General features: G+C 70.3%; 212 protein-coding genes, 1 tRNA gene, 2 pseudogenes and 2 riboswitches (2 of these 217 cut by a window edge). Of the genes and pseudogenes, 61 read left to right on the plus strand and 154 right to left on the minus strand.

The window, feature by feature from the left end:
* From ABT254_RS01055 to ABT254_RS01095, 9 genes are all read left to right on the plus strand, one after another.
* A protein-coding gene (locus ABT254_RS01055) for a 2-oxo-4-hydroxy-4-carboxy-5-ureidoimidazoline decarboxylase (RefSeq protein ID WP_351462340.1) crosses the window boundary here: on the plus strand, positions 1 to 140 show its 3' end. It extends 376 nt beyond the left edge of the window; only the last 140 of its 516 coding nucleotides appear in the window; its start codon lies beyond the left edge, outside the window; its stop codon occupies positions 138 to 140.
* 261 nt (positions 141 to 401) lie between these two features.
* Positions 402 to 782, plus strand: coding sequence for a succinate dehydrogenase, cytochrome b556 subunit (gene sdhC, locus ABT254_RS01060; protein ID WP_351462341.1), 381 nt, complete (start codon positions 402 to 404; stop codon positions 780 to 782).
* Positions 783 to 787: 5 nt separating this feature from the next.
* Positions 788 to 1,270: a succinate dehydrogenase hydrophobic membrane anchor subunit gene (locus ABT254_RS01065; protein WP_351462342.1), complete on the plus strand. Its 483-nt coding sequence runs from the start codon at positions 788 to 790 to the stop codon at positions 1,268 to 1,270.
* 22 nt (positions 1,271 to 1,292) lie between these two features.
* A complete protein-coding gene (sdhA, locus tag ABT254_RS01070) occupies positions 1,293 to 3,047 on the plus strand; it encodes a succinate dehydrogenase flavoprotein subunit (protein WP_351462343.1) in 1,755 nt (584 codons plus the stop codon).
* A complete protein-coding gene (locus tag ABT254_RS01075; protein WP_351462344.1) occupies positions 3,047 to 3,808 on the plus strand; it encodes a succinate dehydrogenase iron-sulfur subunit in 762 nt (253 codons plus the stop codon). Before sdhA ends, ABT254_RS01075 begins: the two co-directional genes overlap by 1 nt.
* A gap of 189 nt (positions 3,809 to 3,997) precedes the next feature.
* On the plus strand, positions 3,998 to 4,408 hold the full coding sequence (locus ABT254_RS01080; protein WP_351462345.1) for a VOC family protein: 411 nt from the start codon (positions 3,998 to 4,000) through the stop codon (positions 4,406 to 4,408).
* A 114-nt stretch (positions 4,409 to 4,522) separates the two neighbouring features.
* Positions 4,523 to 4,918 carry a hypothetical protein gene (locus ABT254_RS01085; protein WP_351462346.1) on the plus strand — a complete coding sequence of 132 codons (396 nt, stop codon included), beginning with the start codon at positions 4,523 to 4,525 and terminating at the stop codon, positions 4,916 to 4,918.
* Positions 4,915 to 5,400, plus strand: a complete 486-nt coding sequence (locus tag ABT254_RS01090) for a thiol-disulfide oxidoreductase DCC family protein (protein WP_351462347.1) — start codon at positions 4,915 to 4,917, stop codon at positions 5,398 to 5,400. The genes ABT254_RS01085 and ABT254_RS01090 overlap by 4 nt, the downstream gene beginning before the upstream one ends.
* Before the next feature lie 11 nt (positions 5,401 to 5,411).
* Positions 5,412 to 6,146 carry a TetR/AcrR family transcriptional regulator gene (locus ABT254_RS01095; RefSeq protein ID WP_351462348.1) on the plus strand — a complete coding sequence of 245 codons (735 nt, stop codon included), beginning with the start codon at positions 5,412 to 5,414 and terminating at the stop codon, positions 6,144 to 6,146.
* A gap of 14 nt (positions 6,147 to 6,160) precedes the next feature.
* Here ABT254_RS01095 and ABT254_RS01100 read toward each other — a convergent pair whose 3' ends face one another.
* Positions 6,161 to 8,563 (minus strand): MMPL family transporter, encoded by a 2,403-nt coding sequence (locus ABT254_RS01100; RefSeq protein ID WP_351462836.1) that lies wholly within the window; start codon positions 8,561 to 8,563, stop codon positions 6,161 to 6,163.
* Positions 8,564 to 8,728: 165 nt separating this feature from the next.
* Between ABT254_RS01100 and ABT254_RS01105 the strand changes: the two genes are divergently transcribed.
* Both ABT254_RS01105 and ABT254_RS01110 read left to right on the plus strand, forming a co-directional pair.
* Positions 8,729 to 9,418, plus strand: a complete 690-nt coding sequence (locus ABT254_RS01105) for a response regulator transcription factor (RefSeq protein WP_351462349.1) — start codon at positions 8,729 to 8,731, stop codon at positions 9,416 to 9,418.
* Positions 9,415 to 10,863, plus strand: coding sequence for a sensor histidine kinase (locus ABT254_RS01110; RefSeq protein WP_351462350.1), 1,449 nt, complete (start codon positions 9,415 to 9,417; stop codon positions 10,861 to 10,863). Before ABT254_RS01105 ends, ABT254_RS01110 begins: the two co-directional genes overlap by 4 nt.
* Before the next feature lie 14 nt (positions 10,864 to 10,877).
* Here the strand turns inward: ABT254_RS01110 and ABT254_RS01115 are convergent, their stop codons facing one another.
* The 4 genes from ABT254_RS01115 to ABT254_RS01130 all read right to left on the minus strand — a co-directional run bounded on the left by ABT254_RS01115 (position 10,878) and on the right by ABT254_RS01130 (position 14,673).
* A complete protein-coding gene (locus tag ABT254_RS01115; RefSeq protein WP_351462351.1) occupies positions 10,878 to 11,279 on the minus strand; it encodes an ATP-binding protein in 402 nt (133 codons plus the stop codon).
* Between the two features lie 95 nt (positions 11,280 to 11,374).
* The gene (locus ABT254_RS01120; protein ID WP_351462352.1) at positions 11,375 to 12,931 is read right to left on the minus strand and encodes an ABC transporter substrate-binding protein; all 1,557 of its coding nucleotides are present in this window, start codon (positions 12,929 to 12,931) and stop codon (positions 11,375 to 11,377) included.
* A 211-nt stretch (positions 12,932 to 13,142) separates the two neighbouring features.
* Complete coding sequence (locus ABT254_RS01125) at positions 13,143 to 14,381, minus strand: metallophosphoesterase (protein WP_351462353.1); 1,239 nt, start codon at positions 14,379 to 14,381, stop codon at positions 13,143 to 13,145.
* Between the two features lie 52 nt (positions 14,382 to 14,433).
* Positions 14,434 to 14,673 carry an SCO4848 family membrane protein gene (locus ABT254_RS01130; protein ID WP_099930902.1) on the minus strand — a complete coding sequence of 80 codons (240 nt, stop codon included), beginning with the start codon at positions 14,671 to 14,673 and terminating at the stop codon, positions 14,434 to 14,436.
* 91 nt (positions 14,674 to 14,764) lie between these two features.
* Between ABT254_RS01130 and ABT254_RS01135 the strand changes: the two genes are divergently transcribed.
* Complete coding sequence (locus ABT254_RS01135; protein ID WP_351462354.1) at positions 14,765 to 16,045, plus strand: D-alanyl-D-alanine carboxypeptidase family protein; 1,281 nt, start codon at positions 14,765 to 14,767, stop codon at positions 16,043 to 16,045.
* On the opposite strand, the gene ABT254_RS01140 is transcribed toward ABT254_RS01135, so the two are convergent.
* Complete coding sequence (locus tag ABT254_RS01140) at positions 15,990 to 16,982, minus strand: YihY/virulence factor BrkB family protein (RefSeq protein ID WP_351462838.1); 993 nt, start codon at positions 16,980 to 16,982, stop codon at positions 15,990 to 15,992. The two genes, ABT254_RS01135 and ABT254_RS01140, sit on opposite strands and share 56 nt — an antisense overlap.
* A 197-nt stretch (positions 16,983 to 17,179) precedes the next feature.
* On the opposite strand from ABT254_RS01140, the gene dprE1 reads away from it, so the two are divergent.
* Entirely contained in the window at positions 17,180 to 18,502 is a 1,323-nt protein-coding gene (dprE1, locus tag ABT254_RS01145) for an FAD-binding oxidoreductase (RefSeq protein WP_351462355.1), read from the plus strand.
* 94 nt (positions 18,503 to 18,596) lie between these two features.
* Positions 18,597 to 19,367 (plus strand): decaprenylphospho-beta-D-erythro-pentofuranosid-2-ulose 2-reductase, encoded by a 771-nt coding sequence (gene dprE2 / locus ABT254_RS01150; RefSeq protein WP_351462356.1) that lies wholly within the window; start codon positions 18,597 to 18,599, stop codon positions 19,365 to 19,367.
* A 3-nt stretch (positions 19,368 to 19,370) separates the two neighbouring features.
* Here the strand turns inward: dprE2 and ABT254_RS01155 are convergent, their stop codons facing one another.
* Together ABT254_RS01155 and trpS are read right to left on the minus strand one after the other, a co-directional pair.
* Positions 19,371 to 19,949 (minus strand): 2'-5' RNA ligase family protein, encoded by a 579-nt coding sequence (locus ABT254_RS01155; protein WP_351462357.1) that lies wholly within the window; start codon positions 19,947 to 19,949, stop codon positions 19,371 to 19,373.
* A 138-nt stretch (positions 19,950 to 20,087) separates the two neighbouring features.
* The gene (gene trpS, locus ABT254_RS01160; RefSeq protein WP_351462358.1) at positions 20,088 to 21,101 is read right to left on the minus strand and encodes a tryptophan--tRNA ligase; all 1,014 of its coding nucleotides are present in this window, start codon (positions 21,099 to 21,101) and stop codon (positions 20,088 to 20,090) included.
* Between the two features lie 169 nt (positions 21,102 to 21,270).
* Here trpS and ABT254_RS01165 point away from each other — a divergent pair, with 169 nt between their 5' ends.
* Positions 21,271 to 21,927: a hypothetical protein gene (locus tag ABT254_RS01165; protein WP_351462359.1), complete on the plus strand. Its 657-nt coding sequence runs from the start codon at positions 21,271 to 21,273 to the stop codon at positions 21,925 to 21,927.
* Positions 21,928 to 21,948: 21 nt separating this feature from the next.
* Here ABT254_RS01165 and ABT254_RS01170 read toward each other — a convergent pair whose 3' ends face one another.
* Positions 21,949 to 23,400: a glycine hydroxymethyltransferase gene (locus tag ABT254_RS01170; RefSeq protein WP_351462360.1), complete on the minus strand. Its 1,452-nt coding sequence runs from the start codon at positions 23,398 to 23,400 to the stop codon at positions 21,949 to 21,951.
* Between the two features lie 43 nt (positions 23,401 to 23,443).
* Positions 23,444 to 23,531, minus strand: a riboswitch (ZMP/ZTP riboswitch).
* Positions 23,532 to 23,634: 103 nt separating this feature from the next.
* Here ABT254_RS01170 and rocD point away from each other — a divergent pair.
* The 3 genes from rocD to ABT254_RS01185 all read left to right on the plus strand — a co-directional run bounded on the left by rocD (position 23,635) and on the right by ABT254_RS01185 (position 27,126).
* Positions 23,635 to 24,840 carry an ornithine--oxo-acid transaminase gene (gene rocD / locus ABT254_RS01175; protein WP_351462361.1) on the plus strand — a complete coding sequence of 402 codons (1,206 nt, stop codon included), beginning with the start codon at positions 23,635 to 23,637 and terminating at the stop codon, positions 24,838 to 24,840.
* Positions 24,841 to 25,109: 269 nt separating this feature from the next.
* Positions 25,110 to 26,060: an AraC family transcriptional regulator gene (locus ABT254_RS01180; RefSeq protein ID WP_351462362.1), complete on the plus strand. Its 951-nt coding sequence runs from the start codon at positions 25,110 to 25,112 to the stop codon at positions 26,058 to 26,060.
* A gap of 223 nt (positions 26,061 to 26,283) precedes the next feature.
* On the plus strand, positions 26,284 to 27,126 hold the full coding sequence (locus tag ABT254_RS01185) for a DMT family protein (protein WP_351462840.1): 843 nt from the start codon (positions 26,284 to 26,286) through the stop codon (positions 27,124 to 27,126).
* Positions 27,127 to 27,299: 173 nt separating this feature from the next.
* On the opposite strand, the gene pdxR is transcribed toward ABT254_RS01185, so the two are convergent.
* Positions 27,300 to 28,700, minus strand: coding sequence for a MocR-like pyridoxine biosynthesis transcription factor PdxR (gene pdxR / locus ABT254_RS01190; protein ID WP_351462363.1), 1,401 nt, complete (start codon positions 28,698 to 28,700; stop codon positions 27,300 to 27,302).
* A gap of 47 nt (positions 28,701 to 28,747) precedes the next feature.
* On the opposite strand from pdxR, the gene ABT254_RS01195 reads away from it, so the two are divergent.
* A complete protein-coding gene (locus ABT254_RS01195) occupies positions 28,748 to 29,245 on the plus strand; it encodes a carboxymuconolactone decarboxylase family protein (protein ID WP_351462364.1) in 498 nt (165 codons plus the stop codon).
* Positions 29,242 to 29,970 carry an isocitrate lyase/PEP mutase family protein gene (locus ABT254_RS01200; protein ID WP_351462365.1) on the plus strand — a complete coding sequence of 243 codons (729 nt, stop codon included), beginning with the start codon at positions 29,242 to 29,244 and terminating at the stop codon, positions 29,968 to 29,970. The genes ABT254_RS01195 and ABT254_RS01200 overlap by 4 nt, the downstream gene beginning before the upstream one ends.
* On the opposite strand, the gene ABT254_RS01205 is transcribed toward ABT254_RS01200, so the two are convergent.
* The 8 genes from ABT254_RS01205 to ABT254_RS01240 all read right to left on the minus strand — a co-directional run bounded on the left by ABT254_RS01205 (position 29,971) and on the right by ABT254_RS01240 (position 40,611).
* Positions 29,971 to 30,942, minus strand: coding sequence for an ABC transporter substrate-binding protein (locus tag ABT254_RS01205; protein ID WP_351462366.1), 972 nt, complete (start codon positions 30,940 to 30,942; stop codon positions 29,971 to 29,973).
* A 1-nt stretch (position 30,943) separates the two neighbouring features.
* Positions 30,944 to 32,887, minus strand: a complete 1,944-nt coding sequence (locus ABT254_RS01210) for an ABC transporter permease (RefSeq protein ID WP_351462367.1) — start codon at positions 32,885 to 32,887, stop codon at positions 30,944 to 30,946.
* Positions 32,887 to 34,026 (minus strand): quaternary amine ABC transporter ATP-binding protein, encoded by a 1,140-nt coding sequence (locus tag ABT254_RS01215; protein ID WP_351462368.1) that lies wholly within the window; start codon positions 34,024 to 34,026, stop codon positions 32,887 to 32,889. The genes ABT254_RS01210 and ABT254_RS01215 overlap by 1 nt, the downstream gene beginning before the upstream one ends.
* Positions 34,026 to 35,555 carry a GMC family oxidoreductase gene (locus ABT254_RS01220; protein ID WP_351462369.1) on the minus strand — a complete coding sequence of 510 codons (1,530 nt, stop codon included), beginning with the start codon at positions 35,553 to 35,555 and terminating at the stop codon, positions 34,026 to 34,028. The genes ABT254_RS01215 and ABT254_RS01220 overlap by 1 nt, the downstream gene beginning before the upstream one ends.
* A 127-nt stretch (positions 35,556 to 35,682) precedes the next feature.
* A complete protein-coding gene (locus ABT254_RS01225) occupies positions 35,683 to 37,212 on the minus strand; it encodes an aldehyde dehydrogenase family protein (RefSeq protein ID WP_351462370.1) in 1,530 nt (509 codons plus the stop codon).
* 181 nt (positions 37,213 to 37,393) lie between these two features.
* Positions 37,394 to 38,455 (minus strand): serine/threonine kinase C-terminal domain-containing protein, encoded by a 1,062-nt coding sequence (locus ABT254_RS01230; protein ID WP_351462371.1) that lies wholly within the window; start codon positions 38,453 to 38,455, stop codon positions 37,394 to 37,396.
* 10 nt (positions 38,456 to 38,465) lie between these two features.
* Positions 38,466 to 38,831 carry a hypothetical protein gene (locus ABT254_RS01235; protein WP_351462372.1) on the minus strand — a complete coding sequence of 122 codons (366 nt, stop codon included), beginning with the start codon at positions 38,829 to 38,831 and terminating at the stop codon, positions 38,466 to 38,468.
* A complete protein-coding gene (locus ABT254_RS01240; protein WP_351462373.1) occupies positions 38,821 to 40,611 on the minus strand; it encodes an AbeC-like domain-containing protein in 1,791 nt (596 codons plus the stop codon). The genes ABT254_RS01235 and ABT254_RS01240 overlap by 11 nt, the downstream gene beginning before the upstream one ends.
* A gap of 157 nt (positions 40,612 to 40,768) precedes the next feature.
* On the opposite strand from ABT254_RS01240, the gene ABT254_RS01245 reads away from it, so the two are divergent.
* Positions 40,769 to 41,689 carry a GNAT family N-acetyltransferase gene (locus tag ABT254_RS01245; RefSeq protein ID WP_351462374.1) on the plus strand — a complete coding sequence of 307 codons (921 nt, stop codon included), beginning with the start codon at positions 40,769 to 40,771 and terminating at the stop codon, positions 41,687 to 41,689.
* Here ABT254_RS01245 and ABT254_RS01250 read toward each other — a convergent pair.
* The 7 genes and pseudogenes from ABT254_RS01250 to ABT254_RS01285 form a co-directional block, all read right to left on the minus strand.
* Positions 41,690 to 41,803, minus strand: a pseudogene (locus ABT254_RS01250) (LysR family transcriptional regulator); the annotation flags it as partial.
* A gap of 201 nt (positions 41,804 to 42,004) precedes the next feature.
* Positions 42,005 to 42,907 (minus strand): serine/threonine kinase C-terminal domain-containing protein, encoded by a 903-nt coding sequence (locus ABT254_RS01260; RefSeq protein ID WP_351462375.1) that lies wholly within the window; start codon positions 42,905 to 42,907, stop codon positions 42,005 to 42,007.
* Between the two features lie 131 nt (positions 42,908 to 43,038).
* A complete protein-coding gene (locus ABT254_RS01265) occupies positions 43,039 to 44,028 on the minus strand; it encodes a malate dehydrogenase (RefSeq protein ID WP_351462376.1) in 990 nt (329 codons plus the stop codon).
* Positions 44,029 to 44,367: 339 nt separating this feature from the next.
* Entirely contained in the window at positions 44,368 to 45,600 is a 1,233-nt protein-coding gene (locus ABT254_RS01270) for a helix-turn-helix domain-containing protein (protein ID WP_351462377.1), read from the minus strand.
* A gap of 347 nt (positions 45,601 to 45,947) precedes the next feature.
* Positions 45,948 to 46,430, minus strand: coding sequence for a helix-turn-helix domain-containing protein (locus ABT254_RS01275; RefSeq protein ID WP_351462378.1), 483 nt, complete (start codon positions 46,428 to 46,430; stop codon positions 45,948 to 45,950).
* A gap of 167 nt (positions 46,431 to 46,597) precedes the next feature.
* On the minus strand, positions 46,598 to 47,119 hold the full coding sequence (locus ABT254_RS01280) for a DUF3017 domain-containing protein (protein WP_450749652.1): 522 nt from the start codon (positions 47,117 to 47,119) through the stop codon (positions 46,598 to 46,600).
* The gene (locus ABT254_RS01285) at positions 47,109 to 47,963 is read right to left on the minus strand and encodes a bifunctional methylenetetrahydrofolate dehydrogenase/methenyltetrahydrofolate cyclohydrolase (RefSeq protein WP_351462379.1); all 855 of its coding nucleotides are present in this window, start codon (positions 47,961 to 47,963) and stop codon (positions 47,109 to 47,111) included. Before ABT254_RS01285 ends, ABT254_RS01280 begins: the two co-directional genes overlap by 11 nt.
* A gap of 245 nt (positions 47,964 to 48,208) precedes the next feature.
* Between ABT254_RS01285 and ABT254_RS01290 the strand changes: the two genes are divergently transcribed.
* The 6 genes from ABT254_RS01290 (at position 48,209) to ABT254_RS01315 (ending at position 54,288) form a co-directional block, all read left to right on the plus strand.
* The gene (locus tag ABT254_RS01290) at positions 48,209 to 48,820 is read left to right on the plus strand and encodes an RDD family protein (protein ID WP_351462380.1); all 612 of its coding nucleotides are present in this window, start codon (positions 48,209 to 48,211) and stop codon (positions 48,818 to 48,820) included.
* A 37-nt stretch (positions 48,821 to 48,857) separates the two neighbouring features.
* Positions 48,858 to 49,388 carry a hypothetical protein gene (locus ABT254_RS01295; protein ID WP_351462381.1) on the plus strand — a complete coding sequence of 177 codons (531 nt, stop codon included), beginning with the start codon at positions 48,858 to 48,860 and terminating at the stop codon, positions 49,386 to 49,388.
* Between the two features lie 131 nt (positions 49,389 to 49,519).
* Positions 49,520 to 50,266 (plus strand): FHA domain-containing protein, encoded by a 747-nt coding sequence (locus ABT254_RS01300; protein WP_351462382.1) that lies wholly within the window; start codon positions 49,520 to 49,522, stop codon positions 50,264 to 50,266.
* Positions 50,263 to 51,840 carry a protein kinase domain-containing protein gene (locus ABT254_RS01305; RefSeq protein ID WP_351462383.1) on the plus strand — a complete coding sequence of 526 codons (1,578 nt, stop codon included), beginning with the start codon at positions 50,263 to 50,265 and terminating at the stop codon, positions 51,838 to 51,840. Before ABT254_RS01300 ends, ABT254_RS01305 begins: the two co-directional genes overlap by 4 nt.
* A gap of 107 nt (positions 51,841 to 51,947) precedes the next feature.
* A complete protein-coding gene (locus ABT254_RS01310) occupies positions 51,948 to 52,448 on the plus strand; it encodes a hypothetical protein (protein ID WP_351462384.1) in 501 nt (166 codons plus the stop codon).
* A gap of 184 nt (positions 52,449 to 52,632) precedes the next feature.
* Positions 52,633 to 54,288 (plus strand): protein kinase domain-containing protein, encoded by a 1,656-nt coding sequence (locus ABT254_RS01315; RefSeq protein ID WP_351462385.1) that lies wholly within the window; start codon positions 52,633 to 52,635, stop codon positions 54,286 to 54,288.
* Between the two features lie 20 nt (positions 54,289 to 54,308).
* Here ABT254_RS01315 and ABT254_RS01320 read toward each other — a convergent pair whose 3' ends face one another.
* The 4 genes from ABT254_RS01320 to purN all read right to left on the minus strand — a co-directional run bounded on the left by ABT254_RS01320 (position 54,309) and on the right by purN (position 57,988).
* The gene (locus ABT254_RS01320) at positions 54,309 to 55,034 is read right to left on the minus strand and encodes a glycoside hydrolase family 16 protein (protein WP_351462386.1); all 726 of its coding nucleotides are present in this window, start codon (positions 55,032 to 55,034) and stop codon (positions 54,309 to 54,311) included.
* Between the two features lie 159 nt (positions 55,035 to 55,193).
* The gene (locus tag ABT254_RS01325) at positions 55,194 to 55,697 is read right to left on the minus strand and encodes a hypothetical protein (RefSeq protein ID WP_351462387.1); all 504 of its coding nucleotides are present in this window, start codon (positions 55,695 to 55,697) and stop codon (positions 55,194 to 55,196) included.
* 99 nt (positions 55,698 to 55,796) lie between these two features.
* Positions 55,797 to 57,362: a bifunctional phosphoribosylaminoimidazolecarboxamide formyltransferase/IMP cyclohydrolase gene (purH, locus tag ABT254_RS01330; protein ID WP_351462388.1), complete on the minus strand. Its 1,566-nt coding sequence runs from the start codon at positions 57,360 to 57,362 to the stop codon at positions 55,797 to 55,799.
* Entirely contained in the window at positions 57,359 to 57,988 is a 630-nt protein-coding gene (purN, locus tag ABT254_RS01335; protein ID WP_099930863.1) for a phosphoribosylglycinamide formyltransferase, read from the minus strand. Before purN ends, purH begins: the two co-directional genes overlap by 4 nt.
* Before the next feature lie 306 nt (positions 57,989 to 58,294).
* Between purN and ABT254_RS01340 the strand changes: the two genes are divergently transcribed.
* Positions 58,295 to 59,059 (plus strand): hypothetical protein, encoded by a 765-nt coding sequence (locus ABT254_RS01340; protein ID WP_351462389.1) that lies wholly within the window; start codon positions 58,295 to 58,297, stop codon positions 59,057 to 59,059.
* 22 nt (positions 59,060 to 59,081) lie between these two features.
* On the opposite strand, the gene ABT254_RS01345 is transcribed toward ABT254_RS01340, so the two are convergent.
* Positions 59,082 to 60,872: a cell division protein PerM gene (locus ABT254_RS01345; protein ID WP_351462390.1), complete on the minus strand. Its 1,791-nt coding sequence runs from the start codon at positions 60,870 to 60,872 to the stop codon at positions 59,082 to 59,084.
* A 96-nt stretch (positions 60,873 to 60,968) separates the two neighbouring features.
* Here ABT254_RS01345 and ABT254_RS01350 point away from each other — a divergent pair, with 96 nt between their 5' ends.
* The gene (locus ABT254_RS01350; protein WP_351462391.1) at positions 60,969 to 61,799 is read left to right on the plus strand and encodes an RNA polymerase sigma factor; all 831 of its coding nucleotides are present in this window, start codon (positions 60,969 to 60,971) and stop codon (positions 61,797 to 61,799) included.
* A gap of 151 nt (positions 61,800 to 61,950) precedes the next feature.
* Here ABT254_RS01350 and sucD read toward each other — a convergent pair whose 3' ends face one another.
* The 9 genes from sucD to ABT254_RS01395 form a co-directional block, all read right to left on the minus strand.
* A complete protein-coding gene (gene sucD, locus ABT254_RS01355) occupies positions 61,951 to 62,835 on the minus strand; it encodes a succinate--CoA ligase subunit alpha (RefSeq protein WP_232647486.1) in 885 nt (294 codons plus the stop codon).
* A 20-nt stretch (positions 62,836 to 62,855) separates the two neighbouring features.
* A complete protein-coding gene (sucC, locus tag ABT254_RS01360) occupies positions 62,856 to 64,034 on the minus strand; it encodes an ADP-forming succinate--CoA ligase subunit beta (RefSeq protein ID WP_351462392.1) in 1,179 nt (392 codons plus the stop codon).
* A 456-nt stretch (positions 64,035 to 64,490) separates the two neighbouring features.
* Positions 64,491 to 66,548 carry a hypothetical protein gene (locus tag ABT254_RS01365; RefSeq protein ID WP_351462393.1) on the minus strand — a complete coding sequence of 686 codons (2,058 nt, stop codon included), beginning with the start codon at positions 66,546 to 66,548 and terminating at the stop codon, positions 64,491 to 64,493.
* Positions 66,549 to 66,791: 243 nt separating this feature from the next.
* Positions 66,792 to 67,871: a hypothetical protein gene (locus ABT254_RS01370; RefSeq protein ID WP_351462394.1), complete on the minus strand. Its 1,080-nt coding sequence runs from the start codon at positions 67,869 to 67,871 to the stop codon at positions 66,792 to 66,794.
* 290 nt (positions 67,872 to 68,161) lie between these two features.
* The gene (locus ABT254_RS01375; RefSeq protein WP_351462395.1) at positions 68,162 to 69,337 is read right to left on the minus strand and encodes a VWA domain-containing protein; all 1,176 of its coding nucleotides are present in this window, start codon (positions 69,335 to 69,337) and stop codon (positions 68,162 to 68,164) included.
* On the minus strand, positions 69,334 to 69,510 hold the full coding sequence (locus ABT254_RS01380) for a hypothetical protein (RefSeq protein WP_351462396.1): 177 nt from the start codon (positions 69,508 to 69,510) through the stop codon (positions 69,334 to 69,336). The genes ABT254_RS01375 and ABT254_RS01380 overlap by 4 nt, the downstream gene beginning before the upstream one ends.
* Positions 69,507 to 72,386 carry a DUF5682 family protein gene (locus tag ABT254_RS01385; protein WP_351462397.1) on the minus strand — a complete coding sequence of 960 codons (2,880 nt, stop codon included), beginning with the start codon at positions 72,384 to 72,386 and terminating at the stop codon, positions 69,507 to 69,509. Before ABT254_RS01385 ends, ABT254_RS01380 begins: the two co-directional genes overlap by 4 nt.
* Positions 72,387 to 72,408: 22 nt before the next feature.
* Complete coding sequence (locus tag ABT254_RS01390; protein WP_351462398.1) at positions 72,409 to 72,588, minus strand: hypothetical protein; 180 nt, start codon at positions 72,586 to 72,588, stop codon at positions 72,409 to 72,411.
* Positions 72,585 to 73,724 (minus strand): ATP-binding protein, encoded by a 1,140-nt coding sequence (locus tag ABT254_RS01395; RefSeq protein ID WP_351462399.1) that lies wholly within the window; start codon positions 73,722 to 73,724, stop codon positions 72,585 to 72,587. Before ABT254_RS01395 ends, ABT254_RS01390 begins: the two co-directional genes overlap by 4 nt.
* Before the next feature lie 145 nt (positions 73,725 to 73,869).
* On the opposite strand from ABT254_RS01395, the gene ABT254_RS01400 reads away from it, so the two are divergent.
* Complete coding sequence (locus tag ABT254_RS01400) at positions 73,870 to 75,225, plus strand: SWIM zinc finger family protein (RefSeq protein ID WP_351462400.1); 1,356 nt, start codon at positions 73,870 to 73,872, stop codon at positions 75,223 to 75,225.
* A gap of 64 nt (positions 75,226 to 75,289) precedes the next feature.
* Positions 75,290 to 76,912 carry a DUF5691 domain-containing protein gene (locus ABT254_RS01405; RefSeq protein ID WP_351462401.1) on the plus strand — a complete coding sequence of 541 codons (1,623 nt, stop codon included), beginning with the start codon at positions 75,290 to 75,292 and terminating at the stop codon, positions 76,910 to 76,912.
* A 202-nt stretch (positions 76,913 to 77,114) separates the two neighbouring features.
* Here ABT254_RS01405 and icmB read toward each other — a convergent pair whose 3' ends face one another.
* On the minus strand, positions 77,115 to 77,531 hold the full coding sequence (gene icmB, locus ABT254_RS01410; RefSeq protein WP_351462844.1) for a coenzyme B12-dependent isobutyryl CoA mutase small subunit: 417 nt from the start codon (positions 77,529 to 77,531) through the stop codon (positions 77,115 to 77,117).
* 349 nt (positions 77,532 to 77,880) lie between these two features.
* Here icmB and ABT254_RS01415 point away from each other — a divergent pair, with 349 nt between their 5' ends.
* On the plus strand, positions 77,881 to 78,747 hold the full coding sequence (locus tag ABT254_RS01415) for a lipase family alpha/beta hydrolase (RefSeq protein WP_351462402.1): 867 nt from the start codon (positions 77,881 to 77,883) through the stop codon (positions 78,745 to 78,747).
* 295 nt (positions 78,748 to 79,042) lie between these two features.
* Positions 79,043 to 80,503 carry a M23 family metallopeptidase gene (locus ABT254_RS01420; protein WP_351462403.1) on the plus strand — a complete coding sequence of 487 codons (1,461 nt, stop codon included), beginning with the start codon at positions 79,043 to 79,045 and terminating at the stop codon, positions 80,501 to 80,503.
* A gap of 31 nt (positions 80,504 to 80,534) precedes the next feature.
* On the opposite strand, the gene pcrA is transcribed toward ABT254_RS01420, so the two are convergent.
* Positions 80,535 to 83,021 carry a DNA helicase PcrA gene (gene pcrA / locus ABT254_RS01425; RefSeq protein WP_351462404.1) on the minus strand — a complete coding sequence of 829 codons (2,487 nt, stop codon included), beginning with the start codon at positions 83,019 to 83,021 and terminating at the stop codon, positions 80,535 to 80,537.
* 402 nt (positions 83,022 to 83,423) lie between these two features.
* Positions 83,424 to 83,575, plus strand: a riboswitch (cyclic di-AMP (ydaO/yuaA leader).
* Between the two features lie 8 nt (positions 83,576 to 83,583).
* On the opposite strand from pcrA, the gene ABT254_RS01430 reads away from it, so the two are divergent.
* A complete protein-coding gene (locus ABT254_RS01430; RefSeq protein ID WP_351462405.1) occupies positions 83,584 to 84,738 on the plus strand; it encodes a C40 family peptidase in 1,155 nt (384 codons plus the stop codon).
* 99 nt (positions 84,739 to 84,837) lie between these two features.
* On the plus strand, positions 84,838 to 85,833 hold the full coding sequence (locus ABT254_RS01435) for a tellurite resistance/C4-dicarboxylate transporter family protein (RefSeq protein WP_351462406.1): 996 nt from the start codon (positions 84,838 to 84,840) through the stop codon (positions 85,831 to 85,833).
* On the opposite strand, the gene ABT254_RS01440 is transcribed toward ABT254_RS01435, so the two are convergent.
* Positions 85,811 to 86,164, minus strand: a complete 354-nt coding sequence (locus tag ABT254_RS01440) for a hypothetical protein (RefSeq protein ID WP_351462407.1) — start codon at positions 86,162 to 86,164, stop codon at positions 85,811 to 85,813. The genes ABT254_RS01435 and ABT254_RS01440 overlap by 23 nt on opposite strands.
* A 413-nt stretch (positions 86,165 to 86,577) precedes the next feature.
* Between ABT254_RS01440 and ABT254_RS01445 the strand changes: the two genes are divergently transcribed.
* Complete coding sequence (locus ABT254_RS01445; protein WP_351462408.1) at positions 86,578 to 87,639, plus strand: C40 family peptidase; 1,062 nt, start codon at positions 86,578 to 86,580, stop codon at positions 87,637 to 87,639.
* 17 nt (positions 87,640 to 87,656) lie between these two features.
* On the opposite strand, the gene ABT254_RS01450 is transcribed toward ABT254_RS01445, so the two are convergent.
* Positions 87,657 to 88,382 carry a LuxR C-terminal-related transcriptional regulator gene (locus ABT254_RS01450; protein WP_351462409.1) on the minus strand — a complete coding sequence of 242 codons (726 nt, stop codon included), beginning with the start codon at positions 88,380 to 88,382 and terminating at the stop codon, positions 87,657 to 87,659.
* Complete coding sequence (locus ABT254_RS01455) at positions 88,382 to 89,671, minus strand: ATP-binding protein (RefSeq protein WP_351462410.1); 1,290 nt, start codon at positions 89,669 to 89,671, stop codon at positions 88,382 to 88,384. The genes ABT254_RS01450 and ABT254_RS01455 overlap by 1 nt, the downstream gene beginning before the upstream one ends.
* Before the next feature lie 179 nt (positions 89,672 to 89,850).
* Between ABT254_RS01455 and ABT254_RS01460 the strand changes: the two genes are divergently transcribed.
* Both ABT254_RS01460 and ABT254_RS01465 read left to right on the plus strand, forming a co-directional pair.
* Positions 89,851 to 91,386: a PspC domain-containing protein gene (locus ABT254_RS01460; RefSeq protein WP_351462411.1), complete on the plus strand. Its 1,536-nt coding sequence runs from the start codon at positions 89,851 to 89,853 to the stop codon at positions 91,384 to 91,386.
* Positions 91,373 to 91,621, plus strand: coding sequence for a hypothetical protein (locus ABT254_RS01465; protein ID WP_351462412.1), 249 nt, complete (start codon positions 91,373 to 91,375; stop codon positions 91,619 to 91,621). Before ABT254_RS01460 ends, ABT254_RS01465 begins: the two co-directional genes overlap by 14 nt.
* Positions 91,622 to 91,714: 93 nt before the next feature.
* Here ABT254_RS01465 and ABT254_RS01470 read toward each other — a convergent pair whose 3' ends face one another.
* Positions 91,715 to 92,245, minus strand: coding sequence for a DoxX family protein (locus ABT254_RS01470; protein ID WP_351462413.1), 531 nt, complete (start codon positions 92,243 to 92,245; stop codon positions 91,715 to 91,717).
* A 164-nt stretch (positions 92,246 to 92,409) separates the two neighbouring features.
* Positions 92,410 to 93,699, minus strand: coding sequence for a hypothetical protein (locus ABT254_RS01475; RefSeq protein WP_351462414.1), 1,290 nt, complete (start codon positions 93,697 to 93,699; stop codon positions 92,410 to 92,412).
* A gap of 183 nt (positions 93,700 to 93,882) precedes the next feature.
* Between ABT254_RS01475 and ABT254_RS01480 the strand changes: the two genes are divergently transcribed.
* Entirely contained in the window at positions 93,883 to 94,767 is an 885-nt protein-coding gene (locus tag ABT254_RS01480; RefSeq protein WP_351462415.1) for a DUF4429 domain-containing protein, read from the plus strand.
* On the opposite strand, the gene ABT254_RS01485 is transcribed toward ABT254_RS01480, so the two are convergent.
* Positions 94,764 to 95,573, minus strand: coding sequence for a class II aldolase/adducin family protein (locus tag ABT254_RS01485; RefSeq protein WP_351462416.1), 810 nt, complete (start codon positions 95,571 to 95,573; stop codon positions 94,764 to 94,766). The genes ABT254_RS01480 and ABT254_RS01485 overlap by 4 nt on opposite strands.
* A gap of 175 nt (positions 95,574 to 95,748) precedes the next feature.
* Here ABT254_RS01485 and ABT254_RS01490 point away from each other — a divergent pair, with 175 nt between their 5' ends.
* Positions 95,749 to 96,222: a pyridoxamine 5'-phosphate oxidase family protein gene (locus ABT254_RS01490; protein WP_351462417.1), complete on the plus strand. Its 474-nt coding sequence runs from the start codon at positions 95,749 to 95,751 to the stop codon at positions 96,220 to 96,222.
* Between the two features lie 18 nt (positions 96,223 to 96,240).
* On the opposite strand, the gene guaA is transcribed toward ABT254_RS01490, so the two are convergent.
* The gene (guaA, locus tag ABT254_RS01495; protein WP_351462418.1) at positions 96,241 to 97,818 is read right to left on the minus strand and encodes a glutamine-hydrolyzing GMP synthase; all 1,578 of its coding nucleotides are present in this window, start codon (positions 97,816 to 97,818) and stop codon (positions 96,241 to 96,243) included.
* Positions 97,819 to 98,135: 317 nt separating this feature from the next.
* Here guaA and ABT254_RS01500 point away from each other — a divergent pair, with 317 nt between their 5' ends.
* Complete coding sequence (locus ABT254_RS01500; protein ID WP_351462419.1) at positions 98,136 to 98,438, plus strand: chorismate mutase; 303 nt, start codon at positions 98,136 to 98,138, stop codon at positions 98,436 to 98,438.
* Between the two features lie 586 nt (positions 98,439 to 99,024).
* Here the strand turns inward: ABT254_RS01500 and ABT254_RS01505 are convergent.
* The gene (locus ABT254_RS01505; RefSeq protein WP_351462420.1) at positions 99,025 to 100,158 is read right to left on the minus strand and encodes a hypothetical protein; all 1,134 of its coding nucleotides are present in this window, start codon (positions 100,156 to 100,158) and stop codon (positions 99,025 to 99,027) included.
* Between the two features lie 303 nt (positions 100,159 to 100,461).
* Here ABT254_RS01505 and ABT254_RS01510 point away from each other — a divergent pair, with 303 nt between their 5' ends.
* Positions 100,462 to 101,484 (plus strand): LPXTG cell wall anchor domain-containing protein, encoded by a 1,023-nt coding sequence (locus ABT254_RS01510; protein WP_351462421.1) that lies wholly within the window; start codon positions 100,462 to 100,464, stop codon positions 101,482 to 101,484.
* A gap of 90 nt (positions 101,485 to 101,574) precedes the next feature.
* On the opposite strand, the gene ABT254_RS01515 is transcribed toward ABT254_RS01510, so the two are convergent.
* From ABT254_RS01515 to ABT254_RS01530, 4 genes are all read right to left on the minus strand, one after another.
* Positions 101,575 to 103,356, minus strand: a complete 1,782-nt coding sequence (locus ABT254_RS01515) for a GMC family oxidoreductase N-terminal domain-containing protein (RefSeq protein ID WP_351462422.1) — start codon at positions 103,354 to 103,356, stop codon at positions 101,575 to 101,577.
* Positions 103,357 to 103,384: 28 nt separating this feature from the next.
* Complete coding sequence (locus ABT254_RS01520) at positions 103,385 to 104,998, minus strand: succinic semialdehyde dehydrogenase (protein WP_351462423.1); 1,614 nt, start codon at positions 104,996 to 104,998, stop codon at positions 103,385 to 103,387.
* Between the two features lie 136 nt (positions 104,999 to 105,134).
* The gene (locus ABT254_RS01525; protein WP_351462424.1) at positions 105,135 to 106,850 is read right to left on the minus strand and encodes a protein kinase domain-containing protein; all 1,716 of its coding nucleotides are present in this window, start codon (positions 106,848 to 106,850) and stop codon (positions 105,135 to 105,137) included.
* 48 nt (positions 106,851 to 106,898) lie between these two features.
* Complete coding sequence (locus tag ABT254_RS01530; protein WP_351462425.1) at positions 106,899 to 107,810, minus strand: MBL fold metallo-hydrolase; 912 nt, start codon at positions 107,808 to 107,810, stop codon at positions 106,899 to 106,901.
* A 72-nt stretch (positions 107,811 to 107,882) separates the two neighbouring features.
* Here ABT254_RS01530 and ABT254_RS01535 point away from each other — a divergent pair, with 72 nt between their 5' ends.
* Positions 107,883 to 108,785 (plus strand): AraC family transcriptional regulator, encoded by a 903-nt coding sequence (locus ABT254_RS01535; RefSeq protein ID WP_351462426.1) that lies wholly within the window; start codon positions 107,883 to 107,885, stop codon positions 108,783 to 108,785.
* Positions 108,786 to 108,792: 7 nt separating this feature from the next.
* On the opposite strand, the gene ABT254_RS01540 is transcribed toward ABT254_RS01535, so the two are convergent.
* The 5 genes from ABT254_RS01540 to ABT254_RS01560 form a co-directional block, all read right to left on the minus strand.
* Positions 108,793 to 110,361, minus strand: a complete 1,569-nt coding sequence (locus ABT254_RS01540; protein WP_351462427.1) for a serine/threonine-protein kinase — start codon at positions 110,359 to 110,361, stop codon at positions 108,793 to 108,795.
* A 98-nt stretch (positions 110,362 to 110,459) separates the two neighbouring features.
* Positions 110,460 to 112,073, minus strand: a complete 1,614-nt coding sequence (locus tag ABT254_RS01545; RefSeq protein ID WP_351462428.1) for a serine/threonine-protein kinase — start codon at positions 112,071 to 112,073, stop codon at positions 110,460 to 110,462.
* 73 nt (positions 112,074 to 112,146) lie between these two features.
* Positions 112,147 to 113,829 (minus strand): serine/threonine-protein kinase, encoded by a 1,683-nt coding sequence (locus ABT254_RS01550; RefSeq protein WP_351462429.1) that lies wholly within the window; start codon positions 113,827 to 113,829, stop codon positions 112,147 to 112,149.
* A 160-nt stretch (positions 113,830 to 113,989) separates the two neighbouring features.
* Complete coding sequence (locus ABT254_RS01555; protein WP_351462430.1) at positions 113,990 to 116,707, minus strand: serine/threonine kinase C-terminal domain-containing protein; 2,718 nt, start codon at positions 116,705 to 116,707, stop codon at positions 113,990 to 113,992.
* A gap of 163 nt (positions 116,708 to 116,870) precedes the next feature.
* Positions 116,871 to 119,126 carry a serine/threonine-protein kinase gene (locus tag ABT254_RS01560; RefSeq protein WP_351462846.1) on the minus strand — a complete coding sequence of 752 codons (2,256 nt, stop codon included), beginning with the start codon at positions 119,124 to 119,126 and terminating at the stop codon, positions 116,871 to 116,873.
* Between the two features lie 172 nt (positions 119,127 to 119,298).
* On the opposite strand from ABT254_RS01560, the gene ABT254_RS01565 reads away from it, so the two are divergent.
* A complete protein-coding gene (locus ABT254_RS01565) occupies positions 119,299 to 120,342 on the plus strand; it encodes a serine hydrolase domain-containing protein (protein WP_351462431.1) in 1,044 nt (347 codons plus the stop codon).
* Positions 120,343 to 120,436: 94 nt separating this feature from the next.
* On the opposite strand, the gene ABT254_RS01570 is transcribed toward ABT254_RS01565, so the two are convergent.
* Entirely contained in the window at positions 120,437 to 122,143 is a 1,707-nt protein-coding gene (locus tag ABT254_RS01570) for a glycerol-3-phosphate dehydrogenase/oxidase (protein ID WP_351462432.1), read from the minus strand.
* Between the two features lie 271 nt (positions 122,144 to 122,414).
* On the opposite strand from ABT254_RS01570, the gene ABT254_RS01575 reads away from it, so the two are divergent.
* A complete protein-coding gene (locus ABT254_RS01575; RefSeq protein ID WP_351462433.1) occupies positions 122,415 to 123,620 on the plus strand; it encodes a nucleotide sugar dehydrogenase in 1,206 nt (401 codons plus the stop codon).
* Positions 123,621 to 123,745: 125 nt separating this feature from the next.
* A complete protein-coding gene (locus ABT254_RS01580) occupies positions 123,746 to 124,285 on the plus strand; it encodes a hypothetical protein (RefSeq protein ID WP_351462434.1) in 540 nt (179 codons plus the stop codon).
* A 690-nt stretch (positions 124,286 to 124,975) separates the two neighbouring features.
* On the opposite strand, the gene ABT254_RS01585 is transcribed toward ABT254_RS01580, so the two are convergent.
* The 4 genes from ABT254_RS01585 to ABT254_RS01600 all read right to left on the minus strand — a co-directional run bounded on the left by ABT254_RS01585 (position 124,976) and on the right by ABT254_RS01600 (position 129,521).
* Positions 124,976 to 126,100, minus strand: coding sequence for a GuaB3 family IMP dehydrogenase-related protein (locus ABT254_RS01585; protein ID WP_351462435.1), 1,125 nt, complete (start codon positions 126,098 to 126,100; stop codon positions 124,976 to 124,978).
* Positions 126,101 to 126,218: 118 nt separating this feature from the next.
* Complete coding sequence (gene guaB, locus ABT254_RS01590; RefSeq protein ID WP_351462436.1) at positions 126,219 to 127,721, minus strand: IMP dehydrogenase; 1,503 nt, start codon at positions 127,719 to 127,721, stop codon at positions 126,219 to 126,221.
* 154 nt (positions 127,722 to 127,875) lie between these two features.
* Positions 127,876 to 128,463 carry a sigma-70 family RNA polymerase sigma factor gene (locus ABT254_RS01595; protein WP_030930346.1) on the minus strand — a complete coding sequence of 196 codons (588 nt, stop codon included), beginning with the start codon at positions 128,461 to 128,463 and terminating at the stop codon, positions 127,876 to 127,878.
* Between the two features lie 446 nt (positions 128,464 to 128,909).
* A complete protein-coding gene (locus ABT254_RS01600) occupies positions 128,910 to 129,521 on the minus strand; it encodes a response regulator transcription factor (protein WP_003948568.1) in 612 nt (203 codons plus the stop codon).
* 381 nt (positions 129,522 to 129,902) lie between these two features.
* On the opposite strand from ABT254_RS01600, the gene ABT254_RS01605 reads away from it, so the two are divergent.
* Positions 129,903 to 130,229 (plus strand): WhiB family transcriptional regulator, encoded by a 327-nt coding sequence (locus ABT254_RS01605; RefSeq protein WP_351462437.1) that lies wholly within the window; start codon positions 129,903 to 129,905, stop codon positions 130,227 to 130,229.
* Positions 130,230 to 130,291: 62 nt separating this feature from the next.
* On the opposite strand, the gene ABT254_RS01610 is transcribed toward ABT254_RS01605, so the two are convergent.
* Positions 130,292 to 131,197 carry a LysR family transcriptional regulator gene (locus tag ABT254_RS01610; RefSeq protein ID WP_351462438.1) on the minus strand — a complete coding sequence of 302 codons (906 nt, stop codon included), beginning with the start codon at positions 131,195 to 131,197 and terminating at the stop codon, positions 130,292 to 130,294.
* Between the two features lie 80 nt (positions 131,198 to 131,277).
* Between ABT254_RS01610 and ABT254_RS01615 the strand changes: the two genes are divergently transcribed.
* The 3 genes from ABT254_RS01615 (at position 131,278) to ABT254_RS01625 (ending at position 133,608) form a co-directional block, all read left to right on the plus strand.
* Complete coding sequence (locus ABT254_RS01615; RefSeq protein ID WP_351462439.1) at positions 131,278 to 131,946, plus strand: MOSC domain-containing protein; 669 nt, start codon at positions 131,278 to 131,280, stop codon at positions 131,944 to 131,946.
* A 96-nt stretch (positions 131,947 to 132,042) separates the two neighbouring features.
* Positions 132,043 to 132,816 carry an SDR family NAD(P)-dependent oxidoreductase gene (locus ABT254_RS01620; RefSeq protein WP_351462440.1) on the plus strand — a complete coding sequence of 258 codons (774 nt, stop codon included), beginning with the start codon at positions 132,043 to 132,045 and terminating at the stop codon, positions 132,814 to 132,816.
* 84 nt (positions 132,817 to 132,900) lie between these two features.
* On the plus strand, positions 132,901 to 133,608 hold the full coding sequence (locus tag ABT254_RS01625; RefSeq protein WP_351462441.1) for an ester cyclase: 708 nt from the start codon (positions 132,901 to 132,903) through the stop codon (positions 133,606 to 133,608).
* Between the two features lie 63 nt (positions 133,609 to 133,671).
* Here the strand turns inward: ABT254_RS01625 and groL are convergent, their stop codons facing one another.
* The 3 genes from groL to ABT254_RS01640 form a co-directional block, all read right to left on the minus strand.
* On the minus strand, positions 133,672 to 135,297 hold the full coding sequence (gene groL, locus ABT254_RS01630; protein WP_351462442.1) for a chaperonin GroEL: 1,626 nt from the start codon (positions 135,295 to 135,297) through the stop codon (positions 133,672 to 133,674).
* Between the two features lie 116 nt (positions 135,298 to 135,413).
* Entirely contained in the window at positions 135,414 to 135,722 is a 309-nt protein-coding gene (gene groES, locus ABT254_RS01635; protein ID WP_055493212.1) for a co-chaperone GroES, read from the minus strand.
* Between the two features lie 336 nt (positions 135,723 to 136,058).
* Positions 136,059 to 136,991: a polysaccharide deacetylase family protein gene (locus tag ABT254_RS01640; RefSeq protein WP_351462443.1), complete on the minus strand. Its 933-nt coding sequence runs from the start codon at positions 136,989 to 136,991 to the stop codon at positions 136,059 to 136,061.
* A gap of 89 nt (positions 136,992 to 137,080) precedes the next feature.
* Between ABT254_RS01640 and ABT254_RS01645 the strand changes: the two genes are divergently transcribed.
* A complete protein-coding gene (locus ABT254_RS01645; RefSeq protein WP_351462444.1) occupies positions 137,081 to 138,241 on the plus strand; it encodes a THUMP-like domain-containing protein in 1,161 nt (386 codons plus the stop codon).
* Here the strand turns inward: ABT254_RS01645 and ABT254_RS01650 are convergent, their stop codons facing one another.
* From ABT254_RS01650 to ABT254_RS01675, 6 genes are all read right to left on the minus strand, one after another.
* Positions 138,242 to 139,519, minus strand: coding sequence for an RNA polymerase sigma factor (locus ABT254_RS01650; protein WP_351462445.1), 1,278 nt, complete (start codon positions 139,517 to 139,519; stop codon positions 138,242 to 138,244). It lies immediately after the preceding gene.
* Positions 139,520 to 139,563: 44 nt separating this feature from the next.
* Positions 139,564 to 139,920 carry a YciI family protein gene (locus ABT254_RS01655; protein WP_351462446.1) on the minus strand — a complete coding sequence of 119 codons (357 nt, stop codon included), beginning with the start codon at positions 139,918 to 139,920 and terminating at the stop codon, positions 139,564 to 139,566.
* 134 nt (positions 139,921 to 140,054) lie between these two features.
* Positions 140,055 to 141,449: an FG-GAP-like repeat-containing protein gene (locus ABT254_RS01660; RefSeq protein ID WP_351462447.1), complete on the minus strand. Its 1,395-nt coding sequence runs from the start codon at positions 141,447 to 141,449 to the stop codon at positions 140,055 to 140,057.
* Positions 141,450 to 141,532: 83 nt separating this feature from the next.
* The gene (locus ABT254_RS01665) at positions 141,533 to 142,519 is read right to left on the minus strand and encodes an LCP family protein (RefSeq protein ID WP_351462848.1); all 987 of its coding nucleotides are present in this window, start codon (positions 142,517 to 142,519) and stop codon (positions 141,533 to 141,535) included.
* A gap of 131 nt (positions 142,520 to 142,650) precedes the next feature.
* Positions 142,651 to 144,000: an endo-1,4-beta-xylanase gene (locus tag ABT254_RS01670; RefSeq protein ID WP_351462448.1), complete on the minus strand. Its 1,350-nt coding sequence runs from the start codon at positions 143,998 to 144,000 to the stop codon at positions 142,651 to 142,653.
* 111 nt (positions 144,001 to 144,111) lie between these two features.
* Positions 144,112 to 145,170 carry a LacI family DNA-binding transcriptional regulator gene (locus ABT254_RS01675; RefSeq protein WP_351462449.1) on the minus strand — a complete coding sequence of 353 codons (1,059 nt, stop codon included), beginning with the start codon at positions 145,168 to 145,170 and terminating at the stop codon, positions 144,112 to 144,114.
* A gap of 152 nt (positions 145,171 to 145,322) precedes the next feature.
* Here ABT254_RS01675 and ABT254_RS01680 point away from each other — a divergent pair, with 152 nt between their 5' ends.
* Entirely contained in the window at positions 145,323 to 147,623 is a 2,301-nt protein-coding gene (locus tag ABT254_RS01680) for a beta-xylosidase/alpha-l-arabinosidase (RefSeq protein WP_351462450.1), read from the plus strand.
* A gap of 40 nt (positions 147,624 to 147,663) precedes the next feature.
* Positions 147,664 to 148,371, plus strand: a complete 708-nt coding sequence (locus tag ABT254_RS01685) for a DUF4253 domain-containing protein (RefSeq protein ID WP_351462451.1) — start codon at positions 147,664 to 147,666, stop codon at positions 148,369 to 148,371.
* Between the two features lie 275 nt (positions 148,372 to 148,646).
* Here ABT254_RS01685 and ABT254_RS01690 read toward each other — a convergent pair whose 3' ends face one another.
* From ABT254_RS01690 to tsaB, 7 genes are all read right to left on the minus strand, one after another.
* Positions 148,647 to 149,171: a hypothetical protein gene (locus tag ABT254_RS01690; RefSeq protein ID WP_351462452.1), complete on the minus strand. Its 525-nt coding sequence runs from the start codon at positions 149,169 to 149,171 to the stop codon at positions 148,647 to 148,649.
* A gap of 16 nt (positions 149,172 to 149,187) precedes the next feature.
* A complete protein-coding gene (locus tag ABT254_RS01695) occupies positions 149,188 to 149,472 on the minus strand; it encodes a hypothetical protein (RefSeq protein ID WP_351462453.1) in 285 nt (94 codons plus the stop codon).
* Positions 149,473 to 149,513: 41 nt separating this feature from the next.
* Positions 149,514 to 150,272 (minus strand): hypothetical protein, encoded by a 759-nt coding sequence (locus ABT254_RS01700; RefSeq protein ID WP_351462454.1) that lies wholly within the window; start codon positions 150,270 to 150,272, stop codon positions 149,514 to 149,516.
* Positions 150,273 to 150,493: 221 nt separating this feature from the next.
* Positions 150,494 to 150,751, minus strand: a complete 258-nt coding sequence (locus tag ABT254_RS01705) for a hypothetical protein (RefSeq protein WP_351462455.1) — start codon at positions 150,749 to 150,751, stop codon at positions 150,494 to 150,496.
* A complete protein-coding gene (tsaD, locus tag ABT254_RS01710; RefSeq protein WP_351462456.1) occupies positions 150,748 to 151,833 on the minus strand; it encodes a tRNA (adenosine(37)-N6)-threonylcarbamoyltransferase complex transferase subunit TsaD in 1,086 nt (361 codons plus the stop codon). Before tsaD ends, ABT254_RS01705 begins: the two co-directional genes overlap by 4 nt.
* The gene (gene rimI, locus ABT254_RS01715) at positions 151,826 to 152,359 is read right to left on the minus strand and encodes a ribosomal protein S18-alanine N-acetyltransferase (protein WP_351462457.1); all 534 of its coding nucleotides are present in this window, start codon (positions 152,357 to 152,359) and stop codon (positions 151,826 to 151,828) included. The genes tsaD and rimI overlap by 8 nt, the downstream gene beginning before the upstream one ends.
* Entirely contained in the window at positions 152,356 to 153,012 is a 657-nt protein-coding gene (gene tsaB, locus ABT254_RS01720) for a tRNA (adenosine(37)-N6)-threonylcarbamoyltransferase complex dimerization subunit type 1 TsaB (protein ID WP_351462458.1), read from the minus strand. The genes rimI and tsaB overlap by 4 nt, the downstream gene beginning before the upstream one ends.
* A 271-nt stretch (positions 153,013 to 153,283) precedes the next feature.
* Between tsaB and ABT254_RS01725 the strand changes: the two genes are divergently transcribed.
* Positions 153,284 to 153,838: a hypothetical protein gene (locus tag ABT254_RS01725; RefSeq protein WP_351462459.1), complete on the plus strand. Its 555-nt coding sequence runs from the start codon at positions 153,284 to 153,286 to the stop codon at positions 153,836 to 153,838.
* Positions 153,839 to 153,847: 9 nt separating this feature from the next.
* Here ABT254_RS01725 and ABT254_RS01730 read toward each other — a convergent pair whose 3' ends face one another.
* From ABT254_RS01730 to ABT254_RS01750, 5 genes are all read right to left on the minus strand, one after another.
* The gene (locus tag ABT254_RS01730; RefSeq protein ID WP_266959048.1) at positions 153,848 to 154,021 is read right to left on the minus strand and encodes a hypothetical protein; all 174 of its coding nucleotides are present in this window, start codon (positions 154,019 to 154,021) and stop codon (positions 153,848 to 153,850) included.
* Positions 154,022 to 154,171: 150 nt separating this feature from the next.
* Entirely contained in the window at positions 154,172 to 154,750 is a 579-nt protein-coding gene (tsaE, locus tag ABT254_RS01735) for a tRNA (adenosine(37)-N6)-threonylcarbamoyltransferase complex ATPase subunit type 1 TsaE (RefSeq protein WP_351462460.1), read from the minus strand.
* Complete coding sequence (locus ABT254_RS01740; RefSeq protein WP_351462461.1) at positions 154,716 to 155,957, minus strand: alpha/beta fold hydrolase; 1,242 nt, start codon at positions 155,955 to 155,957, stop codon at positions 154,716 to 154,718. Before ABT254_RS01740 ends, tsaE begins: the two co-directional genes overlap by 35 nt.
* 173 nt (positions 155,958 to 156,130) lie before the next feature.
* Positions 156,131 to 157,300: an alanine racemase gene (alr, locus tag ABT254_RS01745; RefSeq protein WP_351462462.1), complete on the minus strand. Its 1,170-nt coding sequence runs from the start codon at positions 157,298 to 157,300 to the stop codon at positions 156,131 to 156,133.
* A gap of 62 nt (positions 157,301 to 157,362) precedes the next feature.
* Entirely contained in the window at positions 157,363 to 158,166 is an 804-nt protein-coding gene (locus ABT254_RS01750; RefSeq protein ID WP_351462463.1) for a L,D-transpeptidase family protein, read from the minus strand.
* 128 nt (positions 158,167 to 158,294) lie between these two features.
* Between ABT254_RS01750 and ABT254_RS01755 the strand changes: the two genes are divergently transcribed.
* Entirely contained in the window at positions 158,295 to 158,672 is a 378-nt protein-coding gene (locus tag ABT254_RS01755; RefSeq protein ID WP_351462464.1) for a VOC family protein, read from the plus strand.
* A gap of 44 nt (positions 158,673 to 158,716) precedes the next feature.
* On the opposite strand, the gene ABT254_RS01760 is transcribed toward ABT254_RS01755, so the two are convergent.
* The 3 genes from ABT254_RS01760 to glmS are packed head-to-tail and all read right to left on the minus strand — an operon-like array spanning position 158,717 to position 162,484.
* The gene (locus tag ABT254_RS01760) at positions 158,717 to 160,189 is read right to left on the minus strand and encodes an NAD(P)H-hydrate dehydratase (protein ID WP_351462465.1); all 1,473 of its coding nucleotides are present in this window, start codon (positions 160,187 to 160,189) and stop codon (positions 158,717 to 158,719) included.
* A 16-nt stretch (positions 160,190 to 160,205) separates the two neighbouring features.
* Positions 160,206 to 160,577 (minus strand): holo-ACP synthase, encoded by a 372-nt coding sequence (locus ABT254_RS01765; protein WP_351462466.1) that lies wholly within the window; start codon positions 160,575 to 160,577, stop codon positions 160,206 to 160,208.
* A gap of 59 nt (positions 160,578 to 160,636) precedes the next feature.
* Positions 160,637 to 162,484, minus strand: a complete 1,848-nt coding sequence (gene glmS, locus ABT254_RS01770; protein ID WP_351462467.1) for a glutamine--fructose-6-phosphate transaminase (isomerizing) — start codon at positions 162,482 to 162,484, stop codon at positions 160,637 to 160,639.
* 264 nt (positions 162,485 to 162,748) lie between these two features.
* On the opposite strand from glmS, the gene coaA reads away from it, so the two are divergent.
* On the plus strand, positions 162,749 to 163,717 hold the full coding sequence (gene coaA / locus ABT254_RS01775) for a type I pantothenate kinase (protein WP_450749786.1): 969 nt from the start codon (positions 162,749 to 162,751) through the stop codon (positions 163,715 to 163,717).
* Between the two features lie 21 nt (positions 163,718 to 163,738).
* Entirely contained in the window at positions 163,739 to 164,686 is a 948-nt protein-coding gene (locus ABT254_RS01780) for a DUF389 domain-containing protein (RefSeq protein ID WP_351462469.1), read from the plus strand.
* Here the strand turns inward: ABT254_RS01780 and ABT254_RS01785 are convergent.
* The 4 genes from ABT254_RS01785 to rplM all read right to left on the minus strand — a co-directional run bounded on the left by ABT254_RS01785 (position 164,683) and on the right by rplM (position 167,864).
* A complete protein-coding gene (locus ABT254_RS01785) occupies positions 164,683 to 165,216 on the minus strand; it encodes a hypothetical protein (RefSeq protein ID WP_351462470.1) in 534 nt (177 codons plus the stop codon). The two genes, ABT254_RS01780 and ABT254_RS01785, sit on opposite strands and share 4 nt — an antisense overlap.
* Before the next feature lie 116 nt (positions 165,217 to 165,332).
* Entirely contained in the window at positions 165,333 to 166,691 is a 1,359-nt protein-coding gene (gene glmM / locus ABT254_RS01790; RefSeq protein WP_351462471.1) for a phosphoglucosamine mutase, read from the minus strand.
* Between the two features lie 165 nt (positions 166,692 to 166,856).
* On the minus strand, positions 166,857 to 167,378 hold the full coding sequence (rpsI, locus tag ABT254_RS01795) for a 30S ribosomal protein S9 (protein ID WP_115906438.1): 522 nt from the start codon (positions 167,376 to 167,378) through the stop codon (positions 166,857 to 166,859).
* Positions 167,379 to 167,420: 42 nt separating this feature from the next.
* Positions 167,421 to 167,864 (minus strand): 50S ribosomal protein L13, encoded by a 444-nt coding sequence (gene rplM / locus ABT254_RS01800; RefSeq protein WP_053846770.1) that lies wholly within the window; start codon positions 167,862 to 167,864, stop codon positions 167,421 to 167,423.
* 339 nt (positions 167,865 to 168,203) lie between these two features.
* On the opposite strand from rplM, the gene ABT254_RS01805 reads away from it, so the two are divergent.
* Positions 168,204 to 169,106, plus strand: coding sequence for a hypothetical protein (locus tag ABT254_RS01805; RefSeq protein WP_351462472.1), 903 nt, complete (start codon positions 168,204 to 168,206; stop codon positions 169,104 to 169,106).
* On the opposite strand, the gene truA is transcribed toward ABT254_RS01805, so the two are convergent.
* The 54 genes and pseudogenes from truA to ABT254_RS02070 all read right to left on the minus strand — a co-directional run bounded on the left by truA (position 169,107) and on the right by ABT254_RS02070 (position 216,321).
* Entirely contained in the window at positions 169,107 to 169,961 is an 855-nt protein-coding gene (gene truA, locus ABT254_RS01810) for a tRNA pseudouridine(38-40) synthase TruA (protein WP_351462473.1), read from the minus strand.
* A 69-nt stretch (positions 169,962 to 170,030) separates the two neighbouring features.
* Complete coding sequence (gene rplQ / locus ABT254_RS01815; protein WP_351462474.1) at positions 170,031 to 170,540, minus strand: 50S ribosomal protein L17; 510 nt, start codon at positions 170,538 to 170,540, stop codon at positions 170,031 to 170,033.
* A gap of 96 nt (positions 170,541 to 170,636) precedes the next feature.
* On the minus strand, positions 170,637 to 171,659 hold the full coding sequence (locus ABT254_RS01820; protein ID WP_003966937.1) for a DNA-directed RNA polymerase subunit alpha: 1,023 nt from the start codon (positions 171,657 to 171,659) through the stop codon (positions 170,637 to 170,639).
* A gap of 119 nt (positions 171,660 to 171,778) precedes the next feature.
* Entirely contained in the window at positions 171,779 to 172,183 is a 405-nt protein-coding gene (rpsK, locus tag ABT254_RS01825) for a 30S ribosomal protein S11 (RefSeq protein ID WP_003956432.1), read from the minus strand.
* Between the two features lie 70 nt (positions 172,184 to 172,253).
* Positions 172,254 to 172,634: a 30S ribosomal protein S13 gene (gene rpsM, locus ABT254_RS01830; RefSeq protein WP_020135802.1), complete on the minus strand. Its 381-nt coding sequence runs from the start codon at positions 172,632 to 172,634 to the stop codon at positions 172,254 to 172,256.
* Positions 172,635 to 172,829: 195 nt separating this feature from the next.
* Positions 172,830 to 172,943: a 50S ribosomal protein L36 gene (gene rpmJ, locus ABT254_RS01835; RefSeq protein WP_003998809.1), complete on the minus strand. Its 114-nt coding sequence runs from the start codon at positions 172,941 to 172,943 to the stop codon at positions 172,830 to 172,832.
* Positions 172,944 to 173,002: 59 nt separating this feature from the next.
* The gene (infA, locus tag ABT254_RS01840; protein ID WP_003948620.1) at positions 173,003 to 173,224 is read right to left on the minus strand and encodes a translation initiation factor IF-1; all 222 of its coding nucleotides are present in this window, start codon (positions 173,222 to 173,224) and stop codon (positions 173,003 to 173,005) included.
* Between the two features lie 162 nt (positions 173,225 to 173,386).
* Positions 173,387 to 174,223 carry a type I methionyl aminopeptidase gene (gene map, locus ABT254_RS01845; protein ID WP_351462475.1) on the minus strand — a complete coding sequence of 279 codons (837 nt, stop codon included), beginning with the start codon at positions 174,221 to 174,223 and terminating at the stop codon, positions 173,387 to 173,389.
* Positions 174,224 to 174,368: 145 nt separating this feature from the next.
* Positions 174,369 to 174,617 (minus strand): hypothetical protein, encoded by a 249-nt coding sequence (locus ABT254_RS01850; RefSeq protein WP_351462476.1) that lies wholly within the window; start codon positions 174,615 to 174,617, stop codon positions 174,369 to 174,371.
* Between the two features lie 391 nt (positions 174,618 to 175,008).
* Positions 175,009 to 176,217 carry a WD40 repeat domain-containing protein gene (locus ABT254_RS01855; protein WP_351462477.1) on the minus strand — a complete coding sequence of 403 codons (1,209 nt, stop codon included), beginning with the start codon at positions 176,215 to 176,217 and terminating at the stop codon, positions 175,009 to 175,011.
* Positions 176,218 to 176,476: 259 nt separating this feature from the next.
* Positions 176,477 to 176,720 (minus strand): annotated as a pseudogene (locus ABT254_RS46475) (IS701 family transposase); the annotation flags it as partial.
* 78 nt (positions 176,721 to 176,798) lie between these two features.
* Entirely contained in the window at positions 176,799 to 176,960 is a 162-nt protein-coding gene (locus tag ABT254_RS01860; protein WP_351462478.1) for a hypothetical protein, read from the minus strand.
* Between the two features lie 105 nt (positions 176,961 to 177,065).
* Complete coding sequence (locus ABT254_RS01865) at positions 177,066 to 177,722, minus strand: adenylate kinase (protein WP_351462479.1); 657 nt, start codon at positions 177,720 to 177,722, stop codon at positions 177,066 to 177,068.
* Complete coding sequence (secY, locus tag ABT254_RS01870; RefSeq protein ID WP_351462480.1) at positions 177,722 to 179,035, minus strand: preprotein translocase subunit SecY; 1,314 nt, start codon at positions 179,033 to 179,035, stop codon at positions 177,722 to 177,724. The genes ABT254_RS01865 and secY overlap by 1 nt, the downstream gene beginning before the upstream one ends.
* 187 nt (positions 179,036 to 179,222) lie before the next feature.
* Positions 179,223 to 179,678, minus strand: a complete 456-nt coding sequence (rplO, locus tag ABT254_RS01875) for a 50S ribosomal protein L15 (RefSeq protein WP_003974249.1) — start codon at positions 179,676 to 179,678, stop codon at positions 179,223 to 179,225.
* 2 nt (positions 179,679 to 179,680) lie between these two features.
* Positions 179,681 to 179,863 (minus strand): 50S ribosomal protein L30, encoded by a 183-nt coding sequence (gene rpmD, locus ABT254_RS01880; protein WP_003974250.1) that lies wholly within the window; start codon positions 179,861 to 179,863, stop codon positions 179,681 to 179,683.
* 2 nt (positions 179,864 to 179,865) lie between these two features.
* Positions 179,866 to 180,471, minus strand: a complete 606-nt coding sequence (gene rpsE / locus ABT254_RS01885) for a 30S ribosomal protein S5 (protein ID WP_009190144.1) — start codon at positions 180,469 to 180,471, stop codon at positions 179,866 to 179,868.
* 36 nt (positions 180,472 to 180,507) lie between these two features.
* Positions 180,508 to 180,891, minus strand: coding sequence for a 50S ribosomal protein L18 (gene rplR / locus ABT254_RS01890; RefSeq protein WP_007494754.1), 384 nt, complete (start codon positions 180,889 to 180,891; stop codon positions 180,508 to 180,510).
* Positions 180,892 to 180,894: 3 nt separating this feature from the next.
* The gene (gene rplF / locus ABT254_RS01895; RefSeq protein WP_351462481.1) at positions 180,895 to 181,434 is read right to left on the minus strand and encodes a 50S ribosomal protein L6; all 540 of its coding nucleotides are present in this window, start codon (positions 181,432 to 181,434) and stop codon (positions 180,895 to 180,897) included.
* A 25-nt stretch (positions 181,435 to 181,459) separates the two neighbouring features.
* Entirely contained in the window at positions 181,460 to 181,858 is a 399-nt protein-coding gene (rpsH, locus tag ABT254_RS01900; RefSeq protein WP_030930492.1) for a 30S ribosomal protein S8, read from the minus strand.
* 212 nt (positions 181,859 to 182,070) lie between these two features.
* Positions 182,071 to 182,256 carry a type Z 30S ribosomal protein S14 gene (locus ABT254_RS01905; protein ID WP_003948630.1) on the minus strand — a complete coding sequence of 62 codons (186 nt, stop codon included), beginning with the start codon at positions 182,254 to 182,256 and terminating at the stop codon, positions 182,071 to 182,073.
* A gap of 5 nt (positions 182,257 to 182,261) precedes the next feature.
* Positions 182,262 to 182,819, minus strand: a complete 558-nt coding sequence (gene rplE, locus ABT254_RS01910; protein ID WP_007494758.1) for a 50S ribosomal protein L5 — start codon at positions 182,817 to 182,819, stop codon at positions 182,262 to 182,264.
* Positions 182,819 to 183,142 (minus strand): 50S ribosomal protein L24, encoded by a 324-nt coding sequence (gene rplX / locus ABT254_RS01915; RefSeq protein WP_031477830.1) that lies wholly within the window; start codon positions 183,140 to 183,142, stop codon positions 182,819 to 182,821. The genes rplE and rplX overlap by 1 nt, the downstream gene beginning before the upstream one ends.
* A gap of 2 nt (positions 183,143 to 183,144) precedes the next feature.
* Positions 183,145 to 183,513, minus strand: coding sequence for a 50S ribosomal protein L14 (gene rplN / locus ABT254_RS01920; RefSeq protein ID WP_003998823.1), 369 nt, complete (start codon positions 183,511 to 183,513; stop codon positions 183,145 to 183,147).
* A 268-nt stretch (positions 183,514 to 183,781) separates the two neighbouring features.
* Positions 183,782 to 184,072: a 30S ribosomal protein S17 gene (rpsQ, locus tag ABT254_RS01925; protein ID WP_099930779.1), complete on the minus strand. Its 291-nt coding sequence runs from the start codon at positions 184,070 to 184,072 to the stop codon at positions 183,782 to 183,784.
* A complete protein-coding gene (gene rpmC, locus ABT254_RS01930) occupies positions 184,072 to 184,296 on the minus strand; it encodes a 50S ribosomal protein L29 (RefSeq protein ID WP_030930505.1) in 225 nt (74 codons plus the stop codon). Before rpmC ends, rpsQ begins: the two co-directional genes overlap by 1 nt.
* Positions 184,296 to 184,715, minus strand: a complete 420-nt coding sequence (gene rplP, locus ABT254_RS01935) for a 50S ribosomal protein L16 (protein ID WP_009327094.1) — start codon at positions 184,713 to 184,715, stop codon at positions 184,296 to 184,298. Before rplP ends, rpmC begins: the two co-directional genes overlap by 1 nt.
* Before the next feature lie 5 nt (positions 184,716 to 184,720).
* The gene (gene rpsC, locus ABT254_RS01940) at positions 184,721 to 185,542 is read right to left on the minus strand and encodes a 30S ribosomal protein S3 (protein ID WP_014674374.1); all 822 of its coding nucleotides are present in this window, start codon (positions 185,540 to 185,542) and stop codon (positions 184,721 to 184,723) included.
* Entirely contained in the window at positions 185,542 to 185,889 is a 348-nt protein-coding gene (gene rplV, locus ABT254_RS01945; RefSeq protein ID WP_003974262.1) for a 50S ribosomal protein L22, read from the minus strand. The genes rpsC and rplV overlap by 1 nt, the downstream gene beginning before the upstream one ends.
* Before the next feature lie 43 nt (positions 185,890 to 185,932).
* Positions 185,933 to 186,214 carry a 30S ribosomal protein S19 gene (rpsS, locus tag ABT254_RS01950; RefSeq protein ID WP_351462482.1) on the minus strand — a complete coding sequence of 94 codons (282 nt, stop codon included), beginning with the start codon at positions 186,212 to 186,214 and terminating at the stop codon, positions 185,933 to 185,935.
* A 12-nt stretch (positions 186,215 to 186,226) separates the two neighbouring features.
* On the minus strand, positions 186,227 to 187,063 hold the full coding sequence (rplB, locus tag ABT254_RS01955) for a 50S ribosomal protein L2 (RefSeq protein ID WP_351462483.1): 837 nt from the start codon (positions 187,061 to 187,063) through the stop codon (positions 186,227 to 186,229).
* 38 nt (positions 187,064 to 187,101) lie between these two features.
* Positions 187,102 to 187,521 carry a 50S ribosomal protein L23 gene (gene rplW / locus ABT254_RS01960; RefSeq protein ID WP_099930777.1) on the minus strand — a complete coding sequence of 140 codons (420 nt, stop codon included), beginning with the start codon at positions 187,519 to 187,521 and terminating at the stop codon, positions 187,102 to 187,104.
* A complete protein-coding gene (gene rplD, locus ABT254_RS01965) occupies positions 187,521 to 188,177 on the minus strand; it encodes a 50S ribosomal protein L4 (protein ID WP_266958977.1) in 657 nt (218 codons plus the stop codon). The genes rplW and rplD overlap by 1 nt, the downstream gene beginning before the upstream one ends.
* Positions 188,178 to 188,185: 8 nt before the next feature.
* On the minus strand, positions 188,186 to 188,830 hold the full coding sequence (gene rplC, locus ABT254_RS01970) for a 50S ribosomal protein L3 (protein WP_189933353.1): 645 nt from the start codon (positions 188,828 to 188,830) through the stop codon (positions 188,186 to 188,188).
* Positions 188,831 to 188,847: 17 nt separating this feature from the next.
* The gene (rpsJ, locus tag ABT254_RS01975) at positions 188,848 to 189,156 is read right to left on the minus strand and encodes a 30S ribosomal protein S10 (protein WP_003948644.1); all 309 of its coding nucleotides are present in this window, start codon (positions 189,154 to 189,156) and stop codon (positions 188,848 to 188,850) included.
* Between the two features lie 508 nt (positions 189,157 to 189,664).
* Positions 189,665 to 194,143: a hypothetical protein gene (locus tag ABT254_RS01980; RefSeq protein WP_351462484.1), complete on the minus strand. Its 4,479-nt coding sequence runs from the start codon at positions 194,141 to 194,143 to the stop codon at positions 189,665 to 189,667.
* A 127-nt stretch (positions 194,144 to 194,270) separates the two neighbouring features.
* The gene (locus ABT254_RS01985) at positions 194,271 to 194,744 is read right to left on the minus strand and encodes a hypothetical protein (protein ID WP_351462485.1); all 474 of its coding nucleotides are present in this window, start codon (positions 194,742 to 194,744) and stop codon (positions 194,271 to 194,273) included.
* Positions 194,745 to 195,188: 444 nt separating this feature from the next.
* Positions 195,189 to 196,331, minus strand: coding sequence for an acyltransferase family protein (locus tag ABT254_RS01990; RefSeq protein ID WP_351462486.1), 1,143 nt, complete (start codon positions 196,329 to 196,331; stop codon positions 195,189 to 195,191).
* Between the two features lie 266 nt (positions 196,332 to 196,597).
* Positions 196,598 to 197,791: an elongation factor Tu gene (gene tuf, locus ABT254_RS01995; RefSeq protein ID WP_351462487.1), complete on the minus strand. Its 1,194-nt coding sequence runs from the start codon at positions 197,789 to 197,791 to the stop codon at positions 196,598 to 196,600.
* Positions 197,792 to 197,963: 172 nt separating this feature from the next.
* Positions 197,964 to 200,090 carry an elongation factor G gene (fusA, locus tag ABT254_RS02000; RefSeq protein WP_351462488.1) on the minus strand — a complete coding sequence of 709 codons (2,127 nt, stop codon included), beginning with the start codon at positions 200,088 to 200,090 and terminating at the stop codon, positions 197,964 to 197,966.
* 39 nt (positions 200,091 to 200,129) lie between these two features.
* Positions 200,130 to 200,600, minus strand: coding sequence for a 30S ribosomal protein S7 (gene rpsG / locus ABT254_RS02005; RefSeq protein WP_003998848.1), 471 nt, complete (start codon positions 200,598 to 200,600; stop codon positions 200,130 to 200,132).
* A gap of 2 nt (positions 200,601 to 200,602) precedes the next feature.
* Positions 200,603 to 200,974 (minus strand): 30S ribosomal protein S12, encoded by a 372-nt coding sequence (gene rpsL, locus ABT254_RS02010; protein ID WP_003948652.1) that lies wholly within the window; start codon positions 200,972 to 200,974, stop codon positions 200,603 to 200,605.
* Between the two features lie 341 nt (positions 200,975 to 201,315).
* Positions 201,316 to 201,777 (minus strand): DUF1707 and DUF4190 domain-containing protein, encoded by a 462-nt coding sequence (locus ABT254_RS02015; RefSeq protein WP_351462850.1) that lies wholly within the window; start codon positions 201,775 to 201,777, stop codon positions 201,316 to 201,318.
* A gap of 344 nt (positions 201,778 to 202,121) precedes the next feature.
* Positions 202,122 to 206,021, minus strand: coding sequence for a DNA-directed RNA polymerase subunit beta' (locus ABT254_RS02020; RefSeq protein ID WP_351462489.1), 3,900 nt, complete (start codon positions 206,019 to 206,021; stop codon positions 202,122 to 202,124).
* A 99-nt stretch (positions 206,022 to 206,120) separates the two neighbouring features.
* A complete protein-coding gene (gene rpoB / locus ABT254_RS02025; protein WP_351462490.1) occupies positions 206,121 to 209,606 on the minus strand; it encodes a DNA-directed RNA polymerase subunit beta in 3,486 nt (1,161 codons plus the stop codon).
* Between the two features lie 559 nt (positions 209,607 to 210,165).
* Positions 210,166 to 210,555 carry a 50S ribosomal protein L7/L12 gene (rplL, locus tag ABT254_RS02030; protein WP_344404711.1) on the minus strand — a complete coding sequence of 130 codons (390 nt, stop codon included), beginning with the start codon at positions 210,553 to 210,555 and terminating at the stop codon, positions 210,166 to 210,168.
* 122 nt (positions 210,556 to 210,677) lie between these two features.
* Positions 210,678 to 211,208 carry a 50S ribosomal protein L10 gene (rplJ, locus tag ABT254_RS02035; protein ID WP_115906462.1) on the minus strand — a complete coding sequence of 177 codons (531 nt, stop codon included), beginning with the start codon at positions 211,206 to 211,208 and terminating at the stop codon, positions 210,678 to 210,680.
* 277 nt (positions 211,209 to 211,485) lie between these two features.
* Positions 211,486 to 212,352, minus strand: a complete 867-nt coding sequence (locus ABT254_RS02040) for an SCO4651 family lipoprotein (RefSeq protein ID WP_351462491.1) — start codon at positions 212,350 to 212,352, stop codon at positions 211,486 to 211,488.
* 110 nt (positions 212,353 to 212,462) lie between these two features.
* On the minus strand, positions 212,463 to 213,395 hold the full coding sequence (locus ABT254_RS02045; protein WP_351462492.1) for an SCO4651 family lipoprotein: 933 nt from the start codon (positions 213,393 to 213,395) through the stop codon (positions 212,463 to 212,465).
* A gap of 141 nt (positions 213,396 to 213,536) precedes the next feature.
* A complete protein-coding gene (rplA, locus tag ABT254_RS02050; protein ID WP_351462493.1) occupies positions 213,537 to 214,262 on the minus strand; it encodes a 50S ribosomal protein L1 in 726 nt (241 codons plus the stop codon).
* Between the two features lie 83 nt (positions 214,263 to 214,345).
* Positions 214,346 to 214,780 carry a 50S ribosomal protein L11 gene (gene rplK, locus ABT254_RS02055; protein WP_003998857.1) on the minus strand — a complete coding sequence of 145 codons (435 nt, stop codon included), beginning with the start codon at positions 214,778 to 214,780 and terminating at the stop codon, positions 214,346 to 214,348.
* Between the two features lie 167 nt (positions 214,781 to 214,947).
* Positions 214,948 to 215,772 (minus strand): transcription termination/antitermination protein NusG, encoded by an 825-nt coding sequence (gene nusG / locus ABT254_RS02060; protein ID WP_351462494.1) that lies wholly within the window; start codon positions 215,770 to 215,772, stop codon positions 214,948 to 214,950.
* Between the two features lie 80 nt (positions 215,773 to 215,852).
* Positions 215,853 to 216,140: a preprotein translocase subunit SecE gene (gene secE, locus ABT254_RS02065; RefSeq protein WP_351462495.1), complete on the minus strand. Its 288-nt coding sequence runs from the start codon at positions 216,138 to 216,140 to the stop codon at positions 215,853 to 215,855.
* A 108-nt stretch (positions 216,141 to 216,248) separates the two neighbouring features.
* Positions 216,249 to 216,321, minus strand: a tRNA-Trp gene (locus ABT254_RS02070).
* A 283-nt stretch (positions 216,322 to 216,604) separates the two neighbouring features.
* Between ABT254_RS02070 and ABT254_RS02075 the strand changes: the two genes are divergently transcribed.
* Both ABT254_RS02075 and ABT254_RS02080 read left to right on the plus strand, forming a co-directional pair.
* Complete coding sequence (locus ABT254_RS02075) at positions 216,605 to 217,831, plus strand: pyridoxal phosphate-dependent aminotransferase (RefSeq protein ID WP_351462496.1); 1,227 nt, start codon at positions 216,605 to 216,607, stop codon at positions 217,829 to 217,831.
* A gap of 123 nt (positions 217,832 to 217,954) precedes the next feature.
* A complete protein-coding gene (locus ABT254_RS02080; RefSeq protein WP_351462497.1) occupies positions 217,955 to 218,995 on the plus strand; it encodes an adenosine deaminase in 1,041 nt (346 codons plus the stop codon).
* Here ABT254_RS02080 and ABT254_RS02085 read toward each other — a convergent pair.
* Both ABT254_RS02085 and ABT254_RS02090 read right to left on the minus strand, forming a co-directional pair.
* Positions 218,940 to 219,647: a hypothetical protein gene (locus tag ABT254_RS02085; protein WP_351462852.1), complete on the minus strand. Its 708-nt coding sequence runs from the start codon at positions 219,645 to 219,647 to the stop codon at positions 218,940 to 218,942. The two genes, ABT254_RS02080 and ABT254_RS02085, sit on opposite strands and share 56 nt — an antisense overlap.
* A 54-nt stretch (positions 219,648 to 219,701) precedes the next feature.
* On the minus strand, positions 219,702 to 220,313 hold the full coding sequence (locus ABT254_RS02090; protein WP_351462498.1) for a TetR/AcrR family transcriptional regulator: 612 nt from the start codon (positions 220,311 to 220,313) through the stop codon (positions 219,702 to 219,704).
* A gap of 102 nt (positions 220,314 to 220,415) precedes the next feature.
* On the opposite strand from ABT254_RS02090, the gene ABT254_RS02095 reads away from it, so the two are divergent.
* The gene (locus ABT254_RS02095; RefSeq protein WP_351462499.1) at positions 220,416 to 221,048 is read left to right on the plus strand and encodes an NAD(P)-dependent oxidoreductase; all 633 of its coding nucleotides are present in this window, start codon (positions 220,416 to 220,418) and stop codon (positions 221,046 to 221,048) included.
* A 45-nt stretch (positions 221,049 to 221,093) separates the two neighbouring features.
* On the opposite strand, the gene ABT254_RS02100 is transcribed toward ABT254_RS02095, so the two are convergent.
* The 6 genes from ABT254_RS02100 to rpmG form a co-directional block, all read right to left on the minus strand.
* Positions 221,094 to 222,194, minus strand: a complete 1,101-nt coding sequence (locus tag ABT254_RS02100; protein ID WP_351462854.1) for a UDP-N-acetylmuramate dehydrogenase — start codon at positions 222,192 to 222,194, stop codon at positions 221,094 to 221,096.
* A gap of 663 nt (positions 222,195 to 222,857) precedes the next feature.
* Positions 222,858 to 224,300 carry a DHA2 family efflux MFS transporter permease subunit gene (locus ABT254_RS02105; RefSeq protein WP_351462501.1) on the minus strand — a complete coding sequence of 481 codons (1,443 nt, stop codon included), beginning with the start codon at positions 224,298 to 224,300 and terminating at the stop codon, positions 222,858 to 222,860.
* 114 nt (positions 224,301 to 224,414) lie between these two features.
* Positions 224,415 to 224,984, minus strand: coding sequence for a TetR/AcrR family transcriptional regulator (locus tag ABT254_RS02110; RefSeq protein WP_351462503.1), 570 nt, complete (start codon positions 224,982 to 224,984; stop codon positions 224,415 to 224,417).
* Positions 224,985 to 225,135: 151 nt separating this feature from the next.
* Complete coding sequence (locus ABT254_RS02115) at positions 225,136 to 225,564, minus strand: MaoC family dehydratase (protein ID WP_351462856.1); 429 nt, start codon at positions 225,562 to 225,564, stop codon at positions 225,136 to 225,138.
* Positions 225,565 to 225,572: 8 nt separating this feature from the next.
* Positions 225,573 to 226,025, minus strand: coding sequence for an FAS1-like dehydratase domain-containing protein (locus ABT254_RS02120; protein WP_344403656.1), 453 nt, complete (start codon positions 226,023 to 226,025; stop codon positions 225,573 to 225,575).
* A 227-nt stretch (positions 226,026 to 226,252) separates the two neighbouring features.
* Positions 226,253 to 226,415, minus strand: partial view of a 50S ribosomal protein L33 gene (gene rpmG, locus ABT254_RS02125; protein ID WP_003948671.1) — the 3' portion only. The gene runs 2 nt beyond the window's last position; 163 of the gene's 165 nt are visible here — the last part of the coding sequence; the start codon is cut by the window's right edge — 1 of its three bases falls inside, at position 226,415; the stop codon is at positions 226,253 to 226,255.

Below are 226,415 nucleotides of genomic sequence, written 5' to 3' on the forward strand. Positions count from 1 at the left end.
AGGCCCTGGATCGCGCTTTGGCAGGCATCAGGTCACGCTTGACGAACGACCCGGAGGAGGAACGCGTGGTTGCGGCAGACGAGCTCCGGCGCCTGGCCAGGGAACGCTTGGTGCAGCTCCTCAGGGGCGCGAGACCGTGACGATGTGCGGCTCCCGCCGCATGGGGGCGGTCAGCCGCCACGAACCCGCACCCGCACCCGGCAAATAAACCAGGACACCCCGCCCCAGAAGCCGCAATCGCTAACCCATACGCGTGCCACATTGATCACACCGGTAGGCCCCCTGTAAGCGTCAAGCCGGCGGCTGGCTACGATGCTGGGGGCCGGTGGACCGTACCCGGCCGGGCCCGACCGACAGGCAAAGCCGGCGCGGCCCCAATCCCCGCTCCCGGAGGGACTTCCGTGCCGGCTGGAACGCTGTACCGCGGCCGGGAAGGAATGTGGTCCTGGGTGGCTCACCGAGTCACCGGCGTCCTCATCTTCTTCTTCCTGTTCGTTCACGTGCTGGACACCGCTCTCGTCCGTGTCTCACCCGAGGACTACGACAAGGTCGTAGCCACGTACAAGACCCCGCTCGTCGCGTGCCTGGAGTACGGCCTCGTCGCCGCCATCCTCTTCCACGCGCTGAACGGCCTGCGCGTCATCGCCGTCGACTTCTGGTCGAAGGGCCCGCGCTACCAGAAGCAGATGCTCTGGTCCGTCGTAGGCCTGTGGGTCGTGCTGATGCTCGGGGCGATCTACCCCGTCCTCGGGCACGCCGCTCGTGAACTGTTCGGGAGCTGACACCGATGGCCACCACTGAAACCACCGCGTCCGGGATCGGCCCCGTCGAGGGCGGCTCGCTCTACAACGTGGACAACCCGGCGCCCCTCATCGAGGCCCCGCGCAAGCGCACCAAGAAGACCCCGAAGTCGACCCGGGGCAACTTCGAGATGGCCGCCTGGCTCTTCATGCGCCTGTCCGGCATCGTGCTGGTCGTCCTGGTCCTCGGCCACCTGCTGATCCAGCTCGTGCTGGACGGCGGCGTGTCGAAGATCGGCTTCGCCTTCGTGGCGGGCCGCTGGGCGAGCCCGTTCTGGCAGGTCTGGGACCTGCTGATGCTGTGGCTCGCGATGCTGCACGGCGCCAACGGCCTGCGCACGATCATCAACGACTACGCGGAGCGCGCGAACACCCGGCTGTGGCTCAAGGGCCTGCTCTACACCGCCACGGTGTTCACCATCCTGCTGGGCACGCTGGTGATCTTCACCTTCGACCCGAACATCCGCTAGGCACGGGGCTGAGGCAACCACCATGAAGATCCACAAGTACGACACCGTCATCGTCGGCGCCGGTGGCGCGGGCATGCGCGCGGCCATCGAGTCCACGAAGCGCAGCCGCACCGCCGTGCTGACCAAGCTCTACCCCACCCGCTCCCACACGGGCGCCGCGCAGGGCGGCATGGCCGCCGCGCTGGCCAACGTGGAGGAGGACAACTGGGAGTGGCACACCTTCGACACGGTCAAGGGCGGTGACTACCTGGTCGACCAGGACGCCGCCGAGATCCTGGCGAAGGAGGCCATCGACTCGGTCCTCGACCTGGAGAAGATGGGCCTGCCGTTCAACCGCACCCCGAACGGCACGATCGACCAGCGCCGCTTCGGCGGTCACAGCCGCAACCACGGCGAGGCCCCGGTCCGCCGGTCCTGCTACGCGGCCGACCGCACCGGCCACATGATCCTCCAGACGCTGTACCAGAACTGCGTGAAGGAGGGCGTGGAGTTCTTCAACGAGTTCTACGTCCTCGACCAGCTGATCACCGAGGTCGACGGCGTCAAGAAGTCGGCCGGTGTCGTCGCGTACGAGCTGGCGACCGGCGAGATCCACGTCTTCCAGGCGAAGGCCGTGATCTACGCGTCCGGCGGCTGCGGCAAGTTCTTCAAGGTGACGTCGAACGCGCACACGCTGACCGGTGACGGCCAGGCTGCGGTCTACCGCCGGGGTCTGCCGCTGGAGGACATGGAGTTCTTCCAGTTCCACCCGACCGGCATCTGGCGCATGGGCATCCTGCTGACGGAGGGCGCCCGAGGTGAGGGCGGCATCCTGCGCAACAAGGACGGCGAGCGCTTCATGGAGAAGTACGCGCCGGTCATGAAGGACCTCGCCTCGCGTGACGTCGTCTCCCGCTCCATCTACACGGAGATCCGCGAGGGCCGCGGCTGCGGTCCCGAGGGCGACCACGTGTACCTGGACCTGACGCACCTCCCGCCGGAGCAGCTGGACGCCAAGCTGCCCGACATCACGGAGTTCGCACGCACCTACCTCGGTATCGAGCCGTACACGGACCCGATCCCGATCCAGCCCACCGCGCACTACGCGATGGGCGGCATCCCGACGAACGTCGAGGGTGAGGTCCTCAGCGACAACACGACGGTCGTCCCGGGCCTGTACGCGGCCGGCGAGGTCGCCTGCGTGTCGGTGCACGGCGCCAACCGCCTCGGCACCAACTCGCTGCTCGACATCAACGTGTTCGGCCGCCGGGCCGGCATCGCGGCGGCGGAGTACAGCCAGAAGGCGGACTTCGTCGAGCTCCCGGAGAACCCGGCGGAGCTGGTCGTCTCGCAGATCGAGCGGCTGCGTACGTCCACCGGCACCGAGCGTGTGTCCGTCCTGCGCCGTGAGCTGCAGGAGACCATGGACGCGAACGTCATGGTGTTCCGCACCGAGCAGACGATCAAGACCGCGGTCGAGAAGATCGCCGAGCTGCGCGAGCGCTACAAGAACGTCGCGATCCAGGACAAGGGCAAGCGGTTCAACACCGACCTGCTCGAGGCCGTCGAGCTGGGCAACCTGCTCGACCTGGCCGAGGTCATGGCGGTGTCGGCGCTGGCCCGCAAGGAGTCCCGCGGCGGTCACTACCGCGAGGACTACCCGAACCGCGACGACGTCAACTTCATGCGCCACACCATGGCGTACCGCGAGGTGGGCGACGACGGCACCGAGTCCATCCGTCTCGACTACAAGCCGGTCGTCCAGACCCGCTACCAGCCGATGGAGCGTAAGTACTGATGGCAACCCCCGTTCTGGACAAGGTGGAGGCGGAGTCCGCCGCGTCCCCCTACATCACCGTCACCTTCCGCGTCCGCCGGTTCAACCCGGAGGTCTCGGCCGAGGCGACCTGGGAAGACTTCCAGCTGGAGATCGACCCCAAGGAGCGCGTCCTCGACGGCCTCCACAAGATCAAGTGGGACGTCGACGGCACGCTGACCTTCCGCCGCTCCTGCGCCCACGGCATCTGCGGCTCGGACGCGATGAGGATCAACGGCAAGAACCGTCTTGCCTGCAAGACCCTCATCAAGGACATCAACCCCGAGAAGCCGATCACGGTCGAGCCCATCAAGGGCCTGACGGTCCTGAAGGACCTCGTGGTCGACATGGAGCCGTTCTTCCAGGCGTACCGGGACGTCATGCCCTTCCTCATCACGAAGGACACGAACGAGCCCACGCGTGAGCGTCTCCAGACCGCCGAGGACCGCGAGCGCTTCGACGACACCACGAAGTGCATCCTGTGCGCCGCGTGCACCTCGTCCTGCCCGGTCTTCTGGAACGACGGCCAGTACTTCGGTCCGGCCGCCATCGTCAACGCGCACCGTTTCATCTTCGACTCGCGCGACGAGGCCGGCGAGCAGCGCCTGGAGATCCTCAACGACCGTGACGGCGTGTGGCGCTGCCGTACGACCTTCAACTGCACGGACGCCTGCCCGCGCGGTATCGAGGTCACGAAGGCGATCCAGGAAGTGAAGCGGGCACTGATCACGCGCCGCTTCTGACCTCCTTCCACAGGTCTGTCGTACGTCTTCCGTACGCCGCTGAGGGCCCCGCTCCCGGAATCCGTTCCGGGGGCGGGGCCCTTGCTCGTGGGGCCGTGCGCGTGCCCGGGGACGGCGGCGCTCGCCCCAATGAGTGACCCCGCACGGCCGGTCCCCGCGGGTGCGCCGCACCGCTCCTATTCTGACGGTATGTCAGATGACCAGTCGTACGAACTGCTCGGATTCGACAACGTGCTGCTGCCCGTCGGCGACCTCGCCGTGGCGGTCGACTTCTACCGGCGCGCCGGGTTCACGGTGGGCTTCCGGTTCGACGAGGCCGGCATCGCCCTGCTGAAGGTCGGGGTCGAGACACCGGGGATCCTGCTGCGCCAGGAGGAGGAACTGGGGCACCGGTCGCCGCCGTGGCCCTCGCCCCGCGTGTGGATCGAGGTGGCCGACGCCCGGAAGGCGGCCGATGTCCTCGCCGCCGCGGGCATCCCGCTCCTCGACGACCCCTTCTCCGTCGCCACCGGCTGGACCGCGGAGATCGCCGACCCGTGGGGGAACGTCATCGGGTTCACCGACTACAGCAAGCGCCCGGAGCTCGGCCGCCGCCCCTGAGGCCCGCCCGCGATCCCGCGTCCTCCAGATGCCGCTTCCGGCTTGAACGTGTTCAAAAACAGGTCTACAGTCATCCCTGTCAGCGTTTTGAACGCGTTCAAGAAGGGTGGGGGCATGGACCGCACGGTCATCGCCTACGTCATCTACCTGCTGGTCAGCATCGCGCTGACCATCTGGGTGGCCCGCACGCTCAGCCGCAACGGGCGGATCTTCCTCGCCGACGTGCTGAGGGGCAACGAGAAGCTCGCCGAGGCCGTCAACCACCTCCTGGTGGTCGGCTTCTACCTCGTCAACCTCGGCTTCGTCGCGCTGTATCTGAGCGGCGACGAGACCATCGAGGACACCCGGGGGATCTTCGAGGCCCTGTCGACCAAGCTGGGCGTGGTGCTGCTGGTGCTCGGTGTGATGCACCTGGGCAATGTGTACGTCCTCAACAAGATCCGGCGGCGCGGGATGCTGGAGCGGGAGCAGGTGCCGCCGGTCGCGCCGCAGGACTGGGTCGGGGCGTGAGCGACGTGAGCGCCACGAAGGCGGACCGGGTCCCGGTCCGCCGGCTCACCGTCCTGTACGACGCCGAGTGCGCGCTCTGCGCCTTCCTGCGCGACTGGCTCGTACGGCAGCCGCAGCTCGTGCCTCTGGAGCTGCTGCCCGCGGCCTCGGAAGCGGCCCGGCGGCGCTTCCCGGGCCTCGACCACGGCGCCACCCTCGACGAGATCACCGTCATCGGCGACGCCGGTCAGGTCTACCGGTCCGCCGCCGCCTGGATCGTCACCCTGTGGGCGCTGCGCGAGCACCGGCCGCTCGCCCACCGGCTCAGCACCCCGTCGGGAGCGAGGCTCGCCCGGGGCGCGGTCCTCACGGCCGCGAAGTGGCGGGGCTCGATGTGGGGCGGACGGGGGTACCGCCGGGCCGACGGGTGGGAATACCACCCGAGCCAGGGCTGGACGTACAGCGCACCGGGCTGCGACGGCGGCTCCTGTGTCACCCCGTAGGCTCTGTTTCCGTGCCTGCGAAGAACGACGGCCCCGACGAGGGCGGCAACCCCAGCAAGTCCGAGCAGACCCGCGCGCTGATCCTGGAGACCGCCATGCGGCTGTTCCAGGAGCGCGGCTACGAGAAGACGACGATGCGGGCCATCGCCCAGGAGGCCGGGGTCTCCGTCGGCAACGCGTATTACTACTTCGCCGGCAAGGAGCATCTGATCCAGGGCTTCTACGACCGGCTCGCCGCCGAGCACCGGGTGGCGATCCGGGAGGTCCTGGACCGGGAGACCGATCTGGAGGCGCGGCTCGCGGGCGTCCTGAAGGTGTGGCTGGACATCGCCACGCCGTACCACGAGTTCGCGGTGCAGTTCTTCAAGAACGCCGCCGACCCGGACAGCCCGCTCAGCCCGTTCTCCGAGGAGTCGGAGCACGCGCGCGTGGAGGCCATTTCGGTCCACCGGGAGGTGCTGGCGGGCGCGACGAAGACCAAGGTCCCGGAGGAACTGAAGGACGTCCTGCCCGAGCTGATGTGGCTCTCCCAGATGGGTCTCGTCCTGTACTGGATCTTCGACAGGACCGAGGGGCGGGAGCGCAGCTACCGGCTGGCCGAGCGGGGCGCGCGGCTGACCGCCCGCGGGGTGTCGCTGGCCCGGTTCCGGGTGCTGCGGCCGCTGGTGCGGGAGGTGCACGAGCTGTTCACGGACTTCCTGCCGGGGATGACGAAGGTGCTGCCGACCCCCGGCAAGTCGTCCTGAGGCGCGGGACGCGGTCAGTTCACCGCGTCCACCTCCCCCTCCGCCAGCTCCACGTCGTACACCAGCGGCCCGTCCGTCACCTCGACCTGTGCCGCCCGTGAGCCGTAGGACGTCGCGCTCGTCGCCAGCAGATACGTCCCCGGTGCGGGCACCGACACGATGTACGAGCCGTCCGCCAGTGACGTCACCCGGTCCAGTCGGCGTCCGCCCTGCGACAGCAGCGTCACCGAGGCGCCGTCCACCGGTTCGCCGTCGGCGGTGCGGATGAAGCCGTGGACCACGGAGGCGGGGCCTTCCCCGGGCTCGGGCTCGGCCTCCTCCCCCGGCTCCACCGCCAGGTGCGGAAGCCGCTTCTCCAGCCAGGCCGGCAGCCACCAGTTGGCGTCGCCCAGCAGATGCATCGCGGCCGGCACCAGTGCCGTGCGCAGGACGAACGCGTCGAGGGCGACCGCGGCGGCCAGGCCGACGCCCGCCATCGCCGCTCCCGAGTCGCCGCTCAGGACGAAGGCCAGGAACACGCAGACCATGATCAGGGCCGCGGAGTTGATGACCCGGCTGGTCTCCGCCAGACCGACCCTGACCGCGCGGGCGTTGTCGCGCGTGTGCACCCACTCCTCGTGCATCCGGCTCACCAGGAAGACCTGGTAGTCCATCGAGAGACCGAAGAGCAGGGACAGCATGATGACGGGCAGGAAGGCGTTGATCGGGCCCTCCTTGCCGAGGCCCAGCAGGTCGAGGCCCCAGCCCCACTGGAAGACCGCGACGAGGACGCCGAAGGAGGCGGCCGCGGCGATCAGGTTCATCAGGGCGGCCGTCAGCGGCACCACCAGGGAGCGGAAGGCGATCAGCAGGAGCAGGAAGCCGAGGCCGATGATCGTCGCGATGAACAGCGGCAGCCGGTCGCCGGTGACGGACGCGAAGTCCTTGGACACCGCGGTCACACCACCGACGTGGGCGTTCGCCCCGGCCTTCGGGATCACCTCGTCCCGCAGGGTGTCGATCAGGTGATCCGTCTCCTTGGACTGCGGTGACGTCTTCGGTACGACCTGGATGACCGTCACGCCCTGCGCGGGTGGCAGGGCGGCCACGCGGGCCACTCCTGGGGTGCTTTCGAGGCCCTTGACCAGGGTGGCGGTGTCGCCGCTCTCGCTGACCACCTGGAGCGGCCCGTTGAAGCCGGGGCCGAAGCCCTCGGCCAGCAGGTCGTACGCCTTCCTGGTCGTCGTCTTCGCGTCGTCGTTGCCCTGGTCGGTGGCGCCGAGACGGAGTGACAGGACGGGGATGGCGAGGACCGCCATGACGACCAGTGCGAGCGCGGCGATCCTGCGGGGCCGCTTCTCGACGTTGGTCGACCAGCGGGCCGCGAGGCCGCTCGCCCGCTCCGGCTCGGGACCCTCGGCGGCCAGCTTGCGGCGCTGGCGGCGGCTGAGCACCCGCGGGCCCAGGAAGCCGAGCAGGGCCGGGAGCAGGGTGGTGGCGGCCATGACGCTGAGCACGACCGTCAGGGACGTGCCGATGACCACGCCGTCCAGGAAGCGCAGTCGTGTCACGAGCATGCCGGCGAGCGCGATGCAGACCGTGCCGCCCGCGAACAGCACCGCCCGGCCCGAGGTGTTGAGGGCGGTGACCGCCGACTCCTCGGGGTCCAGGCCGCGCAGGATGCCGCGCCGGTGCCGGGTCACGATGAACAGCGCGTAGTCGATGCCGACCCCGAGGCCTATCAGGGAGGCGAGCAGCGGGGCGATGTCGGGGATGTCGGTGGTGTGGCTGAGCAGCTGGGTGGAGAACAGGCCCATGCCGACGCCGAAGACCGCGATGGCGATCGGCAGCATCATCGCGAAGAACGAGCCGAAGGCCAGGAACAGCACGACGGCCGCGGCGACGATGCCGACCATCTCCGACAGGCCCTGCGGCGGCTCCTGGACGCGCTGGATGGCCTGGCCGCCCAACTCGACGTGCAGGCCGCTCTTCCGGGCGTCCTGCGCGGTGTCCATGACGTTCTGAACGAGGTCCTTGGGCACCTCGTTCGCGCGCTTGGCGAAGGTCAGCTGGGCGTACGCGATCCTGCCGTCGCCGCTGATCTGCGCGGCGCCCTGCTTGCCGGCGTACGGGCTGGTGACCGCGCCGACGCCCGGCATCTTCGCGATCCTGTCGAGGGCGGGGGCGATCCGGGAGCGGACCGCCTGGTCCCGCACCGAGCCCCGGTCGACCTTCCACACCACCGTGTCGGTGTCGCCCGAGGTGTTCGGGAAGGCCTTCTCCATCAGGTCGTACGCGCTCTTGGAGTCCGTGTCCGGGAGGGAGAAGACGTTCGCGTAGTTCGTGCCCGCCGCCGAGGCCGAGAAGCCCAGGCCCAGCAACGCCCCCACCCACAGCAACAGGACCACCAGCCGGTGCCGATAGCACCACCGTGCCAATGCCGCCACGATCAACGCTCCTCTACGGTCGTCGGTTGGTCCCCCAGGTCCTGCGCAACAGGATTGGCGGCGCCGCGCGCGCGTGGACACGAGATGGCCCGACTCTCAAGGAACTCCAAAGAGGGATCCGGCCCCGCTGTCAGTGGCCCGCCCGATACTGGGGTCATGACGACGGCTCCAGGCACCGTGCTGGTGGTGGAGGACGAGCCGAGCATCGCGGACGTCCTCGCCATCGCCCTGCGCTACCACCGGTTCGAGGTGATGATCGCGGGCACCGTCCGCGAGGCCCTCGCGCTCGCCGAGCGCACCCGGCCCGACGCGGCACTGCTCGACGTCATGCTCCCGGACGGGGACGGCCGGGCGCTCGGGCGCGAACTGCGCGCCAGGCGGCCCGACCTGGCGCTGGTCTTCCTCACCGCGCGGGACTCGCCCGCCGAGATCGTCGGCGCCCTCGGCTTCGGCGACGACTACATCACCAAGCCGTTCAACATCGACGAGGTCGTCGCCCGCATCACCGCGGTGCTGCGCCGCACCCGCACGGCCGACGTCCTGCCGCAGCGGCCCCCGCTGCGCTACGGCGACCTGGAGCTGGACGAGACGACGTACAGCGTCCACCGCGCGGGCCGCTCCGTCGAGCTCACCCCCACCGAGTACGCCCTGCTGCGCTTCCTGGTGCGCAACGGCGGCCGGATCGTGCCCAAGGAGCAACTCCTGCGCCATGTCTGGCAGTACGAGCACACACCGCCCGAGTCGACCGTCGTGGAGACCTACATCAGCTATCTGCGCCGCAAACTGGACGCGCTCGGCCCTCCGGTTATCACCACGCGGCGCGGTGTGGGATACGGGCTGGCATGAGGATCCGCTGGCCGCACTGCGAGCGCGGCATCCACTCGCTGCGCGCCAAGCTGACGCTGGCGAACGTCGCGCTGCTGGCCCTCGGCATCGTCGCGGCGACCGCGGTCAGCCTGATGGGTATGCGGTACTACCTGCTGAACCAGGTCGACGCCGAACTGAACAAGACCCGGCAGTCACTGGGCGGTTCGCTCACGATGGACCAGATCGACGCGCTGGGCGCGCTGGCGATCGTCCGCGACCGGTTCATGCCGCAGCACGACGAACAGGCCCGGCCGGACTCGATCCTCACCGCCGTGGACGCGCACGGGACGCCGGTCTCCCTGGCCCGTTTCGCGCCGACGGACACCCAGCGCGCCCTCGCGCGTGCGGTGGACGATCCCCGTGCCCTCGCCACGGCCGCCGACCCGCGCGACATCAGGGTGCACGGCGCCCGCTACCGCGCCACCGCGACCCGCCTCGCCGACGGCACGTACATCCTGTTCGCCACCTCCACCGACGCCCTCCACCACGGCATGCTCAAGGCCCTCAAGCTGGACCTCGCCATCGGCTCGCTGCTGCTGGCGCTGCTGGCCTGTCTCACGATGATGAGCGTCAGCCGCCGGATGCGGCCGCTGGAGGACATGGTGGAGACGTCGACGGCGATAGCCGAGGGCGACCTGACCCGGCGCGTGCCCTCCAGCCACCATCCGACGCAGGAGGTCGAACAGCTGCGGCTCGCCCTCAACTCCATGCTGCACCAGGTGGAGTCGGCGTACCGCACGCGCGAGGACAGCGCGGCCCAGCTGCGCCGCTTCGTCGCCGACGCCTCGCACGAGCTGCGTACGCCGCTGTCCGCGATACGCGGCTATCTCCAGCTGTACGACAAGGGCATGCTCAGCGACCCGGACGAGCGCAAGCGGGCCTGGGAGCGGGTGCTGGCGGAGACTGACCGCATGGGGCGGCTCGTCGACGAACTGCTCACCCTGGCCCGCCTCGACCAGCAGCCCGAGCTGCGCTTCAGGAACGTCGACGTGAGCCGTCTGGTGCGGGACGCGGCCGAGGACCTGCGGGTGCAGCAGCCGGAGCGGCCGATCAAGGTCGCGGCCGACGGCGCCGTACTGGTGCACGCCGACGAGTCGGGGCTGAGACAGGTGCTGGGCAACCTGGTGGGCAACGTACGCACGCACACGCCCGCGGACGTGGCGGTGCGGCTGGGTGTGGAGCGGGAGGACGGGGTGGTGCGGCTGTGTGTCGCGGACGAGGGTCCGGGGCTGTGCGCACAGGACGCGGCGCGGGTCTTCGACCGCTTCTTCCGGGCCGGCGGCGGCGCGGGCAGCGGGCTGGGCCTGGCGATCGTGCAGGGGGTGGTGGAGGCTCACGGCGGTGAGGTGGCGGTGGAGACGGCGCCGGGCGAGGGCCTGGCCGTGACGGTCACACTGCCGTCCCGGACGGCCGTACGGCCATGACTACCGGGCGCTGCTCAGGGGTTGACCGCGACGAGCGCCCACACGGTCTTGCCGTGCTGCCCTCTGCTCCACACGCCCCAGGCCGCCGCGACGGTCTCCACCAGACGCAGGCCCCGGCCGCTCTCCTCCCACTCGCCGACCAGCCGTAATCGGGGCTCCAGCCGGCCCTCGTCCGAGACCTCTATGAGACAGGAGCCGTCGGCGAGCGCGGTCACCGCCACCTCGAACTCCCGCTCGAGGAGCGGTCCGTGGCGTACGACGTTGGTCGCCAGCTCGGACACCAGCAGCACCGCGTCCGCCAGTGCCGCATCGTCCGGCGCGTGCCCCCAGTCGGCCAGATGGTCCCGTACCCGGCGCCGGGCCAGACCGACGGATGCCGGATGCCGGGGCAGCCGGAAGGAGTTGCGTCTCAACACGTTTGCCCCTCACCGCGCGCACACCTCCGCCACATGGTCCCGCGTCAGGTGAGCGTCCGACGTCACCGGGGCGAATGTCAACGCCGCGAGAAGCGTCAGATCCAGCCCAGGCTCCACAGCCGGAACACACCGGTGCCGTCGTCGAGATACTGGCTGCCGCCGACGTCCTCGGTGCTGAGGACGTACTCCTTGCCCTGCCACAGCGGGATGACCGGCACGTCGTGGGCGACGTCCTGCTGCAGCGTGACGAAGTCGGAGGCGGCGTCGCCGCGGTCGGCGTACCGCTGGCTGGCCTGGATCAGCTGGTCGACGGCCCTGTTGCTGTAGCCGGTGTTCATGGTGCCCTTGGTGCCGACGAGGGGGGCGCCGAAGGTGTCCGGGTCCGGGTAGTCGGCCACCCAGCCGACGGCGTACGCGTCCAGCTTGCCGGTGGCCCAGCGCTTCTGGAAGTCGGACCACTCGTAGCCCTTCAGGGTCACCTTGAACAGGCCGCTCGACTCCAGTTGCTTCTTGATGGTCTCGGCCTCCTGCTCGGCGGCGCCGCGGCCCTTGCCATAGCCGTAGGTGAAGCGGACCGGCGTCGTCACGCCGGCCTGGGTGAGCAGGGCCTTCGCCTTCTTGGCGTCCTGCTTCGGGTAGGCGTCGAAGAACGAGGTGGTGTGGCCGGTGATGCCCGTCGGGATCAGCGAGTACAGCGGGTCGACGGTCCCCTCGTACACCGTGGCGGCCAGCTCCTCGCGGTCGATCAGGTACGCCATGGCCTGCCGCACCCTGGAGTCGTGCAGGGGCGCGTTGGCGCGGGTGTTGAGGTAGAGGTTGCGGGTCTCGGCGCTGTCGGACTCGGACAGACGCTGGTTCGGGTCGCTCGCCGAGAGCCCGGACAGGACCTTGGGCGGCAGCTGGCGGGTGGCGACGTCGACCTTCTTCGCCTTCCAGGCCTTGTCGAGTGCGTCCGAGTCGGCGTAGTAGAGCAGGTCGACGGGCCGGCCCGTCTTCTGGACGGCGCCCTCGTAGTGCGTGTTCGGGGTGAGGGCCGCCTTCTTTCCCTTGGTGTACGCCGTCAGCTCGTACGGTCCGGTGCCGTCGGCGCCGGGGTCGGTGCGCAGGTGGTTCTTCGGGTACGCGTGGCTGTCGACGATCGAGCCCGCCCCGGTGGCCACCTTGAACGGGAAGGTGGCGTCGGGCGAGGACAGATGGAAGGTGACCGTCAGGCCGCTCGCGTCGACCGAGCGGAGCGTGCTCAGCAGCGAGGACGGACCGACGTCGGACTTGATCGCCTTGACCCGGTCGAAGGAGTACTTGACGTCCTCGGCGGTCATCGTGCGGCCGCTGGGGAAGGCGAGTCCCGTGCGCAAGGTGCAGCGGTAGGTGGTCAGTTGACTGCCCACGAAGTCGCAGCTGCGGGCCGCGTCGGGCACCGGTGAGGCGCCGCCCGGCTCGAAGGTCAGCAGTGACTGGAAAACGTTGCTGAACAAGGCCCAGGAACCCGCATCGTAGGCGCCGGCCGGATCGAGCGAGGTGACCTCGTCCGTCGTGCCGACCTCGATGGTCCTGTCGGTGTTCTCCTGTGACGGCAGCAGCTGCCAGCCGCCGACCCCCACGCCCGCCAGTACCAGCAGTGTCGCGAGAATCCGCATGCGAACCGAGCGCATCGGTTGCCCTTCCCGGGCCGACGGCCCACCCCACATGCCACTCCCCTAGTGGCGCGGCTCACCTAATCACAGGTTTTTCACCTGGGGGAAGAGGATTCTGTCGAGTTGAGAAAGACGTTACCGCAAGGGGTTTCCGCCAGATTTCACAGGGCTTCCACAGGGTTACCGGCATCTGGTTTCGGCCAGCGGTTTCCACCGGGCGCGCGCCGGTTCAGGCCTGCGTCGAGGCCAGTTCGATCACGGTGATGTCCGAGGGCGCGCCCACGCGCGTGGGCGGCCCCCAGGCGCCGGCGCCCCGGCTGACGTAGAGCTGTGTGTCGCCGTAGCGCTCCAGGCCCGCGACGGTCGGGTTCGCGGCGGCCGCGATGAAGTTGCCGGGCCAGAGCTGGCCGCCGTGGGTGTGGCCGGAGAGCTGGAGGTCGACGCCGTGCCTGACGGCGTCGTGGATCTGGACCGGCTGGTGGGCGAGGAGCACGCACGCGCGTGCCGTGTCACGGTCGCCGAGCGCCTTGGCGAAGTCGGGGCCCTGGCCCTCGCTCTCGCCCGCGAGGTCGTTGACGCCGGCGAGGTCGAACCAGGGCAGCTCGGTGCGGGCGTTCTCCAGCGGGTGCAGCCCGAGCCGCCGTACCTCCTCCACCCACTGCGCGGCGCCGGAGAAGTACTCGTGGTTGCCGGTGACGAAGTAGGAAGGTGCCTTCAGCTGCGACAGCGGTGCCGCCGCCGGGCCGAGGTTCTTCACGCTGCCGTCCACCAGGTCGCCGACGACCGCGACGATGTCCGGCTGGGTGGCGTTGATCGTGTCGACGACCTTCTGCGCGAAGCCGCGGCCGAGGATCGGGCCCAGGTGGATGTCGCTGACCACGGCGATGCGGTAACCGTGCGCCGCGCGCGGGAGTTTGGCCAGCGGCACGGTGACACGCTTCACACGGGGGCCGCGCAGGACGCCGTAAGTGCCGTAGCCGACCGTTCCCACGGCGGCGGCGGCCGCGGCTCCTGCGACCACCCGGGAGACGAAGAGGCGGCGCGACGGATCCGGCAGCGGTGCGGGCTCGGGCCCGGCCTCCGGTGCCTTCGGGGGCAGCGATCCCGCCGGTACCGGCTGCGCCTGCGGCAGGGCGGCCGTGGCCGCCCGACGCTCCGACAGGCGGCGCAGCAGGGGCCGTACGACCTCACCCGCCACCACGCCCAGCAGCAGATAGATCGACAGCGCGAGCCACAGGAAGCCCGGCCAGGCCAGGACCTGCTGGAGCCAGAAGGGCGCGCCGGCGCGCTCGCCGACGACGGCTCCGACCGCCAGCAACCAGCCGGCCGCGATTCCGGCCGCACCCGCGCGGCGCGCGAGGCCCGGGCCCCGGGTCGTGTCACGGAACAGACGGCGCCACAGGTACCAGTTGCCGGCGACGAGGACGCCGAGCGCGAGGAGCGCGATCACCCCGAAGACGACGACCATCGTGCCGCGACCCCCGTTGCCGGTTCTGCCGTTTGCCTGTGTTTGCCCGCTCTTATGAGGTCTGGCGCAAAGCGCGCAGTCCGCGCAACCCGATGACCCCGATGACCGTCCCCAATACGAAGGAGACGACGGCGAGCGTCAGATGCACCCAGAAGTACGCCGTCGGGTGACCGTCGTCGAACGCGAGCCCGCTGCCGTCCTTGATGAGATTTTTAACGAAAGTGACCCAGATGACCCAGGACCACACCCCGAAGGCGAGCAGGAACCAGGAGACCGGGCGGCTGAGCTTCATGCGTTCAGTATCGCCGCCGCCTCTTTCGTTCCGTGTCCGGGGTGGGGTGGGAGGCGGGACTTCACGGCCCGTGGCATGTACTTTCTCGTCCGTGTCCGCTCCCAAGAAGACCCTCAGGCGATCCCTGCTGGTCACCTCCGCCGTCCTGTCCTCGATCGCGCTGAGCGCGCCCGTCACCTTCGCGGCCCCGAAACCCTCGCCGAGTCCGACAGCCACTCCCCCGGCGGACATGTCGTCCGTGGGCGGCGCCCGTCTCGGGCAGCCGGGCACACAGGTCGATCTGGGCAGCGGCGCGCCCGTGCTCCCCAAGGACATCACCGCGCGCTCCTGGATCGTCGCCGACGCCGAGTCCGGCGAGGTGCTCGCCGCGCACAACGCGCACTGGCGGCTGCCCCCGGCGAGCACGATGAAGATGCTGTTCGCGGACACGGTGCTGCCGAAGTTCCCGAAGACCCAGGAGCACGAGGTGGCGCCCTCCGACCTGGCCGGCATGGGCGCCGGTTCCAGCATGGTCGGGATAAAGGAGGGCGAGACGTACACCGTGCGCGACCTGTGGCTCGGCGTCTTCCTGCGCTCGGGCAACGACGCGGTGCACGTCCTGTCGGCGATGAACGGCGGGGTCGAGACCACCGTCAACGAGATGAACGAGCACGCCGAGGAACTCCAGGCCCTCGACACAAACGTGGTCACGCCCGACGGGTACGACGCCCCGGGGCAGGTCTCGTCCGCGTACGACCTGACGCTGTTCGCCCGCTCCGGGCTGCAGAAGAAGGACTTCCGCGAGTACTGCTCGACGGTGCGCGCCAGCTTCCCCGGCGACACGAAGGAGAAGAAGGGCAAGTCGGTCCGCGAGTCCTTCGAGATCCAGAACACCAACCGGCTGCTGACCGGCGACTTGGACGTCTCCGTCTACCAGGGCATCGCGGGCGTCAAGAACGGCAACACGACGAACGCGGGCGCGACCTTCACCGGTGTCGCCGAGCGGAACGGCAGGGTGCTCCTCGTCACCGCGATGAACCCGGAGAAGAGGGAGCACAACGAGGTCTACAAGGAGACCGCCAAGCTCTTCGACTGGGGTTTCCAGGCGGCGGGGAAGGTGCGGCCCGTGGGTGAGCTGGTGGCGCCGAGGAGCGCCGTGCAGTCGGGCGGGCAGTCCGGTGGGAACGCCTCTGCGGGTCAGGCGGGCGGTGCCGCCGGCAAGGCGTCCGGTTCGCCGGTGGCCAGCGCCTCGGCCGCGGGCCGCTCCGGCGGCATGGGGGTGGCCTTCGCCATAAGCGGTGGGGTGCTGGTGCTGCTCGCGGCGGCCGCGTTCCTGGTCAACCGCCGCTGGCCGCTGCCCGATCTGGTACGTCGCCGGTCGTCCCGATCGTGAGGTCCGCCCCGGCGTCCTGGTCGTCCTGCTCCTGCTGCTCCTCCTGCCCGTGCTGCTCGTCCTGCCCGTCCGCCTGAGCCTGCTCGTGCTGCTCGCTCGGCGTCGCCGTCCACGCGGCGCAGAACAGGACCAGCTTCGCCGTGAAGTTGATCCACAGCAGCAGGGCCACGGGCACGCCGAACGCGCCGTACATGCTCTTCGCGGCCACGCCCTGCATATAGCCGCTCAGCAGCGTCTTCAGCAGTTCGAAGCCGACCGCGCCGGTCAGCGCCGAGACGATCAGGCGGCGGCGCGGCGGTTCGACGCCGGGCAGCAGCGTGAGGACGTACAGGAGCAGCAGGAAGTCGGCGAACACGGCCACGGCGAACGCGGCGATGTGGAGCAGGACCCCGCCCCAGCCGCCGTTGTCGATGCCGAGCTGCCTGGTGATCCAGCCGACCATCGCGGAGGCTACGGCGGAGGCGGCGATCGTGACGAGGACGGCGCCGCCGAGACCGACGAGGATGCCCAGGTCCTTGGCCTTGCGCAGGAAGGGGTTCTCCTCCTCCTCGGGCAGCTCCCACACCGCGCGCAGGCACTCGCGCATCGAACCGGCCCAGCCGATGCCGGTGAAGATCAGGACGGCGCCCGCGATGAGGCCGATGGTGCCGGCGTTCTCGACCAGGTTCTGGATGTCGAGCTGGTCGGAGATGCCGGGCACCTGCTCGGCGAGCTTGTTCTGCAGGTCGCTCTGCTGTTTCGTGCTGAGCGTGGCCGCGGCGATCGCGGCGGCCACGGTGAGCAGCGGGAACAGCGCGACAAAGCTGGTGAAGGTCATCGCGGCGGCCAGCCGGGTCCACTTCACCCTGTCCAGACGTTCGAACGACCGCCAGGCATGCGTGAGCATGAGGCGCGCCAGCAGCGGCCCGACGACGGGGAGCTTCTTCAGCCAGTCCATGATCAGACTCTCCCCCACGTGTGGAAGACCAATGTGCGAGTACCCCGAAAACCCGGCACAGTGCCGTCCCGGGGTCGGCGCGAGCACTCCGGGGCGCCTCATTTCCCTATTGAGCGATACCCATTAATCACCCATTTCGGGTAGAAGCCTCATGTTTCAATGCTGACCGTTCCTATGCGGGCTATACGGTCACCGATATGTCTGCCGACACCGCTCCGGTCACCCTCACCGGCTGGGGCCGCACCGCTCCCACCGCGGCCCGACTGATCCGCCCACGGACGTACGAGGAGGCGGTGGCCGCCGTCCGGGGCTGCGGGGTCCGCGGAAGCATCCCCAGGGGCCTCGGGCGGGCGTACGGCGACGCGGCGCAGAACGCCGGCGGCGTGGTGCTCGACATGACGGGTCTGGACCGCATCCACGCGATCGACGCCGTCGGCGGCACCGTGCTGTGCGACGCGGGTGTCTCCCTGCACCGGCTGATCGAGGTGCTGCTGCCACTTGGCTGGTTCGTGCCGGTGCTGCCCGGCACGCGCCATGTGACGGTCGGCGGCGCGATCGGCGCGGACGTCCACGGCAGGAACCACCACGTCTCCGGCTCCTTCTCCCGGCACGTCCTGTCGCTGGAACTCCTCACCGCCGACGGCGGGATCCGCACCGTCGGCCGCGGCACACCCCTGTTCGACGCCACCACCGGCGGCATGGGCCTGACCGGTGTGATCCTCACCGCCACCCTCCGGCTTCTGCCGGTCGAGACCTCCCTGATGGCGGTGGACACGGAGCGCGCCGCGGACCTCGACGACCTGCTGGCGCGCCTGACGGCCACCGACCACCGCCATCGCTACTCGGTCGCACGGATCGACCTGGCGGCCCCAGGCGCGGCGACCGGACGCGCGGTCCTCACCCGAGCCGACCACGCCCCGCTCGACGCGCTGCCCGCACGCGCGCGTGGAGCGCCACTGGCGTTCGGCACCCCGCGGTTCCCGCCGGCCCCCGCCATGGGCCTCTACAACGAACTCCGGTACCGGACGGCGCCACGCGCGCGTACCCGCCGGCTGCAGCGGATCTCCGCCTTCTTCCACCCCCTGGACGGCGTGCCGCACTGGAACCGCGTCTACGGCCGTGGCGGCCTCGTGCGGTACCAGTTCGCCGTCGGGCACGGCCAGGAGGACGCCCTGCGCCGGATCGTGCGGCGCATCGCCGAGCAGCGCCGGCCGTTCTTCCCGGCCGTACTCAAGCGCCTCGGGGAGGCCGCCCCGGGGTGGCTCTCGTTCCCCGTGCCCGGCTGGACGCTCGCCGTGGGCCTCCCCGCGGGCCTGCCCCGGCTCGGCGCCTTCCTCGACGAACTCGACGAGGAGGTCGCCACGGCCGGCGGCCGCGTCCACCTCGCCAAGGACTCCCGGCTGCGCCCCGAACTCCTCTCCGCGATGTACCCACGCCTCGACGACCTCCGTGCCCTGCGCGCGGAACTCGACCCACGCGGCGTGTTCACGTCCGACCTCTCCCGCCGCCTGGCCCTGTGACGATGCGCCGCATCGGCCGGGGCCCCGGGGCCGCCCCCGGGAGATGCAGCACGTCCGATCCATTCCGCCGTCTCGCCCTCTAGGAGCTGCTGTCGTGAAGGACGCCTTCGGCCTCCCCCAGTCCCTGCTCGTCCTCGGTGGTACGTCCGAGATCGCGCTCGCCACGGCCCGCCGTCTCATCGCGCGCCGCACCCGCACGGTGTGGCTCGCGGGACGCCCCTCGCCCGCCCTGGAGCGGGCCGCGGAGCAACTGCGCGGACACGGTGCCGATGTGCACACCGTCGCCTTCGACGCGCTCGACCCCGAGTCCCACGAGACCGCCCTCGGCAAGGTCTTCGCGGAGAGCGACGTCGACATGGTGCTGCTCGCCTTCGGGATCCTCGGCGACCAGGCGCGCGACGAGCGCGAACCCGCCTGGGCGGTGCGCGTCGCACAGACCAACTACACGGGCGCGGTGTCGGCGGCCCTGGTCAGCGCACGCGCGCTGCAGACGCAGGGCCACGGCTCCCTGGTGGTGCTCTCCTCGGTGGCCGGCGAGCGGGCCCGCCGCAGCGACTTCATCTACGGCTCCAGCAAGGCCGGCCTGGACGTCTTCACTCAGGGCCTGGGCGACGCGCTGTACGGCACGGGCGTCCACGTGATGGTCGTACGCCCCGGGTTCGTACGGACGAAGAAGACCGCCGGCCTCGATCAGACACCACTGGCCGAGACACCGCTCGCGACGACCCCGGAGGCGGTCGCGACGGCCGTCGAACTGGGGCTGCGGCGGCGCTCGGAGACGGTGTGGGTGCCCGGCACGCTGCGGGTGGTGATGTCGGCGCTGCGGCACGTGCCGCGCGGGCTGTTCCGCCGGCTGCCCCTGTAGCGGTTAACGGGTCGGCAGCGAGCCGCGCTCCACGTGCCCGGCCTGCGGCGGCACCACCAGGCCGCCGAAGGCGTACTCCCGCAGCTTGCGCCAGACACCGTCCGCGCCCTGCTCGTACAGGGCGAACCCGGTGCACGGCCAGTCGGCCTCGAAGTCGGCGAGCTCCTCGAAGGCGCGGTCCATCGCCTCGTCGTCGATGCCGTGCGCCACCGTGACATGCGGGTGGTACGGGAACTGCAGTTCGCGCGGAACGGGACCGGAGGGGTCGCGGAGCTGCTTCTGCAGCTGGGTGCAGGCCTCGGCGCCCTCGGCGATCCGCACGTAGACGACGGGTGACAGGGGCCGGAAGGTGCCGGTGCCGGACAGCCGCATCGGGAACGGCCGGCCGCTCGCGGCGACCTCCGCCAGGTGCGCCTCGACGGCGGGCAGATCGCTGCCGTCGACCTCGGTCGGCGGCAGCAGGGTGACATGCGTGGGGATGCCGTGAGCAGCGGCGTCGCCGAAGCCCGCGCGCAGCTGTTGGAGCAGGCTGCCGTAAGGCTCCGGGACCGCGATCGACACGCCGATCGTTACGGTCCCCACGTCGTCTCCTGTCGTCGTGACGGATTTGTTCTCAGCCGTCGGCTATCGACTGTACGGCCACGGCTGGGTCGCGGGCAGGCGCGACCGTAGTGATGTGCAGCGCTCTGCCCAGTGGTACGTCTGTGCGGCGGCGCGCGGTCAGTGCTTGGCGGGCAGGAAGCCCACCTTTTCGTACGCCTGGGAGAGGGTCTCCGCGGCGACCGCACGGGCCTTCTCGGCGCCCTTGGCCAGGATCGAGTCCAGCGTCTCCGAGTCGTCCAGGTACTGCTGGGTGCGCTCCCGGAAGGGCGTCACGAACTCGACCATGACCTCGGCGAGGTCCGTCTTGAGCGCGCCGTACATCTTGCCCTCGTACTCCCGCTCCAGCTCGGCGATCGACTTGCCGGTGAGGGTGGAGTAGATGGTGAGCAGGTTGCTGACGCCGGGCTTGTTCTCGGCGTCGTAGCGGATGACGGTGTCCGTGTCGGTGACGGCGCTCTTGACCTTCTTGGCGGTGGCCTTGGGGTCGTCGAGGAGGTTGATGAGGCCCTTCGGCGTGGACGCCGACTTGCTCATCTTGATCGACGGGTCCTGCAGGTCGTAGATCTTCGCCGTCTCCTTGAGGATGTACGGCTTCGGGATGGTGAAGGTCTCGCCGAAGCGGCCGTTGAAGCGCGTGGCGAGGTCGCGGGTGAGCTCGACGTGCTGGCGCTGGTCCTCGCCGACCGGGACCTCGTTGGCCTGGTAGAGCAGGATGTCGGCGACCTGAAGGATCGGGTACGTGAACAGGCCCACGGAGGCGCGGTCGGCGCCCTGCCTGGCGGACTTGTCCTTGAACTGGGTCATGCGGGAGGCCTCGCCGAAGCCGGTCAGGCAGTTCATGACCCAGGCCAGCTGGGCGTGCTCGGGGACATGGCTCTGGACGAAGAGCGTGCAGCGCTCGGGGTCGAGTCCGGCGGCGAGCAGCTGGGCGGCGGCGAGCCGGGTGTTGGCGCGCAGCTCGGCCGGGTCCTGCGGAACCGTGATCGCGTGCAGGTCGACGACCATGTAGAACGCGTCGTGGGACTCCTGCAGGGCCACCCACTGGCGGACGGCGCCGAGGTAGTTGCCGAGGTGGAACGAGCCTGCGGTGGGCTGGATTCCAGAAAGCACACGGGGACGATCAGAGGCCATGTTCACCATTCTCTCAGGTCTGTCGAGCCGATCCGGAACTGGTCGGAAACAGGTGGGATCCGATCTGTGCCCGGAGGTGTAACAAGGGGGCGGGTGGATCGGCTGCCGGGGGGGTCGGATGCGTGGACGTGGAGCGGGCCGGAGGAACGGGTGCCACCGGGGACGGGCCGTGCTGAGGCTCGCACTGCTCGTGCCGGTGTCGACCGCACTGGCACTGTGCGGGGCAGCGGCAGCAGGGACGGAGCGGGCACGGGACGTCCCCGACGTGGCGGTGATCGTCACGGGCGACACGGGCCGTACGACGGCGTATCGCTACGGAGAGCCCTCCTTCGCCCGCCTCTGGCAGCTGCTGGATCCGACGTACGACGGGTCGGAGCAGGTGCCGGAGCGGTGGTTCGAGGGGCGTCATCCGCCGATACGCATCACCGTGACCTGGGGGCTGACCGGCGTCGGGGGCTGGCCGCAGACGAACCGGTCGCCTGGAGGTGACGTGGCCATCGAGCGGCAGGACCAGCTGTTCGTGGCAGAGGACGGCACGCCCTGGGTGCGGTCCGATCCCGCGCCGGAGGTGGACGACGACAACATACGTTGGCACAGGGCGCCACGGGGGCTCTTCGAGCGGATGGACCGGGCCGGGCAGCTCGGCGGGGCCGGGGCCGAGGGGGCGGCCGGGGGGCTGGAGGAGCGTCTGCGGTGGGTGGTGCCGGGGATCGCGGGCGGCCTCGCGGCCGGGATAGGGGGCACGCTGCTGATGCGCCGCGCGGCGGCCCGGCGAGGTGCCGGACCGCCGCGGGAGGAGCCACGACAGGAGCTCATCGATCTCTGAGGACCGCGAGCCGGGGCTTCGTCAGCCCAGGTCGATCTCCGGGTACAGCGGGAAGCCGGCCACGAGGTCGGTGGCCCGGCGCGAGATCTCGTCCGCGATCTTCGGGTCGAGGACGTGCTGCGCCTTGGACGGGGCGCCCGACTTGGTGGTGCCCGGCTCGGCGGTCGTGAGGACGCGGTCGATGAGGCCCGCGACCTCGTCCATCTCGGCGGTGCCCAGGCCACGCGTGGTCAGGGCGGGGGTGCCGATGCGGATGCCGGAGGTGTACCAGGCGCCGTTGGGGTCGGCGGGGATGGCGTTGCGGTTGGTGACGATGCCCGAGTCGAGCAGGGCCGCCTCGGCCTGACGGCCGGTGAGGCCGTAGGAGGTGGCCACGTCGATGAGGTTGAGGTGGTTGTCGGTGCCGCCGGTGACGAGGGTGGCCCCGCGGCGCATCAGGCCCTCCGCCAGTGCGCGGGAGTTGTCGACGATGCGCTGGGCGTAGTCCTGGAAGGAGGGCTGACGCGCCTCGGCGAAGGCGACGGCCTTGGCGGCCATGACGTGCGGGAGCGGGCCGCCGAGGACCATCGGGCAGCCGCGGTCGACCTGGTCCTTGAGGGAGTCGTCGCACAGGACCATGCCGCCGCGCGGGCCGCGCAGCGACTTGTGGGTGGTGGTCGTGACGATCTGGGCGTGCGGAACCGGGTCGAAGTCACCGGTCAGCACCTTGCCCGCGACCAGACCGGCGAAGTGCGCCATGTCCACCATCAGGGTCGCGCCGACCTCGTCGGCGATCTCCCGCATGATGCGGAAGTTCACCAGCCGCGGGTAGGCGGAGTAGCCGGCGACGATGATCAGCGGCTTGAACTCGCGGGCGGACGCGCGCAGGGCCTCGTAGTCGATGAGGCCGGTCGCCGGGTCGGTGCCGTAGGAGCGCTGGTCGAACATCTTGCCGGAGATGTTCGGGCGGAAGCCGTGGGTGAGGTGGCCGCCGGCGTCCAGGGACATGCCGAGCATGCGCTGGTTGCCGAAGGCCTGGCGCAGTTCGGCCCAGTCGGCCTCGGTGAGGTCGTTGACCTGGCGGGCGCCGGTCTTCTCCAGGAAGGGAGCCTCGACGCGGTCGGCGAGGACGGACCAGAAGGCGACGAGGTTGGCGTCGATGCCGGAGTGCGGCTGGACGTAGGCGTGGCGGGCGCCGAAGAGCTCCTTGGCGTGTTCGGCGGCGAGGGACTCCACAGTGTCGACGTTGCGGCAGCCGGCGTAGAAGCGGCGGCCGATGGTGCCCTCGGCGTACTTGTCGCTGAACCAGTTGCCCATCGCGAGGAGGGTGGCCGGGGAGGCGTAGTTCTCGGAGGCGATCAGCTTGAGCATCTCGCGCTGGTCGGCGACCTCCTGCCCGATGGCGTCCGCGACGCGCGGCTCGACCGCGCGGATCACGTCGAGGGCGGCGCGGAAGGCGGTGGACTCGGTGGAGAGGGGCTGCTGCTCTGACATGTCGTCGGCCTCCGGATGGCGTGGCTTGAAGCGTTCACGGTTCACGGCTGGCCCAGGCGCACGGCACTCGCTCACGCAGGCCGCTCCCCGATGGTCGGTCCCATCCCAGCGCGCCAGTCACGGCCCGCAGGTCAGCCTACCGGGCGCGCCGGAACGCGGAGGTCCCGCGTCCACCATGCGGGCGAGGATAAGAAGGGGGCACCCGCACAGCATCTGGCACCTTCGGGAGATTCCGTGACCGCTACGGAGACACTCATCGCCGCCGCCGAGGCGCACAGCGCGCACAACTACCACCCGCTGCCCGTGGTCGTCGCCTCCGCGGACGGGGCGTGGATGACGGATGTGGAGGGGCGGCGGTATCTGGATCTGCTGGCCGGTTACTCGGCGCTCAACTTCGGGCATCGCAACCGGCGGCTGGTGGAGGCGGCGAAGGCGCAGCTGGAGAGGGTGACGCTGACGTCGAGGGCGTTTCATCACGACCGGTTCGCGGCGTTCTGCTCCGAGCTCGCCGAGCTGTGCGGGATGGAGCTGGTCCTTCCGATGAACACCGGCGCGGAAGCGGTCGAGACGGCGGTGAAGACGGCCCGGAAGTGGGGCTACCGGGTCAAGGGCGTGCCCGCGGAGATGGCGAAGATCGTGGTCGCGGGCAACAACTTCCACGGCCGTACGACCACCCTCGTCAGTTTCTCCACCGACCCGGAGGCGCGGGCGGACTTCGGTCCGTACACGCCGGGCTTCGAGATCGTGCCGTACGGGGACCTGACGGCGATGCGGTCGGCGGTCACGGAGAACACGGTGGCCGTGCTGCTGGAGCCGATCCAGGGCGAGGCGGGGGTGCTGGTGCCGCCGGCCGGTTATCTGCCCGCGGTGCGGGAGCTGACACGCGAACGGAACGTGCTGTTCGTGGCGGACGAGATCCAGTCGGGTCTTGGCCGGACCGGAAAGACCTTCGCGTGCGAGCACGAGGGCGTGGTGCCCGATGTGTATGTGCTCGGCAAGGCGCTGGGAGGCGGCATCGTGCCGGTGTCGGCGGTGGTGTCGTCGGCCGATGTGCTCGGAGTGTTCCGGCCCGGTGAGCACGGTTCGACGTTCGGCGGGAATCCGCTGGCGTGTGCGGTGGCGCTGGAGGTGATCGCGATGCTGCGGACGGGCGAGTTCCAGGCGCGGTCCGCGGAGCTGGGCAGTCATCTGCACCGGGAACTCGGGGCGTTGGCCGGCACGGGGCGGGTGAAGGCGGTGCGCGGGCGGGGGCTGTGGGCGGGCGTCGACATCGCGCCGCTCTACGGCACGGGCAGGGAGGTGTCCGAGAAGCTGATGGAGCGGGGGGTGCTGGTGAAGGACACGCACGGGCCGACGGTGCGGATCGCCCCGCCGTTGGTGATCGGGAAGGAAGATCTGGACTGGGGGCTCGCGCAGTTGCGGGCGGTGCTCGGGATCTGAGCCGCGCGGCGGGGCGCCGGCGCGCTGCCGTGCGCCATCGGCTTCGGCTTTGGCTTCGACTTCGACTTCTCTTCGACTTCGGGTACGGCTTCCGGGACCTTCGGCCCTCGACGCCGAGCCGCGAAAGCCGCGAAACTCGGGCGGTACGGGCGTACAGGACACGCTGCGAGAGGTCCGTCATGGGCGGAAACGGGTCGGGGGCCGTGCCGGCGGGTGCGGGGCGGGGGCTCCTGTTTCGGGGGCGTGATGTCGAGGAGTTGCACGCGCTGGTGAGCGAGCGGTTCGCGCCGCACCGGCTGACGGTGCTGGACGAACATCCGGTCGACGGGCGGTTCCGGTGCGTGCACGAAGGGGCCGTGGCGCTGTACGAGTTGGGGTACGGCGCGGAGGTCGATGTCACGCCGGGCGAGTTGCCGGAGTTCTACAACATCCATGTGCCGCTTGCCGGGGACGGCGTCGTCACCGCGGACGGGGTAGCCCTGGCGTCCGTACTCAGCATCGTCAATCCGGGGCAGCGGCTGTCGATGCGGTGGAGCGGGGAGACGCTGAACCGGGTGCTGATCCTGCCCCGGCAGACCGTCGACCGGGCGCTCGCCGTGCGCCTGGGTGAACTGCCCTCCGCTCCCCTGCACTTCGCGCCGGTGCTGGATTCGCGGGCAGGGGCGGTTGGGGCGTGGTTGCGGGTGGTGCGGGCGTTCGCCGAGTTCGCCGACTCGGAGCTGGCGGCGCGATCGCCGCTGGCGGTGGGGCACTTCGAGCAGTTGCTGGTCGACGGTCTGCTGGACGCGCAGCCGCACAGGCTCAGCGACGCGGTGGCGGGGCGCGGACCGGCGGTGCTGCCCCATGCGGTGCGACGGGCCGCGGAGTTCTGCGCCGAGCACGCCCACGAGCCCATCTCCGTGGCCGACATGGCGGTGGCGGCGCGGGTGAGTCTGCGGAGCCTGCGGGAGGGGTTCCGGGCCCATCTGGCCACGACTCCACTGGCGTATCTGCGGCGCGTACGGCTGGATCTGGCCCGGCGCGATCTGCTCGCGATCGCCGACGGGCAGGCGCTGGGGACGGTCACCGAGGTGGCGTTGCGCTGGGGGTTCGCGCATCTGGGGCGGTTCACCGGGCACTACCGGCAGACCTACGGGGAGACGCCTTCACAGACGTTGCGTGGGACCCGGACTGTCGGCGAGTCCGGCGCTATCCACAAAGCGGTGGGGTTTCCGCCGTAACCGGATAGCCCGTCGGGGGGCCTCGGGGCGATGGTGGAGACCTGCCGCCCGGGTCGTGGACGGTGGTTCGGGGGAGCCGAGCCGGGCGGCAGCACGGGCAGGGACAACGGCCCTCGCACATGCACCTTGCGCGGGTGTGCAAAGCCAGAGGTCGGTGAGAGCGGACGCCGGGGCATCGCCGCTTCCTGTGCGTCTCCCCTACAGTCACTTTGTGATCTTTGGGATGGTGTGCGCGCTGGGCGCGGCGGTCTGCTTCGGTACCGCGACGGTTTTGCAGGCGGTTGCCGCGCGGTCGGCCTCCACGGGTGGGGGCGGGGAGGCGGCGCTGCTGCTGCGGGCCTTGCGGCAGTGGCGGTATCTGGCCGGGCTGGCGCTGGACGGGCTGGGCTTCCTGTTCCAGATCGTCGCCCTGCGGTCGATTCCGATCTACGCGGTCGCCGCGGCGCTCGCGTCCAGCCTGGCGGTGACCGGGGTGGTCGCGGCGCGACTGCTGCAGGTGCGGCTGAGCGGGACGGAGTGGGGTGCGGTCGGGGTGGTGTGCGCCGGGCTCGCCATGCTGGGGCTGGCCTCCGGAGCCGAGGGGGACCGCGAGGGGTCGACGGCGCTGAAGTACGCGATGCTCGCGATCGCCGTCGTGGTGCTGCTGCTCGGGCTGTTCGGGGGCCGGTGGTCCGGGCGCGGGCGAGCGCTGGTGCTCGGCCTCGGGGCCGGGTTCGGGTTCGGGGTGGTCGAGGTGTCGGTGCGGCTGATCGACTCGCTCGCACCGTCGGAACTGCTGACCAACCCGGCGACCTACGCCCTCGTCATCGGCGGGGGCGCCGCCTTCCTGCTGCTGACGTCAGCGTTGCAGCGCGGCTCGGTGACCACCGCCACCGCCGGGATGGTGATCGGCGAGACGATCGGGCCTGCGGCGGTGGGTGTGGTGTGGCTCGGGGACCGCACACGTGAGGGGCTCGCCTGGCTCGCGGTGCTGGGATTCCTGGTCGCCGTCGCGGGGGCGCTGGCGCTGGCCCGCTTCGGGGAGGCGCCGACGACGGACGCCACGACCACGGAAGCGGCTGCGTGAGCGAATCTTCCTCCGGCTGCTGAACCGCTGGTAAATCGGCGGGCCCCGTCGACCGTCAGCTCAACGACGGCCGGTGGGAATGGGCGACATGGGCCGCCGGAGCCGGCTGGGCGCCCTGTATCTGATCGACCGGGGGATCGACCCGATCGACTTCGTGCACAGCAACTGCGTAGTTACGGCCCCGCCGGTTCCGGCAGGGCCGCGCACAGCGCGTCCAGGGTGCCCGCCCATGCGCTGTCCGGTGGTGTCCCGTAGCCCACCACCAGCGCGTCGTGCGGCTCTACGGTCGCCAGCGGGTGCCGGTAGCGGTGCAGTCCGTGTACCGCGAGGCCCTGCCAGGCCGCCGCCCGCAGCGTCGCCTGCTCGGTGCCCGGCGGCAGCCGCAGCACCACGTGCAGGCCGGCCGCGATGCCGGTGGCGCCGACCTGCGGGGCCCTGCGCGCGAGTTCCGCGACGAGCGCGTCCCGGCGGCGGCGGTAGCGCAGCCGGGCGGCGCGCACATGGCGGTCGTACGCGCCGGAGGTGAGCAACTCTGCGAGGGTCAGCTGGTCCAGGGCCCCGCAGGAGTCGATGTGCCCCTTGGCCTTCGCCGCCTCCCGGGCGAGGTCCGGCGGCAGGACCAGCCAGGCCAGTCTGAGGCCGGGGGCGAGGGACTTGCTGGCCGTGCCCGCGTAGACGACGTGGTCCGGGTCCAGGCCCTGGAGGGCGCCGACGGGCTGACGGTCGTAGCGGAACTCGCCGTCGTAGTCGTCCTCGACGAGCAGGCCGCCGGTGCGGCGCGCCCAGTCGACGGCGGCGGCCCGCCGGTCGCGGTGCAGGGTGCCGCCCATCGGGAACTGGTGGGCAGGGGTGAGCAGGACCGCGTCCTCGTCCGTCAACTCCCCCGGGTTCGTGCCCCGTTCGTCGAACGGCAGCGGGACCGTCCGCAGACCCGCCTCCGCCAGCAGGTCCCAGTGCACGGAGAGGCCGTACGACTCCACGGCGACGGTGCTCGCGCCGCGCGCCCGCAGTACCGCGCCGAGGATGCGCAGGCCGTGCGCGATGCCGGCGCACACCAGGATGCGTTCGGGGTCGGTGCGTACGCCCCGGGCGCGGGCGAGGTAGTCGGCGAGGGCGGTGCGCAGTTCGATGCGGCCGCGCGGGTCGCCGTAGTCGAGCGCCTGGTACGGGGCCGCGGTGAGGGCGCGGCGGGCGGCCTTGAGCCACTGGGCGCGGGGGAAGAAGGCCAGGTCGGGGGTGCCGGGGATCAGGTCGTAGGCGGGGCGGTCGACGGTGCGGGGGTGGGGTGCGGGTGCGGCGGGCCGGCTCACCGCCCGGTCGGCCACCCGGGTGCCCGAGCCCTGCCGCGCCGTCAGCCAGCCCTCCGCGACCAGGTCGGCGTAGGCGTCGGCGACCGTGTTGCGGGCGATGCCCAGGTCGGCGGCGAGGGTGCGGGAGGAGGGCAGCCGGGTGCCGGGGGCCAGCCGGCCGGTGCGGACGGCCTCGCGCAGGGCGTCGGTGAGACCTCTGCGAAGTCCGGGCCCCGTCGGCTCCAGGTGCAGGTCGACGCCCAAAGTGGCCCAGGATTTCGCCATGGGAATGGACCATACCGCTGGGCTGCCTCACTTCTAGGGTCGAGGGCATGACGACAGAAGAAGCCACCGTGTACGCGCCCGAGCAGCCCGCCCGGCTGCGCTGGGCCCAGCACGCCCCCGAGGTCTACAAGGCGATGGTCCGTCTCGACGCGGCCGCCCGGCAGGGCCTCGACCCGAAGCTGCTGGAGCTGGTGAAGATCCGTGCCTCGCAGCTCAACCACTGCGCGTTCTGCCTGGACATGCACACCAAGGACGCGCTCGCGGCCGGGGAGAGCGTCGAGCGGATCGTCCAGCTCGGGGCGTGGGAGGAGTCGAAGCACTTCTACACGGAGAAGGAGCTCGCCGCCCTGGAGCTGACCGAGGCGGTGACGGTGCTGACCGACGGCTTCGTCAGGGACGAGGTGTACGAGCACGCCGCCAAGCACTTCGAGGAGCCCGAGCTGGCCCGGCTGATCGCCGCGATCACGGTGATCAACGCGTGGAACCGGTTCGCTGTGACATGCCGCATGACTCCCGGCCACTACGAGGCGGGACGGCACCGGTGAGCAAGGTGGACGGCTTCCGCGCCCTGCACCGCGGGCGCGAGCCCGGTGACCCCCTCGTCCTGCCCGGGCCCTGGGACGCCGTCAGTGCCCGGGTGTTCGTCGAGGCCGGGTTTCCGGCGCTCGCGACGCCCAGCGCGGGGATCGCGGCCTCCCTCGGCCATGAGGACGGGTCGACGCCGGCCGACGAGATGTTCGCTGCGGTGGCGCGCATCGCACGGGCCGTGGACGTACCCGTGTCGGCCGACGTCGAGGACGGGTACGGGCTGGCACCGAAGGAGCTGGTGGAGCGGCTCCTGGAAGCGGGGGCCGTGGGCTGCAACCTGGAGGACTCCAGTGGGGGCGTCCTCAAGGACCCGCACGAGCACGCCGAGTGGCTGGCCGAAGTGCGGTACGCGGCCGGGGACTCCCTCTTCGTCAACGCCCGCGTCGACACGTTCGAGTACGGGGACGGAAACCCCGAACGGGCCACCGAGCGGGCCGCGTCGTACGTCGCCGCGGGCGCCGACTGCGTCTATCCGATCGGCGCCCCGGCGGACGTGCTGCCGCTGCTGCGGTCCGGGATCCAGGGGCCGATCAATGTGCACGGCACGCTGGACGGCAAGGGCCCCTCGACCACCGAACTCGGCGAACTCGGGGCCACTCGCATCACCTTCGGACCCGGGTTGCAGCGCTGGGCGGCGCTGGCGCTGCGGGGGATGGCCGGGCAGCTGGGGAAGCTGAAGTGATCAGGACAGCCACGCCTTCCACGTGGACGCGTGGCCGTCCACCCACTTCTTCGCCGCCTGCTCCGGGGTCAGCTTCTGGTCGGCGATCATCAGGGAGACCTCGTTCTGGTCCTCGGTCGTCCACTTGAACTTCTTCAGGAAGGCCGCCGCCTTGCCGCCCCGCTTCGCGAAGTCCGCGTTGAGGTACTTCTGCAGCGGGGTGTGCGGGTAGGCGCAGGCGACCTTCGCCGGGTCCGTGTCGCAGCCCTCCTTGTACGGCGGCAGCTTCACCTCGGTCATGGGGACCTTCTTGAACAGCCACTGCGGCGCGTACCAGTACGTCAGGAAGGGCTTCTTCTCCTTGGCGAACTGTTTCATCTGGGTGATCTGCGCGGCCTCGGAGCCGGCGAACACCACCTGGTAGTCCAGCTTCAGGTTCTTCACCAGCGCCTTGTCGTTGGTGACGTACGACGGTGAGCCGTCCATCAGCTGGCCCTTGCCGCCGCTCTCCGCGGTGCGGAACAGCGACGAGTACTTGTTGAGGTTCTTCCAGTCGGTGATGTCGGGGTGCTGCTTGACCAGGTACGTCGGCACGTACCAGCCGATGTGGCCGGTCACCCCGAGGCCGCCGCCGCGCGCGATGGTCTTCTTGTCGTCGACGTAGCGCTTCTCCTGGTCGGGGTGGCCCCAGTCCTCCAGGATGGCGTCGACACGGCCCTGGCTGAGCGCGTCCCAGGCGGGGACCTCGTCCACCTGGACGGTGTCGACCCGGTAGCCCAGCTTGTGCTCCAGCAGGTACTGGGCGACGGCCACGTTGGACTGCGCACCCACCCAGGACTGGACCGACAGGGTCACGGACCTGGCGCCCTGGGCGTTGGCGAACGGGGACGCCTGCTTGGTCATGTCGGCCGCGCCGCAGCCGGTCAGCAGCACCAGGGAGCCCACCGCGGCGGCCGTACCCACAGTCGTACTCACACTCGTACGAAGTCGCATGTCACGCTCCCTTCTTCGTGCGGCGTTCGGTCGGCTGGGTCACCCGGTCGAGCATCAGGCCGAGGCAGACGATCGCGGCGCCCGCCACCAGGCCGGTCGCCAGGTCGCCCTGTGCCAGGCCGAAGACGGTGTCGTAGCCGAGCGCGCCACCGCCGACCAGGCCGCCGATGACGACGACGGCGAGGACGAGGACCACGCCCTGGTTGACGGCGAGCAGCAACGCCCGGCGGGCCAGCGGGAGCTGCACCTGGCGCAGCTGCTGGGCGGGGGTCGCGCCGAGCGAGCGGGCCGACTCCAGGGCGGCCGGGTCGACCTGGCGCAGGCCCTGTGTGGTGATGCGGACGACGGCGGGCAGCGCGTAGACGACGGCGGCCGCCGCGGCGGGCGCGCGGCCCACGCCGAACAGCGCGACCACCGGGATCAGGTACACGAACTGCGGCATCGTCTGGAAGACGTCCAGGACGGGGCGCAGGGCCCGTTCGACACGGTCGCTGCGGGCCGCGGCGATACCGATGGCGAAGCCCATGACCAGGGTGACGGCGACGGCCGCGAGCACCTGGGAGAGCGTGTCGAGCGAGGGCTGCCACACGCCGAGCACGCCGATCGCGGCCATGGCGAGGACCGCGGTGAGCGCGGTGCGCCAGGTGCCGATCAGCCACGCGAGAGCGGCGACGACGAGCAGGACCGACCACCAGGGCAGCGCCTGCAGTCCGCTGCGGACCGGGTTCAGCACCCAGGTGGTGAAGTGGCCCGCCCAGTCGGCGGTGCCGCCCACGACGGGCACGCCCGAGTACAGGTGCGCGGTCATCCAGTCGACGGCACGGTTGACCGGCTCGGCGATGTCGAACGTCCAGGAGTCGGGCCAGTCGAGGCGGCCCGCCAGCCGTCCGGCGAGCGCGACGGCCACGGCGGCGCCGGCCGCGTAGAGCCACGGGCGGAGACTTCCGGGCTCCTCGCCGGCCTGCTCGCCCGCGGCACCGGTCACGCGGTCCAGTACGACGGCGAGCAGCACGATCGGGATGCCGGCCGCGAGCGCCGCGCCCACGTCGACGGAGGCCAGGGCCTGGTAGACGCGGTCACCGAGGCCGCCCGCGCCGATGACGGAGGCGATGACGGCCATCGACAGCGCCATCATGATCGTCTGGTTGAGGCCGAGGAGGAGCTCCTTGCGGGCCAGCGGGATGCGGGCGGTCAGCAGGCGCTGGGGCGCGGTGGCGCCGAGCGAGTCGACGGCCTCCAGGACCTCCTTGTCGGCGCCACGCAGACCGAGGGCGGTGAGGCGGGCCATCGGCGGTGCGGCGTAGACGACGGTCGCGAGGACGGCGGCGGGCACGCCCATGCCGAAGACCAGGACGACGGGCAGCAGATACGCGTACGCGGGAAGCACCTGCATGGTGTCCAGGATGGGGCGCAGGGCGCGGTCGAGGCGGTCGGAGAGCCCGGCGGCGAGGCCGAGGACCACGCCCACGACGACCGATACGAGCACGGCGACGACCATCAGCGCGAGCGTCTGCATGGTCGCCACCCACATGCCGAGCAGACCGCAGGCCAGGAACGCGGCACCCGTGCCGAGGGCGAGGCGGATTCCGGCGACGCGCCAGGCGACGAGGGCGCCGAGGGCCGTGACGCCGGCCCAGCCTGCGGCGAGGAGCACGAGGTAGACGGCGCGTACGGAGATGACGACGGCGTTGCTGATGTAGCCGAAGAAGTAGAGGAACAGGGGGTTGCTGTCCCGGTTGGCGATGATCCAGTTGCTGGCGGTGGTCAGCGGTTTGGAGAGGTCGACGGTGAGGGCCTGGGGCCAACTTCCGCTGGCCCACTGGGCGTTGGCCAGAGGGACGAGGATTGCGGCGGCGAGGGCGAGGAACAGGATTTTCTGAACCGCGCGGTGTTTCAGGGCTGCGGGGAGTGCTGGGCGAGGGGCCTGTGCAGTGACTGTTGCCATTAGACGGCCTCCGTGTTGGTGCTGGGGGGCGGCGGGGTCGCGGGACCGCGCTGAGCGGGTGCCGCTTTCTGTGGGACGGGTGCCGCCCCAGAGGCGGCGGCTGTGCCCGCCACCACGCCCAGCAGCGTGTCCGCGTCCACCGTTCCGACGCAGTGGCCGTCGGCCATCACGCGGGCCGGGGCGCCTGCGCGGGCGACGGCCTCGATGGCCTCCGAGACCGTCGCCTCCGGGGCGAGCGCCGGTCCGTTGCCCGGCGCTCCCGCGGGTGCGGCCCGCATGGCCGTACGCACCGTCATCACCTGCTCGCGCGGCACGTCCCGGACGAACTCGCGGACGTAGTCGTCGGCCGGGCTGCCCACGATCTCCTCCGGGGTGCCCAGCTGGACGACCCGGCCGTCGCGCATCAGGGCGATGCGGTCGCCCAGCTTCAGGGCCTCGTTCAGGTCGTGGGTGATGAAGACCATCGTGCGGCCCTCCTCGCGGTGCAGGCGGATCACCTCCTCCTGCATGTCCCGCCGGATCAGCGGGTCGAGGGCGCTGAACGGCTCGTCGAAGAGCAGGACCTCGGGGTCGACGGCCAGGGCGCGGGCGAGGCCCACGCGCTGGCGCTGACCGCCGGACAGCTGGCTCGGGCGGCGCTGCTCCATGCCGTCCAGGCCGACCTTGGCGACGACCTCCTGGGCGCGTGCCCGCCGCTCGGACCTGCTCACGCCCTGGATCTCCAGGCCGTACGCCACGTTGTCGAGGACCGTGCGGTGCGGCAGCAGGCCGAAGTGCTGGAAGACCATGGCGGCGCGGTGGCGGCGCAGTTCGCGCAGCCGGGACCTGTCCATGGCGCGGACGTCCTCGCCGTCGATGGCGATCGTGCCGGCCGTCGGCTCGATCAGCCGGGTCAGACAGCGCACCAGCGTGGACTTGCCGGAGCCGGACAGGCCCATCACCACGAACACCTCGCCCTTGCGTACGTCGAAGGAGACGTCACGCACGGCGGCGGTGCAGCCCGTACGGGCGCGGAGTTCCGCGGGTTCCAGCGAGGTCAGTCCGGGGTCGGCGGGGACGCGGTCGGCCTTGGGGCCGAACACCTTCCACAGCCCCTCGACGGAGAAGACGGGTTTGCTCATCACGCTCGTCGCGTTCATCACGCACCACTTCCGATCAGGTCTACGGCTTTCTCCCCGACCATCAGCACTCCGATCATCGGGTTCACGGCGGTCATGGTCGGGAACACGGAGGCGTCCGCGATGCGGATGCCCTCCAGACCCCGGATCCTCAACTGCGGGTCGACGACAGCCAGTTCGTCGTCGCTCGCTCCCATACGGCAGGTCCCGGCCGGGTGGTACACGGTGTGCGCGACCTTGCGCGCGTACTCGCTCAGCTCCTCGTCGCCGGTGAGGTGCGGGCCGGGGGCCACCTCGCGCTTGAGCCAGCTCGCCAGCGGCTCCGTCCGCGCGATCTCGCGGGCGATGCGGATGCCGTCGACCAGGGTGCGGCCGTCGTAGTCGTCCTCGTCCGTGAAGTACCGGAAGTCGAGGGCGGGCTTGACCGAGGGGTCGGCGCTGGTGAGGTACAGCCGGCCGCGGCTCTTCGGCTTCGGGATGTTGGGCGTCATCGAGACGCCGTACCTGGGCCGTTCGTAGCCCAGCCGCTCCGGGTTGTCCGTGAACGGCACCTGGTAGAAGTGGAACATCAGGTCGGGGCCCTGGTGTTCGGGGTCGCGGCGCACGAACAGCCCGGCGTCGCTGTCCATCGCGGAGTTCTCCGGAAGGGGGCCGTGGGTCTCCCAGACGATCACCGACTCGGGGTGGTCGAGGAGGTTCTCGCCGACGCCCGGCAGGTCGAGCGCCACGGGTATGCCGAGCGCCTCCAGCTCCTGGCGGGGACCGATGCCCGAGTGCAGCAGCAGCCGCGGCGAGTCGACGGCACCGGCGCACAGCAGCACCTCGTTGCGGGCCCGTACGAGGATCTCCTCGCCGTCCTTCGTACGGACGTGCACGCCCTCCGCCCGGGTGCCGTCCAGCTCCAGCCTGTACGCCCAGGTCTCCAGGAGGATCGTCAGGTTCTCGCGCTCGTCCATCACCGGGTGCAGATACGCCACCGAAGCCGAGGACCGCTTGTTGTTCTCGGGGTGGTAGGCGAGGTCGAAGAAGCCCACGCCCTCGGTGAACGGCGCGCGGTTGAAGCCCTCGATCCGGGGGACGCCGAGCGCCTGCTGAGCGGCGTCGACGAAGTCGTGGGCGATGTCGTTCCGGTCCTTCTCGTCGACCGGGACGATGTTGTTCAGCAGCCGGGCGTAGTACGCCTCCATCGGCACCGCGCCCCAGCCCTTGGCGCCGGCCTCCTCCCACTCGTCCCAGTCGGACGGCAGCGGCTTGAAGGCGATCAGCGTGTTGTGCGAGGAACAGCCGCCGAGCACCCGGGCCCGGCTGTGCCGGATGTGCGAGTTGCCGCGTGGCTGCTCCGTGGTGGGGTAGTCGTAGTCCAGCTCGCCGCCGAGCAGGCCCATCCAGCGGCGCAGCGTCAATACGTCCTCACGGCCGACGTCACTGGGCCCGCCCTCGATGACGGCCACGGTGACGTCCGGGTCCTCGGTGAGGCGGGAGGCGATGACGGAACCGGCGGTCCCGCCGCCGATGACGACGTAGTCGTATATGTGGGGATTCTCGGACATGGGGGTACAACTCCAGTGGGGGGATCAGAAGCGCCCCTATAGGGGCGCGGGGAACTGCGCGACCAGCCACAACAAGGCAGCAGACGACGGACGACCATCGCGGCACATCCGTAGTCGCCCGATAGCGCTATCCGGCGAACCAGCGCACAGGCTTCGGCGCCAGGTTCTGGTAAACGTGCTTGCTCTCGCGGTACTCCGCCAGCCCCGCAGGGCCGAGCTCACGCCCCACCCCGCTCTTGCCGAACCCGCCCCACTCCGCCTGCGGAAGATAGGGGTGGAAGTCGTTGATCCACACGGTCCCGTGCCGCAGCCGGCCCGCGACCCGCCGGGCCCGCCCCGCGTCGGCGGTCCACACGGCGCCCGCGAGGCCGTACTCCGTGTCATTGGCGAGAGCAACGGCCTCGTCCTCGGTGCGGAACGTCTCCACCGTGAGGACGGGCCCGAAGACCTCTTCGCGCACGACGCGCATCTCGCGGTGGCACTGGTCGAGGACGGTCGGCTCGTAGAAGTAGCCGGCCGCGGGGCGCTCCGGCGAGGGCTCGGGGCGCTTGCCGCCGGTCCGCAGCACCGCGCCCTCGGCGAGCGCGGAGGCGACGTACGACTCGACCTTGGAGCGCTGCTGCGCGGAGACGAGGGGGCCGCACTCGACGCCGTCCTCGGTGCCGCGGCCCAGGCGGATCCGGGCGGCGCGGCGGGCGAGCTCGGCGACGAAGCGCTCCCGTACGGACTCCTCGACGATGAGGCGGGAGCCGGCCGAGCAGACCTGGCCGCTGTGGATGAAGGCCGCGTTCAGGGCCTGGTCGACGGCGGTGTCGAACCCTTCGTCCGTCGCGCAGGCATCGGCGAAGACGACGTTGGGGTTCTTGCCGCCGAGTTCCAGGGCGACCTTCTTGACGCTCGGGGCGGCGGCCTGCGCCACCTTGGTGCCGCTGACCAGGCCGCCGGTGAAGGAGACCAGGTCGACGTCGGGGTGCTCGGCGAGCCGGGCACCGACCGTGTGGCCGGGGCCGGTGACGATGCCCGCGACGCCGGTGGGGAGCCCGGCCTCGGAGAGCAGGTCGATGAGCGCGATGGTGGTGAGCGGGGTGATCTCGCTCGGCTTGATCACGAAGGTGTTGCCCGCCGCGAGAGCCGGGGCGATCTTCCAGCTGGCCTGGAGGAGGGGGTAGTTCCAGGGGGTGATCAGTGCGCAGACCCCGACCGGTTCGTGCACGACGACGCTGTGGATGTCGGGCGAGCCCGCGTCGACGACCCGGCCCGGAGCCTCGCCGGCCACCAGGTCGGCGAAGTAGCGGAAGGCGTCGGCGACGCAGTCGATGTCGACCCGGCCCTCTTCGACGGTCTTTCCGGCGTCACGGCTCTCCAACAGCCCGAGCCGCTCGCGGTCGCGCACGAGGAGGTCGGCGACGCGGCGCAGCAGGGCGGCGCGCTCGGCCACGGGGGTGCGGGGCCAGTCGCCGTGGTCGAAGGCGCGCCGGGCGGCCGCGACCGCCAGGTCCGTGTCCTTCTCGTCGCCCTCCGCGACCAGAGCGAAGCCCTGGCCGTCCGCGGGGTCGATGATCTCGCGCGTGGCACCGGAGCAGGCTTCCCGCCACTCCCCTGCCACGTGGATGGTCGCCTGCGCGTCCAGCCCCTGGGTTTCCGCTCTCTCCGCCATGATCCGTATTGCCTTCCGTTCCTGTTCGGTGCCCCTGAGTGACACGTGTGTCCCTCACGAGGACCGTGAGCACCTGCCCCCCGCCTCCGGTTGCATGCGCAATCCATGGCGAAAAGTGCGCTGCGTCACTGAAAATGCGGGCAAACAGGGCGAAATGGGAGCGGAATGCAACGGAGAGCGGTCAGTCGGTGCCCGGATCCGGGTCGCAGGTCGTGTAGGGCGGGCAGAACCAGTCCAACGCCGTGGTGAGCTGGGCGAGTTGGTCTTCGTGGCTGTCGGAGTCGGGGCCGTAGGAGGCGATGGCGTAGATGTTGCCGTCCGCCGCGACGAAACGCTCGTCGTAGACGTGCCAGGTGCCGATGTCGGGCTCGCCCTTGATCGTGTCGGCCTGGTACTCCAGCCGTGAGCCGGTGAACTCGCCGTCGTCCAGCTTCTGCAGATCGAGCTTCTTGAAACCGGCGGGCTTGGGCGTCTGGTCGGACAGATACAGCTTGAAGGAAGCGTCGGGGGACGACTCCTGCACCTGGTACACCTGCAGCCGGTGCTCCCGGTCGGCGGTGCGGTAGTTGACCACGGCCATCCCGTACTGCGAGGCGACGCTGCTGCGCGACCACCCCTCGGGTATCGCGATCCGGAACCCCTCCGTGTCGTCACGCAGCTCGTACCCGGCGGGCGGCACGGAGGCCGAGGGGGAGGGTGATGCCGTGCCGTCGGCGAACGGCGATTGCGACACGTCCGGCGACGAGGAGGCCGTCGCGGACGGCGCGGAACTCGCCGCCACGTGCTTCTTCCCCGCCCCGTCGTCCTTGCCGACCACCAGGGTCAGTACGAGGCTGACGGCGACCCCGACCACGGCGGCACCGACGACCACGGACCAGACGAGCCGCCGGTTGAGCCCTGCGGCGGGGGCTGGGGCGGGGAGCGGCTCCGGGGGCGGCCAGGAGGCACCGCTGGACCACTCCGGCACGGCCCCCTCGGCCCCCGGGCCGTGCCAGGCGCTGTCCGCACCGCCGGCGGGCCAGCCCTGTGGGCCCACGGTGGGAGCCTCCGGCCCCACGGTGGGAGCCTGCGTCCCCACGGTGGGAGTCGAGGTCGGGGGCGCCGGGTAGGCCGGGCCGGCGGCCGGCACCCCCTCGTTCGCAGGCGTCGGCGCCGGCAGCGTCGGTTCGGCCGCCGGGCTGCCACCCGTGCCGTCCTCCCAGCGCTGGGTGTCCTCGTTCCAGTACCGCTGTCCCCCGCTCATCGTGTCCCTCTCACCGCCCCAGGAGGCCGGCCAGGGCGCCGGCGGAGGAGAGGAAGGTGACCAGGGCCTGGGAGTCGGTGAGCAGTTCGCGCAGGCGCTGGCGGCGGGTGGGCCCCGCCTGGCCGGTGCGGGTGATCTCGGCCTCCGTGTCGGCGAGCGCCTCGCCGAGCGCGACCGTCTGCCCGGTGCTGTTCACCAGCGCCAGGTCTTCCCGCAGCTTCCGCACGGCCGCGAGGAGTTGACGGGTCTCCTCGTCCGGCTGCGCTCCCGTGCCGTGGTGCACATGGCTTTCGGCGCTCGCGTTGTGGCCGGCGGCGACCGCGTTGTTGCTGCCCGAGATGTCACCGATGCTGATGCTCGGCTGTTCACTGGCCATTGCTGTCGTTCCCCTTCTGCGGCGCCGCGCCGCCCGAGACATTGGAACCCGAGGAGTGGGACGACGAGGCGGAGTTCTGCATGCCCGCCGCGATCGAGTTGTTGCTCCCGGAGATGTTGCCGATGTGCACGTCGCCGTTGCTGATGTTCACGACCTTCTGCATGAACTCCCCGGTCTCGTAACCGGCTTCGGCGAGCGCGGCCCGCACCCCGTTCGCGACCCGGTCCTGCACGCTCTTCAGATAGCGCGCCACGTCCATCTCCTGGAAGAGCGAGCCGGTGGGCGTCGAGCCCAGTTCACGCACCGACAGCGCCGGGCCGTCGGGCAGCGCGCCCGCGTACCCGCCGGTCAGCAGCCGCCACACGTACACCAGACCGCGGCCGAGCTGGGCCAAGGAGCGCCCCGCCGAGGCGGGCACCAGGACCACGGCGCCGACCACCTTGCCCAGCACATTGTTGTTGCGGAACCGGTGCGCCGTACGGTCGGCGTCCTTGAAGTCCGCACGCACCGGCGTCAGCACATGCGGCGCTATCTCCAGCATCAGCATCCGGCCCTGCGTGTGGATGCGCACGAAGACGGTGACGACCAGCTCCTCCTCCCAGCCGCCGACGCGGATGCGCAGGAAGTGCCGCCGCTTCTCGGCACCCTCCTCGACCGCCCGCGCGCGGTGCTCCTCGAAGGCCTGCGGGGTGTACGGCGCCTGGTCCCGGGTGAGCAGTCCCTCCGCGGGCAGGAACACGCACTCGTCGATCTCCAGCCAGCGCAGCCGGTCACGCACACCCGGGCCCGCGTACTCGGCCGGGATGCGGAGCTGTTCGAGCAGCGGGCGGATCCGCTTCAGGACCGCGCCGTTGCTGAGCGGCTGCTGCTTCTCCAGCTTGTCCGGCTTCAGCTCGACGGCCAGCACCCAGGTGTCGTACGCCGCTCCGGCCCCGCAGAACGGACGCGCCTCGTGGTACATGACCAGCGGCGCGTGCTGCTCGACGCGGATGCGCTGCTTCAGCCGCTGGAAGCGGGGGTTCTCGACCTGCTCGGCGGGGTCGGAGGCGGCGTCCGGGAAGCGCTGCGGGGAGAGCTCGGCGGCCAGTGCGCGGCTGAACTGGTGGCGCTGGGAGTGCACGCACCAGGCGATGAGCGCGAACACGGCGAGCGTGAGCCAGGCCTGCCACGGCTTGATCACGTCGGCGATGCCGCCCGGCGAGAACGCGTCGCCGATGCTCGGCGAGTCCGAGTAGCCGTAGCCGTAGTCGGAGCCGTACGAACCGTAGGAGGAGGAACGGGTGTCGTCCGAACCGCCGCCGAACGCGGCGACGACGCTCAGGACCAGTATCGTCGCGAAGAAGATACGGCCCCACCAGCGGACGAGGAACGCGGCGACCCGGCGGTACAGCGGTGGCTGTTCGCCGCGGCCCCTGACCCACGGTGCGAGGGCGAGCAGCACGCTCGGCCAGAGGAAGAGGAGCAGCAGCCCTCCGCTGAGGGCCGAGCCGACCACCCACAGTCCGAGGATCGCCCCCGCCCACAGGAGTTCCTGGCGGCGGGCGCGCAGGGCGTGCGCGAGGACGCGGGCGGCGTCGAAGCCGAGCGAGGGCGCGACGATGCGCTGCTCGTTGAGGTGCAGTTCCTCGATCACTCGGTCGCGGTAACCGGAGTCCAGATAGGTGCCCGCGCACAGCAGCCGGGTCGCCTCGCTGGCGTGCGGCGGAGTGGGCGGTGGTGTGGGTGGCGCCGCTGTGGGCGTCGTCGGCTGCGGTTGTTGTGGCACATATGCGGTACTCACGCGAACTCCCCCGATGCGTGGAAAGACCGTTGTCAGACGTTCAGTTGACAAACCATCAGCATAGAGGGGCCGGTGGGGCGGGTGGAAGCGGAATGCCAAGGGACGGACACGGAGGGCAAGGATGGACGGCTCCGTATTCTTTGACTAAAGTCAAAGAATGGAGCCAGGACGTACGGACCCGGTGCCGACGGAGCAGGTGGCGGCCCTCCGCCGGTTCAACCGCTACTTCACACGCCGTATCGGGGCCTTGGACGACCACTACCTCGGCCAGGACCGCCCGCTGGGCGAGGCGCGTCTGCTGTTCGAGATCGCCGGGAACCCGGACGGGGTCTCCCTCCGGGAACTCAGGAGCCGCCTCGGTCTCGACGCCGGCTACCTCAGCCGCATGGCGAAGGCGCTGGAGGCACAGGGCCTGGTCCGGCTCAGCGTCCACCCGGGCGACAACCGGCTGCGCATGGCCCGGCCGACGCCCGCCGGGCACGTCGAGGTCAAGGAGCAGAACCGCCGGGCCAACGCCCTCGCGGCAGGCCTGCTGGACAGCCTCTCCCCCGGCCAGCGGGCGCAGCTGATCGAGGCGATGGCCACCTCGCAGCGCCTGCTGCGCCTGGCCGCCATCACCGTCCAACTCGTCGACGGCGCCGCCCCGGACGCCCGCGCCTGTCTGGACGCGTACGCCGCCGACATCGACGCGCGCTTTCCCGAGGGCTTCGACAAGTCCGACCTGGTGGGGCCGGAGGAGGTGTCCGGCGAGGCGGGCGCGTTCTTCGTCGCGTACGAGGAGGGCCGCCCGGTGGGCTGCGGGGCACTGCGCCGTCTGGAACCCGGCGTCGGCGAGATCCGGCACGTGTGGGTGCGTCCGGAGGCCCGGCGCCTCGGCCTCGCCCGCCGGATCCTCGGCGCGCTGGAGGAGGCGGCCGTCGCGCGCGGCTGCACCGTCGTACGCCTCGACACCCATGCGAGCCTCACCGAGGCGCAAGCGATGTACCGGGCGTGCGGCTACACGGAGATCCCCGCCTACGTCGACCACGTCTACGGCGACCACTGGTTCGAGAAACGGCTGTCGGGCCCGGCCGGCTGACCACCGGGCGAGCAGTTCCCGGACCGTCCGCCGCAGCCAGGCGTGTGCCGGGTCGGCGTCGTGCCGCGGGGGCCAGGCGAGGCCCAGGTGCAGCGGCGGGAGCCGGAGCGGCACGCCGCTGCGGGGCAGGCTGCACGGGCCGGTGGACACGGCCTCGCCGAACTCGGCCTGAGACGCCGGGTGGTGGGGGCGGTCGCCACCTTCCCGGCCTCGCTGTTCATCGTCCGGGACACCGATCTCGTCGGACTGGTCGACTCATGGGCCCTGCCGCCCGCGGCAACCCTCGGCCCGGTCCATCGAACAGCTGGGCGGAACTCAGCACTGCGCCCCGGCCGGGCAGAAGGAGCCGACCGCCATCCTCAGCGGCTCCCGGACCCGTTCGGGGGCGAGGTCCGCGGGGCCGCTGGAGCGGATCGCGTAGAGGGTGCCGTCGGCCGCCCGGAAGCGGTGGTCGATGACCTGGCGGGTGCCCTTGTGCCTGTCGTCGTAGCGGTATGTCAGCTCCGCCCAGGTGTCGCCGTGGTCGCGCTCGACGACCTGGTAGCCGGGCTGCTTGGCGAAGCCGTAGCCGGGGTCGGTCTCGGCGAGGGTCAGCGACTCGTACGGGGTGGCCTCGGTGACCTCGAAGATCTGCAGTTGACGGCCGTCGGAGGGAGCGTCGTAGTAGACGATCCGCGCGAGCTTGCCCTGCTCCGCACGCCGGGTCCAGCCCTTCGGAACGTCGATCGAGTAGCCGACGGGGTCCTGGGCGCGGCGGTAGCCGACGGAGGGGGACGAGGACGTCAGGAGCGAGGCGGACGCGGTGGGGGTGGGCGTCGGGCTCTGTGGCGGGGTCGCCGTGACGGTGACGCTCACGCTCGTCGCGGGCGCGGCCGCGGTGCCGCGCGCCTGGTCGCGGGTGAGGTACCAGGCGCCTGCTCCGCCGCCCGCGCCGAGGACGAGCGTGGCCGCGAGGACCGCCAGGACACGGCGGGCTCTGCCGCGCGGCTGCGCGGGAGGTGGTGGCGGAGGCCAGGTCGGCGGCAGGACGCCGCCCGTGGGCGTCGGTGCGTAGCCCCAGGGCGGTGGCGCCTGACCCGTCTGCGTCTCGGCCGACGACCAGGGCGGTGGAGTCGCCGGCTGCTGGGCGGCCCAGGCCGCCTGGCCTCTCTCCTCGCTCGGTTCACGCTCCGGCCCGAAGCCGGAGCGGCCGTCGTCGTAACCGTCCCAACCGCTCATGACACGCCCCCCGAATCCCCCCATTGGGTACCGCTTCTGACGGTAGCGGCGAAAACGGCCACGGGCCCCGTTCCGGAAAGAACCGGAACGGGGCCCGTGCAGGGTCGTGACAGAACCGTCGACGGGGAGGCTCAGATGAGGCCGAGGCCGCGGACCGCCTCGCGCTCCTCCTCGAGCTCCTTCACGGAGGCGTCGATGCGGGCGCGGGAGAACTCGTTGATGTCCAGGCCCTGGACGATCTCGTACTTGCCGTCCTTGGTGGTGACCGGGAAGGAGGAGATCAGGCCCTCCGGGACGCCGTAGGAGCCGTCCGAGGGGATGCCCATGGAGGTCCAGTCGCCGTCCGCGGTGCCGTTGACCCACGTGTGGACGTGGTCGATGGCGGCGTTGGCGGCCGAGGCGGCGGAGGACGCGCCGCGGGCCTCGATGATCGCCGCGCCGCGCTTGGCGACGGTCGGGATGAACTCCTCGGCCAGCCACTTCTCGTCGTTCACGGTCTCGGCGGCGTTCTTGCCGGCGACGGTGGCGTGGAAGATGTCCGGGTACTGGGTGGCGGAGTGGTTGCCCCAGATCGTCAGGCGCTTGATGTCGGCGACCGTCGAGCCCGTCTTCTTCGCGAGCTGCGTCAGCGCGCGGTTGTGGTCGAGGCGGGTCATCGCGGTGAAGCGCTCGGCCGGTACGTCCGGGGCGGCGGCCTGCGCGATGAGCGCGTTGGTGTTGGCCGGGTTGCCGACGACGAGGACCTTGATGTCGTCCGCGGCGTTGTCGTTGATGGCCTTGCCCTGCGGCTTGAAGATGCCGCCGTTGGCCTCGAGCAGGTCACCGCGCTCCATGCCCTTGGTGCGGGGGCGGGCGCCCACGAGGAGGGCGACGTTGGTGCCGTCGAAGGCGACGTTCGGGTCGTCCGTGATGTCGATGCCCTGCAGGAGCGGGAACGCGCAGTCGTCGAGTTCCATGGCCGTGCCCTCGGCGGCCTTCAGCGCGGGCGTGATCTCCAGCAGGCGCAGCTTGACCGGCACGTCCGCGCCGAGCAGCTGGCCGGAGGCGATGCGGAAGAGGAGGGCGTAACCGATCTGGCCGGCCGCGCCGGTGACGGTGACGTTCACGGGAGTGCGGGTCATGGCGTTCTCCGTATGACAGCTGGCGGTGGGCGTCCTTGCCCTGGGGTGCGGACGGACGTACAAATGATCGATCTCTTGGTATCAAGAGAGATCCACCGGTCAGGCTATCGCGCATCCGGGATGCCGGACGCGCGGGTCCGTGTGGCCCGTCCCACAGAGTGAACCGGCGACTCAACCGGCTCAGAAGAAAAGCGGGACGGCAGGAATAGTCGCCCCCATCCCGGGCACGCGAACCGTACCCCCACGGGAGTCCGGCTCGGTCGGTCCCCCCACGGCGGCCGCCCCAGTCCCCCCTCTCCCGGACGGGCGGCCGCCCCTTCTTCCGCCCTGCTTTCCGCCCTACTTCGTGCAGCCCTTCTGCCCGGACGCCAGCGTCGCGCAGGCCGTGGCCTCGCCCGCGTCCTTGACCGCGACCATCGGCGTGTAGGCGATGTTGTCCCCGGCGGCCGTGATGCTGTCGCTCTCCTTGGCCCCACCCGCGGTCACCTGGACGGAATCGCCCTGGGTGGCCTGGGTGATACGGCCCCACGCCGCGCCGCACGTCTTGCTGTAGCGCACCTCGACCGTGGACGTGCCGACGACGGCGGTCTTGGCGGTGGTGACGGATGCCGCGTCCTTGGTGCAGCCCATGGCCTCCGCGTCCTTGCCGGTGCAGGAGGCGCCACTGCACTTCACTCCGGCCGGCAGGTCGGTCTGGGCGCTGACGGACGGGGACGGCGAGGCACCGCCCTCGTTCTTCTTGCCCGAGCCGTTGTCGGTCAGATAGAACACGGCCGCTATCACGACCAGTACGCCGACGAGACCCGCGAGGAACATCGTCAGCCTCCGCCTGCCACCGCCCGAGGAGGCACCCCCACCGGGCCGCGGCCCCTGCGGCGGCTCACCGAACGGACTCGGCTCCTGCGGTGTCCAGCCCTGACCGCCGGCCGCCGGCCGCGGCGCCGGAGCCGCGGCCCCGGCAGCACGCCCACCGGACGGCGCCGGGCCCTTGTACCCGGCCAGCCCCCAGGAATTGGCGCCGGAGGAACTCTCCGGCGCATCCACCGAGGGTGATGCGCCGCGCTCCCGTACCACGTCCGCCGCGTCCCGCACCTCCGGGCCCGCCGGCTGCGGCGGCACCGTCGGCGCCACGCCCGCCGGTCCCGCGATCCCCGGCGTCGCCGTCGCGCTGCCGGACCTGCGGGCCGTCGCACTGCCCTTGCTGCTCGCCTTGGCATTGGCGGGAGGCGCCCCGAACTCACCGAGCGCGGCGCGCGCCTGGGAGATGCGGATGGCCTCCATGGTCATGTCGTGGCGCATCTCCGAACGGCTCCAGGCACGCTCGGCGAGCTCCCACATGGTCGTCAGATGGATCGGGTTGGTACCCGTGACCTCGGCCAGCGCCACGATCGCGCCCTTGGGCGCGAGCAGCCGGCCGTTCAGATACCGCTCCCAGGACGTCTTGCTGTAACCCGTGCGGTCGGCCACCGACGCGATGCTCAGGCCACTGCGGTCCACGAGCCGGCGCAGCTGGCTCGCGAACTCCCTGACCTGCGGATCGAGTTCGTCCGGCAAGGCCCTCCAACGAGGCATTGCTTCCCCCCTCTTCCCCCCGGTTGGTGCTGGTGTTCCTCGCGTTCCCCCGCGCGTGGTGCCCGTTCTGGCTACCCACAGGGATGCGCCCAGTAAGGATCTCAGTTCCCGGGATGGGGGCGCACGGGAGCGTTGGGGCGGTCCGGAATGCACCGTTGCACGCCGACGCGACCGCGGTCCAGTGTCCCACCGGCGGCCCCCTCCGCCGCCCGGCCGGACCCGCCTACCCTAGGGCCCTCATCGAACAACTCCGTGTCAAATCCGCAAACTTGTCAATACATCGACACCGTAGACACACATGGACAACCTCGCCCGTCACGGGCGCATTCACCCCGCTCAAGGGCACCTCACCCGAGCGCGAGGATGCCCACGACCGCGATCACCAGCATGAGGAGCAGCAGCAGTACTGCATACAGAAGCAGCCGTCCATCCGGCCGCCGACGGGGCTCCTCGGGCGTGTCCCACCAGGGCAGGGTGGGGTCGTCCTCGTACTCCTCGCCCGGCTCCTCGGCTCCCCCGGAGCTGCCGGCGGGTCTCGCGGGGAGGGCGGCCGGGCGCGGCCAGGCCTGCACCGCCAGTTCCCAGCGCACCCCGAACCGCTCGGCCTCCGTGTCGGCGAGGCCCGCGATCCGGCAGAGGGCGGCGACCGCCTGCCGGGGCGGCGGCTGGGTGGCGTTGAGATAGCGGTGCCAGGAGGACTTGCTGTAGGCGGTGCGGGCGCCGAGCGAGACGAGGCTGAGCCCCGTCCGGTCCTTGAGGAGCCGCAGCTGCTCCACGAAGTGCCGCACCTCCGGCGGCAGATCGTCCGGCAGCGGCTGCCAGCCGCCCATCGCGCACCTCCACCAGGTCTCGCATTGCCCGTCCTGACCAGGTGACGACACAGACCCCCCGTTGGTTCCCGGCGCCCCGAAGGGGCGCGGGGAACGGCGCGACCAGCCACGACGGCCCCGTACACGATGTACGACCCGACTCAGCGCAGGAAACGCTTACCGCGCAGCTAACTGCTCACCGTGAAATGCAGCGTGTCCTTCAGGAACGGAATCTGCAGCCACGGGTGCGGCTGCACCATCATCGCCAGCAGCACGATCGCCAGGCCCAGCACGCCGTACGTCACGATGTCCGTGAAGCGGGAGCGTACGGCGAGCATGCCGACGTCCGGCAGGATCCAGCGCAGCGCGGCGCCGGCCACCAGGGCGATGCCGATCAGCAGGGTGCCGTACCGGAAGACGTCCAGCGCGGTCAGCAGCAGGCCGAGCCCGACCAGGCCGAGGACGGCGAGGATCGGCCACTGCCGGGCGGGCGCCGGGGCATCGCCGGGAGCCGCCCGGCCGCCGCCCTCGGGACGTGCGGTGTCCTTCGTGAACAGTGGGAAGCGGCGCGTCACGCGGCGCGGCCTGCCCTCGGCGTCGGGCGCGCTGATCGCGTCGCGCACGGTCTCCTCGGCCTGCCCCTCGGGGTCCTCGACCGCCCGCTCGGGCTGCTTCGCCGCCCCCTGGGGGCGCTTCGCCTCAGCCGGCACTGCGCTCCGCCGCCTCGACCACGTTGACGAGCAGCTGGGCGCGGGTCATCGGGCCGACACCGCCGGGGTTCGGGGAGATCCAGCCGGCGACCTCGGCGACGCCCGGGTGGACGTCGCCCACGATCTTGCCCTCGGCGCTGCGCGAGACACCGACGTCGAGGACGGCGGCGCCCGGCCTCACGTCCTCGGGCCGGATCAGATGGGCCGAACCGGCGGCGGCGACGATGATGTCCGCGCGCCTGAGGTGCGCGGACAGGTCGCGGGTGCCGGTGTGGCACTGGGTCACGGTCGCGTTCTCGCTGCGGCGGGTGAGCAGCAGGGGCATCGGGCGGCCGATGGTGACACCGCGGCCGACGACCACGACCTCGGCGCCCTTGATCTCGACGCCGTACTGACGGAGCAGCGTGAGGACACCGTTCGGGGTGCAGGGCAGCGGGGCCGGCTCGTTCAGGACGAGACGCCCGAGGTTCATCGGGTGCAGGCCGTCGGCGTCCTTGTCCGGGTCCATCAGCTCCAGGATCCGGTTCTCGTCGATGCCCTTGGGCAGCGGCAGCTGGACGATGTAGCCGGTGCAGGCCGGGTCCTCGTTCAGCTCCCGGACGACCGCCTCGATCTCCTCCTGCGTCGCCGTCTGAGGCAGTTCGCGCTGGATGGAGGCGATGCCGACCTGGGCGCAGTCGCGGTGCTTGCCGGCGACGTACTTCTGGCTGCCGGGGTCGGTCCCGACGAGGATCGTGCCGAGGCCGGGCGTGACGCCCTTCTCCTTCAGCGCCGCCACGCGGGCGGTCAGATCGGACTTGATCGCGGCTGCGGTGGCCTTGCCATCGAGAATCTGGGCGGTCATGCCCCCATCCTCGCGGATGACCGGCCCCCGGTTCCAATCCGGGTGCCGTACCGGCGGGACGGTCATGATCGGCAAGATTGCACTTGCACAACACATGCGAAATGCCACTGGACAAGGCGAGCGGCCGTAAAGAACGATGAACGGCGCAGTATCGCGGTTCGTGTTCGGGGGGCAAACCGCTCACATCGTGTGATTCCTCCGCGCAATCCGCAATGTCCCCATATGCGCAACGGAGGAATCCCGCCATGAGTTACGGCGACCCGAACAACCCCTACGGCCAGCCGCAGCAGCCGCCGCAGCAGCCCGGTTACGGCTACCCCCAGCAGCCCGGTCAGCAGCAGCCCTACGGCTACCCGCAGCAGGCCCCGCAGGGCGTGCCGCCGCAGCAGGGCTACGGCTACCCGCAGGCGCCGCAGGCCCCGGCCGGCTACGGCTACCCGCAGCAGCCGGGTTACGGCATGCAGCCGCCGTACGCGAACTGGGGTCAGCGCTTCCTGGGCACGCTGGTGGACGGGCTCGTGTTCCTGGTCCCCTACATCATCGTCATCGTCGGCGGGGTCTCCAAGACCTGGGCCGTGGCGATCATCGGCTACCTCGCCATCATCGGCCTGGCGATCTGGCAGCTGATCAAGGAGGGCCAGACCGGCCAGACGGTCGGCAAGAAGGCGGTCGGCATCCGCCTGGTGCGGGAGGCCGACGGACAGCCCCTGGGCGTCGGCATGGCCTTCGTGCGCCGGCTCGCGCACTTCCTGGACAGCCTCGCCTGCTACCTCGGCTGGCTGTGGCCGGCCTGGGACGCCAAGCGCCAGACGTTCGCCGACAAGGTCTGCTCGTCGATCGTGATCCGCACGAACTGAGCGCTGCTCCACCCCATTTCACGGAGGAACACCCCCCATGAGTTTCGGCGGCCCCAACAACCCGTACGGCCCGCAACAGGGCGGGCAGCCGGGCTACGGCTACCCCACGGCTCCCCCGGTGGGCCCCTACGGCGGCGCTCCCGTGATGACGACGATGCCGGGCACCGTGAGCGCGGGCCGGGTGCTGCTGTGGGTGATCGTTCCCCTGCAGCTCATCGGCGTGGCCCTGTTCGCCTTCGTCGCCGGGGTCGTTCGCAGGACGACGAGTTCCGGTGTCGAGAGCGACGCCTCGTTCGAGAAGATCAAGGAGTACTCGAGCGGCGTGCTGTGGGCCTTGGTGGTGTTCTCGCTGGCCTGGGCGGTGTTCGCGGCCGTGCTGGCGTTGAAGTTCAGCGACGGCGGCAACCGTGTCCGGATCACGGCCATCGTCTTCGGCGTCATCACCGCGATGCTGGGCCTCTACCCTTTCGTGATCGTGGGCCTGCTCCACACGGTTCTCGGCATTCTGATAGCCGTGTTCGCCGGCAACGCGAACGGAACCGCCTGGTTCAACCGCATACGACAGTGAACCGCCCGGCGCCACTGCACAGTTCGCGCCAATAAATCGCCAAGGGCCGTGTCTCCCCGTCCGAGGGGGACACGGCCCTGGTGCGTCGCCCTACTCTGACCTGGGTAGCCGGCAGGCACGGGAGACGCACCTTGTACAGCATCATCGTGGTACCTCCGCCGACCACGGAGGACCGTTCCACTCGCACCCAGCTCAAGCTGGCGCCCGGCGAGCGGCTGACGTTCGGGCGCAGCGCCGACTGCGACGTGGAGATCCCCCACAAGGGCGTCTCCCGCAGGGCCGGTGAGATCACCGCGCAGGGCGCCTTCTGGATACTGAGCAACCTCAGCCGGGAGCAGACGTACGTCGTGGAGAACCCGGAGGGCGCCGGCGAGCACATGAAGGTCGGCCCGGGCCGCCTGGACGCCCCCGTACCCTTCGAGTTCTCGCGGATCGTGCTGCCGGCCGCCGGGGACCTCCTGGCCGTCGAGGTGTGGGCGCCGCGCCACGACTACCTCCACTCCGAGGGCGGCCTCGACGGCGCCACCACCGCCCCCGCCTTCTCCGTCGACCGCACCAAGCGCTACTTCGCGGTCCTCGCGGCCCTGTGCGAGCCCCGCCTGCGCGGTGAACCGCACGCGCCGCTGCCGACCGTCGACCAGGTCGTCGACCGGCTGCGCCCCAACTGGCCCGCCGCGTCCCGCACTTCGGTGCAGTGGAACATCGACTACCTGGCCGTGAAGCTGCGCCTCAAGCCGGGCCCGGAGGAGGCGGACAGCGGCCCGCGCCTCAACGGCAAGAAGGAGTCCCTGGTCTCCCTCGCACTCCGCTTCGACCTCGTCCGCGAGGACGATCTGGTGGTCCTGGCCGCCTCCCCGTCCGGCCGGGCGGTCCGGTGACCGAGCCGTACGCCGTGCCGGTGCCCAAGGGGTACCGGGTGGGCGTCTGGGAGGTGCGGGACCCGATCGCGACGGGGGCCTTCGGGAGCGTGTACGAGGGCCGCCGCACGGGCGAGGACCTGACGGGCACCGGCGAGGAGCCGCCCCGCACGGTCGCCCTGAAGTTCCTGCCGACCGGCACCGGAACCCCCCGCCAACTCGCCCATCTGCGTGAACTCATCGACCGCGAGGTCGAGTTGCACCGCCGTCTGCGGCAGCCGCGGCTGATCCGGATGTACGACACACTCACCGTCGACGACCCCGGCCGGCCGGCGTTGGACGGTGCCACCGTCCTCGTACTGGAGAAGGCGGAACGCTCCCTGACGGCCCTGTTGTCCGCCGACCCACGTCCGGCCGCGGGGCCGGCGCTGCTCGCGCAGATCTGCGAGGGCCTGGCCCAGCTGCACCGCGCGGGCTGGGTGCACGGCGATCTGAAACCGGCCAACGTCCTGCTGATGAAAGACAGTTCGGCGCGGCTCGCCGACTTCAACATGGCGGCGGAACTGGAAGGCACGCACGCCTACACCCCCGCCTTCTCGACGCCGGACTACACCCCGCCCGAACTCCTCTGGTCGGAGATCGGCACCCGCGGCCGCCAGATCCGCCCCTCCGCCGACGTCTGGGCCTTCGGTGTCCTGGCCCATCTGGTGCTGACCGACTCCTTCCCGCTGCCCGGCGGCACCCCGACCGCCCGACGCGACGCGGCCGCCGCCTACGCCCGCGGCACCGACGAGCTCCGCCTCTCGCCCGAACTCCCGGACGCCTGGCGGGAGATCGTCCGGGACTGCCTCTCCCGCACCCACGCCGACCGCGTCGCCACGGACACACTGCTGCGCCGGGTCGCGGAGGCGGCGGGGACGGACCGCCCGCCCCGCCGGTTCCCGTCCTTCTCGCGCCGCGGACACCGCTCGACGGTGATCGCGAGCGCGACGGCGGCCACCGTCGCGATCGCGGCGCTCGGCTACGGCATCAGCACCTGGGCGGACTCCGGCAGCAGCCCGCCGGCCGTCAGGAGCAGCTCCCCCACGGCGGAGATCACCCCCGCCACCTACGGCGCCGCCGAACTCCGCACGGACCGGGGCATCCCGGCGGTCTACCGCCCGATGATCGTCGACGCGGCTCACGACTGCGACCAGGCGGACGTCACACCCGCGCTCATCGCGGCCATGCTCAAGGCGGAGAGCAACTTCGACCCGAGGCTCTCCGATCCCGGCAAGGACGAGTACGGCATCGCACGCTGGACCCCGAGGCTGCTGCGCTGGTGGATCCGGGCGGACGGGCAGCCGGTGAAGTCGATCCCCAAGCCACCCCTCTCCGTCCCCGACTCGATCGCGGGCCTCGGCCACTACCTCTGCTACATCGAGCCGAACCTGACACCCGGACTGCCCGGCGACAAACGGGTACTGATCGCCGCCGCGTACCGGACCTCGTACAAGCGGGTCAACGCCGCACGCGGCATTCCCCCCGAATACCGCGCCTACTGCAAGCGTCTCGCCCACTGGCTCAAGGAGTACACGCCACCGGGCAAGGAGTGACCCTGAGAGTTCCGAGGTACCGGCGGGCGGGCGCCGGCGGCACGGTGGTACCACTCCGCCACGGCGGAACGACCACCAGAGTTCATGCCAGAGTTCATGGGGGAAACGTGAACATCGCCAAACCCGCCGCGCTGCTCCTCGCGGCCACCGCCCTGCTCGCCGGCTCCACGGTCGCGGCCACCGCCGCCGACACCCCGGACGGCACCCGGGTGACCTCGACGCCGGACGGCATCCGCGTCAACGGCCTCCAGCAGACCGCCGACCAGGTGCTCGCCGGCCACCCGAAGGCCCTCAAGTCCACCGCCGAGAAGGTCGAGTACGACGGCCTGACCCTGACCCGGGCCCCGAAGGGCAAGCTGGGCGCCCAGGACCTGGCCTGCGGCTACGGCCACCTGTGCATGGTCGTCAGGGGCACGAAGTTCGACTTCTACAAGTGCCAGACCTGGACCGTCAGCAACTGGACCGGCGACGGCCCGTTCACCAACAACCAGACGCCCGGCACGGTCGCCAAGTTCTACAACCAGGACGGCAGCGTCCGCTGGACGTCCACGGCGTACGAGGCAGGCACGGCCACCTGGGACCCGATCTGGTCCCTGCGCCCCTGCTGACAGCGCTCAACAGCAGCGGTCTCCGGCTCCCTCGGGGGAGGGCCGGAGGCCGCTTTTGGCTTCGCAGGAGGAGAGCCGCCGCAGAAGCCCGCTACACCGGCAACCCGGTAGTCTCTCGTCAACCAGCGGTGCCACCGGGCACGTTGGGGTGGCCGAGGTCGACAGAGAACACCCCGGGGGATCCATGTCAGACGCCGCCCTCGCCCAGACGTGTGCGAGGCTCCTGCGGCCGGCCGACCCGGTGCGTATCGGGCCGTACGTGCCGTTGGGGCTGCTCGGCAGCGGTGGGATGGGCCGGGTCTACCTGGCACGGCACGGCGACGGGACGCCCGGGCTGGCCGCGGTGAAGGTCGTACGGCCCGAGCTCGCCGAAGACGTGCGCTTCCGGCGGCGGTTCGAGCGGGAGGCCACCGTGCACGCGCGCGTGGGCGCGCCGTACACGCCGGAGCTCTTCGGTACCGGGTTCGAGGCCGACCGTGAGTTGCTGTGGATGGCGACCGCGTATCTGCCGGGTCTCAATCTCGCGGACGCCGTGCGCGAGTGCGGAGTACTGGGACCGCCCGGGGTGTGGCGGCTCGTCGCGGACCTCGGCCGGGCGCTGGGCGCACTGGCGGCCGTAGGGATCGTGCACCGGGACTTCAAGCCGTCGAACGTCCTGCTCACCCAACAGGGCGCGCACGTCATCGACTTCGGCATCGCGCAAGCGGTCGACGCCAGCGCGATCACGACCACCGGCAGCAGGGTGGGCACCCCGGCCTTCATGTCCCCGGAATACCTCAGGGACGGCCGCTGCGACACGGCGTCGGACGTCTTCTGCTGCGCGAGCACGATCGTCCACGCACTAACCGGACACGCACCGTTCGGCGACGGCACCGGCATGGACGTCCTGCACCGCGTCGCCTCCGAGCAGCCGAACGCCGAGATCATGGCCGAGGTCGTGACCGCCGACCCCGCCCTGGCCGCCCTGCTGACCGCCTGCCTCGACAAGGACCCCGCGCTACGGCCCGGCCCACAGGACCTCATCGACGCCGCCGCCGCACGCCCCCGGGCCACGTCCTGGCAGGAGCCCCTGGGCAGCCGCCTCCTCGCCCGGCAGCAGGCGTACGACGTGCTCCGCACCAGCCCGGTACCGGGCGAGCAGACGCCGACCCGGCAGGTGTCGTACCCGCCGGCCGGGCCGGGCTTCGGCCCGCCGGTGCCTCCGCCGGCGACGCCGACCGCACCCGTCCGGCCCCGCGGGAAGCGGTACGCCGCCCTCGTCGCCGTACTCGCGGTGTGCGCGGTCGCCGTGACCGCCTTCGTGCTCACCCGCCCGTCGTCCTCCGAGGCCACGACGAGCGCCGCCGCCACCGCCACCGCGGCCGCCGACGGCGCCGGGCCCTCCTCGGCCTCCGGGAATCCGAAGGAGAAGGGGCGGGAGAAGCCGAAGGGACAGGGGCAGGGGCAGCTGGTGGACACGGGCGCCTCCGCCACCCCTTCCCCGTCCGGCAACAGCACGCGGAGCACCAGCCCCACTCCCCACCCCACCTCCAGGACTCCCGGCGCTCCGACCCCCACCCCCTCGAAGCCGACCACCGCCCCCGCGAAACCCCCCTGGCTCACCGACTGCACCTACTACTCCGGCACCGAGCAAACCGAGCTCGGCGACCGCGGCCAACGTGTCGTGCAGGTGCAGTGCATGCTGACCAAGCGCGGCTACAGCGTGGGCAGTTCGGGTGTGGACGGCGATTTCGGCAAGGACACCGACGCGGCGGTACGGAGCTTCCAGACCGCCAAGGGGCTGGAGGTCGACGGCCAGGTGGGTCCCAACACGTGGGCGGCGCTGCGCAGTTCGACCTGAAGGCCCTGAAGCGGAACCCCTTACGGGTAGTACGGGGTGTACGTGATCGAGGAGACCTTCAGATACCTCGCGCCGTCTCCGGTGGCCCAGGTCGAGTCGTTGGGGTTGCCCGGCCAGTCCCCGCCGACGGCGGTGTTGACGATGAAGTGCATCCCGACACCCGCCGGAGTGGAGTACCACTTGGTGCCGGTGATGGTGCCGTCGACGGCGAAGTCGATGTGATCGGGCCACCAGGTGAACGAGTACGTGTGGTACGCGTTGGTCCAGCCCGCACCGTTCGTCTTCGAGAACTGGGTCTGGGCGTTGTTGGTGTCATGGGAGGTCTGGTAGACGGTGTTGGCGTTCTGGCCGACGATCTCGGCGGCGTCGAACTCGGGCAGCCAGGGATTCAGGTAGGCCGCCCACACCGCGGGCAGGAGGCCCTGGCCGTTGGGCATGTTCGCGGTGAAGCTGTACGTGCCGTAGCCGTAGAGCGCCTTGGACTCCACACGGCCCGAGTAGTACGTGCCGCCCGACTTGTAGGTCTTGATGACCAGGGTGTTGCCCTCGTACCAGACACAGCCGGGGGTGTAGGTCTCCAGCTCGTTGTTGGCGGTCCACCGTCCGTTGATGACATTCCAGGAGTTGACCGTCTGCGGGGCTCCCCAGGACGCCGCATGGGCTTGCGGCTGTCCCAGGAGGAGCAGTGACAGCGCCGCCAGGGCGGCGATTATCAGGCGTCCCGGCCGAAGAAATACAGCTGACATCGCGGCTCCATTGCTCGGATGACACGGGGCGTGGGAGCGGTCCCACCCTCATATCAACCGGACTGTAGGAGTCCGTTCAACGTTTGACAAGATACGCGGCGCGGATCGCTTCCTGGCTTCTGGAGTTGAAGCCACCAGCCACGGGCGATACGCGGGCCGCTAGCCGAAGCCCGAGACGGCCGGGGATGTCCAGAAGGTCACAGCCGGCCCATAGGAGCCGCTCTCCTCGTCGCCGACCCCGACGGTGATCTCCCGGCCCGGGTAGCGCGCGGACAGAACTCCCTGCCAGCACTCCCCCAGAGCAAGGGCGAGTTGGGGCAGCTCCTCCCCGAGCTGATCGTCGTCCGCCCGGGAGGCGTTGACGAAGACGTCCCACAACCTGACCTGATTGACGACTGCTTCGATTCGTTCCCGATCACGGCCCAAAGTCGTGAACCAGTTGTCGACGGTGTCCTGGCTGAAGTTCTCCTTGAGGAACACGCAACCGCGGTACTCGACCGTCTCGGGGCAGAACAGCCAGGCCGCCGCCAGGACGAAGCGCAAACCGCCCTCGTAGTCGAGGTAGTTGGCCGGGGAGAGCTCCTCGTCCTTCCATTCGGTGCGCCATTGTCTGAAGAACGCCGGCAGCTCGCGCTCGGACCACACCGGTTTGCTGTTCGTCACGGGATCTCCCCTGGGGCCTACGGCAAACCGCCCGTACCCGGCGCGAACCGAGTACGGGCGGAAGGGTCGGCGTCGAATGCGCCGCTCTGCGGAGACGGCTCAGTGGAAGAAGTGACGCGTCCCCGTGAAGTACATCGTCACGCCCGCCTTCTTCGCGGCCTCGACCACCAGCTCGTCGCGGACCGAGCCGCCCGGCTGGACGACCGCCTTCACACCGGCCTCGATGAGGATCTCCAGGCCGTCCGGGAAGGGGAAGAACGCGTCGGAGGCGGCGTACGAGCCCTGGGCGCGCTCGGCGCCCGCCCGCTCGACGGCCAGCTTCGCGGAGTCGACGCGGTTGACCTGGCCCATGCCGACACCGACCGAGGCGCCGTCCTTGGCGAGGAGGATCGCGTTGGACTTGACGGCGCGGCAGGCCTTCCAGGCGAAGGACAGCTCGGCCAGCTCCTCCGCGGAGAGGGCCTCGCCCGTGGCCAGCGTCCAGTTGGCCGGGTCGTCGCCCTCCGCCTGGAGGCGGTCGGTCACCTGGAGGAGCGCGCCGCCGTCGATGGGCTTGATCTCGGCGGGGTGCGAGGGGGCCGCCGGGGCCTTCAGGACGCGGATGTTCTTCTTCTTGGCGAGGGCTTCGAGGGCGCCGTCCTCGTAGTCCGGCGCGACGATGACCTCGGTGAAGATCTCGGCGACCTGCTCCGCCATCTCCTTCGAGACCGGGCGGTTGACGGCGATGACGCCGCCGAACGCGGACAGCGGGTCACAGGCGTGCGCCTTGCGGTGCGCCTCCGCCACGTCCGAACCGACCGCGATACCGCAGGGGTTGGCGTGCTTGATGATCGCGACGGCCGGCTCGTCGTGGTCGTACGCGGCACGTCGCGCGGCGTCCGTGTCCGTGTAGTTGTTGTACGACATCTCCTTGCCGTGCAACTGCTCGGCCTCCGCGAGACCGGTGCCCGTGCCGTCGACGTAGAGCGCGGCCGGCTGGTGCGGGTTCTCGCCGTAGCGCAGGGTGCTCTTGCGCTCCAGGGCGGCCGCGATGAAGTCGGGGAACTGCGAGTCGTCGGCCGGGGCGTAGGCGCTCGCGAACCAGCTCGACACCGCGATGTCGTACTCGGCGGTGTGCCGGAAGGCCTCCGCGGCGAGACGCTTGCGGGTGGCGAGGTCGAAGCCGCCGTCCTTGGCCGCCGCCAGGACGTCGGCGTACCGCGCCGGGCTGGTGACCACGGCGACCGACGGGTGGTTCTTGGCGGCCGCGCGGACCATCGAGGGGCCGCCGATGTCGATCTGCTCGACGCACTCGTCGGGGGACGCCCCCGAGGCGACCGTCTCGCGGAACGGGTAGAGGTTGACCACCACGAGGTCGAACGGCTCGACGCCCAGCTCGGCCAGCTGCTCGCGGTGGCTCTCCAGGCGCAGGTCGGCGAGGATGCCCGCGTGCACCCTGGGGTGCAGGGTCTTGACCCGGCCGTCCAGGCACTCGGGGAAGCCGGTGAGCTCCTCGACCTTGGTGACGGGCACGCCCGCGGCGGCGATACGGCCGGCGGTGGACCCGGTGGAGACGAGCTCCACGCCCGCCTCGTGCAGGCCGCGTGCGAGGTCCTCGAGGCCCGTCTTGTCGTAGACGCTGACGAGCGCCCGGCGAAGGGGCCGCTTGTTGCTGTCGGCGGTCACTGGATAACTACCTTTCGTCCCTCAATGCGATAGCCGTTGCGGGCGAGCCGCCCCACGACATCGACGAGCAGCCTTCGCTCGACTTCCTTGATGCGCTCGTGCAGCGCGCTCTCGTCGTCCTCGTCCCGGACCTCCACCACGCCCTGAGCGATGATCGGTCCGGTGTCGACGCCGTCGTCGACGAAGTGGACGGTGCAGCCGGTGACCCTGGCGCCGTACGCGAGCGCGTCGCGCACACCGTGGGCTCCGGGAAAACTGGGGAGGAGGGCCGGGTGCGTGTTCACGAACCGGCCGCCGAACCGGGCCAGGAACTCCTTGCCCACGATCTTCATGAACCCGGCGGAGACGACCAGGTCGGGCTCGTACGAGGCGACGGCCTCGGCGAGCGCCGCGTCCCACTCCTCGCGGGTCCCGTAGTCCTTGACCCGCGTCACGAAGGTCGGCAGCCCGGCGCGCTCGGCCCGGGCGAGCCCCTCGATGCCGGCGCGGTCGGCCCCGACGGCCACGATCTCGGCGCCGTAGGCCTCGACGCCGGTCGTCTCGATGGCGTCCAGCAGCGCCTGGAGGTTGGTGCCGGATCCGGAGACCAGCACGACGAGGCGCTTGGCCACGGGCTTGGCGGCCACGGTGGGGCCCTTTCTCGGGGGAGCGATTCCGTACGGTCGGCCGTATGTACGTTCGTACGAATGCTTCGCGCCCCGGGATACGGGGAAGTCTACGAAGCGGCCGACCGTCAGCAACGATACCGGCACTCCGGGCAGCCCCCACGGGACGGGGGCGCGGCCGGAAGGTAGCGTCTGGGAGAGCCCGGGTCGGGAACGTGATCGTGGTGCTGTGCGTTTCCGGAGTGGAAGCCCGTGCCAAGACAGCCGTACGAACGCCTGATCAAGGCCTGCTCACTGCCGTATCGCCTAGGGGAAGACGCTCACTTGATGCCGGACCGCAGCCTGCGACTGCTCACGCTCCCCCCGCAGTCGGTGGAGGGAGGGGAGCACCGCGGCGTGCTGCTGCGGGAGCGCCCCGCATCTCCACCCGACGCGCCCTCGGACCGGAAGACCGGCGACTCCCCCGAGGACGACAACCCCTTCGCCCCGCCTCCGGAGGGCACGCCGGACCGCCCGTGGCGGCCGCGCCGCCCGGCCGAGGGTGAGGGCGGCGACGGATCCGGAGAGTCCGGTTCCCCCTGGGGCAGACAGTGGAGCGACCGCCAGCCGGGCCGCTCCCCCGGCGGTTTCGGCGAGCGCCCCGGCGGTCCGCCCCCCGGTCCCGAGGGTCAGGGCGGCAACACTCCGGGCTCGGGCATGCGCTGGGACCCGACGGACCCCTCGCAGCGCCGCGCCCGCTACGCGCTGCTGTGCGGCATGTGGGCCTTCTTCTTCGCCCTCTTCAGCTGGCCGTACGTGGCCCTGCTGCTGGGCGCCCTCGCCCTGTACTGGGGCATCAGCGCCCTGCGCGCCAGGACCGGCGCCGCCGAGCCCGCGGACGACCCGGGTGGCCGGCCGCAGACGACGGCGGCGGTGACCGGCCTGGTGACGGCCTCCCTGGCGATCGCGCTGGTGGCCGCGACCTTCACCGCGCAGCTGGTGTACAGCGACTACTACACCTGCACCAACGACGCCCTCACCAACCAGGCGAAGCAGTCCTGCACCCAGCTTCTGCCGAAGGAACTGCGGGGGCTGCTGGGCACGAGCGGCTGACGAACGGCGGGTGCGGCGGCGTTCACGGCGCGTCCGGTGCATCCGGCGTCCCAGGCGGCTCGGACGCGTCCTTGAGGGCTGCCCAGCGTGACTCGCGGGTGGCGTCGCCGGGCCATGGGGCCGACGGCTCGGGCGAGGGTTCGACGGGCAGGAAGTCGTACGGCCCGAAGCCCGCCTCCTCCTGGTCGCGCAGCGCGCCGTACGCGTCGTCCTGGTCGTAGGGGGTGGAGGGCGCCGCGGCGTCCGCCGGATTCCGCGCCCCGTCCGAAGCCGCCTTCTTCCTCCGGAACCGCCCCCTGCCCTCCGCCTTCTCCGCCTTCGTCGGCTTCTCCGGCTTCTCCGGCTTCTCCGGTTTCTCCGCCTTCTTCGACTTCTCCTGCTTCGAGTCCACGGCCTCCGGCCCCGGCTCGACGAGCTTCGCTTTCGGGTCCGCGGTCCTCTGCCTCAGGGCGAGAGTGTTCGACTCCGGTTCCGCGCCCGTCCCGCGTCCCCGGCGCGCACGGCACCGCCAGGCCCGCACGACGACCGCCGTCGGAATCGCCGCGACCGCCGTCCAGACGACCGCCGCGCCCCCCGTCTGCCACCACACCGGCCCGAACCTGGCAAGCTCCGCGACCCCGAGCCGCCCGCCCGCCATCGTCGCGAGTACGGCCATTCCGGCCCCGCACAGCAGCGCCGCCAGCAGGGCGGTGCCGGCGGTCTTCCTGGTCCCGGAGGTTCCGGCGTCCGGCGAGGAGGACGCATCGCGCGCTTCCGCTCCGCCCACGAACGACCCCATCGCCAGTCCGGCAGCCAGCGGCACCGCTCCCGCGACCCAGTTCGGCCATCCCCCGGCCCCCGCGTCCGGCACCGCGGCCAGCAGCGGAAACGGCGGCAGCAGCGGGGCCGGGGCCGAGGACAGCGGGTCCACCACATGCCCGGTGCCCAGCACGAACCCGGGCCCGAGGGCGTACGCGGCCCCCCACACCGCCGCGTTCGGCACCAGCACCAGGCACAGGAACAGCACGGCGAAACGGCCCGACCAGCCGTCCGTCAGCTGAAGGAAGGAGATCCGCGCCACCCCTCCGTGCCACACCAGGGAGACGGCCACCAGCGCCGCCCCGCCCCCGACGAGCACCGCCGCCCCGGCCCCCGCGGACCGCGCCGCGATGCCCAGGCGGGCATGGGAGCCCGGCCCGCGGACGAAGCTCCGCAGACCGGACGGCAGCAGCTTCAGCACACCGTCGAACGCCCGGCGCGGATGCCCGTAGGCCGTCCACACCCCCGCCCCCGCCATCACCATGACGAGCACCGGCAGGGACAGCATGGCCCGCCCCCACGAGGGCCGCAGCTCTCCGCCCGAGGCGTACAGCGCCGCGGCCACGCCGACGCCGAGGTAGCCGAGGACCACACCCGCCCAGGCGGTACGGGCGGACAGCAGCGGCCCGTCCTCCTCGCCGCCGTACACCACGTCCCGCGCCGCCCGGTGGACCAGCAGCACCGGCAGCGCGAACAGCAGCAGCGGTGTGACACCCACCGGGGCGGGGACACCGGAGAGCGTGTCGGTGCGGAGCAGTTCGGTGCCGTGCGCCAGCAGCCACAGCGCGGCCGCGACATGCAGTGCACCACCGGGCCCGCTGTCGGGGTACGGCGAACTGATCCAGAACACCATCACCAGCACGGTGATCGTCCCGAGCCCCAGCCCGGCGGCCACCGCACCGCCCGCCACGCCGGCGCCAAGCCCTGGCGATCGGTCGCGCATCCTCGCCCGGATCCGGGCACGCAGGTACGGCAACGGAGCTCGGCGAGCGGTCGTCTGGATCACGACCGCCATGCTCCCAACGACACGCGCTTTCTCGTCGTAATAGGCAAACCGCCGAAGTGTCGCTCAATATACGTTTATGTACTTTTTCGTACGAAAGGGCGCCCCGTGACGCCGATCCCTGCGAGCCCGCTGGCGCCCGAGCTGACGCCCGCTCAGGCCTTCGACGCGCTGTACGCGTTCTGCGCCCCCGCCCTCGTACGGCAGACGTTCCTGCTCACCGGGCGGCGCGAGCTGGCGCGCGAGTCGGTCGAGCGGGCCTTCCAACTCGCGTGGCAGCGCTGGCCCGAGGTGGCCGTCGACCGGGATCCGGCGGGGTGGGTGCGGGCGACGGCGTACGAGTACGCGCTCTCGCCCTGGCACCGGTTCCGCCCGAGCCTGCGGCACCCCGAGCCGCCGCTCGTCGACCGGCGCGACCGCGAGCTGATGCAAGTACTCATGGAACTCCCGCCCTCCTACCGCCGGGCGCTGCTGCTCTACGACGGTGTCGGCCTCGATCTGCCGGAGACGGCGGCCGAGGCGGAGGCGAGCACTCCGGCGGCGGCCCACCGGCTGCTGCACGCGCGCGAGGCGATCGCCGCACGCCTGCCGGAGCTTGCCGACCCGTCCGAGTTGAACCGCCGTCTGGTCGAACTGGCCTCCACGGAGCGGCAGCCCGCGCCGAACCCGCCGACGGTACGCAGACGCGGCGAACGCAGCGCCCGCTTCTGGACGCGGGCCGCCATCGCCTTCACCGCAGCCCTGGTCGGCACAACAGCCCTGGCCCTAAGAACGGCCCCCACGCACTACGAGGCCCCGGTACCGCCGGGCACAGCCGTGCAAGGGGTCCCGCCCCGGGTGGCCCGCGGAGCCCTGTCGGCGCCCCAGGCCCAACTCCGCGCAAAACTACGGTCGGGAACGGCCCACGGCCCGGAGAGACTCGTACCGCTCACGCAATAGCCCCCCGGCCTGGCCTGCGGGCAATCGTGCCGCCTAGGGCGGCACCCGTCCCAGAGAGAGGCGGCACCCCGCCAGCGCGGGCAAGCGAAACGCCGGTGGGCCCGCCCCCACCCCGGGGAACGGGCCCACCAACGCTCAGCTATGAAACCGTTCAGCCGGCCAGGATCTCTCGCGCCAGCTTCGCCGTCTCGGTCGGCGTCTTGCCGACCTTCACCCCGGCGGCCTCAAGGGCCTCCTTCTTGGCGGCAGCCGTACCGGACGAGCCGGAGACGATGGCACCCGCGTGACCCATGGTCTTGCCCTCGGGCGCGGTGAAGCCCGCGACGTAGCCGACGACCGGCTTCGACACGTTCTCCTTGATGAACGCGGCCGCCCGCTCCTCGGCGTCTCCACCGATCTCACCGATCATCACGATCAGGTCGGTGTCGGGGTCGGCCTCGAACGCGGCGAGCGCGTCGATGTGCGTCGTGCCGATGACCGGGTCGCCGCCGATGCCGACGGCCGAGGAGAAGCCGATGTCACGCAGCTCGTACATCATCTGGTACGTCAGCGTGCCGGACTTCGAGACCAGACCGATGCGGCCCGGCTTGGTGATGTCGCCCGGGATGATGCCGGCGTTCGACTGGCCCGGGGTGATGAGACCGGGGCAGTTCGGGCCGATGATCCGGGTCTTGTTGCCCTTGGACACGGCGTACGCGTAGAACGCGGCCGAGTCGTGGACCGCGATGCCCTCGGTGATGACGACCGCGAGCGGGATCTCGGCGTCGATGGCCTCGACGACGGCGGCCTTGGCGAAGGCCGGCGGTACGAAGAGGACGGACACGTTCGCGCCCGTCTTCTCGATCGCCTCGGCGACGGTGCCGAAGACCGGGATCTCGGTGCCGTCGACGTCAACGGTGGTGCCCGCCTTGCGCGGGTTGACGCCACCGACGATGTTGGTGCCGTCGGCGAGCATGAGCTTGGTGTGCTTCATGCCCGTGGAGCCGGTCATGCCCTGGACGATGACCTTGCTGTCCTTGTTGAGGAAGATAGCCATGGCTGTGTGTCCCTCGTCCCTTACTTCGCAGCCGCGAGCTCGGCGGCCTTGTCGGCCGCGCCGTCCATGGTGTCCACGCGCTGCACCAGCGGGTGGTTGGCGTCGGAGAGGATCTGACGACCCAGCTCGGCGTTGTTGCCGTCCAGACGCACGACCAGCGGCTTGGTGACGTCCTCGCCGCGGTCCTCCAGGAGCTTCAGCGCCTGGACGATGCCGTTGGCGACCTCGTCGCACGCGGTGATGCCGCCGAAGACGTTGACGAAGACGGACTTGACGTCCGGGTCGCCGAGGATGATCTCCAGGCCGTTCGCCATGACGGCCGCGGAGGCGCCGCCGCCGATGTCGAGGAAGTTGGCCGGCTTCACGCCGCCGTGGTTCTCACCGGCGTACGCGACGACGTCCAGGGTGCTCATGACGAGACCGGCGCCGTTGCCGATGATGCCGACCTCGCCGTCCAGCTTGACGTAGTTGAGGTTCTTCTCCTTGGCGGCGGCCTCGAGCGGGTTGGCCGCGTCCTTGTCCTGGAGGGCCTCGTGCTCCGGCTGGCGGAACTCGGCGTTCTCGTCCAGCGAGACCTTGCCGTCCAGGGCGATGACGTCACCGGAGGCGACCTTGGCCAGCGGGTTGACCTCGACCAGGAGGGCGTCCTCCTTGATGAAGGTGTCCCACAGCTTGACGAGGACGTTCACGACCTTGTCGGCGACCTCGGCCGGGAACTTGGCGGCCGCGACGATCTCGCGGGCCTTCTCCTCGGTCACACCCTCGTTGGCGTCGATCGGCGTCTTGGCGACGGCCTCGGGGCGGGTGGCCGCCACCTCCTCGATCTCCATGCCGCCCTCGACGGAGGCGATGGAGAGGAAGGTGCGGTTGGCACGGTCGAGGAGGAAGGAGACGTAGTACTCCTCCACGATCTCGGGCGCCGTCTCGGCGATCATCACCTTGTGGACCGTGTGGCCCTTGATGTCCATGCCGAGGATGTTGGTCGCGTGCTCGACCGCCTCGTCCGGGGTGGCGGCGAGCTTCACGCCACCGGCCTTGCCACGGCCGCCGACCTTCACCTGGGCCTTGACGACAGACTTGCCACCGAGGCGCTCGGTGGCTGCGCGGGCCGCCTCAGGCGTGTCGATGACTTCACCGGCCAGCACCGGTACATCGTGCTTGGCGAAGAGGTCCCTCGCCTGGTACTCGAACAGGTCCACGCGCTTCCGTCCCTATCAGTGATCTCGCGGTTCGTTGGATGCGTGGGCGTGCCGCGAAGGGCAACGTGACGTCCGCTAGTCACAGGGGAGGCGCACACGGTGTCCGAGCGCGCGGCATGTCCGTCTCGCAGGTTATCGCTGCTTGCGGAGGGCCCCTAAATCGAGGGTCACACCTGAGCGGTGATACCTGTCACATGATGCCGCGCTCACTGGCACGGCGTGCCGGATGTGAGGGCCGGGCACGGTTCGCGAGGGCGTCCGGGGCACGTACGGGGAAGGGCCTCACCGGGCTGGGGTTGACCCGGTGAGGCCCTGTGTACAGCCCCGAAGGGGGGGCTCGGAGCAGTTGATCCCCACCCCAATGGGGATCACCTGGCTCCGACCGCGGGGTTCGGGCCGGCCGGTCCGACGGCTTTCGGCCGTCCGGGTCCCTGGATCCGCGGAGTCGGTCGAGCGTCAGACGCCGTACGGGATGCCGTACCGCACGTTCTGCGCGTAGTCCGGCGTGATCGACTCGGTGACGCCCTGGACACCGGTGACGGCGTGCTCGGCGAGCGGGCCGCCGGTGGAGCGGACGGTGTCGGTCAGGTCTCCGGCGAAGGGCGCGACCTGGCCCACGACGCCGTGGGCGAAGGGGTCGACGTCCCCGGCGACGCCGTACGCGAAGGGAGTGGCATCGCCCGCGACGCCGTACCCGAGCATCGTCACGCTGCCGCCGACGCCGTGGACCACCGGCTCGACGAGGTCGACGACGGGCTGGGCGGCCACGGTGACACCGTGCGCGAACTGCGGCACCTGCCCGGCGACGCCGTACGCCAGGCCGGTCGCGTCACCGGCCACGCCGTACGCGAGCGGCGCCACGTCGTCGGCGATCCCCCCGGCGAACGGCCGGACGTCGCCCGTCACGCCGTACGCCAGCCCGTCCGCGTCCGCCACGGTCTGCCCGGCGACCGGCAGCACGCCCGACACAGCGGTGTGCGCGACCGGCGGCAGGACGGCCCCCGTCGCATCCTCGCCGGCCTGGCCGACCAGGCCGGTGGCGTACGAGGGCACGTCCGCGACGACACCGGCGGCGACCGGGGCCACGCCGTGCACGGCGCCACCGGCCACCGACTGCACGTCGGACACCGCGCCACCGGCGACCGGAGTGACGCCTTGGACCACGCCTCCCGCCACCGGCTGCACGCCCTGCACGGCGCCCGCGGCGACCGGCTGGACGCCCCGCACCGCGTGGGAGACCACCGGCTGCACGCCCTCGACGACCCCTCCCGCGACCGGCTGGACGTCGGCCACCACGCCGTACGCCAGCGCCGTCGCCGCGCCGGCCGCGTGACCGGCGGTCTGCCCGACGCCGGTCACGGCACCGCCCGCGACGGGCAGCACGCCGTGCACCGCGCCGGTGGCGACCGGGGTCACGCCGTCCACGGCTCCGGCGGCGACCGGCAGCACGCCACTCACGGTGCCCGTGGCCACCGGCGTCACCCCGGCCACGGCGTGGGTGACGGTGGGCGCGACCCCGGCGACGGTCTGCTGGGCGACCGGGACGACGCCCGCCACCGCCTGGCCCGCAACCGGTGTCACGCCGTGCACGGCCTGGACGGCGAGGGGCGGGACGGCGGCCGCGGTCGTCTCCGCGACGACCGGGGTGACCGTGCCGGGAACGCTCTTCACAGTGCCGACGACCTTCTGCTCGACCCCGCCGGCCGTGCCCGTCACATGGCCGGGGACCGCGGCCACGGTGGCCTGCGCGGCACCGGCGACGGCACCGGCCTCGCCCTGCGCGAGACCCGTCACGCCTGCGGCACGGCCCTGAACGCCCGCCGCGGTGCGGCCCGCGCCCGCCACGGTCTGCTGCGCCTTCGTCCGTACGACACCGTCGACGCCCTGCGCCCGGGTGCGGGCCGCCGACTGCACGCCCTGGAGCTTCGTCTGGGCGGCGGCCAGCGCCTGCTCCAGCTCCGGCGCGAAGGCGGCGAGGGGGCCGAAGAGGTAGTCGACCGCGCCCTGCGGGGAGGAGGCCGTGTCGGTGACGGTGGTGGTGCCCTGGGCGGCCGCGGCCTTGGCCTCGGCCTGCGCGGCACGGGCGGCCTTGGCGCCCTGGATGGCGGCGGCGCCCTTGATCTTGGAGGCCTTCTTGGCGGCCTGCGGGGCGGACACCTTGGCGTCCACGTACTTACGGGCCTGCTCGGCGGTCTCGCCGGGCGCCGTCTTCTGCGCGCCGGTGATCGTGGAGGCCACCTGGTGCGCGGTGGAGCCGGCCGTCCCTGTGACGCCGGAGACGGTGTGCTGGACGCCGGTGACCACGCCGTCGACCGTGCCGGTGACGGTGTCGGTCAGCGCGCCGAGGGTGCTGCCGGAGTCCACGGCCGCGTCGGCGGCCGGATCGGATGTCGTATCGGACACGGACAGGGTGGATGAGGGCAACTCGTCGGCGCTGGCCACGGCGGAACCGAGCGCCCATGCGCCGGTGACACCGGCGGCTATGACGATGGAGCGGCGGATGTTCTTGTTCATGCGTGCGTCAGATCCTTAGATCCCTGGAAGCTCCGCGCTCCTTGATCTCGGGGGAGATCCGGGGAGTTCCGGGGCTTCTTCGAAAGGCTTGGGGACAATTCCGGCGCCGCTTCCGGTCCTGGTCCGGGGAGTCGGGACCAGCGGAGTCGGCGGCTTGCGTCCGGAGAACGAAGGGTGTCCGGACGGGCGGGCAGACCTGCTCCGCCCCCGCGCGGCAGGTCCGTGGCGGGGGAAGGGCCTGCCCTAGCCGGGGAATACGGGGATGTCCCGGTGCCTGTCCCGGGTACCGGCCGCGGCTGCGCGCACGGCGGCGCCGGGCACGAGCCGCACGAACGGCCGGTGGTTCAGGGCGACGGCGTGTGCGTCGCCGTGCCTCGAAGTGCCGTTGTCGACCGCGGCCCGGTTGGCCGGCACACCGGCCGGGTCGGGGGCCTGCTGTGCCGGGGCGTACCCGGCACCGGCCCGCCGCCCGCCGCCCTGCACGGCGGTGGTGGCATGGCCCGCGGTCACGCCCACGAGGGACCGCGGCTCGTGCCCCGTACCGCTCGCTGCCGCTGTGGAGCGCCTGTCGTCGACGGCGCCTTCCAGTCCCGAGTGAACTGCGACACCCGGCTGCGGCACCTGCGCGACCGGCGCGGGAAGTATCCGGCCCGGCGCCGGAGGGAAGCCGGGCAGCGAGGGCAGGCCCGGCATCGACGGCGCCCCGGGCAGCTCCGGCAGGGAGGGCAACGACGACAACGGCGGTATCTGCGCGGTCACCCGGCCCAGCCCGGCGGTCACGGTCTCGACCAGACCACCGACCGGCTGTACGACGTGATCCCCTACGGAGCGGACGAGCTCACCGGTCGACGGGGTGAGGACCTGGCCGGCTGCGCCCGGGGTCGCGGGACGGGTGTCGGGATGCGGAGCGGGCTGGAGATCGGCCGGAGCCGGTGCCGGAGCCGGTGCCGGAGCCGGTGCGGCGGGAGTCGTCGGCTTGGGCTGGTCCGGAGCGGCCGGCTGGGGCCGGGGTGCCTGCGCCACGAGTGCGGGCGCAGCGCTCGTCAGCCGGCCGACCGTGGCGGCCGACGTGTTCGTGGGCCGAGTGACCGTGGCGACCGCGTCGCTCGTCGACGACGCCGGGACACCGTCCGCCGGGACGGTCCCCACGACCTCGGACGAGGAGGCGGCCGGCGCCTGCTCCGCCGCGTGTGCCTGTTCCCCGCAGAAGAACCCCAGCGCGAACAAACCACCCACCAGCAGCACGACTTGCAGCGCACGCCGGCCGGCCGCCGTGCGCATCACGCGCAGAGCGGCACCGGGCAAGGCTGCTGGCCAGGTCAAGAGGGGGTGGTCCTCCCGTGCGGCGGAACGAATGTCACATGACGAGCCGTAACGAGCTACGAGTCGGGCGCGACGCGGTGCGGTACGGACGAGGCGGCGCAACGGCGCGCCACGGATGAGGCGTCGATCCTCGCACGCCCCTCCCGAGGTTGCGCAAGCCCCCTGTTACCGATGGGTAGGCATGTCCGTTTTGCTGGCCGAAGTCGGACGACGATGCATCGACAAATCGTCAGTGACCCTTCTGTGTCTCCTCGGTTGCACCGTTTCCGGTCATGCCGTGTCGTGTCCGGTCATGCCGTGTCAGGTATGGGCAGCGGTCGCTTCTCGATGGCCGCCGCCATCACTTCGGGGAAGAGATCGGGCGTGCACGCGAACGCCGGTGCCCCCAGCGCGGCGAGTGCGGCCGCGTGCTCCCGGTCGTAGGCCGGCGCCCCTTCGTCCGAGAGCGCGAGCAGCGTCACGAACTGCACTCCGGACGCCTTCATCGCGGCGACCCGCTTGAGCATCTCGTTGCGTATCCCGCCCTCATAGAGATCGCTGATGAGCACGACCACCGTTTCCGCGGGCCGGGTGATCTGCGACTGGCAGTAGGCGAGTGCCCGGTTGATGTCCGTACCGCCTCCCAGCTGCGTGCCGAACAGCACGTCCACCGGGTCGTCGAGCTGGTCGGTGAGGTCGACCACCGCCGTGTCGAAGACGACGAGTCGCGTGGTGATCGACCGCATGGAGGCGAGCACCGCCCCGAACACGGACGCGTAGACCACGGACGCCGCCATCGACCCCGACTGGTCGATGCAGAGGACGACTTCCTTCTTCACGGACTGGGACGCCCGGCCGTAGCCGATGAGCCGCTCCGGCACGATCGTCCGGTACTCGGGCAGATAGTGCTTGAGGTTGGCCGCGATGGTGCGGTTCCAGTCGATGTCGTGATGGCGCGGTCGGCTGATCCGCGCGCTGCGGTCGAGGGCGCCGGTGAGGGTGGCCCGAGTGCGGGTGGCGAGCCGCTTCTCGAGGTCCTCGACGACCTTGCGCACGACGGCCCGTGCCGTCTCCTTGGTCGTCTCCGGCATCGCCTTGTTGAGCGAGAGCAGCGTGCCGACGAGATGGACGTCGGCCTCCACCGCCTCCAGCATCTCCGGCTCCAGCAGCAGCGCGGACAGCCCGAGCCGGTCGATGGCGTCGCGCTGCATCACCTGGACGACGGAGGAGGGGAAGTACGTCCGGATGTCCCCCAGCCAGCGCGCCACCGACGGCGCCGAGGCCCCGAGCCCCGCCGACCGGTCCCGCCCCGCCCGCCCTTGCCCGTCGCCCTTCCCGTAGAGCGCGGCCAACGCCCCGTCCATCGCGCTGTCCTGCCCCGACAGCGCGCATCCCGTGCCGTCGGCGGCGTCGCCCCCGAGCACCAGCCGCCAGCGTCGCAGCCGCTCCCGCGCCGGGGCCGCCGGGTCCGTCGCCTCGGCCGTCATCGGCACACCCCCGTACGAGGCCGGTCCCAGAGCGGCATCACGGCGACGGCGACCAGCGGACGGTCCTTCGCCCCGCCCCGGTACCTGGTGCGATTCCTGTTGCCGTGCCGGTTCTCCCCGACGGCCGTCGCGCCGACGTCCTCCTGCGCTTTCGTCAGTCCGTCCTTCGTCATCCCGCAACCCCCGCAAGGTCGTTGTCGATGTCCTCTTCCACCCCGCCCGGTCCGCCCGGTCCGTCCAGGCCCAGCAGCAGCCGGACCACCGGCAGCACGGCGTCCGCGCGGCCTGGGTCGAGGTCGGCAGCGAAGCCCGGTATGCCGGAGCCGGCGGCCGTCACGCTGCCCCGCTCCCCCGGTCCGCGCCGGACCAGCTCGCCCAGCGTCCGGCGCACGCCCGGCTCGTACGCCGAGAACGTCCGCCGCAGCAGGGGCAGTACGTCCGTGAACGCCTCCGCCGGCACGCCGGTCAGCCAGGAGTCGACCAGCCCGAGCAGCCGCTCGTCGTGCACGAGGAGCATTCCGCCGCCGGACCCTCCGCCGACGAAGCCCTCGATCCAGGCGGCCGCATCCCCCGGCGGGGTCCCCGGCGACAGCACGAGACCCATGAGCCGCGCCGCCTCGTCCTGCCCCAGCTCCCCGTCGTCCAGCAACAGCCGCACGGCCCGCCCGCGGACCACACCGGGCGCGGTGTCCCGGACGGACAGCACGCGCAGAACCGAGTGCCAGCGGCCCCGCAGGTCGCGGTGGCCCGGCGCGGGCGCGTCGCCCAGCAGCCCCACCGCCCCGTGCACCGCGTCCACATGGCGTCGCATCTCCTCGGCGGCGTCCGCGTCCAGGGACGCGCAGGCCGGGGGCAGACCGACGAATATCCGCTCGGCGAGGCCCGCGGCGACTCCGCCCAGCGCCCCAGTGTCCGTGCCGCGTACATCGCCGTACCGGAGGGAGCGGACCAGGGCCGGCAGGGCCTGCGCGAGGTGGCCGACATCCGTGTCGAGCGCCGCCCGGTCGGCCAGGACCTGCATCACCACCGGTAGCGCTTGGGGGAGTTCGGCGAGCAGACAGCGCTCGGCGAGTCCGGTGACGTCGGCCAGGGCCTGTGCGGCGACGGCGTCCGCCTCCGCCTTGGCCGTCGCGGCGGCGAGCACCGTCGTGCCCCACACCCCGGCTTCCGCCACCCGCACGGCCAGCTCCGGCTCCCAGCGCAGCCGCCACGTCTCCCGGAAGGTGCCCGTACTCCCCCGCGAAGCCACCGGTTCGCCCCACGCCACGCCCAGCAACCGCAGTCGGTGCAACAGCCTGCTGCGCCCTGCGTCGGTCTCCTTGCGCAGGTCGAGCTCCAACTCCCGCTCCAGCACCTCCGGTTTGAGCCGTAGCCGACGCCGGCTCCGGTCCAGGTCCCGCTGCAACGGCACCGCCGGCGCGGTCTGCGGCACCTCCCCCAGCACGTCCCCGACGACCAGCCGGTCGTGCACCAGCGCCAGCGGCACGTCCGAGCCCTCGCACATCACCGCGCGCACGGCATCGGTCGTCTCGCCGAGCCCCGGCAACGGGCGGCCCCGCATCGCCGCGAGCGTCTCCGCCAGCCGCACCGCCTCGATGACATGCGCCGAGGAGACCATCCGGTCCTCGTCCCGCAGCAGCCCGGCCACCTTGGTCATCCACCGCTCGACCGGCCGGTCCGGGGCGGCGAACAGATGTCCGTACCAGCCCGGCGAGTCGATGCCCGCCCCGTAACCACTGACCCGCGACAGCCTCCGGTACGTCCACGGCACCCATGTCATGTCCGTCTTGACCTTGGGCAGCCCCTTGACCAGCGCCCGGTCGGCGGCGACGGCCGTCTTCTGCCGCAGCGCAGGCACATGCCAGGCCCCGCACACGACCGCCACCGTGTCCCCGAACTCCCGCTGCGCAGCCCGCACCTGGAGCCGCATGTACGCCTCCCGCACGAGATCCCGGTCGTGCCCCCCGCTGCCGTACGCCTCCCGCAGCGCCCCCATGGCCTCTTCGAGCACGAGGAACGGCGCGAACGCGTCCCCCTCCCCCACCCCCCGGTGCTCGACGACGTCCTCCCACCACCGCTCCGGGTCCTCGTACCCAGCGGTCTCGGCGAGCACGGCGAGCGGGTCGATACGGACGTCGGTCGCCATGACGGACCTGTCGGAAGAGGGCCGGCCACCGGAATCGGCATCGACATCGGCATGGGCGTGGGCGTGGGCGTGAATGCTGGTGCCGGCATCGGCACGGCTGTCGGTCCCGGCATCGGCACGACTGTCAGCGTCGGTCCCGCCGTTGACACCTGACCCGGCTCCCGTCTCCGCCTCGGCACCGGCTCCGGCCGCGGTGTCGGATCCGGCCGCGGTGTCGGATCCGGTCTCGGTGTCGGATCCGGTCTCGGCTTCCGGTCCGGCCGCGGCGTCGGCTCCGGTCTCGGCTCCTGCGCCGGGGCCGGCGTCTGCCCTGGCCCCGGTTCCTGCCGCGGCACCGGCCCCGAAGTGGGCTTCTGATCCGGTCCCGGCCCCGGCCCCAGCGCCGGAATTGGCCCCGACCCCGCCCTCGCGCCCGACGCCGTCGCCACCCACACCCCCGCGCCCGTTGTCGGCGCGGGAAGCGCCGCCCCCGGCCGCGTCGGTGTCGTCCCCGTGTCCGCCGCCCGTGCCCCCGCCCCCGCCGAGTTCGTCCTGCGTGTCCTTGCTCCACGCCAGGGTGTGGGTCGCCGGCAAGTCGATGAAGCGCGCCGGTACCTCGTGCTCCAGGGCCCACCGGATCGCGACCCACTCCGGGGAGAACTCGGCGAGCGGCCAGAAGGCCGAGCGGCCGGGCTCGTCCACGGCGTGGGCGAGGAGGGCGACCGGTGGCCGCATGTCCTCCTCGGCGGCCAGCGGGATCAGTGCGTCGGCCTCGGGCGGTCCTTCGATCAGCACGGCCCGGGGCCGGGCGGCGTCCAGCGCCGCCCGTACCGCTCGCGCCGAGCCGGGTCCGTGATGTCGTACGCCGAGCAGCAGCGGCCCCCCGCCGGCCGCGCCGCTCCCGCCCCTCGCCGTCCCTGTCACACCGTCCCCCTCGTCGTCCTGGTCATCGCGCCCCTCGAATGCGGCCGCCGGACGCCTGCCCGGCGCCCTCCTGACCGCTGCCGTTCCCGACGTACAGCCAGTCCTCGTGTGCCGTGCGCACCGAGCCGCCCGATCCCTGGCTCCCGCCCGAGCCCTTGTTTCCGCTGTTCCCGCCCGACCGGCCCCACCCCAGGTCGTTCACGCGCTCACCTCACGGCAGGCCCGGTAGAAGTCCTTCCAGCCGTCGCGCTCGCGGACGACCGCCTCCAGGTACTCCTGCCAGATGACACGGTCGGCCGCCGGGTCGCGGACGACGGCGCCGAGGATGCCCGCGGCGACGTCTCCGGCCCGCAGCACGCCGTCGCCGAAGTGGGAGGCCAGGGCGAGTCCGCTGGTGACGACCGAGATCGCCTCCGCCGTCGACAGCGTGCCGCTCGGCGACTTGAGCTTCGTACGCCCGTCGGACGTGGCCCCGTCGCGCAGCTCGCGGAAGACGGTCACGACGCGGCGGATCTCGTCGATGCCCTCGGGCACGGCCGGCAGGTCGAGCGAGCGGCCGATCTGGTCGACGCGGCGCGAGACGATGTCGACCTCGGCCTCGACGCTTTCCGGCAGGGGCAGCACCACCGTGTTGAAGCGGCGGCGCAGGGCGCTGGAGAGGTCGTTGACCCCGCGGTCCCGGTCGTTGGCCGTGGCGATCAGGTTGAAACCGCGGACGGCCTGCACCTCCTGCCCCAACTCCGGTATCGGCAGCGTCTTCTCGGAGAGGATCGTGATGAGCGTGTCCTGGACGTCGGCGGGGATACGGGTCAGCTCCTCCACCCGCGCCGTCATCCCCTCCGCCATGGCCCGCATGACGGGGCTGGGCACCAGGGCGGCCCGGCTCGGGCCGTTCGCCAGCAGCTGCGCGTAGTTCCAGCCGTACCGGATCGCCTCCTCCGGCGTGCCCGCCGTGCCCTGCACGAGCAGCGTCGAGTCGCCGCTGACCGCCGCGGCCAGGTGCTCGGACACCCAGGTCTTCGCGGTGCCGGGCACGCCGAGCAGAAGCAGGGCGCGGTCGGTGGCGAGCGTGGTGACGGCGACCTCGACGATGCGGCGCGGGCCCACGTACTTCGGTGTGATCACCGTCCCGTCCGGCAGGGTGCCGCCGAGCAGATATGTCGCCACCGCCCACGGCGACAGCTTCCAGCGGGCCGGGCGCGGGCGGTCGTCCTGCGCGGCCAGCGCGGCGAGTTCACCGGCGAAGGCGTCCTCGGCGTGCGGCCGCAACGCCTCGGCCGGCTTCTTCGCGGGTACTTCGGCTGCTTCGACGATCGTCGGTTCCACGGACACAGACATGGCTGAGGCCCCCTCCAGCTCGGCCGGTTCGGATCTGGCACCCACGTTGCACCACGCCACTGACAATCCGTTCTGACCTGCGAAAACTCCTGTGCGAGCGGGCTCGCAGGACCGATTGTCAGTGGCGGGATCTACCTTCGATGTCATGACTCAGCAGGGGGTGCGCTGGAGCGCGGATCAGGTGCTGGCGCTGGCGCCTGACGCCGCGTCACGCAAAGCGGGCAGCAAACTCGGCGCGGCGGGGCCGTGGTCCGAGGCGGGGAGTTCCGACGAGGGGACGGTGTGGGGGCAGTGCAAGGGCAGTGGCAGCAAGCCGTACCAGACGGTCGTGGACATCGCGGATGCGGCGGGCCCCGCGTACAAGTGCAGTTGCCCGAGCCGCAAGTTCCCGTGCAAGCACGCGCTCGGGCTGTTGCTGCTCTGGGCGGGCGGGGACGGTGCGGTGCCGTCGGCGCAGGCGCCGGACTGGGCGGAGCAGTGGATAGAGGGGAGAAGGCAGCGCACCGAGCAGAAGCGGGTGGCGGGGGCGGCCGGTTCCTCGTCCGGGTCCGGTGATCCGGAGGCCGCGCGGCGCCGGGCGGAGCGCCGGGCCGAGCGGATCACCGCGGGTGCGACCGAGTTGGAGCAGCGCCTGACGGATCTGCTGCGCGCCGGTCTGGCGAGCGCGGAGCAGGCGGGGTACGCGCTGTGGGAGGAGACCGCGGCCCGCATGGTCGACGCCCAGGCGCCTGGACTGGCAGCGCGGGTGCGGGAGTTGGGGGCGATCCCGTCGTCCGGGCCGGGCTGGCCGGTGCGACTGCTGGAGGAGTGCGCGTTGCTCCATCTCCTCGACCAGGGCTGGCTGCACCGAGACCGGCTGCCGGACGGCCTGGCGGCCACGGTCCGTTCACGAATCGGTCTGCCCGGCACGGCGGACGGCCCGCCGCTGCGTGACCGCTGGCTGGTCCTGGCCCAGTACGACACGGCGGACACCCGCCTGACGACCCGCAGAATCTGGCTGCACGGCACGGACTCGGACCGCACCGCGCTGCTCCTCTCCTACGGCGCCGCGGGCCGCGCCCCGGAGCTGGCGCTGCCCGTCGGGCTGACCCTGGACGCCGAGGTGTCCGCCTATCCGGGCGCCGGGCAGCTGCGGGCGGCCCTGGGCGAGCAGTTCGCACCGCCGGCCCCGTCGGTGACACGGCCGCCAGGAGTGACGACCGCCCAGGCGGCCGCCCGCTACGGCGAGGCACTGCGGGACGACCCCTGGCTGGAGTCCGTCCCGGTCACGCTGGACCGGGTCGTACCGATCCCGGACGGCGACTCCTGGCAGCTGGCGGACGCTGACGCGGATGCGGCGCTGCCGCTGACTCCCACTGCCCGTAGCCGCCCCGGCCTCTGGCGCCTGGTCGCCCTGTCCGGCGGCTCCCCGGTCAAGGTCTTCGGCGAGTGCGGCCACCGGGGCTTCACTCCGCTGACGGCGTGGCCGGAAGGGGCAGGAGAGGCGGTGCGGCTGTGCTGAACCGACAGTCGCAGGACCGCCGTACGACACCCACAGGGATGGGAGCCTCACGGAAAGGAACCGCATGAATACGACGTCCACGCCGGTGCAGGCGCCCGCCTCGGGCGCCTGGGAGGAACTCGTCACGGCGGCCCTGCTCGGAACGGAGCGGCGCACCCCGCCCGGCGGAGCGCCGGGGCGGGAGGCGCCGGTGGCGCTGCTGGACGCGGCGGCCGCGGAGACCGTTCGGCGGCGGGCCGGGCTGCGGGCGGCTCGGGCGGCGGGACGGCCCGAGCCGGCTGCCGAGGACCCGCGGCCGGTACTGCCCCCGGCGGCTGCCCGCAGGCTCGCGCTGCTGCTCGCCGACCGGCCGGGCACGGGCGGCGGCGGCCGCAGAGGCACGGCGCCGGACCTCATGGAGCTGCTTCCGCAGTGGCTCGCGACGGCGAACGCCCGCGGTTTCGCGGCACCCCCGCAGGCGCTGCCCGCGCTGCTGGACGCGGCCCGGGGGCGTACGGATCTGCGGCCGGCGGCGCTGACGTTCGCAGGGCCGCGCGCCGTGTGGCTGGCCCGGCTGAATCCCGACTGGCGGTTCGCCCTGCGTGCGACCCCGGGCGGCGGTGCCGCCCTGCCGCACCCCGAGGACACGGCGCAGACCCGCCGCCTGTGGGAGGAGGGCCTGTTCGCCGAGCGGGTGGCGCTTCTGTCGGCCATACGAGCCCGCGAGCCCGCCGCCGCCCGCGAACTGCTCACCACGACCTGGTCGACGGAGCGGGCCGAGGACCGCCTGATGTTCCTCGACTCGCTGCGCACAGGGCTCGGCCCCGAGGACGAGCCCTTCCTGGAACAGGCGCTGGCCGACCGGAGTCGCAATGTCAGGGCGACGGCAGCAGAGTTGCTCTCGGCGCTGCCGGGTTCGGCGCTCGCCGCGCGGATGGCCGTCAGGGCAGCGGCCTGCGTGGCCGTCGACCACACGGGCGACTCACCGGTGATCGTCGTCGAGGCTCCGCACGAGTGCGACGCGAGCATGGAGCGTGACGGTGTCGTGGCCAAGGCTCCGGCCGGGCGGGGTGAACGGTCGTGGTGGTTCGGCCAGTTGGTGGAGGCGACACCCCTCGGGACATGGTCCACGCGGCTGGGCGGCCGTACGCCACGGCAGATCGTGGCGCTGCCGGTGACGGACGACTGGCAGAGCGAACTGCATGCGGCCTGGTGCCGGGCCGCCGTGCGACAGCGGGACCCCGAGTGGGCCCGGGCGCTCCTCGGACCCCCGTCCGCCCCCGAGGCCGGCGGGCCGGGCTCGGTGTCGCTGGCCGAGCGCGCCAGGCTGCTCGGCACGCTGAGCGCAGCGGAACGGGCCGACTGGGTGGCCGGGTTCATCGCGGCACATGGCCTGTCAGAGGCGTTTCAGCTGCTCGGGGTGTGCGCGGTGCCCTGGTCCGCGCCGCTCGGGCGGGCAGTGGTGGACGCGCTCAACATCGCCCGGGACGCGGGAAGTTACCCCTGGAGCTTCAGCGGAGTGATGGGCCTGGCCGAACGCTGCCTCGACCCCTCCGAGGCAAGCCGCCTCGACGGCCTGCTGGCGATACCCGACGAGCCGGAGGACGCGTCACCGGGGGCGGGCGGCTACTGGGCGGAGGCGTTCCAGCGTCTGGTCACCACCCTGCGGCTGCGGGCAGCGATGACGGAGGAGCTGGACGTGGCGTAGGGCCGTCCTTCAGGCCGCAGCACTTCTTCAGCGCCGGTCGGCCACTCCAGCCCGTCGTGGGGGTGCGCCCGCTCGAGCGAAGCCGAGAGTGGGGGAGTTCGAGGACGAGGCCGTTCAGACCGAAAGGGGGTCTGGGGGCGAAGCCCCCAGGTCCGGCCACCCCAGCCCACGCGCACTGGACAACGCCCGCACCGCCGGAGGCCTACGCCTCGGCCGGCTGCCTGACATTGGCCCGCACCCAGTCCACGATCGACTGCGTCGTCGCCCCCGGCGTGAAGATCTCCGCGACACCCTGCTCCTTCAGCGGAGCGATGTCCGCCTCGGGGATGATCCCGCCGCCGAAGACCAGGATGTCCTCCGCGTCCCGCTCCTTGAGCAGCTTGATCACCGCGGCGAAGAGCGTGTTGTGGGCACCGGACAGGATCGACAGCCCGATCGCGTCGGCGTCCTCCTGGATCGCGGTGTCGACGATCTGCTCGGGGGTCTGGTGAAGGCCGGTGTAGATGACCTCCATACCCGCGTCGCGCAACGCACGCGCGATCACCTTGGCCCCGCGATCGTGGCCGTCGAGCCCCGGCTTGGCCACCACCACGCGGATCGGACCGGCTGCCACACCCATCACTGCCTCCATGAAGCGACTGCATCCATCCCTACCGACAAGTACTGGGTACCCGAACCGGCCGGGGAAGTGAACGAACGTTATCGACAGCATCCCGCAACCGGCAGTTTCGCGGTGAAGACCGAGGGGGAAATCACACGATGGGACACGTTCACCGCGCGCTGTTCCGGCGGGAACACGCGCAACGAGAGCCGCAAAGGGGTCACCGCACCGCCGCGCCGCAGGCCGCGCGCCGTGGTGATGCGGTGTGTCGACGATGCCGTGAAGGACCGTCGACCGCCTTCCGCGGCCTCAACGAGGGCACACGGGGGACAGAGGCGTCCTCCTGCGTGCCGACAGGAGGTCGGCCATGAAGGTCACGAGGGCAGCGCTGCCCTGTCTCCCGCTCTGCCAGCGACTGCTCCCGAGCAGACTGGCGGGACTCTCCCTGGCCCTGCTGAAGGCGACCGCCCTGGAACTGGCGATCCTCGCGGGACACCTCCTCCTCTATCCCTCCGGCGTCATCCAGGAACGCCGGGGGTCATCGGTCCCGCTCCCGGCGGCGGACGGCGCGGCACAGCTGCCGACCGGGACCAAACCCCCGGTCGTCCTGCTGCACGGCTTCATCGACAACCGCTCGGTCTTCGTGCTGCTGCGCCGCAGCCTCGCCCAGCACGGCAGGCAGCAGGTCGAGTCGCTCAACTATTCGCCGCTGACCTGCGACATCCGCACCGCGGCCGAGCTGCTGAGCCGGCACATAGAAGAAATCTGCGAGCGCACGGGCAGCAGGCAGGTCGACATCGTCGGACACAGCCTCGGCGGACTGATAGCGCGGTACTACGTGCAGCGGCTGGGCGGCGACATCCGCGTCCGCACCCTGGTGACGCTCGGCACCCCGCACTCCGGCACCCGGGTGGTGCCGCTGGCGAACGCCCACCCGATCGTCCGCCAGATGCGCCCCGGCTCGGAGCTGCTCCAGGAGCTGACCCGGCCCGCGCCGGGCTGCCGTACGCATTTCGTGAGTTTCTGGAGCGACCTCGATCACCTGATGGACCCGCTGGAGACCGCCTGTATCGACCACCCCGACCTGATGGTGCAGAACGTACGGGTCAGCGGGATCGGGCATCTCGCCCTGCCCGTGCACCCCGCCGTGGCGACCGGGATACGCCAGGCCCTCGACGCCGAGGGAACAGGAGCAGAAGCCGCCGCGCACGCCGGCGGCCTGACAGTGGCCTGACCCCCTCCCTTACAGCCCATCCACAGCCACATCCGGCACGGCCGCATCCCCCACAGCCCGCTTACGGCCCTGGAACGGCACCCCGACAGCACTCGCACGGCTATCCGACAGCCATTTGGCCTCGAACATCCTTCGAACACAGGGCCAAAGCCGTGCCCGTCGTCCCCCGAAACACGGCCGAATGCCCGTTTCCTGCGCGCACGAAACCTGTTGAAGATTGTCGAGCCCGTATACCGCCGGGTACAGTCACCGCACTGCTCTGGCAGCCCCTGTTGTCGAGGCGAAAGAGAAGTTGGTGAACGACCGTCACCCGTCGGGGACCATGACCCCGGCTCCGGCTTCCGATGCCGCCTCGGCGCACTACGCGTCGTACGGCACGCAGGAAGCCCAGTACGGCGACTTCACCACGTACAGCGGCTACGACTCCAGTGGTTTCGCGACCGGCGGTCACGCCACCGCGACCTTCGCCGCAGACCCCCTGTTCGGCAGCCTCCCGGGCGAGAGCACGGGTTCGTACGACTCCGGCCAGTGGGCCACGGGCGGGCACCAGACCCTGAACTACGACGCGTACGCGGCACAGCACCATGCCGCCTACGACACCGGCGTGTACGACACGACCCTCTGGGCCGCCGACCACCAGCCGCTTCCCGTCATCCCACCGCAGGCCACCGGGCACGACGTCTCAGGCCAGTGGGATGCGAACGCCTGGCTGCAGCCCGACCATTCGGGCAGCACCGCCGACCAGACCCAGCAGTGGGAATGGGGCACCCAGGCCTTCGACACGGGGGCGTACGACGCCACGCAGTGGAATTCCGAAGGCCCCGAGGCCGACGGCACCGCCGCGCCCGCCGGAACCGCCGACGACCACGAGCAGCAGGCCGAGCACGCTTCGTACGAGGAATCCCTCCCGGACGGCGGCCAGTCGAACGCCACCGGGGAGCTGCCCTCGGTGGCCCCGCTCCTCGACGAGCAGGAAGAGGTCAGGTCGGCTCCGGCCCCGCGCGCGGGCTCCCGCAGCGGGGCCCGCTCCCGCCGTCGCGCGCCTGCCAAGCGGTCCGCGCTGCTGACCGTCGCCGTGCCCTCGGCGTGTGTGATGGGCGTGGCCGGTATCGCCGCCGCCTCCGTGGGGACCTTCACCGGCGACCAGGGCACCTCGACGACCGCGTCGGACGCACATGCGGTGAAACCATCCGCCGCCAACAACAAGCTGGACACCCAGCTCCGGAGCCTCTCCGCAGGCGCCGACGACTTCGCCGACCGGGCCAGCCGTACGCAGGAGCGCATCGACCTCAGGGCCCAGCAGGAGGCCGAGAAGAAGAAGGCGGCAGCGGAGGCGGCCCGCAAGGAGCGGCTGCGCCCGAAGTACGTCCTTCCGGTCGCCCAGAAGGGGCTCAGCGCCTACTTCGGCCAGGCCGGCATCAACTGGATGTCCGTGCACACCGGCATCGACTTCCCCGTCTCGTACGGCACGACGGTGATGGCGGCGACCGACGGCACCGTCCGCACACAGTGGAACAGTGCGTACGGGAACATGATGATAGTGACCGCGAAGGACGGCACGGAGACGTGGTACTGCCACCTCTCCAGCTATCGCGTCGCCTCCGGTACGACGGTCAAGGCCGGCGACCCGATCGCGTACTCCGGGAACTCCGGCAACTCGACCGGCCCGCACCTGCACTTCGAGGTCCGGCCGGGCGGGGGTTCGGCTATCGACCCGCTGCCGTGGCTGCGGAGCCACGGGCTCGACCCGACTTAGGAGACCCGGGGGCGGCGCCCCCCAGGTCCTGTTACAGCTTCTCCACCGGCGCATACCGCAGCAGCAGGCGCTTCGGCTTGGTGTCGCCGAAGTCGATCGTCGCCTCGGCGTTGCCGCCCGTGCCCTTCACCGCCACGACCGTGCCGAGTCCGAACTGGTCGTGTGTGACCCGGTCACCCACGGCCAGCGAGACCACCGGCTTCTCGGAGGCCCGGCTCGTGGCGAATCCGGACGCACCCGACGCCGACGAGCGCGAGCGGGAGGACGACAGCGAGGACGCCACGGCCGACGCCGGGCCGGAGGAGACCGGGGCGGTGGCGCCCGTCCGCTTCCAGTCGACGTGCTGTGCCGGGATCTCCTCCAGGAACCGGGAGGGCGGGTTGTACGACGGCTGGCCCCACGCACTGCGCAGGGACGAGCGGGTCAGATACAGCCGCTCACGCGCGCGCGTGATGCCGACGTAGGCGAGCCGCCGCTCCTCCTCCAGCTCCTTGGTCTGGCCGAGGGCGCGCATGTGCGGGAAGACGCCGTCCTCCATGCCGGTGAGGAAGACCACCGGGAACTCGAGGCCCTTGGCGGTGTGCAGGGTCATCAGGGTGATGACTCCGGAGCCGTCCTCCTCCTCGTCGGGGATCTGGTCGGAGTCGGCGACGAGCGCGACCCGCTCCAGGAAGTCGGCGAGAGAGCCGGGCTCCTCGCCCTCACCGGACTCCTGCTCGAACTCCAGTGCCACGGCGGCGAGTTCCTGGAGGTTCTCGATGCGGGTCTCGTCCTGCGGGTCGGTGGAGGCCTGCAACTCGGCGAGGTAGCCGGTGCGTTCGAGGATCGCCTCCAGGACGGTCGCCGGGCCGGCGCCGGACTCGACGATCGTCCGGAGGTCCTCCATCAGCGTATTGAACCGCTTGACGGCGTTGGCCGACCGCGCCGCCATGCCGTATGCCTCGTCGACGCGGCGCAGCGCCTGCGGGAAGCTGATCTTCTCCCGCTGGGCGAGTGCGTCGATCATCGCCTCCGCGCGGTCGCCGATGCCGCGCTTGGGGACGTTCAGGATGCGGCGCAGCGGCACCGAGTCCTCGGGGTTGGCCAGCACCCGCAGATAGGCCAGGACGTCCCGGACCTCCTTGCGCTCGTAGAAGCGGACACCGCCGACGACCTTGTAGGGCAGGCCGACGCGGATGAAGACCTCTTCGAAGACACGGGACTGGGCGTTGGTGCGGTAGAAGACGGCGACGTCTCCCGCCTTCGTCTCGCCGGCGTCCGTGAGACGGTCTATCTCGTCGGCGACGAACTGGGCCTCGTCGTGCTCCGTGTCGGCGACGTAGCCGGTGATGCGGGCGCCCGCGCCCGCGTTCGTCCACAGGTTCTTGGGGCGGCGGGACTCGTTGCGCTCGATGACCGCGTTGGCGGCGGAGAGGATCGTCTGGGTGGAGCGGTAGTTCTGCTCCAGCAGGATCGTCGTCGCGTTCGGGTAGTCCTCCTCGAACTGGAGGATGTTGCGGATGGTCGCACCGCGGAAGGCGTAGATCGACTGGTCGGCGTCGCCCACGACGCACAGTTCGGCGGGCTGCAGGTCGTACTCGTTCGGCGGTACGTCCTCGTCGTGCGCGCCGGTGCCGACGAGTTCCCGTACGAGCGCGTACTGGGCGTGGTTGGTGTCCTGGTACTCGTCGACCAGGACGTGCCGGAAGCGGCGGCGGTAGTGCTCGGCGACGTCCGGGAAGGCGCGCAGCAGGTTGACCGTCGTCATGATCAGGTCGTCGAAGTCGAGGGCGTTCGCCTCGCGCAGCCGCGACTGGTACATGGCGTAGGCCTGGGCGAGGGTCTTCTCGAAGCCGTCGGCGGCCTGGGCGGCGAAGTCCTCCTCGTCGATCAGCTCGTTCTTGAGGTTCGAGATCTTGGCGCTGAAGGACTTCGGCGGGTAGCGCTTGGGGTCGAGGTCCAGGTCGCGGCAGACCAGGGCCATCAGGCGCTTGCTGTCGGCCGCGTCGTAGATCGAGAAGGAGGAGGTGAAGCCGAGCTTCTTGCTCTCCCGGCGCAGGATGCGCACGCACGCGCTGTGGAAGGTCATCACCCACATCGCGTTCGCGCGCGGGCCGACGAGCTGCTCGACGCGCTCCTTCATCTCGCCCGCGGCCTTGTTGGTGAAGGTGATCGCGAGGACCTGGCCCGGATGCACGTTCCGCTCGCCCAGGAGGTAGGCGATGCGGTGGGTGAGCACGCGGGTCTTGCCGGAGCCGGCGCCGGCCACGATGAGCAGGGGGGTGCCGGAGTGGACGACGGCCGCGCGCTGGTTCTCGTTCAGCCCGTCCAGGAGCGCGGCCGGGTCGATCGCCGGGCGAGGGGTGCCGTTGCGGTAGTAGGCATCCCTGTCCGGGGGCACGTCGAACTTCCCGCCGAACAGATCGTCCGGGACCGGCTCCGGTCCGTGATCGTCCTCGGGCGGCGGCGGAGGTTCCTCCTCGTGCCCGCGGGGGGCCTGGAGGTTCGCCAGGAAGCTGTCGTCAAAGAGGCTGCTCATCGCTCTCCGAGTCTAGGGCGCCCCACTGACAGCCCGCCGCCGCCCTGAGAACATCGCCGGAATCCGCCGACTCCCCCGGGCCTCGCAGGCCGCGGAATCCCCGATTCCTCCGGACCTGGCCGCGAGGTGTCCCTCGAGAACCGCGCCATCACGGTCCGTAATCGAACAGGTCGAGGCAGCCACCGAAGTGGACAGCTGCCACCGATCCGGTAGAACACGCACAAGCCGTCACAGTCCTACCCGGACTGACGCCCGTGTGCGGCCCGCTGACCAAAGGTCACGAAAATGTATCGGGCATATCGAACATCAACCTTCACAGAGGCCACACGGGTTGGCTACCGTTCCGGCAGGCCGCACGACCCCCACCGGCGAACGTCGCCGGGCCGCGCGGCCACCGCCGAGTCCGGGGCGCCGCCGCGCATCCGGAGCCGGGGACCCACACCGACCTTGGGGTGAATCGGTCCTCCCTTTCGAGGCACGGACCGTAGGGCAACCCTTCCGAAGCACCCGCCCGAACCCGACAGCTAACTCGGTAGGCGGAAGACGGAAGGAGTCGCCTCCCTTGGCGTCGCACCGCAAGTCGCGCCCCGCGGGTACGCGCGTAGCAGGCATACGCACCCCCGCCCTCGCCACGGCCGCCCTCACCTCGGTGGCCCTGCTGTCCCAGTCGGCGAACGCCGCCCCCGCCGCCGACGGCAAGCCCAGCCTCGAAGAGGTCGAGAAGAAGGTCGACGACCTCTACCGCCAGGCGGAGTCGGCCACCGAGAAGTACAACGCGGCCAAAGAGAAGACCACGAAGCAGCGCAAGAACGTCGACACCCTCCTCGACGACGTCGCCAAGCGCACGCAGAAGCTCAACGAAGAGCGGGAGCAGCTCGGTTCCTTCGCCGCGGCCCAGTACCGGACCGGAGCCGCCGCACCCGACACGGCGACCTTCCTGCTCGCGGACTCCCCGCAGGACTACTTCGACCAGACGCAGCTCATGGGGCGGCTGACCTCCCGTCAGAAGAGCGCGGTCGACGACTACTTCACCCAGCAGTCCGCGACGATGAAGAAGCGCGAGGAGGCCTCCAGGAGCCTTCAGACGCTCACCGAGACACAGAGCGACCTGCAGACCGCCAAGTCCACGGTGCAGAAGAAGCTCTCCGACGCGCGCGAACTGCTGTCGAAGCTGACCGCCGAGGAGAAGGCCCGGCTCGCGGCGATCCAGAAGCAGAAGGAGGAGGAGGCCGCCCGCAAGGCCGCGGAACTGGCGAAGCAGCAAGCGGCGGCGGAGAAGGCCAGGGAAGAGGCCGCGGCCCAGGACAGCGGCTCCTCCGCGGGCACGGGATCCACCTCCGCCGGCGACTCCTCGTACGCCACCAAGGCCGAGAAGGCGCTCGCCTTCGCCCGCGCCCAGATCGGCAAGCCGTACGTCTGGGGTGCCACCGGCCCCGACTCCTACGACTGCTCCGGCCTCACCCAGGCCGCCTGGAAGGCCGCGGGCGTCGACCTCCCGCGCACCACCTACGACCAGGTGAACGCCGGCACCACGGTCTCCCTCACCGACGCGCAGCCCGGCGACCTGATCTTCTTCTACGACGACATCAGCCACGTCGGCGTCTACATCGGCAACGGCATGATGATCCACGCCCCGAAGCCGGGCGCCTACGTCCGCGAGGAGTCGATCTACTACGGCGGCGCATCGATCATCCACAGCGTGGTGCGGCCCGCCTGAGGCACCGGGAAGCAGTGCACGCGCGCGTGCGGGGCAGTTTGTGACGCACGCGCGCGTGGCCCGCCCTGAACCCGCGCCGCACTCCCTAGCATCGGCCCCATGCCCGGCAGCATCGGCCCCGAGTCCGGCCCGACCTTCCTCCGCGCCTGGTGGGCGCGGCGCTCACCGGCGGCCGGGGCCGCCGTGATGGCGACCGGCATTGTGTCGGTCGGACTGCATCTGACGGGACACGAGGTGCTGTCACAGGTCGCCCTGGGCCTGGCCTGTGTCGCCTGGGTGGTGCTTGCGGCAGGCTTCGGTGTCCGTCTCGTGCGGGAACCGGCGAGGTGGCGGAGGGAGGCGGGGACGCCGGGCGCGCTGACCGCCGTCGCGGCGACCACCGTGCTCGGGACCCGGTTCTGCGCCCTCGGACGGCAGACCCTCGCGGCGGCCCTGCTCGCCCTGGGGGCCGTGCTGTGGCCGCTGCTGCTGGTGCAGGTCGCACGGCACTGGCGGCGTCGTATGCCGGGCGCGGTGTTCCTGTGCTGCGTGGCCACGCAGGGCCTCGCGGTGCTCGGCGCCACGCTCGCCGGTGCCCGGGCGACGGCATGGCTCGCGCAAGCGGCGCTCGCGCTGTTCTGGCTGGGGCTCGTCCTCTACGGCTGCGTGCTGGCCCTCTTCGATCTGCGACAGGTGACGGAGGGGCCGGGCGACCAGTGGGTGGCGGGCGGCGCGCTCGCCATCTCGGCGCTCGCCGGCTCGAGGCTGGTCGCGGCGGACAGCGCGCGCCTGTACCTGTGGAACGACGACGACCGCGGGGTCCTGCGCGCCGTCACCGTGGCGCTGCTCGTGCTCGACCTGACCTCGTACGCCGTACTGCTCGTCGCGGAGGCGGTCCGGCCGCGGCGCGGCTACGACGTGCGGCGTTGGGCGACCGTTTTCGCGCTGGGGACGACGGCGGCGGCCGTACTGTCCGTCGCGGCCGCCCTCGACGCCCCGTGGCTCAGGGGGCCCGGGCAGGTGCTGCTGTGGGTCGCGGTGGCGGCGTGGCTGGCCGTCGGCGCGGGGGCCGTCGCCGCGGCCCGGGCCGGCATCAGGTCCACAGCACCGCGATGAAGATGTTCGCCGTGGTGAACAGGCCCACCAGCCCGAACAGGCTCTTGTCGATCTTCTCCTCGTCCCGCTTCACATAGACCAGGCCGAGGATCACGATCAGCAGGGCCAGCTTGACGCCGATCTTGATGTTGTTGACGTGATGGTCGTCGGCCTGGTTGAGGCCGACCAGGATCGCGCCGGTGACCAGCATCGTCAGCGCGCCGTGCAGCATCGCCGGGACGAAGCGGGCCTCGCCGCGGCCCATCGCCTTCATCTGGGTGAGGAAGCCGCCGAGGAGCGCGGCGATGCCGATGATGTGCAGGCCGACGAAGAGATGGATGAGTACGTCCATGGGGCCGGAGCTTAAACAGGGGCGCACGGGGCGCCGGACACCGCCCCGGCCTTCATCGGTGGGTCGTGCATATATGCGGCCCATAGCACTCCGCATTCCGTAGGGGTCCCGGAACCGCCACATCGGTCAGCGCACTGCGTGAAGTCGACGGCACGAGTCCTGGATCACGGCCGCATACGGTCAGCCGGCGATCCGCCGAGGGCACTTCCGCACATCGCGTTACCGAGCCGACACAGACAGGTTTAGCGTCCTCCACCAGGTGACCGGCTCCCCACCGCCGCCCGGGCCAGGGGCGGCAGTCGGCCACCACCGCCGAGAAGGTCCGGCGGCGGCCAGCTCCCCCTGTGCGGGCCGCCGCCGGACGCGTAAGCCGCCCCAGAACGGGGGGTCCTACGAAAGGACGGGCAGTCCACGTGGCAGCGCACCGCAGGCCCAGTCGGCGCTCGCTGAGCGGAACTCCGGCCCGCACGGCGTTCACCATCGCCGTGGCGGGCGCGGCGACCGCGACGGGCTTCGACGGGACCGGGCACGCCGAGCCGGACCTGACGCCGACGCAGGTCAGGGCGGAGGTGGACAAGCTGTACCAGGAGGCGGAGGCCGCCACCGAGAAGTACGACGGGGCGAAGGAGCAGGCCGACGCCGCCGAGCGGCGGCTGTCGACACTGCGGGACGAGGCGGCGCGCAAGACGGACAAGCTCAACTCGGCGCGGGACGAGCTGGGTTCGATGGCCGCGGCACAGTACCGGGACGGCGGTCTCGACCCGGCACTGCAACTCGCGCTGTCGGACGACCCCGACCACTATCTCGCGGGCGCCGAGTTCGTCGACCGGGCGGGCACCCGGCAGGCGGCGGCCGTGGCGGACGTACGGGAACAGCTGCGGGAGATCGAGCAGTTGCGCGGGGCCGCCCGCATCGAGCTGGCCGGGCTCAGGTCGCGGCAGGCGGAGCTGAAGCGGGACGAGAAGACGATCACCGGGAAGCTGGATGCGGCGCGGCGGCTGGTGTCCCGGCTGTCGGCCGCGGAGCGCGCCCGGCTCGGGGACGGCAGCAACCACGCCTCACGGTCCGCCGAGGGTGGCCGGGACGGCCTCGTGTCCCTGGGAACGGCGACCGCCGAGGCGCCCGGCTCCCGTGCCGCGGCGGCCCTCTCGTATGCGTACTCCAAGCTGGGCAGCCCCTATGTGTGGGGCGCGACCGGCCCGGACGCCTTCGACTGCTCGGGCCTCGTCCAGGCCGCCTACCGCTCCGCGGGCATCTCCCTGCCCCGCACGACCTACGCCCAGATCGACGCCGGGCGCCGCGTCTCCCGCTCCGAACTCGCCCCGGGCGACCTGGTGTTCTTCTACTCCGGCATCAGCCACGTCGGCATCTACGTAGGCAACGGGATGATGATCCACGCCCCGAATCCGTCGGAGCCCGTGAAGATCGCGCCGGTCGACGAGATGCCGTTCGCGGGCGCCACACGCGTGGTGTGAGCTTCGGACGGACGACCTCAGACCAGCCGTCGCGCCGTAGCCCACCGCGTCAGCTCGTGCCGGTTCGACAGCTGCAACTTCCGGAGCACCGCCGAGACATGGGACTCGACCGTCTTCACGGAGATGAACAGCTGCTTGGCGATCTCCTTGTACGCATACCCCCGGGCGATCAGACGCAGCACCTCCCGCTCGCGCTGGGTGAGACGGTCGAGGTCCTCGTCGACCGGCGGGGCGTCGGTGGAGGCGAACGCGTCGAGGACGAAGCCGGCCAGGCGCGGGGAGAAGACGGCGTCTCCCTCCTGCACGCGGAAGATGGAGTTGACGAGGTCCGTGCCGGTGATCGTCTTGGTGACATAGCCGCGGGCGCCGCCCCGGATCACGCCGATCACGTCCTCCGCCGCGTCCGACACCGACAGCGCGAGGAAGCGGACGGGCTGCTCGGTGTCCGCCATCAACGCGGCGCAGCGGCGCAGGACTTCGACGCCGCCGCCGCCCGGGAGGTGGACGTCGAGAAGAACCACCTCGGGGCGGGTCGCGGTGATGACCGTGACCGCCTGGTCGACGTCCGCGGCCTCGCCGACGACCTCGACTCCGGTCTGCTCGGTCTGGCCGATCTCGGCCTGGACGCCCGTACGGAACATACGGTGGTCGTCGACGAGGACCACACGCACGTGCCGCTCGCCCGCGCCACCGCCGGCCGTCGGCTCCACAGGCTCCGCGTTCGCCTCGGTCGGGTCGCTCATCACGTCTTCTCCGCCCTCTCCATCTCCAGCTCGACCTCCGTGCCGCCGTCCGGCACCGCGCGCAGCCGCGCCGTGCCGCCGTGGCGTTCCATGCGGCCGATGATCGATTCTCTGACGCCCATGCGATCGGCGGGTATCGAGTCCAGGTCGAAGCCGGGGCCGCGGTCGCGGACCGACACGAAGACGGTCTTTCCCTCGACTTCGGCGTAGACCTGTACGGCGCCGCCCTCGCCACCGTACTTGGCGGCGTTCACCATCGCCTCGCGCGCGGCCTGCATCTGTGCGGCGATCCTCTCGTCGAGCGGACAGTCGCCGACGATGACGACCTCTATGGGGACGCCGTGCTTGTCCTCCACCTCCGCGGCGTTGCGCCGCACCGCGTCGGCCAGGTCGGTGGGTTCGTCGGCCTCGTCCTTGCCGGTGCCCTCCGGCTTGTAGAGCCAGGTGCGCAGGTCGCGCTCCTGGGCGCGGGCGAGGCGGCGCACCTCGTTCGCGTTCTCCGCGTTGCGCTGGATCAGGGTGAGGGTGTGCAGCACGGAGTCGTGGACATGGGCTGCGACCTCGGCGCGCTCCTGCGCGCGGATGCGCATCAGGCGCTCCTCGGAGAGGTCCTGGGTCATACGGACGAGATAGGGGCCCGCGAGGAGCGTTATCCCGACGAGCACCGCGAGAGCCGCCTGCAGGACGGAGCCGAGATGGGCGGCGGAGCCCTGGAGCACGAAGATGCCGGAGACGCCGGCGGTGACGAGGAGGACACCGCCCGCCGCGCGCAGCAGGGTGAGCGTGCGGCGGCGGCTGCCGACCTCGACCCAGCGGGCCCGGCGGGCGTTGTCCGCCTGGCGCCAGACGAGGGCGACGCCCGCGCCGACCAGGACGGCGGGCCAGAGGTAGGCCTTGGCTGCACCGCCCACCTTCACGTTGCCCACGAAGACCATGGCCACGACGACCATCAGGAGCAGGGCGACGATCTGGCCCTTGTCCGGCTTGCGGGCGACCAGTCTGCGCCGGCCGTCCGGCGAGGTTTCGGTGCTGACCAGCGACGGGGGTTTCTGGCCGCCGACGCCGCCGATGCCGAGCGGCACGAAGAACCAGAACGCGGCGTACAGCAGCGCGCCCAGGCCGTCCGCCATGAACAGGCCGACGAACACGAGCCGCACCCAGATGACCGGCAGCCCGAGATGCCCGGCGAGCCCCCGCGCCACCCCACCGAGCCAGCGTCCGTCGCTGCTGCGGTAGAGCTTGCGCGGCGGCCGCGGTTCGAGGAGTGGCGCTGCGGCGGCTTCCGGCATGCCACCGATACTCGCAGGGTCGGCGGACAGGGGCATCAGGGTCGGTCCCCTAGACACCCCTGATCTTCGAACCCGGGCCCGGTCGAACGGTTCCCGGGCGCCGGCTCAGGGGTGATATCAGGGTCCGGCCAGGGTCGTACCGACTCCCGCCGGAGCGGCTCGCCCGTCACCATGGACACATGACAGATCACGAGCGCGCCGCGACGGGTCCGGGACCCGGCTCCGGCCCGCGCCCCGCTCCGGGCGCCGGGCCGCAGGATGCCGCGCCCGCCGCGGACGCCGCACCCGCCGCCGGGGCGGGGCACGGTGCGGGAGCGGACCCGGGCGTCGGCGCCCGGGCCGACGCGGGCGGGGGCTCGCGCGCGCACGGGCGGACGGGCGCGCGGGGAGAAGGGGGTGCGGGCGCGCAGGCAGAGGGGGGTGCGGGCGCGGAGGTCACCGAGGCTCCCCGCAGGTTCCGTCGCGACCGCCGGTACAAGGTGCTGGGCGGGGTCTGTGCCGGGCTCGGGAAGCAGTGCGACATGGATCCGGTGATCTTCCGGATCACCCTCGCGGTGCTCTCCGCGACCGGCGGCATCGGCCTGCTCTTCTACGGCTTCGCCTGGCTCCTCATTCCGTACGAGGACGAGGAGGAGAACGAGGTCCGCAAGCTGCTGACCGGCCGCGTCGACGGCCAGGCGCTGACCGCGGTGATGTTCGCGCTGGTCGGCTGCGGGGTGTTCCTGTCGCTGCTGAAGAACGGCGGGGTGCTGGCCTTCGCCGTCGTCCTCTCCCTGCTTCTCGCGGGCGCCGGGTACTGGTCGCGGCAGCGCGGCGCCCCCGACCCCGATCCGCTGGCCGCGCAGGCCGTCGCCGACGCCCCGCCGGAGGCCCAGGCCCCGCCCGTCCCCGCCGCCTACCCCTCCTGGTGGCGCGACCCCATCGTCAAGGACGGCACGCATGTCGGCGGCACCGGCTATCTGTGGGGCCCCCGGGACTCGCGCGACCGGGACATCGCGGCGGCGGTCAACATCAGCCTCGGCACGTCCTGGACCGACCGAGCGGACCTCCGCACACCGCGCTCCCCCGCGCCCAGACCGCGCGGCCCCCGCTGGATCGGCGGCTGGGTCTTCCTGCTCGCCCTGCTCGCGGGCGGCCTCGGCACCGGGCTGACCTGGGACGACCATGCGCTCGGCACCAGCCTGCAGACCGGGCTGTCCTGCGCGCTCCTGGTCCTCGGCCTGGGCATCGCGGTCAGCGCGTTCCTGGGGCGTACGGGCGCGGGGTCGGTCTTCCTCGCCATCATCACGGCGGCCCTGCTCGCCGGCTCGGCGGCCCTGCCCAAGGACGTCGGCACGCACTGGATACGCACGACCTGGCAGCCGGCCGCGGTGGCCGATGTGCGGGAGAAGTACGAGGTCGGCAGTGGTGTCGGCACGCTGGACCTGAGCCGGCTGCACCCGGCCAGGGGGGAGACGGTGAGCACGAGAGCCGACGTCGGCCTGGGCCGGCTGAAGGTGATCGTGCCGAAGGACGTGACCGTGAAGCTGAGCATCGACGTGGGGGTGGGCGACATCCAGCTGCCGGGCGACAAACCGGGAGACGTGGACGTGGAGCCGGGCAAGCACAAGGAAGTGACGCTGTCGCCGGTCTCGGGCGGCAAGAACACCGGCACGCTCGACCTCGAGCTCGAGGTCGGTCTGGGACAGGCGGAGGTGAGCCGTGCTGCGTCATGAGTTCCAGCCCGGGAAGCTGGTCGCCGGTGTCTTCCTCGCCCTCGCGGGCGCCCTCTACGCAGGTGACGCGGCAGGCCTGTGGGAGACACCGTGGTTCGCGCTGATCCCGGTCGTCACGGGCGGCCTCTGCCTGGCCGGCGTGGCGGGAGCGCTGGCCCGGGGCATACGGCGACGCAGAAAGGCAGTGTCCGGGAAAGGCACGAGTGAGGCACAGCTGAACGCACCGGGAACCTGACCGGCGCTCCGGGGGCGGTGGCTCCAGCCGAGGAACACGCCCCCGGTCGTGCCCCAGGCGGCTTCGCCACCGGTGGCACCCGCCGACCAGGAGCTACCGGTAACCCGCCGCCCGTTGCCTGCGCCGCGCGCGGAGGGCGGCGTCCAGGGAGAACGTGGCGGCGCCCGCGAGGACGAGGGGGAGCCAGGCCATCAGGTAGGCGAGGTCGTTGCCGTAGTAGTACGGGTCGGACTGCCAGCTCACGGTCAGCCACAGGCTGAGGGAGATCAGTGCGCCGCCGAGCGCCGCCAGGCGCGCGAACAGGCCGATCAGGGTGCCGATGCCGACCGCCAGCTCACCCAGGGCGATGGCGTACCCGAACCCCACAGGATTCTTCAGGGCCATGTCGACCATGGCCGGGATGGCGGAGGAGTCGCGGACGTTGCGCATCATCTCGCCGATGGACCCGGAACCGGAGCCCTTCATGAACGCGCTGTCGGTGAGCTTGTCCAGCCCGGCGTAGATGAAGGTGACGCCGAGGAAGACACGGAGCGGAAGGAGGGCGTAACGGGTGGCGGAGTCGCGCCAGCTCCGGTCGCCGTCGAGGTACGGGGTGTGCGTGTCCGTGCGCATGCCGTGAGTCATCGCTGTCGCCTCTCGCCCGCGGTGCCGGGACCCCTCACAAGACGATACGTACGTCAGGGACGGTGCGCTCAATGCGTTCGTGCCGATTTCAGCGCTCGTGCCCCGCGTGGAGAGGGGGTGTCCCCTTCGGCCCGTCAGGATCGGTTCGGTCCATCGGGATCGCTTCAGTCCGTCACGTCGATCGCGTACCTGTTCGTCTCTACCCCCGCCGCCGTGACTACTTGCACCTCGACCCTCCCGGGTTCCACCTCGGCCGGCACGGGCACGGTCAGTGCCGCGTCCGTCGGGTTGCTGAAGCCGCCGGTCACGGGGACGAGGGGCACATGGACGTGCACTGTGCCGATGCGGACCACCATCCGGGTCAGCCGGTCGGCGCCCTGGGCGCCCGGCGGGACGAAGCCCGCGCCGCGGATCTCGATGTCGTCGCCGGTGCGGATGGGCGCGTCGAGGTCGCCGGCCTCCCGGGCGCGCACCACGGAGAGGATCACCGGGCGGCCGCCCTCCGCGTACTTGCCGGCCACATAGGTCGCCGCCGACACCAGCACCACCACCGCGAGACCCCACGGAAGGTCTGGCAGCTGGTCCGGGCGGCGGGCCAGCCGTACCGCGGCGAACAGGACGGCGACAGTGCTGATCACGACGTACTGGATGTCGGTGAAGGCGCCCCGTCCCGAGTCGTCGGTCAGCAGGTCGGCCGCCCGGGGCCGGTGCGCGCGCACCTTCTGCAGCCGCTGGCCGAGGACCCGCAGCCCCACCACACGCCGCACCAGCACCGCGATGCCGCAGACCACGGCGAGGACGGTGACGACACCGGCGCCGCGGGCGAGGTCGAGACCGGCGATCACGGCGTCGCGCTCCGCATGGTCGGAGGCCGCGGCGAGCCGGGCAGCCAGGAGCAGCACCGCGTAGGAGACGAACAGCACCCAGGCCGCCGCCACCGTGCGGGAGGTGGACAGGCGGTTGTCCTCACCGACGACGGGAGCCAGCACGCCGCCGCGCGCCCGGTGGAACCAGGAAGCGGCGGTCAGCACACCGCCCACGAGTACGGCCGCGAGGAGGCCCGCCGTGCGTGCCGTGGTCCAGCCCGCGCCGATGGCCGTGAGCGACTGCACCACCAGCAACAGCACCACCAGGGCCCACACCGCGCACACCGTTCGCCGCCACAGACGGGCCAGCCAGGCCTCGCCCTCGGCGCGGCCGCGTTCGGCGACGAGTTCCGCGGACTGGGCGAGCTCCTCCGAGACCCACTGGCGGGAGGCGGAGGCCGAGTGCGCCACCGCGGCGGGCAGCCCCTGCCCGGCCGCGAAACCGTCGCGCATCAGCAGGAATTCGGCGACCGCGCGCCGGTGCCCCTCGCGCGCCCCGTGCGGGCAGTCCCCGCAGGTGCAGCCACCGTCGTGCGCGCCTCTGCGGGCGCCCGCGTCCGCGCCGCCTCTCGCCTCCTGCACCGCCACGCCCGCCGCCCGCCTTCCCCGCAGCCCCTATGGCCGGCGGCCCCGTCCAGCAGCCGGCCGCCGTGCAACACCCGTGTGATGACAGCGAATTGTGCCCTACGCCACGCCGCCCCCGCCCGCCAGGTCTGGTCAACCCGGGGTGAAGTGGGGCCACCGTGTTGACCCGGCTGCGAGAATTTCCCCATGGCCGAGATCATCCAGCGGGACGGGACCTGGGCCTTCGACGGCACCACGGTCAGGATCACGCCGGGTCTCCACCGCTCCGTGCCGCTGTTCCGGCAGACGTACGGGGAGGTCGCGGTGCCCCTCGAAGCCGTCGCGGGCGTGGTCTTCGAACCGGAGCGCAAGCGCGGACGGCTGCGGATACGGCTGCGCGAGGGCGCCGATCCGCTGCTCCAGGCGACCGGCGGGCGGCTGCCGGATCCGGCCGACCCGTACCGGCTGGTGGTGGACGTGGACCGGGCCGGGGTCGCCGAGTACGTGGCCGAGGAGATCCGCCAGGCCCTGCTGCTCGACCAGATCCCCAAGGAGCCGACCAAGGCGTATCTGCTGCCGGGGCCGCCCGTCCCGGTGTCGGTGCGGTCCTCCGACGGCACGGTCTCCTTCGACGGCACCCAGGTGCGCATCGACTGGGCCGACACCTCCGACCGGGTGAAGCGGGCGACCGGGCCGCGGATCATCGCCCTCGGCGACCTCGTTCAGGTCGAATGGCTGCCCAACTCGGGTTACGAGGACGGTTTCCTGCGCTTCGTGACCCGCGAGACTGTGTTCTCCAAGCTGCCGCCGGAGAAGGACCCCTACGCCCTGGACCTGTGGGGCAGCGCCCGGCGCGATCTGCTCACCGCGCTCGTCGCCACCGCGATCACCGCCCGGCTGCCGCATCCGTCCACCCGGGGCGGCGGCGAGCAGGCGCAGCGACGGCAGCCGGCGGCGGCCGTGCCGCCCGCGGCCGACCACCACGACGTGCTCCTGCGGCGGCTGCGGGAGTTGGGCGAGCTGCACCGGGACGGGGTGCTCACGGACGAGGAGTTCGCGATGACCAAGGCGGCCGTGCTGCGGGGGTTCTAGCTCAGCAGATCGGGTTCGCTGCGGCTGATGTCCTGCCACAGCGGCTGGTAGTTGATCCATGCCACCAGGTCGCCGCCGAGCTGCTCGCGGGTCGCCACCGCGGCCCTGTGGTCGATGAGGAGGGGGCGTCCGGCGGCCTTGGCGGTCAGCTGCACCTGGGCGGAGCGTTCCATGGACAGGAACCACCAGGCCGCCGCGTCCACCGAGTCGCCGACCGTCAGGAGTCCGTGGTTGCGCAGCACGAGTGCCTTGCGGGTGCCGAGCGCGGAGGCGATGCGGCGGCCTTCCTCGGCGTCGACGGCGACGCCGGTGTAGGCGTCGTAGAGGGCGTGGTCCTCGTAGAAGGCGCAGCTCTCCTGGCTGATGGGGTCCAGGAGGTCGCCGAGCGCGGACAGGGCGCGGCCGTGCACCGAGTGGCAGTGGGCGACGGCCACGACGTCCGGACGGGCCGCGTGGACCTGGGCGTGCACGGTGAAGGCGGCCTGGTTGACGTGGTAGCGCCCCTCGATCACCTGTCCCTCGGAGTTGGCGAGCACCAGGTCGCTCACGGTGACGTGCTTGAACGGCATCCCGAACGGGTTGACCCAGAAGCAGTCGCTGTACTCCGGGTCGCGGGCGGTGATGTGGCCCGAGACGCCGTCCTCGAAGCCGAGCCGCCCGAAGATCCGCAGCGCGCCCGCGAGCCGCTCCTTGCGATGCCGGCGCTCGTCGTCGAGAGAGTCGTGCATCGGCGGCATCGCGAACCGCAGCCGGTCGCTGGGAAGCGCGGGTGGCGGGGTGGGCCCGGTCCCGGGGGTCCCGTGCATGTGTCCTCCAGCACTGGGTTGCTCTACGGGGCGGAAGTTACCGTCGGTCAGCTCAGGAGAACAGAGATGTTCTGTAAAGATGCCGCGCGCAACCGTTCCGGGGGCGCGCGGACAGAAGTGGCGCCCCCACGAATACCCGACAGGAGATGTCGGGTATCGGCGTCACACTCGCCGTATGACAGCGAACTGGGCGGCCTTCGTCGCCGCCGAACCGGATCTGGCCCGGACCGTCGAGGAACGCTTCGGCGCCTTCACCCACCACGTTCTCGCCACTCTCCGCAAGGACGGCTCCCCGCGCACCACCGGCCTGGAGGTCCGTTTTCTCGACGGTGAGCTGTGGCTCGGCATGATGCCCGACTCGCTCAAGGCCCTTGATCTGAACCGCGACCCGCGCTTCGCGCTTCAGGCCAATCCGGGGCCGGGCACCGCGATGGGCGGCGGCGACGTGCGGATCGGCGGGCGGGCGATCGGCGTCGAGGACGGCGCGGCGAAGGCGGCGTACAGCAAAGAGGTGGAACCGCCGGAGCCGTTCCACCTCTTCCGTACCGAGCTGACCGAGGTCGTGCGGACCTATGTGGAGGACGACAAGTACCTCGTCGTCCAGGTCTGGAAGCCCGGTGAACCCCTGCGCACGATCAAGCGCACCTGAGCCCCTTCACCGCGGGGGCTACTCCCACTCGATGGTGCCCGGCGGCTTCGACGTCACGTCGAGGACGACCCGGTTGACGTCCGCGACCTCGTTGGTGATGCGGGTCGAGATCTTCGCGAGGACGTCGTACGGCAGGCGCGACCAGTCCGCCGTCATGGCGTCCTCGGAGGAGACCGGGCGCAGCACGATCGGGTGGCCGTAGGTGCGGCCGTCGCCCTGGACGCCGACCGAGCGGACGTCCGCGAGCAGGACCACCGGGCACTGCCAGATGTCGCGGTCGAGGCCGGCCGCGGTCAGTTCCTCGCGGGCGATGGCGTCGGCCTCGCGCAGGAGGTCGAGACGCTCCTTGGTGACCTCGCCGACGATACGGATGCCGAGGCCGGGGCCCGGGAAGGGCTGGCGCTGGACGATCTCCTCCGGCAGGCCCAGCTCCTGGCCGACCATCCGGACCTCGTCCTTGAACAGCTTGCGCAGCGGCTCGATCAGCTGGAACTCGAGGTCCTCGGGGAGGCCGCCGACGTTGTGGTGGGACTTGATGTTGGCGGTGCCGGTGCCGCCACCGGACTCGACCACGTCCGGGTAGAGGGTGCCCTGGACGAGGAATTCCACCGCCGGGCCCTCGTCGGCGATGATCTCGGCCTGGGCCTGCTCGAAGACGCGGATGAACTCGCGGCCGATGATCTTCCGCTTCTCCTCGGGGTCCGAGACACCCTTGAGAGCGGTGAGGAAGCGCTCCTCCGCATCGACGACGACCAGCTTGACGCCGGTCGCGGCCACGAAGTCCTTCTCGACCTGCTCGGTCTCGCCCTTGCGCATCAGACCGTGGTCGACGTACACGCAGGTCAGCTGGTCGCCGATGGCACGGGCGACGAGGGCCGCGGCCACCGCGGAGTCGACGCCGCCGGACAGCCCGCAGATGGCGCGCTTGTCGCCGACCTGCTCGCGGATCGCCGCGACCTGCTCCTCGATCACGTTGCCCGTGGTCCAGTCGGGCTTGAGGCCCGCACCCCGGTAGAGGAAGTGCTCCAGGACCTGCTGGCCGTGCGTGGAGTGCATCACCTCGGGGTGGTACTGGACGCCGTAGAGCTTCTTCTCGTCGTTCTCGAAGGCGGCGACCGGGACGACGTCCGTGGAGGCCGTGACGGAGAAGCCCTCGGGGGCGGCGGAGCAGGCGTCGCCGTGCGACATCCACACGTGCTGCTCGGCCGGGGTGCCCTCGAAGAGGGTGGAGGACGACTTCGAGACATGCAGGTCGGTGCGGCCGTACTCACGGGCGCCGGTGTTGTCCACGGTGCCGCCCAGGCTCTGCGCCATGAGCTGGAAGCCGTAGCACATGCCGAAGACGGGGACGCCGGCCTCGAAGAGCGCGCGGTCGAGGCGGGGGGCACCCTCCTCGTAGACCGACGAGGGGCCGCCGGAGAGGATGATCGCCGCCGGGTTCTTGGCGAGCATCTCCTCGACCGGCATGGTGCTCGGCACGATCTCGCTGTAGACCCGCGCCTCGCGGACGCGACGGGCGATGAGCTGGGCGTACTGCGCGCCGAAGTCGACGACCAGGACGGTGTCGGGGGCGGCGGCGGGGGTCGCTGATGACACGGGGTGCCTTCCGGCGGTTTGGGCGAGGGCTGTGTGACCGATTCTAACGGGGCGCCGCGCCGGCCCCTCCCGTCCGGTGGATGGACCCCGCTTGGACAGGATCCGGCGCGCGTGCATACTGCTGCCGTGCTCACGCACCCGACCTTCCTCTTTACCTATGGCAACCGGCCCGCCGGCTGCCATGGTCGTGCTGCTTGAGCTACTGACAAGCGACTTCCCAGGCGCCCCGGGCCGACAAGGCCCGGGGCGCCTGTCGTTTTCCGGGTCCTGCCGCTCCGGGGCACCGCATCCGACCCACCCGACGAGGAGCCCCCGACATGACCGCCACCGCAGCCGAGAAGAACATCGCCGAGAAGACCGGCGCCCGCACCGCCGAGGCCGCCGGCGTGATCACCGGTGCGCGGGAGCGCATCGACGCGCTCGACGACCGGATCATCGGTCTGATCCAGGAACGGATGGCCGTCTCCGCCGTCATCCAGGAGGCCCGCATCGCCTCCGGCGGGCGCCGGGTGAACCTGTCCCGCGAGATGGAGGTCCTCGGCCACTACAGCGAGGCCCTCGGCAAGCCCGGTACGTCCCTCGCCATGACGCTGCTCGAACTGTGCCGCGGTCGCATCTGAGTTCGCAGCCCCTTTAACCCGTACGGCGCGTGACCGCCCGGCGGACCCCTTCGTTGGTGGTGGTGTCCGTGCCAGCCAGGGGCGGGCCCGAAAGAACCACGCGTGGCTTGCTGGAGTGATGAGACGTACGGGTCGTGCCGAACGTCGTGGGACCTCACTCCAGGGTTGTGGCCGGACGGCAGGGGACAGCAGCCCGGTCACCCAAGTAAGCGGTCGGCCCCGGGGACGCCCGGGGCCGACCGGCGGAAAATGCAAAAATGCACAACCCTGGGTCAAACGGTTGCGTACGCCCCGTCCATCCAGCACGATGCGTAGAAAGCCCCCAAGTCCCGCCACGGACAACTGCATTGCCTGCACTTCCGTACCGTCAGAGGTCTTGACCATCCGCGCGCCCCGAATGCGCCGGGGCGGCGACCCAGAGCACACAGGACAAGCGGCGCAACCCCCCGGCGCCGCTCCCAGGCACCGGCGCTGCCCTGACGTCGGTGCTGACGGAGAAGGGCCCCGCGGCCAAGCCCGCGGGGCCCTTCGCACGTCCGTGCACCGGACGGACCTGCGTGCACCGGTCAGATCCTGGACACCGTGGTCAGACCCTGGACACCGTCCCGCAGCCCTTCGTGCGGTCGTCCTCGATGCCCTTGCTGCGGTCGTAAGGGTCCGTCGTCGGGCCCGTGGGAGGGGCGCCGGTCGCGGTGTCCGACGTGAACGCCGGGTGCAGATAGCCGTCGTAGACGTCACAGGCGGAGTTGCCGACGTCGCGGTCGTAGCGGCGGATGGTGATCTTGCCGGGGGTGACCTTGTAGCGGGCCGGGTCGGACATCTGGATGTCGAGGACGCGGCGCACGATGGTGCGGGTGACCTCCTTCGAGCCGCCGGCGCGGGTGACCGGGTAGACGAAGGTGTAGTCCGCGTGCACGGCGACGGAGGACTGTTCGCCGGCCTTGAAGGTGATGCGGCCGCGGGTCTTGATCACGTCACCGACGAGCCTGATCTCCGCCGGGTCGAAGCGGCTGAACATGGACAGCGGGTCGTGCTTCTCGTCCGGTTTGCTCAAGGCCGTGTCGAGCCGCGTGAGGAGCTCCGTCTGCTGAGGCTCGATCACACCGAGCGCGGTGGCGGGGCGTTCGCCGCGCAGGGTCGCCGGGTCGAGGTTCGCGTCGACCAGGAGGGTTCTGGTCTGCCGCAGGGCCTGCTCGACCCGGGCCTTGGAGAGCGTGCCGACGGGGGTCGCCTTCGGCAGGACGATGCCTGCCGCGCCGTCGGCCCAGCGCTCGGCCGGGGAGCCGGCGAACGGCCGGGCGAGGGAGGGGGTTTCGGAGTCGGCCGGGGAGGGCGGGGCGGTGGGGGCCACGGTCTCCGCCGGGAGCGGGGAGACGGAGGGGCCCGCATGGTCCTTCGTGCCGAAGGGGTCGCCGGGCAGGACCGACGGTTTCACGGCCACGACGGCCACGGCGACGGCGAGCAGGACGCCGAGCGCCGGCCAGACGCGGCGGCGCCGTTCGGGGCGGGCCGGACCGGCGCGCCAGCTCTCCGGGCTCTCGCCGCGCGCGTCCTGCTGCCGCAGCCGCTCGGTGACCATGCGGGCGCGGGCGGAGGGCTCCTTGGGGGCGCCAGCGAGCTCCGCCTCGGTGTCCTTGAGGAACTTGTCCCACACGTCGTCGGGGACGGAAGGCTCCTCGCCGGAACCGGAATTCCGCTCTGGGGACGGTCTGTCGGCCACGACGCGGACGCCTTTCTGTCAGGGCTCTTCGGGGTTTCTCAGGGGCTCATCGAGATTGCTCGTCGGCGGCTGTCATGTGCATCGCCTGTCGAGCAGCAGAGCGTACGTGACCCGGCCTGCGCGAAGAGTGGCGGCTTCGTGAACTGTCGCTGCGGGGAGCGAGTGACGTAGGCCACATAAGAATTCGGTTAATGCCTGCGCAACCATTTACAGGCTTCACGGATCCAACCATGCGAACCAAGGGCCACACCCGCGCCCCACACGCGGAGCCCTCCCATTGGACTGGACTCCCTTGAGGTTGTCATGAAGCTTCGTCGTGCCATGGGCGTCGCGGCCGCCACCGCGGTCCTCGCGCCCCTCGCGCTGCTGTCCGCGCCCGCCGCCTTTGCGGACGAGACGCCGGCCGCAGACGCCACCGAGACCGTCTCCCAGACCCCCACCGAGACCCCGAGCGACACGGCCTCGGCCACGCCGACGGACACCGGACTGCCCACCGACACGGCCACCCCGAGCGCCACGGCGTCCAGCTCGACGCCGACCGCGAGCGCCTCCGCGAGCCAGTCGGGCGAGCCCACCCCCTCCACCTCGGCCGAGCCGAGCGAGGACCCCTCGGACCCGGACGTCCCCTTCTGCGAGGACGTCGACAAGAACTACGAGGGCGCCAAGGTCTCCGCGGACATCAAGGGCCTGCCGGGCAAGATCGTCGCGGGCGACGGGTTCCACAACTTCAAGCTGACCGTCACCAACGACGCGAAGACCACCGTGGAGGGCGTCGCCTTCTACGCCGAGGTGGAGAACTACGAGCTCGACGAGTCGAAGTACCTGAGCCCGTACGTCGACCTGGAGTTCAAGAACCCCGAGACCGGCTCCTGGGACCGCATCGGTTCCGACGACTGGGCGGGTGACTACTTCTTCTACGTCCAGGAGCTGAAGGCCGGTCAGAGCGAGACGGTCTCCCTGCGCGTCAGCATCGACGCCAAGGCCCCGGCCGGCGACGCCTACTCCTTCGGTTCCGGTGCCTACCTCGACAACGTCGAGGGACAGGACTGCATCGCCGAGGGCTGGGCACAGTACGACTTCGAGGTGCTGAAGGCCGGTTCGGCCAACACCGACCCGGGCTCCGCCACCCCGAGCGACAACGGCGGCAAGGGCGGTTCGGTGAAGAAGCCGCAGGGCGAGATCTCCGACCTGCCGACCGGCAACCTCGCCGAGACCGGCGCCGGCTCCGCCCTGCCGGTGATCGGCCTGGTCGGCGGTGTCGCCGTCGTCGCGGGTGCCGGTGCGGTGTTCGCGGTGCGTCGCCGCCGGGCCGGCGCGGGCGCGTAGCAACAGCTCACCGCAAGGAAAAGAAGGACCCGCACTCGGAGGGGGGTGCGGGTCCTTCGCTGTGCCTGGGCGGATTGTGTGCCTGAGCGGCTACTTCTTCGGCGGCACCGCGGGCATTCCCAGGAACGGCAGCTTCAGCGCGCCGAAGGCGTCCGCCGGGACCGCGGGGGCCTTCGGCTCCACCGGCTTCAGACGTTCGTACGCCGCTCCCTGGGCCGGACGCGGGTCCTCCTCGCCCTTGTTGGGCCAGTACGACATCGCGCGCTCGGCCTGGGCGGTGATCGTGAGGGACGGGTTCACACCGAGGTTGGCCGAGACCGCCGCGCCGTCCACCACCGAGATGCCGGGGTGGCCGTAGAGGCGGTGGTACGGGTCGATCACACCGGTCTCACGCGAGCTGCCGATCGGGCAGCCGCCGAGGAAGTGGGCGGTGAGGGGGGTGCCCATGAGTTCGCCGACGTTGGAGCCCGCGAAGCCGTTGATGTCGGCGGCGATCGCGGAGGCGCCCTCCGAAGCGGCCCTGATCTGCTTGGGGTTGGGGGCGCCGTGGCCCTGGCGGGCGGTGAGCAGGCCCTTGCCGACGCCGTCCGGCTTGAGGTACGTCGTCAGGGAGTTGTCCAGCGACTGCATCACCAGGCCGATGATGGTCTTCTCCGACCAGCGGCGGTTGGACAGGGAGCGCAGCACGAGGACGGGGTGGCGGGCCGCGTTCGCGAGCCAGCCCATGACCCTCGACGAGCCTTCCGCGTACGGCACCTGGAGGATGGACAGGCTGCCCATCGAGTTGGAGCCCTTGCCGTAGCGGACCGGCTCGATGTGGGTGTTCTCGTCCGGGTGGATGGACGAGGTGATGGCGACTCCCTTGGTGAAGTCGACCTTCGGTTGGCCGGTCGCCTTGCGGTAGCGGCGGTTGTCCGTCTGCGCGCCGACCAGCGCCTCGGAGTTCGTACGGGTCAGCTCACCCAACCTGTCCGAGATGTACGGGAGTTGACCGCCCGCCTTCATGCGGTGCAGCAGGGTCTGGGTGCCGTAGGTGCCGGCGGCCAGGACCACCTGGCGGGCCTTGAAGGTGCGGCCCTTCGACGACTTGCGGCGGTCGTCGGTCGGGAGGGTCGCCACCGCGTAGCCGCCCTGCGAGTCGTCCGTGATCGACACGACCGTCGTCATCGGGTGCACGACCGCGCCCGCCTTCTCGGCGAGGTGGAGGTAGTTCTCGTTGAGGGTGTTCTTCGCGCCGTGCCGGCAGCCGGTCATGCACTCGCCGCACTCGGTGCAGGCCTTGCGGGCCGGGCCCGCGCCGCCGAAATAGGGGTCGTCGACCTGCCCGCCGGGCGCCGCCTTCGACGTCCCCTCCGCGTCCTTTCCGTCGCCGAAGAACACGCCGACGGGCGCCATGTGGAAGGTGTCGCCCACGCCCATGCGCTCGGCGGCGGCCTTCAGATGGACGTCGGACGGGGTCATCGTCGGGTTCAGCCGTACACCGAGCATGCGCTGGGCCTGGTCGTAGTACGGCTTCAGCTCCTCCTGCCAGTCCGTGATGTCACGCCACTGGGGGTCGTCGAAGAACGGCTTCGGCGGTACGTAGAGGGTGTTGGCGTAGTTGAGGGAGCCGCCGCCGACGCCCGCGCCGGCCAGGACCATGACATTGCCCAGCAGGTGGATGCGCTGGATGCCGTACATGCCGAGTTTCGGCGCCCAGAGGTAGTTCTTGAGGTCCCAGGAGTTCTTGGGGAGGGACTCCCGGGTGAAGCGGCGGCCGGCCTCCAGGACACCTACGCGGTAGCCCTTCTCCGTCAGGCGCAGGGCGGTCACCGAGCCGCCGAAGCCGGAGCCGACGACGATGACGTCGTAGTCGTAGGTGTCCTGTGACACGTGCTCTCCTCGTTGAGAACGGGCGTTGCTACTTGAAGCGCAGGGCCTTCATCAGTCGCAGGCTGCGGCTCATGAACTGCGCGTACTTCTCGTCGTCCATGCCCAGTGAGGGGGCCATCGGCAGCAGCCGCTGCTGGGCGACCGTCTGGGCCTCCGTGTACTTGAGGATGCCCTCGGAGCCATGGCGCCGGCCGAGGCCGGAGTCCTTCATGCCGCCCATGGGGGACTGGACGCTGCCGTAGGCGGGGGCGTAGCCCTCGTTGACGTTCACGGTGCCCGTGCGCAGGCGGGCGGCGACCTCGCGGCCGCGGCTGCCGTTCCTCGTCCAGACCGAGGAGTTCAGGCCGTACGGCGTGGAGTTGGCGTGCTCGATCGCCTCCTCGTCGGTCTTGAAGCGGTAGATCGAGACGACCGGGCCGAAGGTCTCCTCGGTGCAGACCGACATCGGCTCGGTCACGCCGTCGAGGATGGTCGGCTCGAAGAAGTACGGGCCGATGTCGGGGCGGGCGACACCGCCGGCGACGACCTTCGCGCCCTTCGCCACGGCCTCCTCGACATGGCGGGTGACGGTCTCCAGCTGGCGTTCGCCGACCAGCGAGCCCATGTCGGCGCCGTACGCGAGGGAGGTGCCGAGGCGCATGGCCTTGGTGCGGGTGGCGAAGCGCTCCAGGAAGGTGTCCGCGATCGACTCGTGGACGTACAGCCGCTCGATGGAGATGCAGAGCTGGCCGGCGGAGGAGAAGCAGGCGCGGACCGCGCCCGCGGCCGCCTTCTCGATGTCGGCGTCGTCGAGGACCAGCATGGCGTTCTTGCCGCCGAGTTCGAGGGAGACACCGACCAGGCGGGCGGCGGCGCCCCGGGCGACCTCGCGGCCGGTGCGGGTGGAGCCGGTGAAGGAGACGTAGTCGGCGTGCTTGACGACCTCGGGGCCGACGACCGGGCCCTCGCCGAGGACGACCTGGAAGACATCGGCCGGGAGGCCGGCCTCGATGAGCAGGTCGCGGGCCCACAGGGCGGTCAGGCAGGTCTCGGTGTCCGGCTTCATGACGACCGCGTTGCCCGCCACGAAGGCCGGGAGCGCGTCGCCGACCGAGAGTTCCAGGGGGTAGTTCCACGGGGCGATCTGGCCGACCACACCGCGCGGGTGACGCAGTTCGGTGACCTTCGTCAGCGTCGGCATGGCGCCCGCGTGCCGCTTCGGCTTCAGATACGCGGCGGCCCTGCGGCCGTAGTGACGGGACGCGACCGCGACGGCCTGGACCTCCTCGTGGGCGTGCAGCCGGGCCTTGCCGGTCTCCAGCTGGATCAGGTCGAGGACCTCCGCCTGGCGGGCGAGGATCAGGTCGTGGAAGCGGAGCAGGACGGCCGCGCGCTGCCGGACCGGGGTCTGCGCCCAGACCGCCTGGGCCGCGCGGGCCGCGTCGAAGGCCTTGGCGACGTCCTCGGGCGTGGATTCCGGCAGGTCGGCCAGCTTCTCGCCGGTGAACGGCGTGTGGTTGGCGGTGCGTCCGGAGCCGACCACGCCCTTGGTGAGCTGCGCGATCAGCTCGGGGGTGACCACGTCGGCGGCGGTACGGGCGCCTTCGGGGGCGGGGGCGAGAGGGTTCGTGCCGGTCTTGGCCTCGGCATGCGCTTCCGTCATGAGGCGCAGGGTATGACGGCGCGGGGCCTTTGGGTACCCGTCGGTAACGCGGCTTCACGGAGTACACACACGCCGCCAGTGCTCACTGGCAAGGTTTGCGCTGATCAGGCGTTGTGCGGGGACGGCGGGGACTGGCTCAGCGCTTTCCGATCACGAGACGGTCACGTGCGCCCTTGAAGAGGGCCGTGCCCTTCTTCTCGTCCGGGGTGCCCTTGGCCATGTCCACGCGCAGTTCGTACATGCGCCCGTCGTCGGTGCGGATCGTCAGCTGCATCACCCGGGCCCGGCTGCCGTCCAGGCCGAAGGTGGTGTCGACCTGGACGGCCTCGTAGCCGTGGAAGGTGGTGCGGGTGTACTGGGTGCGCGCGTCCCCGCTGTAGGTGTTCCAGTCGATGTGGTCCTGCTGCGCCTGGGCCATCGGGGAGCGGGGTGCCTTGTCCCACTGAGTGAGGCGGAGGGTGACGTTGGAGTCGAGCGTGTCGTACACCACGAGACGGGGCGGGCTCGTGGCGCTGCCTTCCCTGGCGGACTCCCGGTACCGGCTCGGCAGGGTCAGCACGGCGTTCATGCCCTTCTCCCGGTGCGCGGTCCAGGCGGTGGCACCAGCGCTGGGGGGCGCCTTGCGGGCCGGAGTCTCGGTGAGGGTGCCGGTCTGTTCGGTGACGCCTCCGCTCTCGGTCTCGACGAAGTAGGGGGTGCCGAGCCAGGCGCCCCCGACGAGCAGGGCGGCGAGCGCGGCGAGCGAGGTGCGGCGGCGCAGGAGAGCGCGCTTCGGGGCCGGGTCGGGGTGCGGGACGCTCGCCGTCGCGGGTTCGGCGGGCGGCTCGGGGTCGGAGGACTCCGGTTCGGCGGACGGCTCGGCCGCCGGGCGGGGCCCGGAGGCGGGTGCGGTGTCGGATTCCGGTACGGCCACGGGGGACGCCCCCAGTCGTACGGTCCCGACGTCGTCGGCGAACTCCCGCAGCCCTGCCGTGTCCTGGGCCTCCGCCGCACCGGCCTCGACCTGCGGTACCGGCCAGCCTTCCGCCACCGCCTCCAGCACCGCGCCGGTCTCCTTGGCGCCGGGCCGCTGCTCCGGGTCCTTCACGAGGAGCCGGGTGATCAGCGGGCCGAGCGGTCCGGCCTGTTGCGGCTCGGGCGCCTCGGAGGCGATGACCGCGGCGAGGGTGGACTCCACCGTCGTACGCCGGAACGGGGAGACTCCCTCCACGGCCGCGTACAGCAGCACGCCCAGCGACCACAGGTCGGAGGCGGGACCGGCGCCCCGGCCCGACATGCGCTCGGGCGCGACGAACTCCAGGGAGCCGACGAACTCGCCGCTGACGGTGAGGGATTCCTCGCCCTGGACGTGGGCGATGCCGAAGTCGGTGAGGACGACACGGCCGTGCGCGCCGAGCAGGACGTTGGCGGGCTTGACGTCCCGGTGCACGATGCCGACGGCGTGCGCCGCGTCCAGGGCGCCGAGGACGGCGAGGCCGATCCGGGCGGCTTCCGAGGCCTCGACCGGGCCGCGCCGGAGGACTTCGTGGAGGGACTCGCCGCGGATCAACTCCATGACGATCCAGGGCAGTCCGTCCTCCTCGACCACGACGTCATGGATGGAGACGGCGGCCGGGTGGTCGACGCGGGCGGCGGCGCGGGCCTCGCGGTGGAGACGGTGGGCGGCCCGCCGGCGGTGCTCGTCCTCCGGGTCTCCGGGCAGCCTCGGCTGCTTGACGGCGACGTCCCGCTCCACGAGTTCGTCGTACGCCTGCCAGACGGTGCCCATGCCGCCGGAGCCGATGCGCTCGGTCAGCCGGTAGCGCCCGCCGAGCAGCCGACCTTCGCGCGTCCGTTCGCCGCCTGCACTCATGCCTCATGAGTACCTTGCGGAACGGGGAGTTGTCGACGCGGCCCTGCGTCACGGGGTCCAGCGGGCGAAGGCGAACGCGTCGCCCCTGCGCCGCACCTCCACGGCCCCCGATCCACCGAAGTGGGCGGGGATCACCAACTCCCCCTCATCCACGGCTCGTTCGAGTACCCGGCGGCGGCTGGTGGCCGCCCGCCCGGGGTCCAGGCAGAAGCAGCTGCTGCACTCGGGGTGCAGGATCTGGACCGGGCTGTGCAGCAAGTCACCGACGAACACGGCCCGTTCACCGCGCGAGGCGAGGCGCAGGACGGACGAGCCGGGGGTGTGGCCGGGGGCGGACTCCAGCGTGAGGTGCTCGTCGACGCGGTGCTCGCCGTCCCACAGCAGGGCCTGCCCGGACTTGTGCACGGGCGCGATGCTGTCCTCGTAGATCAGCCGGTCGTCCGGGCGTACGCCGCCGCCGTATCCGCCGTCCGGGCCGAAGTGGTGGTCGTCGGCGGCCGGGAGGAGATAGGTGGCGTTCGGGAAGGCGGGGATCCACTCGCCCTCCACGTCGTGGGTGTTCCAGCCGACGTGGTCGCCGTGGATATGGGTGTTGACGACGACGTCGACGTCCTCCGGCCGCACTCCGGCCTGCGCCAGGCGGTCCGGGAAGTCGCCCTGCCGCTGATGGAAGAGGGCGTTGCCGGGCCGCTCACGGCCGTTGCCCACACCGGTGTCGACGAGGACGGTGCGGCCGGCGCTGCGGACCACCCAGGTCTGCAGCGCGACCACGGCACGGTCGCTGCCGGGCTCCCAGTGGTCCGGGACGAGCGCCTCCCGGTTGTCCTGCCACACCTCGGGGCCGACGCCCGGAACGAGGTCCCGGACCGGGGCGTAGGGCGCCCGCCACTCGACCACCCGGAGCACCTCGACGTCACCGATCATGAAACTCTGCGCGTTCCCGCCATGTTCATCAGCCATGCAATGAACTCTAAGAGCGCTGCGGTGAGCATTCCAATGCCTGCCCATCTCATTCGGATACGCTTACGTCTCATGGACGTGGTGAGTGACGCGATAGCCGCCGTTCGCATCGGACAGCCCTCCTCGAACCGGCTGCGGGTCGCCGGCACCTGGTGCACGCGGCTCGCCCCGTACGAGGGCGCCGGGTTCCACGTGGTCCTCGCGGGTGGCTGCTGGCTGCTGCCCGACGGGGGCGGCGAGCCGGTGACGCTGGGCGCGGGGGACGTCGTCCTGCTGCCGCACGGGGCGGGGCATGTGCTGGCGGACGCGCCGGGCGACACGGCGCGGGCCGTGCCGTTCGAGGAGATGAGAGAGCCGGCCGGAGCGCCGGGCGGGCGGGAGGTGGAGTTGCTGTGCGGCAAGTACCGCCTCGACCGCAGCCGGGTGCACCCGCTGCTGGCGGAGCTGCCGCAGGTCGTCCATCTGCCGAACCGGGTCGGCTCCCATCCCGAACTGCGCGCTGCCGTGGACCTGTTGGCCCGCGAGCTCGACGAGCGCCGCCCGGGCTCCTGCCTGGCCCTGCCGAGCCTGCTCGACCTGCTGCTGATCTACATGGTGCGGGCGTGGACGACGCAGGCGGAGACGGCGACCGGTGCCTGGCCGGCCGTGCTCGGCGACCCGGTGACCACGGCCGCCCTCCGCGCCCTGCATTCGGACCCGGCCGCCCCCTGGACCAACGACCGTCTGGCCGCCGAGGCGGGCGTGTCCCGGGCGACGCTGGCCCGCCGGTTCACCGCCCTGGTCGGCCGCCCGCCCATGGCGTATCTGACCTGGTGGCGGCTGACCCGCACGGCCGCGCTCCTGCGCGACACCGACGCCCCGCTGGCCTCGGTGGCCCGGGAGGCGGGATACAGCAGCCCGTACGCCCTGTCGCACGCGTTCAGCAGGGAGTTCGGGGTGACGCCGGGGAGGTATCGGGCCCAGGTGCGGCGCTGACGGCGGGTCAGAGCCTGTCGACGGCGAGATTCGCGATGGCCACCTGCGCCACCTCGCGTCCGCGCGCGGTGAAGTCGCCCTTGCCCGGGTAGCTGACGATCAGTTTGTACAGGTCGCCGGCCGAGGACTTGTAGTAGAAGATCCGCACTTCGCGCGGGAGCGGGTGCTGGCTGTCGTCGGTCTTGTAGGCCACCGTGTTCTCGGCGGACGGTTTGTTCTCGTACGTCGTCAGTCTGGTCTTCGTCTTCGTTTCCGGGCCGCCCGGCATGTTCAGCTCGTACGCGCCACTCTGCTTGAACGTGCCGTTGTCGTCGTACATCTGGGCGGCCGCGGAGTCCTTGATGGTGCCGCCGGTGTCCTCGGACTTCTTCTGGAGGCTCAGGGTGATCCCGATCGCCCCGCTCAGATCGCTGTAGGTGACCCAGTGGTTCTTGTCGGTCTTCCGGTCGGGCACCTGCCGCTGGTAGTCGGCCGGTACCGCCAGCGTGGCGGCCACGTCGCCCTCGTGGTGCGTCTTCCAGCCGTCGGGCAACGGGCCCGCGAAGGGATTCGCGATCACCAGGTACGCCGCCACCACCGCCGCGAGGACGCCCGCACCGGCCCCGATCCAGGCCCTGCGGCCGAACCGGAACCCTCGGGTGACGATCCGTACGGGCTGCGTGGGGGGCGCGGGTGCCGGCGGGTTCGCGGCCTGTTCCAGCAGCGCCCGGACCCGTGCCGCGTTGGGACGTCTCGCCGGGTCCTTCTGCAACAGGCCCGTGATCAGCTCGGCCAGCGGTCCCGACGCCGAGGCGGGCGGCGCCGGCGTGGCGTTGAGGACCGACTGGAGCGTGGCCGGCGTGTTGCTGCGACGGAAGGGGGACACGCCCTCCGTCGCCGCATAGAGGACGACACCGAGGGACCAGAGGTCGGAGGCCGGGCCGGGACGCTGGCCCAACACCCGTTCCGGGGCGGTGAATTCGGGCGAGCCGACGAAGCCGCCCGTGTCCGTCAGGCTGGTCTCGCCCTCGATCTGGGCGATGCCGAAGTCGGTCAGGACGACGCGGTCGTGGCGGCCGAGGAGCACGTTGTCCGGCTTGACGTCGCGGTGCAGGATGCCCGCCGCGTGCGCGGCCTCCAGCGCACCGAGCACCTCCAGGCCGATCCTGGCGGCCTCGCGGGCGTCCAGCGTGCCCTCCTGCAGGGCGCTGCCGAGCGAACGGCCCTGGACCAGCTCCATCACGATCCACGGCCGGCCGTCGACGACCGCCACATCGTGGACACTGACCACCGCCGGGTGGTCGAGACGGGCCGCGGCGCGGGCCTCCCGACGCATCCGCTCGTAGGCGTTGGCGCGTTCACGTTCGGGAAGATGGTCCGGGACGCGAGGCTCCTTGACGGCGACCTCGCGGTCGACCACCTCGTCCTTGGCCCGCCACACCGTGCCCATGCCACCGTGCCCCAACTTGGCCAGCAGCCGGTAACGGCCCGCGACGAGACGCCCGGCGCCGGGCTCCGGCTGCCGGGGCCTGGGAGGTTGCAGAACATAACTCGTCGTGTCGTCGGGCTCGTGGCCGACTCCCCCGCTGCTGCTCATGGACCATCCATATCGCGCCAGACGCTCACGCATCCAGGGTTGGCGCATTCCGGTCACACACCCGTGACGTGTCCCCGAGGAGCAACCGGACCCGCGCCTCACCCGGCCACGAACGTGTCCACCGCGACGTCGAAGTACTCCTTGGCCTCCCGCACCTTGCCGACCGGCGCCGACACCCACACGTCGTACATCCGGCCGCCCTCCTCCCAGCACAGGTCGTAGGTGTGCCGGGGCCCCTCGGCCGCGCTGAAGCCGTTCCAGGTGAACTCCCAGAGGGCGGCCGGGTGTCCGTGCTGGGTGGTCGAGGTGACCCGGCCGTCGTGGTAGCCGGGGTTGGTGTCGGAGCCCTGGGCGGCGGCGCGCCGCATCACCGCCAGCGGACCGCCCGTCCCGGGGCCGGTGGCCTTGATGCCGAGGCGGAAGGTCTCTCCCGTCGACAGGTAGAAGACGCGCTCGCCCTGCGGTGAGCGGGTGAAGTCCTCCGGTACGGCGAGGGAGAAGCCGGCCGGGTCCTCGGCGACCCGGTAGCCGGAGGGGGCGGAGGGGCGGGTCGCGGCGACGGGCGACTTGGACGACGAGCGCGAGGGGCTCGGCGTGGCGGAGGTGACGGACGGCGACGCGCTCACCGAGGTCCGCGGCGGCGGACTCGTCGGCGTACCACCCCCTTCGCCGCCCCGGTTCATGAGCAGCGCCGCCGCCGACACCCCCGCCCCGGCCATCGCGGCGACCAGCAGCGCGGCCACCAGCACGCCCCGGGTGGAGCGCCTGGTCTCCACGGTGGGCGACGGCGCCGGTGACGGCGTGGGCAGCGGCGCGGACGGGCGGGACAGGTTCTGCTCGGTCGGTGTGTAGCCCTGGGGCAGGGCCGGGGTGCGGCCGGTGTCCCGGTAGGCGCGCAGCATCTCCTCGGCCTGCGCCGCGCCCAGCCGGCGGTCGGGATCCCGCTCCAGCAGGCCCAGGACGACGGGGAGGAGCGGCTCGGCCTGTGCGGGCGGCCGTATCTCGTCGAACACGACCGCATGCAGGATGCCGCCGAGCGAGTCGCGCCGGAACGGGGACTCGCCGCTCAGCGCGGTGCACAGCAGCGCGCCCAGCGACCACAGGTCGGACTCGGGGCCGGTCCTGGCCCCGGACATCCGCTCCGGCGCCGTGTACTCGGGCGAGCCGACGAAGGAGCCGGTCTCGGTGAGCGTGGTGGCGCCCGCGACCTGCGCGATGCCGAAGTCGGTGAGGACGACCCGGTCCGTGCCGGCTTCGAGCAGGACGTTGGCGGGCTTGATGTCGCGGTGCAGCACCCCGGCCTCGTGTGCCGTGCGCAGGGCGCTGAGCAGGGCGGCGCCGATCCGGGCTGCCTCGGCGGGGGCGAGCGGTCCGCGCTGGGAGATGCGGTCGGCGAGGGAGCCGCCGTCGATCAACTCCATGACGATGTAAGGGCGTTCGTCGTGCTCGACGACATCGTGGACGACGATGATGTGCGGGTGGCGCAACTGGGCCACCGCCCGCGCCTCGCGCAGGGTGCGGTCGCGCTGCCGCCTGGTCTCCTCCGCGGAGAGTGTCTCGTCGAGGTCGAGGGGAAGCTCCTTGACCGCCACCTGCCTGCCGAGCAGCTCGTCGGTCGCCCGCCACACCACGCCCATGCCACCGCGCCCGAGTCTCGCCTCAAGCCGGTAACGGCCCGCTATGACACGGACGCCTTCCCCCTCGGTCCCCATGCGCCCCATCATGCCGCACCGGACGGATGTGCTCCGCTGCGGCGATTCGGCCAACCCCCGTCCGGCCCAACGATTACGGGGAGGTGCTCTCCTGCCAGCCCTGAAGGACCCACTTGAACTGCTTGCTCGTCGTGGCCCAGTCGTCCGCGGGCGAGGAGATGTAGATCGCGTACTCGGTGCCGTCCCCGGACATGTACGTCTCCTCGACGGCACGGCGCGGACCGGGGAAGGGCACCTCCGGCTGCCCCTTCAACGCGGTCCAGGTGTACTCCCAGACGGAGCCGGGCCGGTCGCGGTAGATGTTGGCTTCCAGCCGTACGCGGTGATAGTCGGCGAAGCGGTGCTCCAGCGTCTGCTCCAGGTTCAACTGGTGGGAGCGGGCATCCTTGAAGTCCGGGGCGGTGTCCTTGGCGATGCGGACGAAGTGCTTGCCGTTGTCGGGCGTGTAGTCGACCTGCCTGAGCTCGCCCGGAACGCCGACGACCTTCCGGCTCCAGCCCTTGGGCAGGTAGACGGTGAAGCCCCAGGGGTCGTGGTACGCCCGCCATGTGGCGGGAACGTTGCCGTTGGCGTTCGGGCTGGGCGAACTCGTGGGCGTCGGGCTCTGCGTCGTGGAGCCGTCCGCTGTGGCGCTCGGCGACCGCCTGTCCCACGACTGGAACGCCACGGCCACGCCTCCGCCGACGATCGCCGCGAGGGCGATCGAGAGGATGACGGCACGCAGGCGGCGCCGTTTCGGCGCGGGGCCGGTGGTCGTCCGGTGGTCCGGTCCCATTCCGGTCGGCCCGATCGACGTCGGCCCGGTCGTCGGCGGGTACGGCGTGCCGGAACCCGGCTGCGGACCCGTGCCTGAGCCGGTGTGCGGGCCCGTGGCGGTGGTCCCGGTCTCGTAGCGGGAGCCCGTGTGCTGCGTGGGCACATACGCCTGCGCCGCGTTCGACCGCCAGCCCTCCGCCGCCTCGGCGAGCATCTGCTCGGCCTCGGCCGCGGACGGCCGTGCGGCGGGGTCCTTGTGCAGCAGCGCGGACAGGACGGGCCCGAGCGGACCGGCGTGCTGCGGATCGGCCGCGTTCTCCTCCACGACCGCCTGCATGGTGGACAGTGGCGAGGTGCGGCGGAACGGCGAGCGGCCCTCCACCGCCGTGTACAGCGTGGCGCCGAGCGCCCACAGGTCGGAGGCGGGGCCTGGGTCGTGGCCGCGGACCCGCTCGGGGGCGAGGTAGTCGACGGAGCCGACGACCTCTCCGGTGCGGGTGATCGTCGTATCGCCCTCGATCTGGGCGATGCCGAAGTCGGTGAGCAGGACGCGGCCGTCATGGCCGATGAGGACGTTGCCGGGCTTCACATCGCGGTGCAGCACTCCGGCGGCGTGCGCGGCGCGCAGCGCGCGCAGCACCCACAGTCCGATGCGCGCGGACTCGGCGGGCTCGATCCGCCCCCGCTCCTTGACCGCGTCGGCCAGCGAGTAGCCCTCGACGAGCTCCATCACGATCCACGGGCGGCCGTCGTGTTCCAGCACGTCGTGGACGGTGACCACGGCGGAGTGGTTGATGCGCGCGGCGGCGCGCGCCTCCGCCCGGGTGCGTGCGAGGAGCCGCTCCCGTTCGCTCTCGGACACATAGAGCGCGGCGGTCAACTCCTTGATGGCGACGGCGCGGTGCAGCACCTCGTCGTGTGCGCGCCACACGCGGCCCATGCCGCCGCTGCCGATCGAGTCGGCGAGCCGGTAGCGGCCCGCGACAAGCTGGCCCTGCATCTGATTCACGTTGCCCCGCAATGCTCTTGACAGGGTCAGACTAAGGACCGGTCCGTCGACAGGGAACAACGGGGGTCCCAAGGAGACCGCACTGTGACGGTTGTCGCGTCGGGGCCCGGCCAGCAACCGTTTTCAACTCACGGACCGTTCGCAGACGGGGTCAGCCGGTCACCTGATACGTGGCCGACGCCTGCTCGTACAGCTTCGTCACCTCGTCCCGCTGCGACTCGGGACCGCGCACCTGCACGATGTGGTACCGCCCGTCGATGAGCATCGCGAGGTTGCGCACATACAGGTCGTTGCCGCCGGCGTCGGTCCAGGTGAACTGTCCTTCGGCCATCGTGCGGGTCCCCACCGTGACGGTGCGCAGCCCGGTCGCGGTGGCCCAGCTGGAGCTGCGGTACGGCTGCAACTCGTGCTCCGTGTCCCGCTGGTACGCCATCGGGTCGCTGCCGTAGGTGACCGCGCCGTCGCGTCCCTTCACGACGATGAGCTCGAAGGCGCCGTGCGAGTACACCACCTGGTTCCAGCTGTTCTTTCCGGCCCGGGACCAGCCCTTGGCCACGGCGATCCGGAAGCCCTCCGGGTCCTTGCGCAGCGTGAAACCGTCGGCGACGGCCGGCCCGCTGGTCTGGCTCTCGGTGGCGGTCGCCGAATTCGAGGGGCTGTCCTCGGACTTGGGCGAGGTCTGGTCGGGGCGCGGCTGGCTGCTCGCGCCCTTGTCCGACTGCTCGGGGGCGGGGCTGACCTCCCCCGCACTTCCGGTACGGTCGCTGCCCCCCGCGTCCTTCTCCCCGGCCTTCGGCATGAAGAGCACGGCGTACGCGACGGCCGCGGCCAGCAGGAGCAGGATCAGCACCAGCAGGGTGCGGCCGAGGCTGCGCGGTGAACGCCCCTGCTCCTTGGCCCGCTTGTGCCGTCCGTGCGCGCTGGTCGCGGGCAGTCCGGCGCGCCGCCTGCGCACCAGCTCGCCCCGCCGCCGTACGACGGGCAGCCGGCTGGCGTCGGCGGGCGGCGCCGCGATGACGTGCGCACCGGCGTCGGGCTCGGGCGCGGACCGCACGAGGGAGCGCAGCCAGCCCCTGAGTTCCTCGAAGTCGAGCCGCTCGGTCGGGTCCTGACGCAGCAGCGACTCCACGACCGGCCGCAGCGGACCGCACTCCTCCGCGAAGGCGGGCGGCTCGGCGCACACCATCTGCACCAGCTCGGCCGTCGACTCCTCCGGATACGGCGCATGCCCCTGTACGGCCCTGAAGAGCAGCGCCCCGAGCGCCCACAGGTCGGTGGCGGGTCCGATGGGTGCCGCCAGCTGCCAGTTCTCGTGCACGGGCCCGGCCTGCTCCGGTGCCCATCGCTCCGTCACGGGCCCCACCACGGCCATCCGGGCCTGCCGGGCCCGCTCGGCGGCGAGCGGGGTGGCGGGGCCCCGCGGGGCGGGGGTGCCGGCCACGAGGTCGTCCCAGCGGCTGGGGGGCGTGGCGCCCGTGGGGGGAGCCTTGTCCAGGCGGGGGGTGGGAACGCCGGAGGTCGCGGACGCACCGGTGCCGGGTTGCGCCGCGTAGGTGCCGCCGTTGCCGTAGGGGCTTCCGCCGGTGTGGAAACCGCCGTCGCCCGGCGGGAGTGCCGTACGACCGCCCCGGCCCGCGAGACCGGCCGCTTCGCCGCCCTCGACGGCCGGTGCCCCAGCGGCTCCGCTCCGGGGCGCGGCCCCGTGCCAGGCGCTCACGCCGTAGGGGTCGGCTATCTGCCCCGGTGGGGTCGTGGTGCGCGGCGAGTTCTCGACGCCGTCGCCGGAAGTGTGGGCCTGTGCCGAGCCGTTGGCCTGCGGGGCGCCGCCCTCGGGCGCGGAACGGGCACCGGGCAGCGCGGCCCGCCCGCTCTGCTGCGCCTCCTGGACCCTGGCCGCGGCCCGGGCGCCCGCCCGGTACGCGGCGATCGCCCCGGCCCGGGCGGCCCGGATGTCCCCGCCGCTCTCCAGGGCCTTGGGTGCGAGCGCACCCGGCGCCGTCCCCGCCCCGTTCGCCGTGTCCGGCCCGGCGCCCGGCAGCCCCCCGGCCGTACGCGCCCGGATGGCGGCACGCCGAGCGGCCTCGGGGTCGCCGCCCCCGGCACCGCCTTGGGTGCCCTGGAACCCACCGGGGCCCTGGGGGCTCCGCGCCCCCTGGCCGCCCGGCAGACCTGGTCCGGCCTGCCCGCCCGGCTCCCCCGGGGGGCCGCCCGCGGGTCCGAAACCGCCGTCCTCGTCACCCTCCGGAGCCGGCACCGGGTCGTATCCGCACAGCGCCTCCTCCGCCGCCCCGACCGCGAGCCCGGTCAGCATCACCCGGCCGTCGTCGCAGACCAGCACCGTACGGGCGGTGATGTTCCGGTGCACCCAGCCATGGGCGTGCAGCACCCGCAGCGCCATGAGGACGTCGGAGGCCACCTCGGCCGCCCGGTACGGAGAGAGCGGCTTCTCGGCGAGCAGCGCCGCGAGCGGGCGCGCCGACACCAGTTCGCTGACGATCCACAGCGAACCGCCCTCGGCGAACACGTCGAAGACCTGGTCGAGCCGCGGGTGGTCGGGGATCCGCGCCGCGGCCTGCGCGGCCTCGACCGCGCGCCGAACCGCCGGGTCGGTGGGGCGCCGCACCCCGGTGCGCGCCGCTGACCGGCCGCTCCCGCGCTGGCGCGGGTCACGCGCCGTGAAACCGTCCGGCAGACCCTCCGCGTCGAGCACCTCCGCCTCGACGACTTCGGGCAACGGCACCTGCCTGACCAGGACTTCCTGACCGCTGTAGGTGTCGAAGGCGCGGGTCTCGGTGAGTTCGTACTCGTCGGCGGGTGGCAGCGGCAGGCGGTAGCGGTCGGCAAGAACCCGTCCCGCATAGTCGTCCACGTTGCCTCCCCCGGCCGCCCGTTGGTCAATTCCGTTCGCCTTGCGTCCCGTTCCGCACCCATACCTGGATGCGTACGGTCCGCAAACACTCACGATACGTGCCGGAGGCAACCCGCAATGAGGGGATGCCAGATCTCACGGCTCAAAGACGGGTTCGGTCACCTCACGACTTGGGTTCGAACGTCCCCGCGAGGGTCTGCCAGGTGCCCTTACGCAGATCACTGCCCCAGTTCGCGGCTTTCGCCGTGTACATCAGCGCATATCCGAGATGGTCGTTGACGACGAACCCGCGGTCGATCGTCCGGTACTCCGTCCCGCTCTCCGTATAGGTGAACTCCCAGTCGGCCGTGTTCCAGCCGCGGTAGTCCACCTGCTCTATCCGGATCTTCCGGTACTGCGAGCGCGTCATGTAGCGCTCCTGGTTCTTCCAGTCGGCCACCGGGTCGTCCTTGGGCGTGGACGTCCAGGCGACGAGCAGCTTCTGCCCGTCGGGCCCGGTGAACCGGTCCCCGGCGGAACTCGCCGACTGGTACTTCCACCCCTTGGGCAGCCCTATCGAGTAGCCCTGGCTCCCCGTGTACTTCGTCTGCCCCGCACCGTCGTCCCCGGAGGACCCGCCCGCTCCCGCGCTGCCGCCGGACGCGGTCGGACTGTTGGTGGGAGTGCTGCCGTCCGCCGACGCCGACCCGGACTGCGAGTCGCCTCCGCCCGCACGGCTGCCGCCGCTCGTGTCCTCCTTGGTGCGGGACCCGGCGGACGCACTGGCCACGGCCTTCCCGCCGCTGTGCTTGCCGCCGTTCGAGCTCTTGTCGTCGCCACCACCGAGCGTGAGGGCCAGCACGGTCCCGATCACGGCGAGCACGACCACCACCGCGATGATCACCAGGGTCCGCTTCGGCACCACGTCGGTGATCGGTGCCCTCGGCACGGGCCGCGGCGGCAGATCCGGCGGCGGCACGACCGGCCACCCCGAACTGCGCCCGCCGGCCTGCGCATTCGTCCCTTGCGTCCCGCTCTCCCGGCCCGCGGAGGCCGCACCGGCCGACGAGGCCGAGGCACCCGCAGCCGCCGACGAACCGGAACCGGCAGCGGTACCGGAAGGCGCCTTGGCTCCCGAAGCCGCCGACGAGGCCGAGGACTCCACCGGAGCCGACGGCGACGCGGCGGACCGTGCAGCCGGAGGCACCGCAGGCATCGGAGTCGTCGCAGCGGGAGGGGCGGGAGGAGCAGCAGGTGCCTTCGGAGCCGGAGAACCGGCCGCCCCCGAGGTCCCGGCCGCCTCGGCGGACTTGGTGCCGCCGGACCCCGAACCGCCCGCGCCGTTCCCCGGCTTGCCGCGGGTCGCGGCCGCCGAACCGGCCGCCACTCCCGCCGCCACGGCGGCCTTCCGCACGGAACGCAGCGCCCCGCGCAGCTTCTCCGCCGCCTCCTCGCCCCTCCTGCTCCCGGAGCCGCCCGAACTCCCCTTGCCCTTGGGCGCGTCGGGCTGCACCGGCAACGGCACGACCCGCGTCGCGTCCAACGGCGGCTCCGGCTCGGCCTCCTTCGGCTCCGGTGCGTGGATCACTCGGTTGAGCATCGCCCGCGCGCCCGCGTCGTCGAGCCGCTTGGCGGGGTCCTTGGTCAGCAGCCCGTAGATGACGTCCTTCAGCGGCCCCGCGTTCTTCGGCTCCTCCATCGGCTCGGTCATCACCGCGGTGAGGGTGGCGATCGCGGAACCCTTGTCGTACGGCGGCACGCCCTCGACCGCCGCGTAGAGCAGCCCGCCGAGCGACCACAGGTCCGCCGCGGGGCCCGGCTTGTGCCCGCGGGCCCGCTCCGGGGAGATGTAGGAGGGCGCGCCGACGAGCATGCCGGTCGAGGTGATGGACGGGTCGCCCTCGACCTGGGCGATGCCGAAGTCGGTGAGCACGACCCGGCCGGTGTCGGACTCCAGCAGGACGTTGGACGGCTTCACGTCACGGTGCAGGATGCCCTCGCGGTGCGCCGAGCGCAGCACGTCGAGGATCGCCAGCCCGACCTCGGCCGCGCGCCTGGGCTCCAGCAGGCCGTCCTCCCGGATGACCTCGGCGAGCGACTTGCCCTCGACGAGCTCCATCACGATCCACGGCCGGTCGTCCTCCTCGACCACGTCGAAGACCGTCACCGCGCTGTTGTTGCGGATCCGCGCGATCGCCTTGGCCTCGCGCAGGGTGCGCGTGATCAGCCGTCGTTTCTCGTCCTCGTCGATGTTCGACGGGAACCGCAGCTCCTTGACGGCGACCGTCCGGCCCAGGGTCTCGTCCTCGGCCCGCCACACCGTGCCCATGCCGCCGCGGCCGAGCACCCTCCCCAGCCGGTACCGCCCCGCGAGAAGACGCTCGCTGTTGTCCTGACGAGTGTCCTGACGAGATGTCCCCGCCCGCTCCGCCTCCGACATGCGTCCCCTCATGCAACCCGCCCTGACAGAGCCTCCATTGTCCCTCACCCGACAAGTGCCCGACGCCCAGGGTGCCCGTGGCATGTCACGAGGAGCCCGCGCACCCGGGACCCCGCCGGACCGCGCGTCGCGCCGCCCTGGATGATGGGCCGCGACAAGGGAGGACCTCGCGATGCCGCCGCTCAGGACACTACTGGCCGCGCCCGTCTCGCTGGTGCTCCTCGTCCTGTCCCCACCCTCGTCCTCGGCCCCCGCGGCACCGGCCGCGGACAGGCTCCTGCCCCTGCTGGTCACGCAGGGCAGAGCCCCCGCCGCAGCCCTCCTGGCCCGCGACGACTCCGGCACCCGCTACGCGCGGGCCGGCCACGGCATCGCCCGTGCCGACCGCTTCCGCGCCGGCAGCATCACGAAGACCTTCATCGCGACGGTCGTCCTGCAACTGGCGGCGGAACACCGGCTGTCCCTGTCCGACACCGTCGAGCGGCATCTGCCCGGCCTGGTGCGCGGAGCAGGGAACGACGGCCGCAGGATCACCCTGCGCGCCCTGCTCACCCACACCAGCGGCCTGAACGACTTCACCGCGGACACCGGAGGCCTGGTTCCCCTCCCCCCTCGTCAAGCCGTACGCATCGCTCTCACCCACCCCCCGGCCGACCCCGGCCGCTACTCGTACTCGAACACCAACTACGTGCTGCTCGGCATGGTCATCCAGCAGGTCACCGGCCACTCGTACGCCACCGAGGCCGAGCGCCGCATCATCGCTCCACTGGGTCTGACGGGCACCTCCTTCCCAGGCTCCCGCACCTCTCTGCCCTCCCCGCACGGCCGCGCCTACGCCACCGACGGAACCGACGTCACCGAACTCGACCCGCGGGTGGCCGGGGCCGCGGGCGAGCTGGTGACCACGCTCGCCGACCTGGACCGCTTCTACACGGCCCTGCTGGGCGGCGAACTGCTGCCCTCGCGCCGGCTGCGCGAGATGCGCGACACCCGCACCGCACACGGCCTGTACGGCATGGGCCTGATTCCCGAGAAGCTGCCGTGCGGCATCACGGTGTGGGGACACAACGGACGCATCACCGGCAGCTACGTGCGCACCGCAGCCACCGTCGACGGCCGGCATGTCCTCACCTTCCGCGTGAACACGACGGCGATCGCAGATCCCGGCCTCGAACCGGCCCTGCTCGCCGCCGAGTTCTGCCCTCGCACTCCGTAGAACGGCCGGGTTCCGAACGAAGATCCCGGATCCCGCCACTCGTTCGAGTGATCTGCGCACGCCTGCATGCCCGGGCGCCCGGACTACCGGCCTCCTACAACGGCACGATGTCCGGCGCCCCCAACCGCGCCGCGTCCGCCGTCAGGTCGTCCGGCTGCCGCTGCGACTCCCGCTCGGCCTCCACCCGCTTCTCGTAGTGCTCGATCTCGCGCTCGATCTGGTCCTTGTCCCAGCCCAGCACCGGGGCCATGAGCTCGGCCGCCTCCCGTGCGCTGCGCGTGCCCCGGTCGAAGGTCTCGATGGAGATGCGGGTGCGCCGGGTCAGCACGTCGTCCAGGTGCCGGGCGCCCTCGTGCGAGGCGGCGTACACGACCTCGGCGCGCAGATAGTCGTCGGCGGCCTGCAGCGGCTCCCCGAGCGAGGCGTCGGCGACGACCAGGTCGAGGAGTTCCTCCGCCATCGACCCGTACCGGTTCAGCAGATGCTCCACGCGCACCACATGAAGACCCGTCCGCGCCGCGATCCGCGCCCGCGCGTTCCACAGCGCCCGGTAGCCCTCGGCCCCCAGCAGCGGCACGTCCTCCGTCACGCACTCGGCGACCCGCATGTCGAGGCCGTGGACCGCCTCGTCCACCGCGTCCTTGGCCATCACCCGGTACGTCGTGTACTTGCCGCCCGCCACCACGACAAGCCCGGGCACGGGATGCGCCACGGTGTGCTCGCGCGACAGCTTGCTGGTGGCCTCCGACTCGCCGGCCAGCAGCGGGCGCAGCCCCGCGTACACGCCCTGCACGTCGTCCCGCGTCAGCGGCACCGCGAGGACCGAGTTCACGTGCTCCAGGAGGTAGTCGATGTCCGCGCTGGACGCCGCCGGGTGCGCCTTGTCGAGGTCCCAGTCGGTGTCCGTGGTGCCGACGATCCAGTGCCGGCCCCAGGGGATGACGAACAGCACGGACTTCTCGGTGCGCAGGATCAGCCCCGACGAGGAGCTGATGCGGTCCTTCGGTACGACCAGGTGGATGCCCTTGGACGCCCGCACGTGGAACTGGCCGCGCTCGCCCACCATGGCCTGGGTGTCGTCGGTCCACACACCGGTCGCGTTGACGATCTGCTTGGCGCGGATCTCGTACTCGCCGCCCCCCTCGACGTCCTGCACACGCGCGCCGACGACCCGTTCGCCCTCCCGCAGGAAACCCGTCACCCGCGCGCGGTTGGCGGTCCTCGCGCCGTACGCCGCCGCCGTGCGCACCAGGGTGGCCACATAACGGGCGTCGTCCATCTGGGCGTCGTAGTACTGCAGGGCCCCGACCAGCGCGTCCTTCTTCAAGGCGGGTGCCACGCGCAGGGCGTGGCGACGGGTCAGATGACGGTGCACGGGCAGACCGCGGCCGTGTCCGCGGGCCATCGACATCGCGTCGTAGAGCGCGACGCCCGACCCGGCGTACAGGCGCTCCCAGCCCTTGTGCTGCAGCGGGTACAGGAACGGCACCGGCTTCACCAGATGCGGGGCCAGCCGCTCCAGCAGCAGGCCGCGCTCCTTCAGCGCCTCCCGTACGAGCGCGAAGTCGAGCATCTCCAGATAGCGCAGTCCGCCGTGGATCAGCTTGCTGGACCTGCTGGAGGTGCCCGACGCCCAGTCCCGCGCCTCGACCAGGCCGGTGGACAGTCCGCGTGTCACGGCGTCCAGGGCGGTGCCCGCACCGACCACGCCGCCGCCCACCACCAGTACGTCCAGCTCGCGCTCGGCCATTCCCGCCAGTGACTCGGCTCGCTGCGCCGGCCCCAGTGTCGCTGTCCTCACCGCTGCCTCCCGCTATCAGTAGCGTCGGCCGCACCCGTCGGGCGAAGCCCGGTTCTCATCCCCCATGCCCAAATTCTGACCGGCTTGCCCGGCTTCAGCCACCAGTCGCCCCCAGCCTGTGGACAACATTCCCGAGACCTGCGGAAAACACGGACAACCAATCCCGCAAATCGGTCATATTTACTCCTAGTGTGACATTGCACTTCGCCTGTCCTGTCCACAGGACTTGCGCACCTGCCCCGCTTCGGTTACTGGGAGGACGGCCCACTCCATGCCCGCAGATCTCGCCGTCATCGGACTCGGCCCGTTCGGCCTGCCCCTGGCCCAGGCAGCCGTCGCGGCCGGCATCCCCACACTCGGCTACCGGACCGGGCCCGAGCAGGGCTCCCTCAGCCCCGCCGAGCTGCGCCGGATGCTCTCGGGGGGCTTTAGGCACGCCACCAGCCCGGCCGAGCTCGGCCGGGTCCGCACCGCGGTCATCTGCGTGCCGACCCCGCGCGGCGCCGACGGCAAGCTGGACCTCGGCCAGGTGGAGGCGGCCGCCCGCGCCCTGGCCGCGCAGCTGCGCCCGCACACCACGGTCATCCTGGAGTCGCCCGTGCCCCCGGGCACCACCGAGGAGTTCCTGTGCCCCCTCCTGGAGGAGGGCTCCGGGCTGCAGGCGGGCCGCGACTTCCACCTCGCCTACTCCCCCAGCCGGGTCGACCCCGGCAACCGCGCCTTCACCCCGGCCAACATCCCCAAGGTGATCGGCGGCCTCACCTCCGCCTGCACCGAGTCCGCCGCCGCGTTCTACGGCCGCCTCACCGACAAGGTGGTCCGCGCGCGTGGACTGCGCGAGGCGGAGACCGTGCAACTCCTCGAGACCAACTTCCGGCACGTCAACATCGCGCTCGTCAACGAGATGGCCGTCCTCTGCAACCACCTCGGCGTCGACGTCTGGGACGTCATCCGCTGCGCGGAGACCAAGCCGTTCGGCTTCGAGGCCTTCCGCCCCGGCCCCGGCGTCGGCGGCCACGCCGTCCCCCAGGACCTGACCGGCGCCCCCGGCCGCCTGCGCATGGTCGAACTCGCCCAGCAGGTCAACAGCCAGATGCCCCGTTATGTCGTCCAGCGCGCCGCGGCCCTCCTCAACGAGCACGGCAAGTCGGCGCGCGGCGCACGCGTGCTGCTCCTCGGCGTCACCTACAAGCCGGACCTCGCCGACCAACAGGGCACCACCGCCCCGGAGATCGCCGTCCGCCTCATGGAACTGGGCGCCTCGATCAGCTACCACGACCCGCACGTCCCGTCCTGGAGCGTCCAAGGCCGGCCGGTCCCGCGCGCGGACGCCCTCTACGAGGCCGCGGCCGAGGCCGATCTGACGATCCTGCTCCAGCAGCACCGGACGTACGACCTCCAAGGCCTGTCGGTGAAGGCGCAGTTGCTGCTGGACACCCGCGGCGCCGTGCCGACGGGGGCCGCCCACCGCCTCTGACCGCATATTTGGCTGGCCGCCCTGTCACCCCCACCTGTTACTCTCCCTCCACTCGTCGCACACGCGTGCGCACACTTTCTTCGCTTCACCATCCGCTCGTTCCATCCCGTGGGGGGATTTCTGTCATGAGCCAGTCAGCTCCAACGCCGCCGCAGCAGCCCCAGCAGGCCGACGGCACCCCGGACGCCCAGCAGCCGGACGCGGTACCGCAGCCTCCGGCGCCGGACGCCCCGTACGCGCCCGCTCCGGTGCCTGTTCCCGTGAAGAACAACATCGGGCTCGGGCTGGGGGCCGCGTTCGCCGCCGCCGTGGTCGTCGCCGGTGTCTACGGCGTGATCATCGGCCTGACCAAGCACGAGATCGGCTGGGCGGCGGTCGGCGTCGGCTTCCTGATCGGCCTCGCCGCGGGCCGGCTCGGCGGCCGCAACCCGGTCCTGCCGGTCGCGAGCGCGGTCCTGTCCCTGGCCGCCGTCTACGCCGGCCAGCTGGTGGGCGAGGCCATGCTCATCGCGGACCAGGTGAAGGTCGGCTTCAACGAGGTCTTCTTCCAGCACCTCAGCGTGGTCCAGGAGGCATGGAAGGCGGACGCCGACCCGCTGACGTTCGTGTTCTTCGCGATCGCCGCGTATGTGGCGTTCACGGGGGCCAAGAAGGCGGCGGTCTGACGCTGCCGGTGCGGGGCGGGGCGGCGCGTCGGTTGTGAAAGGGGGCGCGTGGGTGTGGCGGGCTCCGGGGCTGGTGGCATGCGGGGCGCGGCGCCGGTAACGTACCTAGCAGGTGGGGCCCACCGCAGAGGGCAATGCAGTACTGCGCGGGCTCCTGGATGGTTCACGAAGTGTCCGCCCCTAGCTGCTATAGGGGCGGCCGTTCCACCGAAAAGGTGGAGCCCGCCGCAGGGGGTACTGCAGCGGGCTCCTGGCCGGTTTACGGGTGTCCGCCCCTAGTGTCTATAGGGGCGGCCGCTCACCGGCCGTAAATCCGCAAGATCCACCTCCTCCGGAACTTCACCAGCCGAAGCCGAATCTGATCCCAGCGGGTGGGCTTGCGGTGACGGCCCATGGGCACGCCCCCTTCCATGACGCCGCCCGTCAACCCGGTTGGGCGGTCCATTGGAGTTCCGGGCCGGGCCCCGGGCTGTCGGGTCCGGACACGTGCTCCTTGGAAGGGGGCGCCCCAGACAGCGGGTCGCCGATCAAGGACACTACCGCCCGCTTACGCCCGTTCGGCCCGCATTCGCCCCGAACACAACCACGCGCCCCCACCCCTCGACACGCGCCCCCACCAGCCCACTTGGGCACACAAAAGGGCCGGTCACCCACTCCTTGGGATGACCGGCCCTTCAGGCGCCGTAAGCCCTACCGCTTGTGCTGCGAGTCCGCCACCGTCACCTCGACCCGCTGGAACTCCTTCAGCTCGCTGTAGCCGGTCGTGGCCATCGCCCGCCGCAGCGCACCGAAGAGGTTCATCGAGCCGTCAGGGGTGTGCGACGGGCCGGTCAGCACCTCCTCGATGGTGCCGACCGTGCCGAGGTCGACCTTCTTGCCGCGCGGCAGCTCCTCGTTGACGGCCTCCATGCCCCAGTGGTTGCCCTTGCCCGGCGCGTCCGTCGCGCGGGCGAGCGGGGAGCCCATCATCACGGCGTCCGCGCCGCAGGCGATCGCCTTCGGCAGATCGCCGGACCAGCCCACGCCACCGTCCGCGATCACGTGCACGTACCGGCCGCCGGACTCGTCCATGTAGTCACGACGCGCCGCCGCCACGTCCGCGACCGCGGTCGCCATCGGGACCTGGATGCCCAGCACGTTGCGCGTGGTGTGCGCCGCGCCGCCGCCGAAGCCGACCAGCACGCCCGCCGCGCCCGTGCGCATCAGGTGCAGGGCCGCCGTGTACGTGGCGCAGCCGCCGACGATCACCGGGACGTCGAGCTCGTAGATGAACTGCTTCAGGTTCAGCGGCTCGTGCGAGCCGGAGACGTGCTCCGCGGAGACCGTCGTACCGCGGATGACGAAGATGTCCACGCCCGCGTCCACCACAGCCTTGGAGAACTGGGCCGTGCGCTGCGGGGAGAGCGCGGCGGCCGTGACCACGCCGGAGTCGCGCACCTCCTTCAGGCGCGCGCCGATCAGCTCCTCCTTGATGGGAGCGGCGTAGATCTCCTGGAGCCGGCGCGTGGCCCGGTCCGCGTCGAGGCCGACGATCTCGTCGAGCAGCGGCTGCGGGTCCTCGTACCTCGTCCACAGGCCTTCGAGGTTCAGCACGCCGAGGCCGCCGAGCTCGCCGATGCGGATCGCGGTGGCCGGGGAGACCACGGAGTCCATGGGGGCGGCCAGGAACGGCAGCTCGAAGCGGTAGGCGTCGATCTGCCAGGCGATCGAGACCTCCTTCGGGTCCCGCGTACGGCGGCTGGGGACGACGGCGATGTCGTCGAAGGCGTACGCCCGGCGGCCGCGCTTGCCGCGCCCGATCTCGATCTCAGTCACGTCTGTGGCCTTTCCCTGATGCGTTGCAGCGTCTTCCAGTATCGCCGACGGGTACGACAAGGGCGGCCCCGGTGCTGCCGGGACCGCCCTTGTAGGAGCCTGCTGACTGCTTGTGCGACTACTTGCGGCTGTAGTTCGGCGCCTCGACCGTCATCTGGATGTCGTGCGGGTGGCTCTCCTTGAGGCCCGCGGAGGTGATCCGCACGAAGCGGCCCTTGGACTCCATCTCCTCGATGGTGGCCGCGCCCACATAGCCCATGGTCTGGCGCAGACCGCCGACCAGCTGGTGCAGGACGCTGGAGAGCGGGCCGCGGTAGGGCACCTGGCCCTCGATGCCCTCGGGCACCAGCTTGTCGTCGGAGGCGACCTCACCCTGGAAGTAGCGGTCCTTGGAGTACGACTTCGCCTGGCCGCGGGACTGCATGGCGCCGAGCGAGCCCATGCCGCGGTACGACTTGAACTGCTTGCCGTTGATGAACTGCAGCTCGCCGGGCGACTCCTCGCAGCCCGCGAGCAGCGAGCCGAGCATCACCGTGTCGGCGCCGGCCGCGAGGGCCTTGCCGATGTCGCCGGAGTACTGCAGGCCGCCGTCGCCGATCAGCGGGATGCCCGCCGGACGGGCCGCGAGGGAGGCCTCGTAGATCGCGGTGACCTGCGGGACGCCGATGCCGGCGACCACACGGGTCGTACAGATGGAGCCGGGGCCGACACCCACCTTGATGCCGTCGACACCGGCGTCGATGAGGGCCTGCGCGCCGTCGCGGGTGGCGACGTTGCCGCCGATCACGTCGACGGAGACGCTCGACTTGATCTTCGACATCCAGCTCAGCGCGTTGCTGTTGTGGCCGTGCGAGGTGTCGACGACCAGGAAGTCCACACCGGCCTCGGCGAGCGCCTGGGCGCGCTCCAGCGCCTCGGGGCTGGCGCCCACGGCGGCACCGACGAGCAGCCGGCCCTCCGCGTCCTTGGCGGCGTTCGGGTACTTCTCGGCCTTGACGAAGTCCTTGACCGTGATGAGGCCCTTGAGGATGCCGTTGTCGTCGACCAGCGGCAGCTTCTCGATCTTGTGCTTGCGCAGCAGCTCCATGGCGTCCACACCGGAGATGCCGACCTTGCCGGTGACCAGCGGCATCGGCGTCATGACCTCGCGCACCTGGCGGCTGCGGTCGGACTCGAAGGCCATGTCACGGTTGGTGACGATGCCGAGCAGCTTGCCGGCCGGGTCGGTGACGGGGACACCGCTGATGCGGAACTTGGCGCACAGGGCGTCCGCGTCGGCGAGCGTGGCCTCCGGGTGCACCGTGATGGGGTCGGTGACCATGCCGGACTCGGACCGCTTGACCAGGTCGACCTGGTTGACCTGGTCCTCCACGGACAGGTTGCGGTGCAGCACGCCGACGCCACCGAGGCGGGCCATCGCGATCGCCATGCGGGACTCGGTCACCTTGTCCATCGCCGCGGAGAGCAGCGGGATGTTGACCCGGACGTTGCGGGAGATGCGGGACGAGGTGTCGACCGCGTTGGGGAGCACCTCGGATGCGCCCGGCAGCAGCAGCACGTCGTCGTAGGTCAGCCCGAGTGTCGCGAATTTACCGGGCACTCCGTCGACGTTTGCAGTCATGACACCTTCCCCAAATGGCCTTGATCGGTGCGGATGTCCATGCTAACGGGAAGCACGGCTCTCGAATTCCACGGTTCCGCGTGACTCTGGGCTTCGTATGTTCGTACGGAATTGCCGAGAGCCCTGTTCAAGGAAGGCGCTTACGGCAGTGGGGTTACTGCTCCGCGAGCGCCCTGAGCCGGCTCAGGGCCCGGTGCTGTGCCACCCGCACCGCTCCGGGTGACATTCCCAACATCTGTCCCGTCTCCTCGGCCGTGAGACCCACCGCGATCCGCAGCAGGAGCAGCTCGCGCTGGTTCTCCGGCAGGTTGGCCAGCAGTTTCTTGGCCCATTCGGCGTCGCTGCTGAGCAGCGCCCGCTCCTCCGGGCCGAGCGAGTCGTCCGGCCGCTCCGGCATCTCGTCGGACGGGACCGCCGTCGACCCCGGGTGCCGCATCGCCGCCCGCTGCAGGTCCGCGACCTTGTGCGCGGCGATGGCGAAGACGAAGGCCTCGAAGGGGCGGCCGGTGTCCTTGTAGCGCGGCAGCGCGAGGAGAACGGCGACGCACACCTCCTGCGCGAGGTCCTCCACGAAGTGCCGGGCATCACCCGGCAGACGGGACAGACGCGTGCGGCAATAGCGCAGCGCCAAGGGGTGGACATGGGCCAGCAGATCGTGTGTGGCCTGCTCGTCCCCGTCCACGGCGCGATGGACGAGTGCACCGATCGCCCCTGCGGCACTCGCCGCCTCGTCGTCGCGCATCGGTCCATGGTGCCTTGCGGCCGCGCGGGCCGTGGCACCGTGTCCGATGTTGTGCACCGAAGCGTTATGAGCAGGTGCGCCGGAACTCATCCCTTGCACCCTCCCCTTCCGCTCGACCGACTCGTCCCCGAGAGACTCCACACCTCAAGGATGCGGCATCCGCGCCGAAACGAGCATCGGGCACCCGGCAGGGCCTTTTGCCCAGCGGCTTTGAGGGGGGTACCGAGGCCTATCCACGCCCGCCGCGGCAGCAGCCGGTGCGGACCCGAGCCATGCCGGACGAAGGCCCTCGCAGCAGAGCTGCCAGGGCCTTTGACCGGTGCGACGAAGGGCGCCCGTGCCGGACGGCGCGCGGGCGTGCCCGAACTTCCCCGGGGTCGCCCGGCCCCACCCACCCCGCGGTGGGCGGGGGTTCCCGAACCCCCGCTGCAACACACCCGACTGGCCTAGCGAACCAGGCCCCAGCGGAAGCCGAGCGCCACGGCGTGCGCCCGGTCCGAGGCGCCGAGCTTCTTGAAGAGCCGCCGGGCGTGCGTCTTGACGGTGTCCTCGGAGAGGAACAGCTCGCGACCGATCTCCGCGTTGGAGCGGCCGTGGCTCATGCCCTCCAGGACCTGGATCTCACGCGCGGTGAGCGTGGGCGCGGCGCCCATCTCGGCGGAGCGCAGCCGACGCGGGGCCAGCCGCCAGGTCGGGTCGGCGAGCGCCTGGGTGACGGTCGCGCGCAACTCCGCGCGCGAGGCGTCCTTGTGCAGATAGCCGCGGGCACCCGCGGCGACCGCGAGGGCCACCCCGTCCAGGTCCTCGGCGACGGTGAGCATGATGATGCGCGCGCCGGGGTCGGCGGACAGCAGCCGGCGCACGGTCTCGACGCCGCCCAGTCCGGGCATGCGTACGTCCATCAGAATCAGGTCCGAACGGTCGGCGCCCCAGCGGCGGAGGACTTCCTCGCCGTTGGCCGCGGTCGTCACGCGCTCGACGCCGGGCACGGTCGCGACCGCGCGGCGGAGCGCCTCTCGGGCAAGCGGGGAGTCGTCGCAGACGAGGACGGATGTCATGGCCGCCCTCCGCAGCTGATGCACGTCACCTTGAGCCTCCAGGCTGGTACGAAATCGTCACCTGTGCGGTCGACCGTGTCGGACGCCTGCCCGAGCACTTGTTGCTTCAACCGCCTCCGCACTCTCAACGATGGTCACTCGAAAGAGTTACGGGGCCGTGTGCCATCTTCGGCACTCTACGTGAGGGCACGGACACGGTGCAGACACGCAGGGCGGACCCTCAACGTTTCATCACAACCCATGCCCCATTTAGCCCTTTTTCTTCCCATCTACTGGTGTCTGAGGCTAGATTCGCAATGAGTCATATTTTCATCTCCTTAGATCGTAGATATACGGTCGTGGGCACCGTATCCGCTCAGAACGGCTACAAGGGGTCACGCAATGGCAGATTTCTCCCGCCTTCCCGGACCGAACGCGGACCTGTGGGACTGGCAGCTTCTGGCCGCCTGTCGCGGGGTGGACAGCTCGCTCTTCTTTCATCCGGAGGGTGAGCGCGGTGCGGCCCGGAGCGCTCGCGAGAACTCGGCCAAGGAGGTCTGTATGAGGTGCCCGGTACGCGCGCAGTGCGCGGCGCACGCGCTGGCGGTGAGAGAGCCGTACGGCGTGTGGGGCGGCCTGACCGAGGACGAGCGCGAGGAGCTCATGGGACGGGCGCGCAACCGGCTGGTGGCGGCGGCGACCGGCGGGGACGGCGGCTCGAACAACTGAACTCGAACACCTGAAGGAACGTTTCTTCGACTCCATGGGATGGGCACGCGTGCGCGTGCCCATCACTCTTGCCGGTCTGCGGCCGCACGCCCCAGGTGCTCCAGGGTCGCCGCGACCGCGGGCACCTGGGCCAGGTCGGGCAGCGTCAGGGCCACGATCTCCCGCCGCACCGCCGGCTCCAGCGTCAGCACGCGCGCGTGCCGCGGCCGTACCGACTCGACGGCGAGCTGCGGCAGTACGGCGACGCCGAGGCCCGCGCCGACCAGGCCGACGACCGCCGGATAGTCGTCGGTGGCGAAGTCGATGCGCGGCGTGAACCCGGCGCTCTCGCACACCTCGACCAACTGCCCACGGCAGCGCGGGCAGCCGGCGATCCACGGCTCGTGCGCCAGATCGCCGATGGCCACGGTCGAGGCCTCGGCCAGCCGGTGCCGCTCGGGCACGAGTCCGACGAGCCGGTCGCTCAGCAGCGGTCGTACGACGAGGTCGGCCCACTCCTCCGCGGCCGCCGCGCCCTCGTAGCGGAAGGCCAGCGCCACGTCGCAGTCGCCCTCGCGCAGCAGCCCGACGGAGGCGGGCGGCTCGGCCTCCTCCAGAAAGACCCGGGTGCCGGGATGCGCGGCGCGCAGGGCCGCGAGGGCGGTGGGAACCAGCGTCGAGCTGCCGCTCGGGAAGGAGACGAGCCGTACCCGGCCGGCGCGCAGTCCCGCGATGGCGGCGACCTCCTCCTCCGCCGCCGTGAGCCCGGACAGGATCCCCGAGGCATGCCGCACCAGCGCCTCACCTGCCTGGGTCAAGCGCATCTCGCGGCCCCCGCGGACGAGCAGCGGCGTGCCGACCGACGCCTCCAGGGCCTTCATCTGCTGGCTGACGGCGGGCTGCGTACAGCCCAGTTCACGCCCGGCGGCCGAGAAGGAGCCGGTGGCGGCGACGGCGCGCAGAACGCGCAGATGGCGGGCTTCGATCACCCTTCGAGGATAAGTGATCCTTTGATTGGGCGCCCGATAATGCGTCGACACTTTGAGAGGACATCCCCTACCGTTCGGGCATGAAGCTACTGTCAGTGAACCTCGGCCGTCCGAAGTCCGTGCCGTACACGGGCCAGCCGGACGGGGTGACCGGCATCGACAAGCAGCCGGTGGACGGGCCGGTGCGGGTGGCGGCGCCGGGGCCCAAGGGGATCGGCGCGAGCGGGCTGGCCGGGGACGCGGTGTGCGAACTGCGCCACCACGGGGGCGACGACCAGGCGGTGTACGCGGTCGCGCGCGAGGATCTGGACGACTGGGAGCGCGAGTTGGGGCGCCCGCTGCCGAGCGGCTCGTTCGGCGAGAACCTCACCACCGTGGGCCTCGACATATCCGGCGCGCTGATCGGCGAGCGCTGGCGCATCGGACCGGAGGTCGTCCTGGAGGTCACCTCCGGCCGGATCCCCTGCCTCACCTTCCAGGGCCATCTGGGCGAGAAGGGATGGGTGAGGCGGTTCACGCGGAAGGGTGCTCCGGGCGCCTATCTGCGGGTGATCGAGCCCGGTGAGATCCGCTCCGGCGACCCGGTCGAGATCGTGCACCGGCCGGACCACGACGTGACGGTGGCGCTGCAGTTCCGCGCGGTCACGACGGAGCGGGAACTGCTGCCGCGGCTGCTGGCGGCGGGTGAGGCACTGCATCCGGACGGACGTGAGGCGGCGCGTCTGTACCTGGAGAAGCACGCTTCCTGACAACCCGTCAGGTATTCGCTCTTCTCCGATGCTTCACCACCGTCGGGCTCTGTGCAGAGATCGGAGTCCCACAGTCCGGGTCACTACCCTTGGGCCATGACAACGGCTCTGATTACGGGATCGACCGCGGGCATCGGCGCCGCGTTCGCGCGGCGGCTTTCGGCCGACGGGCACAACCTGGTGCTCGTCGCCCGCGACACCAAGCGACTGCAGGAACAGGCGACCGAACTGCACGACCGGCACGGCATCGAGGCGGAGGTGCTCACCGCCGACCTCGCCACGGACGAGGGCATCGAGGCCGTGGCCGCGCGCCTGGCCGACCGCAAGAACCCCGTCGACCTGCTGATCAACAACGCCGGCTTCGGCAACAAGGGCCGCTTCCTCGACGTAGCCCTCGCCGACGAGTTGCAGATGCTCAAGGTGCACTGCGAGGCGGTGCTGCGGCTGACCATGGCGGCGACCGAGGCGATGCGCGAGCGCGGTCGCGGCGGGGTCGTCAACGTCGCGTCCGTGGCCGCCTTCGTGCCGCGCGGCACGTACGGAGCCTCCAAGGCGTGGGTCGTGCAGTTCACGCAGGGGGCGGCGAAGGACCTGGCGGGCAGTGGCGTGCGGTTGATGGCGCTGTGCCCGGGGTTCGTGCGGACGGAGTTCCACCAGCGGGCCGGGATGGGCACGGACAACATCCCCGGGTGGATGTGGCTCGACGCCGACAAGCTGGTGGCGGCGGCACTCTCGGATCTGGCGCGGGGAAAGTCGCTGTCCATTCCGGACGCGCGGTACAAGGCGCTGATGGGCATCGTGAAGGTGACGCCCCGGGGCCTGCTGGGCGGGATCACCTCGCGGACCGGCCGGAAGTACGGGCCGCAGTAGCCTTCCGGCGCTCGGGGGGCGCCGTGGGGCCCCGGTGGGAGAATGGTGCTGTTCAACCGGACCTCGGGGACCGGAGGCAAGACCATGACCTTCGTTCAGATCATCGACTGCAAGACCAGCCGGTTCGACGACATCAACCGACTGATGGACACCTGGGTCGAGCAGACCAGGGGGAAGCGGACGGCGACGCACGCGGTGGTCGGCAAGGACCACTCCGACGCGTCCCACTTCATCGAGATCGTCGAGTTCCCCTCGTACGAGGAGGCGATGCGGAACTCCAACCTGCCCGAGACCGACAAGGTCTTCCGCGAGATGGTGGCTCTCTGCGACGAGATGCCGACCTTCACCGACCTGGACGTCGTGCGGGACGAGCAGTTGTACGCGGCGAACGTGCGGCGGTTCTTCGAGACCATCGCCACCAAGGGCGAGCTGCCGCCGCTCGACGATCTCATCGCCGAGAACTACCACGACCACGATCCCGCCAACGAGCAGGACACCATGGGCATGGACGCCATGCGGCGCGAGATCGGCATGTGGCGCAGCGGGTTCGACTTCACCTTCGACATCGAGGACCAGATCTCGCAGGGCGACCGGGTGAGCACCCGGTGGACCTGGCGCGGCACCCAGACCGGTGAGTTCATGGGGCTCCCGTCCACCGGGAAGAACGTCGTCATGACGGGCACGACCATCTTCCGGTGCAATGAGGAGGGGAAGATCGTCGAGGGCTGGTGGGAGTACGACCGGCTGGGGCTGATGGCGCAACTGGGCGCGCTGGAGGGGCTGGAGAAGTAGCAGAACGGCGAAAGGCCCGGCACCCCAGGGGTGCCGGGCCTTCGTACCGTCTACTGAGCGGTGTCAGTGGGCGTGGCCGTGGCCGTGGCCCGCGGCGGCCGGCTCTTCCTCTTCCTTCTTCTCGACGACCAGGGTCTCGGTCGTCAGCAGGAGGGAGGCGATGGAGGCGGCGTTCTCCAGGGCGGAGCGGGTGACCTTGACCGGGTCGATGACGCCGGCCTTGACCAGGTCGCCGTACTCGCCGGTGGCGGCGTTGAAGCCCTGGCCCTTCTCGAGCTCGGCGACCTTGGAGGTGATGACGTAGCCCTCGAGGCCGGCGTTCTCGGCGATCCAGCGCAGCGGCTCGACGACCGCGCGGCGGACGACGGCGACACCGGTGGCCTCGTCGCCGGTCTTGCCGAGGGAGCCCTCGAGCACCTTGGCGGCGTGGACCAGCGCGGAGCCACCACCGGAGACGATGCCCTCCTCGACCGCGGCGCGGGTCGCGGAGATGGCGTCCTCCAGACGGTGCTTCTTCTCCTTCAGCTCCACCTCGGTGGCGGCGCCGACCTTGATCACGCACACGCCGCCGGCCAGCTTCGCGAGGCGCTCCTGGAGCTTCTCGCGGTCCCAGTCGGAGTCGGTGTTCTCGATCTCGGCCTTGATCTGGGCCACGCGGCCGACGACGTCCTCGGAGTTGCCGGCGCCGTCGACGAGGGTCGTGTCGTCCTTGGTGACCGTGACGCGACGGGCGGAGCCGAGCACGTCCAGGCCGACCTGGTCCAGCTTGAGGCCGACCTCCTCGGAGATGACGGTGGCGCCGGTCAGGATCGCCATGTCCTGCAGCATCGCCTTGCGGCGGTCACCGAAGCCCGGGGCCTTCACCGCGACGGCGTTGAAGGTGCCGCGGATCTTGTTGACGACCAGGGTGGACAGGGCCTCGCCCTCGACGTCCTCGGCGATGATCAGCAGCGGCTTGGAGGAGTTGGTCTGGATGACCTTCTCCAGCAGCGGCAGCAGATCGGCGATGGAGGAGATCTTGCCCTGGTTGATGAGGATGTAGGGGTCCTCCAGGACGGCCTCCATGCGCTCCTGGTCCGTCACGAAGTACGGCGACAGGTAGCCCTTGTCGAAGGCCATGCCCTCGGTGAAGTCCAGCTCCAGACCGAAGGTGTTGGACTCCTCGACGGTGATGACACCGTCCTTGCCGACCTTGTCCATCGCCTCGGCGATGAGCTCGCCGACCTGCTGGTCCTGCGCGGAGAGCGCGGCCACGGCGGCGATGTCGGACTTCTCGTCGATCGGGCGGGCGGTGGCGAGGAGGTCCTCGGAGACGGCCGCCACGGCCGCGTCGATGCCCTTCTTCAGCAGCGCCGGGGAGGCACCCGCGGCGACGTTCTTCAGGCCCTCGCGCACCAGCGCCTGGGCGAGCACGGTGGCGGTGGTGGTGCCGTCACCCGCGATGTCGTTGGTCTTGGTCGCCACCTCCTTCACCAGCTGGGCACCGAGGTTCTCGTACGGGTCCTCGACCTCGACCTCGCGGGCGATGGTGACGCCGTCGTTGGTGATGGTGGGCGCGCCGAACTTCTTGTCGATGACGACGTTGCGGCCCTTGGGGCCGATCGTCACCTTGACCGTGTCGGCCAGCTTGTTGACGCCGCGCTCGAGGGCGCGACGGGCGTCCTCGTCGAACTTCAGGATCTTCGCCATGACAGCGGGAGCCCTCTCGGATCTGTGGGTTCAAAAAGACACTGCGCCCCGGGCGCCCGGCTGATTAATGGTCGCGGGGGCCAGGGGCGCAGCTCAAAGCAGAATGCTTCGGTGAATTACTTCTCGATGATCGCGAGCACGTCGCGGGCCGAGAGGACGAGGTACTCCTCGCCGTTGTACTTCACCTCGGTGCCGCCGTACTTGCTGTACAGCACGATGTCGCCGGTCTTGACGTCGAGCGGCAGGCGCTCGCCGTTCTCGAAGCGGCCCGGGCCCACGGCCAGGACGACGCCCTCCTGGGGCTTCTCCTTGGCGGTGTCCGGGATGACCAGGCCAGAGGCCGTGGTCTGCTCGGCGTCCAGCGGCTGGACCACGATGCGGTCCTCGAGCGGCTTGATGGCAACCTTGGAGCTGGCGGTCGTCACGATCCGACCTCCCCCTTCGGAGATCTCACGGGGTTAACTGTCTGAGGTGGCGACCAGGTGGATCCGTCGTCGCGGGTGCCGGACCTGCCCGTCGCGTAGTTGGCACTCTCCAGTGGGGAGTGCCAGAGCCGAGACTATGACCGCGATTAGCACTCGGTCAAGCGGAGTGCCAATGCCGGCGGCGCGTCGGGGGGTTTTCGGTTGACCGCGGGCCTCGGCGCACATCCCGGGGGCTGCCGCCCCCAGACCCCCGCTCCGGCCTGAACGGCCTCGTCCTCAAACGCCGGACGGGCTGAAAATGCCGTGCCCGCCGCCGGGGTGTTCCGGCCCTCGGGCTCACAGGTAGTCCTCCAGGCGGGCCACCGCGTATCCCTCGGCCGTGACCCTGTCCAGGAAGCGGCGCATGTCGTCGACCATCGTGCCGTTCCACTCGTCACGGCCGCGGAAGTGGGTGAGGACGATGTCGCCGGGGTGCAGGTCCCGGTCGTCCTCGCGGTACTCCCAGTGGTCGACGAAGACCTCCTCGTCCCAGATGGGCGCGTACTTGATGCCACAGGACCTGGCGGCCATCAGGGTGTCCTGGTTGTAGTTGCCGAAGGGCGGGCGGAAGAGGGTCGGGCGCCTGCCGAACTGCTTCCTCATGATCGTCTGCATACCGCAGATCTCGTGCTTCTGCTCCCGGTAGGACAGCGCCGGGAGGTAGGGGTGGGTGAGGGTGTGGTTGTTGAGGGTCACGCCCTCGGACTGCATCCGGCGGAAGTAGGCGTAGTCGTCCTTGATCAGGAAGTTGCTGAGGAAGGCGGTGTACGGGATCTTCAGGTCGCTCATCATCCGCAGGAACGCCGGGTCCTTCTCGGCGCCGTCGTCGATGGTCAGGAAGACGACCTTCTGCTTGGTGGGGACCGTCGTGAAGACGGGCGGGAGGTTCAGTTCCTCCTGGTCGTCCACCTCGAAGCCCTTGCGCGCCCTGATCTTCGGCTTCTTCACGGGCGGTGCCGGAGCCGTCAGCGGGACCCTCGCCAGGTCCCAGTGGCGCGCCGCGGCGGCTCGGGCGATGTACGCGGAGCGCAGCTTCGTGGCGTAGGAGTCGAGGGCGCGGGCCGGGGGCGCGTGCAGGGGCGGCTCCTGGCCGGGGGCCGGGCGTACCGGCGGGCCGCCGAACTGGGCACAGCCCGAGGCGATGGCCGCGACGGCGAGCACGGCGATTCCACCGCGGACCCATGTCACTCCGTAAGCGCGATTTTTATCGTTTTGTACTACTGCTCGCATGGTGCCGGATCATGGCAGGCCACCACCCGGATCCCGGCCCGCCACGCGGCCGGAGGCGCACCGTCCACCGACTGGCCCACAATGGGCCGGTGAACGACCTCGCCGACCTGCTCACCCCCGAAGGCCGCGCCCTCCTCGACGAGGTGCGCGGCACGGCCCCGGCCGACGAACTCGCCGTCGCCACCCGGCTGCGCCGCGACCACCCCGCCGAGCTGGTGTCGGCGGCGCTCGGGCAGGCGCGGCTGCGGCAGCGGGCGGCGGCCAAGTTCGGCGCCGAGGACGCGGAGCGGATGTTCTTCACGCCGAACGGGGTGGAGCAGTCGACGCGGGCGAGCGTCGCCACCTACCGGGCCGAGCGGCTGAAGGCGCTGGGCGTCACCTCGCTCGCCGACCTGTGCTGCGGGATCGGCGGCGATGCCATCGCGCTGGCCCGGGCCGGCATCCGGGTGCTGGCCGTGGACCGGGATCCGGCGACGGCGGCCGTGGCGCGCGCGAACGCCGAGGCGCTCGGGCTCGCCGGGCTGATCGAGGTGCGGGAGGCGGACGTCACGGAGGTGGAGACGTCCGGTTACGACGCCGTGTTCGTCGACCCGGCCCGGCGGGGTGGGCGCGGCCGCATCTTCGACCCGGAGTCCTACTCCCCTCCCCTGTCCTGGGCCGTGGACGCGGCCCGCAAGGCTCCCAGGGCCGCGCTGAAGATCGCGCCGGGCATCCCTCACGAAGCGATCCCCTCCGAGGCCGAGGCCGAGTGGATCTCGGACGGCGGGGATGTGAAGGAGGCCGTGCTGTGGTTCGGGACGGACCCGGGGGCGGTCCGGGCGACACTGCTGCCGGGACCGCGCACGCTGCTCGGGAAGGGCCTGCCTGACCCCCAAGTCCGGCCCGTCGGGCGGTACTTGTACGAGCCCGACGGCGCCGTCATCCGCGCCCATCTGGTCGCCGAGGTGGCCGAGCAGCTGGACGGCGGGCTGGTCGACGCGACCATCGCGTACATCACCGCCGACGAGTTGCGGCCGACGCCGTATGCCACCGCGTACGAGATCACCGATCAACTCCCCTTCAACGTGAAGAAGTTGAAGGCGCTGCTGCGGGAGCGTGGGGTCGGGACGCTGACCGTGAAGAAGCGGGGGTCGGCCGTCGAGCCGGAGGAGCTGCGCAGGAAGGTGAAACCGCAGGGGCCGGGCTCGGCCACCGTGTTCCTGACCCGGGTGGCGGGAGCGCCGACCATGCTCCTCGGGCACCCCGCCTGATCAGGACGGATCGGCCGCACGGCGCAGCAGCAGCTCCCGCTCCCGTTCGTTGCGTGCCAGTCCCGCCGCCCGTTCGAACTCCTCGCGCGCCTCGTCGGTGCGCCCGAGCCGTGCCAGCAGGTCGCCTCGGACGCTGGGCAGCAGGTGGTAGTCGCGCAGGGCGGGTTCGGCGGCGAGCGCGTCGACGATCGCCAGCCCCTGCGCCGGTCCCTCCGCCATCGACACGGCGACCGCGCGGTTGAGCTCGACGACCGGGGAGGGCGCACGGGCGGCGAGCAGGCCGTACAGCGTCGCGATGCTCGGCCAGTCGGTCTCCTCGTAGGTGTACGCGTGCGCGTGGCAGGCGGCGATGGCGGCCTGGAGGGCGTACGGGCCGGGGGCGCCCGTGGCGGTGGCGTCGGCGCGGTGGAGGGCCGTGATGCCGCGGGCGATGAGCATGCGGTTCCAGCGGCGGCGGTTCTGGTCCTTGAGGAGGACGGGTTCGCCGTCCGGGCCGGTACGGGCGGCCGCGCGGGAGGCCTGGAACTCCAGGAGGGAGGTCAGGGCGTGCACCTCCGGCTCCTTGGGCATCAGCCCGGACAGCACACGGGCCAGGCGCAGCGCGTCCTCGCAGAGGGCGGGGCGCAGCCAGTCGTCGCCGGCCGTGGCGGCGTAACCCTCGTTGAAGATCAGGTAGATGACGTCCAGGACGGAGCCGAGCCGGGCCTCGCGTTCGGGGCCGTAGGGCACCTCGAAGGCGATGTTCCGGGTGGCGAGGGTCTTCTTGGCGCGGACGATGCGCTGGGCGACCGTGGGCTCCGGGGTGAGGAACGCGCGGGCGATCTCGGCCGTCGTCAGGCCGCCGAGGAGGCGGAGGGTGAGGGCGATGCGGGCCTCGGCGGACAGGACCGGGTGGCAGGCGGTGAAGACCAGGCGGAGCAGGTCGTCGTCGATGTCGGCGGGGTCGGCGGGCTCCTCGGGCGGGGCGGTGGTTTCGAGGGTGCGGCCGATCTCCCGCAGTTTGCGGGCGTAGTTCTCCCGGCGCCGGATCAGGTCCACGGCGCGGCGGCGGGCGGTGGCCATGAGCCAGGCGCCCGGGTTGTCGGGCACGCCGTCGCGCGGCCACTGTTCCAGGGCGGCCACCAGGGCGTCCTGGGCGAGTTCCTCGGCGATGCCGACGTCGCGGACCAGGCGGGCGACGGCGGCGATGATGCGCGGGGATTCGAGACGGAAGACGGTCTCGATCGCGTGGCGGGGGTCGGCGGCGGTGGCCTGCGGGGCGGTGGGCTGTGGTTCCACAGCCCACCATGCAACACCCCCGGCGGCCTCGGGCCAAGGAATGATCAGCCTTCGGCGATCTCCCGCACCTCGCAGGTCACCGTCCAGTGCTCCTCGTGCACCTTCAGGAACCGCTTGGTCCACTCCAGTGCCTCGGCCTTGTCCTTGCACTGCATGATCGCGTAGCCGCCGACGACCTCCTTGGACTCGGTGAAGGGGCCGTCGGTCACGGAGATCTGCCCGCCCTCCCAGTGCACGCGGGTGCCCTGTGCGGAGGGGGTCAGCCCGGCCGTGTCGAGCATGACCCCGGCCTTGGTGATCTCCTCGATCAGCTCGCCCATGCGCTGCATCAGCTCGGGGCTGGGGCCCTCCGCGGGCGCGGACTTCTCGTCGATCTTCACGAGTGACAGGTAACGCGGCATGGTGACTCCTCGGTCGCGACGGGGCCGGTCCTTCCCGGCCTCTCACCGGTGCGTCGATCGGGAGAGGCCGGAATCGACAGGCTCCGCGGATTTCTTCGGAGTTTTTTCCCGGCGCGCTGACCTGCCAGGATCCGCTAGGACAGCTCCCAGCCGAACGCCGCCTTCGTGTACGGCGCCCCGACCGTCCGCCCGCCGAAGGTGAACGCCGCGTCGGTCACGATGCCCGTGGGACGCCCCCGCAGGGACCAGACCGCGCCGTCGCCGGCGTTCTCGTGGGGCGCCGCCGCCGCGAGGTCCGCGTAGCCGTTGCCGTTGATGTCGATCAGACTGACCGCGCCGCCGAAGCTGTCGCTCGTCTCGACGGCTCCGGGGACGCCCTTGGTGTTCTGGGTGAAGCCCTGGGCGCCCTTGCCGGTCAGACCGCTCCGGCTGCCGTACAGGACGTCGACCATGCCGGCCCCGTCGTCGTAGCCGAGTTCCTCGCCGGGCGCGCCCACGGCCACGTCGTCGTAGCCGTCGCCGTTGACGTCGCCGACCGCCACCGCGGCGCCGAACTCGTCCACGGTCTCCTTGCCGCCGGGGACGCCCTCGGTGTTCTGGCTGTACGTCTTCCAGGTGGACCGCGGCTTGAGACCGGAGGCCGAGCCGAGGGCCACGGTGACCGTGTTGTAGTTCTCGGCGCCCCGGACGATGTCGCCGTAGCCGTCGTGGTTGATGTCGCCGAAGGCCACCCCGCCGTCGCCCTCGGGGGCCTGGGCGGAGGTGAAGGTGTCTCCGGAGGCGTTGGCCAGGTAGAAGCGGGAGGTGGAGGCGCCCTCGCCGATGTAGTCGGTCAGCGCGAGGTCGTCGCGTCCGTCGCCGTTGACGTCGCCGGCGGCGGCGTCCAGGACGTCGTCGTACTGGAGGTCGGTCGCGCCGAAGGCCCTGGTGGCGGCCGGCTTGCCGGTGCGGGAGAGCGGGCCGGTCCAGACGGTGGCCGTGGTGCCCTCGGGGTCGTCGTGCCCGGAGCGGCCCCCGCGGAACAGGGCGAGGTCCTGCTTGCCGTCACCGTCGAAGTCGCCGGCCTGGGTGACCGCGGCGGGCACGGACACCCCGCCGGACAGACCTCTCTGGCCGCCCCAGACGACGACCGCGTCCCGTACCGAGGAGGCCTCCCCGACGATCAGGTCGGTGCGCCCGTCGCCGTCGAGATCGCCCTTGGACAGCTGGATGCCGAAGCTGTCGCCCGCCTGGGGGCTGCCCGGAATGCCGCTGGTGGCACGGCTGACGACCGTGCGCCGGTCCTTGGTCAGGCCGTGCGGCCCGCCGTACATGACGACGACCTCGCCCGCCCCCTTCTGGCCGCCGACCGTGGCGCCCGGGGCGCCGATGGCGAGGTCCTTGTAGCCGTCGCCGTTGAAGTCGTCCCGGACGGTCCTCGGGGCGGCGGCCGCGGCACTGCCCGCCAGCGCGGGGACACCGCCGAGCGCCAGCACACCGGCGATCACCGGCACGGCCCAAGTGGCTTTGTACGAACGCGAGATGGACATCTGGAATCCCCCTGGTGACGGCAGTGCGGTCACCGCGGGAGACCCCCCGGGACGTCCGATGGTTGTAGTCCCCGGCTTCACTCTCAGCGCAGGGATTCCCACAGCCTGCTCGCCGCCGGTTCCTTCGCCACCACTCGGTTGGGGTCCGAGGGCGCGGTCACCACCGGCATCATCACCGTCTTCACCCGGTCCGCGGACAGGCCCTTCAGACTCTCGCCGAGGCCGACCAGTTCGCTCAGCGAGTCCAGGCCGGTGTCGGTGGTCAGGCTGCTGGTCACCGCCTCGGCCACCGTGTACAGCTTGGCGGGGTCGGTGAACAGGTTCGTCGCGGAGATCTGTTCCAGCAGCGCCTTCACCAGCTTCTGCTGGAGGCCTATCCGGCCGAGGTCGCTGCCGTCGCCTATGCCGTGCCGGGTGCGGGCGAGGGCTAGGGCCTGCTTGCCGTTCAGGGTGTGGGTGCCCGCCTTCAGGTGGAGGTGGCTGTCGTCGTCGTCGATGTCCTGGTCGGTGGTCACGGTGACGCCGCCGAGCGCGTTCACCAGCTTCGCGAAGCCGGAGAAGTCGATCTCGATGTAGTGGTCCATGCGGACGTTCGTGATCGACTCGACCGTCTTCACGGCGCACACCGCACCGCCCACCGAATAGGCGCTGTTGAACATCGCGTGGTACGCAACCGCCGTCGACCCGCCGGACTTCAGCGGGCAGGACGGACGCGTGACGAGCGTGTCGCGCGGGATGCTGACGACGGTGGCCTTCCTCCGGCCCGCGTCGATGTGCACGACCATCGCCGTGTCGGAGCGGGCGCCGGAGCTGTTGCCCCCGCCGAGCGCCTTGTTCTCCTTGCCGCTGCGCGAGTCCGAGCCCAGCACCAGGATGTTCAGGGAGCCGGTGGGCAGCGGGGAGGCGGACGGAGAGGGCGTGATCATCGCCTTCGCCGGACGGTCGTCGCCGAGCGCCTGGTTGATGTCGACGCTCTTGATGTTGTGGTCGAGATGCCAGTACGCCCAGCCGGCCGCACCCGAGCCCAGCACCACCAGGCCCGCCATGGTGAGGCCGGCGATCTTCAGTATCTTCGACCGCCGGCCCCTGGGTCTGCCCGCGTCTCCACTGTCATCGAGTCCCGTCACGGACAGGAACGTAAGTCCGAATTATTAGGGGATTGTTAGTGACGACGGCGTGAAACGGTTTTCTTCGGAAATTCTCACGCTCCGTCCAGCGTCACCGCCGCCACCGGATTGCTGCCGCTCCAGGACCCGTTGAACCCGAAGCTCACCGAACCGCCGTCCGGGACCGCGCCGTTGTAGGAGGCGTTCGTGCACGTGACCGCCGTACCGGACTGACTACAGGTCGCGTTCCAGGCCTGGGTGACCCGCTGACCCGCGCCGAACGTCCAGTTCGCCTTCCAGGACGACAGGGAGGCTCCGGAGCAGGCGATCGTCACCTGGCCCGTGAACCCGGTGTTCCACTGGCTGCTCACGCTGTACGTCGCCGTACAGGCACCGGTCGGCGGCGGGGTCGTCGTACCGCCGAGCGCCTCCGCGATCGCGCGGTACGCCGGTTTCGGCGCGTAGTTCTCGTCGTACGGCGTCGCCGCCCCGTAGCCGGGGAAGGTGCTCGGCACCCAGGAGTCGGAGTCGGTGAAGCCCCAGACGGTGACGCCCGCGCACCGGGTGACGGCCACGCAGGCGCTCAGCACCGACTTGTAGTCGGCGGCCTGCTGGGCGAGCTTCGCGCTGTCCGCCGGGAGCGCCATGCGCACGTCCAGCTCGGTGATCGACACGTCGACGCCGAGGTCGGCGAAGCGCTGGATGTTCTGCTGCAACGACGAGGGCACCTGACCGAGGATCAGATGCGCCTGCAGGCCGACGCCGTCGATCGGGACGCCACGGCTCTTGAGGTCCTTCACCAGGTTGTACAGGGCGGTCGACTTCGCGTTGACACCCTCGACGTTGTAGTCGTTGATGTACAGCTTGGCGGCCGGGTCGGCGGCGTGCGCCCAGGTCAGGGCGTTGGCGATGTAGTCGGCGCCGAGTTTGTCGTACCAGAGGTCAGAGCGGTAGGTGCCGTCCTCGTTGAAGGCTTCGTTGACCACGTCCCAGGCGGTGATCTTTCCCTTGTAGCGGCCGACCTCGGTGGTGATGTGGTTCTGGAGGAGGCTGCCGAGCTGGGCCGCCGTCCAGTTGCCGTTGGTCAGCCAGTTGGGGTTCTGGTTGTGCCAGACCAGGGTGTGGCCGCGCACCTGCTGGTTGTGGGCCTGCGCGAAGGCGACGATCCGGTCGGCCTCCGTCCAGTCGAAACTGCCCCGGGTCGGCTCGACCGAGCCCCACTTCATGGCGTTTCCGGGGGTCAGCGAGTTGAACTGCGCCCCGGCGAGGTCGCCGTAGGTCCCGCTGAGCTTGGAGCCCGTCACCGCCGTGCCGATGACCTTGCCCTTGGCGGCGGCGAGGTCGCGCAGCGGGGTGTCGGCGGCGTGCGCCGCGGGCGCCGTGAACAGCAGCGCGGCGCCGGTGACGAGTGCCGCCAGGGTTGAGCCAGTTCTCAGAGATCTCATCGCGGGTGCCTCCGAAAGTTTCGGCCGTGCAACCGATTGACTTCGGAGGAGTGTCGTGGCGCCCGTACCACCCGTCAATACGTCAACTTCCGGCCACCCACGGCACGTACGTCACGCCGGTGGCGGCGCCGTGCTGCTGCGGACCACCAGGCTGGTCGCCAGTTCCACCCGGGTCGCCACCGCCTGGTCCTCCCGCCCCAGGTCGAGGACGAGCCTGGCCGCCGCCTCCGCCATCTCCGTCAGCGGCTGCCGTACGGAGGTCAGCGGCGGCCCCACCCAGCGCGCGACCGGCAGGTCGTCGAAGCCGACCACGCTCAGGTCCTCGGGGATGCGCAGGCCCAGTTCGCGCGCGGCCTCGTACAGGCCGAGCGCCTGGAGGTCGTTGAGGGCGAAGACCCCCGTGGGCCGGTCCGGGCGGCGCAGCAGCTGAAGGCCCTGCCGGTAGCCGGCCTCGTGGTGGAAGTCGCCGGTCGCGATCAGCGCCGGGTCGACCGGGAGGCCCGCGGTCTCCAGCGCGGCCCGGTAGCCGTCGACGCGGGCGCGGCTGCACATCATGCGGGACGGCCCCGTGATGGCGCCGATGCGGGTGTGGCCGAGTTCGATCAGGTGCCGGGTGGCGGCGAGACCGCCCTGCCAGTTGGTCGCGCCGATCGAGGGGACGTCGACGCCGGGATCACCGGCCGGGTCCATCACCACGAACGGGATGGAGCGGCTGGTCAGCAGCGCCCGCTGGGACTCGTCGAGCCCGGACAGCACGAGGACCACCCCGTGCGGGCGGCGGGCGGCGACCTGGTCCGCCCAGGTCCGCCCGGGTGTCAGCCGCCCGGCGCTCTCGCTCAGCACCACGCTGAGCCCCGCGTCCCGGGCCACGTTCTCCACGCCCCGGATGACCTCCATCGCCCAGGCGCTCTCCAGCTCGTGGAAGACCAGGTCGATCAGGGGCGAGCGGCTCGCTTCGGCACGCCTGCGCCGGTAACCGTGGGCGCGCAGCAGTTCCTCGACGCGGCTGCGGGTGGCCGGGGCCACATCCGCGCGGCCGTTGAGGACCTTCGAAACAGTCGGCGCGGACACGCCGGCCTCGCGGGCGATCTCGGCGAGCGTCGCGGTCTGTGCGGACCGGCCCGCCGTCGGGGTTGTCGTCCGTGTTTCAACGGGCTCCGGGGGTGTCATGGCGGCGATCGTATCCCTGCACGACCTCTTGACGAAGCCTCCGGACCGGCCTAGGTTCCCGGAACATTCGATATACATAACGAAACATTCGTCGCCAGACTGTGCCAACGTCCGTGAGAGGGCCCCACCCACTCGACCAGAGCAGGAGTTTCATGACCACCGCCCCCTGGCGTGACCCCGCCCTGCCCGCCGCCGCCCGCGTCGACGACCTCCTCTCCCGGATGACCCTCGAGGAGAAGACCGCCCAGCTGTACGGCGTGTGGGTGGGCGCCGCCACGGACGGCGACGGAGTCGCCCCCCTGCAGAGCGAGATGACCGCCGACTACGACTGGGACGAGCTGATCACCCACGGCCTGGGCCAGCTCACCCGCTCCTACGGCACCGCCCCCGTGGACCCGGCGCTGGGCGCGCAGGCACTGGCCCGCGCCCAGCGCCGTATCGCCGAGGCGGGCCGGTTCGGGATCCCGGCCGTCGCGCACGAGGAGTGTCTGGCCGGGTTCACGGCCTGGGGCGCCACCGCCTACCCCGTCCCGCTGGCCTGGGGCGCCAGCTTCGATCCACCGCTGGTCGAGGAGATGGCCCGCGCCATCGGCGGCGACCTGCGCGCGGCCGGCGTGCACCAGGGCCTCGCGCCGGTCCTGGACGTCGTACGGGACCCGCGCTGGGGCCGGGTCGAGGAGACGATCGGCGAGGACCCCTACCTGGTGGGCACGATCGGCACGGCGTATGTGCGCGGCCTGGAGTCCGCCGGGATCGTCGCCACGCTCAAGCACTTCGCCGGGTACGCGTCCTCGGCGGGCGCCCGCAATCTCGCGCCCGTCCGGGCCGGCATCCGCGAGTTCGCGGACGTGACCCTGCCGCCGTTCGAGCTGGCGCTGCGCGAGGGCGGCGCCCGCTCGGTCATGGCGGCGTACACCGACACGGACGGCATCCCGGCCTCCGCGGACCCGTCCCTGCTGACCGAACTCCTCCGCGAGCAGTGGGGGTTCACCGGCACGGTGGTGGCCGACTACTTCGGCATCGGCTTCCTGGAGACCCTGCACCGGGTGGCGGGCTCCCCCGCCGAGGCGGCGCACGCGGCGCTGGCGGCCGGCATCGACGTGGAACTGCCGACGCTCAAGTGCTACGGAAAACCGCTGCTGGAGGCGGTGCGGGCGGGAGTGGTCCCGCAGGCGCTGGTCGACCGTGCGGCCCGCCGGGTGCTGCTCCAGAAGTGCGAGCTGGGCCTCCTGGACGAGGACTGGGACCCCGAGCCCGCCACCGTGATCGACCTGGACTCGGCCGCGAACCGGGCCCTGGCCCGCCGTCTGGCCGAGGAGTCGGTGGTGCTCCTGGACAACCCCGACGGGGTCCTTCCCCTCCCGCCCGACACCCGGGTCGCGGTGGTCGGGCCGCGCGCGGCCGACGCGCTGGCGATGCTCGGCTGCTACTCCTTCCCCTCACACGTCCTCGCCCACCACCCCGACGTCCCCATGGGCGTGCAGATCCCGACCGTCCTGGAGGCGCTGCGCACCGAACTCCCGGACGCCAAGGTGACCTTCGCTCAGGGCTGCGACACCTCGGACCCGGACCCCTCGGGGTTCGAGGAGGCGGTGGCGCGCACCGCCGAGGCGGACGTGTGCGTCGCGGTCCTCGGCGACCGGGCGGGCCTGTTCGGCCGGGGCACCTCGGGCGAGGGCTGCGATGTGACGGACCTCCGGCTCCCGGGCGTACAGGGCGACTTGCTGGACGCCCTGGTCGCCACCGGCGTCCCCGTAGTGCTTGTCCTGCTCACCGGTCGCCCGTACGCCCTGGGGCGCTGGCACGGACGGCTGGCCGCGGTGGTGCAGGCGTTCTTCCCCGGGGAGGAGGGCGGCCCGGCGGTCGCGGGAGTGCTGTCGGGCCGTGTGAACCCCTCCGGCCGCCTCCCGGTGAGCGTCCCGCGGGTCCCGGGGGGTCAGCCATGGACGTATCTCCAGCCCCCGCTGGGCCTGGCGGGCGAGGTCAGCAACCTCGACCCGACCCCGCTGTACGCCTTCGGCCACGGCCGCTCGTACACGACCTTCACGTGGGAGTCCGAGTCCACCGGGGCGGAGATCGGCACGGACGGCTCGTACGACGTGACGGTCACCGTCCGCAACACGGGCGAACGCGCGGGCGCGGAGGTCGTACAGCTCTACCTGCACGACCCGGTGGCCTCGGTGACCCGCCCGGACGTCCGCCTGATCGGCTACCGGCGGCTGGAGCTGGAGCCGGGAGAGGCGGCCGACGTCACCTTCTCCTTCCACGCCGACCTGTCGGCCTTCACCGACCGCTCGGGAGCCCGGGTGGTCGAACCCGGCGCCCTGGAACTGCGGTTGGCGGCATCGAGCGCGGACGTACGCCACACGGCCCGACTGAACCTGACGGGACCGGTACGCGTCCTCGGCCCCGGCCGCCGCCTCCGCTGCGAGACACGGGTCCGCCGGCCCTAGGCCGAGGCCCGTTGTCAGTGGGGCCGCATACATTCCGGCCATGAACGTCACGTCACTTCCGAGGTCGCTGCCACCGGGACGGATCGTCGAGTCGTACGGCCGGTCCGGCATTCTGGTGTGGATGAGCGACGGCAAACTGCCCGACGCGGACGAGTGGTGGCGGCGGCTGTACGCCGACCGCGCACGGACGGGCCTGTATCCCGTCCTGCTCGAATACACGGAGGACATGTACGAGTTCCACGTGGGGGGTGACGAACCGGTCGACGCCGCCGCGTACTTCCGGGACACGTGGCGGCCGTCGTCCTGGCCGTCGTTCCCGGCGTGGCCGGGCCTGGCCGTTCCGGCGGCGGCCGGGGCCGACCCGGACGTGTGCGCGGGCGAGGAGGCGGCCGAGGTCGTGCGCGAAGACCGGGCCCGCTGCCTCGCACTGGTCCAGGCCGAACGGGGCTCGGACGTTCCGTCGGCGCTCAACTGGCCCGGCATGTGCAACCACATGGGCAAGGACGAACTGTCGGGAGTGCTGCGCTCCTGGGAGGACCGCTTCGGCGCCCGCCTGGTCGGCTTCGGCCACGCGGACCTCTACCTGTCGGCCGCCGTCCCGCCGAAGAACCTCCACGAGGCCCAGGTCCTGGCCGCAGAGCACTATCTGGCCTGCCCCGACTGGTTCCACAACAACTTCGACGACTGGGAGGCCACCTACCCGGAGGAGCTCCTGACCTCCCGGCAGTGGCGCTTGTGGTGGGACTGAGACCGGGCGACCGGTCGAACCGCCCTTCACCGACCGCTCGGCTTCCTCGTGGTGTCGACGCTGCCGCGGGCCTCCCGGCTCAAGTGGATCGGCCGGCTGCGGGAGTTCGAGACGGCGCTCGCGCCGGACACGACCGGCTCGGCACGGCGGTGGCGGCCACGGGCTGGGAGCACAGCACCGGCCGACGCCTGTGGCCGGCCCCCCCACCCCGGGGAACGGTGGCACCTCTCGTACGCACCCGCCGGAGCGGCGCCCGGTCACGGCTGAACGGACGCCTACCAGAAGAGAATCCGGAACCGGCCGCCGCGGAAGATGTAGCGGGCGTAGAAGCCGCTCGCCGTGGCGACCAGCGCGCTCAGCAGGAACCCGCCGACGTTACCCCTGGCCAGCCCCGACACCGCGGCGACGACACCCAGCACCCCGATCACACACCAGAAACCGCCGAACACGGCACGGGAGAGGGTCTCCCGCGCCCCGAGCCCGGGAGCGGGCGGCGGCGCGGGCACCGGCATCGGCGGCCCCCACCCCGGCGGTGCCGGCAGGACGGGCCCCGCCGACGGACGCGGTGGTGCGAGCGGCATGGGCGGCGCGCCCGCCGGCCTCGGGGGCACCGGCGCGGTCCGCCCCTGGTAGCCCAGTCTCTCGAACAGATCGGGCTGGGGCCGGATCGACGTCCGGCGTCCGCAGCCGCGACACCTACCACCCAGTTCCAGCTTGTTGTACTGCCGGCAGTCTCCCCGCGGACACGTGGGCTGACCGGGCCGGGCGTCGGTGGGCCCGTATGCGCTGTCGTCGGTCATGGCGGCCACCCCTCCCCTACTCGCCGTCGTCCCGGCCGCCCGCGGCCGCGGACCCCGTCAGGCCGAAGGCGGCGCCCAGCAGATAGAGCACCGCTCCCACCGGGATGATGAACACGGCCACCGGGAAGTAGTACGTCCCCGAGGTCTGCTTGGCGACGTACACGCCGTAGACCAGCAGGAACGCGCCACCGATCACCGACCAGGCCCTGTCCTTCACGGTGACCCGGGGCAGCATGAGCCCGCACATGAGAAGCACGGCCCCCGAGATCACGGAGAAGACTTCGTAGACACCCCAATGCATGATGAATCCCCCCTACGTCAGAACGCCCGCCGCGGCGTGCGTCAGAACTGGCCCTTGTACTGCTCGATCACCGCGCCCAGCGACTCGGACGGGTGGTAACTGCACTCGTAGCGGATGGCCGGCAGCGCGAGCGGGCTGCCGAAGCCGCCGAGCCCCTTGGACGTCGCGATGTCGACGAGGGCCTGCGACTCGGTCCCCTGGTCCGCGTTCAGGAAGTCCTTGCAGGTCGAGGAGGCCGAGAGGCCGTCGCCGCTGCCGCCGCCGATGACGGCCGGGATGCCCTTGAACACGAGCAGGAGCAGCGCCAGGACGGCCAGCGCGATCAGCACGTACCGTCCGAAGGGGGTGTCGTTGTGGACGTCCCCCTGGTACGTGTCGCCGTCCCGGTGCTGGGTGACCTCACCCTCGTAGAGCGAACCGCCGCCGCTCACCACCCGGTTGTGGTCCCCGTAGGTGTCGCGGCGGTCACCGATCTGCGCGTCGCCGTCGCGGCCGATACTGATCGACTTCACGCTCACCCCGGCCGGCTGCTCGGCCTTCGCGCCGCGCACCGCCTCGGCGAGCGCGAGCCGGAAGTCGGCGTCGTCCTGGGCCGCCTGTCTCACCAGGTACTCGACGAGGGGGCTGTTGCGCGGGTCGCGGGTGAAGCTCTCCCACTCCCGCTCGTTCCCCCTGCTCCGCAGCCGGGCGGCGACCAGATCCGACAACAGCCGCGTCGCCACCCCCTGCACCACTTCCCCCGCGCTCGCGGCCGCCGACGTCATGGAGTGCGTCAGAATCCGGACAGCCTCGACCGCCATCTCGCCCACCTGCATTGGCCCCCCAGCCCTCTCCCCGATGGCACGCGCCGGCGACGAAATCGGCCAGAAGGAGCATACCGAGATAGAGGAATGTATCCGTCCGGACCTGGGGCAGACAGGAGAACTTGTCCGGTTTTACGCAAGTGAGATATGTAACAGGGTAGATGGGCATGTGGCATATGACGCACATGACCGTACATATGTGCGTCGAACGGACGAAGTCAGTCGGTCGTCACCGACTCGAACCGCCACCGGTGCACCGCACGGGACGTCAACTCCCCGCCCGGCTCGGGGAGTTCGGGCAGGTCGGCGTCGTACGGGGCGTCCCACCAGGTGATGACGAGGACACGGTCCTGGGCAGCCCGGAAGGTCTCGCGGCGCGCCGGTCGTACCGGGAGTTCCTGCGCCCGCGCCCAGGCGAGGAGTTCCTCGCCCCGGCCCTCGGCCGCCCGCGCCTCCCACATCAAGGCGACCGTCACGAGTACAGGTTCTCCTTGCTGACCTCGTGGACGTGATCGTGCCCGGGCACGTGCGCCTCGGTCACCGGGAGCGAGGAGTCGGCGGACAGGTCCCAGTTCGACGCCGCACGGTTGCGGGCCACCAGCTCGGCGCCGAGCGCCGCCACCATCGCGCCGTTGTCGGTGCACAACTTCGGCCGCGGCACCCGCAGTTCGATCCCGGCCGCCTCACAGCGGTGCCGGGCCAGCTCGCGCAGCCGGGAGTTGGCGGCCACCCCGCCGCCGATCATCAGATGCCCGACGCCCTCGTCCTTGCAGGCCCGTACCGCCTTGCGGGTCAGCACGTCGACGACCGCCTCCTGGAAGGAGGCCGCCACGTCCCGCACCGGAACCTCCTCGCCCGCCGCCCGCTTGGCCTCGATCCAGCGGGCCACGGCGGTCTTCAGCCCGGAGAAGGAGAAGTCGTACGCGGGGTCGCGCGGACCGGTCAGCCCGCGCGGGAACGCGATCGCCGAAGGGTCGCCCTCGCGCGCGTACCGGTCGATCACCGGGCCGCCGGGGAAGCCGAGGTTCAGCACCCGCGCGATCTTGTCGAAGGCCTCGCCGGCCGCGTCGTCGATGGTCGCGCCCAGGGGACGTACGTCCGAGGTGATGTCCGTCGACAGCAGCAGGGACGAGTGTCCGCCGGACACCAGCAGCGCCATCGTCGGCTCGGGCAGCGCGCCGTGCTCCAGCTGGTCGACGCAGATGTGCGAGGCGAGGTGGTTGACGCCGTAGAGCGGCTTGCCCAGCGCGTACGCGTACGCCTTCGCCGCCGACACGCCGACCAGCAGCGCACCGGCCAGACCCGGACCGGCGGTGACCGCGATGCCGTCCAGGTCCCTCGCGCTCACCCCCGCCTCCTTCAGCGCGCGGTCGATCGTCGGCACCATCGCCTCCAGGTGCGCCCGGGAGGCGACCTCCGGGACGACGCCGCCGAAGCGGGCGTGCTCGTCGACACTGGAGGCGACGGCGTCGGCCAGCAGGGTGGTGCCGCGGACGATGCCGACGCCGGTCTCGTCGCAGGAGGTCTCAATTCCCAGGACCAGGGGTTCGTCAGCCATGGATCTCGGTTTCTCGTTCGGAAGTCGGTCCCGCGGCGGAGCCGCTGTCGGATTGCGTGGTCAGCCGCATCACCAGGGCGTCCACATTGCCGGGCTGGTAGTAGCCGCGCCGGAAGCCGATGGCCTCGAAGCCGAAGCGCTCGTAGAGCTTCTGGGCGCGGACGTTGTCGATCCGGCACTCCAGCATCACTTCGGCGCACTCGAAGGCGGTGGCGGCCCGCAGCAGCTCGGCGAGGAGCCGTCCGCCGAGGCCGGTGCCCCACTGGTCGCGGGTGACGGCGATCGTCTGGATGTCGGCAAGGTCTCCGGAGGCGGCGAGGCCCGCATACCCGACCACCCGTCCCTCGGCGTCCTCGGCGACGACATAGCGGCGGGTCGCCTCGGGGCCGCGGGCGTGGGCGAGTTCCGACCAGAACATGCCGCGGGACCAGGCGTCCTCGGGGAAGAGGTCCTTCTCCAGTTCGAGCACGCGGTCGATGTCCCACCAGCGCATCTCGCGCAGTCGAGAGGTCACGGGTTCGGTCACTTGGGGGTGACCACCTTGTAGTTCTTGGGGACCTGGGCGTCCGGGCGGCGCAGGTAGAGCGGCCGGGCCTCGGGCAGCTCCTCGCCCTTGGCCAGCCGCTCGGCGGCGAGGCTCGCGAGCGCGGCGGCCGACACGTGCTCCGGCTCGTGCACGTTCGGGAAGGTGTCCGGGTACAGCAGCGCGCCCGCGCCGACGGCCGGCAGCCCGGCCACCCGCTCGGCGATGTCGGCGGGCCGGTCCACGGCGGGGTCGGTCAGCCGGGTCCGGGAGTCCGCGTAGCGCGCCCAGTAGACCTCCTTGCGCCGGGCGTCGGTCGCCACGACGAAGGGGCCCTTGTCGATGTCGGCCGCGTACGCCAGACCGTCCAGCGTGCACACGCCGTGCACGGGGACACCGAGCGCGAGCCCGAAGGTGTCCGCGGTCATCAGGCCGACGCGCAGCCCGGTGTAGGGGCCGGGCCCGATGCCGACGACGATGCCGGTGACGGCGTCGAGCCTGAGCCCGGCCTCGGCGAGCACCCGGTCGACGGCCGGCAGCAGCAGCTCGCCGTGCCGGCGCGCGTCCACCTGGCTCGAGGAGGCGATGACGTCCGTGCCGTCGTGCAGGGCGACGGTCACGGCTGGGGTTGCGGTATCCAGAGCGAGCAAGAGCACGCAAACAGCCTACGGCTCCCGGGGCCCGTGTCGGACGCCCACTCGTCCGCCCGGAGGGGCGGGCCCTGCGGCGTCATGGGGTCCGCGCGAGGTTGTTCGAGCGTGGCGGAGCGTGCGATCGCGAGGCGGAGTGCGTGCCGGGCGTCGTGGGGCAGGCGGGGCGTCCGACACGGGCCCCCACCTCGGGCATCGCCGTCCCGGTCAGGCGTGTACGGGCTGCTACGGTCGCCGCAAAGCATGACGTTCGAGGCGAATGGGGCAGGTGGCGACCGTGGCAAGGAGCAGCTCCGGATTCGTGTTCGGGCTCACCGTGGCCGCCCTGGCCACCGTCGGCCTCCTCGGCTACCGGGCCTCCGTGACCGCGCCGGCCGGCTTCGGCAAGCCGCAGGCGAGCGCCTCACCGACGGCGGCCGTCCCGGGGGCACCCGGCGCCCAGCGCAACCCCGGCCTGCCGCCCGCCGCGTCCGGCGCCGGGGAACGTGTCGTCTACTCGGTGGGCTCCGACCGGGTCTGGCTGGTCGACGCGCGCAACCAGGTCCTGCGCAGCTTCACGGTCGCCCCGGGCAATGTCGACCCGGCGCCCGGCGTCTACGGGGTCACCTCCCGCTCGAACTCCGCCATCGGCACCGACGGCACCGCCATCGAGCACGTCGTGCGCTTCACCAGTGTGGAAGGCGTCCCCGTCGGCTTCAGCGCGGCGGTCAGGACCTCGCCTGCGGCACCCGACCCGACGGTGCGCACGGGCGGGATCCGCGAGTCCCGCAAGGACGGCGCCGCGCTGTGGGAGTTCGCCACGATCGGCGCACAGATCGCCGTGATCCCCTGAGCGGCTTCTCTACGCGGCTTCCCGGTGCCGGGCCGGCGGCCCGGACACCTCGGGGTCCGGCAGTCGCGGCGGGGTCGAGACCGCGTCCGCCGCGGCGCACGACGCCAGTAGTTCGCGCATGGACACACCGGCTACGACGGCGTACGGCTTCTGCGGCTGCGCGTTGCTCTCGGTGGCCGGCATGGACGCCTCCTGAGGACCCGGGGGCAGGCGTAGTTAGGTAGACCTAACTACGAACTGGGTACCATGTGACCACGCACAAGACCCCGAATGCAATATCTTGCCGACGTCTTGTCGGAACGTTCACGGAATCGTGCGCAGACCGTGCGGCCGTCAGGCGGACAGCGCGCTCAGGTCCACCGCCGACCACCGCTCGCCGAGCCCGGTCACCGTCACGTGCCGCACCTCGTCCGTGTCCGGGGGTCCGGGGGTCGCCCCCGGGGAGGACACAGTGCCGACCGTCCGGTGGATGACGACGTGCAGCCGGTCCTCGGTCAGCTCCTCGACCTTGCCCTCGCCCCACTCCACGACGATCACCGACTCGGGCAGCGAGACATCGAGGTCGAGGTCCTCCATCTCGTCGAGCCCGCCGCCCAGGCGGTACGCGTCGACGTGCACGAGCGGCGGACCCTCGCCCAGCGAGGGATGCACGCGGGCGATCACGAAGGTCGGCGAGGTGACCGCGCCCCGGACGCCGAGCCCTTCACCCAGCCCGCGGGTGAGCGTCGTCTTGCCCGCGCCGAGCTCCCCGTTGAGCATCACGAGGTCGCCGGCGCGCAGCAGCTTGGCGAGGCGGCGGCCCAGGTCCCGCATCTGCTCGGGGGAGGTGACGGTGATCTCCACAGAGGGCACGGAGGAGGACACGGAGGCCTCGGTCTCAGCCGGGTTGTGCGGTGCTGCTGGTGCTTCCATAGCCACCCACGGTAGCTCCTGCCGGGACGGCACCCGCACGGGTGAGCAGGTCGGCCAGCCGGTCGGTGACCACCTCCGGGTGCTCCAGCATCACCAGGTGCCCGGCGTCCGGGACCAGCACCAGTTCGGCGTCCGGCAGCAGGTCGGCGATCGCCTCGCTGTGCTCGCTGGGGGTGACGAGATCGCCGATCCCGGCCAGCACCAGCACCGGCAGGTCCGCGAAGCGCACCAGCGCCTCGGTCTTGTCGTGCTCCGTGAACGCCGGGTAGAACTCGGCGACCACGTCGATCGGCGTGCCCTCGATCATCCGCTCGGCGAACCGCGCGACGGCCGGGTCGACGTCCCGTGAGGCGAACGAGTACCGCTTGATGATCCCGGCGAACAGGTCGGCGGTCGCCCGCCGCCCCTTCTCCACCAGTGCGGCCTGCTGCCCGAGCGCCTTCAGCACGCCGGGCAGCACCCGCCGTACGGCATTCACGCCCGCGACCGGCAGCCCGAAGTTGACCTCGCCGAGCCGCCCGGACGACGTACCGACGAAGGCGACGGCGACCACCCTCTCCCGGATCAGCTCGGGATACTGGTCGGCCAGCGCCATCATGGTCATGCCGCCCATGGAGTGCCCGACGAGCACGATGGGCCCGTTCGGCGCGGCGGCGTCGATGACGGCCTTCAGATCGCGGCCCAGCTGGTCGATGCTGACCGGCACGCCGTCCTGCACCTGCTGCACACCGCGCCCGGACCGCCCGTGGCTGCGCTGGTCCCAGTGCACGGTCCGTACGACGCCGCGCAGGGCCGCCCGCTGGAAGTGCCAGGAGTCCTGGTTGAGGCAGTAGCCGTGGCTGAAGACGACGGTGACGGGAGCGGGCGCCTTGCGGCCGAACAGCCGGCGGCGGCGCGGGCCGAGCGCGGGTACGGCGTCGGGGTCGACGTCGTCGACCTCGTAGTACAGCTCGGTGCCGTCGTCGGCCGTGGCCTTGCCGGGCGTGCCGCGCAGCGCGCCGTACGGTCCGGTCGAGTCGAGCGCGAGCCGCGCCTTCTTCCGCATCCCGCGGCCGACGGTGAGCCGCTCTATGGCGACGCCGGCCGCCGCGCCCGCGGCGACCACGCCTATCGCGGCGCCCGCGATGCCGGTCGCCCTGCGCCAGTTCCCGGCCGCCCCCGCGGCGGAGGCGACGGCTGCGACGGCCTCCGCAGTGCTCTCGCTCACGTACCGCTCCTCTTCGCCGGATCACTACTGCTGTTCGCTGGGTCGGGTGATGCAGGTGTTGCTTGCGTTACTCGTGTTGCCTGTCTGATACCGCTGTCGATCGACTGCCCGGTGTTGCTCGGGTTACGGGTGCCGCACTTCTGCCGTCCGTGGATGGTCGGTCCTCTGTGCGGTTACCCGCTTTGTTCCTCATTCACATAGACGCGGGGAACGCGCGTTCCGATCCGCGTGACGATCTCGTATGCGATGGTTCCTGCCGCCTGCGCCCAGTCCTCGGCGGTGGGCTCACCGCGGTCACCGGGTCCGAAGAGCACCGCCTCGCTCCCTGCCGCGGGTTCGTCCCCGCCGAGATCGACGACGAACTGGTCCATCGCGACCCGCCCGGCGACGGTCCGCCACTTGCCGCCGACCAGCACCGGGCCGGTCCCGGAGGCATGCCGCGGAACACCGTCGGCGTACCCGACGGGCACGAGTCCGAGGGTCGTCGCGCCGGGGGTGACGTAGTGATGCCCGTAACTGACGCCGTGGCCCCCGGGAACGTGCTTCACGAGCGCCAGGGAGGCCGAGAGTGTCATCACCGGGCGCAGCCCGAAGTCGGCGGGGCTGCCCAGCTCGGGGCTCGGGGAGATGCCGTAGAGGGCGATACCGGTCCGTACGAGGTCGAAGTGGGCCTCGGGAAGCGTGAGCGTGGCGGGTGAGTTGGCGATGTGCCGCACCTCGGGGCGGACGCCCTGCCCCTCGGCGTACGCGAGCATCTCGCGGAAGCGGGTGAGCTGGAGGTCGATGGAGGGGTGCCCGGGTTCGTCGGCGCACGCGAAGTGCGACCAGAGCCCGGTGATGCGCAGGGTCCCTTCGGCCTCGGCGCGCAGGGCGGCCGTGACCAGCTCGGCCCAGTCCTCCCCCGGCTGGCAGCCGCCCCGCCCCAGACCCGTGTCCGCCTTGAGCTGCACGCGCGCGGGAATGCCCGCCGCCCGGGCGGCCGCGGAGACCTCCTCCAGGGCCCACATCGCGCTGACCGACACGTCGATGTCGGCCTCGACGGCCTCCTGCCAGGGCCCGCCCGGCGTCCACAGCCAGCACATGATGCGTCCGGGCAGCCCGGCAGCCCGCAGTGCGAGCGCCTCCTCGGGCGTGGCGGTCCCCAGCCATGCGGCCCCCGCCGCCACGGCGGCCCGGGCGCACGGCACGGCCCCGTGGCCGTACGCGTCGGACTTGACCACGGCCATGAGGGCAGCGCCCGGCGCGAGGGCGCGCAGGGTCCGCACGTTGGCGCGCAGGGCGGCCAGGTCGATCTCGGCGCGGGCGCGCAGGGGCGCGGTCGGGGCAGCTGCTGTCTCAGTCATGGCGCACCCAGTGTCTCAGAGGGGTCCGACACCTCCCGAGGCACCGGCCCCCGGGCGAGCGCCTACTTCCCGGGCCGGTGTCCCCACACATACACACGGTCGCCCTTCTTCAGCACCCGCCACAGCTTCCGGGCGTCGTCCAGCCGCAGATTGACGCACCCCCATGAGCCGAGGGTGGTGTAGATGCTGTCGTGGACGCCGTGGAAGGCCTGTCCGCCGCTGAAGAACTGGGCATAGGGCATGGGCGCGTCGTAGAGCGTCGACCAGTGGTTCTTGTGCTTCCAGTAGATCTTGTGCCACCCGGTCCGGGTGGCGTGCCCGACCCGCCCGCTGCGCATCGGGACGGGCCCGTAGACCACATCACTGCCCTTCTGCACCCAGGTCACCTGCCGGTCGAGATCGACACACGCGACCCGCCGCTTCCGCACGGGGCACTTGTGCTTCGCGTTCGGATCTTCCCTGGCGGAGATGAGCTGCATGGTGGCCCAGGTGGCGGGCCCGGCGTACCCGATCGCGGGCTTGATCCCGTGCCGCTCCTGAAAGTCCCGGATGACCTTGCAGTCGGCGGCCGACTGCTTCCCGTCCGCCTTCAGCTTCAGCCACTTCTCGACCGCCCGCTGATGGGGCCCGGTCCTCCGGCTGCACTTCACCTTCCCGGCGACGTCCTCGCGGGGCACGACCTCGACGAGGTCACCGCCCTCGACGGCGTCCTCGTCGTCGGCGGGCCGGTGGACCGAGGCCGACCTCGGACCCGGAGGCGGGGGCGCGGCGGAGGCCGACGGGGCGCCGACGGGGAGGGCCGTGACGGCGGCGAGCACGACCGCGACACCCTGGCAGGCGATATGCGCAAAATGTCTATTGATCATGCAATCAGAGAATCGTGCAGGGCCGACAGGCCGGGAGCGGCGCGCGGCGGGTTCACCCTTTTCGACGAGTGCCGCCCGGACGACGGCCCGCGCTCCCGGTCCTACGCTGGGAACCGGAGGTGGTGGAGATGCTGGCAGACACACCACTCAACGCCGTCATCCCGGCGACCGACATCGAAAGGGCCAAGCGCTTCTACGGCGACACGCTCGGCCTCAAGCTCATCGACGACCGGCAGGACACCGCACTCTTCGAGTCCGGCGGTGCCAGGTTCGTCCTCTACACCACACCGAGCGGCGGCCAGGCCGCCCACACCCTGGCCGGCTGGACCGTCGGCGACCTCGACGCGGAGATGACGGAACTGCGCGGCCGCGGGGTGACCTTCGAGGAGTACGACCTGCCGGGCCTGAAGACGGTGGACGGCGTGGCGGAGGGCGCAGGCATGCGCGGCGCCTGGTTCAAGGACAGCGAGGGAAACATCCTCAGCGTGGTGCAGGACCTGCGCTAGGGCTCACACCGAGGGCCCGGGCCCGGTGTGCGGGCCTGGTCCGGTCACTCCCGCACGTCCCGCCACGCTCCCGGGATCGCCTCGGCCACGTCATGCGCCCCCGCCGGCGCCCCGTCGGCCGCGAACCGCCCGGCCAGCCCGTGCAGATACGCAGCCGCGCTGCCCGCGTCCAGCGCGGAGAGCCCCGAGGCCAGCAGCGACCCGGCGAGCCCCGAGAGCACATCCCCGCTGCCCGCGGTGGCGAGCCACGGCGTCCCGGTCGCATTGACCCGTACGACCCCGCCACCCGGGTCGGCGACGAGCGTGGTCGACCCCTTGAGCAGCACGGTCGCCCCGTACCGCGAGGCGAGTTCGCGCACCGAGGCCAGCCGCGCCCCCTCGACCTCCTCCCGCGCCACACCGAGCAGCGCGGCGGCCTCCCCGGCGTGCGGGGTCATGAGCGTCGGGGCACTACGAGCCCGCACGGCGTCCCGTTCGGCCAGCCGCAGCCCGTCCGCGTCGACGAGCACGGGCACGTCCGCCTCCAGTACTTCGGCCACGGTCGCGGCGTCGTCGCCGGCGCCGGGTCCGACCACCCAGGCCTGCACCCGTCCGGCCTTCGCGGGCCCCTGATCCGATACGAGCGTCTCCGGGAACCGCGAGACGACGGCGTCCCCGGCGGGTCCGACGTAGCGCACGGCTCCCGCGCCGCCCCTCAGCGCCCCGGACACGGCGAGGACGGCAGCCCCGGGATACCGCGCGGACCCGGCGGCGATCCCCACCACCCCCCGCCGGTACTTGTCACTCTCGGCACCGGGCACGGGCAGCAACCGCGCCACGTCGACGTGCTGCAGGGCCTCCAGCTCCGGCTGGGCGGGCAGCACCTCCCCGAGCCCGATGTCGACGAGCCGTACCGACCCGGCGTACTCCCGCGCGGGATCGATCAGCAGCCCGGGCTTGTGCGTCCCGAAGGTGACGGTGAGATCGGCGCGGATGGCGGCACCGCGTACCTCCCCGGTATCGGCGTCGACACCGCTCGGCAGATCGACGGCGACGACGGGGGCGCCGGATTCCTCGACGCACGCGGCCAACTTGGCGGCATCGGGACGGAGTCCACCCGTCCCCCCGATCCCGACGATCCCGTCGACGACGAGATCGGCCCGAAGAATCGCCTCTTCGACGGCACCGACCCCGGCGGAGGCAGCAGCCCCGGCACCCGCCCCGCCGCCCACGACCCGCCCTCCGGCCCGCAACAAGGCGGCAAGCCCCTCGGGATGGGCCCGCTCGGGCGCCAGAAGCACGGCGGCGACCGCGGCACCCCGCCGGGCGAGCCGCGCCCCGGCATACAGCGCATCGCCCCCGTTGTCCCCGCTCCCGACGAGCAGCACGACCCGGCCGGCGTAGACGCGCCCGATCAGATCGGCACAAGCGGCGGCGAGCCCGGCGGCTGCCCGCTGCATCAACGCCCCCTCGGGAAGCCGCGCCATGAGTTCCCGCTCTGCTGCCCTTACCGTCTCCACGCTGTACGCAGTACGCATGGGGACGAGTCTGCCCTCAGCCTTCGGCGATCACCACCGCCGACGCCACCCCGGCGTCGTGGCTCAACGAGACATGCCAGGACCGCACCCCCAGCTCGGCCGCCCGCGCCGCCACCGTCCCCTTCACCCGCACCCGGGGCTGCCCGCTGTCCTCGACGAACACCTCGGCATCCGTCCACAGCAGCCCGGCCGGCGCACCGAGAGCCTTGGCCAGAGCTTCCTTCGCGGCGAACCGCGCGGCGAGCGAGGCGATACCCCGGCGTTCCCCGCTGGGCAGCAGCAACTCGCTCTCCAGGAACAGCCGTTCCGCCATCCCAGGCGTCCGCTTGAGCGACGTCTCGAACCGCTCGATCTCGGCCACGTCGATTCCGACCCCGATGATGCTCATTCGGGCACTCTATTCCGGGGGTGCCGCCGCGCCCTCGCTGAGCCGGTGCGGAAGCCGGCTCACTCCACCGTCACTGACTTCGCAAGGTTCCGCGGCTGATCCACCTCGTTGCCGCGAGCCGTCGCGAGTTCACACGCGAAGACCTGCAACGGCACCGTGGCCACCAGCGGCTGCAACAACGTCGGCGTCGCAGGGATCCGTACGAGATGGTCGGCGTACGGCACGACCGCCTCGTCCCCCTCCTCCGCGATCACGATCGTCCGCGCCCCCCGCGCCCGGATCTCCTGGATGTTGGACACGATCTTGTCGTGGAGGACGGACCGTCCCCGAGGCGACGGCACGACGACGACCACCGGCAGATCGGGCTCGATCAAAGCGATCGGCCCGTGCTTCAACTCCCCCGCCGCAAACCCCTCGGCATGCATGTAGGCGAGCTCCTTCAACTTCAGAGCCCCCTCCAGCGCGACCGGATACCCCACGTGCCGCCCCAGGAACAGCACCGTGTTCTTGTCGGCGAGCGACCGCGCAAGCTCCCGTACCGGCTCCATGGTCTCCAGCACCCGCTCGACCTCACCGGAGATCTGCGACAGGTCGCGAATCACGGCCCCGATCTCGTCACCCCACTTGGTGCCGCGCACCTGCCCCAGATACAGAGCAACCAGATAGCAGGCCACAAGCTGCGTCAAGAACGCCTTGGTGGACGCGACGGCCACCTCCGGCCCCGCATGCGTGTACAGCACCGCATCCGATTCCCGAGGAATGGTCGACCCGTTGGTATTGCAGATGGCCAGCACCTTGGAGCCCTGCTCCCGCGCATGCCGCAGCGCCATCAGCGTGTCCATGGTCTCGCCGGACTGCGAGATGGCGATGACGAGAGACCGCACCCCGAGGATCGGATCCCGGTACCGGAACTCACTCGCGAGCTCCACCTCGCACGGAATCCGCGTCCAGTGCTCAATGGCGTACTTGGCGATGAGCCCGGCATGAAATGCCGTACCGCAGGCCACGATCACCACCTTGTCGACTTCCCGCAGTTCGGCGGCGCTGATCCGGACCTCGTCCAGCGTCAGCGATCCCCCCGCGTCGATGCGCCCCAGCAGCGTGTCGGCGACCGCCTTGGGCTGCTCGGCGATCTCCTTGAGCATGAAGTAGTCGTAGCCGCCCTTCTCCGCGGCGGAGGCGTCCCAGTCGACGTGGTACGAGCGCACGTCGGCCGGGCTGCCGTCGAACCCCGTCACCGTCACCCCGTCACGCCGCAGCTCGACGACCTGGTCCTGCCCCAGTTCGACCGCCGACCGGGTGTGGTCGATGAACGCGGCGACATCGGAAGCCAGGAACGCCTCGCCGTCCCCCACGCCCACCACGAGCGGTGAGTTCCGCCGCGCGCCGACGACCACATCGGGTTCATCGGCGTGCACCGCGACCAGGGTGAACGCCCCTTCCAGCCGCCGGCACACCAGCCGCATCGCCTCGGCGAGATCCGCGCAGGCCGAGAACTCCTCGGCGAGCAGATGCGCGACCACCTCGGTGTCCGTCTCGGAGGCGAGGTCGTGCCCCCGCTCCTCCAACTCGGCCCGCAGCACGGCGAAGTTCTCGATGATCCCGTTGTGCACGACGGCAACCCGCCCGGCATTGTCCAGATGCGGATGCGCATTCGGATCCGTGGGCCCGCCGTGTGTGGCCCACCGCGTATGCCCGATCCCGGTCGAGCCCGTCGGCAGCGGCCGGTCCACCAGCTCCTTCTCCAGGTTCACCAGCTTCCCGGCCTTCTTCGCGGCAGCCAGCCCGCCATCCGCGAGCACGGCGACCCCCGCCGAGTCGTACCCCCGGTACTCCAGCCGCTTCAGCCCGGCCATCACGACATCGAGCGCCGACTGCGACCCCACGTATCCCACGATTCCGCACATGGGCGGCAGCCTACGACCGAATCGCCACCAGAAAGGGCTCTCACGTGCCCGAATTCGGAACTTCTGGCGGCGATCAGCGACCAGCCGACACGCGCGGTGGTCCTGCCCCTGGACCGCCCGGCGATCCTGCCGCGGCGGCGGCGCCGCCTTTGTCGGCCCCGCCGGTGCCAGGAAACTCACCTGATCAAGGCGGGGTGACGCACCCCACCCCCCACCCCGTTCAAACTCCGTTAACAATGGACTGTGATCTCACCGGTCTCCTCGATGCCCCGGAGCGCCCACCGGCCCAGGCCGGAGGCGACTCCCTACGTCGACCTCACCCGAGCCGAGTGGAGCGCGCTGCGCGAGAAGACGCCGCTGCCCCTCACCGCCGAGGAGGTCGAGAAGCTGCGTGGCCTCGGTGATGTCATCGACCTCGACGAGGTGCGGGACATCTACCTGCCGCTGTCCCGTCTCCTCAACCTCTACGTCGGGGCCACCGACGGCCTCAGAGGCGCCCTGAACACCTTCCTCGGCGAACAGGGCTCCCAGTCCGGCACGCCCTTCGTCATAGGAGTCGCCGGCTCCGTGGCCGGCGGCAAGTCGACCGTCGCCCGCCTCCTGCAGGCCCTGCTCTCCCGCTGGCCCGAGCACCCGCGCGTCGAACGCGTCACGACCGACGGCTTCCTGCTCCCCACCAGGGAGCTCCAGGCCCGTGGCCTCATGTCGCGGAAGGGTTTCCCCGAGTCCTACGACCGCCGCGCCCTGACCCGCTTCGTCGCCGACATCAAGGCGGGCAAGGACGAGGTGACGGCCCCCGTCTACTCCCACCTCATCTACGACATCGTCCCCGACCAGCGGCTCACGGTCCGCCGCCCGGACATCCTGATCGTCGAGGGCCTGAACGTCCTGCAGCCCGCGCTCCCCGGCAAGGACGGCCGTACGCGCGTCGGTCTCGCCGACTTCTTCGACTTCAGCGTGTACATCGACGCCAGCCCCGAGGACGTCGAACGCTGGTACCTCAACCGGTTCAAGAAACTGCGTCAGACGGCCTTCCAGGACCCGCACTCGTACTTCCGCAAGTACACACAGGTGTCCGAGGAGGAGGCCCTCGAGTACGCCCGCACCCAGTGGCGCACCATCAACAAGCCCAACCTGGTGGAGAACATCGCTCCGACCCGCGGCCGGGCCACCCTGGTCGTCCGCAAGGGCCCGGACCACAAGGTGCAGCGCCTGCGCCTGCGCAAGCTGTAGACCCGCCTGTTAAAAAGGACCATGCTGCACCTGCGCCTGATCACGCCGTCCGACAGGACCGACGACGTGGTCCGCCTGATCGAGAGGACCGTCGGCACCACGCATCTCGTCGTGCTGCCGAAAGCCGCCCGCAACCCCGTCGGCGATGTCGTCATGTGCGACGTCGCACGCGAGGCGGGCGACGAACTCATCGGCGAACTCAGAGCGTTGGAGCTCGACCGGACCGGATCCATAGCCGTCGAGAACATCGACCTGTCGCTGTCCAAGCGGGCCGACAAGGCCGAGGCGGAGGCACCCGGCGAAGGCGCGGACGCGGTGCTCTGGGAGCACCTCACCGACGCGACGCACGAGGAGTCCACGCTCTCCATCACCTACGTCGCCTTCCTCACGCTCGCCACGATGATCGCGGCCTGCGGTGTGGTCCTCGACAACGCGATCCTGATCGTGGGCGCGATGGCGGTGGGCCCGGAGTTCGGCCCGCTGGCGGGCATCTGCACGGCGCTGGTGCAGCGCCACCCGCGACTCGCCCTGCGCTCGCTGACCGCCCTGCTCGTCGGCTTCGCCGTCGCCATGCTGGTGACGGTCGGCTTCACCTACTTCATGGACGGCGTCGACCTGTTCACCAGGGTCCGGCTGGAAGCCGAACGTCCCAACACCAACTTCATCTACCGCCCCGACGCCTTCTCGTTCGTCGTCGCGGTGCTGGCTGGAGCGGCGGGCACCCTCTCGCTCACCTCGGCGAAATCGGGCGCCCTGGTCGGCGTGGCCATCTCGGTGACCACGGTCCCCGCCGCCGCCAACGCGGCAGTGGCCTTCGCCTACAACGAGTACAAACAGGCCTGGGGCTCCACCGAGCAGCTTCTGCTGAACCTGCTCGGCATCGTCCTCGCCGGCACCCTCACACTCCTGGCCCAGAAGTGGCTCTGGGCCAGGCAGCGTGAACGCACCGCCAAGGCGGGCGGCGTCTAGGAGCGCGATTCGCAGTCCGCGGCGACGCTGTCGCCGGGGTCGGCGAACACCACGTCGGCCGTGCCACCGTCGCAGCTCACCGTGTCGACGGCGGGCGAGTCACCGCTCACGCCGATCGTGTCGTTGCCGCTGCCGGTCGCCACGGTGTCGGAGCCCGTGCCGGCGTCGACGAGGGTGCGCAGCGACACGCTCGTCCCGTCGAAGCTGTCACTCAGGTCACCCAGCCCGATCGAGAGCTGGGAGGTGCCGGCGACGCTGCCGCAGTCGACGCTGGTGGCGGACAACCTGGCACAGCCCGGCCCCAGCGCGATGCCCGTCGAGTCGGTGAGGATCACACGGCCCGTGGAGGTACTGGCGGTGACGTGGTTGGCCGCGCCTGAACGCGCGCTGAGGATCACCATGCCGAAGAGACGGAACGCGGTGGAGCCGGGCGTCTGGGCCGCGGCCGGGGTGGCGAGGGCAGGGACGGCGAGACTCGCCACCAGGGCCGGAACCGCCGCTCGCTTCAGGGTGCTGCTGATTGTCTTCATGGTGCCTCTCTCACTTCCGTCGGGGACGCCACGCACAGGCGGCCTCGACGTCAGTGAAACAATCAGTAACCCATTCGGCACATTATGTTACGACCTTCGAGTGACGCGGGTCGGCTCTAACCCAGCGCCGACTTCACCACATCGGCGAGCCGCCCGGCCACGGCCCGGGCCTGGTCGATGTCCGCGGCCTCGACCATCACCCGCACCAGCGGCTCCGTCCCCGAAGGCCGCAGCAACACCCGCCCGGTGGACCCGAGTTCCCGCTCGGCCTCGGCGACCGCGGCCGCCAGCTCCGCGGAGGTTCGCACCCGCGCCCGGTCCACGTCCGGCACATTGATCAGCACCTGCGGCAGCCGCTCCATGACCCCCGCGAGGTCCTTGAGCGTACGGCCGGTCTCGGCGACCCGGGCCGCCAGCAGCAGCCCGGTCAGCGTGCCGTCACCGGTGGTCGCGTGATCGAGGATGATCACATGCCCGGACTGCTCGCCGCCGAGCGCGTACCCGTGCTCCTTCATCTCCTCCAGCACATACCGGTCCCCGACCGCCGTCTGGATGAGATGCAGCCCCTCCCGCTCAAGGGCCAGCTTGAAGCCGAGGTTGGACATGACCGTGGCGACAACGGTGTCCTCCCGCAGTACGCCCCGCTCCCGCATCGCCAGCGCCAGCACGGCCAGGATCTGGTCGCCGTCGACCTCCGCGCCGGTGTGGTCCACGGCGAGGCACCGGTCCGCGTCCCCGTCGTGCGCGATGCCGAGCGCGGCCCCGTGCTCGACGACCGCGGCCTTCAGCAGACCCAGATGGGTCGACCCGCAGCCGTCGTTGATGTTGAGCCCGTCAGGCTCGGCGCCGATCGTGATCACCTCGGCGCCGGCCCGCGAGAACGCCTCCGGCGACACCCCCGCCGCGGCACCGTGCGCCTCGTCGAGGACGATCTTCAGCCCGTCGAGCCGGTTCGGGAGCACGCCGGTCAGATGCGCGACGTACTGGTCGAACCCCTCGTCGTACGACCGCACCCGCCCGACGCCCGCACCGGTCGGCCGCTCCCAGGGCTCACCGTGCCGGTGGGACTCGTACACGGCCTCGATCTTGTCCTCGAGCTCGTCGGCCAGCTTGTGGCCGCCGCGGGCGAAGAACTTGATGCCGTTGTCCGGCATGGCGTTGTGGCTGGCGGAGAGCATGACGCCCAGGTCGGCGCCGAGCGCGCCCGTGAGATACGCCACAGCAGGAGTGGGCAGCACGCCGACACGCAGGACGTCCACACCGGCGCTGGCGAGGCCGGCGACCACGGCGGCCTCCAGGAACTCTCCGGACGCACGCGGGTCCCGCCCGACGACCGCGGTCGCCCGGTGGCCCTCGAAGGTGCCCGCCTCGGCCAGTACGTGCGCCGCGGCAACGGAGAGGCCGAGCGCCATCTCCGCCGTCAGGTCCGCGTTGGCGACGCCGCGCACGCCGTCCGTGCCGAAGAGTCGTCCCACTTGTCCTCCTGAGGAAACGTCAGTTGTCGCAGGCGTACCGGCAGCCCATCACACAAGCCGTTGAGGGTCTTGTGCCGTTATACGCCCCCGACGGGGATAAACGAACGCCCCGACAGCACTGAGGCGTGCCGCCGGGGCGTACGTACGAGCAGGCAGCGAAGCTGCTTAGCGCTTGCTGTACTGCGGGGCCTTGCGGGCCTTCTTCAGACCGGCCTTCTTGCGCTCGACCGCACGGTCGTCGCGGCGGAGGAAGCCGGCCTTCTTGAGCGGGCCGCGGTTGTTGTCGACGTCGGCCTCGTTCAGCGCGCGGGCGACACCGAGACGGAGCGCACCGGCCTGACCGGAGACACCGCCACCCGCGATGCGGGCGATGACGTCGTAACGGCCCTCGAGCTCGAGCACCTTGAAGGGCTCGTTGACTTCCTGCTGGTGCACCTTGTTCGGGAAGTAGTCCTCGAGGGTGCGACCGTTGATCTTCCACTTGCCGGTGCCCGGGACGATCCGGACGCGGGCGATGGCGTTCTTGCGACGGCCCAGGCCGGCGGCCGGCTGGGGCTCGCCGAAGCGGGACGCGAGGGACTCCGAGGTGTACTCGCCCTCGACGGGGACCTCGGACTCGGTGGTGTAGCTGTCGATGTCGACGAGCTCAGTCTCTTCGACCGGCTGCTCAACGGTGGTCTCGGCCACGATTCTCCTCAGATTCTCTTCAGTCTTAGGGGGTGGCCGGACTTACTGCGCGACCTGGGTGATCTCGAACGGCACCGGCTGCTGGGCAGCGTGCGGGTGCTGGTCGCCCGAGTAGACCTTCAGCTTGGAGAGCATCTGACGGCCCAGGGTGTTCTTGGGGAGCATGCCCTTGACGGCCTTCTCGATGGCCTTCTCGGGGTTCTTGTCCAGCAGCTCGTCGTAACGGACGGAGCGCAGACCACCCGGGTAGCCGGAGTGGCGGTAGGCCATCTTCTGGGTCCGCTTGTTGCCGGAGAGGTGCACCTTGTCGGCGTTGATGATGATGACGAAGTCACCGGTGTCGACGTGGGGCGCGTAGATCGGCTTGTGCTTGCCCCGGAGGAGGGACGCAGCGGTCGTGGCGAGACGGCCCAGGACGACGTCCTGAGCGTCAATGACGTGCCACTGGCGAGTCACATCGCCGGGCTTAGGGCTGTACGTACGCACTTCTCAGCCTTCTTCTTCAGGGATGGGTGCTGACACAAGGCATCCTTGAAGCGATCGTGCAGCTGGGGACGACAGAAGCCGGGAAACACTGCCCGTATGCCGCCCACTGGTAACTGCTCCAGGGAACCTACGTAAGGGCTTCTCTCGTGAGAACGACCAAGCCGATACGCATAACAAACCGCAAGGGTACTAGCGCAGCCCCGAACGGGTCAAAACGAGGCCGCAGCCGCACCTCGAAGAAGGTACGGAGACCGAGATGTTCCCCCCTGCCGGAAAGGTCCCCGGCGGCTCCACCGGAGGCACACCGGCACCCTCCGCCTCCCGTCTAAGATGCGCCCCATGAGCTTTGGGCAGCAGGGGGGACCGCAGTCCCAGTGGGACCCCTGGAAACCGCACTCCCAGCAGCCGTGGACCAGCGGCGGCGACGACGGCCAGACCCCGGACTGGGCAGCGCTCGCCGAAGCCTCCGAGACGCGCAACAAGAGGCGCCGGCTGCTGTTCATCGGCGGCGGCGCGGTCGCCACGATCGCGATCGGCACCGCCGTCGCCATGGCCGTCGTCTCGGCGAACGGCAAGAACGAGGCCTCGGGCAACCCCTCCAACCTGCCCGCCGGCGGGTCCATCCCGAGCGGCAGCGCCTCGGCGCCCTCCTTCGCCCCGACCAGCGCCCCGCCCCCGCTGGACCCGAAGGACTTCATCGCCAGCAAGGCCAAGGACACTGCCCCGCTCAGCGTGCAGAACCTCTTCCCGCTCGCGCAGCTGACCATGGAGTCGAACGTCTACAAGCGGGGCGCCACGGCCGACACCAGGAACTGCGCCTCGGCCGCCCAGGACAGCCTCCCGAAGATCCTCACGGGCAACGGCTGCACCCGCCTGCTGCGTGCCACCTACAGCAGGGACGGCGTCGCGGTGACGGTGGGCGTCGCCGTCTTCGACACCGAGGCCCAGGCGGTCAAGGCCAGAACCCAGTCGAACGCGGCGGCCAAGGCACACCAGAAGGCCTTCGTCACGGCCCTGCCGGGCAACGGCGTGAAGGCCTTCTGCAACGCCGCCACCTGCCTCACGACGGCCAACTCCTACGGCCGCTACGCCTACTTCGCCACGGCCGGCTTCACCAACGGCAAGGACGTCACGAAGCAGTCCACGGCGGTCTTCAAGACCGGCAACGACCTTCAGCTGTACACCTTCCGCCAGATCCACGCCCGCGGCCAGGCCCAGGCGTCGGCGGCGGCGAACCAGTAACTAACAGCACCCGGCCCCGGGCAGCGTCCGCTTGTTGCGCGCCTCCTTGTTGCGCGCGGCGAGCAGCTCGTCGGCCGGGTAGCCGACCTCCTCCAGGGTCAGCCCGTGCGGCCGTACGACATGCACGGCCGAGTCCCGCACGCCGGCCGCGAGCACCTTGCCCGGCCAGTCCGGCCCCCGGTGCCCGTCCCCCACGAACAGCAGCGCCCCGATCAGTGAGCGCACCATGTTGTGGCAGAAGGCGTCGGCCCGCACCGTCGCGGTGATGATCCCGTCGTCCCCGCGCACCAGACTCAGCTGCTGCAACGTACGAATGGTGGTCGCGCCCTCCCGCTTCTTGCAGTAGGCGGCGAAGTCGTGCTCCCCCAGCAGCCGCTCGGCGGCCTCGTTCATGGCGTCCACGTCGAGGGGCCAGTCGTGCCACAGCACATGACTGCGCAGCAGCGGATCGACCCCGCCCGGGTTGTCGGTGACCCGGTACGCGTAGCGCCGCCAGACCGCCGAGAAACGGGCGTTGAAGCCGCTGGGTGCCTCCCTGAGGGCCCACACCCGCACATCCCTGGGCAGTCGCCCCGCAAGCCGCTTGAGCAGCTTGTCGTGGTGCGCGCCCCAGACCTCCCGCGGCAGATCCACATGGGCCACCTGCCCCCGCGCATGCACCCCGGCATCGGTCCGCCCGGCCACGGTCAGCTCGTAGGTCTCCCGAGAGCGCGTGACGGTACGCAACGCATCCTCGATCTCCCCCTGCACGGTCCGCCGCCCACCGGCCTGCTTGGCCCACCCGGAGAACTCGGAACCGTCGTAGGACAGATCCAGACGGACACGTACGTAACCGGGCTCTACTTCGTCACTCACCCAGAGATCCTCTCAGGAACACCAAAGCGGGCCCGCCCCTGGAAAGGAACGGGCCCGCCGGCAGAACACTTACGCGTCCTTCGACTCCTCGGCGGCGTCAGCCTCGGTGGCCTCGGTCTCCTCGACCTTGGTCTCCTCGGCGACCGGAGCCGCGGCCTCGGCGTCCTTGGCGGCACGCTTGGTGGCGGCCTCGGCCTCACCCGTCGCCTGCTGCGCAACCGTCAGCGCCTCGACCAGCTCGATGACAGCCATGGGCGCGTTGTCGCCACGGCGGTTACCGATCTTGGTGATGCGGGTGTAGCCACCCGGACGGTTCTCGTAGCGCGGGCCGATCTCGGTGAAGAGCGTGTGGACGACGCTCTTGTCCGTGATGACCTGCAGCACCTGGCGGCGGTTGTGAAGGTCGCCCTTCTTCGCCTTGGTCACCAGACGCTCGGCGTACGGCCGCAGACGGCGGGCCTTCGCCTCGGTGGTGGTGATACGGCCGTGCTCGAACAGCGCCTTCGCGAGGTTCGCGAGGAGCAGCTTCTCGTGCGCGGCGCTGCCGCCCAGACGGGCACCCTTGGTGGGCTTCGGCATTGTTCTTCTCCTGTGTGTCTGCCCCGGCCGTATCAGGTACCGGGGTCAGGAACCCGATGAGCGGATGCTCACCGGCAACGACCGATCAAGTACTGATCAGTACTGCTCGGTCTCCACGAAACCCGCGTCCGCGTCGTCGTCGGCGCCGAAGGCGTCGGCGGCGGCCGTGGGGTCGAATCCGGGCGGGCTGTCCTTCAGGGCCAGGCCCATGCCGGCCAGCTTCGCCTTGACCTCGTCGATGGACTTCGCACCGAAGTTGCGGATGTCCAGGAGGTCGGCCTCGGAGCGCGCCACGAGCTCACCCACGGAGTGGATGCCCTCACGCTTGAGGCAGTTGTACGACCGAACGGTGAGCTCCAGCTCCTCGATCGGCAGCGCCAGGTCGGCGGCAAGGGCGGCGTCCGTGGGGGACGGGCCCATGTCGATGCCCTCGGCGTCGATGTTCAGCTCGCGGGCGAGACCGAACAGCTCGACCAGGGTCTTACCGGCGGAGGCCATGGCGTCACGGGGACGCATCGCCTGCTTGGTCTCGACGTCGACGATCAGCTTGTCGAAGTCGGTGCGCTGCTCGACACGGGTCGCCTCGACCTTGTACGTGACCTTCAGCACCGGCGAGTAGATGGAGTCGACCGGGATACGGCCGATCTCCTGGCCCACCTGCTTGTTCTGCACGGCGGAGACGTAACCGCGGCCACGCTCGACCGTGAGCTCCATCTCCAGCTTGCCCTTGCCGTTGAGCGTGGCGAGGACCAGGTCGGGGTTGTGCACCTCGACACCGGCCGGGGGCGCGATGTCGGCGGCGGTGACGAGACCCGGGCCCTGCTTGCGCAGGTACATCACGACCGGCTCGTCGTGCTCCGAGGAGACGACCAGCTGCTTGATGTTGAGGATCAGGTCGGTGACGTCCTCCTTGACGCCCGGCACGGTGGTGAACTCGTGCAGAACGCCGTCGATGCGGATGGACGTGACCGCCGCACCCGGGATCGAGGAGAGGAGCGTACGACGCAGGGAGTTGCCGAGGGTGTAGCCGAAGCCCGGCTCCAGCGGCTCGATCACGAACCGGGAGCGGAACTCGTCGACGACCTCTTCGGTCAACGAGGGACGCTGAGCGATCAGCATGTTGCGTTCCTTCTGTCAGGGGCGCCCGCTATTTGACGCCCTGATATGGGACAAGGGTACGGGCGATACGGCCCCGAAGAGCCATACCGCCCGAAAACCTCAGACCAAGCAGCCGTGCGTCAGACGCGGCGGCGCTTCGGCGGACGGCAGCCGTTGTGCGGGGTGGGCGTGACGTCCTGGATGGAGCCGACCTCGAGACCGGTCGCCTGAAGCGAACGGATGGCGGTCTCACGACCGGAACCCGGACCCTTCACGAAGACGTCGACCTTGCGCATGCCGTGCTCCTGCGCGCGGCGGGCGGCCGACTCGGCGGCCATCTGCGCGGCGAAGGGGGTGGACTTGCGCGAGCCCTTGAAGCCGACGTGGCCGGCGGAGGCCCAGGAGATCACGTTGCCCGAGGGGTCCGTGATCGAGACGATCGTGTTGTTGAACGTGCTCTTGATGTGCGCGTGGCCGTGAGCGACGTTCTTCTTTTCCTTGCGGCGCACCTTCTTGGCAGCGCCCTGACGACCCTTGGGGGGCATCTACTAACTCCTACGGGGAGGTGGTCGGTCCTACAGCGAAGACCGCTGATGAAGCGTTGTCCGCTGAGGACTACTTCTTGCCCGGCTTCTTCTTGCCGGCGATGGCGCGACGCGGACCCTTGCGGGTACGGGCGTTGGTGCTGGTGCGCTGACCGCGGACAGGCAGACCGCGACGGTGACGGAGACCCTGGTAGCAGCCGATCTCGACCTTGCGGCGGATGTCGGCCTGGATCTCGCGACGGAGGTCACCCTCGGTCTTGATGTTGTTGTCCACGTACTCGCGGATCGCGACGAGCTGCTCTTCGCTCAGGTCACGAACACGGGTGTTCGGGTCGATGCCCGTCTCCGCAAGCGTCTGCTGCGAAAGGGTCCGGCCGATGCCGAACACGTAGGTGAGGGCGACCTCCACGCGCTTTTCGCGCGGGATGTCAACACCGGAAACGCGTGCCACTTAATGGCTCCTGGTGATCTTCGGAGGTCTGCCACAGAACCGATTCCCGGCCGCCGTACTAGGTACGAACCGAGTCCCCGGCCTCCGAACCGGGGGTATCAAGCCGTGTCGGCTTGGGTCCTGCGTATGAACATATTCAGCTCGCGTCGCGCGAATCTCTGCGATATCGATGCAGAGGGATCGGTCGATCGTGCGTCAGCCCTGGCGCTGCTTGTGGCGCGGGTTCTCGCAGATGACCATGACCCGACCGTGACGGCGGATCACCCTGCACTTGTCGCAGATCTTCTTGACGCTCGGCTTGACCTTCATGGGATTGAGGTTCTCCGGGTCAGTGCCACCACCCCGCCGAAGCGGGATGCGGGCAAGATCTACTTGTAGCGGTAGACGATCCGGCCACGCGTCAGGTCGTACGGAGAAAGCTCCACCACGACCCGGTCGTCAGGGAGGATGCGGATGTAGTGCATACGCATCTTGCCGCTGATGTGTGCCAGGACCTGGTGGCCGTTCTGGAGCTCGACCTTGAACATGGCGTTCGGAAGAGACTCGACGACAGTGCCCTCGATCTCGATGGCACCTTGCTTCTTGGCCACGCTTCGCCCTTCGAATCGACTACCTTGATCGACTCCCGCCAGCGCATGAGGACATGCGGGTACACGAGAGCCGACGAGTCAGTCTACGTCAGCGCACTCGGAAAGACGAATCGAGGAAGGATGCCCCAGCGAGGAGATCATTAAGCGCAGACCGCGTACAACCTATGCCAGCGGATCCGGCGCGGCGGTGACCCCGTACTCGGCCAGCTTCGCCTTGCCCCCGTCGGGAGCCGTGAGCACCAGAGGACCGGCCTCGGTCAGGGCAACCGAGTGCTCCCAGTGCGACGACCACGTACCGTCGATCGTGATGACGGTCCAGTCGTCGGAGAGGACCTCGGTCTTCGGGGTCCCGAGGGACACCATCGGCTCGATGGCGAGGCAGAAGCCGGGCACCAGCTTCGGCCCCTTCCCGCGGCGCTTCTCGACGTAGTTCAGCAGATGCGGATCCATGTGCATCTCGGTGCCGATGCCATGACCGCCGTAGTCCTCGATGATCCCGTACTTGCCGCCGCCCGGCTTCGGCTGGCGGCGGATGTACGTCTCGATGGCCCTCGACACGTCCACCAGCCGGTTGCCCTGCTTCATCGCCGCGATGCCGGCCCACATCGACTCCTCCGTGACCCGGGAGAGCTCGATCAGCTCGGGGGCGTGGCCGGAGCCGACGAAGGCGGTGTACGCGGCGTCGCCGTGCCAGCCGTCGATGATCGCGCCGCAGTCGATGGAGATGATGTCGCCGTCCTTCAGGACGACGTCGTCGGACGGGATGCCGTGGACGACGACCTCGTTGACGGAGGTGCAGATGGTCGCCGGAAAGCCGCCGTAGCCGAGGAAGTTCGGCTTGGCGTTGTGCTCGGCGAGCACCTTGCGCGCGACCTGGTCCAGGTCCTTGGTGGTGGCCCCGGGCACCGCGGCCTCACGAGTGGCCGCGTGGATGGCGGCGACGACCAGCCCCGCCTCACGCATCTTGGCGATCTGCTCGGGGGTCTTGAGTTCCACCACGATGGATTGCGCCTCCTGGCCACTGGAATCACGGCCCTTCAGGATACGCGTACGTACTGGCCTGCATTGAACTGGGCGGGAAGTAGCACACCGAGCGCGACGAAGCCCCGGTCGCACGGACCGGGGCTTCGATAGAGCACTGTGCTCAGGACTCGGAGAAGTACACGGAGTTGTACCAGTCGTTGTTGCCGTGCCAGTTCACGATCATGTCGTACGCCTGGCGGCCGATGATGTCGTAGGTCTTCCAGTCACAGCCGCTGTCACCACCGTCGTCGATGGTGAAGACCTCCTGGATCCGGCCGTCGACGGCGGTCCGCAGTTTCCCGGTGACGCCGTAGCCGTCAGCCTTGGTGTCACAGACCTCGAACTCATCGCCGTCGTCCCAGTACTCCATGAAGCCACGGCTGGACGGAAGGTAGACGATCTGGCCGCCAGTCGCTGCTGCAGCCGGACCACTCGCAAAACCAACCACTGTGGCTGCGGCCGCGGCGGCCATTGCCACACGCCTCATCGTGGTCTTAGTCATTCGATTTCCCACCCCTCTTATTCATGGGCCTTAAACCGGCCCAACCAATCTGCAGAACCGCTTTGGGGCGGTTCCGATGATCTAGGTTTACCCTACCGACCAAGGTTCTGAATGTCCACAGTCAATCGACTCTTGATAAGCAGGGGAACCAAAAATACGAGCAGCAGTCAGGCGCACGGAAATTTCCAGCGCCGCTGAATCCGGACACCGAAGGCGACGAGACCCAGAGCTCGCGGTAGCCAGAGTCTCGCTCAGTAGGTCAGCGACTGCTGAGGATCGGAGTCCAGCGACTGGGGTCGCGAAGGTCAGAATTCCGGAAGCCGGAAAGGGGGATGACGTCTTTTCCGTCCAGGCTGGAAAGAATGAGTTGGTTTCGGAACTCACCCTTACCGGGTTCACATTGCTCGGGATCACACCTGAAGGCGATGAGCCAATCGTCGTCAGCCCAGGCCAGCAGCTGCTGACCGGGCACGAGTGCGTGGCGCTTCCCGGTCCTGACATCCAACACCTCGGAGACGATCTGATCACCGTCGCCCGCGAACTGGCCTGTCACCAGCTTCCCGTCGGGGGAGAGGATCGCTCGCGGGGATCTCAGTGCCTTCTCCGACCTGGGGGCAGGCACCTCTTCACCGTCCACGCGGTAGAAGACCCTGCCCGCCTTGGTCTCCCAGGGCTCCCACACCAGCGTGCCGTCACGGCTCCAGCCGAGGTCCTGGCGCCCGCCGCCGACGACGAACCCGTGGTCATCCTTCCTGGGCGGGCGCGCAGTGAAATCCGCCCGACCAGAGGCGGCATCGATGACATAAAACCCCGTACGGCTCGGCTTCGGCCCCGGCACCACCTTGCCGTTCAACCGGTAGGACGCGTCCTTGAAAAGCCCATCTGGATTGGCGTCATAGGTGGTTGCCACCAGACGCTTGCCATCCGGCGAGAACTGCACACCGCCAACGCCTCGGTCCGTCTTTATCCACCGTTCCACCTTGCCGGTGGCAAGATCCACCAGCCCGATGCGGTTGACCGGCAGCCCGCGCTCCAAGACCGCCGCAGTCTTCATCCCCGGCGCCACATCGAGCCAGGCCCAGTGAGTTTCGTTATACCGGTCGGTGGTTGAGTTCAGGAGGTTCCACTTGTAGGCAAGGGCTCCATCGCCGTTCGCCCACTTCTCCACCTTCACCGTGTAGTACGCCGAGACGGCGACTTTCCCTGCGGCTATGAAATCCCTCGGCGGCGACTGGTCCGGATGCGTCACCAGGCCCACGGGAGCATTAACAGCCCCCTTCTGCGCATCACCGTCGGCCGCGACCAGTGCCACCGCGACGCCCGCCCCGACGAGCACTGCACAGATGCCGGCCACCACGAAACGGCGGACCTTCCGACGTCGCACGCCAGACGGCGATTCGCCTTTGTTGTGGCGCATTCCCTCCGCCGCCCGCTCGGGATCCTCGCGGACCAATTGTCCGGGTTTCATGTCCGTACCTCCACAGGAAAGAAGACTGGATTGAGAACCTCGTGACCGACCTTGAAATTCACCGATTCGGTCATAGGTCGACAACGAGAAGCAGCACTTGGCCGTGAAGGAACGACTGGGGGTCTGGTCTGCCTAACTTAAAAGCGATCTTATACGTCTGTGATCACCTGGCAAAGGAAATTGAGGTTTCCTTGAGGTTCGCACCCCTTACCGAAGACGAGCGGGCCGGGGGCTCCGAGCGGAGTCGGGTGGTCGAGCGGGGCAGGTTGGTGGCCAGGTACCAGGTCGCCTTCCTCGGCAGGCCGGCCGGGTCGGTGGTGGCACGACCAGGCCGTGCAGGGGAAGTCGGGGCCGTAGTCGGCCAGGCGGGCATCGGTGGCCCACCAGGTGTGCCCGTCGCGGAAGTGGCGCTCTGCCGGCGTCCACTCGCCAGGCCGGTCGGCGTCCGCCCGCCGGACCAGGGCATGGGAGGCGTTGATGGGGTGGTGCGGCTGGTCGGCCGGGCCCAGGTGCCAGCCGAAGCCTGCGTCCTTCGCCTGGGTACCACGGCCGCCATCTGGTCGGCGCCGGGACCTCGCGGATCACCGCGCGACGGCGGCGATCAGTCGGGGTCCCCGCTGCTTGCCCTTGAGGACCCCGGTGGCCTTCACCACCTCGCGCACCGCCCCGAACACCCGGTTGAGCCGGACCGAACACGGCAGACGGCAGCGGAAGTAGGCCGGCAGGGACGGGGCGGACGCCATGTCGCTGAGCCATGCCCCGCAGGCGGCCCGTTCCCCTCACCACAACAGCAGTCCGGCCCCACCGCTCACGCGGCGGGGCCGGAACCCAAGATCTTTACGCGCCTTCTAGTCCTCGTCCCGCTTAAGCGCTTCCATAGCCCGAGCCGTGACTTCTTCCACCTTGCCGAGCGCCGAGATCGTGACCACCAGGCCCTGGGCCTTGTAGTAGTCGATGATCGGCTCAGTCTGGGTGTGGTAGACCTCCAGCCGCTTGCGGACCGTCTCCTCGGAGTCGTCGTCACGCTGGTAGAGCTCGCCGCCGCAGACGTCACAGACGCCTTCCTTCTTCGGCGGGCTGTATGTCACGTGGAACACGTGCGCCGAGTCGTTGCGGCAGATGCGCCGACCGGCGATCCGCTTGACGACCTCTTCCTCGGGGACCTCGAGGTCAAGTACCGCGTCCAGCTTGATGCCCTCGGTCTTGAGCAGCTCGTCCAGCGCCTCGGCCTGCGAGACGTTGCGCGGGAAACCGTCGAGCAGGAAGCCGTTCTCCGCGTCGGGCTGCTCCATGCGGTCCTTGGCCATCGCGATGGTGACCTCGTCGGGGACGAGGTTGCCGGCGTCCATGTAGGACTTCGCGAGTTTCCCGAGCTCCGTCTGCTGGCTGATGTTGGCGCGGAACAGGTCGCCCGTGGAGATGTGCGGAACGCGCAGCTTGTCGGCAAGGCGAGTGGCCTGCGTGCCCTTTCCTGCACCCGGCGGCCCGACGAGGACGATTCGCATCAGCGGAGGAACCCTTCGTAATTGCGCTGCTGGAGCTGGCTCTCGATTTGCTTCACCGTCTCGAGCCCCACACCCACGATGATCAGGATGCTGGTACCACCGAACGGGAAGTTCTGGTTTGCCTTGAAACCAACCAACGCCATTGTCGGGACGAGAGCGATCAGACCCAGATACAGCGAACCCGGCCAGGTGATCCGGTTGAGCACGAACGACAGGTACTCAGCGGTCGGTCGGCCAGCCCGGATGCCCGGGATGAAGCCACCATACTTCTTCATGTTGTCGGCGACTTCCTCGGGGTTGAAGGAGATCGCCACGTAGAAGAACGCGAAGAAAACGATCAGCAGGAAGTAGGTGGCCATGTAGATCGGGTGGTCACCCTTGGTCAGGTTGTTCTGGACCCATGTCTTCCAGCCGGAGTTGCCGCCCGAGAACTGGGCGATCAGGCTCGGGATGTAGAGCAGCGACGAGGCGAAGATCACGGGGATGACACCCGCCTGGTTGACCTTCAGCGGGATGTACGTGGACGTACCGCCGTACGACCTGCGTCCGATCATGCGCTTCGCGTACTGCACGGGGATCCGCCGCTGGGCCTGCTCGACGAAGACCACCAGACCGACCATCACCAGACCCACGGCGATCACGGTGCCGAACTCGATCCAGCCGCCGGCCAGCTTGCCCTGCAGCTTGATCGTCCACAGCGCGCTCGGGAAGGTCGCGGCGATCGAGATGAACATCAGGATCGACATGCCGTTGCCGATGCCGCGGTCGGTGATGAGCTCACCGAGCCACATGACGACGCCGGTACCGGCGGTCATGGTGACGACCATGGTGATGGTGGTGAAGATCGACTGGTCGGGGACGATCTGGCTGGCCACCGGGCAGCCGGAGAACAGCGCACCACTGCGGGCGGTGGCGACCAGACCCGTGCCCTGGAGGATGGCCAGCGCCACCGTCAGGTACCGGGTGTACTGCGTGATCTTCGCGGTGCCGGCCTGGCCCTCCTTCTTGAGGGCTTCGAGGCGCGGGATCACCACGGTCAGCAGCTGCAGGATGATGCTCGCGGTGATGTACGGCATGATGCCGAGCGCGAAGATCGTGATCTGCAGCAGCGCGCCGCCGCTGAACATGTTGATCAGACTGAACAGGCCGCGGTTCGAGCTGGCCACATCCATGCACGTCTGGACGTTCTTGTAGTCGACGCCCGGGATCGGGATGTGCGTACCGACCCGGTACACCACGATGATGCCGAGCGTGAAGAGCAGTTTCTTGCGCAGGTCGGGCGTCCTGAACGCCCGGGCGAACGCGGTGAGCACGGTGCCTCCTGCGACCCCCGCGCAACTGCGTCAAGGGTGACGGTCTTGAGGTTCGACGGATACAAAAAAGAACAGTGCAGGCTACCTTACCGGCGGCACGGCTCCCCTTGGAACGACCGACCGGGGATACCCCACTGTGAGGTATCCCCGGTCGGGACTGCTTACGTCATCGAGACGTCCGAAAAGCTCAGACGAGCTCGGTGACGGTGCCGCCGGCAGCGGTGATCTTCTCCTTGGCGGAGCCGGAGACGGCGTCGACCGTCACCTGCAGCGCCACGGAGATCTCGCCCTGGCCGAGGACCTTGACGAGGCTGTTCTTGCGAACGGCACCCTTGGCCACCAGACCCTCGACGGTGACCTCGCCACCCTCGGGGTAGAGCGCGGCCAGCTTGTCGAGGTTCACGACCTGGAACTCGGTCTTGAACGGGTTCTTGAAGCCCTTCAGCTTCGGGAGACGCATGTGGAGGGGCATCTGCCCACCCTCGAAGCGCTCCGGAACCTGGTAGCGGGCCTTCGTGCCCTTGGTACCACGACCGGCCGTCTTACCCTTCGACGCCTCACCACGACCGACACGGGTCTTGGCGGTCTTGGCGCCCGGGGCGGGACGGAGGTTGTGGATCTTGAGCGGGTTGTTCTCCGCCATGATCAGTCGACCTCCTCGACCGTCACGAGGTGGCGGACGGTGTGCACCATGCCGCGGAACTCGGGGCGGTCCTCCTTGACGACCTGCGTGTTGATGCCCTTGAGACCAAGGGAGCGCAGGGTGTCACGGTGGTTCTGCTTGCTGCCGATGTAGGACTTGACCTGCGTGATCTTGAGCTGCGCCATGATTACGCACCCGCCCCGGCACGCGCACGCAGCAGAGCCGCGGGAGCGACGTCCTCGAGGGGCAGACCACGGCGGGCCGCGATCTCCTCGGGACGCTGCAGACCCTTCAGGGCCTCCACGGTCGCGTGCACGATGTTGATCGCGTTGTCGGAGCCGAGCGACTTCGACAGCACGTCGTGGATACCGGCGCACTCGAGCACGGCACGCACCGGGCCACCGGCGATAACACCGGTACCGGGGGACGCGGGCTTGAGCAGCACGACGCCGGCAGCCTTCTCACCCTGGATCGGGTGCGGGATGGTGCCCTGGATACGGGGGACCTTGAAGAAGTGCTTCTTGGCCTCCTCAACACCCTTGGCGATGGCGGCCGGCACCTCCTTGGCCTTGCCGTAACCGACACCCACGGTGCCGTCACCGTCGCCCACCACGACCAGCGCGGTGAAGCTGAAGCGACGACCACCCTTCACAACCTTGGCGACGCGGTTGATCGCGACGACGCGCTCAACGTAAGCAGTCTTCTCGGCGGCGGCTGCGCCACCGTCACGACCCTTACGGTCCCGCCGCTCGCCGCCACCGGCACCGCCACCGCGGCGCTGGGGTCCAGCCATTGGATTACCTCTCTCTTTCCGCTAGCTACGAGCGGCTCAGAACTTGAGCCCGGCTTCGCGGGCGGCGTCCGCCAGGGCGGCGATGCGCCCGGCGTACTGGTTGCCACCACGGTCGAATACGACGGCCTCGACACCGGCGGCCTTGGCGCGCTCGGCGACCAGGGCGCCGACCTGCTTGGCCTGCGCGGACTTGTCGCCCTCGCCACCGCGGATCGAGGTGTCCAGGGTGGACGCCGACGCAAGGGTGTGACCCTTGATGTCGTCGATCACCTGGGCCACGATGTGGCGGTTCGAGCGGGTAACGACCAGACGCGGACGCTCCGCCGTTCCGTTGATGTGCTTACGGATCCGGATGTGGCGGCGCTTGATCGCGGCGCGCTTGTAGGCGTCGCCCTTGAGGATCTTCTGTCCGTATGCCATGGCTTACTTACCCGCCTTTCCGACCTTGCGGCGGATGACTTCGCCCTCGTACTTGACGCCCTTGGCCTTGTACGGGTCGGGCTTGCGCAGCTTGCGGATGTTGGCCGCAACCTCGCCGACCTTCTGCTTGTCGATGCCCTCGACCGAGAACCGGGTGGGGGCCTCCACCTTGAAGGTGATGCCCTCGGGGGCCTCGACGGTGATCGGGTGGCTGTAGCCGAGAGCGAACTCCAGGTTCGAACCCTTGGCGGTCACGCGGTAACCGACACCGCTGATCTCGAGCTTCTTCACGTAACCCTGGGTCACGCCGGTGATCATGTTCGCCACCAGCGTGCGGGACAGGCCGTGCAGGGCCTTGCTCTGACGCTCGTCGTTGGGGCGGGTGACGTTCAGGACGCCGTCCTCACCCTTGGCGATCTCGATCGGCGCCGCGACGGTGTGGGTCAGCGAGCCCTTGGGGCCCTTGACCGAGACCGTCTGGCCGTCGATGGTGACGTCCACGCCGGCGGGAACCGTGATGGGGAGCTTGCCAATACGCGACATAGCTGTTTCCTCCGATTCCTTTCCGCTACCAGACGTAGGCGAGGACTTCTCCGCCTACGCCCTTCTTGCCGGCCTGCTTGTCGGTGAGGAGCCCGTGGGACGTGGAGATGATCGCCACGCCGAGGCCGCCGAGCACCTTCGGCAGGTTGGTGGACTTCGCGTACACCCGGAGACCGGGCTTGGAGATCCGCTTGATGCCCGCGATGGAGCGCTCACGGTTCGGGCCGAACTTCAGCTCGAGAACGAGGTTCTTGCCGACCTCGGCGTCCTCGACCTTCCAGCCCGTGATGAAGCCCTCCTGCTGGAGGATCTCCGCGATGTGCGACTTGATCTTCGATGCCGGCATCGACACGGAGTCGTGGTATGCCGAGTTCGCGTTCCGCAGACGCGTAAGCATGTCTGCGATCGGATCAGTCATGGTCATGAATTGGCCTTCGGCCTCTCTCGCCGGGGTTTCCAGGTGCCCATCCCTCTCCTCGATCCGAGACGAGGCGGGTGCGGTGCGGTGGACCTACGGCGTAGTAAGTCGTACGGGCAGTCGTCAGACGCCCAACCCTCCAAGCCTAAGCCATGGAAGGGAGGGCGCCTGACACGCCCATTGCTTACCGAGAGCTTCGGGAATCCCTAAAGGGGGGATTACCAGGAGCTCTTGGTCACGCCCGGCAGCTCGCCACGGTGAGCCATCTCACGAAGGCACACGCGGCACAGGCCGAACTTGCGGTACACGGAGTGGGGACGGCCGCAGCGCTGGCAGCGCGTGTAACCACGCACGCCGAACTTGGGCTTGCGAGCAGCCTTCGCGATCAGAGCCTTCTTCGCCATCTCGCTCACGCCTCCTTGAAGGGGAAGCCGAGGTGACGAAGGAGCGCACGGCCCTCAGCGTCGTTGGTCGCCGTGGTCACCACGGTGATGTCCATACCCCGGACGCGGTCGATCTTGTCCTGGTCGATCTCGTGGAACATGACCTGCTCGGTGAGACCGAAGGTGTAGTTGCCACGGCCGTCGAACTGCTTGGGGGACAGACCACGGAAGTCGCGGATGCGCGGAAGCGCGAGCGACAGGGTGCGGTCCAGGAACTCCCACATGCGGTCGCCACGGAGCGTGACGTGGGCACCGATCGGCTGACCCTCACGCAGCTTGAACTGCGCGATGGACTTGCGGGCCTTGGTGACGGCCGGCTTCTGACCGGTGATCGTGGTGAGGTCGCGGATGGCGCCCTCGATCAGCTTGGAGTCGCGGGCGGCGTCGCCCACACCCATGTTGACCACGATCTTGACGAGGCCGGGGATCTGCATGACGTTCTCGTACTTGAACTCGTCACGCAGCTTGCCCGCGATCTCCTCGCGGTACTTCGTCTTGAGACGCGGAGTGGTGGTGGTAGCCATCAGATGTCCTCACCCGTCCGCTTGGCAACGCGGATCTTGTTGCCCTCGTCGTCGAAGCGGTAACCGACACGCGTGACGACCTTGTTGCCGTCCTTCTCAACGACCAGCTGGACGTTGGAGACGTGGATCGGCGCCTCGGTCGTGACGATGCCGCCGGCCTGCGAACCGCGAGCGGTCGGACCGGCCTTGGTGTGCTTCTTGACCCGGTTGACACCCTCGACCAGGACGCGCTCCTCGCGCGGGTAAGCGGCAATGACCTTGCCCTGCTTGCCCTTGTCCTTGCCGGTGATGACCTGGACCAGGTCGCCCTTCTTGATCTTCATGCTTACAGCACCTCCGGAGCCAGCGAGATGATCTTCATGAACTTCTTCTCGCGCAGCTCACGCCCGACCGGGCCGAAGATGCGGGTGCCGCGAGGGTCACCGTCGTTCTTCAGAATGACGGCGGCGTTCTCGTCGAAGCGGATGTACGAGCCGTCCGGACGGCGGCGCTCCTTGACGGTGCGAACGATGACCGCCTTGACGACGTCACCCTTCTTCACGTTGCCACCGGGGATCGCGTCCTTGACGGTGGCGACGATGACGTCACCGATGCCCGCGTAGCGGCGACCGGAGCCACCGAGCACACGGATGCAAAGGATTTCCTTCGCACCAGTGTTGTCGGCGACACGCAGTCGCGACTCCTGCTGGATCACGTCTATCTCCTGTTTGTCTGCCGGTTCCCGCAGGGCCCCTTCGGGGCGGGCCTGCGAGCCTGGCGGAACCGTCCTGCGGATTTGCCCCGCAGGAATTACTTGCGCCTCTTGAGGCGGAAACCCTGTCGCCGGAGGCGGACTCCCGCGCCGGCACGGGGCCGGCGCCGGGGCGCCACCCACCCGGCCCCGAGGGGTCGGGGGGCGATGCCCCCGGCGGGCGCCGGGGCCGAAGCCCCGGCGGGGTCAGCGGGGGCGAAGCCCCCGCTTATTACTTCGCCTTCTCGAGGATCTCGACGACGCGCCAGCGCTTCGTCGCGGACAGCGGCCGGGTCTCCGCGAGGAGGACACGGTCGCCGACACCCGCGGCGTTCTGCTCGTCGTGCGCCTTGAGCTTGTTCGTACGGCGGATGACCTTGCCGTACAGCGCGTGCTTCACGCGGTCCTCGACAGCGACGACGACGGTCTTGTCCATCTTGTCGCTGACGACGAGACCCTCACGGGTCTTGCGGGCGCCACGTGCCTCGGTCGTCTGCTCTTCAGTCACATTGCTCTCGCTCATCAGGCGTTCTCCACCGTTTCGATGCCCAGCTCACGCTCGCGCATCAGGGTGTAGATCCGCGCGATGTCCTTGCGGACCGCCTTCAGACGGCCGTGGTTCTCGAGCTGACCCGTCGCCGCCTGGAAGCGGAGGTTGAACAGCTCTTCCTTGGACTCGCGGAGCTTCGCCAGAAGCTCCTCGTTGCCCAGCTCGCGCAGCTCGGACGCCTTGGTACCGGCCGACATCACGCTTCACCTGCCTCGCGCTTGACGATCCGGCACTTCATCGGCAGCTTGTGAGCGGCACGAGTGAGGGCCTCACGCGCAATCTTCTCGTTGGGGTACGACAGCTCGAACATCACGCGTCCGGGCTTGACGTTGGCGATCCACCACTCCGGCGAACCCTTACCGGAACCCATGCGGGTCTCGGCAGGCTTCTTGGTGAGGGGACGGTCCGGGTAGATGTTGATCCAGACCTTGCCGCCACGCTTGATGTGACGCGTCATGGCGATACGAGCGGCCTCGATCTGACGGTTCGTCACGTACGCCGGGGTGAGCGCCTGAATGCCGTACTCGCCGAACGCAACCTGCGTACCGCCCTTGGCAGCGCCGGAGCGCTTCGGGTGGTGCTGCTTGCGGTGCTTGACCCTACGGGGGATCAGCATGTCGGTCAGGCCTCCGTTCCGGTGCTCTCAGCCGGAGCGGCGGCGGGAGCCTCGGCCTTGGGGGCCTCGGCGCCGGCAGCCTGCTGCGGCTTGCGACCGCGCCGCTCGCCACCGCGGCCACCACGGGCCGGGCGGTCGGCACCACCACGGGCCGGGCGGTTACCCGCACGGGCCGCAGCGTTCTCGGCGCGGACCTCGGCGATGTTCTTGACGTCGCCCTTGTAGATCCAGACCTTCACACCGATGCGGCCGAAGGTCGTCTTGGCCTCGAAGAAGCCGTAGTCCACGTTCGCGCGGAGCGTGTGCAGGGGCACACGGCCCTCGCGGTAGAACTCCGAGCGGGACATCTCGGCGCCACCGAGGCGGCCACCGCACTGGATCTTGATGCCCTTGGCGCCGGCCTTCATCGCCGACTGCATGCTCTTGCGCATGGCACGGCGGAAGGAGACGCGGGAGGAGAGCTGCTCGGCAACGGCCTGAGCAACCAGCTGAGCGTCCGTCTCGGGGTTCTTGACCTCGAGGATGTTCAGCTGGACCTGCTTGCCCGTGAGCTTCTCGAGGTCACCGCGGATGCGGTCGGCCTCGGCGCCACGGCGGCCGATGACGATGCCCGGACGAGCGGTGTGGATGTCCACCCGCACGCGGTCACGGGTGCGCTCGATCTCCACCTTCGAGATGCCGGCGCGCTCCATGCCGGACGTCATCATCCGACGGATGGCGACGTCTTCCTTGACGTAGTCCTTGTACAGCTTGTCGGCGTACCAACGCGACTTGAAGTCGGTCGTGACACCGAGCCGGAACCCATGCGGGTTAACCTTCTGGCCCATTACCGGGTTCCTTCCTTGCTGCTGACGACCACGGTGATGTGGCTGGTCCGCTTGCGGATCCGGTAGGCACGGCCCTGGGCACGCGGACGGAACCGCTTCAGGGTCGGGCCCTCGTCGACGTACGCCTCGGAGATGAAGAGGCTGTCGGCGTCGGTGTGGTCGTAGTTGTGCGCGGCGTTGGCGATGGCGCTGTCGAGCACCTTGCCGACGGGCACGGAGGCTGCCTGCGGAGCGAATCGCAGAACAGCCTGAGCCTCCGTGGCATCCATGCCACGGATAAGGTCCACCACGCGGCGGGCCTTCATGGGCGTAACGCGGATGTACCGCGCCTGGGCCCTGGCTTCCATGGTTGTCCCTCTCAGTTACTTACGTGTCTGAATGCGATCCGCTTTAGCGGCGCTTCGACTTCCGGTCGTCCTTGACGTGGCCCCGGAAGGTGCGCGTCGGCGAGAACTCGCCGAGCTTGTGGCCGACCATCGACTCGGTGACGAACACCGGGATGTGGGTCTTGCCGTTGTGCACCGCGATCGTGTGGCCCAGCATGGCCGGGACGATCATCGAGCGACGGGACCAGGTCTTGATGACGTTCTTGGTGCCGGCTTCGTTCTGAGCATCCACCTTCTTGGCGAGGTGCTCGTCGACGAAGGGCCCCTTCTTGAGACTGCGCGGCATCTAAACCCGCTCCTAGCGCTTCTTGTTCGTCTTGCGGCGGCGGACGATGTACTTGTTCGACGCCTTCTTGGGCGAACGAGTACGACCCTCCTTCTGACCCCAGGGGCTGACCGGGTGGCGACCACCGGAGGTCTTGCCCTCACCACCACCGTGGGGGTGGTCAACCGGGTTCATCGCCACACCGCGAACGGTCGGGCGGACGCCCAGCCAGCGCTTGCGGCCGGCCTTGCCCCAGTTGATGTTGCTCTGCTCGGCGTTGCCGACCTCGCCGACCGTGGCGCGGCAGCGCTGGTCGACCAGGCGGATCTCACCGGACGGCATGCGGAGGTGGGCCATCGTGCCCTCCTTCGCGAGCAGCTGCACGGAGGCACCGGCGGAGCGGGCGAACTTGGCGCCGCCGCCCGGACGAAGCTCCACGGAGTGGATCGTCGTACCGACCGGGATGTTGCGCAGCGCCAGGTTGTTGCCGGGCTTGATGTCGGCGCCGGGACCGTTCTCGATCCGGTCGCCCTGGTTCAGGCCCCGAGGCGCCAGGATGTAGCGCTTCTCGCCGTCCGCGTAGTGGAGCAGCGCGATGCGCGCGGTGCGGTTGGGGTCGTACTCGATGTGCGCGACCTTCGCCGGCACGCCGTCCTTGTCGTGACGACGGAAGTCGATCACGCGGTAGGCGCGCTTGTGTCCGCCACCCTGGTGGCGAACGGTCACACGACCGGCGTTGTTACGGCCGCCCTTGCTGTGCAGCGGGCGGACCAGCGACTTCTCCGGCGTGGACCGCGTGACCTCGACGAAGTCGGCGACGCTGGAGCCACGACGGCCCGGCGTAGTCGGCTTGTACTTGCGGATTCCCATTTCTCAGTCCTCGTCCGATATCGGACGATCCGACCCGCTTACGCGGTCGGACCGCCGAAGATGTCGATACGGTCGCCCTCGGCGAGGGTCACGATCGCGCGCTTGGTGGCCGCACGCTGGCCGAAGCCGGTGCGGGTCCGCTTGCGCTTGCCGATGCGGTTGATCGTGTTGACCCCGGTGACCTTGACCGAGAAGACCGCCTGGACGGCCTGCTTGATCTGGGTCTTGTTGGCACTCGGGTCGACGATGAACGTGTACTTGTTCTCGTCGAGAAGCGCGTAGCTCTTCTCGGAGACGACCGGCTTGAGCAGCACGTCACGGGGGTCCGTGTACGACTTGCTCAGCGGGGTCTCGACGGTGTTCTTGCCCTCGGCGGCGTGGCGACGCGCCTTGGCGACGCGCGCGGCCTTGGCGGCCTTCGCAGCCTTGGAGGCAATGCTCGGGTGACGCGTAGCCATCAGGCCTCGCTCCCTTCGGTGTCGGCGGCCTTGGGGCCAGACACGAAGGACTCGAAAGCGGCCTGGGTGAAGACCACGTCGTCCGAGACGAGAACGTCGTACGTGTTCAGCTGGCCCGGCTCCAGGATGTGGACCTGGGGCAGGTTGCGGGCGGACAGCCACGCGGCCTCGTCGGCGCGCTCGACGACCAGGAGCAGGTTCTTGCGCTCCGAGATCTTGCCGAACAGCGTCCGGGCGGCCTTCGTCGACGGGTTCTCACCCTCGACGACGCCGGAGACGACGTGGATGCGGTTGTGACGGGCCCGGTCGGTGAGGGCGTGGCGCAGGGCCGCGGCCTTCATCTTCTTCGGGGTCCGCTGCGAGTAGTCACGCGGCACGGGACCGTGCACGACGCCACCACCGGCGAACTGCGGCGCGCGGGTCGAGCCCTGACGGGCGCGGCCGGTGCCCTTCTGGCGGTACGGCTTCTTGCCGCCACCACGGACCTCGCCACGGGTCTTGGTCTTGTGCGTGCCCTGACGGGCAGCGGCCAGCTGCGCGACGACGACCTGGTGGATCAGCGGGATGCTGACCTTCTCGACGTCGAAGATCTCCGCGGGGAGCTCGACGGAACCGGCCTTGTCGCCCGCCGGCGAAAGGATGTCAACAGTGCTCATCGGTTACCTCAGGCCCCCTTGGCCGCGGTGCGGACCAGGACGAGGCCGCCGTTCGGACCGGGAACCGCGCCCTTGATGAGCAGCAGACCCTTCTCCGCGTCAACGGCGTGGACGGTCAGGTTCTGGGTGGTGACCCGCTCGTTGCCCATGCGACCCGCCATGCGGAGGCCCTTGAACACACGGCCCGGGGTGGCGCAGCCACCGATGGAGCCGGGAGAGCGGTGCTTGCGCTGGGTGCCGTGACCGGCGCCGAGGCCACCGAAGTTGTGGCGCTTCATGACACCGGCGAAGCCCTTGCCCTTGCTCTTGCCGGTGACGTCGACCTTGACGCCGGCCTCGAACACCTCGGCGGTGATCTCCTGGCCGAGGGTGTACTCGCTGGCGTCAGCGGTACGGATCTCGACGAGGTGGCGGCGGGGGGTGACGTCGGCCTTGGCGAAGTGACCCTTGAGGGGCTTGTTCACCTTGCGCGGGTCGATCTCGCCGAAGGCGATCTGAACCGACTCGTAGCCGTCGCTGTCGTTCGTACGCACCTGGGTGACGACGTTCGGGCCGGCCTTGACGACGGTGACCGGAACAACACGGTTGTTCTCGTCCCACACCTGCGTCATGCCGAGCTTCTCGCCCAGGATGCCCTTGATCTGCTTAGCCATTCTCAGATCACCGACCCTCAGAGCTTGATCTCGATGTCGACACCGGCCGGGAGGTCGAGTCGCATCAGAGAGTCAACGGTCTTGGGCGTCGGGTCGAGGATGTCGATCAGGCGCTTGTGCGTGCGCATCTCGAAGTGCTCGCGCGAGTCCTTGTACTTGTGCGGCGACTTGATGACGCAGTACACGTTCTTCTCAGTGGGCAGCGGCACCGGGCCCGCGACCGACGCACCAGTGCGGGTCACCGTCTCGACGATCTTCTTCGCCGAGGAGTCGATGACCTCGTGGTCGTAGGCCTTGAGCCGGATGCGGATCTTCTGTCCCGCCATGGCTACTCAGTAGTCCTTTGTCTCTTCACGCTCTGGAACCCGGTCCTCCGTACGCTCGTTCGCCGACCCACGCGGTCGGGCGTGTCGCGCTTCCACTGACACAGATGTCCCTTGTTCGGACATCCCTTGCCTGGGAAAGAGGTTCACCCGGGTGCCTGGCCAGTGCCGCACCGCACTTCCCGGAAGATTCCCGTACGTCCGCCCCAGTGCTGCCTTACGGCAGTTAGGGCGACGAGTACTGTGGGACTCGCTTCCGGTCCTCCCGGCGGGAGGCGCGCAGCATCAACACTCGACCGAGCAACTCCGACAGTCTGCCATACGGGGCAGGGGCCTGGCCAATCGAGCCGGAGAGAATACCCCGAGGGTGACGAAGGTCAAACCCTTGGCTCGACCCGCTCCCGCGACGAGCCCTTTCTGTCTCACCTAGGCATTGCCCGGACCGAATGCAGGGGGCCGGACCTGTGGCCCGACCCCCTGTCATTCAGTGATCCGTGATCACGATCCGTGTCTACTCCGTCACATTGGTCGTGAAGCGGTTGTCCGGATCGTCACAGTGGATAACGCTCGACGGCCGGTTTCCGGGACCGTCACCCACGAGCGGAACAGGTGCGTCCACGTTCCACGGGTTGCCGCCGCTTCCCCTTCCGGAGGCATCGCAGTCGTCGAACCCGTTGCCGTCGGGAGCGGTCGGGGGGAAGTTGGAGAAGTTCTTCCAGTCCCCCACGTGCACTCGGCCGCTGGCCGGACGGCCGAGGTCGTCCGTCATCTTTCCGTCGATGTAGACGTAGAGATCGGGCATGTAGCTCTGCCACACGAGGCCGTTGCTCGGATCCGCGTCCTTGTTCGTCTTCAGGTGCGTCGGCTTCACGGAGCCGTCCGCGCAGAACGCGGCGGCGATGTCGTGCCAGATCGGCGGCGCGTTGCCGATCATGCTGCCCCACATGTTGTTGTTCCACTCGCCGGAGTTCTTGAAGAACATCGAGTAGATGTCCCCCGCCACCCGGCGCACCGAGAAGTTGGTGTCAGGGCTGGCGTTGACCTTGTCGAGCCAGGCCTTGACGTTGTTGTTGATGGACTTCTGGCCGATCATGGCGCGATAGCCGTGGACACCTCCGCCGACTGCGCGGATGTCCACGCAGGTCTTGTCCGAGTTCACACGCGCGTTCCTGAGGTGCGGGATGTAGGCCTGTCCCGGCGTGTCCCCGTCCACGAGCGGATCGGCGGTGTAGGTGCGCCCGTACTCCAGGGCGTCGGGGGTCGTGTAGGTCAGGTCGGGGGCCGGGATGTGGTAGTCCGCCGAGATGCCCTTGATCAGCTGGGTGACGAAGACGGGCAGGTGGGCGTTGCCGACCCGGTTGTCGTAGCTCGCGCTCTGGCTGCCCGGGATGACGTGTCCCGTGCTGTCCTTCACGAACGTCACGTCGACAACGCTCTTGATCTTGTAGCTGTTCGGGTCCTGGAACGCCTGGTCGGGAGAGGCCGACATGCTCGGCCGGGAGTTCGACATGCCCATCCACATCGGGATGGACATCGACGGCACCGATCCGTCGGAGTTCGGCGTGTATCCGCCCGCCTTGATGTTCTTGTACCACTGCTCGCCGGCGTCATAGGTCTTGGGACCCGTGCACTCGTCCTTGTTCGTCTCGGTCGTGCAGCGCGGCCACGACGTCAGACCGTTGTCCGACACCTCGTTGCTGGGGGTGCCGTCCCACAGCGGGCCGCCGTCCGTCCCGTGGGAGAGCTCGACCCCCCAGTCGTAGAGCGCCTTCATCGACCGGATGGGCGTGTTGAGGTCGGTGACCGGCCAGTTGGAGTTGAGCTCCTGGTTGGGGTCGAAGACCGAGGCCGCCGTCAGGGTGCGGTGGACGAACGTGCCCTGCACCGGCTGGAAGGCGACGGCGCCGTAGGCGACGTCCTTGTCCGCGCTCCCGGTGGGCGAGTAGTTGGACAGGGACACGCTCGGGGTGCTGTTGAACTTGAAGGCACCCAGCGAGACCCACTTGTTGTTGTTGCCGTTCTGGTCGATGTACCGGTCGTAGGGACCGCCGACAGCACCGGTGACCTCGTAGTGGGCGCGCTTCTCCTGCGCTCCGGTGTCGGGGACGTGCACCCAGACCTGGGCGAGATCGAAGCTGCCGTTCGGGGACCAGGTACCGCGGATCGTCATCGGGCCCGAGGTGGTGCCCCCCAGATGGTCGGTGTCGCGGGTGTGGGTGTACCAGAAGTGACCGCCGTAGCCGCCGCCTATCTGGTGCAGGTCGGCCTTGGCCTCGTAGTGCCCCTGGGTGTCCGCGTAGAACGTGAAGCGGAAGGTGCCGTCGGACTTGACCGCGCCGCAGTCGCTCCAGGTCGGAGTGCCGTTGGGTACGGAGGCGACGACCGTGGCGCCCGACGGGGCCCCGCTGCACACCGGGGTGCCGTTCTTCAGCCGGTAGCCGCGGCCCGGCTCGTTCACGAGCGACTGGTACTTGATGCTCTCGTGGCCGCAGTTGGTGGCGCAGTCGTCCTTCCACTTCGCGTTCGACTGGTTCCACCAGTACTTCTTGTAGCAGGCGGCGTCTGGGCAGTCCGGCGGGCTGCCCGGGTCGCAGTTGTTGTGGCCGTTGCAGAAGGTGCTCTTGGGCGGGGAGACCATGGAACGCTGCACGTCACTGACCCACCAGGCGGGGCGGAAGCCCGCCGAGGAGAACCCGGACTCGCCCTGCCAGTCCTGGCGCCCTGAGGTGGCGTAGGAGAATCCCGTGTCCGTGGACCAGGCTGCCCAGCCCATCACCTTCTCCTCGTACGGCCAGTCCTGCGGGTGTGCCGCGTCGTGGTTGGCGTTGGGGTCGACGGTGGTGTCCATGAACGGGTTGTCGTTCTTGTACACGGGGTTGGCCGGGTTGTTGTACCAGCCCAGACCCCACGCACCGCCCGAAGCGGTCGGAGGGTTGAAACCGAGGTTGTAGTTCCAGACGGCGGTGAACCAGTTCTCCACCCTCGACGGGTCGTCGTCGTTGACGGTGATCGTCTGCCCGGCCTTGTGCACCTCGTTCCACTTGTCCGCGAGGATCTTCATCGACGCGGCGATATTGCTCGCGTAGTCGACAGCGACGATCTTCTGCTTCCCCGGGGAGAGAGACGTCTCGTGGTCCTTCTCGTGCCCCGCCATGCGCATGCCGTCGGTGACCTGGCCCACGCCGTAACCGCAGTCGGACTTGTCCCAGTGGATGTTCCAGAAGTCGGCGACCGTGCCGCCGGTCTTGTGGCCGTAGTAGCCGTCCACCGCGGCGAGCGGGCTGCCCATCTGGCCCGGGATCGCGCCGGACTCGGCCTGCCACAGGTTCGATTCCTGGGACAGGATGCCGAGCAGGACGTTGACCGGGATCTGGGCGCCGGCCTTGGCGTTCAGCGTCGGCCTGGGGAAGAGTCCCTGCGGGTCGACGGTGCCGAGACCGGCCTGGTCCCGGTAGCCGCCCTGCCGGATCCACGAGGAAGTGAGGTTGCCGCGCACGGCCATGTCGGCGGCCCACTCGACCTGGTTGGGGGTCGGCTGGAGCGCCTGTACGTTGACGTCGTTGCGGGAGACCGAGCACCAACGGTCCGGGTCGGTCGGGTCGTGCGCCGGGTCCGAGGCCGTGGCGGTGGCGAGGGCGGTGCGTTCCATCTGGGTGTCCAGCCCGCCCGGCGAGGTCTCCGTGACCGGCTTGGTGCCGCTGCCCAGGGCGGGCGAGGACTCCCCGGTACCCGCCGCCGTCTGCGGCGCCACCTGCTGGGTCACCTCGGCGCCCGTGGTGGTGGCGGTGGAGGTGATGGTGGCCGGTGCCGTCTTCGCCAAGGTCTGCGGCGACACGGCGGACTCGGTCGCCTTGCCCTGCTTGGCCTTCCGGGCCTTGGTGAAGCCGCGGCCGGCGTTCTCGATGCGCTCCAGACCGGCCCGTACGCCGGGCATCAGCACGGGGTCGACGGCGAGTCGGCCCTGCGTGGAGACATCGGTGTCGGCGGGCGCGTCGAGCCGGGTGATGCCCGTGCCCTTCGTGTGCACGGAACCGGTCGTCTTCCCGGTCAGAAACGCCTTGCCGGGAGCGCCGGGCGCGAGGTCGATGGCGCCGGGAGCGCCGGAGGCGACCGTGGCCGGCTTGCCGTGACCGCGCCAGATCTTCGCCGTGTGCTTCTTGTTGCCGCGCTCGACGAACGCGATCGCCTCGCCACGGGCGTCGAGGGGCCGGATGTCGAAGGCGACGGCGTCGGCGGACGTCACCTTGCCGGTCTTTCCGGACGTGCTCGTGCCGGTGTCGCCGAGGCGCACCAGATCGTGGCCGATCGCGCCGACGGCACCGCCGGTGACCGGCGCGGCCGAGGTGACCTCGCCGCGCACCGACGCCTGGGTCAGCTGCTTGCCCCCCGTGTTCACGGTGACCACACGGGTCTTCACCGCGGCCGGGTCGTTCATGTCCCGGTACGCGGTGAAGGCGGCCGTATGAGCGGAGGTGTTGCAGGTCGGGTCGAAGTACGCCAGCGAGGCGGTGAAGCCGAGCTTGGTGACCGAGCCCGTGCCGGTGTCGACGATCGCCGTGAACGCCCCGCCCTGGAACAGGTCGGGCTTGTTGGTGAACGTGCGCGGCGCGTAGACGACGGCGACGTGGTTCCGGTCCATCAGGCACTGGTTGCCGATCCACGAATCCGCCGGCATCCCGGGCTCGGCGAGGATCGCGGCGGTCTTCCACCCGTACGCGTCCTTGGAGTCCGCCACGAGGATGTGCAGGCCGTCGGCGTCAGCGGCGGCGGTGACCGCCCGGTCGGACGAGGACTTCCATCCGGTGCCGAGCTTGTGGCCCGGGTCCTTGATCCGGCCGGTTCCTGACGGACCGGGGGTCGCGGAGGCCGGGTCGGCTTGCGTGGTGGGGCCGGACGCGGATGTCGAGCGGGTTGCGGTGTCCGGCGCGCCGAACGCCGGAACGGCGCTCAGCAGGCCACCGCTCAACGCGGTGCACGCCGCTATGACCACGAGAGGTCTGTGAAGTTTTCGCCTGGGTCTCAAGGCTGAAGTTCCCCGATTTGTATGAGAGTTCGGATCCGCCGCGCCGAGCGAAGGGTGGTCGGCCCCTCAGGCGCGGTCGGACGATGTGGACCGGTCAGGCGCACTCGGACGAGCTGTTGTCGACGGAGAAGACGTAGCCGCCCGTCCAGTTGAAGAGGTTGGCGGTGCCCGCCTCGTTCTTCATCAGCGCGGAGATGCCGACGCAGCGGCCGCCGGACGCGAGGGTGCTGCTGTGCACCGGGCCCGCGTACTCCGAGAAGTTGCCGTGGTCGCGCTCGCCGGCCGCCTTGTTGTCCCCCGGCCAGATCCGCAGGTCCATGTAGTTGGCGCCGCCGGTGGTGTTGTTGTCGAGGATCGCGCAGGCGCTGTTGCCCTTCATGTAGAAGAACAGCGTCGCGGAGCGGTTCGTGGCGCTCGGCAGCGCCTTGGCGTCGACGAACTCGTACCCGGTGCCACAGACCGTCGCGGAAGCGGCGGCGGCCGGGGTGCTCGGCACGGCGACCCCCATCGCGGCAACGGCCGAGGCGGCGACGGCGAGGCGAGTCAGGTTCCTACCGAATGCAGACATAATTCCCCCTGGGATTGGTCGAGTTGTGAGGCATCACCGACCGCGGGACGAGGACTGGCCCCCCCGGCTCAAAAGCCCGTTCGATCGAAGACGTCGGGACTGTACCCACTCGAACTCTTCACAGGCAATGCATAAAATTTGCGCATCGGGAAGGCGCAACGCCTATAAGTAGCGGCCGCATTGGAGCCGCCATCGCCTTTCACTCGGTACTTCACCGTACGCCCGGTTTGGGCGGCTACTCTGCGCTCCTTTTGCAGATGCGGTGACATACACCACAACGTGCAACGATTCAATTCCGGCCCCGAGCACGGAGATGCCTCGCCCTCGCGGGTCAACCACAGGCGGAGCAAGTTCAGTTGGCGAGCAGTCAAATCTCAGCGTCGTCGTCGGTCAGTACGCGCCGGCCGCGGCGGCGGCACGGGTGCGGCACGGCCTCACGGAGCGCTACGCGGAGCGCAACCGCGCAAACGACGTGTCCAGCCCCCGCTTCAACAAGCGGGCCGCAGGCCGCTCCACGAGGCGGTGGACGAGCCAGCTCAGCACGAGGAATCCGGCGATCACGCCGGCAACCAGCACCCGGGGGTCCATGACGTCCCGAAGCAGCCCGATCACCGTCGTACCGGCCACGTAGTGGATCAAATACAGCGGATATGTCAGGCTCCCCGCCGTGACCAGCCACTTCCACCGCACGCGATCCGTCGCACCCAGCGCGATCGCAACCATCACCAGCAGGAACACGGTGTAGATCACCACGCTCCCCCGCCACCCGGAGACATGCTCGGTGTCGTCGATCCTCAGCCCCAGCTGCCGCTGCCCCATCAGCCACGCCATCCCGAGGATCCCCCACAGCAGCAGGTCCTGGCCGAAGCGGTGCATGAGGTAGAGGGCGAGGCCGGCGATGAAGAACCAGGCGCCCTCCGGGTTGGCGGCCAGCGTCAGGAGGTGGAACTCGGAGACCGGGGCGAGCATGGCGGCCGCGCCCCACACACAGCAGAAGATCACGACCTTGCGGTATGTCAGCCCGGTGGCGACGACGACCAGGAAGAGCAGGTAGAACCGCAGTTCCGACCAGAGCGTCCAGTACACGCCGTCGACGCTCGCCACACCCGAGCCCGACTGCAGCATCGTGAAGTTGAGCAGGATGTCGCGCAGCTTCAGCCGGTCCCAGACCGCCGGCCCCGGCGCCACCACCAGCACGGCCGTGGTGAAGACGATCCCGAACCAGTACGCCGGGTACAGGCGGATCACCCGGGAGACGAAGAACTCCCGCGGGGTGCGCCCCCAGCAGGACATGCAGATCACGAAGCCGCTGATCACGAAGAAGATCTCGACGCCGATCCAGCCGTAGGCGGCGAAGTGGAAGACCGTCGGCATGGTGTCGGAGACCGGCCGGCCCCAGACGGCGTTGCCCGGCTGGTCGACGCGCCAGCTGCCGACGTAGTGGTGCACGGCCACCATCAGGGCGGCGACGAGACGGATGCCGTCGATGGCGTACAGGCGAGGGCGCTCGCGGCCGCGCGGGGCCGCCTGACGGCGTACCCGCACCGTGCGCAGCTGCTGCGTCGGCCGGTCAACCATCGTGGACATCAACGACCATCCCTGTGTCTTGCCTGTTCCGAACCCTCACGCTAGGGGTTCACAACCGCCCCACAGCGAGCAGACGGGAACATTCGGGGCACCGGGAACGGGGAGTTGGCGCAAGCCTCCACGAGCCGTCTCGCAAGGTTCGCCGAGACTTCACCGTGCGACCGTCCCCCACCCGGCGACCGGGCAAGCGAAAGGGCCCGTACGACCGAAGTCGTACGGGCCCCTTCAGGAGCTCGCGCTGGAGCTACCAGGTCAGATCAGCAAGCTCACTTGTTGATCTTGGTGACCTGGCCGGCGCCGACCGTCCGGCCACCCTCACGGATGGCGAACTTCAGGCCCTCTTCCATGGCGACGGGCTGGATGAGCTCCACCTTCATCTCGGTGTTGTCACCCGGCATGACCATCTCGGTGCCCTCGGGGAGGGTCACGACGCCGGTCACGTCCGTCGTACGGAAGTAGAACTGCGGACGGTAGTTGTTGAAGAACGGCGTGTGGCGGCCACCCTCGTCCTTGGAGAGGATGTAGGCCTGCGCCTCGAACTCGGTGTGCGGGGTGACCGAGCCCGGCTTGATGATGACCTGGCCGCGCTCGACGTCCTCGCGCTTGATGCCGCGGAGCAGCAGACCGACGTTCTCACCGGCCTGGCCCTCGTCGAGCAGCTTGCGGAACATCTCGATGCCGGTGACCGTGGTGGTGGTCTTCTCCGGCTTGATGCCGATGATGTCCACGGTCTCGTTGACCTTCAGGACACCACGCTCGATACGGCCGGTGACGACCGTACCGCGACCGGTGATCGTGAAGACGTCCTCGATCGGCATCAGGAACGGCTTGTCGACGTCGCGCTCCGGCTCCGGGATCGCGGTGTCGACGGCGGCCATCAGGTCCAGGACCGACTGGCCCCACTCCTTGTCGCCCTCGAGCGCCTTGAGCGCGGAAACCTTGACGACCGGAACGTCGTCGCCCGGGAACTCGTACTCGGAGAGCAGCTCACGAACCTCGAGCTCGACGAGCTCCAGGATCTCCTCGTCGTCCACCATGTCGGCCTTGTTCAGGGCGACGACGATGTACGGAACGCCGACCTGGCGGGCCAGGAGCACGTGCTCCTTGGTCTGCGGCATCGGGCCGTCGGTGGCGGCGACCACGAGGATGGCGCCGTCCATCTGGGCAGCACCGGTGATCATGTTCTTGATGTAGTCCGCGTGACCGGGGCAGTCGACGTGGGCGTAGTGACGGGTCTCCGTCTGGTACTCGACGTGCGCGATGGAGATGGTGATACCGCGCTGGCGCTCCTCGGGAGCCTTGTCGATCTGGTCGAACGCCGAGGCCTCGTTCAGGTCCGGGAACGCGTCGTGCAGCACCTTGGTAATGGCGGCCGTGAGGGTCGTCTTACCGTGGTCGATGTGACCGATGGTGCCGATGTTGACGTGCGGCTTAGTCCGCTCGAACTTCGCCTTCGCCACTGGGGTCCTCCTGTGGAGTGGTTCTGTACGCCTTGGTTCAATCGGCGCCAGGTGATCTTTGCTGTCAAATCCCGGGCCCCGGGTCATTCCGCCACGAATGTGGAGGAACGACCCGTGAGGCTCCAGGGTCAAGCCTAAGGCGTGTGAACGCGGTGCGTTAAACGCAGGTGCGTTACTCGCCCTTGGCCTTCGCGATGATCTCCTCGGCGACGTTCCGCGGAACCTCGGCGTAGGAGTCGAACTGCATGGAGTAGCTCGCACGGCCGGACGTCTTGCTGCGCAGGTCGCCGACGTAGCCGAACATCTCCGAGAGGGGCACGAGGCCCTTCACGACGCGGGCACCGGCCCGCTCCTCCATGGCCTGGATCTGGCCACGGCGGGAGTTGATGTCGCCGATGACCTCACCCATGTAGTCCTCGGGCGTGGTGACCTCGACGGCCATCATCGGCTCGAGCAGCACGGGGGACGCCTTGCGCGCGGCCTCCTTGAAGGCCTGCGAACCGGCGATCTTGAAGGCCAGCTCGGAGGAGTCGACCTCGTGGTAGCCACCGTCGATGAGCGTGACGCGGACGCCCGTCATCTCGTAGCCCGCGAGGATGCCGAACTGCATGGCCTCCTGCGCACCGGCGTCCACCGAAGGGATGTACTCCTTCGGGATGCGGCCACCGGTCACCTTGTTCACGAACTCGTACGAGGCGTCGCCGCCCTCGATGGGCTCGATCGCGATCTGCACCTTGGCGAACTGACCGGTACCACCGGTCTGCTTCTTGTGGGTGTAGTCCACGCGCTCGACGGCCTTGCGGATCGTCTCGCGGTAGGCGACCTGCGGCTTGCCGACGTTGGCCTCGACCTTGAACTCACGGCGCATACGGTCGACCAGCACCTCGAGGTGCAACTCGCCCATACCACCGATGATGGTCTGGCCGGTCTCCTCGTCCGAGTGGACCTGGAAGGACGGGTCCTCCTCGGCCAGGCGCTGGATCGCGACGCCCAGCTTCTCCTGGTCGCCCTTCGACTTGGGCTCGATGGCGACCTGGATGACCGGCGCCGGGAAGTCCATGGACTCCAGGATCACCGGCTGCTTGTCGTCGCACAGCGTCTCACCGGTCGTGGTCTGCTTCAGACCCATGACGGCGATGATGTCGCCGGCGCCCACCGCGTCGATCTCCTCACGCTTGTTCGCGTGCATGCGGTAGATCTTGCCGATGCGCTCCTTCTTGCCCTTGACGGAGTTCAGCACCGAGGTGCCGGACTCCAGGCGGCCCGAGTAGACCCGGACGAAGGTGAGCTTGCCGAGGTGCGGGTCGCTCATGATCTTGAACGCCAGCGCAGAGAGGGGCTCGTCGTCGGACGGCTTGCGCTTGACGACCTCCTCCGGGTCGCTCACGGCGTGGCCCTCGATGGCCTCGACGTCGAGCGGGGAGGGGAGGTAGCGCACGACCGCGTCGAGCAGGGGCTGGACGCCCTTGTTCTTGAACGCGGTGCCGCAGAACACCGGGGTGACCGTGGTGTCCTTGGACTTGCCGGACGCGATGGTGATGCGACGGATCGCGGCGTACAGCTGCTCCACGGAGGGCTCGGTGCCCTCCAGGTACAGCTCCATGATCTCTTCGTCGTTCTCGGCCACGGCCTCGAGCAGCTTGCCGCGGTACTCCTCGGCAGCCTCGGCGTGGGTGTCCGGGATGTCGACGACGTCGTACATCTCGCCCTTGGTGGCCTCGGCGGACCAGACCAGGGCCTTCATCGTCACGAGGTCGACGACGCCCTTGAAGTCGGCCTCGGCACCGATCGGCAGCTGCATCACGATCGGCTGAGCGCCCAGGCGGTCAGAGATCATGTCGACGCAGCGGTGGAACTCGGCACCGGTACGGTCCAGCTTGTTGACGAAGCAGATGCGGGGGACGCCGTAGCGGTCCGCCTGACGCCACACCGTCTCGGACTGGGGCTCAACGCCGGCGACGCCGTCGAACACCGTCACGGCACCGTCGAGCACGCGCAGGGAACGCTCCACCTCGACGGTGAAGTCGACGTGGCCCGGCGTGTCGATGATGTTGATGGTGTGGTCGACGTCTTCCAGCGGCCAGTGACAGGTGGTGGCAGCAGAGGTGATCGTGATGCCACGCTCCTGCTCCTGCTCCATCCAGTCCATGGTGGCAGCGCCGTCGTGGACCTCACCGATCTTGTACGAAACGCCGGTGTAGAACAGGATCCGCTCGGTGGTGGTCGTCTTGCCCGCGTCGATGTGGGCCATGATCCCAATGTTGCGGACCTTGGCCAGGTCAAGTGAAGTGGTAGCCATAAGGCTTCAGTCTTCTCTCGGTCTCGATGTGGGTAGCGACTACCAGCGGTAGTGCGCGAAGGCCTTGTTGGACTCGGCCATCTTGTGCGTGTCCTCGCGCTTCTTGACGGCCGCACCGAGGCCGTTCGAAGCGTCGAGAAGCTCGTTGAGCAGACGCTCGGTCATGGTCTTCTCGCGACGGGCGCGGGAGTAACCGACCAGCCAGCGCAGCGCCAGGGTGTTGGCGCGGCCGGGCTTGACCTCGACCGGCACCTGGTAGGTGGCGCCACCGACACGGCGGGACTTGACCTCGAGGGTCGGCTTGATGTTCTCCAGAGCGCGCTTCAGCGTGATGACCGGGTCGTTGCCGGTCTTCTCGCGCAGGCCCTCCATGGCGCCGTAGACGATGCGCTCGGCGGTGGAGCGCTTGCCGTTCAGCAGCACCTTGTTGATGAGCGACGTGACCAGAGGAGAACCGTAGACCGGGTCGATGATGACCGGGCGCTTCGGGGCGGGGCCCTTACGAGGCATTCTTACTTCTCCTTCTTGGCGCCGTAGCGGGAACGGGCCTGCTTGCGGTTCTTGACACCCTGGGTGTCGAGGGAGCCACGGATGATCTTGTAGCGAACACCCGGCAGGTCCTTCACACGGCCGCCGCGCACGAGCACGATGGAGTGCTCCTGCAGGTTGTGTCCCTCACCCGGAATGTAGGCCGTGACCTCGATGCCGCTGGTCAGACGCACACGCGCGACCTTACGCAGGGCCGAGTTCGGCTTCTTCGGGGTGGTGGTGAACACACGCGTGCAGACGCCACGACGCTGAGGGGAACCCTCGAGTGCGGGCGTCTTGTTCTTCTCGACCTTGTCCTGCCGGCCCTTGCGGACCAGCTGCTGGATCGTAGGCACTACTTCTCCGGTTTCTGTGTGCCGATGGGTACAGCTAACCTGGAACGTCGCCGACCCACGCGGTCGGGTGTGTCGAATCCGGCGGACTCCCGCCGCGAGGCGAAAAGAGCACAGATTACGGTGGCCAGTAACGGCTCGCTATGCGGTTGATGGCACGCACAAGAGCCAGGGCACACCCCAGGCACAAGGTCTGAGCGTACCTACCTCATACGCTGCGGTCAAAACAAATGGGCCGCGCCCGCATCGCCATGCGAAGCATGTCAAGACCCTACGCCGTACATGATCTTCGAATTCACGTTCCAGACACCTTGAGAAGCTACGTCACCGCAGCTCACCGCGTGTCATGTGGAGGCCAGTGCCGCCGCGACGAGGATCGTGATGATCAATGCCCATCCGGCCACCGACAGCCACCCCAGGACCAGCCCGGTCATGGCGAGGCCCTCGCCTCGCTCGCCGGTGCGCTGCATTTCGCTGCGGGCGGAGTGACCGAGGACGACCGCGGGGATCCCGGTGAGTCCGCCGGTGAAGAACGTGAGGATCCCGCAGACCATGGAGCCGACCGCCTTGCCGTTCGTCGGCGGCGGGACCGGCAGAAAGGTCGCGGGCACGTGCGGGACGGCCTGGTTGACGGGCACAGGGCCCTGCGGCAGATCGGCGACCAGCAGGGCCAGCTCCCCCACCGTACGGGCCGCGTACGCCCGCTCCACCCGCCGGTCGAACTCGCCCTTCTCCAGCCGCCCCTCCCCGTACCCCGCCCGCAGCACGTCCACCGCACGCTCACGGTCGGCGTGGGAGGCGAGCATGGACGGCGCGGTCTGCCCCGTCCAGGTCTGCCCCGGCCCCTGGACCGGTGGCAGGCCCCCCTGCCACGCCTGCGGCGCGCCACGCTGCCCCTGCTGCCAGGGCCGCAGGGGTACGTCCTGCCCCGACTGAGGGACATCCTGCGCCCGCTGCGAGTCCCCCTGTCCGGACTGCCAGGGCTGCCACGACGGATTGGACACGAGTTACCTCCCCGAACCCCCGAGTCCCTCCATGATGCGCCGAAAGAGGATTTCCGGCACAGACCACCGCCCAATGGTCCTCGCAACGCCGAAGGGCGGCCACCCCCCGACGGGGGGGCGACCGCCCTTCAACTCAAGCTGCTCGCTTACTGGTTGTACGGACCGTAGTCGTAGTCCTCCAGCGGGACGGCCTGGCCGGAGCCGGTGCCGAACGGCGAGTAGTCGATGTCGTCGTAGCCGACGGCCGAGTACATCGCGGCCTTGGCCTCCTCGGTCGGCTCGACCCGGATGTTGCGGTAGCGGGACAGGCCCGTACCGGCCGGGATGAGCTTACCGATGATGACGTTCTCCTTGAGGCCGATCAGGGAGTCGGACTTGGCGTTGATCGCCGCGTCCGTGAGGACCCTGGTCGTCTCCTGGAAGGACGCCGCCGACAGCCACGACTCGGTCGCCAGCGAGGCCTTGGTGATACCCATCAGCTGCGGACGGCCGGAGGCCGGGTGGCCGCCTTCCTGGACCACACGACGGTTCTCGACCTCGAACTTCGAGCGCTCGACCAGCTCGCCGGGCAGCAGCTCGGCATCGCCGGACTCGATGATCGTCACACGGCGCAGCATCTGCCGGATGATGATCTCGATGTGCTTGTCGTGGATCGACACACCCTGCGAGTTGTAGACCTTCTGGACCTCGCCGACCAGGTGGACCTGGACGGCACGCTGGCCCAGGATGCGCAGCACGTCGTGCGGGTTGGTGGCACCCACGGTGAGCTTCTGGCCCACCTCGACGTGCTCGCCCTCGCTGACCAGGAGCCGGGCACGCTTCGAGATCGGGTACGCCGTCTCGTCGCTGCCGTCGTCCGGGGTGACGACGATCTTCTTGGTCTTCTCGGTCTCCTCGATCCGCACGCGGCCGGAGGCCTCGGAGATCGGGGCGACACCCTTCGGGGTACGGGCCTCGAAGAGCTCGACGACACGCGGCAGACCCTGGGTGATGTCGTCACCGGCCACACCACCGGTGTGGAAGGTACGCATCGTCAGCTGGGTGCCGGGCTCACCGATGGACTGGGCGGCGATGATGCCGACCGCCTCACCGATGTCGACCAGCTTGCCGGTGGCCAGCGAGCGGCCGTAGCACATGGCGCAGGTGCCGACCTGGGACTCGCAGGTCAGGATCGAGCGGGTCTTGACCTCCTCGACACCGTGGTGCACCAGCTGGTCGATGAGCACGTCGCCCAGGTCCACGTTGGCCGGCGCGATCACCTTGCCGTCGATGACGACGTCCTCGGCGAGCATGCGGGCGTAGACGCTGGTCTCGACGTCGTCCGCCTTGCGCAGCACACCGTCGGCGCCGCGGTTGGCGATCCGCAGCTTCAGACCGCGCTCGGTGCCGCAGTCCTCCTCGCGGATGATGACGTCCTGCGAGACGTCCACCAGACGACGGGTCAGGTAACCCGAGTCGGCGGTACGCAGAGCGGTGTCCGCCAGACCCTTACGGGCACCGTGCGTGGAGATGAAGTACTCCAGCACGGACAGACCCTCACGGAACGACGCCTTGATCGGACGCGGGATCGTCTCGTTCTTCGCGTTCGACACCAGACCACGCATACCGGCGATCTGACGCATCTGCATCATGTTGCCTCGTGCACCCGAGTTCACCATCATGAAGATCGGGTTGGTCTTCGGGAAGTTGTCGTTCATCGCCTCGGCGACCTCGTTGGTCGCCTTGGTCCAGATCGCGATGAGCTCCTGCGTGCGCTCGTCCTTGGTGATCAGACCGCGCTCGTACTGCTTCTGGACCTTCTCGTCCTGCGCCTCGTAGCCCTTGACGATCTCCTTCTTCGCCTCGGGAACGACGACGTCGGAGATGGCCACGGTGACACCGGAACGGGTCGCCCAGTAGAAGCCGGCCGCCTTCAGGTTGTCGAGCGTCGCCGCCACGATGACCTTGGGGTAGCGCTCGGCGAGGTCGTTGACGATCTCGGAGAGCTGCTTCTTGCCGACCTCGTAGTCGACGAACGGGTAGTCCTCGGGCAGCAGCTCGTTGAAGAGCGCGCGACCCAGGGTCGTCCGCAGGCGGAAGGTGTCACCCTGCTGCCACTCCGGCTCGCCCTCCTCCTGCGCCGGCGGGGTCCAGCCGCGCGGCGGGATGGTGCCCACCGGGAAGCGGATGTCCACGCGCGACTGCAGCGAGAGCTCGCCGGCGTCGAACGCCATGATCGCCTCGGCGACGGACGCGAAGGAGCGCTCCTCGCCCTTGACGTTGCGCATCTCGCCGTCGGTGGTGAGGAAGAACAGACCGAGGACCATGTCCTGGGTCGGCATCGTCACCGGACGGCCGTCGGCGGGCTTGAGGATGTTGTTCGAGGACAGCATCAGGATGCGGGCCTCGGCCTGCGCCTCCGCGGACAGCGGCAGGTGCACGGCCATCTGGTCACCGTCGAAGTCCGCGTTGAACGCGGTGCAGACGAGCGGGTGGATCTGGATGGCCTTGCCCTCGACCAGCTGCGGCTCGAAGGCCTGGATGCCGAGGCGGTGCAGGGTGGGAGCACGGTTCAGCAGCACCGGGTGCTCGGCGATGACCTCTTCGAGGACGTCGTACACGACCGTGCGGCCGCGCTCCACCATGCGCTTGGCGCTCTTGATGTTCTGCGCGTGGTTCAGGTCGACCAGGCGCTTCATCACGAACGGCTTGAAGAGCTCCAGCGCCATCGCCTTCGGCAGACCGCACTGGTGCAGCTTCAGCTGCGGACCGACGACGATCACGGAACGCGCCGAGTAGTCGACACGCTTGCCGAGCAGGTTCTGACGGAATCGACCCTGCTTACCCTTCAGCATGTCGCTGAGGGACTTCAGCGGGCGGTTACCGGGACCGGTGACCGGACGGCCACGACGGCCGTTGTCGAACAGCGCGTCCACGGCCTCCTGGAGCATGCGCTTCTCGTTGTTCACGATGATCTCGGGCGCACCGAGGTCGAGAAGGCGCTTCAGTCGGTTGTTGCGGTTGATCACACGGCGGTACAGGTCGTTCAGGTCGGAGGTCGCGAAGCGGCCACCGTCCAGCTGCACCATCGGGCGGAGGTCCGGCGGGATGACCGGGACGCAGTCCAGGACCATGCCCTTGGGGCTGTTGGAGGTCTGCAGGAAGGCAGACACGACCTTCAGCCGCTTCAGCGCACGGGTCTTCTTCTGGCCCTTGCCGGTGCGGATGATCTCGCGGAGGCGCTCGGCCTCCTCCTCCAGGTCGAAGGACTCCAGGCGCTTCTGCAGCGCCGCGGCACCCATCGAGCCGTCGAAGTACGTGCCGAAGCGGTCACGCAGCTCGCGGTAGAGGAGCTCGTCGCCCTCGAGGTCCTGGACCTTGAGGTTCTTGAAGCGGGTCCACACCTCGTCGAGACGGTCGATCTCGCGCTGCGCACGGTCGCGCAGCTGCTTCATCTCACGCTCGGCACCCTCGCGCACCTTGCGGCGCACGTCGGCCTTGGCGCCCTCGGCCTCGAGCTCGGCCAGGTCGGACTCGAGCTTCTTGGCGCGGGCCTCCAGGTCGGCGTCCCGGCGGTTCTCGATCTGCTGACGCTCGACCGAGACGTGCGCCTCCAGGGAGGGCAGGTCGCGGGTACGGCGCTCCTCGTCGACGTACGTGATCATGTACGCCGCGAAGTAGATGACCTTCTCGAGGTCCTTGGGCGCCAGGTCCAGCAGGTAGCCGAGGCGCGAAGGGACACCCTTGAAGTACCAGATGTGCGTGACGGGGGCGGCCAGTTCGATGTGGCCCATCCGCTCACGGCGCACCTTGGCGCGAGTCACCTCGACGCCGCAGCGCTCACAGATGATGCCCTTGAACCGGACACGCTTGTACTTGCCGCAGTAGCACTCCCAGTCCCGGGTCGGACCGAAGATCTTCTCGCAGAAGAGTCCGTCCTTTTCGGGCTTGAGGGTGCGGTAGTTGATGGTCTCGGGCTTCTTGACCTCGCCGTGGCTCCACTGACGGATGTCGTCAGCGGTGGCCAGGCCGATCCGGAGCTCGTCGAAGAAGTTGACGTCGAGCACTATGCGTCAATCCCTCTCAGGGTTGTAAGTCTTTGGTCTGATACGGGGGTCCAGGGGCCGGCCGGAGGGTCCTCACCAGGTCCTCCGGCCGGACTCCCGTCAGACCTCTTCGACGCTGCTCGGCTCGCGCCGGGACAGGTCGATGCCGAGCTCCTCCGCAGCGCGGAAGACGTCCTCGTCGGTGTCGCGCATCTCGATGGACATACCGTCGCTGGACAGCACCTCCACGTTCAGGCAGAGAGACTGCATCTCCTTGATGAGCACCTTGAAGGACTCGGGGATGCCGGGCTCGGGGATGTTCTCGCCCTTGACGATGGCCTCGTAGACCTTCACGCGACCGGTGACGTCGTCGGACTTGATGGTCAGCAGCTCCTGGAGGGCGTAGGCGGCGCCGTAAGCCTCCAGCGCCCACACCTCCATCTCGCCGAACCGCTGGCCACCGAACTGGGCCTTACCACCCAGCGGCTGCTGGGTGATCATCGAGTACGGACCGGTCGAACGCGCGTGCAGCTTGTCGTCGACCAGGTGGTGCAGCTTCAGGATGTACATGTAGCCGACCGAGATCGGCTCCGGGAACGGCTCACCGCTACGGCCGTCGAACAGCCGCGCCTTTCCGGACGGGAGCACCATGCGCTCGCCGTCACGGTTCGGGATGGTGTGCTGCAGCAGACCCGCGAGCTCGTCCTCGCGCGCACCGTCGAAGACGGGGGTCGCGACGTTCGTGCCCGGGTCGACCTGGTCGGCGCCGATGGCCTGCAGGCGCTGCGCCCACTCGTCGGCGAGACCGGAGACGTCCCAGCCACGGCTGGCGAGCCAGCCGAGGTGGATCTCGAGGACCTGTCCCGGGTTCATTCGGGACGGCACACCCAGCGGGTTGAGGATGATGTCGACCGGAGTTCCGTCCTCGAGGAACGGCATGTCCTCGATGGGCAGGATCTTCGAGATGACACCCTTGTTGCCGTGCCGGCCGGCGAGCTTGTCACCGTCGGTGATCTTGCGCTTCTGCGCCACGTACACGCGCACCAGCTGGTTCACACCGGGGGGAAGCTCGTCGCCCTCCTCGCGGTCGAAGACGCGGACGCCGATGACCTTGCCGGTCTCGCCGTGCGGCACCTTCAGCGAGGTGTCACGGACCTCACGGGCCTTCTCACCGAAGATCGCGCGCAGCAGGCGCTCCTCGGGGGTCAGCTCGGTCTCACCCTTCGGGGTCACCTTGCCGACGAGGATGTCACCGGCGATGACCTCGGCACCGATACGGATGATGCCGCGCTCGTCGAGGTCGGCGAGGACCTCCTCGGAGACGTTCGGGATGTCCCGGGTGATCTCCTCGGGGCCCAGCTTGGTGTCACGGGCGTCGACCTCGTGCTCCTCGATGTGGATCGAGGAGAGGACGTCGTCCTGCACGAGGCGCTGCGACAGGATGATCGCGTCCTCGTAGTTGTGACCCTCCCACGGCATGAACGCAACGAGCAGGTTCTTGCCCAGCGCCATCTCGCCGTTCTGGGTGGCCGGACCGTCGGCCAGGACCTGGCCCTCGATGATCCGGTCGCCCTCGTTGACGATGACCTTCTGGTTGACCGAGGTGCCCTGGTTGGAGCGGGCGAACTTGGCCAGGCGGTACGTGATGTACGTGCCGTCGTCGTTGGCGGTGGTGATGTAGTCCGCGGAGACCTCCTGGACCACACCCGCCTTCTCGGCCTTGACCACGTCGCCGGCGTCGACGGCGGAGCGGTACTCCATGCCGGTGCCGACGAGCGGGGACTCGCTCTTGATCAGGGGCACGGCCTGACGCATCATGTTCGCGCCCATGAGGGCACGGTTGGCGTCGTCGTGCTCGAGGAACGGGATCATGGCGGTCGCGACCGACACCATCTGGCGCGGCGAGACGTCCATGTAGTCCACGTCGTCACCGGCGACGTAGTCGACCTCACCGCCACGGCGGCGGACCAGCACCCGGTTCTCGGCGAACCGCAGGTCGTCCGAGAGCGTGGCGTTGGCCTGCGCGATGACGAAGCGGTCCTCCTCGTCGGCCGTCAGGTAGTCGACCTCGTCGGTGACCTGACCGTCGACGACCTTGCGGTACGGCGTCTCGACGAAGCCGAACGCGTTGACACGGCCGTAGGAGGCGAGCGAGCCGATCAGACCGATGTTCGGGCCTTCAGGGGTCTCGATCGGGCACATGCGGCCGTAGTGGGACGGGTGCACGTCACGGACCTCGAAGCCGGCCCGCTCACGGGAGAGACCACCCGGGCCAAGAGCCGACAGACGGCGCTTGTGGGTGAGACCCGACAGCGGGTTGTTCTGGTCCATGAACTGCGACAGCTGGCTGGTGCCGAAGAACTCCTTGATGGAGGCGACGACCGGCCGGATGTTGATCAGGGTCTGCGGCGTGATCGCCTCGACGTCCTGAGTCGTCATCCGCTCGCGGACGACACGCTCCATACGCGCCAGACCCGTACGGACCTGGTTCTGGATGAGCTCGCCGACGCTGCGCAGACGACGGTTGCCGAAGTGGTCGATGTCGTCGGTCTCGACGACGATCGACTGGCCGCTGTCACCAACGGTCTCGGTCTCGCCCGCGTGCAGCTTCACCAGGTACTTGATCGTCGAGATGATGTCCTCGACGGTCAGGATGCCCGCGTCGAGCGGAGCGTCCGCACCCAGCTTCTTGTTGACCTTGTAGCGGCCGACCTTGGCGAGGTCGTAGCGCTTCGGGTTGAAGTAGAGGTTCTCGAGCAGCGTCTGCGCGGCCTCACGCGTCGGGGGCTCGCCCGGGCGCAGCTTGCGGTAGATGTCGAGCAGCGCGTCGTCCTGGCCCTGGGTGTGGTCCTTCTCCAGGGTGGCGCGCATGGACTCGTACTCGCCGAACTCCTCCAGGATCTGCTCGGTCGTCCAACCGAGAGCCTTGAGCAGAACGGTCACGGACTGCTTGCGCTTGCGGTCGATGCGCACACCGACCATGTCGCGCTTGTCGATCTCCATCTCCAGCCAGGCACCCCGGGACGGGATGATCTTGGCGGAGAAGATGTCCTTGTCGGACGTCTTGTCGATGCTGGAGTCGAAGTAGACACCGGGCGAACGGACCAGCTGCGACACCACGACACGCTCGGTGCCGTTGATGACGAACGTGCCCTTGTTCGTCATGAGCGGGAAGTCGCCCATGAAGACCGTCTGGGACTTGATCTCGCCGGTCTCGTTGTTGGTGAACTCAGCCGTCACGAAGAGCGGGGCGGCGTACGTGAAGTCGCGCTCCTTGCACTCGTCGATGCTGTTCTTCGGCGGTTCGAAACGGTGGTCGCGGAACGTCAGCGACATCGACCCGGAGAAGTCCTCGATCGGGGAGATCTCCTCGAAGATCTCCTCCAGACCGGACTTGGTGGGGACGTCCTGACCGGACTCCAGAGCCTCCTCGACCCGACTCTGCCAGGCGGTGTTCCCGAGCAGCCAGTCAAAGCTCTCGGTCTGCAGCGCGAGCAGGTTGGGAACCTCGAGGGGCTCCTTGATCTTTGCAAAGGAGATGCGCAGCGGGGCGGTGCTGGCACCGTTGTTCGTATTCGCGGTCGAGGCAGTGCGCGAGGCGGCCAAGAGGGGGTCCTTCCGAGGGCTCGGACTCACTACGCGCGTACCGGTCCCTCTCCCGCACACAGAGACAGGACTCCCCGATTTGGCCGAAAGGCCAGGTCAGGGACGTTCCGATCGTCGGTGCTCAAGCGAGGGCATGCCCCTGGTGACGGGCAGGGGACAGCTAACAGGCAGCGCAAAGGGTCAGTGTAGCCACTCGGCACACTGATGTCCAGCCCCGGTTTTCTGAGACCCTCGTTGTTCTCAACACCTGCGGCAAGCCCACGCCCTCAATGCACGTTGATACTGCCCTCTTCGCCGTCGATCCATGCCTCGGATTCGGATCCTTGTGACGACGCGTCCTGAGAATTGCGCGCTGCGTGCAGTTCGTCAAGGCCCCCATGGCCCAAACCACATACCACCTGGGGTGCTTGGAGGCACGACGAAGATCACCATACTCCGCACACCCGAGGGTGCAAGGCAGCCACCACCCGACGCTCAGGAACGCCGAAGAGCGACCACCCGGATGGATGATCGCTCTTCAGAGCTCAGGCGTTACAGCCCCTGGGGGGCCGAAGAAGCCTTACTTGACGTCGACGGAGGCGCCAGCGCCCTCGAGGGCCTCCTTGGCCTTGTCCGCGGCGTCCTTGGCGACCTTCTCGAGAACGGGCTTCGGGGCGCCGTCCACGAGGTCCTTGGCCTCCTTCAGGCCCAGCGAGGTCAGCTCACGCACGACCTTGATGACCTGGATCTTCTTGTCGCCGGCGCCGGTGAGGATGACGTCGAACTCGTCCTTCTCCTCGACCTCGGCGGCGCCACCGGCGGCACCGCCGGCAGCCGGGGCGGCGACGACGGCCGCGGCAGCGGCGGTGACGTCGAACTTCTCCTCGAACGCCTTCACGAACTCGGAGAGCTGGATGAGGGTCATGCCCTCGAACTCGGCGAGCAGTTCGTCCTGGGTGAGAGCCACGATGGCTTTCCTTCCACTAATTTCGGCTGGTGCCGGATGTACATGTCTGGCGGGCGTACGTTCGGCCCGCTGTGACCGTTGCCTCAGGCGGGGAGCCTCAGGCGGCGGTCAATGCGCGAGCCGAGTTACTCGGCACCGCCCTGCTCGTCCTGCTTGGCGCGAAGGGCGTCCACGGTGCGGACGAGCTTCGTCGGAAGCGCCTGGAAGAGCTGTGCAGCCTGCGTCTGCTTGCCCTTCAGGGCGCCCGCCAGCTTGGCGAGCAGAACCTCGCGGGACTCGAGGTCCGCGAGCTTCTTGATCTCGTCGGCGGACAGCGCCTTGCCGTCAAGGACACCGCCCTTGATGACGAGGTTCGGGTTGTCCTTGGCGAAGTCACGAAGACCCTTCGCCGACTCCACCGGGTCACCGGTGACGAAGGCGACCGCCGTCGGACCGTTGAACAGGTCGTCGAGCGTCGAGATCCCGGCCTCGTTGGCCGCAATCTTGGTCAGCGTGTTCTTCACCACGGCGTACTGGGCGTTCTCACCGAGCGAACGACGCAGCGTCTTGAGCTGCGCCACGGTGAGACCCCGGTACTCGGTCAGCACGGCAGCGTTCGAGCTACGGAACTGCTCCGCGAGCTCGGCCACCGCGGCAGCCTTGTCGGGCCTTGCCATGAGCGTCGGCCTCCTTCCGGGTGATGACGACCGCTCGGAAGGGGCTGGAGCAAACGAAACGCCCCGGCGCAGGCGCACGGGGCGTAGCTCGACCAGAATCCCCCTGGACAGGGGCTTTCCGGGAGCACTTCCACAGTCACCTGCGCGGGTCGTCCGCGGTTCAGCGGATCCTTCGGCCACCGCACCCTCCAGGAGCGCACGGCAACGACCAGCGGTCTTTGGCTTCTCCAGGAGGGTACGTGACCGGATCGCTGTCAAGCAAATCCGGCTCTACGGCTCAGCTCTGGGCGCCCTTCATCATCTCGGCGAGGTCGGCGGTGTCCTTGGCCGGCGGGGCCGTGACCGTGACCGGCTTGTTGATGTCGAGGAAGGTGATCGTCAGGTCGAGGGGACCCTTGTCGGCCTCGCCACGCATCCGGAACTGCTTGGTGTGGTCGTCGCCGTCGATCCACGCGTCCATGGTGAACGAGTCGACGCCCATCTTCTCGAACTGCTCGAGGCTCTTCTCGCGCTGTTCCCGGACGGTCTTGTTGACGGTCTTGTCCTTCTCCTTGAGCGAGGCCCTGAGGTCCTCGACGGTGACCTTGCCCGCGTAGTGGGTGGTCTTCACGCCGCCGACGGTCTCGGTGCCGACCTTCTTCACGTCCTTGGAGCCGGTGAGGAAGGTGGAGTTGGCGGCCGGATTCTGGTCGGCCTGGCCGGCGCCCAGCTGATCCGCGTTCAGCCCCTTGCCGCCGAGCGCGGACATGTCGAGCTTGATCCAGCTCTTGCCGTCCATCTCCTTGGCCATGGAGGCGTTCCCGCCTATGTACATGGCCTTGCCGACGAGGCGGATCTCGACCGGGCCCTTGGTTCCCTGGCTCGGGGCCGTCATTTTCATGCTCATCGCCAGCGGCTTGATGCTCACCGCCGCCTCGGCGGACACCTGGCCCGCTCCCGGGACCTGGCCCGTCATCCGGTAATGCGCGGACTTGATGTCTTCGCTGTTCTTCGCCGCCTTGGCGACGGCCGCCGCCGGAGTCATCGCGGGCGACTCGGCGGAGTCGCTCTTCTGACAGCCGACCGCTCCCCCGGCGAGCAGCAGGGCGGCCAGCCCGGCCCCGGTCGCTTTGCGGTGCGCTGAAACCCGTACGGAAGTCCCCATTGATTCCCCCCATGGAATGCATGGCTGATACACAGTAAGGAGGCGAGCCTAGCCTCAGGAAGCTGCGGGAGTCTTCCCTATTCCCCCGAACACCAGCAGCCCCGCCGGCCTCAGGAGCTGCTGCCGGATCCGCTCGCGGTGTCGCTGCTGCCCGGTGTCCAGCCCTGCTTCTTCATCAGCTGCTTGAAGTCCTCGGTGTCACTCGCGGGCGGCTTGGTCGCGGAGACCTTCACGCCGTAGTCGCTGTAGTACGCGGTCTGGGTGTACTCGCCGGCCGACATGCGGCCCTTCTCGACCTTCTTGACCAGGAGGTTCTGGTCGTCGACCCAGATGTCGACGGACTCCGTGCTGACGCCGGCCTGGGTGAGCTGTTTCTTCAGGCCGGCGAGCTGGCCCGGGGTGAGGTTGGAGTTCTTGCGGGCGAGGTCCGCGATGTCCACCGTGCCCGAGTAGTGCGTGGTGTCGACTCCGCGCACCTTCTCGGTGCCGACCTTCTTGACGCCCCCGGAGGCCAGCAGGAGCCTCACCGACTGGTTGGGCGTCGTGTTCTGCATCTGGTCCCGGAGGTAGGCGCCGGAGCCGCCGCCGAGGTCGGCGAGGTCCGCGTAGCCGTAACGGATCCAGTGCTTGCCGCCCGCCTGCCCGGCGAACTTCTCGCCCATCTTCGCGTAGTAGGCGTCGGGCAGATAGCGGGCCTCCATCGACGTGGTGCCGATCCGGCGCATGGTGTCCGCCATGGTGCCGCCGGTGTACGTGATGGTCATGGTGCCGGTGAGGCCGTCCGCCCAGCCCAGGGCGCCGTCGCCCTTCATGGAGATCAGGGAGCCCATGGTGGTCGTGGACTCGACCTTCGCGGAGTCGGCGCCGTCGGTGGACTTCTCGGCGGTGCGCAGGGCCGCTATGGGGCTGACGTGCGTCACGCCCTTGCCGGAGGCTCCCGTGCCCTTGCCGGAGGAGTCCGCGGAGCTGCACGCGGCCACGGCCGACAGCGCGGTCACCGCTGCGATCGAAAGGCTCACCCGGCGCACGGTCGTGCTCTTCATCGGTCCCCCACCCCTGTGCGATTGCCGTGCCCTGACGCTAACGCAGGGCACTGACATCCGTCCGGGAAAAGGGACGAGCCCCGCAACCCTGAGGTGGCGGGGCTCGTGCGAAAAGACGCGTACGCGCGGCTGTCGTCAGGATCAGACGGCGGCCGGGTCCTCCTCGACGAGGAGGTTGCGGGTGCGGTTCGGGTCGACCGGAATGCCGGGGCCCATGGTGGTGGAGACCGCGGCCTTCTTGATGTAGCGACCCTTGGCGGCGGACGGCTTCAGACGGAGGATCTCCTCCAGCGCGGCGCCGTAGTTCTCCACCAGCTTGTCGTCGTCGAAGGACGTCTTGCCGATGATGAAGTGCAGGTTCGAGTGCTTGTCGACGCGGAACTCGATCTTGCCGCCCTTGATGTCGTTGACGGCCTTCGCCACGTCCGGGGTCACGGTGCCGGTCTTGGGGTTCGGCATGAGACCACGGGGACCGAGCACACGGCCGAGGCGGCCGACCTTGCCCATGAGGTCCGGGGTGGCGACGACGGCGTCGAAGTCCAGGCGGCCCTTCGAGACCTCGTCGATCAGTTCGTCGGAGCCGACGATGTCGGCGCCCGCGGCCTCCGCGGCCGCAGCACGGTCACCGGTCGCGAAGACCAGGACCCGGGCGGTCTTACCGGTGCCGTGCGGAAGGTTCACGGTGCCACGGACCATCTGGTCGGCCTTGCGCGGGTCGACACCCAGACGGAAGGCGACCTCGACGGTGCCGTCGAACTTGGTCGTGGAGGTCTCCTTGGCGAGACGGACGGCCTCGAGCGGGGCGTAGAGCTTTTCCCGGTCGACCTTGGCGTCCGCAGCGCGGAGAGACTTGCTGCGCTTGCTCACTGCTTCTCCTGGTGATTCTTAGGAGTCGTGGTCCGGGCCGAGCAGGCCCTGCCACTTCTGCTGATGTACGGGGGAGTTGGGGCTCAGCCCTCGACCGTGACGCCCATGGAACGCGCGGTACCGGCGATGATCTTCGCGGCGGCGTCCAGGTCGTTGGCGTTGAGGTCGGGGAGCTTGGTCTGGGCGATCTCGCGGACCTGCGCCTCGGTGATCTTGGCGACCTTGGTCTTGTGCGGCTCGCCGGAGCCCTTCTCGATGCCCGCGGCCTTGAGGATCATCTTGGCGGCCGGCGGCGTCTTGGTGATGAAGGTGAAGGAGCGGTCCTCGTAGACCGTGATCTCCACCGGGATCACCCAGCCACGCTGCGACTCGGTCGCGGCGTTGTACGCCTTGCAGAACTCCATGATGTTGACGCCGTGCTGACCCAGCGCGGGGCCGACCGGCGGGGCCGGGTTGGCGGCGCCGGCCTGGATCTGGAGCTTGATGAGCCCCGTGACCTTCTTCTTCTTGGGAGGCATTGCTCTCCGGGTCCTTTCGATTGAGGCGTGCCTCCGTCCGGGTCGCGTCCCGGATGAAGGCATACCGCACAACGATAACGGGTATGGATGCGCGGCCAAAAACCGAGCAGGTCAGGCAGGCTGCGAACAGCCCACCTGACCTGGCCGGAAGCTCTTTCCGGAAGAAGCTAGTTCTTCTGGATCTGGTCGAACGAGAGCTCGACCGGGGTCTCACGACCGAAGATCTCCACCAGACCCTTGACCTTCTTGGAGTCGGGGTTGATCTCGTTGATGGTCGCCTGGAGCGTGGCGAACGGGCCGTCGGTGACGGTGACCGAGTCGCCCACCTCGAAGTCCAGCACCTGGACCTCGACCTTGCGCTGCGGAGCCGGCTTGCCCTCGGCCTCGGCGGCCTCGCGAGCGGCCTTCTCCTCGGCCTCCGGGGCGAGCATCTTGACGATCTCGTCCAGGGTCAGCGGGTAGGGGTCGTAGGCGTTGCCCACGAAGCCGGTGACGCCGGGGGTGTTGCGGACGACACCCCAGGACTCGTTCGTCAGGTCCATGCGGACGAGGACGTAGCCCGGGAGCTTGTTCTGCTTGATCGTCTTGCGGTCGCCGTTCTTGATCTGGACGACCTCTTCCTGCGGCACCTCGGCCTGGAAGATGTAGTCCTCGACGTTCAGCGAGACGGCGCGCTGCTCCAGGTTGGTCTTCACGCGGTTCTCGTAACCGGCGTAGGTGTGGATGACGTACCACTCGCCGGGCAGGGAGCGCAGCTCCTCGCGGAGGGCCTGGACCGGGTCGACCGGCTCGGACTCCTCCTCCGCGATCTCTTCCTCGGCGGTCTCGTCCTCGTCCACGACCTGCAGGGCGGCCTCCTCGGCCGGCTCCCCCGCCTCGGCCTCGGCAGCCTCGAACTCGTCCTGCTCGTCCGCGCCCTCGACGATGTCGAGCTCGTCGTCCACGGACTCGTCCGGCTCGATGGCGTCGTCGTTCAGGTTCGTGTCAGACACGGTGGCTGCTTCTTCCTGGATACATAGGGGTGGAACATGCGAAAGGGGCGCCGGGTACCTCGGCGCCCTTCGCTCTCGGCTCAGCCGAAGACGTACTTGGCCGCGTGGTTGAGCCCATAGTCAATCACGGTCACCAGGGCGATCATGACGGCGACGAAGAAGATCACCACGGTGGTGTACGACGTCAGCTGGTTACGCGTAGGCCAGACGACCTTGCGGAGTTCGGCGATGACCTGGCGGTAGAAGAGGGCAAGCCTCTTGAACGGACCTTTCTTGGCCCGCTTGCCGCCCTTACGGGCCTTCTTCTTCGACTCCTGCGCCTCGTCCTGGGCACCAGGCGTGTCGATGGAGCCCACGGCGTCCGCCATTCGTCCTCACCTGTTCCCGGGTCGTGGCCGTGCCGCGCCCGGTCTGAGCCGCACGGCGTTGCATTGCTGTACGTACATGCGCACACATCCTGGCGAAGGTGTGTGTAGCAGGGCCGGAGGGACTTGAACCCCCAACCGCCGGTTTTGGAGACCGGTGCTCTACCAATTGAGCTACGACCCTTTGTGTGTCCCCCAACGTACCGCATCCGACCGGGTGCTCGGTGTGCACCGCCTGCGGCGCGGCTGCTGATGGCCAACGAGGTGAGAGTGTACGTGCTCCGGAGCGCATCGTCGAACAGAAAGCGCCCGTAGGCGCCTTGGCGGAGGAAGATCGCCGGAAAACCGATGGAAGATCACCCAGGCCACCGGCTGATTCCGGACAGGTGTTCAGTGGTCGACCCACACATGTTCAGTCTGTGAAACCCGCGTGCCGGGGCCGTTTCCGGTCTGAAACGATGGGCCCCATGAGCGCTGCAACCCCTCCCACCGAGCGCCGGGTCTCCGCCCGAGTCGGCGCGATCTCCGAGTCCGCCACCCTCGCCGTGGACGCCAAGGCCAAGGCCCTCAAGGCCGCCGGGCGTCCGGTGATCGGCTTCGGCGCAGGTGAGCCCGACTTCCCGACCCCGGACTACATCGTCGAGGCCGCCGTCGAGGCCTGCAAGAACCCGAAGTACCACCGGTACACACCGGCCGGCGGTCTGCCCGAGCTGAAGGCCGCGATCGCCGCGAAGACGCTGCGCGACTCCGGCTGGGAGCCCGACGTCTCGCAGATCCTGGTCACCAACGGTGGCAAGCAGGCCATCTACGAGGCCTTCGCCGCGATCCTCGACCCGGGCGACGAGGTCATCGTCCCGGCGCCGTACTGGACGACGTACCCGGAGTCGATCCGGCTCGCGGGTGGCGTGCCCGTGGACGTCGTCGCGGACGAGACCACCGGCTACCGCGTCTCGGTCGAGCAGCTCGAGGCGGCCCGCACGGAGAAGACGAAGGTCGTCCTGTTCGTGTCGCCGTCCAACCCGACCGGTGCGGTGTACTCCGAGGCCGAGACCGAGGAGATCGGCCGCTGGGCCGTCGAGCACGGCCTGTGGGTGCTGACCGACGAGATCTACGAGCACCTGGTGTACGGCGACGCGGTGTCCGTGTCGCTGCCCGCGCTGCTGCCCGAGCTGCGCGACAAGTGCATCGTGGTCAACGGTGTCGCGAAGACGTATGCCATGACGGGCTGGCGCGTGGGCTGGGTCATCGGCCCGAAGGACGTGGTCAAGGCCGCGACCAACCTGCAGTCGCACGCCACCTCGAACGTGTCGAACGTCGCCCAGGTCGCGGCGCTGGCCGCCGTCTCCGGCGACCTGGACGCCGTCGCGAAGATGCGGGAGGCCTTCGACCGCCGCCGCAAGACCATCGTGCGGATGCTCAACGAGATCGACGGCGTGGTCTGCCCCGAGCCCGAGGGCGCCTTCTACGCGTACCCGTCGGTCAAGGGCCTGCTCGGCAAGGAGATCCGCGGCAAGCGCCCGCAGGACACCGTGGAGCTGGCCGCGCTGATCCTGGAGGAGGCCGAGGTCGCGGTCGTCCCGGGCGAGGCTTTCGGTACGCCGGGTTATCTGCGGCTGTCGTACGCCCTGGGTGACGAGGATCTCGTCGAGGGTGTCAGCCGGATCCAGAAGCTGCTGGCGGAAGCTCAGGACTGACGTCCACCCTGTACAGGGGGCGGCTCCGGTTTTTCGGAGCCGCCCCCTGTTTCTTTGTGCGAGCAAGACCACGTACGGGCAATCCGCTACCGGGACGGCAGTGACGTACGGCAGGATCCTGGAATGGAGCGTGTACGTGATGTCTCTGAGCTGCCGAAGGCCCATCTCCATCTGCACTTCACCGGGTCGATGCGGCCCACCACCGTGCTGGAGCTGGCCGACAAGTACGGGGTGCGACTGCCCGAAGCGCTCACCGAGGCGTTGACCAGTGGTGAGCCGCCGAGGCTGCGGGCGACGGACGAGCGGGGCTGGTTCCGCTTCCAACGGCTGTACGACGCGGCGCGCTCGTGCCTGAGGGAGCCCGAGGACATCCGGCGTCTGGTGCGGGAAGCCGCCGAGGAGGATCTGAAGGACGGCTCGGGGTGGCTGGAGATCCAGGTCGACCCGACCTCGTACGCACCCCGGCTGGGGGGTCTGATCCCGGCGCTGGAGATCATCCTGGACGCGGTGGAGACGACCTCGCGGGAGACCGGGCTCGGGATGCGGGTGCTGGTCGCCGCGAACCGTATGAAGCATCCCCTGGACGCGCGGACGCTGGCCCGGCTGGCCGTGCGGTACGCGGACCGGGGCGTGGTCGGTTTCGGGCTCTCCAACGACGAACGCCGGGGCATGGCGAGGGACTTCGACCGGGCGTTCGCGATCGCCCGCGAGGGCGGGCTGCTGTCGGCGCCGCACGGCGGCGAGCTGACGGGTCCTTCGTCGGTACGGGACTGTCTCGACGACCTGGACGCGAACCGGATCGGGCACGGGGTGCGGGCCGCGGAGGACCCCCGGCTGCTGAGGCGGCTCGCGGAGCGGGGGGTGACGTGTGAGGTCTGCCCCGCTTCGAACGTGGCCCTGGGCGTGTACGAGAAGCCCGAGGACGTCCCGCTGCGGACGCTGTACGACGCCGGTGTCGCGATGGCGCTGGGCGCCGACGACCCGCTTCTGTTCGGTTCCCGGCTGGCCGCGCAGTACGAGATCGCCCGACAGGCCCACGGTTTCTCGGACGCCGAACTCGCCGAGTTGGCCCGCCAGTCGGTGCGGGGCTCGGCCGCCCCGGAAGACGTCAGGGCACGGCTGCTGGCCGGCGTGGACGAGTGGCTGGCCCGCCCGGCGGCCTGAAGTGCGCGTAGGGCGGATACGCCTTGAAGCAGATCATCACCTCGACCGGATGTCCGCCGCCGGGCGGGTCGACCAGGGGGCGGATCGACCCCATGTACGCCATGCGCCCCTCGCCGGCACGCTTCTGAAGGGGCCCGTGGCCCGCCGCATCTGAGAGCCGGACCGCGGTGTCGGCGAACAGGGCGCGGTCGCCGAAGAAGAAGAGCGTACGCGCGTGCGTGGCGTGCCTCAGCGCGTCCCGGGAACCGGTCCGCTCCTGGCGTGTGCGCCACGCGGCGGCGTCCCGCGCGGTGCGCGCCTCGTCGGTGCGGACGGTGAGCGGGGTGCCCTGCCATAGCCTGCGCCGCAGTTCGGGCCACTGGCCGGCGCGCAGGCCGAGGCTGTGGTGGACCAGGACGAGGTCGACCGGCTCGCCGACGCCCTCGTCGGGTGGCACGCCGTCGCGCAGCGGCACATGGACGATGGTGCGCCGGGAGCAGGCGGCGAAGGAGAACAGCCCCGCCGGCCTGCTCAGTCCGTGGTGGTCGCCGAGCAGCAGGCCGATGGGGTCGGGAGCGCGCAAGGAGGTGTGCAGCAAGGAGTGCCGGGGCTGGACGACGCGGTAGGTGTGTGGTCCGGTGCGGGGACGGAACCGGCGCAGCCTCAGTCGCATACGGTGCTGCCCGAGGCGCCCGCCCGGGTGCTTGTCATGCACCCAGCGTGACGGTCACGCGCGCGTGGGCGCAACGGAGATTCCGCCCAGCAGTGTCCTCGCGAGCCGTTCGGCGAACGCGTCGACCGGGGGCCGCTCCCCCGTGCCGGTCATGTCGTAGGCGAACGCGCGCTGTGCGCAGGCGCCCAGCAGCAGGGAGGCCGCGGCGAAGGTGTCGGCATCGGCGCGGACGCGGCCGAGGGCCTGTTCGGCGCGCAGGTAGGCGTCCAGGTCCTGGATGGGCCGGTGCGGGCCGGCGCCGAGCGTGCGCATGGCGTCGTCGTGGCGCCGTTTGAGCTGGGGCTCGGCGTACAGGGAGGCGGCGATCGGGAAGCTCTGCTCGTAGAAGAGTGCGGCCTGGCGGGCGATCCCGGTGAGGTTTCCCTCCAGGGTGCCCTGCCCCGGTTCGGCGGCGAGGGCGGCCAGGAGGGGCGTGAGCCGGGGCAGCCGCTCGGCGAGCACCCGCACGAACAGCTCCTCCTTGCTGTCGAAGTACTTGTAGAGGGCCGCTTCGGAGCACCCGGCCGCGCGGGCGATCTCCTTGGTGGTGGCGCGGGCGAGACCGACGGTGAGCATGAGCTCGTGGGCGGCGTCGAGGATGCGGACACGCGCCGGCTTCGGCTCCATGGGGCGTCCAATCGGCTTGACGGGTGGGTGAGTGATTACCCACTCTAGAAGGAAGCAGGGTGAGTGAGTACTCACCCACCAATCCCGAGTACGGGAGCACTCATGAACCTCACCGTTTTCGGCGCCACCGGCGGCATCGGCCGGGAGATCGTGCGCCAGGCCCTCGGGGCGGGCCACCGGGTGACCGCGGTGGTCCGCGATCCGGCCCGGCTCGACGTCACGGGGGACGCACTGGAGGTGTTCCGCGCCGACCTCACCGACATCGAGGAGTTGCGTGCCGCCGTCAGCGGCCGGGACGCCGTCCTCTCCGGTCTGGGCGCGCGCAGCCGCAAGGACGCCGGGGTCGCCACCCGGCTGACCCGTACGGTGCTGCGCGCCATGGAGACCGAGCGCGTACGACGGCTGCTCGTGGTCAGCGCCGCTCCCGTCGGCCCCGCCCCCGACGGCGACGGCGCCATCGACCGTGCGATGCGCGGTCTCGTGTCGGCCGCCCTCAAGGACGTCTACACCGATCTGCGCGGCATGGAGGCCGAGCTGGCCCGCAGCGGCACGGACTGGACGTCCGTACGGCCACCGCGGCTGCAGAACAAGCCGCTCACCGGCCGCTACCGCACCGTCGTCGGCGGCTTCCCGCGCAAGGGCCGCTTCATCGCACGCGCCGATGTCGCGCACGCCATGCTGGCGATGATCGACGACGTGGGGACGGTGAAGCAGGGGGTGGGACTGGCGTACTAGGGCTGCGCCCTGTGCGCCTGTCCGTCCGCCCGGGCCGGCCTGGCGCTACAGGCTGACGCCGACCGTCACCGGCTCGTTGACGAGCGTGATCCCGAAGGCCTCCCGGACGCCCGCGACCACGTCGCGGGCCAGGGCGAGCAGGTCCTCGGTGGTGGCGGTACCCCGGTTGGTGAGGGCGAGGGTGTGCTTGGTGGAGATCCGGGCCGGGCCGGTGCCGTAGCCCTTGGTGAACCCCGCCTTGTCGATGAGCCAGGCCGCGGAGGTCTTCGTAAGGCCCTCCCCCGCCGGGTAGGCGGGCGGCTCCACGCCGTCGCCCAGGCGTTCGCGCACGCGTGCGTGGAAAGCGGCGAACTGCTCGTCGGTGAGGATGGGGTTGGTGAAGAAGGAGCCGGCGGACCAGGTGTCGTGGTCCTCGGGGTCGAGAACCATGCCCTTCCCGGCGCGCAGTTTCAGCACCGTCTCGCGGGCGGTGGCGAGCGGCACCCGCTCCCCCTGCTCGACGCCGAGCGCACGCGCGACCTCGGCGTACTTCACGGGCGCGGACAGTCCGCCCGCGTCCTCCAGCTCGAAGCGGACGCGCAGCACGACGTAGCGGTCGGGGGCGGCCTTGAAGCGGCTGTGGCGGTACGAGAAGGCGCAGTCGGCGTTCGGGACGGTGACCGTTTCGCGGGTGTGGCGGTCGTAGGCGATCACCTCGGTGATGGTCGAGGAGACCTCCTGGCCGTACGCCCCCACGTTCTGGATGGGGGTCGCGCCGGCCGAGCCCGGGATGCCGGCCAGGCACTCGATACCGGCGAGTCCGGCCTCGACGGTGCGGGCGACCGCGTCGGTCCACACCTCGCCGGCGGCCAGCTCCAGGCGTGTGCCGTCGAGGTCGAAGCCCTTGGTGGCGATGACCAGTGCGGTGCCGGCGAAGCCCTTGTCGCCGATGACCAGGTTCGAGCCGCCGCCGATCAGCAGGAGCGGGGTGCCGGTGTCGTCGGCCTCGCGGACCGCCGCGATCACCTCGGCGTCGGTGGTGGCGGTGACCAGACGGGTCGCGGGACCGCCCAGCCGGAAGGTGGTCAGTGGGGCGAGGGGGGCGTCGTGTCGTTCCTGCACGGGCTCAAGGGTACGAGACGGGGTCCGGGCGGCTGGGGAGCGGATGCCTGCGGCGCCTCTGTGCCTTCGGTGGGGGTGTGGGTGGCGCCTGCGGCGCCTGTGCGGCTTCGGCGGGTGCGGCTGCCTGCGGCGCCTGCGCGGCTTCGGCGGTGCAGATGCCTGCGGCGCCTGCGCGGCTTCGGCGGTGCAGATGCCTGCGGCGCCTGCGCGGCTTCGGCGGGGGTGCGGGTGGCGCCTGCGGTTCGGTGGGTGGGGCGGGGCCGCGCCGGGGGGTGTCCGTCCTCGGTCCGGCGGTTGCTGGTGGTTGCGGCTGTGCTCGGGGGTGACGCCGGCCGCTGCGGGCGGGCACCCCCCGACACGTCCCCTTCCCGCCGTACGCGACTGCGGGTGCCACTCACCGCCGTAGCTGCGGGCAGCCGTACCGCCGGGGTGCCACTCGCCCCGTAGCTGCGGGCAGTCGTGCCGCTGGGGCGGCACGGGTGGGCGCAGCGGCACCCCGCCGGCGCGGGCGAGCGGACCCTGCCCCGCTCCGGTTCCGGCCGCCGGGGTGCCACCCGCCGCCGTAGCTGCGGGCAGCCGTACCGCCGGGGCGGCACGGGTGGGCGCAGCGGCACCCCGCCGACGCGGGCGGGCGAACCCCGCCCCGGTTCCGGTCGCCGGGCGTATGCGGCGGCCCCGCCCTTTCGGGCGGGGCCGCTGTGGTGGGGGTCAGCCTGCGACCGGCTCCAGGGTCGGCGTCGGTTCGTCCGTGGACGTCGGCGCGGAGGGCTCCGTGGTGCGCCGCCTCGGGATCAGCAGCGCCGCCACACCGGCCAGCGCAACGACCGCGGACCCGGTCACCAGCGCCGGCTGCAGGCCGTCGACGAAGCTCTGCGCGGACTCGTAGCCGCCCTGTGCCGAGAAGATCGACGACATGATCGCGATGCCGAGCGCCCCGCCCACCTCGCGCAGCGCGTTGTTGGCCCCGGACGCGATGCCCTGTTCCTTGGCGCGGACACTGGACATCACCAGGTTGGCGGCCGGCGCGAAGTACAGCCCCATGCCGATGCCGCTGATGATCAGGGCGGGCAGCTGGGCGGTGTAGGAGACGCCGGGCGCCACCACGGAAGCCATCCAGCCGAGGCCGACGGCCTGCAGGAAGAGGCCGGTGGCGACGACGGGTCGGCCGCCGATGCGGTCGGACAGGATGCCGGCGATCGGCGCGGCGATCATCGGCATGCCGGTCCAGGGCAGCATACGCAGGCCCGCCTCCGTGGGCGAGTAGCCGAGGACGCCCTGCATGAACTGGCTCAGAAGGAAGATCGAGCCGAACATGCCGAGGAACATCAGCAGGCTCGCGGCGTTGATGCCGGAGAAGGCACGGGAGCGGAACAGTCGCATCGGGAGCATGGGGTTCTTGGCTCGCAGGCTGTAGCCGACGAATGCTGCGAGCAGCGCGGTACCGGCGACGAGGCCGGTCAGGACCAGGGGGGCGGTCCAGCCGTCGGAGGGGCCGCGCACCAGGCCGTAGACGATCCCGAAGAGACCACCGCTGGCGAGCAGGGTGCCGGGGACGTCGAGCGGGGCGCCGGTGCCGTACGACTCGGCGAGGCGCAGGCGGGCCAGGGGCAGCAGGGCGAGGCCCAGCGGGACGTTCAGCCAGAAGATCCAGTGCCAGGAGACGTGCTCGGTGAGGCTGCCGCCGATCAGCGGGCCGGAGGCCACGGCGAGGCCGTTGACGGCACCCCAGATGCCGTACGCCATCCCGCGCTTGGCCGCGGGCACGGCGGCCGTGAGGAGGGTGAGCGTCAGGGGCATCATGATCGCGGCGCCCACGCCCTGCACCGCACGGGCGGCGATCAGGGAGTTGATGCCGGTCGCCATGGCCGCGGCCGCGGAGGCGCCGGTGAAGACGGTGAGGCCGGCGAGGAAGAGCCGGCGGCGGCCGAACCGGTCGCCGAGCGCCGCGCCGAACATCAGGAGGACGGCGAAGGTGAGGGTGTAGGCGCTGACGGTCCATTCCAGGTCGCCCAGCGCTCCGCCGAGGTCCTTTCGGATGGAGGGCAGGGCGGTGGTGACGACGAGGTTGTCGAGGGCCGCCATGAATCCGGCGACGCTGGTGATGACGAGGGCCCAGACGGTTCCCCCGCGACGTGCGGTCTGCTGTGACATCGCTCCCCCAGAGGGTGATCAGTCGCTCGGTAGGTCTGTTTGGTTAGTTATTGATGACTAACTTTCACGGGCAAGAAAAGGCGGTTGCGGCGCCCTTCCCGCGGAGTGCGTGGACTACTTCTCCAGACGGCCTTCCAGCCGCGCCTCTGGATACAGCCCCTCCCAGACTCGATGCTCGGGAGGAAAACCCATGGCCACCAGGCAGTTGATGAGCATCCCGTACGCCATGAACGTCGTCGTTCCGTCGATGTCGGCACCCAGCGGCAGATGGACCGTGTCCCACAGCCGCATCCATCCGTTGCGCACCGCTTCGCCGAGCTCGTGGTCGCCCGCCTGCTCGGCGGCGCCCACGGTGACGTACATCTGCATCTGCATCAGCAGCCGCTCGGGCCGCTCCGCGATGACCTTGGTGTACGCGTTCGCCATGGCGCGCAGGGCCTCCTCGCCCTCCAGCCCCTTGGCGGCCTCCTCGAAGGTGCGGATGGTGTCCTCCATGCACCGCTGCGCCACCGCGAGGAAGAGTGCCTTCTTGCCCGGGAAGAGCCGGAAGAGATACGGCTGCGAGACACCGACCCGCTTGGCGATCGCCTCGGTCGACGTGCCGTAGTAGCCGCCGCGGGCGAACTCCGTGGTCGCCGCCCGAATGACGCTCTCGCGCCGCTCTTCTGCGCTCATCCTGGCCATGCGAGTAAGTTAGTACTCAATCACTAACTAGGTCAAGCCCCTGCCGGAACGTTCCTCGCCCGCGAGACGTTGTCGCAGGCAGGGGGCCACACACACGTAAGGGGCGCCCTCCATGGAGAACACCCCTTACACCAGGCCGTAGGCGCGGCTGTCAGGCCAGCCGCACGACCGCCCGCGACATGCCGAGCACCTTCTGCCCGGCGCTGGTCGCCGTGAGGTCCACGCGGACCGTGTTGTCGTCCAGCTTGGCCGCCACCTTGGCGCCGACCTCGATGAGGGCGCCCTGGTCGTCGTTCGGGACGACGACGGGCTTGGTGAAGCGGACGCCGTACTCGACCACCGCACCCGGGTCGCCGGTCCAGTCGGTGACCACCCGGATCGCCTCGGCCATGGTGAACATGCCGTGCGCGATGACGTCCGGGAGGCCCACCTCCTTGGCGAACTTCTCGTTCCAGTGGATGGGGTTGAAGTCCCCGGAGGCGCCGGCGTACTGGACGAGGGTGGCGCGGGTCACGCGGAAGGTCTGGGCGGGCAGTTCGGTGCCGACCTCGATGTCGTCGTATGCGATCTTCGCCGTCATGTTCTCGCTCACGCCTCCTCTGCCGCGCGCGCGACCAGCTTCGTCCAGGCGGTCACGACGTGCTCGCCCGCCTCGTCGTGGACCTCGCCGCGGATGTCCAGGATGTCGTTGCCCGCCATGGACTTGATCGCCTCGATGGTGGAGGTGACGGTGAGGCGGTCGCCGGCGCGGACGGGGCGGACGTAGGAGAACTTCTGGTCGCCGTGGACGACCCGGCTGTAGTCCAGGCCCAGCTGGGGATCCTGGACGACCTGTCCGGCCGCCTTGAAGGTGATCGCGAAGACGAAGGTCGGCGGAGCGATGACGTCCGGGTGGCCGAGTGCCTTGGCTGCCTCCGGGTCCGTGTAGGCGGGGTTGGGGTCCCCGACCGCCTCGGCGAACTCGCGGATCTTCTCCCGGCCCACCTCGTAGGGCTCGGTGGGCGGGTAGCTCCGCCCCACGAAGGACTGGTCGAGCGCCATGGCTCGGCACCTCCTGTGTCTGCCTGCTGATTGCTGTGAGCCGACTCCTGAGAGCCGACTCTGAATGGTGAGTCTGGATGCCGACTGCTGACCGCCGGTGTCTGCGGATGCCCGCGGGAGATCCGTTCCGGCCGCCCCGTGATCGGTCGGAACCGGTCGGTAACCGGGGCTGAAACGACGCGAGGCCGCCCCCGGTTGGTGGGGGCGGCCTCGCGTACGAGCCTGATTTATCGCGTCTCGCGGTGCGCGGTGTGCGCGTTGCAACGCGGGCAGTGCTTCTTCATCTCAAGACGGTCCGGGTTGTTACGCCGGTTCTTCTTGGTGATGTAGTTCCGCTCCTTGCACTCCACGCAGGCCAGCGTGATCTTCGGGCGGACGTCGGTGGCAGCC

This window comes from Streptomyces sp. NPDC001137, assembly GCF_040298885.1.
Classification (GTDB): Bacteria; Actinomycetota; Actinomycetes; order Streptomycetales; family Streptomycetaceae; genus Streptomyces.

Excerpts from the sequence above, each read along its gene's own strand:
- ABT254_RS01195 (WP_351462364.1), top strand. The coding sequence starts at position 28,748 with ATGACGACAGAAGAAGCCACCGTGTACGCGCCCGAGCAGCCCGCCCGG.
- rplJ (WP_115906462.1), bottom strand. The coding sequence starts at position 211,208 with ATGGCAAGGCCCGACAAGGCTGCCGCGGTGGCCGAGCTCGCGGAGCAG.
- ABT254_RS01490 (WP_351462417.1), top strand. The coding sequence starts at position 95,749 with ATGACAGCGAACTGGGCGGCCTTCGTCGCCGCCGAACCGGATCTGGCC.
- ABT254_RS02110 (WP_351462503.1), bottom strand. The coding sequence starts at position 224,984 with ATGGCCAGGATGAGCGCAGAAGAGCGGCGCGAGAGCGTCATTCGGGCG.
- rpsQ (WP_099930779.1), bottom strand. The coding sequence starts at position 184,072 with ATGAGCGAGAGCAATGTGACTGAAGAGCAGACGACCGAGGCACGTGGC.
- ABT254_RS01225 (WP_351462370.1), bottom strand. The coding sequence starts at position 37,212 with ATGGCGGAGAGAGCGGAAACCCAGGGGCTGGACGCGCAGGCGACCATC.
- ABT254_RS01985 (WP_351462485.1), bottom strand. The coding sequence starts at position 194,744 with ATGTCTGCATTCGGTAGGAACCTGACTCGCCTCGCCGTCGCCGCCTCG.
- sdhA (WP_351462343.1), top strand. The coding sequence starts at position 1,293 with ATGAAGATCCACAAGTACGACACCGTCATCGTCGGCGCCGGTGGCGCG.
- ABT254_RS01670 (WP_351462448.1), bottom strand. The coding sequence starts at position 144,000 with ATGAGATCTCTGAGAACTGGCTCAACCCTGGCGGCACTCGTCACCGGC.
- rplP (WP_009327094.1), bottom strand. The coding sequence starts at position 184,715 with ATGCTGATCCCCCGTAGGGTCAAGCACCGCAAGCAGCACCACCCGAAG.
- ABT254_RS01075 (WP_351462344.1), top strand. The coding sequence starts at position 3,047 with ATGGCAACCCCCGTTCTGGACAAGGTGGAGGCGGAGTCCGCCGCGTCC.
- ABT254_RS01520 (WP_351462423.1), bottom strand. The coding sequence starts at position 104,998 with ATGACGGAAGCGCATGCCGAGGCCAAGACCGGCACGAACCCTCTCGCC.
- ABT254_RS01695 (WP_351462453.1), bottom strand. The coding sequence starts at position 149,472 with ATGCATTGGGGTGTCTACGAAGTCTTCTCCGTGATCTCGGGGGCCGTG.
- rplO (WP_003974249.1), bottom strand. The coding sequence starts at position 179,678 with ATGGCGGAGAACAACCCGCTCAAGATCCACAACCTCCGTCCCGCCCCG.
- ABT254_RS01230 (WP_351462371.1), bottom strand. The coding sequence starts at position 38,455 with ATGAGCGGGGGACAGCGGTACTGGAACGAGGACACCCAGCGCTGGGAG.
- ABT254_RS01290 (WP_351462380.1), top strand. The coding sequence starts at position 48,209 with ATGAGTTACGGCGACCCGAACAACCCCTACGGCCAGCCGCAGCAGCCG.
- ABT254_RS01855 (WP_351462477.1), bottom strand. The coding sequence starts at position 176,217 with ATGAAACCCGGACAATTGGTCCGCGAGGATCCCGAGCGGGCGGCGGAG.
- ABT254_RS01110 (WP_351462350.1), top strand. The coding sequence starts at position 9,415 with ATGAGGATCCGCTGGCCGCACTGCGAGCGCGGCATCCACTCGCTGCGC.
- ABT254_RS01615 (WP_351462439.1), top strand. The coding sequence starts at position 131,278 with ATGAAGCTACTGTCAGTGAACCTCGGCCGTCCGAAGTCCGTGCCGTAC.
- rpsG (WP_003998848.1), bottom strand. The coding sequence starts at position 200,600 with ATGCCTCGTAAGGGCCCCGCCCCGAAGCGCCCGGTCATCATCGACCCG.
- ABT254_RS01675 (WP_351462449.1), bottom strand. The coding sequence starts at position 145,170 with ATGACACCCCCGGAGCCCGTTGAAACACGGACGACAACCCCGACGGCG.
- ABT254_RS01375 (WP_351462395.1), bottom strand. The coding sequence starts at position 69,337 with ATGACGGCCGAGGCGACGGACCCGGCGGCCCCGGCGCGGGAGCGGCTG.
- ABT254_RS01345 (WP_351462390.1), bottom strand. The coding sequence starts at position 60,872 with ATGGCGGTCGTGATCCAGACGACCGCTCGCCGAGCTCCGTTGCCGTAC.
- alr (WP_351462462.1), bottom strand. The coding sequence starts at position 157,300 with ATGACTGAGACAGCAGCTGCCCCGACCGCGCCCCTGCGCGCCCGCGCC.
- tsaD (WP_351462456.1), bottom strand. The coding sequence starts at position 151,833 with ATGGCTGACGAACCCCTGGTCCTGGGAATTGAGACCTCCTGCGACGAG.
- ABT254_RS01080 (WP_351462345.1), top strand. The coding sequence starts at position 3,998 with ATGTCAGATGACCAGTCGTACGAACTGCTCGGATTCGACAACGTGCTG.
- ABT254_RS02085 (WP_351462852.1), bottom strand. The coding sequence starts at position 219,647 with ATGCGACTGAGGCTGCGCCGGTTCCGTCCCCGCACCGGACCACACACC.
- fusA (WP_351462488.1), bottom strand. The coding sequence starts at position 200,090 with ATGGCTACCACTTCACTTGACCTGGCCAAGGTCCGCAACATTGGGATC.
- ABT254_RS01450 (WP_351462409.1), bottom strand. The coding sequence starts at position 88,382 with ATGAGCGACCCGACCGAGGCGAACGCGGAGCCTGTGGAGCCGACGGCC.
- ABT254_RS01640 (WP_351462443.1), bottom strand. The coding sequence starts at position 136,991 with ATGCGAGCAGTAGTACAAAACGATAAAAATCGCGCTTACGGAGTGACA.
- icmB (WP_351462844.1), bottom strand. The coding sequence starts at position 77,531 with ATGGGTGTGGCAGCCGGTCCGATCCGCGTGGTGGTGGCCAAGCCGGGG.
- ABT254_RS01140 (WP_351462838.1), bottom strand. The coding sequence starts at position 16,982 with ATGGACTGGCTGAAGAAGCTCCCCGTCGTCGGGCCGCTGCTGGCGCGC.
- ABT254_RS02015 (WP_351462850.1), bottom strand. The coding sequence starts at position 201,777 with ATGCTCGCCTCCCACGCCGACCGTGAGCGTGCGGTGGACGTGCTGCGG.
- ABT254_RS01320 (WP_351462386.1), bottom strand. The coding sequence starts at position 55,034 with ATGTCAGCTGTATTTCTTCGGCCGGGACGCCTGATAATCGCCGCCCTG.
- rpmD (WP_003974250.1), bottom strand. The coding sequence starts at position 179,863 with ATGGCGCAGCTCAAGATCACGCAGGTCAAGTCCTACATCGGCAGCAAG.
- ABT254_RS01730 (WP_266959048.1), bottom strand. The coding sequence starts at position 154,021 with ATGCCGGCCACCGAGAGCAACGCGCAGCCGCAGAAGCCGTACGCCGTC.
- ABT254_RS01565 (WP_351462431.1), top strand. The coding sequence starts at position 119,299 with ATGCCGCCGCTCAGGACACTACTGGCCGCGCCCGTCTCGCTGGTGCTC.
- ABT254_RS01535 (WP_351462426.1), top strand. The coding sequence starts at position 107,883 with ATGGACGTGGTGAGTGACGCGATAGCCGCCGTTCGCATCGGACAGCCC.
- secE (WP_351462495.1), bottom strand. The coding sequence starts at position 216,140 with ATGGCGGACGCCGTGGGCTCCATCGACACGCCTGGTGCCCAGGACGAG.
- ABT254_RS01545 (WP_351462428.1), bottom strand. The coding sequence starts at position 112,073 with ATGGGGACCGAGGGGGAAGGCGTCCGTGTCATAGCGGGCCGTTACCGG.
- ABT254_RS01905 (WP_003948630.1), bottom strand. The coding sequence starts at position 182,256 with ATGGCGAAGAAGGCTCTGATCGCGAAGGCTGCTCGCAAGCCCAAGTTC.
- ABT254_RS02045 (WP_351462492.1), bottom strand. The coding sequence starts at position 213,395 with ATGAAGAGCACGACCGTGCGCCGGGTGAGCCTTTCGATCGCAGCGGTG.
- ABT254_RS01560 (WP_351462846.1), bottom strand. The coding sequence starts at position 119,126 with ATGTCGGAGGCGGAGCGGGCGGGGACATCTCGTCAGGACACTCGTCAG.
- rplQ (WP_351462474.1), bottom strand. The coding sequence starts at position 170,540 with ATGCCGAAGCCCACCAAGGGTGCCCGTCTGGGCGGCAGCGCCGCGCAC.
- rplB (WP_351462483.1), bottom strand. The coding sequence starts at position 187,063 with ATGGGAATCCGCAAGTACAAGCCGACTACGCCGGGCCGTCGTGGCTCC.
- ABT254_RS02090 (WP_351462498.1), bottom strand. The coding sequence starts at position 220,313 with ATGGAGCCGAAGCCGGCGCGTGTCCGCATCCTCGACGCCGCCCACGAG.
- ABT254_RS01265 (WP_351462376.1), bottom strand. The coding sequence starts at position 44,028 with ATGACCCGCACTCCCGTGAACGTCACCGTCACCGGCGCGGCCGGCCAG.
- ABT254_RS01365 (WP_351462393.1), bottom strand. The coding sequence starts at position 66,548 with ATGAACAAGAACATCCGCCGCTCCATCGTCATAGCCGCCGGTGTCACC.
- ABT254_RS02075 (WP_351462496.1), top strand. The coding sequence starts at position 216,605 with ATGAGCGCTGCAACCCCTCCCACCGAGCGCCGGGTCTCCGCCCGAGTC.
- ABT254_RS01540 (WP_351462427.1), bottom strand. The coding sequence starts at position 110,361 with ATGAGCAGCAGCGGGGGAGTCGGCCACGAGCCCGACGACACGACGAGT.
- guaB (WP_351462436.1), bottom strand. The coding sequence starts at position 127,721 with ATGACTGCAAACGTCGACGGAGTGCCCGGTAAATTCGCGACACTCGGG.
- ABT254_RS01700 (WP_351462454.1), bottom strand. The coding sequence starts at position 150,272 with ATGGCGGTCGAGGCTGTCCGGATTCTGACGCACTCCATGACGTCGGCG.
- ABT254_RS01805 (WP_351462472.1), top strand. The coding sequence starts at position 168,204 with ATGAGCTTTGGGCAGCAGGGGGGACCGCAGTCCCAGTGGGACCCCTGG.
- ABT254_RS01185 (WP_351462840.1), top strand. The coding sequence starts at position 26,284 with ATGGTGTGCGCGCTGGGCGCGGCGGTCTGCTTCGGTACCGCGACGGTT.
- rpsH (WP_030930492.1), bottom strand. The coding sequence starts at position 181,858 with ATGACCATGACTGATCCGATCGCAGACATGCTTACGCGTCTGCGGAAC.
- rpsE (WP_009190144.1), bottom strand. The coding sequence starts at position 180,471 with ATGGCTGGACCCCAGCGCCGCGGTGGCGGTGCCGGTGGCGGCGAGCGG.
- ABT254_RS01625 (WP_351462441.1), top strand. The coding sequence starts at position 132,901 with ATGACCTTCGTTCAGATCATCGACTGCAAGACCAGCCGGTTCGACGAC.
- ABT254_RS01295 (WP_351462381.1), top strand. The coding sequence starts at position 48,858 with ATGAGTTTCGGCGGCCCCAACAACCCGTACGGCCCGCAACAGGGCGGG.
- ABT254_RS02120 (WP_344403656.1), bottom strand. The coding sequence starts at position 226,025 with ATGGCGCTCGACCAGTCCTTCGTGGGGCGGAGCTACCCGCCCACCGAG.
- ABT254_RS01400 (WP_351462400.1), top strand. The coding sequence starts at position 73,870 with ATGACTCAGCAGGGGGTGCGCTGGAGCGCGGATCAGGTGCTGGCGCTG.
- groL (WP_351462442.1), bottom strand. The coding sequence starts at position 135,297 with ATGGCGAAGATCCTGAAGTTCGACGAGGACGCCCGTCGCGCCCTCGAG.
- ABT254_RS01750 (WP_351462463.1), bottom strand. The coding sequence starts at position 158,166 with ATGATCAATAGACATTTTGCGCATATCGCCTGCCAGGGTGTCGCGGTC.
- ABT254_RS01865 (WP_351462479.1), bottom strand. The coding sequence starts at position 177,722 with ATGCGAATCGTCCTCGTCGGGCCGCCGGGTGCAGGAAAGGGCACGCAG.
- ABT254_RS01260 (WP_351462375.1), bottom strand. The coding sequence starts at position 42,907 with ATGAGCGGTTGGGACGGTTACGACGACGGCCGCTCCGGCTTCGGGCCG.
- ABT254_RS01340 (WP_351462389.1), top strand. The coding sequence starts at position 58,295 with ATGCCGGACCGCAGCCTGCGACTGCTCACGCTCCCCCCGCAGTCGGTG.
- ABT254_RS01580 (WP_351462434.1), top strand. The coding sequence starts at position 123,746 with ATGAGCCAGTCAGCTCCAACGCCGCCGCAGCAGCCCCAGCAGGCCGAC.
- coaA (WP_450749786.1), top strand. The coding sequence starts at position 162,749 with ATGCCCCGGAGCGCCCACCGGCCCAGGCCGGAGGCGACTCCCTACGTC.
- ABT254_RS01785 (WP_351462470.1), bottom strand. The coding sequence starts at position 165,216 with ATGAAGACAATCAGCAGCACCCTGAAGCGAGCGGCGGTTCCGGCCCTG.
- ABT254_RS01285 (WP_351462379.1), bottom strand. The coding sequence starts at position 47,963 with ATGACCGCCCAGATTCTCGATGGCAAGGCCACCGCAGCCGCGATCAAG.
- ABT254_RS02105 (WP_351462501.1), bottom strand. The coding sequence starts at position 224,300 with ATGTCACAGCAGACCGCACGTCGCGGGGGAACCGTCTGGGCCCTCGTC.
- rplV (WP_003974262.1), bottom strand. The coding sequence starts at position 185,889 with ATGGAAGCCAGGGCCCAGGCGCGGTACATCCGCGTTACGCCCATGAAG.
- trpS (WP_351462358.1), bottom strand. The coding sequence starts at position 21,101 with ATGGCCTCTGATCGTCCCCGTGTGCTTTCTGGAATCCAGCCCACCGCA.
- ABT254_RS02115 (WP_351462856.1), bottom strand. The coding sequence starts at position 225,564 with ATGACGGCGAAGATCGCATACGACGACATCGAGGTCGGCACCGAACTG.
- rpsJ (WP_003948644.1), bottom strand. The coding sequence starts at position 189,156 with ATGGCGGGACAGAAGATCCGCATCCGGCTCAAGGCCTACGACCACGAG.
- ABT254_RS01480 (WP_351462415.1), top strand. The coding sequence starts at position 93,883 with ATGGCCGAGATCATCCAGCGGGACGGGACCTGGGCCTTCGACGGCACC.
- rplD (WP_266958977.1), bottom strand. The coding sequence starts at position 188,177 with ATGAGCACTGTTGACATCCTTTCGCCGGCGGGCGACAAGGCCGGTTCC.
- ABT254_RS01085 (WP_351462346.1), top strand. The coding sequence starts at position 4,523 with ATGGACCGCACGGTCATCGCCTACGTCATCTACCTGCTGGTCAGCATC.
- ABT254_RS01395 (WP_351462399.1), bottom strand. The coding sequence starts at position 73,724 with ATGTCTGTGTCCGTGGAACCGACGATCGTCGAAGCAGCCGAAGTACCC.
- ABT254_RS01205 (WP_351462366.1), bottom strand. The coding sequence starts at position 30,942 with ATGCGACTTCGTACGAGTGTGAGTACGACTGTGGGTACGGCCGCCGCG.
- rpmC (WP_030930505.1), bottom strand. The coding sequence starts at position 184,296 with ATGTCGGCCGGTACCAAGGCGTCCGAGCTGCGCGAGCTGGGCAACGAG.
- ABT254_RS01170 (WP_351462360.1), bottom strand. The coding sequence starts at position 23,400 with ATGTCAGAGCAGCAGCCCCTCTCCACCGAGTCCACCGCCTTCCGCGCC.
- sucD (WP_232647486.1), bottom strand. The coding sequence starts at position 62,835 with ATGGCTATCTTCCTCAACAAGGACAGCAAGGTCATCGTCCAGGGCATG.
- ABT254_RS01245 (WP_351462374.1), top strand. The coding sequence starts at position 40,769 with ATGGAGCCAGGACGTACGGACCCGGTGCCGACGGAGCAGGTGGCGGCC.
- pcrA (WP_351462404.1), bottom strand. The coding sequence starts at position 83,021 with ATGAGCAGCCTCTTTGACGACAGCTTCCTGGCGAACCTCCAGGCCCCC.
- ABT254_RS01760 (WP_351462465.1), bottom strand. The coding sequence starts at position 160,189 with ATGCGTACTGCGTACAGCGTGGAGACGGTAAGGGCAGCAGAGCGGGAA.
- ABT254_RS01125 (WP_351462353.1), bottom strand. The coding sequence starts at position 14,381 with ATGGTCGTCGTCTTCGGGGTGATCGCGCTCCTCGCGCTCGGCGTCCTC.
- ABT254_RS02040 (WP_351462491.1), bottom strand. The coding sequence starts at position 212,352 with ATGGGGACTTCCGTACGGGTTTCAGCGCACCGCAAAGCGACCGGGGCC.
- rpsC (WP_014674374.1), bottom strand. The coding sequence starts at position 185,542 with ATGGGCCAGAAGGTTAACCCGCATGGGTTCCGGCTCGGTGTCACGACC.
- ABT254_RS01315 (WP_351462385.1), top strand. The coding sequence starts at position 52,633 with ATGTCAGACGCCGCCCTCGCCCAGACGTGTGCGAGGCTCCTGCGGCCG.
- rpsK (WP_003956432.1), bottom strand. The coding sequence starts at position 172,183 with ATGCCCCCCAAGGGTCGTCAGGGCGCTGCCAAGAAGGTGCGCCGCAAG.
- ABT254_RS01235 (WP_351462372.1), bottom strand. The coding sequence starts at position 38,831 with ATGGCCAGTGAACAGCCGAGCATCAGCATCGGTGACATCTCGGGCAGC.
- ABT254_RS01620 (WP_351462440.1), top strand. The coding sequence starts at position 132,043 with ATGACAACGGCTCTGATTACGGGATCGACCGCGGGCATCGGCGCCGCG.
- ABT254_RS01755 (WP_351462464.1), top strand. The coding sequence starts at position 158,295 with ATGCTGGCAGACACACCACTCAACGCCGTCATCCCGGCGACCGACATC.
- ABT254_RS01605 (WP_351462437.1), top strand. The coding sequence starts at position 129,903 with ATGGCAGATTTCTCCCGCCTTCCCGGACCGAACGCGGACCTGTGGGAC.
- ABT254_RS01765 (WP_351462466.1), bottom strand. The coding sequence starts at position 160,577 with ATGAGCATCATCGGGGTCGGAATCGACGTGGCCGAGATCGAGCGGTTC.
- ABT254_RS01435 (WP_351462406.1), top strand. The coding sequence starts at position 84,838 with ATGCCCGGCAGCATCGGCCCCGAGTCCGGCCCGACCTTCCTCCGCGCC.
- ABT254_RS01105 (WP_351462349.1), top strand. The coding sequence starts at position 8,729 with ATGACGACGGCTCCAGGCACCGTGCTGGTGGTGGAGGACGAGCCGAGC.
- ABT254_RS01120 (WP_351462352.1), bottom strand. The coding sequence starts at position 12,931 with ATGCGCTCGGTTCGCATGCGGATTCTCGCGACACTGCTGGTACTGGCG.
- ABT254_RS01460 (WP_351462411.1), top strand. The coding sequence starts at position 89,851 with ATGACAGATCACGAGCGCGCCGCGACGGGTCCGGGACCCGGCTCCGGC.
- ABT254_RS01990 (WP_351462486.1), bottom strand. The coding sequence starts at position 196,331 with ATGTCCACGATGGTTGACCGGCCGACGCAGCAGCTGCGCACGGTGCGG.
- ABT254_RS01470 (WP_351462413.1), bottom strand. The coding sequence starts at position 92,245 with ATGACTCACGGCATGCGCACGGACACGCACACCCCGTACCTCGACGGC.
- rplX (WP_031477830.1), bottom strand. The coding sequence starts at position 183,142 with ATGAAGATCAAGAAGGGCGACCTGGTCCAGGTCATCACCGGCAAGGAC.
- ABT254_RS01440 (WP_351462407.1), bottom strand. The coding sequence starts at position 86,164 with ATGGACGTACTCATCCATCTCTTCGTCGGCCTGCACATCATCGGCATC.
- rplF (WP_351462481.1), bottom strand. The coding sequence starts at position 181,434 with ATGTCGCGTATTGGCAAGCTCCCCATCACGGTTCCCGCCGGCGTGGAC.
- rplK (WP_003998857.1), bottom strand. The coding sequence starts at position 214,780 with ATGCCTCCCAAGAAGAAGAAGGTCACGGGGCTCATCAAGCTCCAGATC.
- rplR (WP_007494754.1), bottom strand. The coding sequence starts at position 180,891 with ATGGCATACGGACAGAAGATCCTCAAGGGCGACGCCTACAAGCGCGCC.
- rpmJ (WP_003998809.1), bottom strand. The coding sequence starts at position 172,943 with ATGAAGGTCAAGCCGAGCGTCAAGAAGATCTGCGACAAGTGCAGGGTG.
- ABT254_RS01595 (WP_030930346.1), bottom strand. The coding sequence starts at position 128,463 with ATGCGCGACGACGAGGCGGCGAGTGCCGCAGGGGCGATCGGTGCACTC.
- ABT254_RS01405 (WP_351462401.1), top strand. The coding sequence starts at position 75,290 with ATGAATACGACGTCCACGCCGGTGCAGGCGCCCGCCTCGGGCGCCTGG.
- glmS (WP_351462467.1), bottom strand. The coding sequence starts at position 162,484 with ATGTGCGGAATCGTGGGATACGTGGGGTCGCAGTCGGCGCTCGATGTC.
- ABT254_RS01690 (WP_351462452.1), bottom strand. The coding sequence starts at position 149,171 with ATGACCGACGACAGCGCATACGGGCCCACCGACGCCCGGCCCGGTCAG.
- ABT254_RS01455 (WP_351462410.1), bottom strand. The coding sequence starts at position 89,671 with ATGCCGGAAGCCGCCGCAGCGCCACTCCTCGAACCGCGGCCGCCGCGC.
- rplC (WP_189933353.1), bottom strand. The coding sequence starts at position 188,830 with ATGGCTAAGCAGATCAAGGGCATCCTGGGCGAGAAGCTCGGCATGACG.
- ABT254_RS01215 (WP_351462368.1), bottom strand. The coding sequence starts at position 34,026 with ATGAACGCGACGAGCGTGATGAGCAAACCCGTCTTCTCCGTCGAGGGG.
- tsaE (WP_351462460.1), bottom strand. The coding sequence starts at position 154,750 with ATGGAAGCACCAGCAGCACCGCACAACCCGGCTGAGACCGAGGCCTCC.
- ABT254_RS01850 (WP_351462476.1), bottom strand. The coding sequence starts at position 174,617 with ATGGAGTACTGGGACGACGGCGATGAGTTCGAGGTCTGTGACACCAAG.
- ABT254_RS01220 (WP_351462369.1), bottom strand. The coding sequence starts at position 35,555 with ATGTCCGAGAATCCCCACATATACGACTACGTCGTCATCGGCGGCGGG.
- ABT254_RS01415 (WP_351462402.1), top strand. The coding sequence starts at position 77,881 with ATGAAGGTCACGAGGGCAGCGCTGCCCTGTCTCCCGCTCTGCCAGCGA.
- ABT254_RS01655 (WP_351462446.1), bottom strand. The coding sequence starts at position 139,920 with ATGCCGCGTTACCTGTCACTCGTGAAGATCGACGAGAAGTCCGCGCCC.
- dprE1 (WP_351462355.1), top strand. The coding sequence starts at position 17,180 with ATGTCTGCCGACACCGCTCCGGTCACCCTCACCGGCTGGGGCCGCACC.
- ABT254_RS01660 (WP_351462447.1), bottom strand. The coding sequence starts at position 141,449 with ATGTCCATCTCGCGTTCGTACAAAGCCACTTGGGCCGTGCCGGTGATC.
- ABT254_RS01210 (WP_351462367.1), bottom strand. The coding sequence starts at position 32,887 with ATGGCAACAGTCACTGCACAGGCCCCTCGCCCAGCACTCCCCGCAGCC.
- ABT254_RS02095 (WP_351462499.1), top strand. The coding sequence starts at position 220,416 with ATGAACCTCACCGTTTTCGGCGCCACCGGCGGCATCGGCCGGGAGATC.
- ABT254_RS01820 (WP_003966937.1), bottom strand. The coding sequence starts at position 171,659 with ATGCTGATCGCTCAGCGTCCCTCGTTGACCGAAGAGGTCGTCGACGAG.
- ABT254_RS01380 (WP_351462396.1), bottom strand. The coding sequence starts at position 69,510 with ATGACGAAGGACGGACTGACGAAAGCGCAGGAGGACGTCGGCGCGACG.
- ABT254_RS01600 (WP_003948568.1), bottom strand. The coding sequence starts at position 129,521 with ATGACATCCGTCCTCGTCTGCGACGACTCCCCGCTTGCCCGAGAGGCG.
- rpsS (WP_351462482.1), bottom strand. The coding sequence starts at position 186,214 with ATGCCGCGCAGTCTCAAGAAGGGGCCCTTCGTCGACGAGCACCTCGCC.
- ABT254_RS02080 (WP_351462497.1), top strand. The coding sequence starts at position 217,955 with ATGGAGCGTGTACGTGATGTCTCTGAGCTGCCGAAGGCCCATCTCCAT.
- ABT254_RS01485 (WP_351462416.1), bottom strand. The coding sequence starts at position 95,573 with ATGCACGGGACCCCCGGGACCGGGCCCACCCCGCCACCCGCGCTTCCC.
- ABT254_RS01270 (WP_351462377.1), bottom strand. The coding sequence starts at position 45,600 with ATGCCTCGTTGGAGGGCCTTGCCGGACGAACTCGATCCGCAGGTCAGG.
- ABT254_RS01860 (WP_351462478.1), bottom strand. The coding sequence starts at position 176,960 with ATGGCGTCCGCCCCGTCCCTGCCGGCCTACTTCCGCTGCCGTCTGCCG.
- ABT254_RS01685 (WP_351462451.1), top strand. The coding sequence starts at position 147,664 with ATGAACGTCACGTCACTTCCGAGGTCGCTGCCACCGGGACGGATCGTC.
- ABT254_RS01525 (WP_351462424.1), bottom strand. The coding sequence starts at position 106,850 with ATGAGTGCAGGCGGCGAACGGACGCGCGAAGGTCGGCTGCTCGGCGGG.
- ABT254_RS01550 (WP_351462429.1), bottom strand. The coding sequence starts at position 113,829 with ATGCAGGGCCAGCTTGTCGCGGGCCGCTACCGGCTCGCCGACTCGATC.
- pdxR (WP_351462363.1), bottom strand. The coding sequence starts at position 28,700 with ATGGCGAAATCCTGGGCCACTTTGGGCGTCGACCTGCACCTGGAGCCG.
- ABT254_RS01065 (WP_351462342.1), top strand. The coding sequence starts at position 788 with ATGGCCACCACTGAAACCACCGCGTCCGGGATCGGCCCCGTCGAGGGC.
- rplW (WP_099930777.1), bottom strand. The coding sequence starts at position 187,521 with ATGGCTACGCGTCACCCGAGCATTGCCTCCAAGGCTGCGAAGGCCGCC.
- ABT254_RS01500 (WP_351462419.1), top strand. The coding sequence starts at position 98,136 with ATGACCGCCACCGCAGCCGAGAAGAACATCGCCGAGAAGACCGGCGCC.
- ABT254_RS01680 (WP_351462450.1), top strand. The coding sequence starts at position 145,323 with ATGACCACCGCCCCCTGGCGTGACCCCGCCCTGCCCGCCGCCGCCCGC.
- ABT254_RS01575 (WP_351462433.1), top strand. The coding sequence starts at position 122,415 with ATGCCCGCAGATCTCGCCGTCATCGGACTCGGCCCGTTCGGCCTGCCC.
- ABT254_RS01275 (WP_351462378.1), bottom strand. The coding sequence starts at position 46,430 with ATGGGCGGCTGGCAGCCGCTGCCGGACGATCTGCCGCCGGAGGTGCGG.
- ABT254_RS01510 (WP_351462421.1), top strand. The coding sequence starts at position 100,462 with ATGAAGCTTCGTCGTGCCATGGGCGTCGCGGCCGCCACCGCGGTCCTC.
- rplE (WP_007494758.1), bottom strand. The coding sequence starts at position 182,819 with ATGGCTACCACCACCACTCCGCGTCTCAAGACGAAGTACCGCGAGGAG.
- ABT254_RS01530 (WP_351462425.1), bottom strand. The coding sequence starts at position 107,810 with ATGGCTGATGAACATGGCGGGAACGCGCAGAGTTTCATGATCGGTGAC.
- ABT254_RS01780 (WP_351462469.1), top strand. The coding sequence starts at position 163,739 with ATGCTGCACCTGCGCCTGATCACGCCGTCCGACAGGACCGACGACGTG.
- ABT254_RS01130 (WP_099930902.1), bottom strand. The coding sequence starts at position 14,673 with ATGAAGCTCAGCCGCCCGGTCTCCTGGTTCCTGCTCGCCTTCGGGGTG.